This window comes from Yokenella regensburgei (assembly GCF_003634235.1).
Lineage (GTDB): Bacteria > Pseudomonadota > Gammaproteobacteria > Enterobacterales > Enterobacteriaceae > Yokenella > Yokenella regensburgei.
Map to the genome: position 1 here is coordinate 1 of NZ_RBIZ01000005.1, position 229082 is coordinate 229082.

Below are 229082 nucleotides of genomic sequence, written 5' to 3' on the forward strand. Positions count from 1 at the left end.
CTGAAAGCATCTAAGCACGAAACTTGCCCCGAGATGAGTTCTCCCTTGTCCCTTGAGAACACTGAAGGAACGTTGAAGACTACGACGTTGATAGGCTGGGTGTGTAAGCGTAGCGATACGTTGAGCTAACCAGTACTAATGAACCGTGAGGCTTAACCTTACAACGCCGAAGCTGTTTTGGCGAAGAGAAGACGAACAATATTCAGCCTGATACAGATAACAGAATTTGCCTGGCGGCTTTAGCGCGGTGGTCCCACCTGACCCCATGCCGAACTCAGAAGTGAAACGCCGTAGCGCCGATGGTAGTGTGGGGTCTCCCCATGTGAGAGTAGGACACTGCCAGGCATCAATTGCGTGAAGAGGCCATCCGGAAGGATGGCCTTTTTGCGTTTTTGTCCGTTATGAAATTAGCAATAAAAAGGGGAATTACTTCCCCTGGTACTGTAGATGCAGCAGCGGATAAGGCCTGCCATGGTCGTCTGTTGCTGAACGGCCCACCTGTACAAATCCCATCTTTTCATAAAACTTCACGGCCTGCTGGTTTTGCTCGTTGACGTCGGTTGTCAGCCCGGAAGTGAGGGATAGAGCGTGCTGAATGAGCATTTTGCCAACACCGGTACCGCGGTGGTCTGGATCCACAAACAGCGCATCCATATGGTTTTCTGACAGCAACATAAAGGCCACTGGCTTATCCTGCTCGTTTGCTGCAACCCAGAGCGGAGCTGCCGGCAGGAAAGTGCGAACCTGCTGCTCTATTTCTGCTCTGTCCTGAGATGAAAGGAAATGGTGTGTGGCATCAACCGCCCGACGCCAGATATCTACTAGTGCATCACCTTCGTCCGAACGTGAGTGACGAATGACAATCTTCATTTTATTCTCCTTAATACCAGCCACTATTCTACCTTTTTTTATTGGGTGAAACTTTCTCACCTTTGCAGTGAGAGCCTCGACATTTCGCTGATTTCTGGGTATTGTCAGCTATCTGGATGTCTAAACGTTTATACGTATGCTTTTGAGGTAACAAGGTTATGCCGATTCGGGTGCAGGACGAGCTACCAGCCGTCAATTTCTTGCGTGATGAAAACGTGTTTGTGATGACCGCTTCACGCGCTACGGTTCAGGAAATTCGTCCTCTGAAGGTACTGATCCTGAATCTGATGCCGAAGAAAATCGAAACGGAAAACCAGTTTCTGCGCATGCTTTCCAACTCGCCGCTGCAGGTGGATATCCAGCTGCTGCGTATCGATGCTCGTGAGTCACGGAACACACCGACCGAGCACTTGAACAATTTTTACTGTAATTTTGACGATATCCGCGACGAAAATTTCGATGGTCTTATCGTCACCGGTGCCCCCCTGGGGCTGGTTGAATTTAATGATGTGGCGTACTGGCCACAGATCCGCCAGGTTCTGGAGTGGGCCAAAGAGCATGTCACCTCAACGCTTTTTGTCTGTTGGGCGGTACAGGCTGCACTGAATATCCTCTACGGCATTCCCAAGCAAACTCGCAGCGAAAAGCTCTCAGGCATTTACGAACACCGTATTCTTCATCCTCATGCGCTGCTGACCCGTGGTTTTGACGATGAATTCCTGGCGCCGCACTCCCGCTATGCGGATTTCCCGGCTGATCTCATTCGTGACTACACCGATCTTGAGATCCTGGCCGAAACCGAAAACGGTGATGCCTATCTTTTTGCCAGCAAAGACAAGCGTATCGCGTTTGTGACCGGTCACCCGGAGTACGATCCCCTGACGCTTGCCGGTGAATACTTCCGTGACGTAGAAGCGGGCTTAAACCCGGAAGTACCATATAACTATTTCCCAAAAAATGACCCACAAAATCCGCCGAAGGCGAGCTGGCGAAGTCATGGAAACCTGCTGTTCACCAACTGGCTTAACTATTACGTCTACCAGATAACGCCATACGATCTCCGTCATATGAATCCTACGTTGGAGTAATCTCCTGCGAAGATCGATCCTAAAGCGTTTCAGCATTCCACTACAGGCACCCTCGGGTGCCTTTTTTGTTTTTGAAATTACACTCACCAGGCAGGATAAGTTTATTTCTTTTGTTATCAATATGTTGTGAATATTTTAAATTGAAAATGGAAATTGTTTTTGATTTTGAAAATTAATTGAGTAGTCTTAATTGTGCTGAACGAAAACTGCACAACGATCCTGCGTTCACGTTGGGGAGAACCGTTGAGGATCGCTAATGAGGAGCTACGCAATGACACAACAGGCAACAACCATCGAAGAACTGGCTTTTAGCCAGCCATATGGCGAACAGGAAGAGCAGATCCTGACGCCGGAAGCCGTCGAGTTCCTGAGCGAGCTGGTGACGCGTTTTACGCCGAAGCGTAACAAGCTACTGGCTGCACGTATCAAACAGCAGCAGGATATCGATGCCGGTCAGTTGCCAGATTTTATTTCGGAAACTGCTTCCATTCGTGAAAGTCAGTGGACAATCCGTGGTATCCCGGCAGATTTACAGGATCGACGTGTTGAAATCACCGGCCCGGTCGAGCGCAAAATGGTGATTAACGCGCTGAATGCCAACGTGAAAGTGTTCATGGCCGATTTTGAAGATTCTCTGGCACCGGACTGGAGTAAAGTGATCGACGGTCAGATTAACCTGCGCGATGCGGTTAATGGCACCATCAGCTACAGCAACGAGGCAGGGAAAACCTACCAGCTGAAACCAAATCCGGCGGTACTGGTTTGCCGCGTGCGTGGCCTCCATTTACCGGAAAAACACGTGACCTGGCGTGGTGAAGCCATTCCCGGCAGCCTGTTTGATTTTGCGCTCTATTTTTTCCATAACCACAAGAAATTGCTGGCAAAAGGCAGCGGCCCCTATTTTTATCTGCCAAAAACTCAGGCCTGGCAGGAAGCCGCCTGGTGGAGCGAAGTGTTCAGCTATGCGGAGGATCGTTTCTCTCTTCCACGCGGCACTATTAAAGCCACCCTGCTGATTGAAACGCTGCCGGCGGTATTCCAGATGGACGAGATCCTGCATGCGCTGCGCGATCACATCGTTGGCCTCAACTGTGGCCGCTGGGATTACATTTTCAGCTATATCAAAACACTGAAAAACCATCCTGACCGTGTTCTGCCGGACCGCCAGGTGGTGACGATGGACAAACCTTTCCTCAGCGCATACTCGCGCCTGCTGATTAAAACCTGCCACAAACGCGGCGCGTTTGCGATGGGCGGGATGGCGGCGTTTATCCCCAGCAAAGATCCTGAGCGCAACAATCAGGTGCTGAACAAAGTGAAGGCGGATAAAGAGCTGGAAGCGAAGAACGGCCACGACGGTACCTGGATTGCCCATCCGGGACTGGCTGATACCGCTATGGCGGTATTCAACAGCGTACTGGGTGATAAGCCAAATCAGCTGTCGGTCAGCCGCGAGGCCGATGCACCGATTACCGCTGAACAGCTGCTGGAACCTTGTGATGGCCCGCGCACCGAAGAGGGAATGCGCGCCAATATTCGCGTCGCGGTGCAGTACATCGAGGCATGGATCTCGGGTAACGGCTGCGTACCTATCTATGGCCTGATGGAAGATGCCGCCACGGCGGAAATCTCCCGTACCTCTATCTGGCAGTGGATCCATCACCAGAAAACGCTCAGCAACGAAAAGCCTGTGACCAAAGCTTTATTCCGCCAGATGCTGGCTGAAGAGATGCTGGTTATTCAGGACGAGCTCGGCGAGCACCGCTTCAGCAGCGGGCGTTTTGACGATGCCGCGCGCCTGATGGAGCAAATCACCACATCAGATGACTTAATCGACTTCCTCACCCTGCCAGGCTACCGCCTGCTTGCGTAAACCACCACATAACAATATGGAGCATCTGCACATGAAAACCCGTACCCAACAAATCGAAGAGTTACAGAAAGAGTGGACAAACCCGCGCTGGGAAGGCATTCGCCGCCCATACAGCGCAGAGGAAGTGGTGAAATTACGCGGCTCGGTGAATCCGGAATGTACGCTGGCGCAGCTGGGTGCAGCCAAAATGTGGCGCCTGCTGCATGGCGACGCCAAAAAAGGTTATGTGAACAGCCTCGGTGCGCTGACCGGTGGTCAGGCACTGCAGCAGGCTAAAGCGGGGATTGAAGCTGTTTACCTCTCCGGCTGGCAGGTGGCGGCTGACGCCAACCTGGCATCAAGCATGTATCCGGATCAATCGCTGTACCCGGCGAACTCGGTACCGGCGGTGGTGGATCGTATCAACAACACCTTCCGCCGTGCGGATCAGATCCAGTGGGCATCCGGCATTGAACCAAACGATCCGCGCTATACCGACTATTTCCTGCCCATCGTGGCGGATGCGGAAGCGGGCTTCGGCGGTGTGCTGAACGCATTTGAGCTGATGAAATCGATGATTGAAGCCGGTGCAGCGGCTGTTCACTTCGAAGATCAGCTGGCATCGGTGAAGAAGTGTGGGCACATGGGCGGCAAAGTGCTGGTACCGACTCAGGAAGCCATTCAGAAACTGGTTGCCGCGCGTCTGGCTGCAGACGTCATGGGCGTCCCGACGCTGTTGATTGCCCGTACCGATGCGGATGCAGCAGATCTGGTGACCTCTGACTGCGACGAGTACGACCGCGAGTTTATTACCGGCGAACGTACCAGCGAAGGCTTCTTCCGTTCCCGCGCCGGGATTGAGCAGGCTATCAGCCGTGGTCTTGCCTACGCGCCGTATGCCGATCTGGTCTGGTGTGAAACCTCTAAACCAGACCTCGACCAGGCTCGCCGCTTCGCCGAAGCGATTCACGCTCGCTTCCCGGGTAAACTGCTGGCCTACAACTGCTCACCGTCGTTTAACTGGCAGAAGAATCTCGACGACAAAACGATCGCCAGCTTCCAGCAGCAGCTCTCGGAGATGGGCTATAAGTATCAGTTCATCACCCTGGCGGGTATCCATAGCATGTGGTTCAACATGTTCGATCTGGCCCACGCCTACGCTCAGGGCGAAGGCATGAAGCACTACGTCGAGAAAGTACAGCAGCCGGAATTTGCGGCCGCTAAAGACGGCTACACCTTTGTTTCTCACCAGCAGGAAGTGGGAACAGGCTACTTCGACAAAGTCACCACCATCATTCAGGGTGGAGCTTCGTCCGTCACCGCGCTGACGGGGTCAACGGAAGAAGAGCAGTTCTGATGTTTTCCCCCTCTCCCCGTCGGGGAGAGGGCTGGGGTGAGGGGGAAAGAGATGACGCGTGGCCTGGAATTACTGATTGCCCAAACTATTCTGCAGGGCTTCGACGCCCAGTATGGTCGTTTTCTGGAAGTCACTTCCGGCGCCCAGCAGCGTTTTGAACAGGCCGACTGGCATGCGGTTCAGCAGGCCATGAAGCAGCGAATTCACCTCTATGACCATCACGTTGGTCTGGTGGTGGAACAGCTGCGCTGTATTACCGATGGCAGAAATCCGGACGCCGCTTTTTTGCTGCGGGTGAAGGAGCATTACACCGACCTGCTGCCCGACTACCCTCGCTTCGAGATTGCGGAGAGCTTTTTTAACTCCGTCTATTGCCGGTTATTTGACCACCGTTCGCTGACTCCCGAGCGGTTATTTATTTTCAGCTCGCAGCCCGAGCGGCGCTTTCGCACCATTCCTCGCCCACTGGCGAAGGACTTCTTCCCCGATCATGGCTGGGAACCGTTGCTAACGCGGATGCTCACCGATCTGCCTCTGCGCCTCCCCTGGCAGGATAAAGCGCGAGACGTTGGGTATATCACCGCTCATCTGCTGGAGGCCCTTGGTGCTGAGACACTTCAGCAGAGCCACCTGCAGATAGCCAACGAGCTGTTCTATCGCAACAAGGCGGCCTGGCTGGCTGGAAGGCTGGTCACTCCGATGGCAACTCTGCCGTTTTTACTGCCGGTACATCGCAGCGACGAAGGCGAGTTGTTTGTTGACGCCTGCCTGACGACTCACGCCGAGGCGAGCATTGTTTTTGGTTTCGCTCGTTCCTACTTCATGGTTTATGCCCCCCTGCCAGCCGCGCTGGTCGAGTGGCTGCGTGAGATCCTGCCTGGTAAAACCACCGCCGAGCTGTATATGGCTATCGGCTGTCAGAAGCATGCGAAGACCGAGAGCTACCGTGAATACCTGAATTACATTTCGACCGCCGACGAGCAGTTTACCGAGGCGCCCGGAATTCGCGGCATGGTGATGCTGGTGTTTACCCTGCCGGGCTTTGACCGGGTGTTTAAAGTCATCAAGGACCGATTTGCCCCACAAAAGGAGATGACGGCGGCACACGTGCGGGCCTGCTATCAGCTGGTTAAAGAGCACGACCGTGTAGGAAGAATGGCGGACACCCAGGAGTTTGAAAACTTTGTGCTGGAAAAACAGCAGATTGACCCGGCGTTGATGGCGTTATTACTGACAGAGGCACCGGGAAAAATCACCGATCTTGGCGATCGTATTGCTATCAGCCACCTCTACATCGAACGGCGGATGGTGCCGCTTAATCTTTGGCTGGAGCAGGTTAACGGCCAGGCGCTGCGCGACGCTATTGAGGAATACGGCAACGCCATTCGCCAGCTGGCGGCGGCCAATATTTTCCCCGGTGACATGCTGTTCAAAAACTTCGGCGTGACGCGCCACGGGCGGGTGGTGTTCTACGATTACGATGAAATTTGCTATATGACTGAGGTGAATTTCCGCGACATCCCGCCGCCGCGCTACCCGGAAGACGAGCTTGCCAGCGAGCCCTGGTACAGCGTCTCACCCGGGGATGTCTTTCCTGAAGAATTCCGTCACTGGCTGTGCGCTGACCCACGCATTGGGCCACTCTTTGAAGAGATGCATGCCGACCTTTTCCGGGCCGACTACTGGCGCGGGCTGCAAACGCGGATTAAGCACGGGCATGTAGAAGATGTCTATGCCTACCGGCGTAAGCAGAGGTTTTGCATCAGGTTTTCTCTCTCTTCCTGAGGGAGATGGCTGGTCTTAACGGATCCCACCGTAAGCCAGCGTGACCTCTTTCGCCGCCTTAATCACCAGCGCACCAAGCTCGGTCACCCGGTCGTCGGTCATACGGGAAATCGGCCCGGAGATAGAAATGGCTGCGAACGGCTCGCGGTGTTCGTCATAAATACAGGCCGCAATGCAGCGCAGTCCCAGCGCGTGCTCTTCATCATCAAATGAGTAGCCGCGTTTGCGTATCTGGGCCAGATCTTCTTTCAGATGGACCGGGGAAACCAGCGTCGCGTGGGTGTAGGCGTGTAGCCCCTTGCGGTGCAGAAGGCTGGTGACCTGTTCTTCGCTGAGCTGCGCCAGAAAGGCCTTGCCTGCGCCGGAGGCGTGCATCGGCAGTTTTCCGCCGATGGGGGCCGACATACGCATCAGCTGGGTACACTGCACCTGGTCGATAATAATCGCCTGATGATCGCTCTGGTCGAGCACCGCCAGATTCACCGTCTCGCCTGAGTCTTCCATCAGCGCGCGCAGGATAGGGTGGACAATTGCCAGCAGATTTCGGCTTTGCAAAAAGCTACTACCGACGATAAAGGCATGGGCACCCACCGTCCAGTGGCCTAAATCACCCACCTGGCGGACAAACCCTAACTGCTGCATGGTACTGAGCAGACGATGCGTGGTGGAGTTTGGCAGCCCGGCCTGCTGCGCGAGTTCGGTCAGCGCGACGCTGCCGTGGGATTCCGCTATCCACTCCAGGAGCTTAAGCCCACGGGTCAATGACTGAACTTGCCCGCCAGCGGGGGCGGCGGCAGGGGCGGGCTTTCTGCCACGCTTAGCGGGAACGGTAGCAACCATGGCGGACTCCTTTTCTGTATCGTGGAAATCATTTTCGTTTTATTTGATTATAATGCAACCGTTATCCACACTGATCGGAGGAGTCATTGTGAACATGTCTCATGTTCCCGCTGAGTACCTTTTCCACCCTGCGAGATTATGCCAGTATGGACTGCTGGTCTTTTGGCCTGGTTGAGCGTTGTCGGGAGCATGTGTGAGTAACAAAGTTGAGCAGTTGCATCAGCAGTTAAAAGAACGAATCCTGGTTCTGGATGGGGGCATGGGCACCATGATCCAGAGCTACCGTCTTGAAGAGCAAGATTTTCGCGGTGAGCGCTTCGCCGACTGGCCTTGCGACCTGAAAGGTAACAATGACCTGCTGGCGATTACCCAGCCGGAGACGATTGCCGCTATCCACTACGCCTACTTTGAGGCGGGGGCGGATATCATTGAAACCAACACGTTCAACTCCACGACCATTGCCATGGCGGATTACCAGATGGAATCCCTGTCGGCGGAAATCAACTATGAGGCGGCGAAGCTTGCCCGCGCCTGCGCCGACGAGTGGACGGCCCGTACGCCGGAAAAACCGCGCTATGTGGCCGGGGTGCTTGGCCCGACCAACCGTACCGCCTCGATTTCACCGGATGTGAACGATCCGGCGTTTCGTAACGTCACCTTTGACCAACTGGTGGAAGCATACCGTGAATCGACCCGGGCGCTGGTGGAGGGCGGCTCAGACCTGATCCTGATTGAAACCGTCTTCGACACCCTTAACGCCAAAGCGGCGATTTTTGCCGTAAAAGAAGAGTTCGAGGCGCTGGGCGTTGAGCTGCCGATCATGATTTCCGGCACCATCACCGATGCCTCCGGGCGTACGCTCTCCGGGCAAACGACCGAAGCTTTCTACAACTCTCTGCGCCATGCCGATGCGCTCACCTTCGGCCTGAACTGCGCGCTGGGGCCAGACGAACTGCGCCAGTATGTGCAGGAACTGTCGCGCATTGCCGAGTGTTACGTTACCGCGCACCCGAATGCCGGGCTGCCGAACGCTTTTGGTGAGTACGACCTTGATGCCGATACCATGGCGGCCCAGATCCGCGAATGGGCGGAAGCCGGTTTTCTCAACATCGTCGGTGGCTGCTGTGGTACCACGCCGGAGCACATCGCCGCAATGTCACGTGCCGTTGAAGGCTTAACGCCTCGCGCACTGCCGGATCTGCCGGTAGCCTGCCGTCTGGCGGGGCTTGAACCACTGAATATTGGCGATGACAGCCTGTTTGTGAACGTGGGTGAACGCACCAACGTGACCGGCTCGGCTAAGTTCAAGCGTCTGATTAAAGAAGAGAAATATAACGAAGCTTTGGATGTTGCACGCCAGCAGGTGGAAAGCGGCGCGCAAATCATCGATATCAACATGGATGAAGGGATGCTCGACGCCGAAGCGGCGATGGTGCGTTTCCTTAACCTGATTGCCGGTGAGCCGGACATCGCCCGCGTGCCTATCATGATTGACTCCTCAAAATGGGAAGTTATCGAGAAAGGGCTTAAATGTATTCAGGGCAAAGGCATCGTTAACTCCATCTCGATGAAAGAGGGAGTTGAAGCCTTTATCCATCATGCGAAAAAGGTGCGTCGCTACGGAGCAGCCGTGGTGGTGATGGCGTTTGACGAAGTCGGCCAGGCTGACACCCGCAAGCGTAAGATTGAAATCTGCCGCCGTGCTTACCAGATCCTCACCGAAGAGGTGGGATTCCCGCCGGAAGACATCATTTTCGACCCGAACATCTTTGCTGTGGCCACCGGTATCGAAGAGCACAACAACTACGCTCAGGACTTTATCGGCGCCTGTGAAGACATCAAACGTGAGCTGCCGCATGCGCTGATTTCCGGCGGCGTGTCGAACGTTTCGTTCTCGTTCCGCGGTAACGACCCGGTCCGTGAAGCCATCCACGCGGTGTTCCTCTACTACGCCATTCGCAACGGCATGGACATGGGGATCGTCAACGCCGGGCAGCTGGCTATTTATGACGATCTCCCCGCCGAGCTGCGCGATGCGGTAGAGGATGTGATCCTCAACCGTCGTGACGACAGCACCGAGCGGATGCTGGAGCTGGCAGAGAAATACCGCGGCAGTAAAGCGGACGATGGTGCGAGCGCCCAGCAGGCCGAATGGCGCTCCTGGGATGTCAAAAAGCGTCTCGAATACTCGCTGGTGAAGGGCATTACCGAGTTTATTGAGCTGGATACCGAAGAGGCCCGTCAGCAGGCCGCGCGTCCTATCGAAGTGATTGAAGGGCCGCTGATGGACGGGATGAACGTCGTCGGCGATCTGTTTGGCGAAGGAAAAATGTTCCTGCCGCAGGTGGTGAAGTCCGCGCGCGTCATGAAGCAGGCGGTGGCTTACCTGGAACCCTACATCGAAGCCAGCAAAGAGAAAGGCTCCAGCAACGGTAAAATGGTGATCGCCACGGTGAAAGGCGACGTCCATGACATCGGTAAAAATATTGTCGGCGTGGTGCTGCAGTGCAACAACTACGAGATTATTGATCTCGGCGTGATGGTACCTGCGGAGAAAATCCTGAAAACCGCGCGGGAAGTGAATGCCGACCTGATTGGCCTTTCCGGGCTGATTACGCCGTCGCTCGACGAAATGGTCAACGTCGCCAAAGAGATGGAGCGTCAGGGCTTTACGATCCCGCTGCTGATTGGCGGAGCCACAACGTCCAAAGCGCATACCGCGGTGAAGATTGAGCAAAACTACAGTGGCCCGACGGTGTATGTGCAGAACGCCTCGCGCACGGTTGGGGTGGTGGCTGCGCTGCTCTCTGATACCCAGCATGATGATTTTGTTGCCCGTACCCGCAAAGAGTATGACACGGTGCGCATCCAGCATGCGCGTAAGAAACCGCGCACACCGCCGGTGACGCTGGAAGCCGCGCGTGAAAACGATTTTGCCTTCGACTGGAGCAGCTACACGCCGCCGGTGGCGCATCGTCTGGGCGTACAGGAAGTGAGCGCCAGCATCGAAACGCTGCGCAACTACATCGACTGGACACCGTTCTTCATGACCTGGTCGTTGGCGGGGAAATACCCGCGCATTCTGGAAGATGAAGTGGTAGGTGAAGAGGCAAAGCGCCTGTTCCACGATGCGAACGAGATGCTCGATAAGCTCAGTGCAGAGCAGCTTCTTACCCCACGTGGGGTGGTTGGGCTGTTCCCGGCGAACCGCGTTGGCGATGACATCGAGATTTATCGCGATGAAACCCGGACCCATGTTCTGACGGTCAGCCATCATCTGCGTCAGCAGACCGAGAAAAACGGCTTTGCGAACTACTGCCTCTCTGATTTTGTCGCCCCGAAACTGTCCGGTAAAGCCGACTATATCGGCGCATTCGCGGTCACCGGCGGGCTCGAAGAGGATGCGCTGGCGGAGGCGTACGAAGCGCAGCATGATGATTACAACAAAATCATGGTGAAAGCGATCGCCGACCGCCTGGCCGAGGCGTTTGCGGAATATCTTCACGAGCGGGTGCGTAAAGTGTACTGGGGTTACGCCGCCAATGAGAATCTCAGCAATGAGGAGCTCATTCGTGAAAACTACCAGGGCATTCGCCCGGCGCCGGGCTATCCCGCCTGCCCGGAGCACACCGAGAAGGGGACTATCTGGCAACTGCTGGATGTAGAAACCCATACCGGAATGAAGCTCACCGAGTCGTTTGCCATGTGGCCAGGCGCATCGGTTTCAGGCTGGTACTTCAGCCATCCGGACAGCAAATACTACGCGGTGGCGCAAATCCAGCGCGATCAGGTAGAAGACTATGCCCGCCGTAAGGGGATGAGCGTGGCGGAAGTTGAGCGATGGTTAGCGCCGAATCTCGGCTATGACGCTGATTAAAACATCTTTTCTTACAACAAACAGGGCGCTCTTAGAGCGCCTTGTCTCTTTATTGAACATAAACCCTTATACTGGAGGAAGGCTTTCACGCCTCAGGAAATAGATAACGATAAGGAGAACCTGATTCCGTGTTAACTCTGTTACACCTGCTTTCTGCCGTATCCCTGCTGGTGTGGGGAACCCATATTGTCCGTACAGGCGTCATGCGCGTGTTTGGCGCACGGTTACGTACCGTGCTCAGCAGCAGCGTGGAGAAAAAACCGCTCGCCTTCTGTGCCGGTATCGGCGTCACGGCGCTGGTACAGAGCAGCAACGCCACAACCATGCTGGTGACCTCGTTCGTCGCTCAGGATCTGGTGGCGCTCACTCCGGCGCTGGTGATTGTGCTGGGTGCCGATGTGGGGACCGCGCTGATGGCGCGTGTGCTGACATTCGACCTCTCCTGGCTGTCGCCGCTACTGATATTCCTCGGTGTCATCTTCTTCCTGGGCCGTAAACAGACGCGGGCCGGGCAACTCGGGCGCGTCGGGATAGGCCTCGGGCTTATCCTGCTGGCGCTTGAGCTTATCGTTCAGGCGGTCCATCCGATAACCGAGGCCAGCGGCGTGCAGGTGATCTTCGCCTCGCTGACCGGCGATATCATGCTCGATGCACTGATTGGCGCCGTGTTTGCCCTGATCAGTTACTCAAGCCTTGCTGCCGTGCTGTTGACCGCAACGTTAACCACGGCGGGGGTGATTTCATTCCCGGTGGCGCTGTGTCTGGTGATTGGTGCCAACCTTGGCTCCGGGCTGCTGGCGATGCTCAACAACAGCGCTGCTAACGCCGCAGCTCGCCGGGTGGCGCTCGGCAGCCTGCTGTTTAAGCTGGTGGGTAGCCTTATCATCCTGCCGTTCGTGCATGTACTGGCTAACGTGCTGCATAAACTACCGCTGCCGGAAGCGGAGCTGGTGATTTACTTCCACGTCTTCTACAACCTGATCCGCTGCCTGGCGATGGTGCCCTTTGCAGAGCCGATGGCGCGTTTCTGTAAACGAATGATCCGCGATGAGCCTGAGCTGGATGCGCGCCTGAAGCCTAAACATCTGGACTCCACCGCACTGGATACTCCGGCGCTGGCGTTGGCCAATGCCGCCCGTGAGACGCTGCGCATGGGTGATGCCATGGAACAGATGCTGGATGGTCTGCACAAAGTGATGCACGGCGAGCCGCGCGAAGATAAAGCACTTCGCAAGCTGGCCGACGACATCAACGTGCTGTACACCGCTATCAAACTCTATCTGGCGCGTATGCCGAAGGATGAGCTGGCGGAAGAGGAGTCGCGTCGGTGGGCAGAAATCATTGAAATGTCGCTGAACCTCGAGCAGGCGTCGGACATCGTTGAACGAATGGGTAGCGAGATCGCGGATAAATCGCTGGCTGCGCGGCGAGCCTTCTCCATTGAAGGGCTGAAAGAGCTGGATGCATTGTTCGATCAGTTGCTGAGTAACCTGCAGCTGGCGATGTCGGTGTTCTTCTCCGGCGACGTGCCGAGCGCTCGCCGCCTGCGCCGCAACAAGCATCGCTTCCGCATCCTTAACCGTCGCTATGCGCACGCCCACGTTGACCGTCTGCATCAGCAAAACGTGCAGAGTATTGAAACCAGCTCGCTGCACCTGGGCCTGTTGGGCGACATGAAGCGTCTGAACTCGCTGTTCTGTTCGGTTGCCTACAGCGTGATGGAACAGCCCGACGAAGATGACGACCGGGATGATTATTGATCTACAACTGGGGATGCACTTTAGCTTTTAAGCGTTAATCCCATACCCAACGCATTCATCACGGCGAGAGTCGTTTTGAGCGTTGGGTTACCTTTCTCACTAAATGATCGATAAAGCTGCTCGCGGGACAGTCCCGTTTGTGCAGCGATTTTTGTCATTCCTTTGGCTCGAGCCACCACGCCGAGCGCTCTGGCAATATAGGCTGTATCACCTGTTTCAAAGGCGTCAGCCATGAATGCAGCGGCTTCCTCATCATTGACTAATGCCAGCGCAGGGTCATATTGGGTGAGCTTATTCATGTGCAAGTACCTTGTTCAAATCCAGAGAATTGGCTAGCGATTTAGCAAGCGTAATGTCTTTGCCCTGAGTCTGCTTATCGCCCCCACATAGCAGGATAATCAGAAGGTTGCCATGCTGTTTGAAATAGACTCGGTAGCCGGGGCCATGATGGATACGCAGTTCGCTGACGCCTTCCCCTATGGGCTTTACGTCTCCCGGCAAGCCATTAGCAAGACGGAAAAGACGTGCCGCGATTATGGTTTTAAGTCGCCGGTCTTTTAGCTGTGCTTCCCAACGGCGAAATACCTCTGTCTGGGCGATCTCCTTCATAATACTCCCTGTATTTTATAAACTACATCCGTTTAAGACAAGCCAGCAGACAGAATAGGTAGCGTTTTAGTGGGGGTAAATGAGGTGGAATGAGATCTGGAATGCTGCTCGAGAGACAACACCATTTGTCCGGAGGCAAACCTAAGGTATATTTCGCCTTTACAGGAGAAACTATGCTGCCAGCTCAATCAACCCGATTAAACAAATACATTAGCGAAAGCGGAATTTGCTCGCGTCGTGAAGCCGACCGTTACATCGAACAGGGGAACGTGTTTATCAACGGTAAACGCGCCACCATTGGCGATCAGGTGGTAGCAGGCGACGTGGTGAAGGTCAACGGTCAGCTTATCGAGCCCCGCAATGAAGAAGACCTCGTGTTTATCGCGTTGAACAAGCCGGTGGGGATTGTCAGCACCACCGAAGACGGTGAGAGAGATAACATCGTCGACTTCGTTAACCACAGCAGCCGTATCTTCCCGATTGGCCGTCTTGATAAAGACTCGCAGGGGCTGATTTTCCTTACCAACCATGGCGACCTGGTTAACAAAATTCTGCGTGCCGGTAACGACCACGAGAAAGAGTACATCGTCACTGTCAATAAGCCGGTCACCGACGAATTCATTCGCGGTATGGGCGCAGGTGTGCCGATTCTGGGGACCGTCACCAGGAAGTGTAAGGTCAAAAAAGAGGCGCCGTTTGCGTTTCGAATTACGCTGGTGCAGGGCTTAAACCGCCAGATCCGCCGTATGTGTGAGCACTTTGGCTACGAAGTGACGAAGCTTGAACGTACGCGCATCATGAACGTTAGCCTGAGTGGGATCCCGCTGGGTGAGTGGCGTGATTTAACCGGTGATGAACTGATCGAGCTTTTTAAGCTTATCGAAGATTCATCGTCGGAGGCCAAACCGAAAGCAAAACCGAAGGCAAAGCCTAAAACTCCGGCTGGGGCGGCGAAAAAACCTGCCAGCAGCAGCGGAAAAAGCATGGCCAAAACGCCCGCAGAAATGGCAAACCGTAAACGCTTTACCGCCCCAGGGCGTAAGAAGAAAGGGCGCTAATCAGCGCCTTCCGCGGGTCGGTGTATTCGCCGACCAGGAAAACGATGCTTCACTATCTGGTTTATAAGCCTGCATTTTCTTCAATTTGCGGGCCTTTTTCGCTTCAGCTTCACGCTGTGCCATCAGCTTGTCGATGTACTCTTTCTTAACGTGATTGGTTTCGGCGTTGCTGAGCGGCCGCCCATGGGCAATGCGTGCGCGGTCGAGCAGCGTTTTCAGCTCTCGCTGCTCGCTTTCGGTCATGTCTTTCTGGGTAAGTCGTGGTGTTGCCATCACTGAAGCCTCCTGACAGGGGGCTTCAGTGTATGTCTGCGGGACGATTATTCAAACAAATTATGATGCAGTTTTTGCACGACCTGTTCGGCATCGCTGCCCGGCACCAGGAAGCACAGATTGTAGCTGGAGGCACCGTAGCAAATCATACGGATATTGAACGGCTCCAGCACCCCGAAGACCTCTTTACCAACGCCACAGGCTTTGGAGAGGTTGTTGCCAATCAGTGCGACCAGCGCTAACCCTTCTTCCACCTCAACCCGACACAGCGACGACAGCTCGGTCAGCAGCGCCTGAGTCAGCAGCGTATCGCCGGTGGAGGTGGAACCTGTAGTGTCGAGCGTCAGCGCGATACTGACCTCCGAGGTGGTAATCAGGTCGACCGAAATGCTGTGTCGCGCCAGAATGCCAAATACCTCGGCAAGGAAGCCACGGGAATGCAGCATGTTCAGGCTGTGCAGCGTCAACAGCGTCTGGCTACGGCGCAGCGCGAGGGCGCGGAACAGCGGCGGGTTTTCGGTTTCGTTGCACACCAGCGTGCCGCCCGCTTTCGGATCTTTACTCGAGCCGACAAAGACCGGAATACCGCAACGCACCGCAGGCAGCAGCGTTGCCGGATGCAGGACTTTTGCGCCGAAGGTGGCCATCTCGGCCGCCTCGCCGAAGGCGATCTCCGGGATGCGCTGTGCAGCAGGTACGATGCGTGGGTCAGTGGTGTAGATCCCCGGGACATCGGTCCAGATATCAACGCGGGAAGCCTGCAGTGCTTCACCCAGCAGCGCAGCCGTGTAGTCACTACCACCGCGCCCAAGGGTAGTGGTGCGGCCTTTGGCTTCGCTACCGATGAACCCTTGGGTGATAACCAGCCCCTCTTCAAGACGCGGTGCCAGTTGCAGCGTGCAGAGCTCCGCCAGGGAAGCGATATCCGGCTCTGCACGACCAAAGCGATCGTTGGTACGCATGACTTTGCGAGCGTCAAACCACTGGGCGACGATACCCCGCTCGCGCAGGATTTCAACAAACAACAGCGTGGACATCAGTTCGCCGTGGCTCACCAGCTCATCCGTCAGCGCGGCGGAAGAGGCGAGCGATGCCGCTTCCGCAAGGGTGGTGAGGTTTTCCAGCAGGCGCTCAATCTCCTCGCGGATCACGTTCGGATGGCGCAGGCGTTCAAGAATATCGAACTGAACTTTACGAATGGCATCAAGCCTGGCGAAGCGATCGGTGGTTTCCAGACCTTCCGCCAGGGCGACCAGCAGATTTGTGACCCCGGCAGAGGCTGAGAGGACAACCAGGCGGGCATTGGGATCGGCCAGGACTACGTCCGCACTCCGGCTCATTGCGTCGTAGTCAGCAACGCTGGTACCGCCGAATTTGGCGACAACTAAATTCGTCATAACAACCTCGTGTCAGGAAAAATGAAAAGCGACCATGGCACAAGGGCAAACCGGTAACCGAGCCAAGCGCACGTGCTATCCCCGTCGTCTTTCAAGCTGCATTTTTGTTGGCTGCGTCCACTCACCCCAGTCACATAGTTATCTATGCTCCTGGGATTCCTGGACTTGCCGCCTCAATGCAACTCGAAATTCATTGGGTACGTATCCATAAATAAAAGCTGAGCGCTGCGCTGTCAACGCTGGGGTTATGCGGATTTTTCATGCCGCCATCACATTCAGTAATACGGCTTATAACAGTGGGTTTTCCTGACGATTTTTAGCCACTTTTGCCCTCAATCTGAAAAACCATCACAATTTTGCCCGGCAGGCGCTACAATCGACCGAAGTCACAATTCTCAATTCAGAAGAGTATTGCTATGAAAAATATCAACCCAACGCAGACTTCCGCCTGGCAGGCACTACAAAAACACTACGACGAAATGAAAGACGTTACGATCGCGGAACTCTTCGCGAAAGATAACGATCGTTTCGCGAAGTTTTCCGCGACGTTTGACGATCAGATGCTGGTAGATTTCTCCAAAAACCGCATCACTCAGGAGACCCTGAACCTCCTGCAGGATCTGGCGAAAGAGACGGACCTGGCGGGTGCCATTAAGTCCATGTTCTCCGGCGAAAAAATCAACCGCACCGAAGACCGTGCCGTGCTGCACGTCGCGCTGCGTAACCGTAGCAACACGCCGATTCTGGTTGACGGCAAAGACGTCATGCCGGAAGTGAACGCCGTACTGGAAAAGATGAAGCACTTCTCTGAAGCCATCATCTCCGGTAGCTGGAAAGGCTACACCGGCAAAGCCATCACTGATGTGGTGAACATCGGTATCGGTGGTTCTGACCTCGGCCCGTTCATGGTGACCGAAGCGCTGCGTCCGTACAAAAACCATCTCAACATGCACTTTGTTTCCAACGTCGATGGCACCCACATCGCCGAAGTGCTGAAGAAAGTGAACCCGGAAACCACCCTGTTCCTGGTTGCCTCCAAGACCTTCACCACCCAGGAAACCATGACCAACGCCCATAGCGCGCGCGACTGGTTCCTGAGCACCGCAGGTGACAACAAACACGTAGCGAAACACTTCGCAGCGCTTTCCACCAACGGTAAAGCCGTGGGCGAGTTCGGTATTGATACCGCCAACATGTTTGAGTTCTGGGATTGGGTAGGCGGCCGTTACTCTCTGTGGTCTGCTATCGGCCTGTCCATCATCCTGTCCGTTGGCTTCGACAACTTCGTGCAGCTGCTGTCCGGCGCACATGCGATGGACAAACACTTCTCCACCACCGCACCTGAGAAAAACCTGCCGGTACTGCTGGCGCTGGTGGGGATCTGGTACAACAACTTCTTTGGTACCGAAACCGAAGCCATTCTGCCGTACGACCAGTACATGCACCGTTTCGCGGCGTACTTCCAGCAGGGCAACATGGAGTCCAACGGTAAGTACGTTGACCGTAACGGCAACAAAGTTGATCACCAGACTGGCCCAATCATCTGGGGCGAGCCGGGTACCAACGGTCAGCACGCGTTCTATCAGCTGATCCACCAGGGCACCAAAATCGTTCCGTGCGATTTCATCGCCCCGGCCATTAGCCACAACCCGCTGTCCGACCACCATCCGAAGCTGTTGTCTAACTTCTTCGCACAGACCGAAGCGCTGGCGTTTGGTAAATCCCGTGAAGTGGTTGAGCAGGAATATCGTGACCAGGGTAAAGACCCGGCAACGCTGGACTACGTGGTACCGTTCAAAGTGTTCGAAGGCAACCGCCCGACCAACTCCATTCTGCTGCGTGAAATCACCCCGTTCAGCCTCGGTGCACTGATTGCACTGTATGAGCACAAGATCTTCACTCAGGGCGCAATCCTGAACATCTTCACCTTCGACCAGTGGGGCGTTGAGCTTGGTAAGCAACTTGCCAACCGCATTCTGCCGGAGCTGAGTGATGATAAAAACATCAACAGCCACGACAGCTCCACAAACGGTTTGATCAACCGTTATAAAGCCTGGCGCGGTTAAGTCATTAAGGCATCGCCATCCGGCGATGCCTTTTTTTTTTCTATCGGTCTCGAATTATTCGATTATTCACCTTTCATTAATAAAGCCACAACAATGCCAGGCTCTATTGTCTGAATGCGTTGGATGGCCTATTTCATCATCGCTATAGAGAGTAATCAGGATTATCCTAAAAAGCCTTAATGCTATTTTTATAATGGCTGAATAATTAGGATTATCTTTATGTTGTATTGCGCTATCTCATTGATAATCATCATGCAGGTATATTTAATTTAATCCATTCATATTTCTCGCCAGTATTCCTAAAACACTCTCGTTTATTCTCCGTGACGTAATTCGCTGGTATTAGTTGTGTATACTCGACCCCGCCTGTTTATTTCAGGTATATCTCCATTCATTCATTGAAGGGACATTGTTATGAAGAAAATCCTGTATGGCATTTTTGCCATATCTACGCTTGCGGCCGCTTCAGCTTACGCTGCACCTGTAGAAACGGGTGAAGCAGCGGGTACGGCTGCCACATCGGTCTCTGCGGGAAGCTCGACCGCAACCAGCGCCAGCACCGTCGGCTCTGCCGTGGGGGCTGCGCTGTCTGCAACCGGTGGCGGCAATGGCTCCAGCACTGGAACCACAACGACCACAACCACCAGCACTCGCTAGGGAGTGCCTTAATGCTAACCACACTTCGGTGTGGTTATTTTTCCCCTTTGGAGAAGCGTCGTGCAGCGAACGTCCATTATCCTGCTTTGCCTGCTGCTTCAGGCATGCTCAGCCCATAACCGAGGTCTGGGGAAATCGCTTTGGGAAAGCGTTTTCGGTGCCCCAGGCGTACAGCTCTCACAAGATGAAATTCACAACATGCCGTATGCCAGTCAGTACATGCGGCTCAACAACGGCCCGCAGCTATTTGTGGTGCTCGCTTTCTCAGAAAACGGGCAGCAGAAATGGGTGACGCAGGATCGTGCCACTCTGGTGACACAACACGGCCGCCTGGTTAAAACCCTGCTCAGGGGCGACAACCTGCTTGAAGTCTCTAATGCGCAGGCAGACCCGCTGATGAAACCGAATCAGATAGTTGATGGCGCGGCCTGGACCCGCACGATGGGCTGGACCGAATACGGGAAAGTCCGCTACGCCATCGCACGGTCCATCTTCCGCTGGACCGGCCACGATACGGTGACGCTTGCCGGGGAAACGACGAATGTTCGGGTTCTGGATGAAGCGGTTACCACCGATCAGACCCGCTGGCACAACCGATTCTGGGTGGATGCCGAAGGGCAGATTCGCCAGTCCGAGCAGTACCTCGGTGCAGATTACTTCCCGGTTAAAACTCAACTGATTAAGGCGGCGAAATGATGAAACGCTTATCCATTGCCGCCTGTCTGGTACTCATCGTCGCTCCGCTGCCTGTTCTGGCGGCCGGTAAGGTTGAGATTTACCAGAACGGTAGCCTGACTGCGAAAATGCTCCCCAACGTTGAGCGACTGGCCGATGTGGTGGGCCAGCCCTGGCTTGCCGAAAGCTGGTGGCCGGGAGCGGTTATCAGCGAGCGTCAGGCTACGCTCAAAGCCCGTGAGGCACAGCAGACGCTGCTCGGTCGTCTGAGCGCGCTGGCCGTTGAGGAGGATGACGAAGATGCGGCGGTTATCAACACGCTGCGCCAACAAGTGCAGGCGCTGAAAGTCACCGGAAGGCAGATGGTAAATCTTGATCCTGACCGCGTCCGCCTGGTGCCGCGAGCGAACCCGCCGCTTGCGGGGGATTACACCCTGTGGGTAGGCCGTGAACCCACAACGGTTCGTCTCTTCGGTCTGATAAGCCATCCCGGTCAACAACCGTTCACTCCCGGCCGCGACGTGGCGAGCTATCTCGATACTCAGGAACTGTTGAGCGGTGCCGATCGTAGCTATGCATGGGTCATTTATCCCGATGGCAGAAGTGAGAAAGCTCCCGTGGCGTACTGGAACAGGCGTCACATCGAACCTGCGCCCGGTAGCGTGATTTTCGTAGGGTTTGCCAGTTCGCTCTGGACGAATAAGTACGACGAACTCAACGCCGAAATACTTCACACCCTCGCACAGCGGATACCTGAATAATGAAAACCAGATTTCTCTACAGCCTGCTGGCGCTGGGCGTGAGTGCGGCATGCCATGCAGAAACCTTTCCCGCCCCGGTGGGACCATCGCAGCAGGATTTCGGCGGCGTGGGTCTGCTGCAAACCCCCACGGCGCGTATGGCGCGTGAAGGGGAGATGAGCCTTAACTATCACAACAACGATCAATATCGCTACTACTCCGCATCCATTCAGCTGTTCCCGTGGCTTGAAACCACGCTGCGCTATACCGACGTGCGCACCAAGTTGTACAGCAACGTGGAAGCCTTCTCTGGCTCTCAAACCTACAAAGATAAAGCCTTTGATCTCAAGGTGCGGTTGTGGGAAGAGAGCTATTGGCTACCACAGGTAGCGGCAGGGGCGCGCGACATCGGTGGTACTGGCCTCTTTGATGCGGAATACGTGGTGGCAAGCAAAGCCTGGGGTCCCTTTGATTTTACGCTTGGGCTAGGCTGGGGCTACCTTGGCACCAGCGGTAACGTGAAAAACCCGTTCTGCGTGTATGACGATGCTTATTGCTACCGTGATAACAGCTATCGCAAAGCGGGTTCTGTTGACAGCAGCCAGATGTTCCGCGGCCCGGCGGCACTGTTCGGTGGTGTGGAATACCAGACGCCCTGGCACCCACTGCGTCTGAAACTCGAATATGAAGGTAACGATTACTCCCGTGACTTCGCGGGGAAAATAGAGCAGAAGAGCAAGTTTAACGTCGGCGCTATTTATCGCATCACAGACTGGGCCGACGTTAACCTGAGCTACGAACGCGGCAATACGTTCATGTTTGGCTTTACGCTGCGTAGTAATTTCAACGATCTACGCCCGTCGTACAACGACAACCTGCGACCGAAGTACCAGCCGGAACCGCAGGACGCCATTCTTCAGCATAGCGTGGTAGCAAACCAGCTCACTCAGCTGAAATACAACGCCGGGCTTGCCGATCCGGCAATCCAGGTGCAGGGCGATACGCTGTATGTTTCCGGAGAGCAGGTGAAATACCGAGATTCACGCGAAGGTATTGAGCGCGCAAACCGGATTGTCATGAACGATCTGCCGGAAGGGATCCGCACTATTAACATCACCGAAAACCGCCTTCATCTGCCGCAGGTGACGGTTGAAACGGATGTTGCCAGCCTGCGTCATCATCTGGAAGGTGAGCCGCTGGGCTATGAAACGCCGCTGGCGCAAAAACGTATTGAGCCGGTGGTACCGCAAAAGCCGGAGCAGGGGTGGTATATGGAGAAACCTCGCGTTGATTTCCATATCGATCCGGTGCTTAACCAGTCTATTGGCGGGCCAGAAAACTTCTATATGTACCAGCTCGGGGTGATGGGGACCGCCGACTGGTGGGTCACCGACCACCTGCTGACCACCGGCAGTCTGTTTGCTAACCTGGCGAATAACTACGATAAGTTCAATTACACCAACCCACCACAGGATTCCACGCTGCCGCGTGTTCGTACTCACGTGCGTGACTATGTGGGTAATGATATCTATGTGAACAACCTGCAGGCTAACTACTTCCAGTACCTGGGCAACGGGTTCTATGGCCAGGTTTACGGTGGCTATCTGGAAACGATGTTCGGCGGCGTCGGGGCTGAGGTGCTTTATCGCCCGCTCGACAGCAACTGGGCATTTGGTATCGATGCCAACTACGTGAAGCAGCGTGACTGGCACAGCGCGCAGGACATGATGAAATTCACCGATTACAGCGTGAAGACCGGGCACCTGACAGCCTACTGGACCCCGTGGTTTGCGCAGGACGTGGTGCTCAAAGCCAGCGTCGGGCAATACCTGGCCGGTGATAAGGGCGGCACCATGGAAATTATCAAATGGTTCGACAGCGGCATTGCCGTCGGCGCCTATGCCACGATAACCAACGCCTCTCCGGAAGAGTATGGCGAAGGGGACTTCACCAAAGGCGTTTACGTATCTATTCCGCTGGATCTGTTCACATCAAGTCCAACCCGTAGCCGCGCCGGTATAGGCTGGACGCCGCTAACGCGTGATGGTGGTCAGAGTCTTGGGCGTAAATTCCAGCTATATGACATGACGAACGATCGGAATATTAACTTCCGTTGAGTAGTTGTTAATATTACGTATTAAAAAAACGCTACTGGAATATCATGAAATAAACATTGAGGAAATAAAAATAGAGGGGGTGGTCGGACGCCGCCCCCCGGCAACCAGAACGAAACTATTTCAGGACAACCTGGTTCAAAAACTGAAGACTAATCATCTAAACTGTGCGGGGTATTTCGGTAAAAGATACTACCTGGTCATACCGGTACGATCCAGACAATATCCTGTTGCATTATCAATAATCGGACAAACCTCACGTGAAATGTTAATTTTTATAGTGTGTCAGGAGCGAGGATGTTCTGTGTTGCTATTATTGATGATGGAAGGTTGAATGTTTTCGTTATTCTTTTCTGGAAGTACCGTGGTGATAAACCATATTGCGAGACCAACAATACCAATAAGGCTGAATGTAAATGGATAGTGACTAAATATGGGAATTGTTACATCCGGTTCATCTATGCTGGAAATGCAGGATTTGTACACGCCAAACACAATCAAAACCAGATAGATTAATGGGGTGATGTAAAGTTCAAGTATATGAAGCGTTATCTTCGAGTATCGCACTCGTGTCCACCTGGATGCTATTAACCAAAGTAGCAGTGTACAAAAATTTTATGCTTGAGCAAAGCCCAGGGTACGAGTTCGACCGGGAAATGGTGATATCGTTGCCCAAGCATTTAAGTGACTTATTCTGATTCTTCCTGTGGTCTTGAAATTACGTGCATACGTAAACAGGCATAGGCGCAAAGTAAAAAGAAAGCACCATTGCCAATCAGATATCCATCGTATTTTTGTTCACCATGGAGATTTAATGCTATATTCAACAGCATCCCCAGTCCGATCCCAAAGATAAGTATTGCGATAAACACCCAGCGCGTATTGGCTTTTAAGTAAACATCGATCACCCTAATCATTGATAACACGATCCTTGCAGTATATGCATTGGCTAAACATCGACCAGTACAGTCATTGACATTATTAATTATATAAACCCCTCCATCTCTTGTGGCTTTTGATAATAATAACTCAGTTTTATTTTGTGAAGTGATTAATACGGAAAATCAAAAGGCTGATATCATTAATTACACTAACCTTATGAAATGACTGAATTATAAATTATCCTTATGAGACAATCCTTATATTAAAATTGTAAATGAGAAGTCTCTTGAAAATATCTCATGTTGATTTTTAGGATCTTCCTTATATTGAGATTAAGATATTATCCTTTCATTGCGGTGAGTGTGAATAAAATCGGTTTACTTAATAACTGGAACATTATCCCACTATTTCTGGTGTAAATAATCGCGCTGGTGGTCATTATTTTGGGGGGCAAATGATGGTGGCAGAGCGCCGGAAAACGTTGCAATCGACACAAAAAAAGATAGATCGCCGTCACATTTTTGCGCTATACAGGAGGTAAGTTACAACATTACGACAACAACACAGGTGCTGTCATGACGCCGAATCCACGTCTACGTATCGAGCTGGTCTCGACCATTTTGCAGGGTGTACTTAATCTTGGTTTGCTGAGCCTTGGGCTCATTCTCGTTGTCTTTCTGGGTAAAGAGACATTGCATCTGGCGGACGTACTCTTCTCGCCGGAAAAAACGAGCAAATACGACCTGGTAGAGGGGTTGGTGGTGTACTTCCTCTACTTTGAGTTTATTGCGCTGATCGTGAAGTATTTCCAGTCCGGATACCATTTTCCGCTGCGCTACTTTGTGTATATCGGGATCACTGCTATCGTGCGACTGATCATCGTCGATCACACTTCGCCTCTCGATGTGCTGATCTATTCGGGGGCGATCTTAATTCTTGTGATCACCCTGTGGCTGTGTAATTCCACGCGACTCAAGCGGGAATAAAAAAAAGGCGCTCCGGGGAGCGCCTGACAACAGTCACAAGTCACAAGTTGAGGGTTACAGTGGCATTACATAATGAAACTTAACCTTTGACGCCGCCCGAGGTCAGGCCGCTGACCAGCCAGCGCTGTGCCAGCAGGAAGACAACAGTAATTGGAATGGCGGACAGCACCGCCGCAGCCGCAAAGTCTCCCCACAGATAGTTCTGCGGGTTAAGGTATTGCTGCATTCCCACCGCCAGGGTGTAGCTGTTCACATCACGCAGCAGCAGTGAAGCGACCGGCACTTCGGTAATTGCGGCGATGAATGACAGGATGAATACCACCGCCAGAATCGGTACCGACAGCGGCAGCAGCACCAGGCGGAACGCCTGCCACGGCGTAGCGCCATCCAGTGCTGCAGCTTCTTCCAGAGAGCCATCGATGGTTTCGAAATAACCTTTGATAGTCCAGACGTGCAGCGCAATGCCGCCCATGTAGGCAAAGATCACCCCACCATGCGTGTTCAGACCGATAAACGGCAGATACTGACCGAGACGGTCAAACAGGGCGTATAACGCCACCAGCGACAGTACCGCCGGGAACATCTGGAAAATCAGCATCCCTTTCAGCAGCGTCGCTTTCCCCGGGAAACGCATACGGGCGAAGGCATAGGCGCAGGTGGTGGAGAGGGCGACGATGCCAATCGCGGTGATCCCGGCAATTTTTATCGAGTTCCACAGCCACAGCAGCACCGGGAAGGGCGGTGGCGTGATGCGGCCGTCGGCGTGCTCTACGCTAAAGCCCAGCGCCAGTTTCCAGTGTTCCCACGAAATTTTCTCCGGGATAAGGCTACCGGTAGCGAAGTTACCTTCGCGCAGTGAGATAGTGATAACCATCAGCAGCGGGAACATGATCGCCGCAATAAAAATGAGCAACAGCAGGTGCGTGATAAAGAGGCGCAGCTTCTGGGATTTCGGTTGTACCATGGCCATTCTTCAGCCCTCCTTAGTCAAATTTCATGCGTGTGGCTTTCAGGTTCACAATCGCCAGAGCGCCAACCAGCAGGAAGATAATCGTGGCGATAGCCGCCGCGAGGCCGAAGTCTTGTCCGCCGCCGCCTTCGAAGGCGATACGGTAGGTGTAGCTCACCAGCAGGTCGGTATAGCCTGCCGGAGTGGTGGTGCCCAGACGGTCCGGCCCACCGTTGGTTAAGAGCTGGATCAGTACAAAGTTGTTAAAGTTAAACGCAAAACTGGCGATCATCAGCGGCGTTAACGGCTTAATCAGCAGCGGGAAGGTAATCTTAAAGAAATTCTGCATCGGGCCAGCGCCATCCATTGCCGACGCTTCGTATAAGTCGTCCGGAATCGCTTTTAAAAGCCCCATGCACAGGATCATCATGTACGGATAGCCGAGCCAGGTGTTGACGATGATGATCATCGTTCGGGCGGTGGTAGGGTCGCTGAACCAGGCTGGTTTAATGCCAAACAGCGCGCTCAGCATCATGTTTATCTCGCCAAAACTTTGGTTAAACAACCCCTTGAAGATAAGAATTGAGATAAACGACGGTACCGCGTAGGGCAGGATCAGCAGCACCCGGTAAATGGCTTTGCCCTTCAGGGATTCCCACTGCACCACGCAGGCCAGCACCATTCCAACCGCCACGGTCAGCACCACGGTTAATATGGAAAACACTACCGTCCAGACAAAAATGGCGAAAAACGGCTTCTGGATGCCCTCATCGGTAAACACGCGCATGAAGTTATCCCAGCCGATGGTGACGGTATATCCTGGGCTCAGTTTTTCCTCTCCGCCCACGGCCTGGTAATAGCCGATATCGTTATTCGGACGATACTTTACGCCGCTCTGATTATTGGTCAGCGTCCCGTCGCTTGCGAGGGTATACAGCGGTTGAGTACCGGAGAACTGACGCAGCGAGCTCATCACCACTTTGCTGTCATCCGGCAAAATCGCGGTCAGCTGGTTCAGGGCCTGACGGTTCTGGGTGATCACCCGCAGGTTGGCGCGTTCACTTTCCGGCAGGGAGGTTGTCTCTTTGAGCGTCAGCTTTTGAAAACCACCAAAGGCGAAAGGGCTGGAGAGATAGTGCTTCCCGCTTTCGCCGTCGGTCAGCGCCAGTTGCCATTCGCTACCTTCAGGGTAGAGCGCAAAGTTAAATGATTTTCCTGCCTGATAAGAGCGGTCTAACAGCACCTGCTGGGCGCGTTCGAAGGTAAGCTGGTTGGTACTGCTGTAGTTAGTGAACGCAATGGCGATGGTGCAGATAAGCGGGAACAGGACGAACAGCCCCATCCCGGCCATGCCTGGGTAGACGTAACGCCAGGCGTAGGCCTTACGGTTAGCAAAAATATAGAGGCCAGTTGAGCTTAAAATCAGCGTCATAATGGCGAACAGGTACTCCCCCTGGGCGTACATTAAAACGACAAGGTAACCCACCAGCAGGCACAACAGTCCGATAACGGACCATTTCAGCGTATCGCTTTGCCACCAGTGACTCTTTTTAACGACATCCATGGGGATCTTCCTCTACTGCGTTTGAGCTTTTCTCCCTCTCCCTGAGGGAGAGGGGATAAAAGTATTACTTGGTAATACGACCCTGCGCATCCTTCAGCGCGGCATCTACTGTCTGACGACCGCTGGCAGCGTTGATCACCGCAGTGCGAGTGGCATACCAGAAGGCCGCCATCTGCGGGATGTTCGGCATGATTTCACCTTTCTGGGCGTTATCCATGGTGGCCGCGATACGCGGATCCTTGGCTAACTTATCCTGGAAGGATTTCAGCGCGACGGCGCCGAGCGGTTTGTCCTTGTTCACATCTTCCAGACCCTGATCGGTCAGCAGGTAGTTTTCGAGGAACTCTTTCGCGAGCTCTTTGTTCGGGCTGGCGGCGTTAATACCCGCACTCAGCACGCCAACGAACGGTTTAGACGGCTTGCCCTTGAAGGTAGGCAGCAGCGTGACGCCGTAGTTGATTTTGCTCTTGTCGATGTTGGACCACGCCCACGGACCGTTGATGGTCATCGCGGTTTCGCCTTTGTTGAATGCGGCTTCCGCGATGGAATAGTCGGTATCGGCGTTCATGTGTTTGTTCTTGATGAGATCAACCAGGAAGGTCAGGCCAGCTTTCGCCCCGGCGTTGTCCACTCCTACGTCTTTCACATCGTATTTGCCGTTCTCAAACTTGAACGCATAACCACCGTCGGCGGCAATCAGCGGCCAGGTGAAGTACGGCTCCTGCAGGTTGAACATCAGGGCTGATTTGCCTTTCGCTTTCAGCGATTTATCCAGGGCTGGAATTTCTTCCCAGGTCTTCGGCGGGTTCGGAACCAGATCTTTGTTATAAATCAGCGACAGCGCTTCAACCGCGATCGGGTAAGCAATCAGTTTGCCGTTGTAACGTACCGCGTCCCAGGTGAACGGATAGAGTTTGTCCTGGAAAGCTTTATCCGGCGTTACTTCAGCGAGCAGGCCAGACTGCGCGTAGCCCCCGAAGCGGTCGTGTGCCCAGAAGATAATGTCCGGGCCGTCGCCGGTCGCCGCAACCTGCGGGAATTTCTCTTCCAGCTTGTCCGGGTGTTCAACCGTGACTTTAATACCGGTGTCTTTTTCGAATTTCTTACCCACTTCGGCGAGGCCGTTATAGCCTTTATCGCCGTTAATCCAGATAACCAGCTTTCCTTCTTCAATTTTGGCGAGGGCAGAGGCGGAAAACATCATCGTGGTTAATGCAGACAGCGCGAGGATGCGAGCGCCAGTTTTGATATTCATATATCCCGTCCTTTCTAGTATGTGCTCGTGGATACACTTCAGTGGCTTTTACGCTGCTTAGTTTCTTTATATGACATCCTCTTTCCATCCTCCCTGAAGCTACGCCCCTCCGCCGCGTTATGTGATCTGCATTGCATAAATAGCCGTTATGGGCGTTGGCGCACATAAAACCGCACCTGAATTTGCCGCTCCCATCACGAAAATCCCCCCTCCGCGCAACATCGGGTGGCAGAGCCCTCCGTCTCATCCTCCCGTCTCCTCCCCCATTAAAAACCCCGGGGGTGGAGGATTCACCCACGTTATCAATGCCGCATAGTCAGGCCATCTTGAGTATTTCCGTTAGTGACAGGTTGTAACGAAGGGAGAAGGGGATGGCGAGCGTACAGCTGCGAAATGTAACGAAAGCCTGGGGCGATGTGGTGGTGTCGAAAGACATTAACCTCGACATTCACGAAGGGGAGTTCGTGGTGTTTGTCGGGCCGTCAGGTTGTGGTAAGTCGACGCTGCTGCGCATGATTGCCGGGCTGGAGACGATTACCAGAGGGGATCTGCTGATTGGCGATATTCGCATGAACGACATTCCACCCGCCGAGCGCGGCGTTGGGATGGTGTTCCAGTCCTATGCGCTTTACCCGCATCTCTCCGTTGCCGAAAACATGTCCTTTGGCCTGAAGCTTGCCGGAGCCAAGAAAGAGGTTATCGCCCAACGCGTGAACCAGGTGGCGGAAGTGCTGCAACTGGCGCACCTGCTTGAGCGCAAGCCGAAGGCGTTATCCGGCGGCCAGCGCCAGCGCGTGGCAATTGGCCGTACGCTGGTGGCAGAGCCGCGCGTCTTCCTGCTCGATGAACCGCTTTCCAACCTCGATGCCGCGCTGCGCGTGCAGATGCGCATTGAGATCTCGCGCCTGCACAAACGCCTTGGCCGCACGATGATTTACGTCACCCACGATCAGGTAGAAGCCATGACGCTTGCCGACAAAATCGTGGTGCTGGACGCCGGCCGCGTCGCGCAAACCGGTAAACCGCTGGAGCTGTATCACTACCCGGCGGATCGCTTCGTCGCGGGCTTTATCGGCTCGCCAAAAATGAACTTCCTGCCGGTGAAAGTCACCGCCACCGCGATTGAACAGGTTCAGGTGGAACTGCCAAATCGCCAGCGCATCTGGCTGCCGGTGGAAAGCAACGGTGTACAAGTTGGCGCCAACATGTCGCTGGGTATTCGCCCGGAACATCTGCTGCCGAGCGATATCGCCGACGTCACTCTCGAAGGGGAAGTGCAGGTCGTCGAACAGCTGGGCCACGAAACGCAAATTCATATCCAGATCCCCGCCATTCGTCAGAACCTGGTCTACCGCCAGGCTGATGTGGTGTTGGTAGAAGAGGGAGCCACATTCGCCATTGGTTTGCCGCCAGAGCGCTGTCATCTGTTCCGTGAAGATGGCACAGCTTGTCGTCGGCTGCATCAAGAGCCTGGCGTTTAAATCCCATAAAAAACAAGAGAAAAGCAATGATCTCAGGAGATAGAATGATGATTACTCTGCGCAAACTTCCACTGGCAGTTGCCGTTGCGGCGGGCGTGTTGTCCGCCCAGGCGATGGCCGTTGATTTCCACGGGTATGCCCGTTCCGGTATCGGCTGGACAGGCAGCGGCGGCGAGCAGCAATGCTTCCAGGCGACCGGTGCCCAAAGTAAGTACCGTCTTGGTAACGAATGTGAAACCTACGCTGAGCTGAAACTGGGCCAGGAAGTGTGGAAAGAAGGTGATAAGAGCTTCTACTTCGATACCAACGTTGCATACTCCGTAGCACAGCAGAATGACTGGGAAGCGACTGACCCGGCATTCCGTGAAGCCAACGTGCAGGGTAAAAACCTGATCGACTGGCTGCCGGGCTCCACCATCTGGGCCGGTAAGCGTTTCTATCAGCGTCATGACGTCCACATGATCGACTTCTACTACTGGGATATCTCCGGCCCGGGCGCAGGTCTGGAAAACATCGACGTCGGCTTCGGTAAACTTTCTCTCGCAGCGACGCGTTCTTCTGAAGCAGGCGGTTCTTCTTCCTTCTCCAGCAACAGTATCTATGACTACACCAGCCGTACTGCCAACGACGTGTTCGACGTGCGTTTAGCGCAGATGGAAGTGAACCCGGGCGGTACTCTTGAGTTTGGTGTTGACTACGGTCGTGCCAACGAACGTGACAATTACTATCTGGTTGACGGTGCCTCTAAAGATGGCTGGATGCTTACTGCAGAACATACTCAGAGCATGCTGAAGGGCTACAACAAGTTTGTTATACAGTACGCGACCGATGCCATGACTTCGCAGGGTAAAGGTCAGGCACAGGGCTCTGGTGTTGGTATCGACAACGACAAATATGCCTACGCGATTAACAACAACGGCCACCTGCTGCGCGTTCTCGACCACGGTGCCATCTCCCTCGGCGACAGCTGGGATCTGATGTACGTCGGTATGTATCAGGACATCAGCTGGGACAACAACAACGGGACCCAATGGTGGACCGTCGGTGTGCGCCCGATGTACAAGTGGACGCCTATCATGAGCACCCTGCTGGAAGTGGGCTACGACAACGTGAAGTCGCAGAATACCGGCGACACCAACAACCAGTACAAAATTACCCTTGCACAGCAATGGCAGGCCGGTGACAGCATCTGGTCTCGTCCGGCGATTCGTCTGTTCGCTACCTACGCCAAGTGGGATGAGAAGTGGGGCTACGACTACAACGGTAACTCCGCGACCAACCCTAACTACGGCAAGGCGACCAGCAATGGCTTCAACGGTGGTTCCTTCGGCCGCGGTGACAGCGACGAGTGGACCTTCGGCGCCCAGATGGAAATCTGGTGGTAATGGCCCGTTAACCCCCTGTAATGACCTGATGAGGGGCGAAAGCCCCTCTGTCCTTCGGCCCAGCGCGCTATTGCCTGGCTACCGCTTGGCCATTGTCTGAGGTAATAACAATGAAAATGAAAAAAAGTCTCGTCGCACTGAGTCTCTGTGCGGGTCTGCTGGCAAGTGCCCCTGCGTTGACGTTTGCTGAGGTGAACATTGTTCCGCAGAACACCGCCGCTGCACCGGCGATCCCTGCAGATGCTCTGCAGAAACTGGTCTGGACCCCAGTTGATCAATCTAAAATTCAAAGCACCTCGCTTGCCGCCGGTGGTCAGCAGCTCAACGTACCGGGGATTTCTGGCCCGGTTGCGGCGTACAGCGTACCGGCAAATATCGGTGAGCTGTACCTGACGCTCACCAGCGAAGTAGATAAAAGAACCCAAGTGTTTGCACCGAACGTGCTGATTCTTGATCAGAACATGACGCCTTCGGCGTTCTTCCCGAGCAGTTATTTCACTTACCAGGAACCAGGCGTGATGAGCGCGGACCGTCTGGAAGGTGAAATGCGCCTGACGCCTGCGCTGGGTCAGCAGAAAATTTATGTTCTGGTGTTCACCACGCCGCAGGACCTGCAGAAGACCACCACGCTGCTGGATCCGGCGAAAGCCTATGCCAAAGGCACCGGTAATGCGATTCCGGATATTCCTGACCCGATTGCCCGCCACTTCACCGATGGCACCGTGAAACTGAAGGTGAAAACCTCGTCAGGCTCCAGCGTGCTGGTTGGCCCGTTGTTTGGCTCCTCAACGACTGGCCCGGTGACGGTAGGCAATACGGCAGCACCGGTTTATGCCGCGCCGGTTGCCGCCGCGCCAGCTCCGGCACCGGCGAAGAAAAGCGAGCCCGTGCTGACCGATACCGAAAGCTATTTCAATAACGCAATCAAACAAGCGGTTGCGAAGGGTGATGTTGATAAAGCGCTGAAGCTTCTGGACGAGGCAGAGCGCCTTGGATCCACCTCAGCGCGTTCCACCTTTATCAGCAGTGTAAAAGGCAAGGGGTGACCGTCTCCCCGCAGTGCTGATGTTTTAGGCTAAGCCTTTCGGAGCGCCCTTTCTGGGCGTTCCTTTTTTTGTGACCTGCCTCTGCTGTTGCATAGCTGTTGCGCCGATGATCGTATATTGACGTTTGAGCCCCCACGAAATTGGTTTTCTGCGATACAATGCCGATAAATCAGGTATTGGAGAAGTCAGGCATGACACATCCTGCGCTCACGCAGCTGCGTGCGCTGCGCTATTTTGACGCAATTCCCCCTCTGGAACCGGAGCAGCTCGACTGGCTGTTGCTGGAAGATTCCATGACTAAACGTTTTGAGCAGCAGGGCAAGCAGATAACGGTCACCATGATCCGTGAAGGCTTCGTCACGGGCGATGAGATAGCCGAAGAACGAAGTCTGTTACCCGAAGAACCGCGTTACTGGCTGCGCGAGATACTGCTGTGCGCTGACGGTGAGCCGTGGCTTGCCGGCCGTACCGTCGTGCCGGAGTCGACGCTGAGTGGCCCGGAGCTGGCATTGCAACAACTCGGGAAGACGCCGCTGGGGCGCTATCTGTTTACGTCCTCGCAGCTCACCCGTGACTTTATTGAAATTGGACGCCATGCAGACCTGTGGGGGCGTCGTTCCCGCCTTCGCCTGAGTGGAAAACCGCTGCTGCTGACAGAGCTGTTTTTGCCTGCATCGCCGTTGTATTAAGAGGTAGAAGAAATGGAGTGGAGTCTGACGCAGCATAAGTTGTTGGCGTATAACCGCCTGATGCGTACCGACAAACCGATAGGCACGCTGCTGCTGCTGTGGCCGACACTATGGGCGCTGTGGCTCGCCGAACCTGGAGTTCCTCCGCTGTGGATCCTGGCGGTGTTTGTGGCGGGCGTCTGGCTGATGCGCGCGGCGGGCTGCGTGGTGAATGACTACGCCGATCGAAAGTTCGACGGCCATGTGAAACGCACTGCCCATCGGCCATTGCCAAGCGGAGATGTCACCGAGAAAGAGGCGCGGGTGCTATTTGTGGCGCTGGTGCTGTGTTCATTCGTCCTGGTGTTGACGCTGAATACCATGACGATTTTGCTGTCGGTGGCAGGTCTGGCGCTCGCCTGGGTATACCCGTTCATGAAGCGCTATACCCATTTGCCACAGGTGGTGCTGGGGGCGGCATTTGGCTGGTCAATTCCCATGGCCTTTGCCGCAGTTAGTGAGCACTTACCATTAAGTTGCTGGTTAATGTTCCTCGCTAACATTCTGTGGGCGGTGGCGTACGACACCCAGTATGCAATGGTTGACCGCGACGACGACCTGAAAATCGGCATTAAATCGACCGCCATCCTGTTTGGGAAAAACGACAAACTGATTATCGGCATTTTGCAGGCCGGCGTGCTGGCGTTGATGGTGACAATTGGCTGGCTGAATCAGCTGAACTGGGAGTTTTACTGGGCGGTGGCGATTGCCGGGGCGCTGTTCGTTTATCAGCAGAAGCTGATTAAAGACCGCGAACGTGACGCCTGTTTTAAAGCGTTTATGAACAATAACTACGTTGGACTGGTGCTGTTTATCGGTCTGGCAATAAGCTTCCTTGGTTAATAAAAAGGCCCTCACAGAGGGCCTTTTTCATTTAAGCGTCCTGGCTTGCACTCTCAATCGTCAAGCGCACGTCGGAGGTAATTAACTCCGCCAGCATCTGATAGACCTTCATCGTTTCATTCGTGTCCGCATCACCGGTATCACTGATGAACCCTTCATCGCGTAGCGTCAGTACCAGAGTACTGAACACGGCTTTATCAAAGAACTCTGGTGCGTTGATCCCGTGCAGCACCGACAGACGCTGCGCCACGGTACGGCTCTCTTTCTCAAGCGTACTGCGGTTGATGGACGGGTTCGCGCTCAGCAGCCAGAAGGTGATGGCGTAACGCTGCAGCGTTTCACGTGCGCCCGCTGCCAGCAGTTGCAATGTACGGGAGTGTGAAGCGTTAATGCGCAGCTCACCCTCTTCCAGTGTGACCAGCTCCTGACGCTGCATTTCTGCGATCAGTGCATCGATAACACCCGCCAGCTCGTCTTTTTCCCAGCGCAGGAACAGCTCAGCCTTCAGCAGCGGGTAGAGCGTGTCGATGTGGCGCTGAACCTCGCTACGCGAGATGTGACGGTGCTGAGTGATAATTGCGGCCAGCAGCGACGGCATCATCAGCATGTGGGTGATGTTGTTGCGATAGTAGGTCATCAGCACCGCCTGCTCGCGCGGCAGAATGATGATATCGCCGATGGTATCCTTCTCGACTTCGAACTTGTTCATCTGCAACGCGTGATCGATAAGCGCGCTGGCAGACATTGACGGTACGGTCGAATCTGGTGAATACGGCACATTACGCATCAGCTCGAGATAGCACTCCAGCTGCTGGGTCAGTTGCTCACGGGTGAGCGAACGCTGGCGCGAGGCCAACAGCGCGGTACAGCACAGGTTCATGGCGTTTGCCGCACCGGCATTGTTGATGCGGACCATCAGGTCTGCTGCAATGTTGTTCACCGTCGGCGTCAGCCAGGCCGGACGTATCGCTTCGATAGGATCGATAGCTTCGCGCCAGGTCGGGACGTGCTGGTTCAGGTAGGTCGTGAGCGGCATCGGTTCGCCGAAGTTCACATAGCCCTGGCCCAGATTGCGTAACTTGCTAAGACCGCGCAGCATCTGCGGCAGGCTCTCTTTCTCTTTGGTCGCCCCGCGCAGCTCTTTGGCGTAAGTCCCCACTTCCATCACGTGCTCGTAGCCGATGTAAATCGGTACCAGGGTGATAGGACGGGTACCGCCGCGCAGCATCGCCTGAATGGTCATCGACAGGGTACCGGTTTTCGGATCCAGCAGACGACCAGTACGGGAACGACCGCCCTCCACAAAGTACTCAACAGAGTAGCCACGGCTGAACAGCTCACCCAGATACTCGCGAAATACGGTGGAATAGAGCTTGTTACCCTTGAAGGTACGACGAATAAAGAACGCGCCAAGGCGGCGGAACACCGGCCCTGCGGGCCAGAAGTTCAGGTTGATACCGGCAGCAATATGCGGCGGCACCAGACCCTGGTGATACAGCACGTAGGAAAGCAGCAGGTAGTCCATGTGGCTGCGGTGGCAGGGCACATACACAATCTCATGACCGTCGTGAGCCAACTGGCGAACGCGCTCGGCGTTGTGCACGTTAATGCCCTGGTACAGACGGTTCCAGGTAAAGCCGAGAATACGGTCAGTCAGGCGGATCATCTCGTAGGAGAAGTTGGCCGCAATCTCTTCCATCAGCGCAATAGCGTTCTGTTGCGCCTTCTCGTGGGAAATTTTCTTGCTGCGCGCTTCATCTTCAACGGCACGAGCGATAGCCTTTGAGGCCAGCAGCTTGTTGAACAGGTCCTGACGCGCCGGCAGACGCGGCCCAACCGCGGCCAGACGCTGACGAGCAAAGTGCATGCGTGCCACTCGCGCCAGTTTCTGAGCGATGGTTTTGTCGGTACCGTGCTCGGTTGCCATCCAGCGCAGCGACACCGACGGCGAGAAGCGCACAAAGCTGTCGCGGCCAAGCCAGGTGACGGCGAAGAACTTCTGAATGCCGTTCAGCATGCGCAGCGGCGGGTTCTCTTCCCCTTTCTCGCGCCCCGGGGAGCGACCGAACATCACCGATACCGGTACCATCTGCACGTCCAGATCGGGATTGCTGCGGTGCAGATCCAGATAGTCGTGGAACAGCTTGATGGACTCTTCTTTCGGGGTGTAATACGTGAAGACACGCGGGCCACCGTGAATGAAGACGTAGCGCGGCAGCAGCGTGCCGTCTATCTCCAGCGGTTCCAGCGGATCGGGTAAGTCGTGCGCCAGGCATTGGGCGCGCAAAGTCAGCAGGTCTGCCTTAGAGTTGTAGGGCAGCACGTACATAATCGGGCGTGACGTATCGAGCCCTAACTCCTGCGCAGGTTCTGCCGGAATAGACTTGCTTTTTACCAGGATGCTTAATGGTAAATTCAGTAATTTGTAGTAAATTCTTGGCCAGCCAGACATAAACGATGTAAAGCCTCTGGTTAATAATGCAATTGCGCGGCAAGAATACCAGAAAGCGTACAGAATTTCTGCGCGTGTGCCGTGCGTCTACACTGTGATTAACATATAAAATCGAAAAAGGTTCATTTAATGGCCAATGATACCACTGGGATAACCCGCATCATCAAAGCCGCTGGCTACTCCTGGAAAGGATTCCGCGCCGCCTGGCGTAACGAAGCCGCCTTCCGCCAGGAGGGGACCGTCGCGATTCTGGCCGTCATCATTGCCTGTTGGCTGGATGTCGATGCGATAACCCGCGTTCTGCTGATTGGCTCGGTCCTGTTGGTGATGATAGTGGAAATTCTCAACAGTGCGATCGAAGCGGTGGTCGACAGAATTGGCCCGGAGCACCACGAGCTCTCCGGTCGTGCGAAAGATATGGGCAGCGCCGCGGTGCTGCTGTCTATTTTTATCGCATTAATCACCTGGGGCACGCTGTTGTGGTCGCATTTTCGATAATGCTTCCAGAATTGATTAAGACACTTGTTTTTTGTGCTTTTTGTGGTTCCAAAATCGCCGTTAACTGTATATACTCACAGCATAACTGTATATACACCCAGGGGGCGGGATGAAAGCGTTAACGACCAGGCAGCAAGAGGTGTTTGATCTCATTCGGGAACATATCGGCCAGACCGGTATGCCGCCAACACGTGCGGAGATCGCCAAGCAGCTGGGGTTCCGTTCCCCGAATGCGGCAGAAGAACACCTGAAAGCGCTGGCGCGTAAAGGCGCCATCGAAATTGTGTCTGGCGCGTCGCGCGGTATCCGCCTGCTGGTGGAAGAAGAAGAGGGTTTACCGTTAGTAGGCCGTGTTGCCGCCGGTGAACCGCTGCTGGCACAGCAGCACATTGAAGGTCACTATCAGGTTGACCCGGCCATGTTCAAACCGAGCGCGGATTTCCTGCTGCGCGTCAGCGGTATGTCGATGAAGGATATCGGTATTCTGGACGGCGACCTGCTGGCGGTGCATAAAACTCAGGATGTGCGTAACGGCCAGGTGGTCGTCGCGCGTATTGACGACGAAGTAACCGTAAAACGCCTTAAAAAGCAGGGTAACACCGTCGAACTGTTGCCGGAAAACACCGAGTTCACCCCGATTGTGGTCGATCTGCGTCAGCAGAGCTTCTCTATCGAAGGGTTGGCAGTAGGCGTAATCCGCAACGGTGAGTGGCTGTAACCCTTCCTTAACGACTGCGGTACAACGCTTGCCGCAGTCTGCTCCTCTCTTGATCTCTCTTCAGGCATTTTTCTATGCAGCTTTTCAACGCAGCCGATAAGGCGCTGTGGCGTCTGGCGTTGCCGATGATTTTCTCCAACATCACCGTACCGCTTTTGGGTCTGGTGGATACCGCTGTGATTGGTCATCTCGACAGCCCCGTGTATCTCGGCGGTGTGGCGGTAGGTGCTACGGCAACCAGCTTCCTGTTTATGCTGCTGCTCTTTTTGCGCATGAGTACGACCGGATTTACCGCCCAGGCGTTTGGGGCGAGAGATCCCCAGGCCCTGGCAAGGGCACTGGTTCAGCCGCTGCTGCTGGCGTTAGGCGCCGGAGTGCTGATAGTCCTGCTGCGGGAGCCCATTATCAATCTGGCGCTGCAGGTGGTTGGTGGCAGTGAGGCTGTGCTGGAGCAGGCGCGGCGCTTCCTGGAGATTCGCTGGCTTAGCGCTCCGGCGTCGCTGGCAAACCTGGTGCTGCTGGGCTGGCTGCTTGGCGTGCAGTATGCCCGTGCGCCGGTCATCCTGCTGGTAGTCGGCAATATTCTTAATATCACCCTCGACCTCTGGCTGGTTATGGGACTGCATATGGATGTGCAGGGCGCGGCGCTGGCGACGGCTATCGCTGAATACGCGACCTTTTTCATCGGCCTGCTGATGGTGCGGCGGGTGCTGCGGCTGCGCGGCATCACCCGAGAGATGCTGAAAAACGCCTGGCGGGGTAACCTCCGGCGGCTGCTGGCGCTTAACCGGGACATCATGCTGCGTTCGCTGTTGCTACAGCTGTGTTTTGGTGCGATCACCGTTTTAGGTGCGCGACTTGGCGGCGACGTTGTGGCGGTGAACGCGGTGCTGATGACGATGCTCACCTTTACCGCCTATGCCCTGGATGGTTTTGCCTATGCCGTGGAGGCGCATTCCGGGCAGGCATACGGCGCGCAGGATGGCAGCAAATTGCGCCACGTCTGGCACGCGGCATGTCGGCAGTCGGGCCTCGTGGCGCTGGCTTTTGCGCTGGTTTATCTGCTGGCTGGAAAAGGGATCATCGCACTTCTGACTTCGCTCCCCGAGCTGCAGCAACTGGCAGATCGCTATGTTATCTGGCAGGTGGTGTTACCGCTTATCGGCGTCTGGTGCTATCTGCTCGACGGTATGTTCATCGGAGCGACGCGCGGCGCTGAAATGCGTAACAGCATGGCGGTTGCAGCGGCAGGTTTCGCCCTGACCTTACTGACGGTACCGCTGCTGGGGAATCACGGATTGTGGCTGTCGTTGGCGGTGTTTCTGGCGTTGCGCGGTTTGTCGCTTGCATGGATCTGGCGTCGACACTGGCAGCGTGGGACCTGGTTTGCGTGATGCAGAAAGGGCGGTCATTGACCGCCTTTTTTGTTAACGGGGCTTTTTCTTCACCTGAATAGAGTGGTCATGACCACAATCATCAGGATGGCGGCAGGCTTCCACTTCCACGCAGGCAGAGCACAGGCCATGGGCTTCAATCACGTTGTGGCGCAGGGCAAAACCCATTCTCGCCGCCAGCGTATGCATGATGTCCTCAACCCCTTCAGCGCTCTCTTCTTTCACCACGCCACAGCGATCGCAGATAAACATCGCGGAAGTATGCGTAGGCTTATCGAACATGTGGCACAGCACGTAGCTGTTAGTGGACTCCACTTTATGCACAAACCCCTGCTCAAGCAGAAACTCGAGGGCGCGATAGACAGTAGGGGGTTTGGCCTGCGGCTCGGCTTCCCGTAGCAGGTCTAGCAGGTCATAAGCGCTGATAGCACCCGGCTGCAGGCTCATCAGGCGTAATACCTCAAGGCGCTGCGGAGTCAGGCGCACACCGCGTTGCGCACACATTTTTTCGGCGTGTGCTAACAGCTTTTGCGAAGTTGTCTTATCCATGAGCATCCTCAGGGTGCGAAATGTATTTCGTTACTTTATCACATTAAGTCTAAAACACCGAGATCCCGGCGGGTGTGCTATACCTGATGCATCTCACGTTCAGGATAAAAGATAATGAAAAGACCAGATTGCATTCGCCACTGGCGTGAAGTGGAAGGTCCGGATGACTCGACTTATTCCGGTAGCAAGGAGCTGTTTTCGATTGGTGCGCCGCTGGCGCGTCGTTTAGGGCTCACTCGTATGGGTATTCACCACGAGCGTCTGCCGCCTGGCCGCAGGACCTCTTATCCACACGCAGAAAGCGATGAGGAGGAGTTTATCTATGTGCTGGAGGGGCATCCGCATGTATGGATCAACGGTTATCTCTGGCCGCTGTCGCCCGGTGATAGCGTAGGTTTCCCGGCAGGAACCGGGGTGTGTCATACCTTCATTAATGACTCGGAAGAGGACGTCTGTTTATTAGTGGTCGGGGAGGCAAATAAGAAACATAACCGGATTTACTACCCGTTAAACCCGGATTACGCCGCAACCCGGGAGGATCGATGGGTGGATCACCCGCCGCAATTTTTTGGCCCACATAACGGCAAACCTTCCGCAAAATAGCATCCTTGACTATAAATATTGAGGGCCATCACAAACTATAACCAAATCAGTGATGGCCACTGCAATTGAACTCTGGGTTTAGACGCTTTTTCCATCGTTATTCACAGCAATAGTTCACCCCTTTCCAGGAGATAACAGAAAGGGATAAACACTTAACTGCAAATAACGAGAGTATTGTGAAATATAACGTCAAATATTCAGCATTATCGCTGGCAGTTTCACTTTTTATGGCAAATCAGGCGGTAGCGGCAAATACGTGGTCGGAAGCGCGCGGTGACGCAATGGGGGGAACGGGGGTGGCTTCCGCGAGCTACGGTAGCGCCATTTTCATCAACCCCGCGCTACTGGCAAAAGCGAAATCCTCTGATGGTATTGCGGTTGTCGCTCCGGCGCTTGGTGCGCAGATAAGCGATAAAGACAATCTGCGCGATCAAATCGACGACATCAGCGATGATGTCGATAACTATCGTAACTCTCTCAAGAATATTAATATCTTCGATCTGTTCCGTCCTGGCTCTCCGGGATACAAGCAGGTCTCTTCTGCGGCGGGCGATCTCGCCGACCAGCTCGATTCCCTGAAAGGTAAAACTGCCAATGGCAAGGCGGCAGGCGGCATTGCGGTGAGCCTGCCGAGTGATGCACTTTCGGTGGCGTTTATGGCGAAAGCATACGCCAATGCCCGGGTGAGTTCGTACATCGATCAGGGTGATATCGACCTGCTGCGGAGTATCCAGTCTGTGCCTGCCCGTGCGTTGACGGTGGATCCCAACTCGCTACAGTCGAAAGGGTTTGGCCGGGCGGCTATCGTATCGGACTACGGGGTAGCCATTGCGCGCCAGTTTGATATTGGCGGCGTTCCAGTGTCGCTCGGCGTTACGCCGAAGCTGCAGCAAACATGGCTCTACAACTACACCGTCTCGATTTACAACTATCACAGCGGCGATCTCAACAACAGTCGTTACCGCAACAGTGATACCGGTTTTAACGTCGATGCCGGGATGGCGGCCGATTTTGGTGAAAGCTGGACGGTGGGTCTGAGCGGGCAGAACCTGATGTCCCGCGACATTGATACCAAAGAGGTTGATGGCGTGCGTGACACCTACCAGATCCGCCCGCTGGTGACGGCAGGCGTCGCCTGGCACAACGAGTTGCTGACCCTGACCGCAGATGGCGATCTGACGGAAACGAAGGGTTTCAAAAGCGAAGATAACTCCCAGTACGTGGGCGTGGGCGCTGAAGTGAAGCCGCTGCAGTGGCTGGCGCTGCGCGCCGGTTATCGCGCGGATGTGAAAAACAACGACAGCAACGTGTTCACCGCCGGTGTTGGCTTCGCGCCGCTGAATACGGTTCACGTCGACCTGATGGGTCTTTACGGTGAGGATGAAACCTGGGGGGCAGGGGCACAGCTCAGCCTGACCTTCTGAGGACGCGCGGAGGTTCACGCCTCCGCGCTGTCTTTGTGCTATAGTAGCGCCCCTTTTTACCCGGATGCTTAAATATTCGCCATGCTGCAAGAAACGCCGACACCTGTTTTCCCTGCTCACCGCTTCTCTATTGCGCCCATGCTCGACTGGACGGACAGACACTGCCGCTATTTTCTGCGCCTGCTGTCGCGCCAGACACTGCTGTATACAGAGATGGTGACCACCGGCGCCATTATTCACGGTAAGGGCGACTATCTGGCATATAGCGAAGAAGAGCATCCGCTGGCCCTGCAGCTGGGTGGCAGCGACCCGGCGGCGCTGGCCCACTGCGCAAAGCTTGCCGAAGCGCGCGGCTACGACGAGATTAACCTCAACGTTGGCTGTCCGTCCGATCGCGTGCAGAACGGCATGTTTGGTGCCTGTCTGATGGGCAACGCGCAGCTGGTGGCCGACTGCGTGAAAGCGATGCGTGATGTGGTGTCGATTCCGGTGACCGTGAAAACCCGTATCGGTATCGACGACCAGGACAGCTATGAATTCCTCTGCGATTTTATCAATACCGTTTCCGGACACGGCGAGTGCGAGATGTTCATCATCCACGCCCGCAAAGCGTGGCTCTCAGGCCTCAGCCCGAAAGAGAACCGTGAGATCCCACCGCTTGACTACCCGCGCGTGTATCAGCTGAAGCGTGATTTCCCACACCTGACCATGGCAATTAACGGTGGCATTAAGTCACTCGAAGAGGCAAAAATACATCTTCAGCATATGGACGGTGTAATGGTAGGGCGCGAAGCCTACCAGAACCCGGGGATCCTGACGGCGGTTGACCGTGAGATTTTTGCTGGCAGTGCCGCAGATCCTGACCCGGTTGCGGTGGTGCGGGCAATGTACCCATACATTGAGCGTGAGCTCAGCAACGGCACGTATCTGGGCCACATGACTCGCCATATGCTTGGCCTGTTCCAGGGCATTCCGGGCGCGCGTCAGTGGCGTCGTTACCTGAGTGAGAACGCCCACAAAGCTGGAGCGGATGTTGAAGTTCTGGAAAAAGCGCTGCAGCTGGTAGCGAATAAACGTTAATTTTTCACTACTATTTCGTCAAATTCACCACGCCCTGACATTGAGTTCAGGGCGTTTTTGTTATAATTCAATGTGTTAATTTTGGCATGCTTTTTGTAATAACTCAGGTAGTGATGTTTTTACGAATTGAGGGAAGAAACCATGCTGGAACTGTTATTTATCATTGGATTTTTCGTCATGTTGCTGGTGACGGGGATATCGCTGCTGGGGATCCTGGCGGCGGTGATCGTAGCGACTGCGCTGATGTTTGTTGGTGGGCTGTTCGCGCTGGTGGTGAAGCTGCTACCGTGGCTGCTGCTGGCGATTGCGGTGGTGTGGATTATTCGTGCACTGAAAGCGCCAAAGGTGGAACGTTATCGTCGCGACGACCGCTGGCGTTACTAAAAGTGTCAGGGATCACAACCTGAAAAATTTTGCCCGTGGGCACATAGGATTAGCGTCATAAATCTGTCACCATCGCGCGGTACTGAATTCATCGCGCTGTACCCTACATACAGCCGAACTAAAAAAAAGAATGGGCTTCTCTCTGAGAAGCCCTAATTCTTTCTGACGACCGTTACGGGATAAGCAGGCTTGAGCCCTGGGTTACCCGACTCTCCAGCACCTCATGCGCTTTTTGCGCGTCATGCAGGGCATACCTCTGACTGGCTGCCACATCAACGTTAATCACCCCGCTGGCAATCAACGAAAACAGCTCATTGCTGGCCTCTGCGAGTTCCTCACGGGTGGTGATGTACCCCTGAAGAGAAGGGCGGGTGACGTACAGCGAGCCTTTCTGATTAAGAATGCCCAGGTTTACGCCGGTTACCGGGCCGGAGGCGTTGCCAAAACTGACCATCAACCCACGGCGCTGCAGGCTGTCGAGGGAGGCTTCCCAGGTGTCTTTGCCAACGGAGTCGTATACCACTCGGACTTTTTTACCCTCGGTGATTTCTTTCACCCGTTCGGCGATGTTCTCTTCACGGTAGTTGATGACCTGCCATGCTCCGGCCTGCAGCGCGCGTTGGGCTTTCTCGGCGCTGCCAACGGTACCAATCAACTTAGCACCCAGCGCTTTTGCCCACTGGCAGGCGATAAGGCCAACGCCACCCGAGGCCGCGTGGAATAAAAACGGTTCGCCGGGAGCTAGCTCGTAAGTTTTTCGCAGCAGATAAAAGACGGTCAACCCCTTCAGGAAGGAGGCGGCGGCCTGTTCAAAGGAGATAGCGTCCGGAAGCAGGGCCGCCTTATTGGCCGGAACGTTGTGGATGGTGCTGTAAGCGCCGAGCGCCGACTGGGCGTAGACCACCCGATCGCCAACCTTGATATGCGTGACGGCAGAGCCGACCTGGCGCACAATCCCGGCCGCCTCGGTGCCAAGTCCGCTTGGGAGCGACGGCGGTGGGTACAGACCGCTGCGAATATAGGTATCGATGTAGTTGATACCGATAGCTTTGTTTTCTACCTGAATGTCGTGTTCTGCGGGAGCATGGGGAGTGAACTCAACGGCTTTCAGCACTTCAGGGCCGCCATGCTTGTGAAATTCAATACGCGTTGCCATTTGAACTCCTTTGTTGATTCATTTCCAGACACCGTGCGTTATACTGCGCTGTCTCTCTCTTTTTTGGTAACTCCGTTCACTATGGCAGGAAATAAACCCTTCAACAAACAACAGACTGAACCCCGTGACCGTGATTTCCAGGTTGCCGGGCTGAAAGTACCGCCGCACTCGATTGAAGCGGAACAGTCGGTGTTGGGCGGTTTAATGCTGGATAACGAGCGCTGGGACGATGTTGCCGAGCGCGTGGTGTCCGACGATTTCTACACCCGTCCGCACCGCCATATCTTCACGGAGATGGCGCGTTTACAGGAAACGGGCAGCCCAATCGACCTGATTACGCTCGCGGAATCGCTGGAGCGCCAGGGGCAGCTTGATAGCGTCGGCGGCTTCGCCTATCTTGCAGAACTGTCAAAAAACACACCAAGTGCAGCGAATATCAGCGCTTATGCTGACATCGTGCGTGAACGTGCTGTTGTTCGTGAGATGATCTCGGTAGCGAATGAAATCGCCGAAGCCGGTTTTGATCCACAGGGCCGCACCAGCGAAGACCTGCTCGATCTTGCTGAATCCCGCGTATTCAAAATCGCTGAAAGCCGTGCCAACAAAGACGAAGGTCCGAAAAATATCGCCGACGTGCTGGATGCCACCGTCGCGCGTATCGAAAAGCTCTTCCAGCAGCCGCATGATGGCGTCACCGGGGTGAACACCGGTTATGACGACCTGAATAAAAAAACCGCAGGTCTGCAGCCATCGGATCTCATCATCGTGGCGGCGCGTCCGTCGATGGGTAAAACGACATTTGCGATGAACCTCGTTGAAAACGCGGCGATGTTGCAGGATAAGCCTGTACTTATCTTCAGTCTCGAGATGCCATCCGAACAGATTATGATGCGTTCTCTGGCCTCGCTTTCCCGCGTTGACCAGACCCGTATTCGTACCGGCCAGCTTGATGATGAAGACTGGGCGCGCATCTCCGGCACCATGGGCATTCTGCTGGAAAAACGGAATATCTATATTGATGACTCCTCCGGCCTGACGCCGACGGAGGTCCGTTCACGTGCGCGGCGTATTGCCCGTGAGCACGGCGGATTAGGGCTCATCATGATCGACTACCTGCAGCTGATGCGGGTACCGTCGCTGTCGGACAACCGAACCCTCGAAATCGCGGAAATTTCGCGTTCACTAAAAGCTCTGGCAAAAGAGTTGCAGGTGCCGGTGGTGGCGCTCTCGCAGCTTAACCGCTCCCTGGAACAGCGCGCCGACAAGCGCCCGGTGAACTCGGATCTGCGTGAATCTGGCTCCATCGAACAGGATGCTGACCTCATCATGTTCATCTATCGTGATGAGGTTTATCACGAAAACAGCGACTTAAAAGGCATCGCCGAAATCATTATTGGTAAGCAGCGTAACGGCCCGATCGGTACGGTGCGCCTCACCTTCAACGGCCAGTGGTCCCGCTTTGATAACTACGCGGGCCCGCAGTACGATGATGAATAACGGATTGATTAGGTAATCAAAGAATACATTTCCCAAGGAATTCAAATGCAAGCGGCAACTGTTGTCATTAACCGCCGCGCTCTGCGACACAACCTGCAACGACTCCGTGAACTGGCGCCTGCCAGCAAGCTGGTTGCAGTCGTGAAAGCGAACGCTTACGGCCACGGTCTTCTTGAGACTGCGCGAACGCTCCCTGATGCCGACGCTTTCGGCGTCGCTCGCCTCGAAGAGGCGCTGAGACTGCGGGAAGGCGGTATTACCCAACCGATTTTACTGCTGGAAGGGTTCTTTAATCCCGACGATCTGCCGATGATTTCTCGTCAGCATCTGCATACCGCGGTGCATAACCTGGAGCAGCTGGAAGCACTCGAGCAGGCCGAGCTTCCTGAACCGGTGACGGTTTGGATGAAGCTCGACACCGGTATGCACCGCCTCGGGGTGCGTCCGGAAGAGGCCGATGCCTTCTATCAGCGTCTGTGCGCCTGCAAGAACGTGAATCAGCCGGTCAATATCGTCAGCCATTTCGCCCGAGCCGACGAGCCGGAGTGCGGTGCAACCGAGCAGCAGCTGGATACGTTCGAAACTTTCACCGCAGGTAAACCAGGACAACGCTCCATTGCCGCTTCCGGCGGGATCCTGCTTTGGCCGCAGTCGCATTTCGACTGGGTACGTCCGGGGATTATTCTCTATGGTGTATCGCCGCTGGAGCAGAAGCCCTGGGGGCCGGAGTTTGGCTTCCAGCCGGTGATGTCGTTGACCTCAAGCCTGATTGCCGTGCGTGAGCACAAGGCCGGTGAGCCTGTGGGCTACGGCGGTACCTGGCTTAGTGAGCGCGATACGCGCCTTGGGGTCGTGGCGATGGGCTACGGCGACGGCTACCCGCGCGCCGCTCCTTCCGGTACACCGGTGCTGGTAAACGGCCGCGAAGTGCCTATCGTTGGCCGTGTGGCGATGGACATGGTGTGCGTCGACCTGGGACCGCAGGCAAAAGATAAAGCGGGTGACCCGGTGGTGATGTGGGGCGATTCGTTGCCAGTTGAACGGATTGCTGAGATGACAAAAGTGAGTGCTTACGAACTTATCACGCGCCTGACTTCAAGGGTTGCGATGAAATACATCGACTGACCTTCCTGCCGTTTTCCCTCTCCCTTTGGGGGAGGGAAACATATCCTCGATCTTCTCCGGTATCCGGTTTATTGTGAATAGACCTGCACTCGTAAATCTGGAGAACCATCGCGTGTTTCAGAAAGTTGACGCCTATGCTGGCGACCCCATTCTCTCCTTAATGGAGCGTTTCAAAGAAGACCCCCGGAGCGACAAAGTCAATCTCAGCATTGGCCTGTATTACAACGAAGACGGGATAGTCCCGCAGCTTCAGGCCGTTGGTAAAGCGGAAGCTCAGCTGAATGCGCAGCCGCACGGCGCCTCGCTCTATCTGCCGATGGAAGGGCTGAATACTTACCGTAGCGCCGTTGCACCGCTGCTGTTTGGCGCACAACACCCGGTTATCACCCAAAAGCGTGTTGCTACCGTGCAGACGCTGGGGGGGTCAGGAGCGTTGAAAATTGGTGCTGATTTCCTGAAACGCTACTTCCCGGATTCTGGCGTATGGGTCAGTGACCCGACGTGGGAAAACCATGTGGCTATTTTTGAGGGTGCCGGATTCAAGGTTCGCACCTATCCGTGGTATGACGCTGAGAGCAACGGCGTGCGCTTTAACGCGCTGCTGGAGACCCTCAGCACGCTGCCGGAACAGAGCATTGTGCTGCTGCACCCGTGCTGCCATAACCCGACCGGTGCTGATCTGAACGACGCCCAGTGGGATGCGGTGATTGAAGTCGCCAAAGCACGCAACCTGATCCCATTCCTTGATATTGCTTATCAGGGCTTCGGTGCCGGGATGGAAGAGGACGCGTATGCGATTCGCGCCTTTGCCGACTCCGGGCTGCCGTTGCTGGTCAGCAACTCATTCTCGAAGATTTTCTCGCTGTATGGCGAACGTGTTGGCGGACTGTCGGTGGTTTGTGAAGACACCGATGCTGCTTCCCGCGTGCTGGGACAGCTGAAAGCGACCGTGCGTCGCAACTACTCCAGCCCGCCACACTTTGGCGCAGAGATGGTTGCTACCGTGCTGAACTCCCCGGAGCTGAAAGCCTCATGGCTGAGTGAGGTTGAGGAGATGCGTGTGCGTATTCTGGCGATGCGCCAGGAGCTGGTGAAGGTGCTGAAAGAGGCAATGCCGGGGCGTAATTTCGATTACCTGTTGAAACAGCGTGGGATGTTCAGCTACACCGGGCTGAGCGCGGCTCAGGTCGATCGTCTGCGTGAAGAGTTTGGCGTTTATCTGATAGCCAGCGGACGGATGTGCGTGGCCGGGCTGAACTCACGTAACGTACAGCGCGTGGCGCAGGCGTTTGCCGCTGTAATGTAAGTGCTCACTGATAAATTATCACTCTCGCTCCGGGAGTGATAATTTTCCCTCCGTTGTGATTAGTGTGATCATCACCTTTTTCTATGATAAATCCAGGCGATATTCCTTTCCTTCATCCATTGTCGGGAGTATGGTCAGGGTGATTTTTTGATCACCCACGCAATTAATTACAATAACGATCTGATAGTTTAGGGAAAAATATGCGCAAGATCACATTGGCGCTCAGCGCCGCCTGCTTATTGTTCACGCTAAATAGCTCCGTTGTTGCACGCGCCTCTACGCCATCACCTATCTACCCGGGTACCAACGTTGCTCGCCTCGCCGAGCAGGCACCGATTCACTGGGTTTCCGTGGCGCAAATTGAAAACAGTCTGCTGGGACGCCCGCCGATGGCGGTAGGGTTCGACATTGATGACACCGTGTTGTTCTCAAGCCCAGGGTTCTGGCGCGGACAGAAGACCTTTTCGCCAGATTCGCAGGCTTATCTGAAAGATCCCGCGTTCTGGGAAAAAATGAATAACGGTTGGGATGCTTTCAGCATTCCAAAAGAAGTGGCAAAAGCGCTTATCACCATGCACGTGAAGCGCGGCGACAGCATTTATTTCGTCACTGGCCGCAGCCAGACGAAAACCGAAACGGTATCGAAAACGCTGCAGGATGATTTTCTTATCCCGGCGGTCAATATGAACCCGGTGATTTTCGCCGGTGATAAAGAAGGTCAGAACACGAAAACCCAGTGGCTGCAGGAGAAGAACATGAAAATGTTCTACGGCGATTCGGATAACGATATTACCGCAGCACGTGAAGTGGGCATTCGTGGTATCCGCATTCTGCGGGCCTCAAACTCAACGTATCGTCCATTGCCAATGGCGGGGGCGTTCGGCGAAGAAGTTATCGTCAACTCTGAGTACTAAATCGCTAAACGGCAACCTTTCGGTTGCCGTTTTTTTATGCAATTCTGCTGTGTCGGGTTTTACCTTTTCTCGTCTTGTTGCACACTGAAAATATCCCTTTCCCTCGAGTTGCCGAAAGCGGCAGGGAGTACACAGATGACTATCTCGGAGTTACTACAGTACTGCATGAACAAGCCGGGCGCTGAGCAGAGCGTGCACAGCGACTGGAAGGCTACGCAGATAAAAGTAGCTGACGTTCTTTTTGCCATGGTGAAGGAAGTGGAAGGTCGTCCTGCCACCTCGCTGAAAACCAGCCCTGAGCTTGCTGAGCTGCTGCGCCAGCAGCACAGCGATGTGCGTCCAAGTAAACACCTCAACAAAGCGCACTGGAGCACGGTCTACCTCGATGGCTCGCTTCCGGATTCACAGATTTACTATCTGGTAGATGCCTCCTGGCAGCAGGCGCTGGCGCTGATCCCGGAAGAGACCCGCAAAACGATTCTTGGCGAATAACTACAGCGCTTTCAGTAGTACCGACAGCGACAAATCAAGCAACCGCTCGATGATATTTTGCAAACGGGTGCGGAGAGCTATTTGCGCGTTGGTTATCTCTATGTTCAGTTGCTCCTGTAGACCAATCAGCATCACTTCCATATCGGCCGCCTCCAGCTCGCCGCGCGCTTTGTCGCGAAAGGCTTCCGCGAGCTGAGCACAGGTTTCACGGATGAAGGCGTTGTTATCGGCAAAACCCTCCTTCAGCAGCGCCAGACACTCATTGCCAATGTCCGCTCCTGCCTGCTGGCGAAAAGCGGGCGCGGAGAAGGCGGCCTGTAGATCACTGAATATCGACATTCGTGTTCCCCTGATAGCACACCGAGCGTGGGCGCAGGCACTCACCGCGTATCGCCTGTTGATAAGCGCTTGCCGCCTGGCGACCGAAAAGTTTTTCCTGCGCGGCGTTGAAAGGACGCTGCTGCTGTTCCCGTCGTTGGTATTGCGCCTGATAGATAGTGTTCAACGAGCGTAAATTGCTGAGCCGCAACGGGTCTCCGAGATCCTCGGCAAATAGCGTCGCAGCCCGATATTGCAGGCGGTAGTCGCGGTTGTCCTGCCAGATGCTCTTTTCATCATCCGCTGTGGCGTCATCAATAAACTGCATATGCAGCGCCTGCAGCATCACGAGCTGGCGATGGGCATCGCTGTTGTAGTTTCCCGTCAACGAGCAGGCGGTGAGGAGAAGTATCGGTAAGAGGAACGCCATTCTTAAAAAACGGACTGCGGCTGACATAACCAGAACCTTTGCAGGATAGACGCTTTCAGTTCAGCATGCTGCCCGGGTTCAGGCAAATCAATAGAGTAGAGTGTGCAAAAAAGAGGAAAAGAGATGCGCCTTGATGAACATCAACAAGGCGCAGGGGGCGTTACTTAAGAAGCGGTTTCAGGAAGCGCGCCGTATGCGATGCTTCGCATTCGGCAACGGTTTCCGGCGTGCCGGAGACAAGAATTTCCCCACCGCCGCTGCCGCCTTCCGGACCGAGGTCGACAATCCAGTCTGCGGTTTTAATCACATCCAGGTTGTGCTCAATCACCACGATGGTGTTGCCCTGGTCTCTGAGCTGGTGCAGTACGTCCAGCAGTTGCTGGATATCGGCGAAGTGCAGACCGGTGGTCGGCTCGTCGAGAATATACAGCGTCTGGCCGGTACCGCGTTTCGACAACTCACGCGCCAGCTTCACGCGCTGGGCTTCACCGCCGGAAAGCGTGGTCGCTGACTGACCAAGGCGAATGTAGGTCAGACCAACATCCATCAGGGTTTGCAGCTTACGCGCCAGCGCCGGAACGGCATCGAAGAACTCGCGGGCTTCTTCAATCGTCATGTCCAGCACTTCGTGGATAGTTTTGCCTTTGTACTTAATCTCCAGCGTTTCGCGGTTATAGCGTTTGCCTTTGCACTGGTCGCAAGGAACGTAGATATCCGGCAGGAAGTGCATCTCAACTTTAATCACGCCGTCGCCCTGGCAGGCTTCACAGCGCCCGCCGCGAACGTTGAAGCTAAAACGCCCCGGGGTATAGCCGCGAGAGCGCGCTTCCGGCACCCCGGCGAACAGTTCACGGACCGGTGTAAATACGCCGGTGTAGGTTGCCGGGTTGGAACGCGGAGTACGACCGATCGGGCTCTGGTCGATATCGATAACCTTGTCGAAATGCTCCAGGCCCTGAATATCACGATAGGGTGCTGGTTCAGCCAGCGTCGCGCCGTTCAGCTGAGTCTGCGCAATCGGGAACAGGGTGTCGTTAATCAGCGTTGATTTGCCGGAGCCTGAAACCCCGGTGATGCAGGTAAAAAGCCCCACCGGCAACGTCAGCGTGACGTCTTTCAGGTTGTTGCCGCGCGCGCCGCTAAGTTTCAGCACTTTTTCCGGGTCAGCTGCAACGCGCTGCTTCGGCACCGCGATTTGACGTTTGCCGCTCATGTACTGGCCGGTCAGAGACTCTGGTACCGCCATGATGGCTTCCAGCGGACCTTCAGCCACCACTTGCCCGCCGTGAACCCCGGCGCCCGGGCCGATATCAATCACGTGATCGGCGGCGCGGATGGCGTCTTCGTCGTGCTCTACCACAATCACCGTGTTGCCGAGGTTACGCAGATGGATAAGCGTACCGAGCAGGCGCTCGTTATCGCGCTGATGCAGGCCGATAGACGGTTCGTCCAGCACGTACATTACGCCCACCAGGCCTGCGCCAATCTGGCTTGCCAGGCGAATACGCTGGGCTTCACCGCCGGAGAGGGTCTCCGCCGAGCGGGAAAGCGTCAGGTAGTTCAGGCCAACGTTGACCAGAAACTTCAGGCGGTCACCGATCTCTTTCAGTACTTTTTCGGCAATTTGCGCGCGCTGCCCGGACAGCTTCAGGTTGTTGAAGAAGTCCATCGCATGGCCGATGCTCATGTCTGAAATGGTCGGGAGCGGGGTGTTCTCGACGAACACGTGGCGCGCTTCACGACGCAGGCGCGTCCCGTCACAGGTGGCACACGGGCGGTTGCTGATAAATTTTGCCAGTTCTTCGCGTACCGCGCTGGATTCCGTCTCTTTATAGCGGCGCTCCATATTGTGCAGCACGCCTTCGAACGGATGGCGACGCACGGAAGTATCGCCGCGGTCATTCATGTATTTGAATTCGATAGATTCTTTGCCGGAGCCGTACAGCACAACTTTGTGTACGTTGGCACCGAGGCTTGCCCACGGGGCTTCGACGTCGAATTTGTAATGATCGGCGAGGGATTTCAGCATCTGGAAGTAATAGAAATTACGGCGATCCCAGCCGCGAATGGCCCCACCGGCCAGCGACAGCTCCGGGTTTTGAATGATGCGATCCGGATCGAAATACTGCTGCACGCCAAGGCCGTCGCAGGTCGGGCAAGCGCCTGCCGGGTTGTTGAACGAGAACAGGCGTGGTTCCAGCTCGCGCATGCTGTAGCCGCAAATCGGACAGGCAAAGTTGGCGGAGAACAGCAGTTCTTCGGCTTTGCTATCGTCCATGTCGGCGACGACTGCGGTACCGCCGGAGAGCTCCAGCGCGGTTTCAAAGGATTCAGCCAGACGCTGCGTAAGATCGTCGCGGACTTTAAAGCGGTCGACGACCACTTCAATGGTGTGTTTCTTCTGCAGTTCGAGCTTGGGTGGATCTGAAAGATCGCACACTTCGCCGTCGATACGCGCGCGGATGTAGCCCTGGCTTGCCAGGTTTTCCAGCGTTTTGGTGTGCTCGCCTTTACGTTCTTTAATGATCGGCGCCAGCAGCATCAGGCGTTTGCCTTCCGGCAGTGCCAGCACGTTATCGACCATCTGGCTTACCGTCTGCGCCGCCAGCGGAACGTCGTGATCCGGGCAGCGGGGTTCACCCACGCGGGCATATAACAGACGCAGGTAGTCGTGAATTTCAGTGATAGTACCGACGGTAGAACGCGGGTTGTGCGAGGTCGACTTCTGTTCAATCGAAATTGCCGGGGACAGCCCTTCGATATGATCGACATCAGGCTTTTCCATCAACGACAAAAACTGACGCGCATAGGCGGACAGAGATTCAACATAGCGACGCTGGCCTTCGGCATACAGGGTGTCGAAAGCGAGCGAGGATTTTCCGGATCCCGACAGCCCGGTCACGACAATCAGTTTGTCGCGGGGGATCACGAGGTTGATGTTCTTGAGATTATGGGTGCGGGCGCCCCGAACTTCGATCTTATCCATTCACCTTTCCCGGTAGATACACGGCGAGCCTTGTTTGCTTTACTGGACAACAGGCGGTCAGAAACGGCTAATTATGACACAAATTCACCTGAATGAATATACAGTATTGGAATGCAAATTCCGCGATTCTGTGCAAAAATGATTATGCGCGCGAGTTTTCTGGAATCATCCTCGCAGCTATCAAAATGCCTCTTTGTGATGGTACAATCGCGCGTTTACACTATTAAGAAACGTATCAGGAGACTCGATCATGGCCAGCAGAGGCGTAAACAAGGTGATTCTCGTCGGTAATCTGGGCCAGGACCCGGAAGTACGCTACATGCCGAATGGTGGCGCAGTTGCCAACATTACGCTGGCTACTTCCGAATCCTGGCGTGATAAAGCGACCGGTGAAATGAAAGAGCAGACCGAATGGCACCGTGTAGTGCTGTTCGGCAAGCTGGCGGAAGTGGCAGGTGAATACCTGCGTAAAGGCTCCCAGGTGTATATCGAAGGCCAGCTGCGTACCCGCAAATGGACCGATCAGTCCGGTCAGGAAAAATACACCACCGAAATCGTGGTTAACGTTGGCGGTACCATGCAGATGCTCGGTGGCCGTCAGCAGGGTGGTGCACCAGCAGGTGGCGGTCAGCAGCAGGGTGGTTGGGGTCAGCCTCAGCAGCCGCAGGGTGGCAATCAGTTCAGCGGCGGCGCGCAGTCTCGCCCGCAGCAGCAGTCTGCACCGGCGCCATCTAACGAACCGCCGATGGACTTCGACGACGACATCCCGTTCTGATCTTAACCCTGAGCGCATTCAGCTCAGCGTTAAACGAGAAAGCCCCGTATTACGGGGCTTTTTTTTCGCTGGTAGAAGCCTGGGTCTCGCTCGTGGAGGCAGCCTGCGTTGCCTTCAGCTTTTTCTCCCGTTCCTCCATGATGAGCTTGTAGGCGATATAGTATTTATAGATATTGCTGACGTAAGTTACCGTCTCGGCACCGATTTTTTCAGCGGCAAGGTATTCCACGTTGCCAAACCAGACGTTAGGGTTAAACCCGCGTTTTTTGGTCTCTACCCGTAGGCGAGCAATACGCGCTGGGCCGGCATTGTAGGAAGCGAACGAAAACAGCGCTTTGTCGATAGGCGTCATTGGCTCGTCGCCGTAGTAATGATCGATCATCCAGCGCATGTATTTCACCCCGGCATGAATGTTCGGATCCAGATTGCGAATATCTCCTACTTTCAGCTCTTTACCCGTTTTTGGCATGACCTGCATTACACCAATAGCACCAACGTGGCTGCGGACCGACTGGTTAAGACGCGATTCCTGGTACCCCTGGGCGGCCATCAACAGCCAGTCAACGCTGTAGCGATCGCCATACTTGCGGAAGATATCAATCATGGCCAGCATTTTGCGCCGTTCGCTTTCGGCTGCCGCGTTTTTCACGTATTTCGCGTTTTTTAAATAGCGCAGCAGTATGGTGTTACCCAGTTTGCTGCCCTGTCCGTTCGCTTTAACGAACTGATTGAGGAGAGCGAGCAGCTGCGGATCATCTTTTCGCACAGCCCAGGCAATCTCGGCATCATCACGCAGCACGATGTTGTCGTGTATTTGAATTTTTGGGAACACCTGTTTCCAGAAAACCGCTTTGTGCTGATCGACGATGATCAGCGGAATGAGCCCAGCACTCAGCATCTCGATCAGATCTTCATCCTCCAGAGCTTCGGGGGCCAGTTCGATCTTCACGGGGGGGAGAGAGGCTTTGGCAAAACGTGCATTCAGCGCGACCAGGCTTTCGTAATAGCTCGATGAACGGCGGACGAAGACGGTTTTACCGGAGAGCGCATCCAGATTTTCTACTTTGGGTGAAGCCGGGCCGGAGATCAGTAATTCTTTGACGTTCGGGTACAGCGGCGTGGTGAAGGTCACCTGAGTGAGACGCGATGGGGTGATGGTCAGGTTGGCGGCGGCAATATCACCTTTTCCTTCATTCAGAGCGGTAAATAGCTGATCGCGGGCAACGGGAACGAAAATAATGCGCACTTTCAAATGGCGCTGTTTAAGCTTTTTTTCCTTCGCAAGGCTGGCGTTCAGATTGCGCTCAAACTCCATGAAAATATCGTGAGTGGCACCGCGCTGGGTTCCTTTATCGATAAAAAAGAAGGTCTTGCTGTAGGTCGTCAGAACGCGGATCACGCGTCTGTCGAGCATGCCGGGCAGGTCCCCTTTCCAGGGTTGCAGCATGTCGTCTACGTTCATGGCAAGCGTTGGGCTCTCGTCCTGCGGGTCGGCCGTTTTTTCCTGTGCCGGCGCGGCATAAACGGTGCTGATGAACAGCAGACTGGCAAAACAGGCCAAAAGATAGCGGGGTAAGAAGATAGTGTTCATGGAGTGATGCTCCGAATGGTGCATCACTTCATTTTAGTCAAATTCAGGCGGTCTCGCGTAGTGAAACGGCAGGCTTCCTTAAACCGGCATCATTGGCCATTCTGGCGGTGTCTGGTTCATTACTTCGACCATCACGTCCTGAATGTTTTTCCAGACCAGCGTTAAATCGACAAGGGTGATCCCGAGCAGCCCCGTCGCGAACCAACAGGCTGAGGCGATGCCCAGCACGCTACAAATCACCGCGAGCCCGACGTAGTCAGATTTACGCAGTCGAATGTTCAGCGTACTGGCAAAAAACATCAGCAACGCGCTGACCAGCGGCCAACGAAGAAGCGTGACGCCGGTGGTGATGGAGATCATGAGCCCTTCCTCAATGAAATGAAACAGTGTTCTTGTTACACTCTAATGTGTGAACTGTATCACAATTGATGGTTTATTCGCCAGATGATGCGGCTTTTTTTTCGTCAGGAGGGCGTGAGGGGACTGAACAGATGGCGGATGAAATAGAGAATCAGACTTAACCTGATTGCATTTAGGAATTATGTACTGGCGTTTTTACAGCAAATTTGTTGTTGTTATATAACTAAATAAAAACGCAACCTGCCCTTCAGGTTTGGCTTATGGTGAAATAATATCATCATCATTAAATATTAGGATTATGCCGCGAAAAGTCGGTTGCTAATGTCTTATGATTCATGCAACTTAATCACCTGTTATCACAGCCACAGGTCAGATGCTCAGGCACACTGCAAACAGGGATATTTGGCTAAATGAATCGGAATGTGCAATACAAGATACTGAGCGTCATTGGCGTTATCATGGTAGTTCTGCTACCCGTGATGCTGGCGCTTTGGTTTGCACAAATGAGAGCCACTTCAGAAACCACCGGACAATTACATTCTATCGGTTTGCTGGCGCTCAATAAAACCGAAGTGGTTATTCAGGAGGCGGATCAGGCACGTGATGCGGCGGAGAAATATCGCGGCGAAGTGTGCACTCCCAGGCATCAGCAGGCCCTGTTAAACATCGTCCGTGGCCAGCTTTATGTTGAAGATATCATCTACGCCCAGGATAACCGATTTTTCTGTTCGACCTCTACGCACCTTCAGCATCCCTATATCATGCCGGAGGCTAATTATAAGCGTAAGCCCAACGTTTCTATTTATTATTATCGCGACACCCCTTTTTTTCCTGGCTACGCGATGACTTACATGCAGCGGGATAATTATGTCGTGGTGATTAATCCGCTCTCTTACAGTGAAGTAATTTCTGACGATGCATCGTTAACCTATGGTGTATTCGATACCAAAACTAACGCTTTTTTCTCCGTCAGCGCAAAGGCCGATCAGGCGAGACTGAGAGCCCATATCTCTGATAAAAATATCTCTTTCCAGAGCGATGGTCGTTTTTATACCGTGGTGCAGTCCGAGCGTCGCCCTATCGCCATTGTCGTTTCGACCCAGTCCGGTCGTTATTATCAAAACCTTTATCATCAGGCAACGCTAACGCTTCCGCTGGGGGCGATTTGCAGCATGCTTATTTTACTGGTGTGGTCACGCAGTCGGCAGCAATATCATTCACCGCGACGGAAGCTGCAGCGCGCATTAAATAAACGCCAGTTACGCCTGCATTATCAACCCATTATTGATATTAAAAACCACAGATGCGTTGGGGCGGAGTCTCTGCTGCGTTGGCCTGGATATAATGGGCCAGTGATGAGCCCAAGTGAGTTTATCCCGTTGGCGGAGAAAGAGGGGCTTATTGAGCAGGTAACGGATTATGTCGTCAATGAAATGTTTACGGATATGGGCCATTTCCTGGCACAGCATCCCGAGCTGTATGTTTCGATTAATCTCTCCGCTTCCGATTTTCACTCTTCACGGTTGATTGCGCAAATCTCTGAGAAAGCACGCCATTATTCCGTACAGGCACGGCAAATTAAAATTGAAGTGACCGAACGTGGGTTTATTGATGTTCCTAAAACCACGCCAGTGATTCAGGCCTTCCGCCAGGCGGGCTATGAAATTGCCATTGATGACTTTGGTACAGGCTATTCCAACCTGCATAACCTGTACTCGCTGAACGTCGATATCCTGAAAATCGACAAGTCTTTTATTGATACGCTCACGACCAACAGTACCAGCCACCTGATTGCTGAGCATATTATTGAGATGGCGCAGAGTTTGCGTCTCAAGACGATTGCCGAAGGGGTTGAAACGGCGGACCAGGTGAACTGGCTGCACAAGCGCGGCGTTCAGTACTGTCAGGGATGGCATTTTGCGAAAGCGATGCCGCCCCAGGAGTTTATGCAGTGGCTGGATAAGGCAGACTGCCAGGTCAGCCGCCGGGTACCTCAGGCAGAAATCTGATGGCGGTAATCGCTCGGCGTTCTGTCGAACTCACGGCGGAACACTCGGGAGAAGGTCTGCTGCGACACATACCCGAGATCCATGGCGATATCAAAAATTGGCCGCTGGGTAGTACGCAGCGCTTCGGCCGCCATCAATAGCCGCCGTTGGCGGATATAATCTCCCAGCGTCTGATGCGTTACCGTGCGGAACATGCGCTGCAGATACCATTTCGAATAGCCGGATTTTCTTGCGACAACATCAATGTTAAGTGGTTGATCGATATGTTCATCAATCCATTCGACTAGCGTTTGAATAATTTCCTGATGGGACATACAGGGCCTCTTTTCTCAATTCTCGATTCGTCGTTTTGTCTGGGAGCGAGTATAATTCCTCAAGTTAACTTGAGGTAAAGCGCTTTATGGAAAAGAAATCTCCCCGCATGAAAACGCTGCTGACACCAGGGGAAGTGGCGAAACGAAGCGGTGTTGCGGTATCTGCACTGCATTTTTATGAAAGCAAAGGACTTATCAAAAGCACACGTAATGCGGGTAACCAACGGCGTTACCGGCGCGACGTGCTGCGCTATGTGGCCATCATCAAGATTGCGCAGCGCATTGGTATTCCGCTGTCGACCATCAGTGAGGGCTTCGGCGTGCTGCCGGAAGGACATAAGCTCAGCCCCAAAGACTGGGCCTCGCTCTCCTCCCAGTGGCGTGAAGAGCTAAACAGCCGCATTCACACGCTGGTGGCGCTGCGCGATCAGCTTGATGGTTGTATCGGCTGTGGTTGTTTATCCCGCACCGACTGCCCGCTGCGTAACCCGGGGGACAAACTGGGTGAAAAAGGCCCTGGGGCGCATTTTCTGGAAGACGAATAAAAAACTAAAGCGCCACAAGGGCGCTTTAGTTGTTTTCCGGTCTTTGTCTTTCTCTCTATCCCGCTGGTACACAGGAGGGTTTCCCCCGACATCAGCACCCCTCAGTGGTTCATCAGGGGTTGGAGGTTCCGGGTTGTGCTGACTCTTTAAGTCTACCCTGGCCCCCTGATTTCACCAGTGTGACAGGTGATTTTTTCGCCGAATTTTTTACGCCGATGAGCGCTTCTTTCTATAGTTAATTTGAACAAACTATCGTCATGGGAGTAAAAGATGCTCATTGTGCATCACCTGAACCAATCGCGGTCGCAGCGCGTGCTCTGGGCGCTGGAAGAGCTACAGATGCCCTACCAGATAATCCGTTACCAGCGCGAGCCCAACATGCTGGCGCCTCCCGCGCTCAAAAAGGTGCACCCGCTGGGGAAATCTCCGGTACTTGAAGATAACGGGCATATCATTGCCGAATCCGGCGCCATTCTTGAGTATTTGCAGGAGCGCTACGATCGCGACAATCATTTCCGTCCTCAGGAGGAGGTTGAAAAGCTGCAGTATCGTTTCTGGCTGCACTATGCTGAAGGATCGCTGATGCCGCTGCTTCTGATGAAGCTGGTGTTCAGCAGCCTCGGGAAACCTCCGGTGCCTTTTGGCCTGCGCTCGCTTGGGAAAGTCCTCGGGCAGGGTGTCCAGAAGGCTTATCTTGATAAGCAGATAGCCACCCACGCCGGATACATCGAATCCCAGCTCGCCGGGCGGCCATGGTTCGCCGGTGAGAACCTGAGCATGGCCGATATCCAGATGAGCTTCCCGCTGTTTGCGCTGCTCTCGCGCGGTGGCATCAAAACGTTGCCCAACATCGCGGCGTGGAAAAAGCGTGTGGAAACTCGACCCGCCTGGCAACGTGCTATTGAGCAGGGGGGGCCGTTCGATATTCCTGGCGAGTAACCCGCTCAGGTAAAAAAAGAAAACAGAACGCACCAAAAATGTTGTTATTTTGCGCACTGACGATAACGTTTGCGCATCCTCTGGCGATTTATTCATCACTGAAGGCGAAATTTGGCAAAATGGTGCAAACTTCTGTTGAAAACGGCAAACTAAAAGCCAGATAATCGTTTGCTTTTTTTTGACTCGCGGTTTTGTCGGCGCGGAGTTAAACGTTTGCTTTCCTTCCGGCTCCCCTTTGCCGGATGGTCGCACAAGGAGATAACGTTTAGCAGGCAGTGGATGTTCCACCACGTCGATAAACCCATGCTAAAAATTCTCAGGGGATGTTTTCTATGTCTACGCCTTCAGCGCGTACCGGCGGCTCACTCGACGCCTGGTTTAATATTTCTGCCCGTGGCAGCTCCGTTCGTCAGGAGATTGTCGCTGGTTTAACGACCTTCCTGGCAATGGTCTATTCCGTTGTTGTTGTACCAGGCATGCTGGGTAAAGCAGGCTTTTCGCCTTCCGCTGTGTTTGTGGCAACCTGCCTGGTCGCGGGCGTTGGCTCCGTAGTGATGGGGCTGTGGGCTAACCTGCCGCTGGCGATTGGCTGCGCGATTTCTCTGACCGCGTTTACGGCATTTAGCCTGGTTCTGGGCCAACAGATCAGTATTCCTGTGGCGCTGGGTGCGGTATTCCTGATGGGGGTACTGTTCACCATCATCTCCGCCACCGGGATCCGTAGCTGGATCCTGCGCAATCTCCCCCAGGGCATTGCGCACGGCACCGGGATTGGTATCGGCCTGTTCCTGCTGCTGATTGCTGCCAACGGCGTGGGTCTGGTTATCAAGAACCCGCTGGACGGTCTGCCGGTCGCGCTTGGTCATTTCGCCAGCTTCCCGGTGGTGATGTCGCTGATTGGCCTCGCGGTGATTATCGGTCTGGAAAAACTCAAAGTACCAGGCGGTATTCTGCTGACCATCATCGGTATCTCGATTGTCGGCCTGATTTTTGACCCTAACGTGCACTTCACCGGCTTCTTTGCCATGCCTTCGCTGAGCGATGAGCACGGGAATTCCCTGATTGGGACTCTCGACATTATGGGCGCACTTAATCCGGTCGTGCTGCCGAGCGTGCTGGCTCTGGTGATGACTGCGGTATTTGATGCTACCGGTACCATCCGCGCGGTTGCCGGCCAGGCAAATCTGCTGGATAAAGACGGGCAGATCATTAACGGTGGCAAGGCTCTGACCACTGACTCCCTGAGCAGCGTCTTCTCGGCGGTGGTTGGTTCTGCACCTGCAGCGGTGTATATCGAATCAGCCGCCGGGACAGCGGCAGGCGGTAAAACCGGCCTGACGGCGATTACCGTCGGCGTGCTGTTCCTGCTGATCCTGTTCCTGTCGCCGCTCTCTAACCTGGTGCCTGCATACGCCACCGCACCGGCGCTGATGTACGTTGGTCTGCTGATGCTGAGCAACGTGGCGAAAATCGACTTCGGCGATTTTGTTGATGCCATGTCCGGGCTGATTACCGCCGTGTTTATCGTCCTCACCTGCAACATCGTTACCGGTATTATGATCGGCTTCGCGACGCTGGTGATTGGCCGCGTGGTTTCCGGTGAATGGCGTAAGCTGAACATCGGCACCGTGGTGATTGCGCTGGCGCTGGTGGTGTTCTACGCGGGCGGCTGGGCAATTTAATTGCGCTTGCTGTCAGACAAGGGGTGGCTTCGGCCGCCCTTTTTGTTTTTAGGGCACATCCTGTTTCCTTTACGTTGCCGAACGTGTTTTATTATCAAAGATGGACCTCCCGGTTCGGTATAAGAAAACATCGCAAACAGGGATAGCATGGAAATTTTCTTCACAATACTCATCATGACCCTCGTGGTCTCACTATCGGGGGTAGTAACACGCGTTCTGCCCTTCCAGCTGCCACTTCCTCTCATGCAGATTGCCATCGGGGCACTGCTGGCGTGGCCCACCTTCGGACTTCACGTTGAGTTCGATCCTGAACTCTTCCTGGTACTGTTTATTCCACCGCTGCTGTTCGCCGACGGCTGGAAAACGCCGACCCGCGAATTTCTTGAGCACGGGCGAGAGATCCTCGGCCTCGCGCTGGCGCTGGTGCTGGTGACGGTGGTCGGGATTGGCTTCCTTATCTACTGGGCGGTGCCGGGTATTCCTCTCATACCAGCGTTCGCCCTGGCGGCGGTGCTGTCACCAACCGATGCCGTGGCGCTTTCCGGTATCGTGGGAGAAGGGCGAATTCCGAAGAAAATCATGGGTATTTTGCAGGGCGAAGCGTTGATGAACGACGCTTCCGGCCTGGTATCGTTGAAATTTGCGGTTGCCGTAGTGATGGGCACCATGGTGTTCACCATCGGCGGTGCGACGGTCGAGTTTTTCAAAGTGGCGATAGGCGGTATTTTCGCAGGCTTTGTGGTCAGCTGGTTGTACGGGCGCTCGCTGCGCTTCCTCAGCCGTTGGGGGGGAGATGAACCCGCCACTCAAATTGTTCTGCTGTTCCTGCTGCCGTTCGCGTCTTACCTGATTGCCGAACATATCGGTTTCTCCGGCATTCTGGCCGCGGTTGCTGCGGGGATGACCATCACTCGTTCCGGGGTGATGCGCACGGCACCGCTGGCGATGCGTCTGCGTGCGAACAGCACCTGGGCGATGCTGGAGTTCGTGTTTAACGGCATGGTGTTCCTGCTGTTGGGCCTGCAGTTGCCGGGCATTATGGAGTCTTCGCTGGTGGCCGCTGAGGCCGATCCTAACGTCGAAACCTGGATGCTGTTTGCCGATATCATCATCATCTATGTCGCGCTGATGCTGGTGCGCTTTGGCTGGCTGTGGACCATGCAGCGCTTCAGCCAGCGCTTCCTGAAGAAGAAGCCGATGGAGTTTGGCTCCTGGTCAACCCGTGAACTGCTGATTGCAACGTTTGCCGGGGTGCGTGGGGCGATTACGCTCGCCGGTGTGCTTTCCATCCCGCTGCTGCTGCCGAGCGGCGAGGTCTTCCCGGCGCGTTACGAACTGATTTTCCTTGCCGCAGGCGTGATCCTGTTCTCGCTGTTTGTTGGGGTGGTGATGCTGCCTATTCTGCTACAGCACATTGAGTCGGCTGACCATAGCCAGCAGCACAAGGAAGAGCGGCTGGCGCGGGCGGCGACGGCGGAAGTGGCGATTGTCGCTATTCAGAAGATGGAAGAGCGCCTGGCAACGGATACCGAGGAAAACATTGATAATCAGCTGCTCACCGAGGTGAGCTCGCGGGTGATTGGTAACCTGCGCCGACGCGCTGACGGGCGTAATGACGTTGAGACGTCGATGCAGGAAGAGAGCCTTGAGCGTCGCTTCCGCCTGGCGGCCCTGCGTTCCGAGCGCGGTGAGCTGTATCACCTGCGTGCCACCCGGCAGATTAGCAATGAGACGCTGCAAAAACTGCTGCACGATCTCGACCTGCTGGAAGCGCTGCTGATAGAAGATCAGTAATGCATGTTCCCCTCTCCCCCAGGAGAGGGGAAGTCAGGCTGCCGGGGTCCAGAACCCCTTGCAGCAGGTGAGCCACGCCTGCGCGCTATGCGACAGGTAAACGCCTTCCCGCCAGGTTAACCCCAGTTCCCAACGCAAATCACTCTCAAGCGGGATCCAGCGCAACGTGTTTTTATCCAGTCGTTCACAGATAGGCTGCGGCAGAATTGCGACGCCAACCCCTGCCTGTACCATGGCGGCCAGAAAGTCCCACTGTCCGCTGCGCACCGCAATACGCGGCTTGAGGTGATGGCGGTTGAACATTTGCATCAGCTGGCGGCTAAGAGAAAACTCTTCGTTGTAGATAAGCAGCGGATGGGCGGCCAGCAGCTCCGGCGAAACAGAATCAATCTTCATCCAGTCGCCGGTGCGCGGTACCAGCACGCACAACGGATGGTTGAAGAGCGGGAGCGTTGAAAGCCCGCTCTCTTCGTCTACCGGCAGGGCGGTGACGGCGATATCGAGCTCACCGTTGACCACCGCCTGCTGGACCGTTAAACCGCCGAATTCAGAGACCTTCAGCTCAATGCCCGGATAACGTTGGCGAAACAGGCTGATGGGCCCGGCCATCATCATCCCGACCATCGGTGGGATCCCGAGGCGTAACAGACCCTTATGCAGGTGATTAATATCGCTGAGCTCTGATTCCAGCTGGCGGAATTCGCCGAGAATAGCTAATCCCCGTTCGAAAACTACCCGTCCGGTATCGGTTAACAATAGTTTGCGTCCATCGCGAATGAGCAATGTGCAGTTCAGTTCATCTTCGAGATTTTTCAGCATCTTGCTGATGGTGGGCTGCGTGACGAACAGCTTCTCCGCCGCGCGGGTGAAACTCTGTTGACGGACCACTTCGACAAAATAGCGTAGCGTTCTTATGTCCATGACTATTCCCTGGAACTATACCTGTAATGATTTTAATTCATTTCAGTCATCGACGCGTGCTCTCTATACTGAGCATCTTCATTTTTTGCAGGAACTCCTTTCATGGCTGTGGCCTCAGGACGCATTGCGCCGCGGGTTTTACAACAACTCCAGGTGCCGGTACAGGTTGTGCTGTATGCCGGTTTATTTGTTTTTGCTGAGTATGTGGTGAGCTGGCTGCATCTTCCTCTGCCGCCTAACATGGTGGGGATGGTCATGCTGCTGGTGCTGATTGCCTGCCGGGTTATCCCGCTCAACTGGGTCAGGGCCGGGGCGCGATGGCTATTGGCTGAAATGCTGCTGTTTTTTGTGCCGGCAGTGGTGGCGGTGGTCAATTATGCGCAATTGCTGATGGTGGATGGCTGGCGTATTTTCCTGGTGATTGCATTAAGCACCTGTCTGGTACTGGCGGCGACGGCCTGGGTGGTGGATAAAGTGTACCGCTATGAGATGCGCAGGATGAGCCATGACTAATTTTCAACTGAGCGTGCTGTGCCTGGTTATCACCCTTGGGCTCTACTTTGCCAATAAACGACTGTACCGCCGCTTTCGCAAACTGCTGCTGATGCCGCTGGTGTTAACGCCCATCCTGCTGGTGCTGTTACTGGTGTTCGGCCACATCTCATACCAGAACTACATGGGCGAAGCCCATTGGCTGCTGTGGCTGCTGGGTCCCGCGACGATTGCTTTCGCGGTGCCGGTGTACGATAACCTGGCGCTGATTAAGCGCCACTGGATGTCGCTTTCTGCAGGCGTAGTGACGGCCACGCTGGTTGCCGTCACCAGCTCTGTCTGGCTGGCGCGCCTGTTCACGTTGCCGGAAGAGATCCAGCGTAGCCTGGCGGTGCGTTCGGTCACCACACCGTTTGCGCTCGCAGCGGCAAAACCGCTGGGCGGCCAGCCGGATCTGGTGGCGCTGTTCGTGGTGGTCACGGGGGTATTCGGCATGGCGATTGGCGACATGCTGTTTCTGCGAATGTCGATTCGCGAGGGCATGGCGAAAGGGGCCGGATTTGGCGCTGCTTCACACGGGGCAGGGACGGCACGCTCTTATGAACTTGGGCAACAGGAAGGCGTTGTGGCAAGTCTGGTGATGATGCTTTCTGGTGTGGTGACGGTGCTGGCAGCCCCCCTGGTTGGCTTGCTGATGTTCTGAAACCCCGGCCGTCTGGCCGGGGAGTCATGCGGTTAGTGCGCGCGGCCCTGCGCGATACCAATACCGGTTTGTGAACGAATAAACTGTGCGCGGAACTGCTCGCGTTCGCGAACGCCTTCCGCCGAGTTGTCGGTGGTGGAGAAGAACCAGATCCCGATAAAGGCAATGGCGATGGAGAACAGCGCCGGATACTCATAAGGGAAAATCGCTTTCTCGTGGCCAAGGATCTGCACCCAGATGGTCGGGCCAAGGATCATCAGCACTACGGCGGTGAGTAACCCCAGCCAGCCGCCAATCATCGCCCCACGGGTGGTCAGCTTCGACCAGTACATCGACAGCAGGATAATCGGGAAGTTACAGCTGGCGGCGATAGAGAACGCCAGACCTACCATGAAGGCAATGTTCTGTTTCTCAAACAAAATTCCCAACAAAATTGCGACCACGCCCAGGATCAGCACGGTGATTTTTGACACCTTCAGCTCCTGACGTTCGGTGGCATTTTTACGGAAAACGTTGGCGTACAGATCATGAGAAACCGCTGAGGCACCCGCGAGGGTTAAACCGGCAACCACAGCCAGAATAGTGGCAAAAGCTACCGCAGAGATAAAGCCGAGGAACAGGTTGCCGCCGACCGCATCCGCAAGGTGAACCGCCGCCATGTTGTTGCCGCCGATAAGTGCGCCTGCCGCATCTTTAAACGCCGGGTTAGCGCCAACCAGCATGATCGCGCCAAAGCCGATGATGAAGGTCAGGATGTAGAAGTACCCCATAAAGCCGGTGGCGTAGAATACGCTCTTACGTGCTTCACGGGCGTCGCTGACGGTGAAGAAGCGCATCAGAATATGCGGCAGGCCAGCGGTACCAAACATCAGGCCAAGCCCGAGTGACAGCGCGGAGATAGGGTCTTTCACCAGTCCGCCAGGGCTCATGATTGCTGCCCCTTTCGGGTGCACCGCCATCGCTTCAGCAAACAGATTATTGAAGCTGAATCCGACATGTTTCATCACCATAAAGGCCATGAAGCTTGCGCCAAACAGCAGCAGGACGGCTTTGATGATTTGTACCCAGGTGGTGGCAAGCATACCGCCAAACAGCACATACATCACCATCAGCACGCCAACCAGGACCACGGCAACGTGGTAGTTGAGGCCAAACAGCAGCTCAATCAGCTTACCAGCACCCACCATCTGGGCAATCAGGTACAGCGCGACGACCACCAGTGACCCGCAGGCGGCGAGCACACGAATTGGCCCCTGTTTCAGGCGATAAGAGGCGACATCGGCAAAGGTAAAGCGCCCGAGGTTGCGCAGACGTTCGGCAATCAGGAACAGGATGATTGGCCAGCCGACGAGGAAACCGAGGGAGTAGATAAGTCCGTCGTAGCCGGAGGTGTAAACCAGCGCAGAGATCCCAAGGAACGAGGCCGCAGACATAAAGTCACCGGCAATCGCCAGCCCGTTCTGGAAACCGGTAATGTTGCCGCCAGCGGTGTAGTAATCGCTACGTGAACGCACCCGGCGGGAAGCCCAGTAAGTGATGTAAAGCGTCAGTAAGACGAAGATCAGGAACATGATAATCGCCTGCCAGTTGGTCGGCTGGCGCTGCACCTCGCCGGTAATGGCGTCGGCAGCGTTTGCCGCAAAAGGCAGCGTGGCGGCAAGCGCCGTCAGGACTTTCTTCATGATGCTTTCACCTCGCGCAGAACCGCTTTATTAAGCCTGTCGAACTCGCCGTTGGCCCGCCAGACGTAGACACCGGTCAGGAGGAACGAAATAATAATTACCCCGATACCGATAGGGATCCCGCGCGTGACGCTGGTTCCTGCGTGTAGCGGAGTGCCGAGCCATCCGGGGGCGAAAGCAATCAGCAGAATAAAGCCGACGTAAATCACTAACATGATGAGCGACAAAATAGCGGCAAACCGTTGCCTTTTTTCCACAAGCTCCCTGAATTGCGCACTGTTTTCTATCTGCTGACAAATTTCTTCATTCATCACAGAGTCTCCAGAGGTAAGGTCGGGTGGGTTTGTTTTTATTTCCCTCTCCCGTTAGGGAGAGGGTTAGGGTGAGGGGGTTACGATGGCATGGTGATGGACTGCTTCTCTTCGAGCAGTTTTTCCACAACACCTGGATCGGCGAGCGTTGAAGTATCGCCGAGGTTACTGGTATCACCGGCGGCGATCTTGCGCAGAATACGGCGCATGATTTTGCCGGAGCGGGTTTTCGGCAGCGAATCGGTCCAGTGCAGCACGTCCGGCGTTGCCAGCGGGCCAATCTCTTTACGCACCCAGTTTCGCACTTCGGTATACAGCTCCGGAGTCGGTTCTTCGCCGTGGTTTAGCGTCACGTAGGCGTAAATTGCCTGACCTTTGATGTTGTGTGGAATACCGACCACGGCGGCTTCGGCAATTTTCGGATGCGATACCAGCGCAGATTCAATTTCGGCGGTACCCAGACGGTGACCAGACACGTTCAGCACGTCGTCCACGCGCCCGGTTATCCAGTAGTAGCCATCTTCATCACGACGCGCGCCGTCGCCGCTGAAGTACATGTTCTTGAAGGTCGAGAAGTAGGTTTGCTCGAAGCGCTCATGATCGCCAAACAGCGTACGCGCCTGACCCGGCCATGAGTCGGTGATCACCAGGTTACCCTCGGTAGCGCCTTCCAGCGGATGGCCTTCGTTATCAACCAGCGCAGGCTGCACGCCGAAGAACGGGCGGGTGGCCGAACCGGCTTTCAGTTCGATAGCGCCCGGCAGCGGGGTAATCATGAATCCACCGGTCTCGGTCTGCCACCAGGTATCCATCACCGGGCATTTTTCGTTACCGATTTTCTTCCAGTACCACTCCCACGCTTCCGGGTTAATCGGTTCCCCTACGGAGCCCAGAATGCGCAGCGATGAGCGGTTGGTGCCGGTAATGGCCTTATCGCCTTCGGCCATTAGGGCACGAATGGCGGTAGGGGCCGTGTAGAGAATGTTGACCTGATGCTTATCCACCACCTGACACATACGCGCCGGGGTCGGCCAGTTTGGCACGCCTTCAAACATCAGAGTAATAGCGCCGCAGGCCAGCGGCCCGTACAGCAGATAGCTGTGTCCGGTGACCCAGCCGACGTCGGCGGTACACCAGTACACTTCACCTGGATGGTAATCAAACACATATTTGAATGTGCTGGCCGCATAGACCAGGTACCCGCCGGTGGTATGCAGCACGCCTTTCGGTTTGCCGGTTGAGCCGGAGGTGTAGAGGATAAACAGCGGATCTTCGGCGTTCATTGCCACCGGTTCATGTTTATCGCTGGCGTTCGCCGTGAGATCGCTCCACCACAGATCGCGACCGTCTTTCCAGTCAATCTTGCCGCCGGTACGCTTCAGAACCACTACGTGCTCAACGCTCTTCACGTTAGGGTTTTTCAGCGCATCGTCGACGTTCTTTTTCAGCGGGATGTTGCGCCCGGCACGCACGCCTTCATCTGCGGTGATAACCAGACGTGAACTGGAATCAATGATTCGGCCAGCAACGGCTTCTGGTGAGAATCCGCCAAAGATAACCGAGTGAATGGCGCCGATACGGGCACAGGCCAGCATAGCGACCGCGGCTTCTGGCACCATTGGCATGTAGATAGCGACAACATCACCTTTTTTCACCCCCAGATCCAGCAGGACGTTGGCAAAACGGCATACATCGCGGTGCAATTCGCGATAGGTGATGTTTTTGCTCTGGGAGGCGTCATCGCCTTCCCAGATGATAGCGGTTTGATCGCCGCGCTCGGCCAGATGTCTGTCGAGGCAGTTGGCAGACAGGTTCAGCGTACCGTCTTCATACCATTTGATAGAGACATTGCCGGGGGCAAACGAGGTGTTCTTGACCTTTGTGTACGGGGTCATCCAGTCGAGGATCTTGCCCTGTTCACCCCAGAAGGTGTCAGGGTCGGTCACTGACTGCTGGTACTTCGCCTTGTACTGTTCCGGGTTAATCAGGCAGCTTTCCGCAATGTTTGCGGGAATAGAGTGTTTGTGTATTTGGCTCATGGCTTTTTTTCTCCTTTTAACTTGTTAATGATATGTCAAATAAAAGTTAACTACAGGAGCGCTGACAGCTTTGTTTACTATTTGGGCGACAGATCACGCATTACTGGAACTGTATGAATATTCGTCAAATGAATCTTTGAAGTGAAATAATTACTTATTTGAATTTATAGAAATAGTGAGTTTAAAAAGTTTTTTATAACAAATGCTTATGCAATCTAAATAGTAAAAACCAGCGATATTATGCGTAAAAGTAGATAAAAGCCCCATTCTGAAAGGCTTGCGCAGCATGCCATGCAAGTGGTACTGATACTGCGCGTGAAAAAACCTCACTAACAAACGCAACACAATTCATACCCCTTTCAGCAGATGCCATTCCTTCCTGGAATGACGTCTCTCATTGAGGAAGTCTGTAGTCATGAAAAAAACGAAAGTCAGCCTGGCCTGGCAAATTTTGCTGGCCCTGATTCTGGGGATCCTGCTCGGAAGCTACCTGCATTATCAAAGCGACAGCCGCGAATGGCTGATTGCTAATCTACTCTCTCCGGCAGGGGATATCTTCATCCACCTGATCAAAATGATTGTCGTGCCGATCGTGATTTCGACCCTGGTGGTCGGTATTGCTGGCGTCGGTGATGCAAAATCGCTGGGGCGCATTGGTGCCAAGACCATCATCTATTTTGAAATCATCACCACCGTTGCCATCATTCTGGGGATTACGCTGGCGAACGTGTTCCAGCCAGGCTCAGGTATTGATATGTCGCAGTTGGCGGTGGCGGATATTTCGAAGTATCAGAACACCACGGCGGAAGTTCAGAGCCACGCGCATGGCCTGATGGGGACTATCCTGTCTCTGGTGCCGACCAACATCGTTTCGTCGATGGCGAAAGGCGAAATGCTGCCGATCATCTTCTTCTCGGTGCTGTTTGGCCTTGGGCTGTCATCCTTGCCTGCAACCCATCGTGAACCGCTGGTAACCGTATTCCGCTCTATCTCCGAAACCATGTTCAAAGTGACTCACATGGTGATGCGCTATGCGCCGGTAGGGGTGTTTGCGCTGATTTCGGTGACGGTGGCGAACTTCGGTTTCGCCTCGCTGTGGCCGCTCGCCAAGCTGGTTATCCTGGTATATGTCGCCATCCTGTTCTTTGCGCTGGTGGTGCTGGGACTGGTAGCGAAAATGTGCGGGCTCAGCATCTGGATCCTCATCCGTATCCTGAAAGATGAACTGATTCTGGCCTACTCAACGGCGAGTTCCGAAAGCGTGCTGCCGCGTATTATTGAGAAGATGGAAGCCTATGGTGCGCCGGCGTCGATCACCAGCTTCGTGGTGCCGACCGGTTACTCCTTCAACCTGGATGGTTCGACGCTGTATCAGAGTATTGCGGCAATCTTTATCGCTCAGCTGTACGGCATTGAGCTGTCGCTCGGCCAGGAAATTATCCTCGTGCTGACGCTGATGGTGACCTCTAAAGGGATTGCTGGCGTACCGGGTGTTTCCTTCGTGGTGCTGCTGGCGACGCTTGGGAGCGTGGGTATTCCGCTGGAAGGCCTGGCATTTATCGCCGGTGTCGACCGTATCCTCGACATGGCGCGTACCGCATTGAACGTGGTCGGTAATGCGCTGGCGGTGCTGGTTATCGCGAAGTGGGAACACAAATTTGACCGTAAAAAAGCGCTGGCGTATGAGCGTGAAGTATTAGGTCATTTTGATAAGAAGGCGAATCCGTAACGCCGAAGCCGGGTGTGCTTAACACACACCCGGCTTTATTTTTGCTGAGTGCTTACTCGTTGCTGAGTCTGTCAAACTCTTCGCACCCGGTATCAAACCCCTCCATACAGCTCAGGTTCAGCCACTGCAGTGCCTTCTGTTTGTTCTGACTGATAAAGCCTTTGTCACCCTGCAGGAACATCATTCCCGCCCAGTATTCGGCATAACCCGTTCTGGAAAGCACAGAGCTGCGTTTAAAATAGAAAGTCGCTTTCTCCTCGTCTTCCGGGATCGTATCGCCGTTGGCGTAGATAAGACCAAGCAGCATCTGGGCATCTACCGCGGCATCGCTTTCCACGTCTTCGGCAACACTTTCCAGCAACGCAATGGCTCGTGGGTAATCCGGCGTTCCGGCCTGATGGTTGACCAGCGTCCTTGCGAGCACGACGTCACCGACCTTACTGCCCGCACGGCTGGCCTGTTCCGCCAGCGACTTTGCTTCACGGTAATCGCTGCGCAGCGCCATCTGCGCGAGCAGGGCGACGGCGTCAGCGCTGCCGTTTTGTGCTGCTTTTTCAGCCCAGTAATGGGCTTTTTCTTCGTTGCCTGAGCTGAACCAGGTATCGGCCAGCAGATACTGGGCGCGGCTGTCTCCGGCTTCTGCCTGCTGTTCGAACTGGCTACCAATGCTGTCTGCGTAAGTCGGTAAAGTAAATAAAAGAAGTAATAATGAGAAATATTTCATTTTTGGTTTTCGTCAATGTACCTGTGGCGCAGTATAAAGGGGCGGCAGAAAAAATAAAATGGGCGCGTTAAGACCTCTGACTCCCTGCAAGCCAGGCGGGTTTCCCCGCCTGATGGGCTAGCCGTTCTGACAAGCTAATTTAGCCGCCACCTCCTGATGTCCACTCCTTATTCTTAATTCGCAAAGCTTCCCACGATTAATTAAGGTGAATATCAGAACCGTCAGGCATACAATTAAAAGAATACCTAACAAATATTTAAATGGCGTCATGCCTTTTACTCCTTGCGTTACGTGAAGTAAGAGGCTACCCTCATCCTGCTAGGGATTTTGTTGAGGGTAGCCTCGGGTTAATGGAAACATTGCCCGAGGCTTATTACTTTCTGTCCCTCACCAATGCTCAAGACAGAAAGCCTTAAGCACCCGGCAGAAATAGTATCTTTATTTTTATCAAAGAGAAGATGTAATTTATTTTATGATAAATTACATAAAATATGGAATGGTGCTCGCAGAAATTAAAATATAAAAGAGGTGAATAATCCCACCTCTTTTATTTACTTCAATGATAAATATATTATCCCATCGCGCTGGCGCGCAGGCGGGATTTCAATTTAGTATATTCATCAATCACATATTGCTCGGCGGCGCGCTGATCGGCGATCGGCTCGACGCGGACGGCGCAATACTTATACTCCGGCGTTTTGGTAATTGGGCTCAGGTTCTCCGTTACCAGTTCGTTACATGCGCCAATCCACCACTGATAGGTCATGTAAACCGCGCCTTTGTTCGGACGATCGCTAACCTGAGCGCGGGTAATCACCCTACCTTTACGCGAGTTCACCCACACCAGTGACTCATCCGCAATACCCAGTCTGGCGGCATCAGCGGTGTTAATCTGAGCGTAGCCAGGCTCATCGGCAAGTGCTGCGAGTGCCGCGCAGTTCCCGGTCATTGAACGACAAGAGTAGTGGCCAACTTCACGCACCGTAGAGAGCACCATCGGATACTCATCCGTGAGCTTGTCGATAGGTGCCACCCAGTCGCAGGTGAAGAATTTCGCGAGCCCGTTATCGGTATCAAACTTCTCTTCAAACAGGTAGCTGGTACCCTGATCGGCGTCAGACTCATCGGTGCATGGCCACTGGATGTAGCCAAGCTCTCCCATTTTCTCGTACGTCGCTCCGTAGAAACTCGGGCACAGATGCCGCAACTCATCCCAGATTTCCTGAGTGTTGTTGTAGTGCATCGGGTAACCCATGCGGGTGGCTATCTCACTGATGATTTGCCAGTCCGTTTTCAGATCCCACTGCGGCTCTACGGCTTTGAAGAAGCGCTGGAAACCGCGATCGGCTGCGGTATAAACGCCCTCATGCTCGCCCCAGGAGGTGGATGGCAGAATAACGTCGGCCGCCGCTGCGGTTTTCGTCATAAAGATATCCTGGACAATAACCAGCTCGAGATCTTCAAACCCTTTACGCACGGCAGAAAGCTCTGCATCCGTCTGCAGCGGATCTTCGCCCATGATATAGGCTGCACGCACTTCGCCATGCGCCGCACGGTGCGGCAGCTCGCTGATGCGATAACCGGTGTGGGCCGGTAAGCTTTCCACACCCCAGGCTTTGGCGAATTTCTCGCGGTTTTTTTCTTCTTTGACGTACTGATAACCCGGATAGGTATCCGGCAACGCGCCCATATCACAGGCACCCTGAACGTTGTTCTGCCCACGCACCGGGTTTACCCCGACGCTTGGTTTGCCGAGATTACCGGTCAGGATAGCGAGGCTCGTCAGTGAACGAACGGTTTCAACACCCTGGTAGAACTGGGTAACGCCCATGCCCCACAGAATGGCAGCCGATTTCGCCGAAGCGTACATGCGCGCGCACTGGCGAATTTCCTGTGCGCTAACGCCGGTGATGGCTTCAACGGATTCTGGCGTATAGCCTTCGACAATCTTGCGATACTCTTCAAAACCCTCCGCCCGTGAGGCGATAAAGGCTTTATCGTGCAGGTTCTCCTCGATGATGACATGCCCAAGAGCGTTTAACAGCGCGATGTTCGAACCGTTTTTGAGCGCAATGTGCATATCGGCGATGCGCGCAGTTTCAATTTTGCGTGGATCGCAGACGATAATCTTCGCCCCATTGCGTTTGGCGTTAATCACGTGATTCGCCACAATAGGGTGTGAATCTGCCGGGTTGTACCCGAAGATAAACACGAGATCGGTATTATCAATCTCTGTGATGGCATTACTCATGGCGCCATTACCGACCGACTGGTGCAGACCTGCAACCGAAGGGCCGTGTCAGACGCGAGCGCAGCAGTCGACGTTATTCGTACCAATAACGGCGCGCGCAAATTTTTGCATCACATAGTTGGTTTCGTTACCCGTTCCGCGTGAAGAGCCTGTCGTCTGAATCGAATCCGGGCCATATTTTTCTTTGATGGCGCTCAGGCGGCTGGCGACATAATCCAGCGCTTCGTTCCAGGAGACGGACTCCAGTTTGCCGCCACGCTCGCGGCGAATCATCGGGGTTTTCAGACGGGGGGTGAGGATCTGCGTATCGTTGATGAAATCCCAACCGTAGTAGCCTTTCAGGCACAACGTCCCCTGGTTGGTTTTCCCTTGCGCAGCCTCAGCCTTGACGATTTTGCCGTTGTCGACCACCAGGTTGATTTTGCATCCTGAGGCGCAATACGGGCAAACCGTGACGACTTTTTTCATCGGTCTCGCTCCAGTTAATCAATTCTTGCTCACCACTGAGTTATGCATCTTCTATGCCATAGTTAAATTATGGGCATTTCATGATCTTGCGCAGACCTGGCGGATAATTGACTGACGAAAAGGAGACCATCGTCAGATTTGACGTGTCGAACGGCAGAGAAAGGAGGTTCTCACAATGATAATATCAATTGATAAAGTGATAATGGCGCCCCCGGCATATTTGAGATTCGTCCACTACCCGCCGAATTCCGCCTTGATTACCGTAACGCCAGCTCCCTGATGAGATGGGTTTTATGAAACGTTACGCTTGCGCTTTACTCTTCTGCACCATGTCACTGACAAGCTCGCTTGCTCAGGCGGACCTCATTGATGATGCCATCAGCAATATTCAGCAGGCGGTGAACGATGCCTATAACCCGGGGAGCGACCGTTCATACAATGACGACGACGGGCGCTATGACAACAGCCGTCAGCAGCGTGACGATCGCAGTCGACAGTACGACGATCGCAGTCGGCAACTCGAAGATCGTCGCCGCCAGCTCGATGAACGCCAGCGTCAGTTAGATCAGGATCGGCGGCAGCTTGAGGACGATCGCCGCAGGCTCGACGACGAGTACGATCGCTAGTCCAGCACGATCTCCATGCCGTCATAACCCGCTTCGATCCCCGGAGGCAGAGGATTGTGCATCATCCAGACGTCAAGCTGGTGACTGATGTGCGTCAGCACCACTCGCGGGCAGCCCAGACTCTCGTTTATTGCCAGTACCGCGTTGAGATCGTTATGGTTACGCGGCGTTTCGGCCTTCGGCGGGTGATTACAGTCGATGATGATAATATCTGGCGCGTTGTTGCGTAAAAACGTCAGCGTTTTATCGGGAAGTCCGGCGGTATCAGCAAGCCATGCCGCGCGGCTGCGTGCGGTCTCCAGCAAATAGCCAAAACAGAGCTTTGAGTGATTAAGCGGTAGCGGCGTTACGCGCAGTCCCTGGAGTTCGAACATCACGAAAGGCGCAAGGGTATGGCTGAAATCGAGAAGCCCCGGGTGTTTGAAAAGGTCATCACAGCCCTGTTCGTCCGGCGGGCCATACACCGGAATTTTTGCGCCAACGCCCCAGCGCAGGGGAAACAGCCCCTGCACGTGATCCATATGATAATGCGTGAGCAAAAACTGCCGAAAACTGCCCGCGGGCCAGCTATCCATGATGTCCGGTAGACCGGCGTCGAGCAGGGTCACCGCGCCGTTGTAACGTACCATTGCGCTGCAGGGGCGGCGGCGAAAACGGGGATGCCTGCGGGCGCGGTGGCAGGCTGCGCAGTCGCAGCCGAACGCCGGAACCAGCTGCGCACCGCCGGAGCCGCTTAACTGGATGGTGAGGCTCATTACCCCTCCTGTAGGGTCTTTTTAAAGCGATAATGGCTCTGCAGGTAACCTTCACGCAGATAAAATCGATGCGCCTCGGTACGTCCTTTGCCGCTGGAAAGCTCCATACCTTCCGCGCCGTGAGCTTGCGCCTCGGCTTCTGCCCAGTGCAGCAGCCGTTGGCCGATATTCAGACCACGTTGCTTCGGCAAAACCACCAGTTCCTGGATCTCGCCAATCCAGTGGCTGTGATGGAGCTGAAACTGTAGCTGCATGCCGATAAGACCCACCACCTCACTATCGACCTCAGCCACCTGATAGTGCAGGGTCGGGTTGAGCAGATTCGCCGCAAATCCTGCCGCAAAGGCGTCGCGTGGGTACTGCACCTGTTTGAGCTCGCTTATCAGGTGATACACGGCAGGGGTATCTTCCGGGGTGGCTGGACGCAGTTTACAAACAGGCATGAGGGCTCTCTTTTGACAACACAGGCTGACGGATCAGCGCCAGAAAAGTATCTACTGACTGTATCAGACTTCCGTCGTTATTCAGCGTATGACAACCTTCGGGCTGGTAACGTGCTGCGCGTGCCAGTCGCTGGGTGATTTCCGTCTGTGTCTCACGGCCGCGCGTTTCAAGGCGCTGGCGGAGGATCTCTGGCGTCACCTGCAGACACACCGGCAGTAGCGAGGCACCATAACGCGCTTTCGCCTGCGGCAAATGTGCTCGTGACCCGTTGACCACCACGTCGAAACCCGCGTGTAGCCAGACGTCCACCTCTACGCCGACGCCGTAGTAAAAGCCGTTGGCGTGCCAGCTCAGGGCGAATAGCTGCTGCGCGGCACGGGTGAAGAACTCCTGCTCGCTAAGGGCGACATGGTTCTCGCTCCCGGCGTTCCACGGGCGGGTAATGTAGCGATGAGCCACCAGAATGCGCGGATGTTCAAAGACGCGCAGCGCCTCCAGCAGGCTGTCTTTTCCGGAACCGGAGGCCCCGACTAACCACACCAGCTTTCCCGTCATCAGAATACCCTCCGGCCCTGACGCCAGACATGGTCGATATGAATATGTTCGCCTTTGCGATGAGCCAGCACCAGATCCGCGCGCTTACCTTCGGCAATTACGCCGCGGTCGTGCAGATTCAGCGCCCGCGCCGGGTTTTTTGTCACAAGATGAATCGCCTGCGGCAGGGTGAAGGTGTTGCGTTCGTCGTCCGCGACCCGGAATGCCGCATCGAGCAGGCTCGCCGGGTAGTAATCGGAGGAGAGAATATCCAGCAGACCAACTGCCGCCAGTGAGCTTGCTGCCACATTTCCGGAGTGGGAGCCGCCGCGAACGATGTTTGGTGCGCCCATCAGTACGTTCATACCGTGCAGGCGTGATGACTCAGCGGCAGCAAACGTGGTAGGAAACTCGGCGATCACGCTGCCAAGCTGATGTGATTCGACGACATGTTCGTGAGTGGCATCATCATGGCTCGCCAGCGCAATGTTACGCGCCCGGCAGTGGGCAGCAATGGCCATACGGTTGGGCTGCGACCACTGTGCGGCGAGCTGGAGCTGCTCTTCTTCGTAGCGCGCCATCTCATCGTCGCTGAGGGAGTATTTGCCCTGGTAATATTCACGATACTTCTCGATATTGGCGAACTGACGCTGACCCGGGGAGTGATCCATCAGGGATACCAGCGAAACCGGCTCGCGGCCTACCAATTTTTCAAACAGCGGAAGCGTGGTGTGATGCGGTAATTCGCAGCGCAAATGCAAGCGATGTTCGGCGCGGTTTAAGCCGCGTTTTTGCGTCTCTTCGACGGCGTTAATCATCTTTTCCAGATTTTCCAGCCGATCGCCGCCGTCACGGACGTCGCCAATAGCAACGGCGTCCAGTACGGTGGTGATGCCGCTCGCCACCATCAGCGCATCGTGGCTGCTCATGGCGGAATGCGCCGGCCAGTCCACCTTTGGCCGTGGGGTAAAGAATTTATCCAGGTTATCGGTATGCAGTTCGATAAGCCCCGGCAGCAGCCAGCCGCCTTCGCCATCCATCGCTTCCGGCTGGCGGCTCTGGCTTTCGGCAAAGGCGCGGATCACGCCATCGGCGATCTCGAGCGAACCGGCCACCACTTCATCGTCGAGTACCAGTTTTACATTATTGATAATCATGGTGTTGTTCCCATCGGGTGGAGACGATCGGCCACGCGGTTTCGTACGGTTTCATCGTGGAAAATACCCACGATTGCCGCCCCGCGTGATTTTGCTTCGTCGATAAGCCCAACGACGGCGGCACTGTTTTTTTCATCCAGCGAGGCGGTCGGTTCATCGAGCAGCAGAATGGGGTACTCCACGATGAACCCGCGGGCGATATTCACTCGCTGTTGTTCACCGCCGGAGAAGGTTGACGGTGCCAGGTGCCACAGGCGTTCCGGCACGTTGAGGCGCGTCAGCAGGCTGGCAGCCCGAGCGGCGCAGGTATCACGCGGCACGCCGAGACTGAGCAGCGGTTGCATCACCACGTCGAGGGCCGAAATACGGGGGATCACCCGTAAGAACTGACTCACCCAGCCGATGGTGGATTTACGCACTTCTACGACTTTTCGTGCCGGGGCGCTGACCAGGTCTACCCACTCGTCGCCGTGTTTGATGTGAATATGCCCTTCGTCGGGCGAATAGTTGGCGTACAGCGAGCGCAGCAGGGTTGATTTCCCGCTGCCGGAGTGGCCGTGCAGTACCACGCATTCGCCCGCGTTAACGGCGAGCGACGTGTTATCAAGTACCGGCAAGCGAATGCCGTTTTGCTGGTGGAGTACAAAGGTCTTACTCACGTTTTCTACGCGGATCATGTTGGCCTCTTAATTCTGCAATACCGATGACACCAGCAGCTGGGTATAGGGATGATGCGGATCGTCGAGCACGCGGTCGGTTAATCCACTTTCCACCACCTGGCCCTCTTTCATCACCATCAGGCGGTCAGCCAGCAGACGGGCGACGCCAAGATCGTGGGTGACAATCACCACCGCCAGGTTCAGTTCGCTAACCAGCCCGCGCAGCAGGTCCAGCAGGCGAGCCTGTACCGAGACATCAAGACCGCCGGTTGGCTCGTCCATAAAAACCAGTTTCGGCTGGGTGACGAGGTTACGGGCTATCTGCAAACGCTGTTGCATCCCGCCAGAGAAGGTGGTGGGCAGGTCATCGATGCGTGAAGCAGGGATCTCGACATCTTCCAGCCACTGCTGTGCGGTGGCGCGAATGTTGCCGTAGTGGCGCGCCCCGGTGGCCATCAGTCTTTCGCCGATATTTCCTCCGGCTGAGACCTGACGGCGCAGCCCGTCCAGCGGGTGCTGATGCACTACACCCCATTCGGTACGCAGCAGACGGCGGCGCTCTGCTTCGCTCATGGCGTATAAAGACTGCGCCTGGTACACCACCTCACCCTGCTGCGGTGCAAGACGGGCGGAAATCGATTTCAGCAACGTGGTTTTCCCTGAGCCGGATTCACCGACGATCCCCAGCACTTCGCCCGGCCACAGTTCGAACGAGACGTCGCTGAAGCCTTTACCCGGGGCGTAAAGATGGGTCAGATGATTCACGGAAAGCAGCGGTTGAGTCATTGGTCTAACGCCTCGCGTTGTTGGCGGCAGTAGTCGGTGTCGGAGCAGACAAACATCCGTTTGCCGCTGTCATCCAGCACCACTTCATCGAGATAGCTGTGGCGTGAGCCGCAGATGGCGCAGGGCTCGTCCCAGGTCTGAACGCTGAAGGGGTGGTCATCGAAATCGAGGCTCTCCACGCGGGTAAACGGCGGCACCGCGTAAATACGCTTCTCGCGCCCGGCGCCAAACAGCTGCAGGGCGGGCATCATATCCATCTTCGGGTTATCAAATTTCGGGATGGGCGAAGGATCCATAACGTAGCGATCGTTCACCTTTACCGGATAGGCGTAGGTGGTAGCGATATGGCCGAAGCGGGCGATGTCTTCGTACAGCTTCACCTGCATTACGCCGTACTCTTCCAGCGCATGCATCGTGCGGGTTTCGGTTTCGCGCGGTTCGATAAAGCGCAGCGGCTCCGGAATGGGCACCTGGTAGATAAGGATCTGATCTTCCGTCAGCGGCGTTTCCGGGATCCGGTGACGGGTCTGAACGATCGTCGCGTCTTCCGTGCGTTCAGTGGTATTCACCCCGGTCACGCGGGTGAAGAACTGGCGGATCGAGACGGCGTTTGTCGTGTCGTCTGCGCCCTGATCGATAACCTTCAGCACATCATGTTCGCCGATCACGCTGGCGGTAAGCTGGATCCCACCGGTGCCCCAGCCGTAGGGCATCGGCATTTCGCGTCCGCCGAACGGAACCTGATAACCGGGGATCGCCACCGCTTTGAGAATGGCGCGGCGAATCATACGTTTGGTTTGCTCATCAAGATAAGCAAAGTTGTAGCCCGTCAGCGGATTAGCCACGACGATCCTCCCGTTGCAGACGTTTCAGCAGTTCCAGTTCAGCCTGGAAATCCACGTAGTGCGGAAGCTTGAGGTGCGAGACAAACCCGGCGGCTTCCACGTTATCGGCATGTGCGAGCACAAACTCTTCGTCCTGCGCCGGGCCGGTGAGGTACTCATCGTAGTCCGGCGCCTGCAGCGAGCGGTCAACCAGCGCCATCGCCATGGCTTTTCGCTCGCTCATGCCGAAGGTGAGGCCGTAGCCGCGGGTGAAGTGCGGTGGCTCCGCTTCAGGGGCAACAAAACCGTTGACCATTTCACACTCGGTCATGAGCAATTCGCCGACGTTCACCGCAAAACCCAGCTCTTCCGGCACAATCTCCACCTCGATATAACCACTGCGGATCTCAGCGGCAAACGGATGATTGCGGCCATAGCCGCGCTGGGTGGAGTAGGCAAGTGCCAGCAGGTAGCCTTCGTCACCGCGCATCAGCTGCTGCAGCCTGGAGGCGCGTGAACAGGGATACACCGGCGGTGTACGGGTGATGTCATCCGGTACAGCGCCGCTGTCGGTTTCCTTTTTCGCGAGCCCCTGCTGCGCCAGCAGGCTGAATACGTGCGGGGCAGACTCTTGTTCCGGGGAGACCGGGGCCGGGGCGGGCGTTTCACCGTTAGCCAGCAGGGTAAAATCGAGCAGGCGATGGGTGTAGTCGTAGGTTGGTCCGAGCAGCTGGCCGCCGGGAATATCTTTATAGACGGCGGAGATGCGGCGTTCGAGGCGCATCTCCGCGCTGTTTAACGGCTCGCTGACCGCCAGTTTCGCAAGCGTCGTGCGGTAGGCACGCAGTAAAAAGATCGCCTCTACGTTATCGCCACTGGCCTGTTTCAGCGCCAGCGCCGCCAGCTCGCGATCGGCGATACCGCCTTCGGTCATCACCCGGTCGACGGCGAGATTCAGCTGCTGCTCTATCTGCGCGACCGTAAGCTCCGCAATGGCGTCATCTCCACGGCGTCGTTGTTCCTGTAAGAGATGGGCGGCGGCAATTGCCTTCTCGCCCCCTTTGACGGCGACATACATCAGCACACCTCAACATGGGTAGTCCGCGGGATAGCCAGCAGGCGCTCGCCGCAGGTGAGGATCAGATCCACACCGAGCGGGAAGGGGTGCGGGCGTTCGGTCAGTTCGTGAAGCAGGCATTCGGGCAGCTGCGGGGCAATCATGCGTTCTTCGGCAATACCGGCACCGGTGAGGCGCAGCATGCGTCCACCGCTGAGCGCCGGGATCTGCACTATCAGCGTGGCGCTGGTTTCCGGGGCGACGGCGCTGCCGCTGCAAAGTGCGTCCAGCTGCTCGGCGCTGAGGCTACCGTCGGCGACGGCGAACACCGCCTGCTGCGGTTGGCTCACCAGCGGTGCGTTGGTGTGAAAACGGAGGTTCTGACCCGCGATATCGTTGCTCATAGCGGCAGAGAGCCACACCGGCGTGTCGTTATCGGCAAGGGTTAACAGGACGCTGGTGGTGGCCAGATTGAGCGGCTGCCAGCCATGTTTGAGCTGATGCAGCGAGACAATCACGCCGGGTTCGCTCATCGCTTTCAGCAGGCGACGAAAACTGTGTTGGGCATCCTGCACCGGAAGGACAAAAGCGGTTTGTAGGGTCATGCGTTATCTCCGCGAACCAGAGTAAAGAAGTCGACCCGGCTGGCGTTAACCTCGGCACGGCGAGCGGCAATCAGCGCGTCGCGTTGCGCTTCCAGCGGGCAAATAAGGGTTTCCATCAGGGTCTGAAAATGGTGCGGTGCCTGGAGCAGTGCATCGATGACCGCACAGCGTTCGGCGTGGGGTTTATCGCGCCCAAGCACCCAGCTATAGCCGAGCGTGCCGTCGTTAAGGCGTACCACCGCGCGGGTCAGGGTTGCGTCACCGGCAAAAAAACGATCGCCGGTGCCGCCCATGCGCGCCTGTAGCTGGACTAACCCCGTTTCTGCCGGACGAATGAGGGAATATTCCGGTGCCAGTTTCAGGGACTGCATTCGGCTCTCAAGCACTGCAGGCTCGCTGTGGGCGAGGGCGGAGAGCCAGCGCTGACGGGTTTCGGTGTTGATTTTCATTCAGTGCTCCATGGTGAATTCAATCATGTCCGCGCGGGTCAGGCTGACGGAGTACTCCGCCGCGCTCTCCTCGCCATCACGATGGTTCAGGGTGCGCACGCACAGCAGCGGCGCCATGTTAGGAATTTCCAGCACCCGGCTCTCTTTGGCCTGCGCACGGCGGGCGCTGATGCGTGTCTGGGTACGAGTGAGCGAGACGCCGAGGCGTTCACGCAGAAAATCATGCAGCGAACCGTGGCTAAAATTCTGTAACTCCGGCCAGAAGCGCATATCGGCAAAGTAGTGATCGATAAGGCACAGTGCGATACCGTTCACCCGGCGTAGCGTACGTAGATGAATGATGTTGGCGCCTTCCTCCACGCCCAGCGCCTCCGCCACATGGCTCGACGCCGGGCGCAGTACCGAGAGCAGCTTTTCGCTGGTAGGGTGACTGCCCTGATCGAGCAGGTTCTGGCTGAAGCGAGCCTGAGCATTAAGCGGATAATCAAACGGGCGCATCAGCACCAGCACGCCAACGCCCTGGCGGCGCTGTACCCAGCCTTTTTCCACCAGCTGATCGATAGCGCGCCGCAGGGTATGGCGGTTGACGGCAAAGCGCGCCGCGAGCTGATGTTCAGCGGGCAACCAGTCGCCGCAGCGGTAGTGGCTCTGCAGCTCCTGCTCGAGCCTGGCGGCAATTTCCTGGTAGCGGGTCGGATAACTGGTCGGATGTCTGGACAAGTGCATAGCCATCAAAGCCTCGTTAATCAGATGAAGTGCTTACGCAGACGTTGGGAAAGAAAGTCCAGCAGGCTGACGGTGATGATGATGACCACCATCAGGGCGCAGGTTTGCGGGAACTGGAAGCCACGGATCGCCTCCCACAGCGTCACCCCGATACCCCCCGCGCCGACCATGCCGACGACGGTGGCGGAGCGCACGTTGGATTCAAAGCGGTACAGCGAGTAGGAGATAAGCAACGGCATCACCTGCGGCAACACGCCGTAGAGGATCTCTTCAATTTTGTTGGCGCCGGTGGCGCGGATGCCTTCAACCGGCCCGGGCTCGATAGCTTCCACCGCCTCGGAGAGCAGTTTCGACAGCACGCCGGTGGTGTGAATGAACAGGGCCAGAACTCCGGCAAATGGGCCAAGCCCTACCGCCACGACGAACAGCATGGCGAAAACCATTTCGTTGATGGCGCGACAGGCGTCCATCAGGCGACGCATCGGCTGGTAGATCCACCATGGCACCAGGTTGTCGGCACACATCAGGCCAAACGGAATTGACAGAACGACGGCAAGCGCCGTCCCCCAGACGGCAATCTGCAGCGTGACTGCCATTTCGCTGAGATAGTACTGCCACTGGCTGAAATCAGGAGGAAAGAAATCGGCGGCGAAGGTGACCATGTTGCCGGAGTCTTTGAACAAGGTCAGCGGCGCCATTTCTGCGCCCTGCCAGGAGACAATCAGTACTGCCAGCAGAACGGCCCAGCACACCTGCGAGAACCAACTGCGTTTAGGGGGAGGAACGGTGATGGTTTGCATGTTGCTTCCTTAATCTTTTCTTCCTCTCCCCGTGGGAGAGGGCATCAGCGTGTGCATATCCCCCTCTCCCTCAGGGGAGAGGGGGATAAAATCATTGCACCGCTTTATTCACCGAGCTCATGGCACCCAGCGCGGCGGTCAGGCGATCGAGGTCGTCCAGCTGCGCCTGAAGCGTTGACACCTGGCTGGTTTTCTCCTGCTCGTTCAGACCTTTGTTGTCCTTCACGCCCTGCATCTGTTTAAACAGCGCCAGCTGGCGAATCGGCACCAGCTGCAGGTCGCTTGATGGACGGAATGGGGCCCATCCCAGGCGAGCGAGAACTTCTTTCTGCTCCGGCGTTTTGCCGTAGTTCATGAAGAAGTCGTACACCTTGTCCTTGGTGGTTTCGGAGAGGTTTTTACGCCACACGATCGGGTCGCCCGGGATCAGCGGTGACTTCCAGATAACCTTCAGTTCTTTCAGCTTGTCTGGTGCAGAAGTCTTCAGTTTGTCGAGGTTTTCGGTGTTGTTGGTCGCCACATCCACCTGTTTGTTAGCCACCGCAAGGGCGTTGGTTTCGTGGTTGGCGTTAACGGTGCGTTTGAATTCAGTCGGGGAGGCGTTGTTTTTCGCGAAGACGTAATAACCGGGAACGAGGAAACCAGAGGTGGAGTTCGGATCGCCGTTACCGAAGGTCAGCTCTTTGCGCTTCGCCAGCAGATCGTTCAGGTTATTGATGGGGCTGTCTTTATTGACGATAAGCACGCTCCAGTAGCCCGGAGAACCGTCAGCCGCCACCGTCTGTGCGAAGACCTGGCCGTTGGCGCGATCGACGGCTTCCATTGCCGACAGGTTGCCGTACCAGGCGATGTCGACTTTGTTAAAACGCATCCCCTGGATGATGCCGGCGTAGTCTGGTGCGAAGAAGGCGTTAACCTTCATGCCGAGGGACTTCTCCATATCCTTCAGGAACGGGTCCCACTGTGGTTTGAGGTTCTGCTGTGATTCTGTCGAAATAATGCCAAAATTCAGCGACTTTTCCTGCTCGTCCGCGTGGGCCGGGCTTAACAGAGTGCTGATGCTGAACATGCTGGTGAACGCCAGCGCGGCAACCGTCTTATAACTCATTTCCAGTCCTCGGTATGGGTAACGTCATTAAGCGGCCTGTGCGTTCTCATCGACGCGGTTCAGGCTGCGATAGAGATGGTCGAATCTTTCGTTATCAAACAACTGGCTACTGCCGTCATAGAACACGTGACCCTGACGCAGGGCGACGATGCGCTCGCAGTAGCGCAGGGCGTAATCCACCTGGTGCAGAGTGACGACGACCGTGATGCCGTCTTTCTGATTAATATCGCGCAGGGTGTCCATCACGATGCGCGCCGATTCCGGGTCAAGCGAGGCGATAGGCTCGTCGGCAAGAATGACTTTGGCCTGCTGCATCAGGGCGCGGGCAATCGCCACTCGCTGCTGTTGCCCACCGGACAGGGTGGACACACGCTGATGAGCCATATGCGCCATGCCAACGCGGGTTAAAGCTTGCAGGGCTTGCTGTTTTTGCGCGGTACTGAACCAGTTGAAGCAGGTGCGCCAGAACGGCGTGCTACCGAGCGCGCCAATCAGCACGTTTTCAAGCACGCTTAGTCGGTTCACCAGATTGAACTGCTGGAAGATGCAGCCGGTGTGAGCACGGCTTTTGCGGATATCGCGTGCCAGGCGGCCCGCTTTCTGTACCGTACGGCCGAGCAGCTCAACGTGGCTGTCCGGGGTCTTATCACCGACGATAAGGCCACTTAAGTGGCGTAAGAGGGTGGATTTGCCAGAGCCAGATGGCCCAAGCAGAGCGACCATCTCACCGGAATTTATTGTGAGATCAACGCGGTGAAGCGCCTGATGCTGCTGGAAAGTCTTACTCAGTTTCTCAACACGAATCATCGTTTGCATGATGCGGCCTCCATAAAAAGTGGCCCCATCCTGGCGGATTAGTGTGACATTTTGGTTAAGTGATGGTTACTGAGAGATGAAGAGTTCACGAGGCTAAGTGACGGGCCACGTTCGGGCCCGTCCGGACAGGGTTACTGCGCTTTTACGGCATTGACCAGCCACGGCACGCCGAATTTATCGGTGACGGTCCCAAAACCCTCCGCCCAGAAGGTTTCCTGCCAGGCCATCCCGATTTTTCCGCCTTCCGCCAGCGCATCGAACCAGGCTTTGCCAACGTTCACGTTCGGCGGATCCAGCGCGAGGGTAAAGCCGGAATATTGCAGATTTTCACGCTGCATTCCGTCACTCATCATGATACTGCTCTCGGCAATACGCAGGTTAGCGTGAGCGATATCAGTGTCTGAGAACTGCATGTTAGAGGCACAGCCTTCATCGCTGTTCTGATCGTTTTTCGGCATTTCGCCGAAGGTAATTTTGTAGAGGAGTTCTGCACCCAGCGCTTTTTGATAAAAGGCGATGGCATCGGCGCAGTTGCCAGGGAATGAGACGTAGGGACTTAACGGCATAATCGTTACCTCAGAAAAGGGAAACCCGTTAAGTGTAGTTCGATTTTTGTACAGATCACAGGAGGGATAAACGAAGTGCATCGGGGAACATACCCGGCAGCGCTGGGCTTACCGGGCATACCTAACAGAAAAATCAGTTCTTTTTCACGAACTCAGATTTCAGTTTCATCGGGCCAAAGCCATCAATTTTGCAGTCGATGTTGTGATCGCCTTCAACCAGACGGATGTTCTTCACTTTGGTGCCGATTTTCAGCATGGAAGAGCTGCCTTTAACCTTCAGGTCTTTCACGACCGTCACGCTGTCGCCGTCAGCCAGCAGGTTACCGTTAGCATCTTTTACGATCAGGGCATCAGCGTCCTGTGCAGGCTCAGCATCGTTCCATTCGTGCGCGCATTCCGGGCAGATGTACATGCCATTGTCTTCATAGGTATATTCGGAATTACATTTTGGGCAGTGTGGAAGTGACATCGAAAAAATCCTCTCAAAAAATGGCAGTTCGCCGAAAATAGGCCCAATTATACCTCAAATCCCCACATTTGTCGGTACTATTTCTGAACGTAGCGATAACCATACTGCAGAAGTCCCTGCAATCACGTAGGGAAAATAACTAAAGATATATCCGGATTATTTTTTAAAATGCGCTACGCTGTTTATCGCTCGCTTTCTATCGGGCTCAAGTCGGAATAAAATATTAATGAATACAAGCATAAAGATATTCGATGTAATTAAAAATATATTCCAAAAACAATATCCGGCTAATAAGAAAAGCAACAATTAAAAGTAATAAAATTTGCGTTAAGGGAATACTTTAACCATGTACACACAGACAATATACGAATTAAGCCAGGAAGCTGAACGCTTGCTGCAGCTTGCGTTACAGCAACTGCAACAACTGAGTGCGTTACCGGGCAACAGTGCGCAAGATTTACCCGCGTCAAACTCTGCGGTTTTCAGCGCCCAGGAAATTAGCGCTCAGCAGGCCACGCTACATAATGAGCTGCGCAAGGTGACGCGGCTGGAAATGGTACTGGCGATTGTTGGGACGATGAAGGCAGGTAAATCAACCACCATCAATGCCATCGTGGGTACTGAGGTGTTACCCAATCGCAATCGCCCGATGACGGCATTACCGACGCTGATCCGCCATACGGCGGGTCAGAAAGAGCCGAGTCTGCATTTTATGCATCCGGAGCCTATCGATAATCTTATGCAGGCGCTGCAGGGAAAGCTCCGCCATATCGATCGCGCAACGCTTGCAGAAACGCTGGAGCTGGATAAGGACATGGCGGCGCTGCTGGAGCGTATTGCTCACGGGGTGGCATTCGAAAAGCACTATCTGGGCGCGCAGCCGATTTTCCACTGCCTGAAAAGCCTCAACGATCTGGTGCGTCTGTCGCAGGTGCTGGAGGTAGATTTCCCTTTTGCCGACTATGCCGCCATTGAGCACATTCCGGTGATTGAGGTGGAGTTTGTCCATCTTGCCGGGATGGGCAATTTTCCCGGCCAGCTCACCCTGCTGGATACGCCGGGGCCGAATGAGGCGGGTCAGCCGCATCTGCAAAAGATGCTGGATGAACAGCTGGCACGTGCATCGGCGGTGCTGGTGGTGATGGACTACACCCAGCTTAAGTCCGTTTCCGATCAGGAAGTACGTCAGGCGGTGACGGCAGTAGGGCCGTCGGTACCGTTGTACGCGCTGGTGAATAAGTTCGATCAACAAGATCGTAACAGCGATGACGAAGATCAGGTGCGGGCGCTCATCTGCGGGACGCTGATGAAAGGCAGCATTCGCCCCGGGCAGATCTTTCCGGTCTCTTCGATGTGGGGTTATCTGGCAAACCGGGCACGCCATGAGCTTGTTCTGCGTGGGAAGCTTCCGCCGCCGGACGAGCAGCGCTGGGTACAGGACTTTGCCGAAGCGGCGCTGGGCCGTCGCTGGCGCAGTGCCGATCTTAACGATATTGAACACATTCGCCATGCGGCGGATCTGCTGTGGGAAGATTCGCTCTTTGAACAGCCTATCAGCAAGCTACTGCACGCGGCGCATCTCAATGCGTCACTGTTCGCCCTGCGTTCTGCCTCGCACAAGCTGCTGAATTATGCTCAGGCGGCGCAGGAGTATCTGGATTTCCGCCAGCAGGTGATGAGTGTGAAATTCGATACACTTATCCATCATATCGATGAACTTGAAGTCAGTATGACGCAGTTTGCTGCCCGCAGGCAGCGTGTTAATGATGAGATTGCCCATGAGGTCGGGCAGTCGATGTCGGCGGTGAATGCTGCGATTAGTGAGCTTCAGGAGAGTGCCTGCCGCCGGGCTGACGCCTGGTTTAGCGCAGACAGTCTGCGCACACTGTGCGGTGAGGTGGACGCTGAGCTGCGGATGCTGTCGCCTGCTGAAGTGAACGAAGTGGTGTTGAGCGACGAAAGTCAGGCGCATTGTCTGCTGAGTAAAATTCGTCAGGGATGCGAAAGCGTACTGCTCGGTACCCAGGAAACTATCAGTCGGGAGGTTTCCGCTCGCTTTAGCCAGCTTGAATCAAGCCTGGCGCGCATTCTGCAGGAATCTGTCAAACCCATTGAGCAGCATATTAAAGAGGAACTCAGCCAGTCTGGCTTTCGCGCCAGGGTGAGCCTGCCCACGTTCCGCGCCGGACTTCTGGATTTTAACCTGCCGGAGATCTTCAGTGATGCCATCGTGCGGGAGGATGCCCCCGCCGGTCAGGCGCTGAAGGGCGGGATGCGCGAGTCGGTATCGCGTTGGTTGAATAATCCGGGCTGGAGCTGGGATGACTACGTGATGACGCAGTCCCGCTTTGTTATCGACCTCGCGCAGCTGAAGCAGAAACTGAGTGCACATATTGCGCATTTTTGTGAGCAAATCCTTAAAGCATTAGCGGCGCAGGTCGATGTTTCTGTTACTGCGGGGATGACCGCTTTCTTTGCCGGTTTTTCACGAAGCCTTGCCGGTTTGCAAAAAAGTTTGCAGGAGAGCCTTCTCATCCGTCAGCTACACCATTCGGCAGTGATGACGTTAAACCAGCAATTGCAGCAGCATCAGGCAGCAGTGCGCTGGGTTGAGGAAGATACGCGTCTGCTCCGGGATGATATTCAGGCTCTATTTGCGGCAGAAATGAAATGAATACGCGATTGCTGGAAGGCCCAGGGCGTTTGCTCGAATCTGTTCACCCGAAATTTATCGAGGCGCTGATCCTCGGCATCGATAATCCTCGTCGGGAAGCCGTTACGCCGCAGCAGCAGTTGTTCCGCGATCGGCTGATGAAAGAGATTGTGGCGCAGACCCAGCTCATGCCATGGGCCGTTGCCGGGCTGTTTGCTGATACGCCGGTGATGCGCCTGGGGCTTGCAGAAAAGCTGGCTGGTATGTTTGACCCGGGCCATCTGGCGCTGACGCGTATGAGCCGGTACTTACAAACCCTGCAAACGCAAAGCCGGGGCTCACCGGAGCTCCGTGAACAATATGGCGCGGTGGCAGAGCAATTTCTTCAGCGGGCCACCCACAAACAGCGTGCGCTGAGCCAGCGCGGGCTGATGGTACAGGCGGGCGAGCACAGCGACCAGGTTTTCACCCGCTGGCATGCGGGTAGTTATGACGGCTGGTCACTCGCCGGGCGCTGTTTTATCGCGCTGGAAGAGCTGCGCTGGGGGGCGTTTGGCGATGCCTGTCGTCTGGCGAATGACGAAGTGCGTACGCTGTTGAAAGAGAACCTTCGGAGTATGGCGAGTCAGTATCTGGCTGAGAGTATGAATGCATCGTCGCAGGAACGGCATTTCTATCATCAATGGTTGACCGCACCGGTCAGCGCGTTGTTGATGGATTATCGCGAAATGCTGGGCTGGCTCGGCAATGAATGCACCGCGCAGCACCATCCTGTGAGCTGGTCCATCACTCAGACCTGGCAGACCGTTGCGTTGGGGATGCCGCGTATTTGTTCCGCGGCGAGGCTGGTGGATGCGATGATGGAAGAGCTTTTTTCTCAGGAAGAAATACCGGGTTCTCATCCACGAAAATAATGGTGCATTAATGGAGAATATATCGTTATTACATGGTGTAAATCATGCCTGAAAATAGTGTTTTTTTACCTCGCTGAATCCCCATAAATATCGGCTGAAATTGTCAGATTTATCGACCCTCTCTATTTTCGTGAGGTTGATCACAAATATAAACGCTGTTAGGGTAAAAGGCAGAGTCTGAATTTTTCCCGTCCGGAAAAGGGTGCGGTCAATATTCAGAGCTTGCCTGAGCAGGCGTCAACAGGTTCGGTTGTACAAAGGGTGAGCAGCCCGTGCAGGCAAACCTGCTACGCTTGAAATGAGGAGCACAGCATTTCGTTACTCCAGCCACGCACGATGACCACCACAGGGTGCTGTCGTCACAAAAAAGTGCGGGCGTGACGAAAGATTACGAGGAAAACATATGCTTAAAAGGAAAAGAATAAAGCCAATTACACTCCGGGATGTCACCATCATCGATGATGGTAAATTGCGTAAAGCGATAACAGCCGCCTCTCTTGGCAACGCAATGGAATGGTTTGATTTTGGTGTTTATGGTTTCGTGGCCTTCGCCTTAGGTAAGGTCTTCTTCCCTGATGCAAACCCCAGCGTGCAGATGATTGCTGCCCTGGCGACCTTCTCCGTACCCTTCCTGATCCGCCCGCTGGGTGGTCTGTTCTTCGGGATGCTCGGCGACAAGTATGGCCGACAAAAAATTCTGGCAATCACCATCGTCATCATGTCGCTCAGTACCTTCTGTATCGGTCTGATCCCGTCCTATGCGTCGATTGGTATCTGGGCTCCGGTTCTGCTGCTGCTGTGTAAGATGGCGCAGGGTTTCTCCGTGGGTGGGGAATACACCGGTGCCTCTATCTTTGTGGCCGAGTATTCGCCGGACCGCAAGCGTGGATTTATGGGCAGCTGGCTCGACTTTGGCTCTATTGCCGGGTTTGTGCTGGGTGCTGGCGTGGTGGTGCTGATCTCCACCGTGGTGGGTGAAGAAAACTTCCTGTCATGGGGCTGGCGTATTCCGTTCTTCCTCGCGCTGCCGCTAGGGTTGATTGGTCTTTACCTGCGCCACGCGCTGGAAGAGACCCCGGCGTTCCAGCAGCATGTCGATAAGCTTGAGCAGGGTGACCGCCAGGGTCTGCAGGACGGCCCGAAGGTCTCCTTCAAAGAGATTGCTACGAAGCACTGGCGCAGCCTGCTGGCGTGTATTGGTCTGGTGATTTCCACCAACGTGACCTACTACATGTTGCTGACCTATATGCCGAGCTACCTGTCGCATAACCTGCACTACTCGGAAGATCACGGGGTGCTTATCATCATCGCCATCATGATTGGTATGCTGTTTGTGCAGCCGGTGATGGGGCTTCTGAGCGACCGCTTTGGCCGCCGTCCGTTTGTGATGATTGGTAGTGTGGCGCTGTTTATCCTGGCTATTCCGTCCTTTATGTTGATTAACAGCGACGTGATTGGGCTCATTTTTGCCGGCTTGCTGATGCTGGCTGTGATCCTGAACTGTTTTACCGGGGTGATGGCCTCCTCGCTGCCGGCAATGTTCCCGACGCATATTCGTTATAGCGCGCTGGCAGCGGCCTTTAACATCTCGGTACTGATTGCTGGTTTAACGCCAACGCTTGCAGCATGGCTGGTGGAAGCCTCACAGAATCTGATGATGCCAGCGTATTACCTGATGGTGATTGCGGTGATTGGCCTGATTACGGGGCTGATGATGAAAGAGACCGCGAATCTGCCGCTGAAAGGGGCAACGCCTGCGGCGTCTGACCTTCAGGAAGCGAAAGAAATCCTGCGGGAGCATCACGATAACATCGAGCAGAAGATTGACGATCTCGACAAAGAGATTGCCGAGCTTCAGGAGAAACGCTCGCGGTTGGTGCAGCAGCATCCCAAAATAAACGAATAATTGTGACAGTGAAAAACCCGGATTTCCGGGTTTTTTATTTGATAAACAAATAAAAAACACAATATTGTCGATATATTCCCGTCTGGAAACTTCTGAAAAAGGAGGTCAAGGAGTGGTCAGCGCACTCTTCCTCATCTAATCTGATAACGGAGCGGTATTGGTTCTGGCCGTTAGTTATCTATTTTAAAGTCCTTCATAAAATGAAAAATTCTTTAATTACCGGGCTGCTGGCTTTGACACTGCTCGGTTTCAGTGTTGCCATAATTGACTGGCAACTTTTTCGTTCTGCACAGACCAGGACGACGAATCATGCTGCACAAGCGTTAAAGCAAACTGAAAATATGCTCGATGATGCCAGGCAGGCCACCGAAGACGCCCGGGTATTATTAACCAGCCGCTGCACGCCAGATACACAGCAAACGCTCAATGAATTAGCCGCATTTTTACCTCACGTTCGCTCGGTGAGTTTATTGCGTGGGGAGTGGATCTGGTGCTCTTCGCTGCTGGGCGCAAAAACGGAGCTGGTACCCTATAGTGCGCTGCCGCGAACCTCGCTGATGTTTTATACCGACAACCGTTCACCGCGACAGGTTTCACGGCTGGTTTATCTGGCGTCGTTTCCGACCGGACACGTGGTGGTGACCCTGCGCGACGTCTATCTGCGCGACAGCCTGGAGGTGCCTCCCGGGGAATCTCCGCTGTATCTGCAGGTAGGGGAGCAGAAATACTCCTGGAATGGCTCCCTCAGCGCGGTCGGGCCGGGGTTAACGCAATTAGCTTCCGCACGTTATGACTTTGGCGTGAGCTTTGAGCCACCCGCGCGCTTTAGCCCGCAGCGCCTTTGGGAGCAGGGCTGGCTGTTGCTGCTGTTTTCTCTGCTGTGGTCGTTTGGTGCCGCACTTCTGCTATGGCGCTACCTGAACAAATTCACCAGTCCGGAAGAAACGCTGAAAAACGCCATCAGCCAGGGAGAAATTGTGCCGTACTATCAGCCGGTGGTGAACGGTATCACCGGCGAGATCCATGGCTACGAAGTGCTGGCGCGCTGGAAGCACCCGGTCTCTGGATTTATTCCTCCGGATGTGTTTATTCCGGTGGCGGAAAAAAGCGGCCTGATCCTGCCGCTGACCCACCATCTGATGATGAGCACGATGCGTGATATGCAAACGATTATGGCTGACGTACCGGAGGGGCTGCATATCAGCTTCAACATCAGCGCCGCGCATATTCATTCGCCGGGGCTGCTGGATGATTGCCGTACGTTTATTGCCGCCTTTGGTGCAAAGCGCGTGACGTTGATTCTGGAAATTACCGAGCGGGAACCGCTGGAGCTGACGACGGAAAGCCGCAAAGCGCTGGCGGATTTGCGGGAAAATGGCGTGGCGCTGGCGCTGGATGATTTCGGTACCGGCTATTCCGGGCTGGCCTATCTGAATGAATTTTCGGTGGATTACATCAAAATTGACCGCAGCTTCGTTGGGCGGATCACCGAAGATCCGGAGTCGACCCGGCTGGTGGACTGCGTTATCGATATGGCGAAGGCGCTGTCGCTACGGATTGTGGCGGAAGGGGTCGAGACTGCCCAGCAGCTCGACCATATGAACCAGCAGCACATCACCCTGTTACAGGGCTATTACTTCTGGGCACCGCTGCCGTTTGAGAAACTGACCGAGGTGCTGCTGCGCCCGGAGATCCGAACCACCGGGCGCGCATAAGTTTACTGTAACGCTTTCAGGATGGTGTATCCGGCCTGGATGCGTGCCGGATTCGGGTAGCTTTTGTTTGCCAGCATCACGATACCAAGCTGCTGCTCCGGGATAAATGCGACGTAAGCCCCAAAGCCGCCGGTGGAGCCGGTTTTATGCACCCAGGAGGCGGCAACGGCAGGAACCGGTGGTTCTACTGCGGCTGCCGGGTGCGGTGCCAGCGCCACAGCGCCATCACCGTCTTTCGCCATAGCTGCGCCATTAACCGGCCAGTTGAGCATCTCCCAACCCAGCCCCTGATACATGCTGCCAATGCGCCAGTAGCGCGCCTGTGCCATCTCCAGCCCTTTCTTCAACGTCGGGCTGCTGGCATGCTGCGGAGCCATGTTCGCCTGCAGCCAGGCAGCCATATCCGTGACCGAGGATTTCACGCCGTAGGATTCGGCATCCAGCATGCCGGGTGAAACGTGGACCGGCTGGCCGTCGCGATAGCCCCAGGCGTAGTTTTTCTCTTCTGATGCCGGAACGGTTATCCACGTGTGTTTCAGATTCAGCGGCTGCAGTACACGCTGGTTCATGGCCTCTTCAAAGCCAAGCCCGGAAGGTTTTACCGCCAGCGCGCCGAAAAGGCCAATGCTGCTGTTGGCATACAACCGGGTGGTGCCCGGCGCCCATTTCGGCTGCCACTGCTGATAGAACTCAAGCAGCGAAGCGTTGTCCGTGACGTTATCCGGCACCTGCAGCGGCAGGCCACCCGCGGTATAGGTCGCCAGGTCCAGCATGGTAATCCCTTGCCACTGCCTGGCGTTAAGCTCTGGCCAGTACTGATTTGCTTTATCGCTGAGCTTGATTTCACCACGGGCAACGGCATCACCACCCAGTACGCCGGTGAAAGTTTTGCTAACGGAGCCGAGTTCGAACAGCGTCTGCGTGGTGACCGGACGGTTGTTCTGCACATCCGCTTTACCCCAGGTAAAGTAATACGGCTGGCCCTGATAAATCACCGCTACCGCCATTCCCGGGATCGCCTGCTCTTTAAGCAGAGGCACAATAGTACGATTCACCGCCTGAGCTATCTGCTCCGCGGTAAGCGTTTTCGGCGCAGCAATGCCCGCCGTAGAGAGCGAAAGTGCGGCCAGCGCCAGTACGCCATTCAACATTTTTTGCATGGGTGAAAACCTTCCATAGAGTGAGAGAGATGTCAGGGCCCTTAAGACGCGCTCAGTCTGTGGGATTTGACAGCGGCTGACAAACGATTAAATTTAGCATCTGCCTACAGTTTTTCTAACAGATATCATCATGACCCGAAGCTATATTCCGCTCAACGCCCTGCGCGCCTTCGAGGCTGCCGCGCGACACTTAAGTTTTACTCACGCGGCTATTGAGCTGAACGTGACCCATTCTGCTATCAGCCAGCAGGTGAAAACTCTTGAAGAACACCTTAATTGTCAGCTATTTGTGCGGGTATCGCGCGGGCTGATGCTGACGACGGAAGGGGAAAATTTACTGCCGGTACTGAATGACTCCTTTGACCGCATTGCCGATACCCTCGATCGCTTTAGCGCCCAACAACTGCGAGAAAAACTTAAAATAGGCGTAGTCGGGACCTTTGCCGTAGGGTTCTTACTGCCACGGCTGGAGGCTTTTCGTCGCCGGTGCCCGCACATCGATCTGCATCTGTCGACGCATAACAACCGGGTCGATCCGGCGGCAGAAGGACTGGATTATACTATTCGCTTTGGCAGCGGCGCCTGGCATGGTACCGAAGCGATATTCCTTTGCGATGCGCCGCTTTCCGCGCTATGTGCGCCGGGGATTGCCGAAATGCTGCACAAGCCTGCCGATGTGCTTAACTACACCCTGCTGCGCTCCTACCGCCGTGATGAATGGGCGGCATGGCTGACGGCTGCCGGGGAAGCGCCGCCTGCGCCGACGCATCCGGTGATGGTGTTTGACACTTCGCTGGCGATGCTTGAGGCTGCGCAGTGTGGTGCAGGGATTGCGATTGCGCCGACCAGCATGTTCAGCCATTTGCTTAACAGCGAGCGTATCGTACAGCCGTTCCCGACCCAGATTAGCCTTGGCGGATACTGGCTGACGCGCCTGCAATCTCGCCCGGAAACCGCCGCGATGCGTGATTTTGCCGCCTGGATTGCGACGCAGTGGTAACCACTACAGGGAGTCAGAAAATATGGCATGGTTGAATGCAGAAGCCACTTTCAATCCCGATAGCCTGCAGCAGCCGGTGATTGGCGTGCAGTCAGAACTGGGCGATCACGACTCCGGGCTGCACCGCCATCGTATGGGGCAGCTGATGTTTACTCGCGCCGGATGCATCCGCCTGACGATGCACGACGGGGAAACGCTGTGCCTGCTGCCGCCGATGAAGGTGGCGTGGATCCCTGGAGGCGTTTCTCACCGCGCCGAGATGCGCAGCACGGTGGATTACCGTTCCATCTGGTTTGAACCTGCTGCGTTTATGGCGCTACCGAAAGAGGCTAGGGTGCTGAACGTTACGCCGCTGCTGCGGGAGCTGCTGGAGCGGATTGCCGCGACGCCGTTCGACGCCGACTGGCAGGTAAGCCCGGAGCGGCACCTGGCGGCGCTGTGCGTGGCGGAGCTTGAGGACGCACAGGCGATGCCGATGACGCTGCGTTTCCCGCAGGATAAGCGTCTCAGTGCGCTCACCGGCGATGAGTTGCCGCCACCGTTGCACGTGCTGGCCGGGAGCACAGGGGCGAGCGAGAGAACCATTACCCGGTTATTTTTGCGGGATACGGGGTTGTCTTATCAGCAGTGGCGCCAGCAGTGGCGGCTGATGAAGGCCGTTGAACTGTTGGCAACAGGAGCGCGTGTTACCGACGTGGCAAGTCATCTGGCGTTCGCCAGCGACAGCGCGTTTATCCAGTTTTTCCGTACCATGACCGGAACCACGCCCCGGGAATACGTGCTTCAGCAACCTGCAGCGATATAGTCGCCGTTAGCGCTGATCGGGATAACCGTCAGGAACAGGACGGTGGCGAACAAAATAATCACCACGCCACCGGCAATTTTCACCAGCGGGACCAGCCAGCGATACTGCGGGTTGTCGGCACCGAAAAACGCCACGGTACGGTTACGGGCGTAGCGAACCGCCAGCGATAGCCCCATGATGGAGAGCGCTGTACCGAGCGCCATCACCATCACGGCGGCAATGCCCCAGCTCACCATCCCCAGCGCATTTGAGAACATCAAAATCATAATTGCCCCGCTGCACGGGCGTGCGCCGATAGTGAGGATAACCCCCACGCGCGTTTTCCAGTCGGCTTTGGCGATATCTATCCCTACGCCATGGCCGCCGCAACCGCAGCTCTCACTGTGCTGATGAAGGGGGGTTAACCGGTTAAAGGTGAGCTTGCGTGGACGCAACGTTTTCAGCGCCTGCCAGATAACGAACGCACCAAATGCACCTATCATCAGGGCGCTGACTTTTTCAACGTACCAGCGGCTTTCGCTGAGATCTCCTGCGGCGAGGTTAAACCCGATAGCGAGGATGAAGACGAACAGAATGGCGGTAACGCCCTGCATCAGACTGCCTAAAAAAGGCACGACGCGCGCCGCCAGCTGGCTTTCCTGGTTGGTGCTGAGATAGGTGGTAACAATAAACTTGCCGTGACCCGGCCCCACGGCGTGCAGAACGCCATAGGTAAACGCCCCGCCGAGCAGCCATAGCCCGCCGCTGTATTGATGATTATTGAGCTGCAGAAGGTACATCACCAGATAGCGGTGCAGGGTGATTTGTGTGCTGAGGCACCACTGAATGAAAGCCCCCCAGTGAGCATGCACTACCGCTACCGCCAGCAGTGATACCAGCATGAAGAGGCCAAGGCCGGAGAGACGCCAGTAGCGTGAAAGTGATTGCGTGGTCATGGCGATACTCCGCAGAGGTGATACCTGAAGTGTATCTCAGCCTGCAGGGAAAATCCGCCGCAGCGGCGGATTTACGCACTTTCAGGAATGGGCCAGAAAACGCGCCAGCCGCTGATGCAGCAACCGATTCTCTTTCACCAACTGCGCGTTCTCTTCAAGCAGCGTCATGGCGACGGCGATGCCGGGCCAGTCCAGCTCCAGCTCCCGGCGCAGACGCAGGGCGCGATGGACGATGCTCACCGCGCGATCGTCAAACAACCAGCGCTCGGCCTGGTTCTGTGACGGCTCAATCACGCCTAATCCCACAATTTCATTCAGTTCTTCTTCCGACACACCGGTATGCACACAAAACTCGGTGACGGTGAAGGTGACTGTAACCTTGGTCATTTAGTTTTCCCCCACTCTTTACGTGGCTCAAACGAGGACTGCGCCTTAGCGAGCTGTTGCCAGAGATCGGCGGCCTGCTCGTCAGGTTTTGGCGGCATCACAATTTTGATAATCGCATACAGATCGCCGGTGACTTTCTTACTGACCAGTCCTTTTCCTTTAATGCGTAACCGCTGGCCCGCCTGGCTACCTGGCGGGATGGTCAGCAGGATGCTCTCTTTAAGCGTAGGTACGGTGACCTTCGCGCCGAGCGCTGCTTCCCACGGTGCCAGCGGCACTACGATTTCGAGGTTGTGTCCGACGATATCGAACAGTGGATGTGGTGCGATATGGATAACCAGCCACAGGTCTCCGTTCGCGCCACCGTGCTCGCCCGGCGTGCCCTGACCTTTCAGGCGGATACGTTGACCGTCGCCAACGCCAGCAGGGATTTTCACGTTGAGGGTTTTCGGGATCTCCTGCTCTACCTGACCGAACACGTTGTAGACCGGCAGCTTATAGCTAAGGGTACGAGTGTGTTCTTCCAGCGTCTCCTCGAGGAACACCGCCACTTCAATTTCAATATCATGGCCGCGTTCGGCGTGCGACTGCCGCGACTGACGGGCATGCTGGCCGAAGATAGACGAGAAGATGTCGTCAAACTCCTCCTGACTGTACTGGTGCTGCTGTTGGCCCTGGGCATGCCCCTGACCCTGATGACGGGCAAACTGCGGATCGTTGCGGTGCTGCCAGATTTGGTCGTACTCCGCACGACGTTCGTCGTCTTTCAGCACTTCCCAGGCTTCAGCAAGATCTTTAAAACGGGCTTCGGCGTCAGGTTCTTTACTGACATCGGGGTGATATTTTCGCGCGAGGCGACGGTAAGCGGTCTTGATAGTCTTGAGATCGTCCGTCGGCTTAACCCCTAGAATAGAGTAATAATCCTTTAATTCCATGATGTTATCTCAGTGATTCATAACCGAATGAGGATGGTTGCCAGACTGGTACCACCTTTAAGGGTAGGGCAATTAGTCAGGGATCGCCTGGTGAAATGTGCCTTTCAACTGTTATAACAGGGGTGATAATGACAGACAATGACGGTGATAGCCCGATGGATGAAAGGATTTCCTTCCATGCGTTACGCATGGAAGATGATGAAAATGTTCGTTATTTTAATGAGGTTTATGACGACGCATTTCCGGATTACGAACAGCGGACGCGAGAAGGGCGAGGGACGATTTTGCGCGCAGCGCCAACGTTTCGGGCCTGGGTGCTCTCGTATCAGGGGAGAAACGCCGGGATTTTAGGTGGCTGGCAGGTGGGGGAATGGTTCTACATCGAACATTTCGCCGTGGATAATGCGCTGCGCGGTCAGGGGATCGGCAAGCTGGCGATGGACGAGATTAACACCCGGTTTGCTCAGGTTATCCTTGAAATCGATCCGCCGCAGGATACGGTTTCCCGCAATCGGCTGGCGTTTTACCAGGGCAGGGGATACGTCACCAACGGCGTGAACCATGCGCACCCGAGCTATAAACCGGCATATCAGCCGCACGTGCTCGAGGTGCTGAGCTTCCCTCGCCGCCTGACCGCAGCCGAGTACGACGCCTTCAACCAGCAGCTGCAGCAGGTAGTGATGGCTGAGCAGGGACTGTAGGGCGCCTCGCTGCGGCCTGGGCACTTTGGCCCAGGAGAAGCATTTTATTGCCCATAGTAGGCGTTGGTACCGTGCTTGCGCAGATAGTGTTTATCGAGTAATTCCGTCTGCATGTCAGGCAACTGCGGTGCCAGCTGGCGTGAGAACAGCCCCATGTAAGCGCACTCCTCAAGCACCACGGCGTTATGTACCGCGTCGGCGGCATCTTTGCCCCAGGCAAATGGGCCGTGTGAATGCACGAGCACCGCCGGGATCTGCATAGGATCCAGGCCACGTTCGGTAAAGGTGTTAATGATCACTTCACCAGTCTGGTATTCATACTCACCGTTGATCTCCTCAGTGCTCATCAGGCGGGTGCATGGGATCGCGCCATAGAAATAGTCGGCATGGGTCGTACCCCAGGCTGGCAGATCGAGACCAGCCTGCGACCAGATCGTTGCATGGCGGGAATGGGTGTGGACGATCCCGCCGATCTGCGGATAACGACGATAGAGCGCCAGGTGCGTCGGCGTATCGGACGAGGGTTTTTTACTGCCTTCAACGACTTTGCCACTGCCGATATCCACCACCACCATATCGTCAGCGGTCATCACGCTATACTCGACGCCGGAGGGTTTAATCACCATTAACCTGCTCGTGTCGTCAATCGCGCTGACGTTACCCCAGGTAAACGTGACGAGCCCGTGGGCAGGAAGGGCCAGGTTTGCCGCCAGTACCTCGGCTTTCAGTTGTTCTAACATGTGAATCCTCCTTCCTGCATCCGTGCTTCAATCCAGCGACGAGCCTGAATAATCTCGAGCACTGGTTCTTTGGCTTTTTCTGTCCACATCTCAATCAGAAATGCACCGCGGTAGTTCAGTTCATGCAGCGTTTTAAAAATGCCGACAAAATCTACACATCCCTCACCAAAGGGAACATCGCGGAACTGGCCGGGGCTGTGCTCGGTCACCGGCTGGGTATCTTTCAGATGGATGGCAGCAATTTTATCGATACCGAGCTTCAGTTCCGCGGTCACATCGTTTCCCCAGGCGCTGAGGTTGCCCACGTCCGGATAAACGCTGAACCAGGGAGAGGCGAGCATCTCATCCCACTTTTTCCACTTACTGATTGAGTTCATAAAGGCGGTATCCATGATTTCCACCGCCAGCATCACCTGCGCCGCTGCTGCTTGCTCTACCGCCCATGCAAGTCCTTCGGCAAAGCGCTGCTGGGTCCCTTCGTCGTGTTCTTCGTAGTAGACGTCGTAACCTGCCAACTGGATAGTACGGATACCCAGATCGCGCGCCAGGCGGATGGCTTTGGTCATGATCTCTCGTGCTCGCGCGCGCACCAACGCATCGCGGCTGCCAAAAGGAAAGCGGCGATGGGCTGACAGGCACATCGATGGGATGGCGACGCCGGTTTCCAGCATGGCGGTCACCAGCGATGCTCGTTGGGTTGCGCTCCATTCAAGGCGCGACAGGCGTTCGTCGGTCTCGTCCACGGACATTTCAACAAAATCAAAACCGCAGCTTTTTGTCAGCACCAACCGTTCGGGCCAGCTGAGATCCTTCGGCAGTGCTTTTTCATAGATACCCAGTGGATGATTACGCATGCTGTGCCCCCCAGATGCTATCGATTTGCGCATGAAATTCAGCGGCAACCTGCGTGGGGTGGGCAGCACCAGTCAGCGCACGACCCGCGATAAACGCCTTTACATTGATGTCTTTAAACAGCGGCAGGGAGGTCGGGGTGATTCCACCGGTAATCGACAGCGCCAGTCCGATATCAGAAAGGGCCCGCATGCGCGCCAGATCGCTTTCCCCCCACTGCTGGCCGCTGGCCTGCGCATCTCGCCCACGATGGTATATTGCCTGACGCACACCGCTGCGGTACCAGGCGCGAGCGTTATCCAGCGTCCAGTTTCCGAACAGTTCCATCTGAATTTCGCCACCACAGGCCTGAGCAACGGTGTGGCCCATCTCAACGGTCGCCAGCGGTGCGGCGCAGATAATGGTCATCCAGTTGGCCCCGGCGGCAAAAGCTTGCTGCGCGAGGGTTTCTCCGGCATCGGCGACCTTCCAGTCGGCGACGATGATTTTATTCGGGCATTGGGTGCGCAGCGCTTTTACCGCGCTGAGTCCTTCGGTTAAGCAGAGGATCGTACCGGCTTCAACGATATCGACATGGTCCTGCAACAGGGCGACATCATGTTGTGCGGCCTGAAGATTGGTGTGGTCGAGCGCCAGTTGCAGTAATGGACGGCTCATAGTGCATGCTCCTTAATGCGGGCGTGATAGCCCTGAAGGGCTGAAATCAAATTCTGGTAATGGTGGTATTTGTGCTGGTAGCGTTCGTGTGCGGTCATGTCCGGCAGCAGCGTGCGCACCGGGTGCTGTACGCTGCGTTGGGCATCGCTGAAATTGCGGTAAACGCCGGTGCCGACGCGGGCGGCGAGCGCCGCACCAAAGCAGCCAGTTTCTTCTACCTGGGGTAATTCGATGCACAGGCCGCTCACGTCTGCCAGCATCTGCATCCAGACGTCAGAATGTGCCGGACCACCGGTAACGCGAAGGGTACGAGCCTGGGTAAACCGCTCACGCATTCGGTTGATATGGGTCATGTGGCTGAAGATGACACCTTCGTAGACCGCCTGAAGCAGATGCGCGCGGGTGTGCAGCGCCTGTATCCCGTAAAAACCGCTGTTCATCTCCAGACCGGCATTGCTGCCGTACAGAAACGGTAAGAAAAAAAGTTCGCTCCCGGCTTTGGGCAAACTGGCAACAGCCTGGTTGATCTCGGCAAACGAGAGCGTTCCCCACTGGGCGGTAAACCATTCGAGATTGCCGGAAGACGTTGGGCTGGCTTCGTGAACGATGTACTGTCCGTCATTCACATAGCGGCCATAGACGTAGGGATGCGCCTCGTGGTCGCGCAGGCCTTGTGTGATACCGCTGGTCACGGCCCAGGTTCCCATCACCGCGTTGAGGGTGAATTCATCTTCAATACCGGCGCAAAGTGCGGTAGAGACCACGTCAAACAGGCCACCGACGACGGGAGTACCTGCCGCCAGACCGGTCAGGGCGGCGGCCTCAGCGGTGATTGCTCCCCCTATTTCGGCTGAACCAACTATCGGCGGCAGTGCGTTGTCGATGTCACTGATATCAAGCCAGCGGGTCAACTGTGGGTCATATTGCCCGCGAGTCATGTTGTAGAGATTAGACTCGGAGATATTGCTTTCTTCACAACCTTTCACCCCGGTCAAACACCAGCGCAGATAGTCATGGCCCATTAAGACGCAGCCAATCTGCGCGTAACGCTGAGGCTCATTTTCCTTTATCCAACGCAGCAGCGAGGCTGGATGCCCGGTCCACAGCGTCTGACGGGTAACCGGATAGAGCTTTTCCGGAATGCCGTCCTGCTGCCAGCGCTGGACAATATCCATCGCGCGTCTGTCGGAGGAGAGAATGGCATTGCCCAGTGGCTGCTCCTGCTTATCGAGAAGAAAAAGTCCTTTTCCCTGAGCGGAGATGCCGACGCCCTGGATTTGCTCGCCGCTAACGCCAGCATGCTGCAACAGCCCGGCTATTGTGGCTGCGCACTGTTGCCACAGCTGATGCATATCGCGTTCGGCGTATCCCGGTAACGGTGATGTTGTTTGCAACGATTGCCGGTTAATGCCGTGCTCACGGCCATTGGCGTCATACAGCCCGGCTTTCAGGTAAGTACCACCACAATCGATACCCAGCCAGAAAGTCTCTTTATCACTCATCGTTAATATCTCAGCTCTGCCGGATGGTTTTACGTGGATCCAGCGTTTTCAGCGGCGTGGATCCGGAATCGCATTTCGCTGGCAGCAGCAGCGCCATCAGTGCCGCGAGTGCAAGGGAGATAGCCAGGCAGTAAACTCCCGCATCTTTGCTGTATAGCGTTATCAGTACGCCAACCGCGTAAGGGCCACAGAAACCGCCAAGGTTACCCAGCGCGTTAATTACCCCACGCGCCCCGCCGGCCATCTCAGCGCTGAACAGACGTGCCGGGATGGTCCAGAACACGCCAGCTGCCGATTGCAGGAAGAAGCCGCAACCAACCAGCGCGGCATAGGACAGCCAGATTTGGTTTTTCAAAACCACCGACAAGAACATGCACAGCGCAAAACCAATCAGCGGTAGACAGACGAAGAGTTTGCGTTTGCCTGTGCGATCGGAGAGGGAAGAGAACAGGAACATACCGGCTATCGCGCCGACGTAAGGCAGAATGGCGAGCACCCCGACCTGACCCATCGTGCTATGGGTCAGTTCTTTCAGAATGGTGGGTAGCCACAGGGTGTAACCGTAAATCCCGGTCTGATAAAAAAAGTTCAGGGCGATAAGCTGCCACATGGTTTTGTCGGAGAGCACCGCACTGAGAGAGGCGTTTTTGATTTCTGTTCCAGCAATGGCCTTTTGCTCGGCGGCAAGGGTGATCACCAGATAGTTTTTCTCGGCCTGCGATATCCAGCGCGCTTCCTGCGGGCGGTCATAGACGGTATAGGCCCACAGTAACAGCACTACGACCGAGAGCAGGCCTTCAATAATGAACAGCCAGCGCCAGTCGAGAATGGTGATTATCCAGCCCGAGAGGGGGGCTGTGATTATCCCGGCGATGGGGACGAACATGATCACAATCGCATTGGCTCGACCGCGTTCAGCATCAGGGAACCAGTTGCTGATCATCGTGAGTACAACCGGCAGCATGCCGCCTTCGGCAACGCCGAGTAAAAAGCGCAGAACCAGCAACTGATATTGATTGGTGATAAGACCGGTAAGGACGGAAATCACCGCCCAGGCAACAAGCGACCAGCCGATAAACTTCTTGCCACTGCCATGAACGGCAATCTTGCCACCGGGAACCTGTAAAAATAGATAGCCGATAAAGAAAATGCCGCCAGCGAGTCCTGCCATGGTAGCGGAAATACCTAATTCAGCATCCATCCCGCCAGGCATGGCAAATGCAATATTTACCCGGTCCATATAAGATATGATACAGGTAATTAATATTGGCGGAATAATTCTTAACCAACGCTGCTGAGGGATGTTTTTTAGTGTAGGGCTAGAGGTTATATTCATCTTAATTTTCTCGTAGAGTTTTTGTTATAGCGATGAAAGTTATTTTTATAGTGCGGCTTTATTTAACGCCGAGATCCCATCGCGCAATATTGCGACACGATGGCTGACATCTGCATTAGGGTTTATTTCCAGCAATTTAATACCAGCAAAGTGCAGGAGGTTAGTTCCAGCGCAGTTAAAGAGTTCGCAGACCTGCTCGGTTGTCATCAGGCTTTGCGTGCAGAACGGCGCAAACGGGGCGTGTAAATCCTGCCATTCGCCATATTCCCCATGCTCCGTGGTACCGGAGAACATGAGCGCGCCGAGTTTTCCTGCCTGTTTAACCCGCTGCGCATGGGCAAGCGGCAGGGTGGTGCTCTGTCCTTCAATCGCTGAACGTGCCCAGTTAATACAAACGTTGATGTTAGTATCGGCAATGACCTCCAGCACGTTTTCTAAAGGCAAAAAACCTTTGCGAGGGGCGGGGCCATTCATCGCGTCACAATGTTCCAGCATCAGATCGCAGGACCAGTCCCAATGGCTTATCTCTTTTATTGAACGAGCAAACGCCTCAGTGGCCTGAGAGGTGTTCGGGTTGCCTGCCAGCGGAGCGGCATGTAACTCAAGCGCCATCACTTTCCCCGGCGTTGTCGCATTGAGTTTATTTATCTTTTGGTAAAGGTGGCGATGGTATTCGACACAGGCCTGACGCTGTTCTTCATCGCTGGACGCCAACCCAAAACCGCGATTTTCGCCACGTCGGCGCATGGTCTCCATAATGGCCGTGACGACGATTTTCCAGTCTTCTGGCGTGTGCCGCAGTAGCCACTCGTCGCCGAAGGGATGAAGATGCTCAAGGCAAGGTTGCTCCAGCCCTCGAATATTTGGAGTGTCGGAGAGTTGTCGCCAGAATTCCTTCTCTTCCTCTTCACTCTTTTGGTGAAATGAGGGTGCACAGGGATACGCACCGATAATATAATCGGTAGAGTTTAAGTTCATGTTGTGCTCCTGAAAGATAACTTTTTATAAAGCGTCTATTGCCACTTTAACGACTATTTTCCTGATTGGCGTGGAGACGGTTTTATTACATCCTGGGCGATGGACATCCTGTGGGAAAAATATGGCGTAGCTTCCCGGTATCATTTCAAAGAAAGATTCATGTTCGCAGTCGTGATAAAAAATAATGTCGCGTTGCGCCAGTAATGATTCGCTAATTTGGTTATTACCGGTATCAATAGCGACACCTATTTTTTCTTCGCCCGAAGCCAGAAACTGAATATCCAGATAGCGACGATGGACCTCCGGGCGATTGCCGGCGGCTTCACGGGTGGTTAAATCAATAACCTGGGCAAAGATGCTTTTACCGTCGATTTCGATAACGCCCGGCTCCAGTTTCCGGAAATCCGTTGTGCGCAGGAAATTAAGCGCCTGCTCAATGGCTGCCGGAAAACGGCACGGATTCGGTTGCGCGATATGTCCAAAGATCATGGTCTCGCTCCTTACAGTGCCTGAATTTTGGCCCAGACGCTGTCATCAACGGTGATACCGTTGCGGCGGTTCTCTTCCAGCAGCCGGGTAAATTCATGGCCTGGCAGGCGCATCGCAACATTTTCATCGGCACGTTCGGCGGTGGTCACGAAATCCATAATTCGCTGTAGTTTGGCGTCGCGGGTGGCGCCATCGATAAGTTTATCTACCTCAATAGCGATGAAAATTTGCGACACGCCGTATTCATCGCTGTTTTCCTGAGTGACTTCGGCAACGGAGGAGCCGTCAGAAAGCAGGGTGGCGATCATATCCAGCACGATAGATAGACCAGAACCCTTCCAGTAGCCCATCGGTAAAATGCGACGGTTTTTCTCTATAACGCCGGGTTCTTTGGTCAGGTTGCCGTCATCATCGAAGCCACCGTCTACCGGGAGTTCACGGCCTGCCAGACGGTTAACTTCCAGCATGCCGTAGGAGAACATCGACATCGACATATCGACCATGGTGATAGGTTTCGACGGGATAGCGACAATCAACGGGTTGGTACCGATGCGGCACTCTTTCGATCCCCACGGCGGCATCACGGCAATCGAGTTGGTCCAGCAGATACCGATGTACCCTTTCTCCGCCGCCTGCCAGCCGTAGCTGCCGCCGCGCATCCAGTGATTGGCATTGCGCAGTGCCACCAGACCAATGCCGTGATCGGAAGCCAGTTCAATGGCCCGGTCCATCATCTTTTTTGCCGTCAGGTTGCCGATTGAGCGCTGGGCGTCCCACTGCTCAATGGCACCGAGGCTGGTAATACGTTGTGGCTTAGCCTCAGGAATGATATCGCCATTATCCAGTTGTTGAATGAAACGTGGGAAGCGGTTTACACCATGTGAATAGACACCAGACTCGGTGGTGCGGGCGAACATTTCTGCACAGGCATCGGCGGTTTCTACTGCCACGCCGCGTGCCAGAAGTACCCGATTGAACGACTCTTTTAACTGCGAAAAAGTGACTTTCATTGCGGTTTTCCTTGTTAAACCTGATCGCTTTTTTATCTTTAAATTTCACTATGCGAAATCTGATTTCAAATATAACGATCAAATTTTGACAGATCAACGGCAAACGCTATTTTTTAAAATCATCAAAATCAAAAGGTTGTGTTTTTTCGGTTCAGATCGTGAACTGAAACACACTTTGCGCTACCATCAGAGCGCGACGAAAAGGGGAACGAAAACGATGGGCACAAAAGAGAGTGATGTGACGCAAGATAAAGAGAGGCCAGCAGGAAGTCAGAGCCTGTTCCGTGGTTTGATGCTGATTGAGATCCTCAGTAACTATCCCAACGGCTGCCCGCTGGCGCATTTATCAGAACTGGCAGGGTTGAACAAAAGTACGGTTCACCGGTTACTACAAGGGCTGCAGTCATGTGGATATGTCACTCCCGCACCGGCGGCCGGAAGCTATCGCCTGACCACCAAGTTTATCGCCGTGGGTCAAAAAGCGTTATCGTCGCTGAATATCATTCATGTTGCTGCCCCGCATCTGGAGTCGTTGAATATTGCCACCGGCGAGACTATCAACTTCTCCAGCCGCGAAGATGACCACGCGATCCTGATTTATAAGCTGGAACCCACTACCGGGATGCTACGTACTCGCGCTTATATTGGTCAGCACATGCCGCTGTACTGCTCGGCCATGGGCAAAATCTATATGGCGTTTGGCCACCCGGACTATGTGGCATCTTATTGGGAAAGCCATCAGGACAAGATCCTGCCGCTGACCCGTAACACCATCACCGGGCTACCGGCGATGTACGATGAGCTGGCGCAGATCCGCGAAAGCAGCATGGCGATGGATCGTGAAGAGAACGAGTTGGGTGTCTCCTGTATTGCAGTACCGGTTTTCGATATTCATCACCGGGTGCCATACGCCATTTCTATTTCGCTATCGACTTCGCGGCTTAAGCAGATTGGCGAGAAAAACCTGCTTAAGCCATTGCGGGAGACCGCGCAGGCCATCTCAAATGAGCTGGGCTTTACCGTCCGGGAGTAGTCAGTCAGGCGGGTTATGCCGACAGCCAGCGTTTGCTGTCCGCTTTCATCTGTTGTTCGAGCAGGCTGCCTCGTGTGGCAAATACGCGCTGTACCGGAAAGCCGCTTTTTTCCAGCAGGTAGGCCAGTGCAGCGTATTCACGCGGATATTTCGCGGCTGCATCCTGGTCAATGCTGACCATCCCACACGGGAAGGTGAAGCTACCCATATCGTAAATGCTCTGGCGGTGGAACAGTTTCCATACGCCATCACGTTTTTCCACCAGGTCATAAAAGCGGTTGTGACACTGACAGCCCAGATCCAGCGCTATATTCTCGGCGATAATCATCGCGTTCGTTTCAACAATGGCCTTCGTGGCGCTGGCATTAAAGGTCACCATCGGGGTGGCGATCAGATGTTTGGTGCGCAGGTCCGATTTTCCCATCCGCATTGAACCATCAACAAAATCGCTGGCAAGCCCTTCAAACCAGGTGATTTCGATAGTGCCATCCGGATGAAACAGGTTGCGAAGCTGTTCCCATTCCCCGAGATCGCGGTGCATCCAGCCCGTGATAAGCGCGTTAATTTGCTGATAATCCTCAAGGCGACTGTGCATAACATGGACTCCAGAACGTTGACGGGTTTTGGTTTCACAGCGAACAGAATGAAAACCAACATGGTCGATTGACCGCTCAATCAATATTAGTGGTAGCAGAGCCGTTATTAATGACAAAAAGTGGGATTTGCGGGAAGGTTTCCAGATTGGAATAACGCCCTGTTATTTCAGCAATAAGCCACTTGCGGCCTGCCACGGCTGGCGGTACCTTTCGCTCACAGGGGCTTCCCGCACGTTTGTGTGCTGTCACCGCGGTGCTGAAGTTGTCGTCTACTACTCGTTAGCCTTCAGTGCCGTTACCATAAGCAATGCATCGGGGGATTTTCGTCGCAATATGCCAGATCTTATCCCGGTGATTGAGTTGGGGCGTCTCGCAGTACATCAGTCGCTACGAGCTCAGGGAATAGGGCGAGTACTGGTTCGCGATGCCGAATTACGGGTTATCCAGGTGGCGGAGACCATTGGCATTCGGGGGATGCTGGTGCATGCTTTATCTGATGATGTTGATGGTCACGTTAAAAGACCTGGTTGAGAGTCTCTGGATTTTCTCGGTGAGGGAAAGGTTTTATGATGCGGGAAGCAGAAAGCAAAAAACCAGCCCGTAGGCTGGTTTTTCTGGAATAAGTGGTGCCCGGACTCGGAATCGAACCAAGGACACGGGGATTTTCAATCCCTGATTTAAACACTCATAGAACGTTTGTTACCTGTAAAGCGTCCACAGGTGACTTATATGCATGTAATTTCAGTGATTTCTACCAAAGGCGGTGAAGGTAAGTCCACTCACTCTGCCAACCTGGCTGGCTTCTGTGCCGACGCCGGTCTCAAAACTCTCCTGATTGATGGCGACTACGCCCAGCCAACTGCCTCCAGTTACTATTCCTTACGCTATGAAGCGCCATGCGGTCTTTACGAGATGCTGATGCAGACCGTAGATCTCAACCGTCCCGGGCAACTGATTTCCCAGACCTGTATCGATAATCTTGATCTGATTATCTCGAATGATCCCCATGAACAGCTCAAGACGGCCATGATGCACGCGCCGGATGGCCGTATTCGCTTGCGTAACCTGCTCCAACATCCACTATTTGCTGCTTACGATGTCATCATTATCGATTCACAGGGCGCACGTTCCATCATGCTGGAACTGGTGCTGCTGGCAACATCGCATACGGCGGTGGCGATAGTGAAGCCAGTGGTGCCGGATGTCCGGGAGTTCCTGCGGGGAACGGTAACCCTGATGGAGGAACTTCTTCCCTATCGCGGGTTTGGCCTCACGCTGCCGCCGATGAAAGTCCTGGTCAACTGCATGGATTACACCCTGCTGGCCGAAGAAGCGCTGAGTGCGTTAACCACGATTATTGCTGATGGAACGTATAGCAAAGCGAATATTCCCCCCGTCACTCTGCTCGAAACCCAAATCTATGACCTTGAAGTCTACAAGCTGGGTCATACGCGGGGGCAACCTGCTCACCGTCTTGAATACCAGACCGACCGTAAAAGTCTTCCTGCTGCGCAGACTATGCATGATCTGGCCTGTGAATTATTCCCTGAATGGCGCGACCGTTTTGATGCGGTACTGCAAAACCAGCCGAAAGGGGATAAATAATGAAACTCTATCGTGCAACGTACAGCCTCTCAACCCGCGATGGCAGGGTAACGGTTGATGAGCAGTGGGTCTTTTTTGAAGCCGAAACCTACTCTGACGCGCTGGAGAAAATACCCGGGCTGCTGATGACGATGTGGGATTGTTGTGAATCCCAGCTCGAGGTCTGGAACCTGATGCAGGATAACCAGCTTGTTGATCTCAGCATGGATATGGAGGTTGATTCCCCCCGGGACTGGCGTTTCTTTGAGGTTGGTTATTCCGCTGGTTCTGCCGTTTATCTTGATGTCGAGCGTGATGGCTGGCCGCTGTTTCTTGTCTCACCTACTAATCTGTCCCGTCTGAATAAAGCGTTGGTCGAATGCCGGAGGCCAGCATGATTAACGCCGAACAGATATCGCCGCCACATTCAATTAGTGCCGAGCAGGCCGTTCTCGGTGGTCTGATGCTTGATAATGATCGCTGGGATGATATTGCAACGATTATTGCCGCTGACCGTTTTTATTCGCGACCGCATGGCGTGATTTTCACCGCAATGCAGACGTTGCTGTTTCAGAATAAGCCCATCGATCTGATTACCCTGGCTGAATCAATGGAGCAGCAGGGAACATTAGAACAGTGTGGCGGTTTTGCCTATCTCGCCGAACTCTCCAAAAATACGCCCAGCGCGGCGAATATTGTGGCTTATGCCGAGTATGTTGCCAGCTACGGCCAGAAGCGTCAGTTGCTGGCGCTGGGACATGATCTGGTCGGGCAGGCCAGCGATGTCAGAACCGAACTGACTACATTACTGGACGATGCTGAACGTCGTATTTTTGCTATAGCGGAACAGCACTCACCTGATGGGGATGTTGATTTACCGGCATCATTAGAAACTTTTTTGGAAAGGCTGGAACAACGTTGTGGTAGTGAAGATCTGATCACCGGTACACCGACCGGCTTTGCTCAATTGAATGATATGACCAGTGGATTTCAGTCCAGTGATTTGATTTTGCTGGCTGGTCGTCCGTCGATGGGGAAAACGGCGCTGGGGCTGGCGTTCTGCGAAGGTGCATTGAACGAGCGCCCGGATATGGCGGTACAGGTCTACAGTCTGGAAATGCCAACTGAGCAACTGTTGATGCGCTTTACCGCAATGTTGGGGCGCGTCCCTCTGCAACACCTGCGTAATGGCGACATGCAGGATGAAGACTGGGCGCGGGTCAGTGCAGCAATGAAAGTCCTGCTTGAGGACTGGAAAGGCAGACTGGTGATTGATGATTCAAGTTATATGACACCGACTATCCTGCGTTCTCGGGTGAGAAAAAACATCCGTAAATACGGTCATCCATCCCTGATCCTCCTAGATTACTTGCAACTGATGCGCTGCCCAGGGCAGGAGAACCGGACGCAGGAGATCGCGGAGATATCCCGCTCACTAAAAGCGCTGGCGAAAGAAATTGGCTGCCCGGTGGTGGCACTATCACAGCTTAACCGTGCACTGGAAAGCCGGGCGGATAAGCGCCCGAATAACGGCGATCTGCGTGATTCCGGGGCACTGGAACAGGATGCCGATCTGATTATGTTTGTTTATCGGGACGAAGTGTATGACGCCGATACGCATGAGCCGAGTGTGGCAGAGATTATTCTTGGTAAGCAGCGTAACGGCCCGATTGGCACTCTGAAAGTGCAGTATCAGGCGGAAATTACCCGTTTCGAGGATTTCACAGGAGGTCGCTATGACTTCTAAGAAATCCAGTCAATTGGGCGAAAAGCTACTCCAGCGGGGTCGTACCCCGAACCCTGAAAGCACTGCCGTGGTGCTGCCAGTGAATGAAATGCCGATGGTTCTGGCGCTGGAGCAGCTGCGTCCCAATCCGGATAACCCCCGTACTTCCCGCAACCCGAAGTATGAGGATATCAAAGCGTCGATCCGCGCTCGGGGGCTGGATTCGGTGCCAAAAGTCACCAGAGATCCGGAAAGCCTGGAGGATGTTTATATCTTCAGCGACGGCGGCAACACTCGCTATTCCATCCTGACGGAACTGTATGCAGAAACAGGCGATGAGCGTTTTCGCCGTGTTCAGTGCATCGTTAAACCGTGGCCGGGGCGTTTCGGCCATCTGGCCGAGAATGATGTGCGTGGCGAGCTGTCATTTATTGAGAAGGCCTTCGGCATCGATAAGGCGCGGGCTATTTACGAGGAACAACTGGGGCGCGAAGTGAGTCAGCGCGAGCTGGCCGATTTGCTGAAAGAGGCCGGTTATCCGGTTCACCATTCGAATATCAGCCGTATGGTGGCGACAATCGAACACCTCTGGCCGTGGATACCCAACTTGCTTAATTCGGGTATGGGACGGCCTCAAATCGCCCAGCTAATTACGTTACGAACGGCGGCAGAAAAAGCCTGGCAAGCCTTCAGCCAGAATGTCGCGTTACCTCCGGAACAGGATTTTAATGATGTCTTTGGCGGTGTCTGCTGCGCTTTTGACGACCCGGAACACTATTCAGCCGACGTTTTTAAAGAAGAGCTGATTGCGGCCCTTTTGAAGGCAATGCCCGATCCGCAACTGACCTACGATAGCTGGCTGATTGAACTCGATCCGCAGGAACAGAACCGGCGCAAACTCTTTGGTGCGCCGGAGCCGCTGCCTCAACATGTTCTGGATGCGGATAAAACCCACGATGAGCCTTCACAACCACCGGTTACCGAACCGCCTTCTGTCACTACTGACTCCAGAGCTACAGGTAAAAAACCAGTCGCGACAGGAGCCGATTCCTTTGAACATATTGATCAACCGCCTGATGAAGAACAGTTGGATCTCTATGACGGGAATATCCCCCCAAATTCGACACCTGAATTACCCGACGTCCCTCCGGAAGCTGATCAAGAGCCTGCTGAATGTGTTGACGGTCACCTTCAGGAAGCGTCTGCAAACGCAATTGCTTTTGCCGCGAACGGGCTGGAGCCGGTAACCGATATCTGGCATATCCCGGCGTTACAGGATGATGTTGAACATTTACAGGACATCGCGTTTCGCCTGGCTTTTGAACTGGCTGAGGTCATGGGGATTGAAGATATTATTCAGGAAGATAAATCTCTCCTGGGTGCCGGTTATTCTCTCCCGTCAAATGCGGACAGTGAGCTGCTGGCCGCATTGTGCGGAGGCGGATCTTATACCCCATTATCGACGTTAACCGGATTACTGCTCGGGGCGGCTAGCCCGTTTGGTGAACCCTTACTTAATGATGCGCATGCGGTGAAATTCCTGCGCTTAATCAGAGTCGTGCGGCGTTTGCGCGAGCTGCAACGTCAGACATTCGGGGAGGGTGCAGCATGAAAGCTGACTGGGTTGATGAAGCGCAGGAAGTGACCCCACTGATGGTCGATAGTCAGATTGAGCGCATTCGCTCCTCGTTGATATCACCGACGATATCGCCTGCTGAATGCGAACGATGTGGACATGAGATTCCGGAGGCTCGTCGCAGAGTAGTCCCGGGTGTCAGGCTGTGCGTCGAATGCCAGACCATTGCCGAGTTTCGGCGGCGTGTTGGCGATGGAGGATACGATGAAAGCTGAACCTACATCATGGATCGTTATTCTACTTTGTTTTCTGGCATGGGCTGTTGATATAGCGATTATTTATGGAGGGCGTGCGCAATGAATGCACTGTTAACGCAGATAGTTATGGAACTGAAGTCGGGAAATATCCGCCGTTGTGAGGCGATAGGGTTAACCCTGGAAGAGATTCAGGAACTAAACAGCTTAACGGTTGAGGATCTGCATTATCTGGTGAATACGCCAGTCTCGCTTCTGACCTTCCACATCAACCATACCAACCTTATCACCATGCTGGCGCAGGCCCGTCGTGAGCAGACCCGGACACAGCGTATCGACAGGGCATTAACGTTGGGTGGTTCTATCGAGCTGATGCAGCATTTTTTTGGCCTGACGGCGGCGGAGGTTAGCTCCCGGCGACGGCTGGTCGGTGTTGTAACCCGACAGGGGCGCAGCCAGATCCCCACAGAAGAGCAGGAGGTGGCGGTGTGGCAGCAGTGGAAGGCTTCGAACGTTGACAACATGGAATCACTGGATGCGCTGGAAGCCATGATGTTAATCGCTGAGCAGCAGGACATTTCGTTAACTTCAGTCTGGACGCTAACCAAAGGATGGAGTGCCGCCTGATGGCCGTTGTTCCCGTTGATGATGTTATCCAGTGTACGCTGGCGAAGATGCAAAACCGGATTGAGCAAAAGGCGCAATCCGGCGAGCAGAGTAATGAGCAGAGCGGATTGCTCTTTCTGGGGAACGTGCATGACGCCGTTCCCCGGCGCTTATTCCTGGACAGCCGATTATCACCGCTGGATAAGATGGCGTGGGTGATGATCCGGCTGTATGCACAGCAAAACGATGGGGCTGTCTTTCCTACCTATGACGAATTGCAGTGCCAGCTGGCGTTACCGCATTCGGATAAAGCCTCCCGGGAGACGGTCAGCCGGACGTTGCTGATGCTGCGTCTTACCGGGTGGCTGAGTCTCTGCAAGCGTGTCAGAGATAAATCCGGGCGCATTCGCGGCAATATCTATGCCCAGCATGATGAGCCGTTGGGGCTGTTTGATGCAGAATATTTTGATCCCGGCTGGCTTGATGCCGTTGCTGATGCCTGCCGACATACCAATAAAACGATACGCCTGACAGCGCTGGCCGTTTTGCAGGATATCAAATCTGACACCCGTATGCGCCACCGGCACTCACGCGTTGCGCTGATCGAAGCACGGTTATCCTCCCCACAAAATCCGCAGGAAATGTTGTCATCACGGCAGAAGAGTAACCCCGGTTCTGAAACCGAACCAAGTCAAAAATTGCAGGGTTCGGAATCCGAACTTAGTGCTCTGAAGGGGGATATTTTACCGGGTTCGGATTCCGAACTAAGCCGGAAATCAAGGGATGGCGACTTAGTTCGAAAATCGAACCGTTACGTACGTAGTTTTACACAGAGTGTAAAAGATACGTACGTAGGGAGCGAAGGCCGATTGTCGTGGCCGACGGCGGTGATCGAGCGGCTGAACACGCCTGACCGGGATATGCTGGAGCAGCAACTTAATGCTCTGCCAGGTGAACTGGGGCAACGGATCCTGGACGATCTGGCTGGTCGCATGAAAGCGACGGAAGTCAGGAACGTCACGGCCTACCTGCTGGCGAACCTTAAACGGGCGAGGGAAGGGCTGTTTAACTTCGGAGAAGTAGCATCCGGGTCTTCTCCTGCAAACCAAAATTCAGTGGCTATTCCACCATGTGGCGGGAAAAAAGAGGTCAAACGCGCTCGGCGGGAGTTTGTATCTGGTGTGATGGCTGATATCCGAGGGAATTATTTCAGGTCATAAAGTGAGCACTGTTGACACTGTCAACAGTGGCTGAATCAAAATTAATCAAGCCAGACTTGCGAGTAGCTACTCAACATTGCGGAATGTGCTCGGTCTGAGTTGAGGGTTAAAAGGGATATAAGGTATTTAAGCTATGAGCAGCAGTAGTTTCTGAACTCATCTTGTAAAGATGACAGGTTTTGAATAAAAAATTCCTATTCTTGATATACCTTTAAAGGATTAATGCTGTTAATGTAATATTGATGGCATCGATACTTGATTAGGTATTTAATATGAGACATATTTGGGGTTATAAGAGAGAGCAACGAGAGAAAAGGCTGAAAGAGGGACGTCTTTCTTACGATAAGTTAACCACAGATGACAAGTTAATAATTAGTATGAGGAAAGACTTTGAGAGCGGGAAAGCTCCTGAGCTTTATTTGCTGTGGCACTCAGTCTTAACTGCTATATCATTTGCATTTTTCATCGGTCTTTTTAGTGCTGAGGGGTTTTATCATAAATCCTATGTCCTAATTAGCTCGTCTATTTTTTTTACGATCTCACTGGTTATGAATGGGATTTTTTCTATTTTCTATCAAGCAGCAAACAAAATGTTTGATGGGAATCATATGTTTAAAATTCATTTGAACAATAAAATAGAGTACGCAAGATTAATTGCATTATTGTCCCCGTTTATTGCAACTCTGTTGTTAATATTCTTTTATTCTATTTTGGCAACAATCCTTGGTATCATGGCAATAGCAATAACAGGTTTTATATTTTATAGGGCTATTAATCATGATTTAATTAAATTAGAGAGCGAGATTCGTAAGCAATGGAGGAACGCTCTTAAAAATGATGATATTGAAACATTAGATAGAATAGAAAGAAGGTACGGTTGAAGTGAAATGCTCCTGTGTCTGATTTGACGAGTTTCTTTCAGCTGGGAGCAAGTTCTTTAGTCTAGACTATGGGATAAGATTGCGACGAATAATCATTTATCTTTGGAGTCGATTACATTTTTCGTATAAAATTTCTGTTCTCTGTTTAATATTTTCAGCATAATGCAAAGCCTTATGGCAGTTAGGGCATAGGGCAACACAATTTTCAGGTGTATCCGGCCCACCTTTTGATAAAGGAATTACGTGGTGTACTTCAAGATAGGGGATACCTAGACTATTTATAAAGGGACCAAGCTTAGAACAGTTCTCACATATTCCGTTACTTATTTTTAATATGTAAGAAACTACATCAGGACATCTTAGATAGACGTCTACCTTTGTTGTTGATTTGCATGGTTTAGCTACTCCGACAGGTTTTATTAATTTTTTATTTAAAAGCTTGAACGCTCGGTTGGATAATATTTCTAAATTATCTGTGAGGCCAAAATTACAACTGTCCTCCCCAAATACAATCTCTTTCCAATCATTTTGCGATTGAAGTTCCTCCGCATGTAGAAAAATCCTTTTTGTTCCATTTCCAATTGGTTTTTCTTTTTTTGCATATGCACTAAAAAATTTTTGTTTTCTACATAACTCCAGTCTCAACTTTTCAGCATTAACTTGGTTAATATGAAAATAACCATCGTCAGAATTTGAAAGCCTGCGTTCATCTTTTGATGGCATGTTTTTCAAGAGAGGTTCTGATGCAATAAAAGCATCAAGTTTCTTGATTTTTTTTACTTGCATACGATAAATTATCGTTTTTAGTGCTTCATTGTATTGTGGGTTGTTTTTTTGTCCCCAAGATTCTAAAAATAAACCATATAGCCCGTCCTGATTTTCCAGTCTACATTTAGAATCTAACTGAGAACCATTCAAGCCCATAACAAACATAATATCCATACCAGCTAATCCATTTAACAAGTGAAATGATTTATCAGTAAATTTAAGGTTAGATACATTTCCCAAATCTATGAAAGTTATACCATGAAGAGTGCGGAAAGTGGATCTGATGAGGTGATTTTGAACTCATAATTTACATTGAATTTGAAAAATAGTTTCCCATTGTGTTCCCTACTAACGACCAATGATTATCTCCATCTCGTTAACTCTCAACGGATGGATTTTCATGTCAGACAATACAGATAAGAAAGCCGGTGCGCTGCATTCTGAATTGCGCATCGAGCTACATACCCAATACGCCATTAACACCTGGAGCGGGCGACCAGCCTCGGATGGCAAGCCTTCGCTCATCGGAATGCCGCTGTTTTTCCGACTCATTTCCCGGATTAACCGCGATTCACTGGCGGATAATCCGTGGGCGGATGTGGCTCTGGTGGAAGTGGAGACGTTACTAGAGACTGCCAGCCAACAGCTCCAGAAGTGGCTGAACGAAATCGATGCCCTGATGGCGATGCTGCCAGCTAACGCTTCTGTTTCCGGAGTCACTTCCACCGCACCGCTGAATATTGGCGTTCACAGTCATACTCCCCTGGGATACCGCTGCGTTTACCTCCTGGTTGGATTTGATCAGCTTATTCTGCGCGTCTTCCAGGCGCATCACTACGGTCTGATGTCGCTGAAAGAGCGCAAAGCCTGGTTACATCGTGGTAGCCATCAAATTCGCCGTATCTTCTCGGTTGCCCTGCGTTACCGTTCTCATCCCGTTACCCGGCAGGATATTGCCTCAGATAACGACATTGCCCGGCAGGGTATCGAACTATTTGGGGAACTGGACGGGGCGATTCTGCTGGGAACCCGCCGTTCCCGCTTTTCTCCGCCAGTAAGCGCCGAAAGTATTAAGGCGCTGAAAGCCGCCTTCAAACGTCGGTCACGCAAAGAGAAAGCGGCAAAGCAGGAGGTGCAGGATGATCAGCAATAAAACCGCTTTTACCGGGTTGCTCATCCTGAGTTCTTGTCTGAGTGGATGTGCGAGTGTTGACAGTGTCAACAGTGCGATAAACCAGATTAGCGGTGGGATCTTCTCAGTTGGTTCCGCACCGGCAGACAGTGGTCCGGTGGTGTTGTCGAAAGGCGCACCGCAGGCCAGCCACAAAATCGCGCAGGAATACCGTGTTCCTGTTGACGTAGATACGGCAGCTGCGCGGGTAAAACGCTACTACGGCTTTATCTCGGCTGAAGAAGTGGCGCAACTACGGAATAACGGTACGCAAAGTGGAGGATGGACTGCCGCTTCAGTAGCCGATGGCGCATGGGTATGGGATGGGCAACCCGGGAGTTATTACAAAATGGGGCGCGACTGGGGAAGCGAGAATACCAACGACAGCGTTCAGGTCGAACTGGAGAAAAACGGTTCTGGTAGCCGCATGTATATCACCTTTCATTCCAGTCTGGCCTCTCATACCACTGTGGCTTATACCAGCAAGCTGTTTGAGAATATGAAGAGCGTGGCGGAAGGGACGATCCGATGAAGCTCTTTCTCTGTGAAAAACCCAGTCAGGGACGCGATATTGCCGCTGTGCTGGGTGCTACAAAGAAAATGCCGGGTTATCAGACCGGAAACGGGGTGTGCATCACCTGGGGTTTTGGTCACCTGCTGGAACAGGCCAGTCCGGATGCCTACGGTGAACAGTTCGGTGTTCCCTGGCGTACTGACGTATTACCGGTATTACCGACAACATGGCAAATGCGGGTTAAACCGGATGCGTCGACTCAGTTCTCCGTTATTCAGAAACTGCTGAAACAGGCCAATACGGTAGTAATTGCCACCGATGCGGATCGGGAAGGAGAGGTGATTGCCCGTGAAATCCTCGACTACTGCCACTATCAGGGAAAGGTTGAGCGGTTATGGCTCTCGGCGCTGGATGAGGCCAGCGTTCGTGCCGCGCTGGCGGCGATAAAGCCTGGAAGTGCGACTTTACCCTACTATTTAGCCGGTCTTGGCCGCGCCCGGGCTGACTGGCAGATCGGTATGAATATGACGCGGCTATATTCGGTCAAGGCCAGGGAGAACGGCTATGGCAGCGTTTTATCTGTGGGGCGAGTGCAGACGCCGACTCTAAACCTGATCGTGGAACGCGATCGTGATATTGCGCAGTTTGTCCCGAAGCCCTACTGGAATGTCGTGGTGCAGCTGACAGCGAGAGGGATCGCATTTCAGGCACAGTGGGTGCCAGCAGCGGCGTATTGTGATGAGGAAAAACGCTGTATTAACCCAACGGCTGCGCAGCAGGTGGTTCAGCTTTGCCAGAAAACCGGACAGGCGACGGTCGCAGAGGTTGAGACCAAAAGGGAAACGGAGTCTGCTCCGCTGGCATTTGATCTCGGTACGCTACAACAAGCCTGTTCCCGCCGTTTTGGCTATGGTGCCCAGCAGGTGCTGGATATTGCGCAAGATTTGTATGAAACCCACAAAGCGACGACGTACCCTCGCACCGACTGCGGCTATCTGCCGACATCAATGCGCAGTGAGATTGGGCAGGTGATGACCTCGATACAGCAAAGCGACCCCTCTTTATCTGCGATCATGTCGCAGCTTGATATGAAGCATGTTTCGCGCATCTGGAATGACAAAAAGATCACCGCACACCACGGTATTATCCCCACAAAGCAGCCCTGTGGTCTGGCAAAAATGAGTGAACAGGAGCGCAACGTTTACCAGCTTATCCGGCTGCATTATCTGGCCCAGTTCCTACCGAACCATGAAGTGGATGCCACACGGGTTTCGCTGCATTGCAGTGGGCAGTTATTTAAGACAAGCGGTAAAGTTGTGGTTGTTGCTGGCTGGAAGAGTCTGTTTGGTAAAGATGCTGAAGAGGATGCAGGTGATGCCGGTGATAAGGCCCGGTTACCTGCAATGGCTAAAGGGAGCGTATGCCAGGTCACTGGAGCGGAAGCAAAACCCCAGCAGACGAAACCACCTGAGCACTATACGGAAGGGACATTGATTGCGGCGATGAAGAATGCGGCGCAGTTTGTTACCGATCCACGCCTTAAAAAGATCCTCAAAGAGAACGCGGGGCTGGGAACGGAGGCGACCCGGGCTGGCGTAATTGAAACGCTTCTGAAGCGTGGTTTTGTGGTGAAGAAAGGCAAGCATCTGCTGGCGACACCTATTGCGGCTGATTTAATGGCTGTGTTACCGGCACAGCTTAAAGATCCGGGGATGACGGCGCTCTGGGAGCAGTCGTTGGATGACATTGCTGAAGGCCGGACGTCATTTGATGACTTTATGGCGAAACAGTCCGCCTGGACAATGCAACTGGTGGCAAAGGGGCAGCAGCAGACGGTGAAGATCACGTTACCGCCTTCTCCGTCATGCCCAATTTGCGGTGGGACAACCCGGCAGCGCACGGGGAAATCAGGCGCATTCTGGGGATGCATTAATTATCCTGACTGCAATGGAATTGTGAATGTTGGGGCCAAGAACCCCCCTCGTCGGCGGAAAAGCCCGGCAAAGAAAAGTGGCTGACTGGCTTTATGTTTTTGATTGGAAGCGTGGCGTGAATTTGTTATTTTGCAGATGGCTTTGAAGTACCCCGCGACTGCGGTAATCCGATTTTTCGGTCTTACAGGCGGATGATTGGACAGTATGGCAACCCATTTTGTTACCTGGATGAGGTTGTAAGGCGTGACCCTCCGTGAGATTACACGTCGGCCAAAAAAGGCTCTGGCCCGGAGAAGTGACATTGATGATGAACCAGTGGTACAGGTTCAGAGGCACGATTCTAGGATGGAGTCGTGCCTTTTTTATATTGAAGTGTTAATATTAAGTAGGTGTAATAGAATTTTCTTCGTTTTGAGAATTCCGTTAGAAGGTTACGGAAATAGTAATAGCTTAGATAGGGGATAATGATATATGAATCAATTTTATAACAATAATAATCCCTTGTGGCTCCAGGATGGCAGCATTAGAAGTAAGATGATTAATTATACTCCGATGGATATTGTCAAGAGTATTCAGGAAAAAAGAATAAATATCAAACCATCATTTAAGAGTCATCATGATTGGCCTATAAGTTGGGCAAGCCGAATTATTGAGAGTTTAATATTGGGTTTTCCAATACAAAATATTATATGTGAAGAAAATGAATTTGGTGAGCTAACTGTACTTGATGGGACGAAAATTTTAAATAGCCTCTTTAGATTTTTTAATGGAGAGTTTAGACTGAAGGATCTGACATTAAGAAAGGACCTCAATGGCTGTATGTTGAATGAATTAAGCTATAGAGAGTATTCTTTTCTAATGGAGCGATACATATTTACATTTGTGATCATAAACTATGATTCTCCTAATATGTTAAAATATGAATTTTATAAAAGAATAAATGCAACTACGACAAGATTTACAGTGCAGTCGGCTAGAAATTATGCTTTTCCTAAAATGTTTGAAATGATAAAAAATATAGAGTCAATGACTGGTAATTCTATAAAGTATAACATATTTAAAAGCAATGCCAGTAGGGATGTATTTAAGAGTAGGACTGATATAGACCAATTTATTTTATTTTTATGTATGTTTGTTCTTGATGCTAATAATCATATTCCTAATGGTGAATATGCTATAACTGAAAAGTTAGATATGGCTGCTGAAGCTATGAATGACCCTTATCGGACGTCTGGTCTTGATAATTACGTTGCAAATTTATTGCGTGAATTTATTTGGAATGATATGAGGGGTAATTATATAAGCATTGAGGCGGTTCGTGAGTCTGATATAGAACAGTCGTCTGATATGATTTACTTATCTTCAGACGAATATATGAGTATGGAGAGATTTCTTTATAAATTTAACTCTTTTGTTCTCAGAGGGAATGGGCATTCTATAAATGATAGATTCCCTATGTATGAATCCGATGTTCCTAATTATTGGGATACAAAGCGAATTTATAAACAACAATATTAGGTGTTAAGATGATAAGAAATTTAGATATCAAAAATGTAAAGTGTTTTTCTTCGGCTAAATTTGATTTATCTCCTCTTACTGTATTTTGTGGTGCTAATTCAGTAGGGAAATCTACCGCAATACAGTGTATGCTTTTGTTAAGACAATCCTACAATTTAAACAAGTTTAAAACACAAGATATCAAACTAACTGGTGAGTTGTTCTCTGTTGGTCATGCAAAAGATTTATTATCTCAAAATAGCAAAGGGGATAATATTAGTATTTTTATTGATAAACAGGGTTTTGTGTCGAAGAACCTTAAGGATATCGATCTTGATGGTTATGTTCTGCCTTTAAATGATTGTGGGGTTATTGAACATGAATTTTTTGAGAACACATTTCATTATTTAAGTGCATATAGATTAGCGCCACAGAATAGCTATGATGTAAATTTTGACTCTAGCAATTTAGATCTAGGAATTTATGGGCAATTTGCAATATCAGAGTTAGAAAGAAATAGAAACAAACTTGCACTCAATCAGAAATTAGCTCGTATTATGGTCAATTTAAACAGAGGGGCAGAAGCATCTAAACCTGTTTTTGAAACCAATATACAAATGGCTAGTGAAGAAGATGATAATGAGCCTGATTTAGAAAAATTTGAAACTATTGATGAGATACTGAATAAAGTTGAGCAAGACAATCACAAAGAAAAAAATAATGCTAAGAATGATACTCAAGATAAGAATGAAGAGTACACACTTGAAGTTGCTTTGAAAGAATCAATGAAAAGAATCTGTAAAGGATTCAATATAGATCTTCAGTCGTATAAAGAATTGGACAAAGTGGCAACTAGTTTTAGCTCAAGCGAAACTGTTTATTCCGTCCGTCCTGTCAACACTGGTTTTGGCATAAGCTATGTCCTACCTATTATGCTGGCAGCACTATGTACTTCGCCAGGTGGTACCTTAATTGTTGAAAACCCTGAAGTGCATCTACATCCTTCTGCGCAGTCAGAATTAGCATTTTTCTTAGGGGTGGCATCACTCTGTGATATCCAAGTCATAATCGAAACACACAGTGACCATATCATAAATGGAATTAGATTGTTCGCTAAAAAAAATACTCTAGAACTAAATCATATTACCATTAATTCAATCCGTTCGGGATTAGAAGGAAGGATTATAACTAAAATTGAGATTGATGAGGATGGTAGTTTAACGGATATAGATGATGGTTTTTTTGACCAAGCAGAAAAAGATCTTATGAGGTTGTTTGCATGAAAGTCTATATAAATGATAGCTCTTTCATAGGGCAGGCTAAAAATGTAGATGATGCTATATCTCTATTGGATGAGTTAGTTGGAACTATTTATGAGATAAAAACATTTTCTTGTAAGAATAAAGGGGCAATTAGTAAGGGGCTTAAAGATTGCTGTATTATAAAAGATCTTTCATTGATTGAGTTTATTCATGGATTAGATCGAAAAATAAAAAAACAAAGAGAGGCGAAGGAGCGTTATCTTCAGGTTTTATGTACTAAGCCACATTATAAAAGCAAACATGGTCAAGGTGATACGATATTAGATGAGCAGGGAGAGTCATTGAGGAATACGTGTTTTGACTCTGCGGCCGTCTCAAAGTGTGGTGCAGTTGTTGTATCATTAAATAATTGTCCTAAATATTCCGCTAAAACGATTAAAGTTATTAGTTCGGTTGCTAATGAAAGAAATATTATGAATGTATCATATTTAATTGATGCAAAAAATTTAAGATGGAATTATGAGCCTAATCCCAAGCATAGAAATAAACCTAAAAACATAGGGAAGCATACTATTAGTGAAATGGATCTGAGTAATGATGTCGCTCAAAAAGTATTGACTAATGGTTTCTTTATTAATGAGAAAGTACTCTCATTTTATGAAAATAATTGGTATTGCTTTCCATCCCATTTAGCAAATAATTTTCATGGGTATAAAATAACATTTCATGAAAATAATAAACTATATGCTCATGTAAATAAAATAATGAATAGGATCTGTTTCACCCCTAGGGGGCAGATTTGGCATGGATATTGTTAATTGATGTTTTTGTGGCTACCCCCCTTTGTTGGTATTGCTTTTTAACTTCCCGATGCCAGATTTTTCTGGCGTTTTTTTTGCGCTGTAAAAACAGTTGTTCGTTGAGGGCATAGCGCTGGTTTCGCAAAGTTGGGCCTCTTTTGTCTGACTAAGGAACCTGCATGAATATTCATATCCCAATGGCTGTCTGCCTGACGGCCTGCATCCTGACCGGTTGTACGCAAAAGCTCCAGCAACCGGATACCCAACCTCATCCGACGGCGCTGAATGGCAATGTCCAACCTGCACGACTGGATGTTTATGCCGCCTCTCCCGAAGTTGTTCGCTATGACCGCTATCTGCTGGTTGATACTTCCCCCAGCGCCTCGCAGCGTGCTCCGCTGGAACAAACGATAGACATCCGCATTCCTGCGTCATTATCGCCGACCGTGGCGGATGCTATGCGTTATGCCCTGCGCCAGTCCGGGTACACGTTGTGTGGCACGACACTGGCGAACCGGGTGCTTTACAACCAGATGTTGCCTGCTGTGCATTATCAACTGGGGCCAATGCGCCTGAGTCAAGCATTACAGATCCTGGCCGGAGCGGCCTGGCAGCTTGAGGTTGATTCAGTGCAACGGATCGTCTGCCATTCGTTACGTGATGGCTATCGTTTGCCGCCGGAAGCGGTGAAAACGTCGCTCACTTCAGTCTCTGTGCCGCTACCTGCTCAACCCGTCAATATCACCGCTCCGGCTCCGCAGAGGATGCTGAAATGAACGAATCCGCTAGTTTCATGGAAATACCTGAAATGAAAGAGTCTGTAAGACCTGTACGCAGCAAACTCTGGGCGATAGTCCGTTACGGTTTAGGCGGGCTGGTTTTGTTTGCATTAGGCGGAACCACGTTTATCAGCCTGAAGCAGGTCCAGCTGCTTTCCGTCGAGGTCAGCCAGCTTAAAACTGCATTGCAGGGTAGCCCGGATATCGCGCCGCTCCAGGCACAGCTGACAACGCTGCAACAGCAGTTTGAAGCGTCACAAATGCAACTGGGTGGTATGGCTGACAAACCAGCGCTTGCAGCTTTGCAGCAGAAGATTGAGGCGCTGGAAATAACAGCGGATATCAACTGTAAGCGTGCAACTGAACGTGACCGGCGAAATTTTCTTTCTGCCAGGAAGCGTTTGCAGGAACGCGTTAACTGCGTGCTGGCTTCCGGGGAGGTATGTCATGGATAACATAACGACGATCGATATGCAGCCCGTTCCCTTTGGCCTAGTTCTTCTGAAATATCTGCATACTCCACGTCGCGTGGCTCCGTTCTTTGCGTGGGCTAAGCGTCTGGGCGATGAATATGATGAAACCAGCCGGTGGGAAGGTCGGGCGTTGTCAAACAACGGATTCTATCTTGTCCCCAACTCCCGTCTGACTTATGGCGTCAGTGTGGCCGGAAATGGCTATGAAGGCACCATGACGGCAGAGGCTTTTGGCATCATGCTGTCTTTGTTTGCCCTCGGGCAGATTGCCAATACGACGGAAGAGGACAGCGATATCCTGCTTTACCACGCTTTGCGTGATTACGCGTTGGATCACTCTGAATCGGCCGAAATTATGGCCGCGATAGACTGACTTTCTACTTTAGCCCGGGCAGGGATTTTTCTGCCTGTTACATAAATCCATATCACCCCTACCGGGAACTCGTTTCCCGCTGGGGAGGACGGTTCCTTTTTAATTATTGAGGAACTGACCATGATGACAGACCAGACAAATAGCATATTTTCTGCTGAAGATTTATGCGAGCTGGCAAAACTTGAAGGTGAATTGTTGGCTGTGGCCGCATTCGAACGTCTGGATATCGGAACACAACCGGATGAGGATAACTTCACGGATAATCAGTGGACGATTGCCAGTCTGGCCCGAACTTTTGCACGGGGATGTGTTGGCGATTTGCCGCGTTATGCGCACCCTTCATGCAAGGCTCTTTTCGATGAGGTTATGGAGCTTGCCAGAACTGTGTGCCCGGGAACCTGGGATCACTTTTTCAAGGCAGGACTGGATGAATCGATAGCTATGGCTGCGATGGACTGACTTTTTACTTTAACCCAGACGGGGATTGTTCTCCGTCTGGGAGCCATCCCCGTTTTTTTTTGATGGGAATGGCATATGACGAAGAAAACGACCAACCGCAAATCAGCCCCACGGCAGGATTTGTTCCAGACCGTTACCGATAAGATTATTACGGCGCTGGAGAACGGGACGAGACCCTGGCGTAAAGCATGGCAAACCGGAAAAGAGGGGTTGCCTGCTAATGCTATCACTGGCCGGAACTACAGCGGTATTAACGTGATGCTGTTATGGATAGATGCTGCCGATAAGGGATTTTATTCCAATCGCTGGCTGACGTTCAAACAGGCGCTGGATGCCGGTGGTAATGTCCGGAAAGGTGAAAAATCGACGCTGGTGACGCTGTTTAAACCATTCCAGAAAGAGGCTACGGATAGTAGCGGCCAGCCGGTGTTTGATGAGAACGGTGAGGTGGTCATGCGGGATCGCTGTTTTATGACCAGCTTCCACCTCTTCAACGTTGAGCAGTGTGAAAACCTGCCCGATAAGCTTTACCCGGAAATACCGGTTTTGCCCGACGTGGAACGTATTGCCCGGGCAGAACAGATAGCAGCCTGTAGCGGCGTGTCTGTGATACATCGCCATCAGGATCGTGCGTATTACCGCCCGGGTGTTGATCACATTATGATGCCGGAAGCCGCTCAGTTTGATTCGGCGGAAGACTACTACAGTACGCTGCTGCATGAACTGGTGCATTCCACTGGCCACGTTTCGCGACTGGCGCGTGAAGGCATTGTTTCCACTTCGAAGAAGTTCGGCGATCCAATTTATGGGTTTGAAGAACTCATAGCGGAGATGGGAGCAGCCTTTCTGTGTGCTGAACTTGGCATTAACGGCGACTTGCAACATGAGAGCTATATTGCCTCGTGGCTGCAAACGCTGAAGGAAGATAACCGCGCTGTATTTCGTGCCGCTCGCTTTGCCCGGGAAGCGTTTGAATACCTGGTGTTGCGTGAGCACGCGCTGGCAGCGTAGCCCACTTTACCAACATTGATTTAATCAACCCGTCACCTCTCAGGGGAAACATTCCCCTGAGAGGTTCTCATCCAAATCAAACAATACTTGCAAAAGAAGTGCTTTTAGCTGGTGCTATTACATAAGAAAAAGTTACTTCGTTACGATCGTCTGCATTTCGGCTTCGATATAGAGCTTCTTCAAGTTTAACAGCAAGATAGTAGCCTTGAATATTTTGCATTATCACAACATCTCCTGTTCCCACAGCCTCTACCTCATCAGATTTGAAGAATGAAGTAGATGCTGCATCAGTTATCTGACTGATTTCTTTAATGTCTGTGGCAAAACACAGAGAATGGATACTGGGCTGTCGTTTATAAATATAGGCATGGCCATGTCCTCCAATGCTCCAGGACACTTCAAATAGCATTTCTCCAGAACCAAGCCAATATTTACCCGTGACTCCAGGAAGTGGTAATTTCACTCGGCCTTTTAGTGCGGGAGAATGGTTTGTACCATCTGGCATGGGGGCAAGCTCAGGAGTTGTTGGTTGTCGAGAAAATGGACTATCTCCGGCAGGCGGGCGAGCTTTTAATTTTTTACCATGTAAGTCGTGAATGAGTGTGGCATAACTTTGTTCATAGTTTTTGTCATCAAAATATAGACGCAGTCTGGAGCCAACGAATGTTGGGACTGGATTACTCAATGAATTGTTAACAATTATTGGTATGACCCGATTATCGCCTAATTGATTCATAATTTGGGCCGAAATAATCATTTTCTCGTACCCAACCCCTCCAGACCTCTGAGCGTTAGCTTTTTGTATGTATGGTTCGGTACATATCACCATTACGCGGTCAGCTTCTGTTAGACCTTGCTCCATAAACAGAGTTAGATCGTCGCCCAATCCTACATCCCATTGATCAAGGAAAACATCAACACCATTACGTACCAGTCTGGTTGCTAGCTTTTCTACCCATTCTTTATGCTGTTCGCTGTCATGTGAGTAAGAAACGAAAAGCTTTGGTCTGACAATACTCATTGTTAAATATCTCCAAAGATACCGAGGTTGTTGCTGGCGCTTAACTGGTTTTCACCTTGCTCATAGCATTATGGAAAACATACTTATCTCATATGAAAGTGGCTACCGCAAAATTTGTAATTTCGGATAAATAGTTATTGATTGCTGTGGCAAGGCGGCTAGGTATGTTTAGAGTTTTACTATGTGAGAAGGCTCCATTCATGAAAGAGAACAAATCCTCAGTATCGTGTACCCGTATTGATGTTGACTGCTGTGATAGCAGTGCAGTTTTTGTGCTTGATAATGGTCATGATCATTTCGCCGTTTCCCTTGAAACGATACTCTCATGTCTGAAGGTGGCAGAGGAGCACGGCCATGTACCTGAAATTGACGCGGACTGGTGGTGTCTTATCGCTAACCATACTGCGTTGGGATACCCGTCATGAGGCATAACAATGGATGTATTCAAAATTTCCGTTGATACACAGCAGGTCCACAAGATTACCCAAGAGAACTTTGATCAGGTTACGAAAAAGCAGGCTCCCTGGTATCAGCCAATTAATGGTCACCAAGGATGGTTTGCGGTTTGCCCAGCATGTGACAACCCGATCCAGATTATAGGAATGCTTGAGCGTGATGCGCCATATGGGAAGCACTTCTTCCCGACTGCCGGTGCCATGGCTGTCCCGTTGAAAGGTCGTGTTGATAAGGAAGAATATGAGTGGTGCCCATATGCCAGCAAGAATAAGCATCTAACGAAAGATGATCGGCGAGCGGCGGGTAGTGAACTTGCTGTATTAATAAAACAAACCTTAATTGAGCAATTTGACCGGGTTATTTACCTGTTAGAAAAGGGAACTGGAATGAGGATTTCATTTGCCCTGGCGAAACAGATGCTTGAAGAATACCGCGCAGCTGAAGGCTGGCGCTACAGGGGAGCAACACGGCAGAATATACCTTGGGTATTTGCATACATGATGCAGGCTAAGCGGTTGAGAGGACGGATATTTTTCGATGCAAAATTTACCGAAGAACTCTTAACCAGACGACCAGATTTAACCTGGAATGCCAATGGGCAAATTGACATTAAGGACGATAAAAAATTCTGCGATTTGAGTTTTAGTTTCATCAGACATCGTCGCCATGTTGATCAACATACGTTGTCTGAAAGTATTGAGTTTAATATTGCGAACTCAAAACAGGAAACGGTATGCAAAAGGGAAATTATTTTTGAACACGACTATCTCCTGAAACTGATAAACAGTAAAAATGAAGCTAACAGGAAAATGAACCTTGTTGATCTTGCCAGAAGCGTGCTGGCCTGACAGGTTAAAAGTTCGAAATCGAATTGTGAGTTGTTGATTGCCCAATAAGAATCAGCGTTTAACGTAGCGGAATTTCCACTTAACAGGCTTCCGCTATGTTGAATCTGACATCTTTTCTCCGTCTGGGGCGTTCACGCCCGGATGCTCCGCCGACCGTTAAGGCGATAGAACCCTCTTTGCCTCCTGGCTACTTTCTGCCCATGACTGCCAGCGAACTGCTGGCGACAACCCGCCGTCAGCAGTGGCTGCAATCGCTCTGGGATTATTCGTCCCTGCCGAAAGACATGTATCGACAGTATTACCTTGCTCCACTGGAGCATTGTGTGACGCTGATGCAGCAATTTCCTCTTAAGGAAAGTGGGCCATATGCCCGTCCCGGAGGTATGGCTGACTATATGCTGGAAACTGTGTCGTATGCGGCGCGGTTGTCGAAAAGCTACATGTTGCCGGTTGGCGCTCCGCCTGAAGAACAGGCGGCGCAAAACGCGGCCTGGAATGCGGTGGTGGTTTATGCGGCAATGCTGCCTTCGCTTGAATATCTTTGTCATCTCCACGTCGAGCTGGATAACGGTAAACGCTGGTTTCCGTTACTGGATGCGCCTCCAGAATCTTATCGCTTTCGCTTTGCGCCGGAACAGTCTCCGGAACGGTTGCAAAGTTTTGGCGCAATGCTGGCGTGGAAGATTATCCCTCCAGAAGCGATTAACTGGTTGAGTAGCTGGCCGGAAGCTATTAAGACCCTGTCAACGTACCTGACCGGCTTTCGGGCGCAGTCGGGCGTGGTCAATGCCATTGTGTCTGAAGCTATTCGCCTCACTGCTGGCGCACTGGAAGGCGAGCAACCGGCTCCAGTTCAGGATGAATCATTGCAGGGTGACACGTTGCTGTCTGGATTAGCTGATGATGTGCCGGAGCTGGTTGTGTCGTATTCCGAAGAGGAAATCCTTCCGGCAGCGGAACCTGCTCCTGCGTCGGATGCAGAGCTGATATTCCCGGATGAGCAGAAAGGGCCGGATGATACTGATGCGTTGCTGGCAATGATGGGCTTCGCCAGCGCTGATGAAGCAGAAACCGGAGAAATCACGCCATCCGCCGAGTTGAACGATCCCGGAGAGGCATTCTGGCAATGGCTGGTCACGGGATGTCGTTCTGGCAGTCTGGTCCCGAACAAACCTGAAGGGCGGATTCATCTGGTCGCCGGTTACGTGTTTCTGCGTGCGCCGGGGATTTTTCACCAGTATCTGACGGAGACGAACACGGCGGGAGAGGATAAGGCCCGGCTTCAGAAAGCATTTGAGAGACAGGGGCATCATCGGCAGGACAATGGCACGATGTATACCTGCCAGCTGTACCAAAACGAGCAACGGGAAGGGCGCTTTCAGAAACTGAGTGGCTACCTGGTACTTGCCAGTAAGGTCTATGACAGCGATAACAATCCAGGGGATAACCCGTTATTGATTGTTATATAAGGATATTCTAATGAATTCGTGTACCTTTGGGCTTCTTACTGAACAGTATTTTTACAGCAAATCATTACGACCGGCGACGGAGTGGAGCTACCAGAAAGTGGTTCGCTCATTCGAAGGATTCACATCGTTTAACCCGACTAAGATCGATCACCTGACGGTGCTAAAATGGCGTCATACGGTGCTGAATGACCAGAACTGCGCGACCCGAACGTGGAATAACAAAGTTGCCCACATGAGGGCGTTGTTTAATTTTGGTATCAAGCAGGGATTGTTGCCGCAGGCCGAAAATCCTTTTAACGGCGCGGTCGTTCGCCCGGGCACGAAAAAGAAGAAAACGCTGACACAGACGCAAATGGACGCGATGTACCGGCTGATGGAACAACATCTGGACGCTGAGACAGGGAAGGGGAACAGCAGTATGTTCAACGGTCGCAGAAATGCGCTACTCCCGGCGTGGTTCTGGCTGACGGTGGTGAATGTGTTTCGTTATACCGCCATCCGACAAAACCAGCTTCTGCATATCCGCCTGGGTGATATCAATCTTGAGGAACGGTGGATTGGCCTGAATATCGAGGGAGCGAAAAACCATCGCGAGCATCGGGTTCCGATTGTTTCGTCGTTGTATCCGTCGCTGGAGGAACTGGTGAAAAAAGCTGGTGAGGCTGGGATGGAGTCGGGTGATCAGGTATTTAATGTGGGCTGGTTTGACCTGATGAGAAAGAGTAAGTACCCGGAGGTGATGAACGAGTATCCGCTGAGAGCGTTCTTCCGGCGCTTGTCCCGTGAGTGTAAGTTTACGATCACGCCTCACAGGTTCCGCCATACGGTGGCAACACACATGATGAAATCACCAGAACGCAATTTGTACGCGGTGAAGAAACTGCTGGGTCATGTCCGCATTACATCGACGCTGGAATACATTGATGAAAGTGTTGATAGCCTTCGGGATATACTCGAAACCGAATTGATGTAGTGAGGAAGGCTTCAGGAATGGCGTCAAATACTTACATTATTTGACATTGAAAAGATTTCTTGCAAATATCAGACGCGAAAAAACAGACTTGCACCAACAAGTCTGTTTCTCAAGAGCCTTTCTTCAACAACAAGTAACAGCGTTACATCGTGTTTTTACTGGCTCGCCTTCGTGTCCGTCAGGATTGCATCTTGCAAATCTGACCAACCGGCTTTGAATAGTGGTGCCCGGACTCGGAATCGAACCAAGGACACGGGGATTTTCAATCCCCTGCTCTACCGACTGAGCTATCCGGGCAACGGGGCGAATTAAACCGTAATCAGCCCCAGTCGTCAACCAAATTTCCTTAAAAATGGTGCGTTTGCTTAACTTTGCGGCAGTTTGACCGACAATGCACCATTTTCATATCGATCAGGTCAGTGCGCCGCCCTGGCGGCACTGGGCAAAACGCAGAATATCTTCCGCCAGACGACGCGCGGTATCTACGTCGGCCTGGCTGCGTTTCACCAGCATGCGGCTTAAACACCCTTCAAGAATCAGCTCCATCTGCTTTGCGACCATCGCCGGATCGTCGATTTCGAGCTGCGTCAGCAGCTCATGGGTGCAGTCGTGGGCGGCACGTTTTTGCTGGTCCGCCAGTTGATGCACCGGATGCTCTGGATCCGGATAAAACGTACAGGCAGCAATGAACAGACAGCCCGGGTAGCGCTTGTTGCTGACGCATTCGGTCAGGGCGTTGTAACGCGCCATCAGCTTCTGCTCCACGCTCAGCTCTTCGTTCAGCAGCAGCTGGCGGCGCCAGACGTCTACCTGCTGGCTGAGAAAGCGTAGTGCGTCGTACAGCAGCGCCTCTTTATCCGGCCAGAAACGGGTTATCTCTTCGAGAGGATAATTGACGTGTTCGGCCACCATCTCAAGCGTGGTGCTGGCAATTCCTTTGGTCTCAAGTAATTGCAGGACTTCTCCCAGTACGTCTTCACGTTGCACGATGTATTCCTCCACATTTCCCACTCAAAATTGTTGTTTACTGCGGCAGTTTCTGCAAATGCGCGGCAAATGCCCCGGCGTCCATGAAACCCGTCACCCGATGCGCCGGTAGTTCTTCGCCGGCCTGATTAAAGAACAGGATGGTGGGCAGCCCCAGCACCTGCAGGTGCTTCAGCAGGGCGACATCCTGCGGCCCGTTTTTGGTGACATCGGCCTGCAGTAAAAGCGTATTTTTTAACTGCTGTTGCACGTTTGCATCGCTGAAGGTGTATTTCTCGAACTCTTTACAGGCCACGCACCAGTCGGCGTAGAGATCGAGCATTACCGGTTTCCCCTGAGCGCTGGCAAGTGCTTTATCCAGCTCTTCTGGCGTGCGGATGGTGGTGAAGTTCAGGTGCTGCTGAGCCGCGGCCTGAGGCGCGCCAAACGCCCAGTCCTGCAGCGGACGGGCGCTAATAAACGCAGCCGCCAGCAGAATGATTTGCATAAGCCGCATCCAGGGTCGGCTGACGTTGAGTGAAGTGATAAACGCCCAGGCGAAGAAGGCGACGCCAAGCATCGACCACAGTCGCAGCCCCCACGTATCCCCGAGAATGCGCTCCAGCAGGAACACCGGCAGCGCGAGAATGACAAAGCCAAAGGCGGTTTTGACGTGCGCCATCCACGGCCCGGACTTCGGCAGCAGGCGATTACCAAACACGGTGACCAGGATAAGCGGCAGGCCCATACCCAGCGCGTACAGGTATAGCGTACCGCCGCCGAGCCACAGATTACCACTCTGGGCAATATAGAGCAGAATGGCGCTCAGCGGCGCGGTGGTGCAGGGAGAGCAGATAAGCCCGGCAATGGCCCCCATCGCAAACACGCCGCCCGCAGAGCCGCCCTGCTGGCGGTTGCTCATCAGGGTCAGGCGGGTCTGCAGGGATGAAGGCAGCTGCAGCGAGAACAGGCCAAACATCGACAGCGCCAGCAGGATAAACACCACCGACAGGCCAATCAGCACATAAGGGTGCTGAAGTGCAGCCTGGAACTGTAGCCCCGCGGCGGCAACCACCAGACCAAGTGCGGTATAGGTGAGCGCCATCCCCTGCACGTAGATAAACGCCAGCAGCAGGGCGCGGCCAGTAGAGAGACGCTGCTTGCCGCCGAGCACGATGCCGGAGATCAGCGGATACATCGGCAGGACGCAGGGAGTGAAGGCGATCCCAATGCCAATCAGCAGCGCCCACAGGGCGGTGAAGGGGAGGCTGGAGTGCTCATCGCCCTTTACCCCGGTCGGAGGCGTTGCACCAGCGGGCTCCCCTGAGGAGAGAGAGGGATTTACCGTAGCTATTGCCGCCACTTCACTCAGCGGAACGGTTTTGCTCTCCGGTGGGTAGCAGAAACCGGCGTCGGCACAGCCCTGATACACCACGGTCAACGTGCCGCCTTTTGCTGCCTGAGTTACGGTCAGTGGCAGGTTCAGGCGCTGGCGGTAGATTTCGCTTTTGCCGTAAAACTCGTCTTCATGCCACTCTCCTTTTGGCAGCTGCAGAGGAGCAATACTGGCGTCTGCCGGAGTCACTTTGATCTGCTGGCGGTAGAGGTAGTAACCCTCTTTGATGTGCCAGCTCAGCGTCAAATCGTTCTGGTTTTGCTGGAAATCGAAGGCAAAGGCCTGGTCTGCCGGAACAAACGTCGAGCGCCCGGGAGCGTCAAATAGTCCGGCAAAGGCGGAAGTACTGCACAGCAGCAGAATCAGCGTAATGATGCGTTGAGCCATGAGAGGTAATCGTTATCTCCGTGGGTGACAGGCAAAGCCAGTAATTCTGGGGTCTGATAAGGGTGATGTGACTTCAGGCAGTCCAGCAGCGCCTGCTGGCACGCGATATTGGTTTTGAGGATCATCTGCACTTCATATTCCTGTTCGAGCTTCCCCTCCCAGTAGTAGAGCGACGTCGCGCCCGGCAGGATGGTGACGCAGGCGGCAAGCTTTTCAGCGAGCACTTTCGCGGCCAGATCCTGCGCGCTGGCTTCATCGGGAGCGGTACAAAGTACAACAACAACCTGAGTATTTTCGTCAGACATGGACACCTCATCAGTAAAAATGGCCAGAAAGAGAAAGGAGATACTATAACAGCGGGTGGTGAAACGGGTTAGCGGTGAGATGTAAAACTGAGCAAACGGGGCGTTTGCACGCCCCGCTGTGAGTGGTTACAGCATGACGCTGCCTAACAGGAAACCGAAGCACACGGAGAAAACAACGCCCATGGTGCCCGGGATAAAGAACGGGTGGTTAAAGACGAAACGGCCGATTCGAGTGGTACCGGTGTCATCCATCTGTACCGCCGCTACCAGCGTTGGGTAGGTTGGCAGAATGAACAGGCCAGATACCGCGGCGAAAGAAGCCACTGCGGTCAGCGGAGAGACGTTCAGCGCCAGCGCCATCGGCATCAGCGCCTTCGCGGTAGCCGCCTGAGAGTACAGCAGCGCAGACGCGAAGAAGAAGATCACCGCCAGCAGCCACGGATGACCCTGGATCACGGCACCTGCGGTTTCTTTAATCCAGTCGATGTTGGCAGATACGAAGGTATCGCCAAGCCACGCCACGCCGAGAATACAAATACAGGCGCTCATACCGGCTTTAAAGGTACTGGAGTTGAGGATGACGTCAGGTTCAACGCCGCAGAAGATGGTGGTCAGCGTCGCTACGCTCAGCATGATGATGAGGATAGCGTTAGTGGTGTTCATCAGCGGGGTGGCAACCAGGCCCAGGCTCGGGCTGTTGACGATGGCATAAATGACCACGCACACCACGCCCAGCAGGAACAGCAGTACCGACAGTTTGGCACGCGGTTTAATTTCGATCTGCTTCTCACCGCGCAGCTCAATCAGGCCTTCTTCCAGGCGCTTGAGGTACACCGGATCGTCAGACAGTTTTGAGTTAAACAGCATGGTGACCAGGAAGGACATCAGCAGCACAGCCAGCAGTGTGGACGGAATAACGACCGACAGCAGATGAATGTAGCTGACACCGTGGCCTTCCATTACGGATGACATGTAGACCACCGCTGCAGAGATAGGCGAGGCGGTAATGGCAATCTGCGCCGAGACCACCGCCGTTGAGAGCGGACGGCACGGCTTAATGCCTTGTTCTTTCGCAACTTCAGCGATAACCGGCAGCGTAGCCAGGGAGATGTTCCCGGTACCTGCGAAAATCGTCAGGAAGTAAGTCACAATCGGCGCAAGAATGGTGATGTATTTCGGGTTCCTGCGCAGCAGTTTTTCTGTTTGATTAACGAGATAGTCGAGACCGCCTGCTACTTGCATCGCAGAGATAGCGGCGATAACGGCCATGATGATGGAAATCACGTCAAAGGGAATATTCCCCGGTTTGACGCCAATGAGTGCCAGAACTAAAACCCCCAGCCCACCGGCGTAGCCGATGCCAATACCCCCTAGCCTGGCGCCCACAAATATCGCCGCTAATACGATGATAAGCTCGATGATTATCATAAACTGCTTCCTTGATTGTTGAACGTTGGATAATTAAATGTTGTGTTTTGGTATCCAATAAAAGTGAAAAAGGCATGCCATTGCTGGCATGCCTTTTTTCAGTTTAACCTGAACGACTGCTACTGTTCATTTTCATCTGTATAACGTTTTGCTTTATAGGCCGGATGCATCAGGTTTTGTGGAGAGAAGATGTCATCCAGTTCTGCTTCGGTTAACAGCCCGCGCTCCAGCACCACTTCACGCACGCTCTTACCGGTTTCGGCACAGATCTTGCCGACGATATCGCCGTTGTGGTGACCGATGAACGGGTTCAGGTAGGTGACGATACCAATCGAGTTGTAGACATAACCTTCGCAAACTTCTTTGTTCGCGGTAATGCCGTTAATGCATTTTTCGAGCAGGTTGTAGCAGGCGTTGGTCAGGATGTGGATAGACTCAAACATCGCTTCCCCAATCACCGGCTCCATTACGTTCAACTGCAGCTGACCGGCTTCAGAAGCCATGGTCACGGTAGTGTCGTTGCCGATGACTTTGAAGCAAACCTGGTTCACCACTTCTGGTACTACCGGGTTGACTTTGGCTGGCATGATGGAAGAACCGGCCTGCAGCTCTGGCAGGTTGATTTCGTTCAGACCTGCACGCGGACCGGAAGAGAGCAGACGCAGATCGTTACAGATCTTAGACAGTTTCACCGCCAGGCGTTTCAGGGCGCTGTGTACCATCACGTAGGCGCCGCAGTCAGAGGTCGCTTCGATCAGGTCTTCTGCCGGAACGACCGCCAGGTTGCTCACTTCCGCCAGTTTCTGCACCGCCAGCTGCTGATAGCCGTCCGGGGTGTTCAGACGTGTACCGATAGCGGTCGCGCCGAGGTTCACTTCGAGCAGCAGTTCGGAAGTGCGCAGCAGGTTTTTGGTTTCTTCGTTCAGCAGAACGTTAAACGCGTGGAATTCCTGACCGAGGGTCATCGGGACCGCGTCCTGCAGCTGGGTACGACCCATTTTCAGGATGTCCTGGAATTCGACCGCTTTACGCTGGAAGCCATCGCCCAGTTGGTTGATAGCATCAACCAGTTTAACGACGGAGGCGTAAACGGCGATACGGAAGCCGGTCGGGTAGGCATCGTTCGTGGACTGGCATTTGTTCACGTGGTCGTTCGGGTTCAGATATTGGTATTCACCTTTCTGATGACCCATCAGCTCCAGGCCGATGTTTGCCAGTACTTCGTTGGTGTTCATATTCACGGAAGTGCCCGCGCCGCCCTGATAGACGTCAACCGGGAACTGATCCATGCATTTTCCATTGTTCAGGACTTCGTCACATGCGGCAATAATGGCGTTCGCGATGCTCTTAGGAATGGTTTGCAGTTCCTTGTTAGCCAGCGCAGCGGCTTTCTTAACCATCACCATGCCACGTACAAACTCAGGGATATCGCTGATTTTGCTGTTGCTGATGTAGAAGTTTTCAATCGCTCTAAGAGTGTGGACACCGTAGTACGCGTCCGCTGGAACTTCCCTGGTACCCAACAAGTCTTCTTCGATACGAATGTTGTTTAACATGTGAACCTTCTTTTTCAAGCTGCCAATGATTTCACCCAATACACAGAACATCTGGGGTTATGCATATTTTCTGACCGAAGATTATTTCCTTAACCGGCCCGGTGCCCACGATCATATGCTGATGATAGCGAATTGCAGTAATCTGGATCACTTATTCAGCCCAGATTCGCATAAGAATTATTAATCTGTGAAATACGTCACCGCTTTCTGATTATTGCTAAAAATAACTCTGTCCTCTGATTGAAAACTGGCGTTTTACCCCCACTTTCCAGGTATGCGAATCGCAAACCTATACCTGCAGTGGCGCAAGCGCCGCTGCCCCTAAAGGAGAAGCCAGTGCGCTGGATACCACTTATTGCTGTTTTTTTATACGTTTACGTCGAGATCTCGATTTTTATCCAGGTCGCGCACGTGCTGGGCGTTCTGCTGACCCTGCTGCTGGTTATTTTCACGTCGATTATCGGTATGTCGCTGGTGCGTAACCAGGGCTTCAAGAATTTTGTGCTGATGCAGCAGAAAATGGCGGCGGGTGAGAACCCGGCCTCTGAGATGATCAAAAGCGTGTCTATCATCATCGCTGGCATCCTGCTGCTGTTACCGGGCTTCTTCACTGACTTCCTCGGCCTGCTTTTGTTGTTACCGCCGGTGCAAAATCACCTGACGGTGAAGCTGATGCCGCACCTGCGCTTCACCAGCATGTCGGGTGGTGGATTCAACGGCGCAGACCAGGGTGGGAACACGTTTGACGGTGAGTATCAGCGCAAAGACGACGAGCGCGATCGTCTGGATCATAAAGACGATCGTTAATGCCTTATACCCGGGGAGAAATTTTTTTTAATTCTCCCCCTTGAAGGCGGAAAAACCCATCCCCATCTCTCAGAGCACTAGCCGGAATACCGTATGCGGACCGGCGTCACCCATAACTGATAATGACTTTCTCAAAGGAGAGCTATCAATGAGTATTCGTCCGTTACATGATCGTGTGATCGTCAAACGTAAAGAAGTTGAAACCAAATCTGCTGGCGGCATCGTTCTGACCGGTTCTGCTGCAGCAAAATCAACTCGTGGCGAAATCATCGCTGTCGGTAAGGGCCGCATCCTGGAAAACGGAACCGTGCAGCCGCTGGACGTTAAAGTTGGTGACATCGTGATTTTCAACGACGGTTACGGCGTGAAATCCGAGAAGATCGACAATGAAGAAGTGTTGATCATGTCCGAAAGCGACATCCTGGCAATTGTTGAAGCGTAATTTACGCACGAAACTGTACGAATTTTGAGGAAACAAGAACATGGCAGCTAAAGACGTAAAATTCGGTAACGACGCTCGTGTGAAAATGCTGCGCGGCGTTAACGTACTGGCAGACGCAGTGAAAGTGACCCTGGGCCCGAAAGGCCGTAACGTGGTTCTGGATAAATCTTTCGGTGCGCCGACCATCACCAAAGATGGTGTTTCCGTAGCACGTGAAATCGAGCTGGAAGATAAGTTCGAAAACATGGGCGCGCAGATGGTGAAAGAAGTTGCCTCTAAAGCGAACGACGCTGCAGGCGACGGTACCACCACCGCAACCGTACTGGCACAGTCCATCATCGCTGAAGGCCTGAAAGCCGTTGCTGCGGGCATGAACCCGATGGACCTGAAACGTGGTATCGACAAAGCTGTCGTTGCTGCTGTTGAAGAACTGAAAGCGCTGTCCGTACCGTGCTCTGACTCCAAAGCCATTGCTCAGGTTGGTACCATTTCCGCTAACTCCGACGAAACCGTAGGTAAACTGATCGCTGAAGCGATGGATAAAGTCGGTAAAGAAGGCGTTATCACCGTTGAAGACGGTACCGGTCTGGAAGACGAACTGGACGTGGTTGAAGGTATGCAGTTCGACCGTGGCTACCTGTCCCCTTACTTCATCAACAAGCCAGAAACTGGTGCTGTTGAGCTGGAAAGCCCGTTCATCCTGCTGGCTGACAAAAAAATCTCCAACATCCGTGAAATGCTGCCAGTTCTGGAAGCCGTTGCGAAAGCAGGCAAGCCGCTGGTTATCATCGCGGAAGACGTTGAAGGCGAAGCGCTGGCGACGCTGGTGGTTAACACCATGCGCGGTATCGTGAAGGTTGCAGCTGTTAAAGCTCCGGGCTTTGGCGACCGTCGTAAAGCGATGCTGCAGGATATCGCGACCCTGACCGGCGGTACCGTTATCTCTGAAGAGATCGGTATGGAGCTGGAAAAAGCGACTCTGGAAGACCTGGGTCAGGCGAAACGTGTTCTGATTAACAAAGACACCACCACCATCATCGATGGCGTGGGTGAAGAAGCGGCGATTCAGGGCCGTGTTGCTCAGATCCGTAAGCAGATTGAAGAAGCAACTTCTGACTACGACCGTGAAAAACTGCAGGAGCGCGTAGCTAAACTGGCTGGCGGCGTTGCAGTTATCAAAGTTGGTGCAGCAACTGAAGTTGAAATGAAAGAGAAAAAAGCCCGCGTTGACGATGCGCTGCACGCGACCCGTGCCGCAGTAGAAGAAGGCGTGGTTGCGGGTGGTGGCGTGGCGCTGGTTCGCGTTGCCGCGAAAATCGCTGGCCTGACCGCTCAGAACGAAGACCAGAACGTGGGTATCAAAGTTGCGCTGCGCGCAATGGAAGCTCCGCTGCGTCAGATCGTTGCTAACGCCGGTGAAGAGCCGTCTGTAGTGGCGAACAACGTGAAAGCGGGCGAAGGTAACTACGGTTACAACGCCGCGACTGAAGAATACGGTAACATGATCGACATGGGTATCCTGGACCCAACTAAAGTGACTCGTTCTGCTCTGCAGTACGCCGCTTCTGTTGCTGGCCTGATGATCACCACCGAGTGCATGGTAACCGACCTGCCTAAAGGCGATGCTCCTGACTTAGGTGCTGCCGGTGGTATGGGCGGCATGGGCGGCATGGGCGGCATGATGTAATCGTGCGCTATACCGCATAGAAATAAAGAAACCCCCGGGCAGAGATGTCCGGGGGTTTTTCTTTTCGTCATCTTTTTAGTATAACGTTCACACGGACAAGTGTGTCCAGCACAGTGATAACGAGGAATAACATGCGCGTAAAAGTCTCTGCAGGGATCGTCGGTGCAGCATTGCTGCTGGCAGGTTGCAGCTCTACAACCGAGCTGTCCGCAGGCGGACAGAATGTTCGCTTCGTAGAAGAAAAACCCGCAGCGCAGTGCCAGCTGTTAGGTACTGCGAGCGGTACACAAGGTAACTGGCTCTCTGGCCAGCATGGCGAAGAGGGTGGTTCCATGCGTGGCGCGGCGAATGCGCTGCGTAACCAGGCGGCAGCCATGGGCGGCAACGTGATTTATGGCGTCAGCAGCCCAACGCAGGGCATGCTCTCAAGCTTTGTCCCGACCGACAGCGAAATGGTGGGTCAGGTCTATAAGTGCCCGAACTGATGCACTACTGCTGATATCATGCGCCCTCGTTCAGGGGGCGCAGGAAGAACAAAGCTATCGCGGATTGCGCGAAACCTGCCGCTGCAGCTGATGTACGGCTTCCAGACATTGCTCTCGTGAGAGCATCTCCTGATGTGTAACTTTCATTTCCCGGATATATACCTGGCAGGGGCGTCCTTTGAGCTTCCCGAGCCGTGGGCTGAAATTCATTAACCGGCGTGAAATCGCTTTGGTTTCTTCAGATTCCGACGGGCTACGGGTTTTAATAACGGCTCCGCTGGTTTGTATATCACCGGCGTCGTCGCTGTAACGGTAAACCAGCGTGAGATAGCGGGTAAATAAGCGGTGTTTCCACGTGGGTTGATCGTAGCTGTCGTATTCCAGCGAACCGGCTGACCGACATTCGATATCATACAGTGGCAGAAAATCCAGTAAGGAAGAAAGGCGAAGCGCCAGTTCGTGCATTCCGGCATTATTTATCGCCTGAATCATTGCGATGATTAATACCTCAATCTGATTCTCCTCAACCCGTATTTCAACGACGCGCCCATTGTTCAGCGTAAAGGTGAACAGCAGATGAGTGGATTCGCTGGCAACGAGTGTAACAGCAGCAACACGTCGCTGAATATCGGCGTGGCTCAGCTCTTCTGCGGTAATGGCAGGAACGTGAGCGCGCAGTTTTTTGGCTTCACGCCGCTTGTCGTGCAGGCGTTGTTCTTGCGCGGTGGGTGACTCCGCTGCATGCTGCCAGAGGCGGTACTCCAGGGCAATGAGGAGATCTCTTAGAACCAGTGCCGGAAGGAAAAAAGACGCCTCTTTATTCTGTTGGTGTTTAATTTTGAGCGCAAGAGCCAGAAAATGATTACCGTGACAAATAACACCGGTGTTGATCCCTTTTATCAATAATGACATGTAATACTCCCTGAACATTACTTTATTAAATAATGTAGGTGTTATATATGGATTGAGATTATAAATTGGTAATGAATAACGGATTGGTAAAATAACACATCATGTATTAATGCCAAATAAAATTATGGCTAAGATATTTATCTTAGCCATGAATATATTAATGCCTTTTAATTTGTTTACTTGTTATTGCTGGCGAAGCATAAGATCCAGCGGTGTCTTGCTCGGCTCGCCGCCAATTTCTCGCGCCAGTCTCGGAACCAGATAGCCGGAAATCAGCGTCAGCAATTCCCGGACAATGGTGCGGGCCTCATCGTCGGACACAAGGAAATGCGCCGCACCCTGGACTTTATCCAGCACGTGCAGGTAATAGGGCATTACGCCGGCATCAAATAAGGCATTACTGAGGTCGGCGAGGGTCTGCGCGTTATCGTTCACCCCGCGCAGCAGCACGCTCTGGTTCAGCAGCGTCACGTTAGCCTGCCGCAAGCGCTGCATCGCGTTGCGGAAGTCCTCGTCAATCTCATTGGCGTGGTTGATATGATTAACCAGCAGGATCTGCAGCCTTGAACGGGCAAAACGCGACGCCAGCGTATCCGTGATGCGCGCCGGAATGACAATGGGCAGACGCGAGTGGATACGTAAACGTTTAACGTGTTCGATGGATTCCAGCTCGCTTATCAGCCAGTCCAGCTCATGGTCTTTCGCCATCAGCGGGTCGCCACCGGAAAAAATGATCTCATCAAGCTCCGGATGAGCACGAACGTACTCCATCGCGCTTTGCCAGTTGCGTTTATTGCCCTGGTTTTCGCTGTACGGAAAGTGACGGCGGAAGCAATAACGACAATTTACCGCACATCCGCCTTTGACCAGCAGCAGAGCGCGGTTGCGGTATTTGTGCAGCAATCCTGGCACCACGCTGTGCTGTTCTTCCAGCGGGTCTGTCGAGAATCCGGGGGCGGCGATGAACTCTTCTTGCGAGGTAAGCACCTGACGTAAAAGAGGATCGTTGGGATTGCCTTTTTCCATTCGTGCGACAAACGCACGCGGAACGCGCAGCGGGAAAAGGCGTTTTGCCTCCCGGCCAGCGAGCAAATTTTCATCAGCGTCTATATTCAGAAGACGCAATAGTTCATCCGGTTCGGTGAGAACATCGGCAAGTTGCACTAACCAATCTTCTCTGGATGGGGTATTTAGGGTTACAATATGCGCCATTTTGTGGCTTAGCTACCATTTTACAATTTCAGAGGGCCTTATGGCGACTTACTATAGCAACGATTTTCGTGCTGGTCTTAAAATCATGATGGACGGCGAACCGTACGCGGTTGAAGCCAGTGAATTCGTTAAACCTGGTAAAGGCCAGGCATTCGCACGCGTTAAGCTGCGTCGCCTGCTGACCGGTACTCGCGTCGAGAAAACCTTCAAGTCTACCGACTCCGCTGAAGGCGCAGACGTTGTAGATATGAACCTGACCTTCCTGTACAACGACGGCGAATTCTACCACTTCATGAACAACGAAACTTTCGAGCAGCTGGCTGCTGATGAGAAAGCCGTTGGTGATAACGCGAAATGGCTGCTGGATCAGGCTGAGTGCATCGTGACCCTGTGGAACGGTCAGCCTATCTCCGTGACTCCGCCGAACTTCGTTGAGCTGGAAATCGTTGAAACCGACCCAGGCCTGAAAGGTGATACCGCAGGTACCGGTGGTAAACCAGCGACCCTGAGCACCGGTGCTGTGGTTAAAGTTCCGCTGTTCGTACAGATCGGTGAAGTCATCAAAGTTGACACCCGCTCTGGTGAATACGTTTCTCGCGTGAAGTAATCCCCGCTTTATGTGATGCTTACCAGGCGCGGCAGTCCTGCTGCGCCTGTTCTTAAAAATCCCGCCTTTCCTACTTCCTTCCCGGATTTTGTCTATGCTTAAAAAGCTATACACAAATATCACTGGCAAAATAAGGAAGATAGTATGATTAAGAAAACAATTGCGGCGATCTTTTCTGTACTGGTGCTTTCTTCAGTGCTGACAGCGTGTAATACCACTCGTGGTGTCGGTCAGGATATTTCTGAAGGTGGTAGCGTAATTTCTGGTGCAGCGACAAAAGCGCAGCAGTAATTGCGACATCGACGGTGCGGCAATAAGGCCGTGCCGTTATCCGGCTTTATCGGTCACGGCTAAAAATGGGGAGAAACGATTTTCCATTTTCAGTTTCAGGCGGATATTTCTTTTGTAGGTGTATACCGTTTTACCGTTGATATTCATCAGGCGGGCGATGGTGTTATGGTTTGTCCCCTCCATCCACAGTGACAGCACTTTCTCTTCCTGGCGGGTTAGCAGCGGTGTGACAATGCGGTGATGATTCGCCCCCGGGCTTGAGCGGAATGCAGCGTCGATAACGTTAGCAAGGTCCGCCAGCGCGATATTTTTGTTGAGTTGCGCCCAGGCGTTATCGTGCATTTCTTCGCCCGCAGGCAGATGCTCCTGAAAGAGGATCAGGCGTGCCCGAGGCCAGGCGTGGCTCAGAATGGAGACGAGCCAGGGGAGCTGTTGCAATTCGGTGGTGAATCCACAGAGGTCGGCAATAATCACATGCGGTTGCCACATTTCGATGTGTTCTTTTGCCGACAACAGACTGCTGAGGCTGGTGACGGATACTGCAGATGCGAACAAATCGACCTGTCTGAGCCAGGACTCCAGCCCACATCGGCTGAAATGGCAACGGTCAATAATGAGAGTTTTATACATGATGCTTTCGTCATGAAATGAGCGTGACTAGCGCGCTAAACTTTCATCATAAAGAAGCCATAAAGCGAATGAAGGCGCGATGTGAGCCGCTAAACGGGCTTATTTCGCGGAATAAAAATAGCTAACGGGTGACTTAAGTCAAACGTCTTGAATCTGCTGACCCTTTGAGTAGAATAACTTTTCCAAAGACCTTACGGGACGACCTGTAAGCGTATCACTCACCGGGGACGGCCCCACACTGGAGTCCGTATGTCCTGGTTAATCTTAGTTGTTGCTGGTCTTCTTGAAGTCGTCTGGGCCGTTGGCCTGAAATACACCCATGGTTTTAGCCGTCTGGTCCCAAGCGTAATTACTGCGGTCGCGATGATTGCGAGCGTTGCGTTGCTCTCCTGGGCGATGAAAAGCCTGCCCGTTGGCACCGCGTATGCGGTGTGGACAGGTATCGGTGCCGTTGGGGCTGCCATCACCGGGATCCTGCTGTTGGGTGAGTCCGCGAGCGTCGCGCGTATCGCAAGCCTGGCGCTGATCGTCGCCGGCATCATTGGCCTGAAGCTCAGCACGCACTAACGCGTCTGTTTCACCCAAATTAGCTTACTGACGTCAAACCCCTGCCGGGTCGCGCTTGCCAGTAGCACCTGCTTCATTTCTGCGGAAATGGTCGGTGTGCGGGCAAGGATCCACAGATAGTCGCGATCCGGCCCACAGACCAGCGCATGCTGGTAGTTTTTATCCAGCCCAATCACGTTATACCCGCCGTAGAAGGGGCCGATAAACGACACCTTAAGGGCGGCAACGTTTGTTGAACCGGTGAAGTACGCAACTCCATCCGTTTTTTGCCACATGCCACGATCGGGGTTATAGCCCTTATTCAGCACGTTCAGACCGCCATCATCACGCAGGCTGTAGGTGGCGGTGACGTTTTCAAGGCCGCTTTCAAAACTGTGGTCGAGACGGGCTATTTCATACCAGGTGCCGAGGTAGCGTTGTGTGTTGAACGGCGTAACGACGGTGACGCCAGCGGGGGGAATTGGGGAACTGCAGGCCGCCAGCAATAACGCAGCAACCACCATAGCAATACCAGGCATCAGACGCATGATATCTTCCTTGCAGGGTTTTAAGCTAAGTGTAGAGCGTGGCAGGAAAAAAACAGGGGACTTGCGAAAAAAAGCCCTCTTAGCCGTGCGGCTAAGAGGGCTTCTGCATTACAGGAAGATAACGCCGACCAGCGTGACGACCGTCAGGATAGCCGCCAGGCCGTAGAATACCCACTTACCGTTAGGAACGTGGATTTTCAGGTCATGCATCGCGTGGTGGATACGGTGTAAGCCGCACCACAACGGCAGCACGATCATCAGGAAGATGAACACACGGCCAATAAAGCTCTGGGCAAATGCCAGCACGCGGTCATAGCCCAGCGCATCGCCCGGGAAAAGTCCCAGCGGTAGCAAAATACCTACCAGCAGCACAATCACCGGTGCAATGATGGCTCCCCACATGCCGCCCGCGCCAAACATCCCCCAGAATACGGGTTCATCCGAACGCTTTGGATTTGGATTGATCACTTTGGCCTCCTTACCAGAACAGCGCGACAAACAGGATGACAACGGTCACAACGATCGTGACAGCCCACAGCCCTTTAATGACAGGGCCGGCACCCATTTTCTCGCCTTTAACAATAATGTTTGCGGCTTTCGGCGCCAGTTCGAACCAGGTTTTGGTATGCAGCAGCGCACCTGCAAGGGTGATGAGGTTCAGGATAACCACCACCGGGTTTTGCAGAAAACCGACGAAGCCAGTCCAGGACTCCGGACCATGCTTCAGGGCAAACAGACCGTAAATCAGCAGCAGACTGAACCAGACTGTTGGCACCGCCGTGCCTTCACGCAGCATATAGAAGCGATAGAAAGGCAGACTCTTCCACCAGGTAGCCGGCATTGGCCGTACATACGCTTTGCGTTTAGTCGTCATAGTGCACTCCTTAGCGTGGTTTCAGGGTAGCGATAAGAAAGTCTTTCGAACTTTCGACTTTACCCTGCTGAATGGCGGCAGCCGGATCGACGTGTTTCGGGCATACCTCAGAGCAGAAGCCCACAAAGGTACAGCTCCACACGCCGTTCTGACCGTTAAGCTGCGCCATACGCTCCTTCTTACCGTGGTCGCGGTTGTCTTCGTTGTAACGATGCGCCAGGGTAATGGCCGCCGGGCCGATAAACTCAGGATTAAGACCAAACTGCGGGCAGGCGGCGTAGCACAGACCGCAGTTAATGCAGCCGGAGAACTGGTGATACTTCGCCATCTGCGCCGGGGTCTGGATGTTCGGACCCTGATCCGGTGTACGCGGGTTGCCGATGATGTACGGCTTAATCGCTTCCAGACTTTCGATAAAGTGGGTCATGTCGACCACCAGATCGCGTTCGATCGGGAAATTACCCAGCGCCTCAACCTTGAGGCCGTTGGTGTAATCGCGCAGGAAGGTCTTACAGGCGAGCTTAGGCACTTTGTTGACCATCATGCCGCAGGAGCCGCAGATAGCCATACGGCACGACCAGCGATAGCTCAGGTCCGGAGCCAGGTTATCTTTGATGTAGCCCAGGGCATCCAGCAGTGAGGTTTGCTCATCGTAAGGGACTTCATAGAAAGCGCTGTGCGGTGCGGAGTCCACTTCCGGGTTGTAGCGCACAATCTCAACTTTCAGGTTTTTCATCTCAGCCATTGGCCTTCTCCTTCTTCTCGGCCGCTTCCGCTTCAGCACCGTACACGCGTTTTGCTGGCGGCAGGGTGGTGATCTTCACGTCGCTGTAGTCGAGGCGAAGCGAACCATCTGCGTTGTGGAAGGCGAGGGTGTGCTTCAGGAAATTGACGTCGTCACGCTCGGTGCAGCCTTCGTCCAGGCGCTGGTGCGCCCCACGGGACTCTTTACGCGCCATGGCGGAGTGCGCCATACATTCGGCAACGTTCAGGCCGTGACCCAGTTCAATGGTGTACAGCAGGTCGGTGTTGAAGACGCTGGAAGTGTCGGTGATGCGTACGCGCTTGAAGCGTTCCTGCAGCTCTGCCAGCTTGTCGATGGTTTTCTGCATCAGCTCCGGCGTACGATAGATACCGCAGCCTTCTTCCATAGAAAGACCCATTTCGTCGCGGATCTTCGACCAGTTTTCGTTACCTTCCTGATTCACCAGCGCTTTCAGGCGGTTTTCAACGTCAACGACCTGCGCGTCGAGGGCCGCGCTGTTGGCTTCCCCGGCAACGGAGGCGCGCTCCATGGCTTGTTCACCCGCCATGCGGCCGAAGACCACCAGTTCTGCCAGTGAGTTAGAGCCGAGGCGGTTAGCACCGTGCAGACCAACGGATGAACACTCACCCACGGCGAACAGCCCTTTAATGCGGGTTTCGCAATGCTGATCGGTTTCGATACCGCCCATGGTGTAGTGCGCGGTCGGACGTACCGGAATCGGCTCTTTCACCGGATCCACGCCGACGTAGGCTTTTGCCAGTTCGCAGATGAACGGCAGACGCTCAAGCAGCTTCTTCTCGCCCAGGTGACGCAGGTCGAGGTAGACCACGTCGCCGCGCGGGGTCGGGATGGTGTTGCCTTTGCGCCACTCGTGCCAGAAGGCCTGGGATACTTTGTCGCGCGGACCAAGTTCCATGTATTTGTTCTTCGGCTCGCCAAGCGGCGTTTCCGGGCCCATACCGTAATCCTGCAGATAGCGGTAGCCGTTTTTGTTGACCAGAATACCGCCTTCACCACGGCAGCCTTCGGTCATCAGAATGCCGGAACCCGGCAGGCCGGTTGGGTGGTACTGAACGAATTCCATATCGCGCAGCGGCACGCCGTGGCTGAGCGCCATGCCCATGCCGTCGCCGGTCACGATACCGCCGTTGGTGTTATAGCGATATACGCGGCCAGCGCCGCCGGTGGCCATTACCACCGCGTTGGCGCGGATTTGTACCAGCGTCCCTTCCATCATGTTCATGGCGACAAGGCCGCGGGCCTGGCCGTCATCGACCAGAATGTCGAGGACAAAATGTTCGTCAAAACGTTGGATCTGTGGAAACTGGAGTGATGTCTGGAACAGCGTGTGCAGCATGTGGAAGCCGGTTTTATCGGCGGCAAACCACGTACGTTCGATTTTCATCCCCCCGAAGCGACGCACGTTGACGCTACCGTCAGGACGACGGCTCCACGGGCAACCCCATTGCTCAAGCTGGGTCATTTCCGTCGGGCAATGATGCACGAAATAATCTACAACATCCTGTTCACAGAGCCAGTCGCCACCGGCAACGGTATCGTGAAAATGATACTCAAAGCTATCGTGATCCTGCGCGACGGCGGCAGATCCACCTTCGGCTGCGACGGTATGGCTGCGCATGGGATAGACTTTAGAGATCAGGGCGATTTTGGCGTTGGGATTAGCCTGCGCTGCCGCGATGGCTGCACGTAATCCAGCTCCGCCGGCGCCTATAATGGCAAGATCGGCTTGAAAGGTTTGCACGACATTCCTCCAGTTTATTGTTTTTTCGCAATGCGCCTCATCAAGCGTAGTTGACGACTAAGGCGTTACCATGGCGAAAGCGTTTCCACTGCTCCTTTATGGGTAAAACAGTATAACCTTTGGGAAAGAGGGGAAAATTGATGTGTTCGATTATTTTGCGGTTACGTCACGTTATTTATCACCCTAATTGATGAATCGTGTCACGGATTGATATCAGGGAATGTGCTGAGAAAATTTTCTGTGCAAAATTTGTCTGTCCGGACGGTTGCGAGTAGACTTCGTGCCCTTGTTTCAATTCGGAGAAATTACCATGAGCGAAACGGCAACCTGGCAGCCGAGCGCATCCATTCCTAACCTGCTAAAACGCGCCGCCGTGATGGCGGAAATCCGCCGCTTCTTTGCGGATCGCGGGGTACTGGAGGTGGAGACGCCATGCATGAGTCAGGCAACGGTCACCGATATCAACCTGGTTCCGTTTGAGACCCGTTTCGTTGGCCCCGGCCATTCTCAGGGGATGAATCTGTACCTGATGACCAGCCCGGAATATCACATGAAGCGCCTGCTGGCTGCGGGCTGTGGCCCGGTATACCAGCTGTGCCGTAGTTTCCGTAATGAAGAGATGGGTCGCCATCACAATCCGGAATTCACCATGCTGGAGTGGTACCGTCCGCACTTCGACATGTATCGCCTGATTAACGAAGTGGATGATTTCCTGCAGCAGGTGCTGGAGTGCCAGCCGGCAGAGAGCCTCTCCTATCAGCAGGCGTTCCAGCGCCATCTGGAAATTGACCCTCTGTCCGCGGATAAAGAACAGCTGCGTGAAGTGGCGGCTAAGCTCGACCTGAGCAACATTGCCGATACCGAAGAAGACCGCGACACGCTGCTGCAGATGCTGTTTGCGTTCGGCGTTGAGCCACACATTGGCAAAGACCGTCCGGTCTGCGTGTATCACTTCCCGGCAAGCCAGGCGTCTCTGGCGCAGATCAGCACTGAAGATCACCGGGTTGCGGAGCGTTTTGAGGTTTACTACAAAGGTATTGAGCTGGCGAACGGTTTCCACGAGCTGACCGATGCCCGTGAACAGCAGCAGCGTTTTGACCAGGATAACCGCAAGCGCGCCGCTCGTGGCCTGCCGCAGCAGCCGATTGATACCAACCTTCTGGAAGCATTAAAAGCAGGGCTGCCGGATTGCTCTGGCGTGGCGTTAGGTGTGGATCGTGTGATCATGCTGGCGCTGGGGGCGGAAAGCCTGGCTGAAGTGATCGCCTTTACGGTCGATCGCGCTTAACCCCTCGCGTTAACCCTCTCCCGTCCGGGAGAGGGCTTGTCTCTTATAAACTCCCCGGCGCTCTTGAGCGTCTGCCCGCAGAAGAGATGGTTTTCCCCGGCGTTTTACCGCCCAGCGTTTCCAGACGCATCTGGAACGGCGGGAACGGCATATCGATACCATGCTCGCGGAAGCCCGCCAGAATCAGTTGGTGGATCTCGTGACGCAGCGGCATGCGGTGGCCCATTTCAGCGGCGTAGATACGCAGCTCGAAAATCTGGATCCCCTGCTGCAAATCAACGAGGAACACTTCCGGTGCCGGGTTATCGATCACCAGCGAGCAGCGCTCGGCGGCGGTGTAGAGGATCTGTGTGACCTCTTCGCTGTTCGCGTCCGACGGCGCTGGCACCGTCAGCACCACACGGGTCACTGAATCCGACAGCGACCAGTTGATGAACTGCTCGGTGATAAACGCTTTGTTCGGCACGATTATCTCCTTACGGTCCCAGTCGCTGATGGTGGTGGCGCGGGTATTGATTTTGGTCACGCTGCCGGTCAGGTCACGGATGGTCACCGTATCACCAATCCTAATCGGTTTTTCGAAGAGGATAATCAGGCCAGAGATGAAGTTGGCGAAGATTTCCTGTAAACCAAAGCCCAGCCCGACACCGAGTGCCGCGACCAGCCACTGCAGCTTCGACCATTCAATGCCAATCATCGAGAAGCCCACCAGTCCACCAATCAGCATCAGCAGATATTTGGTGATGGTGGTAATGGCGTAGCCGGTGCCCGGCGTGAGATCGAGGTGCTGAAGCAGCGCCAGCTCCAGCAGGGCAGGCATATTGCGCACCAGTTGAGTGGTGATGATTAACACCAGAATAGCAATCAGCACAGCGCCAAGGGTGATGGGCTCAATGCTTTCAACACCTTTCACCGTTGAGGTAACGTCCCACAGCGAAATGTTCTCAAGGAAGCCGAAAGCGGAATGAATTTCCGACCACAGCACAATCACTGAGACCAGCGCGATGAGCATCAGGATGGAACGAACCAGCCGCAGGGACTGGGCGCTGATGGCATCGAGATCGACCTCGCTGACTTCCACCTCCGCCGAGCCTTCAAGGCTGGTGGCGTGATGGTCTTCTTCACCGCGGGCGCGCTGAGCGAGCATTTCGGCGCGGCGGTGCTTCGCACGATCGAACGCCAGACGGCGCCGCTGGATGAGCATCCAGCGGCGAATGACGTGGTAGATAACCAGCAGCAGGAACCAGATAGCCACCGACGTTTCCAGACGAGCGAGCAGGGCCTGTGCAGTTGCCAGATAACCAACCGCCGCAGCCAGCATCGCAGCCAGCGGGGCGCTCATCAGCAGGTTCCACAGCATCCGGTTGGGCAGGTTATCACCGCTGCCTTCTTTATCGACATACAGTGGGATCCCGGCGCGTTTCAGGCTTAGCGTCACCACCGCCAATGCACCACAGATGAGAATGAAGCATAACCGGCCGAGTGAGGAGGTAAACTCACGGTCATCGAGGTTATCGAACATCATCAACGCCATGATAAGCGGCACAATCAGGCCAATGCTCATCAGGTAGTAACGCATCGCCCGCGCTACGCGATCGCGCGGCCAGCCGAAGTGGGTCACGAAGAGGCCATTCGGACGGGCGAAGGTGGCGCAGATCATGACTACCCACAGCAGCGGCACCGTGGCGGTCACGCCGTCGCCGATGGCCACCGCCAGCGGGTAGGGCCAGGCCTCCTGCAAACCATATCCCAGCGTCATCCACAGCACCGGTAGCGGAGAAGCCACCAGAATCGACCAGAATACGGTGCGCAGCGTCAGCCAGAAGTGGTCCTGGGTGACTTTACCGACCCGGGCGCTGGAACGCTCCAGGAAGCGGGTGAAGTGCTTACGCGAGCTGATACTGAAGCCAACCAGAATGAGGGCGCCAAACAGCGGGAACAGCGTCTCTTTGCTGGTCAGCATCATCACGGAGGCTTTGCCCAGCTGGCTAAAGGTGTCGAGCGAAATCAGACGACGCAGATCCTGAACAATTTCCAGCGGCCAGCTAAAGCCGATGGGGCTGACGTCAGAGGTCCAGAACAGGTAGCGGTGAGTGGCTTCGTTCACCTCTTTCAGCGCGTCTTCCAGTTGACCGTTTGAGACTTTGAGCTTTGTCAGCTCGAGGATCAACGTATCACCGCCCTGGAGAAGAGAATTGAGTAGTTCACGCTGGGTCCGTAGCTGGGCATCGAGAATACGGTTCTGCTCGGCCGTCAGCGGTGTGCCTTCTGCTTGCAGCGTCTGGCGCAGCTGCGGCTGCTTACTCAGTTGATCTTCATAACGCAGACGCTGGATGCGCAGTTGGGCCATCTCGGTGTCGAGCTGCTGCGGTTTCGGCATTTCAGGCAGACGCGCGACCTGGGCGCGAAGCGTTTCACCAACGAGGTTTGAAGCCCCCAGCCACTGCGACTGTTCGCGCAGCGTGTTCAGGGCCTGGCGTACCTGCACGGTTTGATTCGTGGCCTGGCGCTGCTGCGAAGCGACCAGATCCATCCGCTGAGCCTGCTGGTTCAATGCGGCAGAAAGCTCGCGGTTGATTTTGAACTGGTTAACGATACCGGCAGGTAAGTTAGCACTGCTTTCCGCCAGCAGTTCGGTGCTTTCCAGCGCGCGCTCAGCTTCCTGTTGACGCTGACTGTTGAGCTGATTACGCAGCGCCTGCAGGTAAGCATCAAGCTGTTCGCTCTGTTTTTTCGCAAGCTCTGAGCGCATCCGCGAGAGTTCCTGGCGGTTGTTAGCGGATAGCTGGGCGAGTTCTAATTCGTCGACCTGTGCTTTCAGTCGTGCGGCTTCGGCCTGTTGATTCAGATTTTGTGCCTGAGCTAACGACGAGCTCCCGGCGACCGAACCGCCACGGCGTTCAACTTCGTTCAGTAAACGACGAGCGTCGGTTTGCTGCTGCGGCAGTTGGTTCAGTGAATCGGCAATATCCCGGGCGCGATCCTGTTCCTGCTGCGCCAGACGGCTTTTCTCCAGCAACTGGCTGCTGACCTGCAGGATCTCCTGGTTCAGCGTGTCGCTGGAAAGCCCGGTCGGGACCTGGCGAGGTTCATCGCGCAGGTTGTTCAGCTGCGAGCGCAGCGCCTGGGAGAGTTTGGGGTAGTTATCGATAACCTGCTGATACTGCTGAGTGCGCTCGAGAGAGTTTTTTCGCTCCTCAAGCGCATTCAGCGCGGCCTGGAGGGCCTCTACGGTTTCAGGCTGGGCGGGTTTTGCCGCTTTTGCCTGCTCCAGTTCCTGGGTTATCTGTCTGGCGTCGGGGATCGTCGCTGCGTACGCCCCCAGGCTGAGGCTCCAGGCCATCAGGAAAGTGATAATCAGGCGCACGGCGAAACCCTTTTGTCAGGAGTTAACCTTCGTCTTTCTTGTCATTAGCCAGCGGGCTGGCGCTCTCTTCAACCATCGTGTCAGCCTGCGGCTGCACAATCGGTTCGGCAATGTCTTCAACGACTGGCTCGGCTTCGACCGGAGTGGTGAACTCAGTAGAGACCGCCAGAGGCTGGCCGAGTTTAGTGGCTGACATGCTCTGCAGGTGCTCAACAAGGGTCACTTTGCCCGGAGCAAACAGGTTGATAACGGTGGAGCCGAGCTTAAAGCGACCCATTTCCTGGCCCTTCAGCAGTGCTACGGCGCCTTCGCTCTCGCCTTCAGGCCATGTCCAGCGTTTGATGATGCCTTCACGCGGCGGAGTCACTGTTCCTGCCCACACGGTTTCGATGCTGCCGACGATGGTCGCACCAACGAGGATCTGCACCATCGGACCAAATTCAGTATCGAACAGGCAAATGACGCGCTCGTTACGCGCGAACAGGTTAGGTACGTTCTGCGCCGTCAGGTGGTTTACCGAGAACAGATCGCCCGGCACATAAATCATTTCCCGCAGAATACCGTTGCACGGCATGTGCACACGATGGTAGTCGCGTGGCGACAGATAGGTGGTCGCGAAGGTCCCGTTGCGGAACAGGTCCGCCATCTGGTAGTTACCGGCGAGCAGGGCTTCCAGCGTGTAGTTGTGGCCCTTCGCCTGCAGAATTTTGTCGTCTTCGATGCGGCCAAGCTGGCTGATTGCGCCGTCTGCCGGCATCACCAGCACGTTCGGGTCGGTATTCACCGGGCGGATATCGTCACGCAGCGGGCGAACAAAGAAGTCGTTAAAGGTGCGATAGCTGGCGGTATCTGGCTTTTGCGCCTCTGTCATATCGACCTTGTAGTACTTAACGAACAGGTCGATGACCAGTTTGGTCAGCCAGCCTGCGCGTTTGCTTGCACCCCAGCCTGCGAGGCGGGTGAGCCACAGTTTAGGCAGAATGTATTGCAAGGAAAGTTTAAGATCGTTTAGCAAAATAGCCTCCAGGCCATGATTTGTCGTTCCTGATCCGGCGTAACGTCACCAGATCTTATCGAAAAGCGGCCGATTTTAGCGACGTCCGGCGTAAATGTCAGTCGTCGCCAGCATAATTCTCAGTTATCGGTTTCCGAAAAGTTTTTACGCGTTTTTACGTCAGCCATGCCTTCCAGAATGCGGTGATAATTCTCAAAGCGCGTTTCGGCGATTTCACCTTTTTCTACCGCTTCACGAATGGCGCAGCCAGGATCGGTATCGTGTTTGCAGTCGCGATACTTACACAGGCCTAAATAATCATGGAATTCGACAAATCCGCGGGTGATTTGTTCCGGCTCCAGGTGCCAGAGGCCAAACTCACGAACGCCAGGGGAATCAATCACATCACCGCCATGCGGGAAGTGATACAGGCGAGCGGCCGTGGTGGTGTGCTGGCCAAGTCCCGAGTTATCGGAAACGTCGTTGGTCAGGATCTGGTCGTCTTTTAGCCCCAGCAGGGCGTTCAGCAGGCTGGATTTCCCCACCCCAGACTGCCCGGCAAAGATGCTGATGCGATCGGTCAGCGCATCTTTCAGCGGGTCAAGTCCATGTTCGGTTCGGCTGGACACCATCAGTACCCGATAACCAATACGGCGATAGATATCCATCTGCTCATTGACGAAAGCCATGCCTTCGTCGTCGAGCAGATCGATTTTGTTCAGGACGATAAGCGGCTCGATATCGAGGGTCTCACAGCCGACGAGATACCGGTCGATGATGTTCAGCGACAGTTCTGGCAGGATAGCTGAGACGATGATTATCTGGTCGATATTCGCGGCGATGGGTTTCACACCGTCGTAGAAATCCGGACGCGTCAGCACCGAGGTACGCTCGTGTACCGCTTCCACGATACCCTTCACGTTTACCCCTTCGGCCGCGGCTTTTCCTGGCCGCCAGACCACGCGATCGCCGGTCACCAGGGATCGGATAGTCCTGCGGATATTGCAGCGGTGAACGTCACCTGCTGTGGATTCCACATCGGCATGCATACCAAAACGACTGATGACGATGCCTTCGGAGGGTTCGCCGAACAGGTTGTCATCGAAATCGACCTTCTCCGCAGTCGTTTTGAGTCGGCGCTGGTGGTTAGCTTTTACCCGGCGCTGTTGTCCTTTGGAGAGTTTATTTTTACTCAATCTTGCTGGCTCCTGGTCGCCCAAGTCAGGCAAAACCTCTATGATACACGCTATTTTAGATGAATATAGTCACTGCGTTGTGACGCGAGAAGGGTGGAAAATAGCATGAGTGCAGATGAAAACAACCTGATTTGGATCGATCTTGAAATGACGGGCCTCGATCCGGAGCGCGATCGTATTATCGAAATCGCTACGCTTGTGACCGATGCGAATCTGAATATTCTGGCGGAAGGCCCGACAATTGCAGTGCATCAGAGCGACGCGCAGCTGGCGCTGATGGATGAGTGGAACGTTCGTACCCACACCGGAAGCGGGCTGGTAGAGCGTGTAAAAGCGAGCACCCAGGACGACCGTGCGGCGGAACTCGCGACCATTGAGTTTCTTAAACAGTGGGTCCCTGAAGGAAAATCGCCTATCTGTGGCAATAGCATCGGCCAGGACCGCCGCTTCCTGTTTAAATATATGCCGGAGCTGGAAAGCTATTTCCACTACCGCTACCTCGATGTCAGCACCCTGAAAGAGCTGGCTCGCCGTTGGAAACCAGAAATTCTGGCAGGCTTCAAGAAGCAGGGCACTCACCAGGCGATGGACGATATTCGTGAGTCGGTGGCTGAGCTTGCTTACTACCGCGAGCATTTTATTCAGCTGTAATTTGTGGCCGGACCGACGTTTGTGTGGTCCGGCAGACTTGCTTTGCCGGGGATTTGCCGTTAAATTGCACACTTTGCTGATAAAATCAGCATTCAGACGAAAAGCACAAAAAATTGCGGTTGAAGGGGTTGCAGCTAAACGGATTTCTCGTATAATGCGCCTCCCGTAACGACAGAGAATTGCACGTTACGACAGCCACAAATTTGCGGGAATAGCTCAGTTGGTAGAGCACGACCTTGCCAAGGTCGGGGTCGCGAGTTCGAGTCTCGTTTCCCGCTCCAAAATTTGAAAATGCTGAAAGGCATGCACCACCCAATCGCAGGATTTCGAGTTGCAACAAGGCGGCAACTGAACGAATCCTTAGGAGCTTACTTAAGTAAGTGACTAAGGTGAGTGAAGGCAGCCAACGCAGTAGCGGCTTGAAAGACGAAGATTAAGCGGGAATAGCTCAGTTGGTAGAGCACGACCTTGCCAAGGTCGGGGTCGCGAGTTCGAGTCTCGTTTCCCGCTCCAAAATTTGAAAATGCTGCAAAGCATGCACCACCCAAGCGGGAATAGCTCAGTTGGTAGAGCACGACCTTGCCAAGGTCGGGGTCGCGAGTTCGAGTCTCGTTTCCCGCTCCAAATTCTTCACCTCCTCCAGATTATCCACAGCGGAATTTACTGCTGGGGACGTTTTATTTCGTGCCTGAAATACTCTTGCTCACAGAGTTATCCACAGAACCCGTCTTTCGCTAAGAATGGCTAAATGATTAGTCAGGTGAATAATATTTTGATAATGCATTGAAAATTAACGATAAAAATTGATTTCAAAATGTTATCGCGATCGCTTGACGAATTTCTGCGCGTTGATACGCAATGCCTTTTTTATTTTATTCACAAGCTGTGAATGAATCAGGCATCGCGCGGTAATCCCTTCTCGACAACTCTCACCAGCCGCTGTTTTTGTGGCAACTGTACTTCAACCACGAAGGCATTACGCTTATCGATTTGCTGCGCAATCGCCCATTCTATGTGTTCATCAAGAAGTGGGTGCTCACCTCGGCGACTTTCCAGCGCCCGAATGTTGGCTTCATCCCAGGGGGCATTGCCGAGCGCGACGGCAATATTTCTCAGCCAGCGCAGGTGGCCGATACGGCGAATGGCAGAACCTTCGGTGACTTTAAGGAACCAGGCTTCGTCCCAGGCGAACAGGGTAATCAGTTCGGGGGCGTGCAGCGCTTTGCGCGGGCTGAAATCGTCTTCGTCGGTAAGCTGAGAGTAACGGTTCCACGGACAGATGAGCTGGCAGTCGTCGCATCCATAAATACGATTCCCCATGAGCGGACGAAACTCCTCCGGGATAGGGCCTTCCAGCTCAATGGTCAGATAGGAAATACAGCGTCTGGCATCTACCGTATAGGGCTCAACAATCGCCCCGGTGGGGCAAATGGTCATGCAGGCCACGCAGCGCCCGCAGCCTTCTTCTACCGGGTTGTCGACCGGAAGCGGAATGTTGACTAATAATTCGCCAAGGAAAAAGAAAGAGCCGGCGTCGCGGCTGAGGATTAGTGAGTGCTTACCTGTCCAGCCAAGCCCGGCTTTTTCTGCTAATGGACGTTCAAGAACAGGCGCAGAATCGACAAAAGGTCTAAAATTCAGCGAAGCACACTGTTCCTGAATCATTTCGCCCAGTTTCTTCAGACGATTACGCAACAGCTTATGATAATCACGCCCCAGGGCATAACGGCTGACGTAACCAAGAGCAGGGTTTTTCAGTGTGCTGGCGAATGCAGCATTGGCGGGCAGATAATTCATCCGCACGCTAATCACGCGTAGCGTACCGGGCAATAATTCGTGAGGGCGGGCGCGCATCATGCCATGACGCGCCATCCACTCCATCTCGCCGTGGTATTGTTTGTCCAGCCATGCCTGAAATTCAGGCTCGCTGGCGCTGAGATCGGTATCGGTGATGCCGACCTGCTGAAAGCCGAGTTCAGTGCCCCATTGTTTGATTTGTTGCGCTAACTGATTGAGATCGAGGGGCTGTGACATGACGGACCATACATTGACGAGTAACCTCGTAAGTATACCACATTCCATCTGGGCTGCGGACGAGCTCCGTCGCGCTGAAAAAGCGGCGGCGGACAGCCTGGGACTGACGCTTTTTGAGCTCATGCAACGCGCGGGCGCGGCGGCGTTTTCCGTAGCGCGACGTACCTACCCCACAACCCAGCACTGGTTGATACTGTGCGGCCATGGCAACAACGGCGGCGATGGCTATGTCGTGGCGCGGCTGGCTGTTGCTCAAGGGATCCGCGTGACGCTGCTGGCACTGGAAAGCGAAAAACCATTGCCCGACGAAGCGAGTGAAGCGCGAGACGCGTGGCTGAATGCCGGGGGGATCATCCATTCTGCCGATATCGCCTGGCCTGCCGATATTGACCTGATTATCGATGCGCTGCTTGGCACCGGCCTTGCCAGCGCACCACAAAACCCGGTAGCGAGCCTGATTACCCAAGCAAATGAGCATACGGCACCGGCAGTGGCACTGGATATTCCCTCGGGCCTTCATGCTCAAACCGGCGCGGCACCGGGGGCGGTTATCCAGGCCGCGCACACCATCACGTTTATCGCCCTGAAACCCGGGCTCCTTACCGGCAGGGCCCGCGATGTGGTGGGGATCCTGCACCATGATGCACTTGGGCTGGAGACCTGGCTTGCCACGCAGTCGACCCCCATAACCCGCTTTGATGCCTCCCAGCTTTCGCACTGGCTACCGCCGCGCAAACCGACATCGCATAAAGGCGACCACGGTAAAGTGGTGGTCATCGGGGGCGACCACGGTACCGCTGGCGCCATCCGCATGGCGGGTGAGGCGGCGCTGCGCGCGGGGGCGGGACTTGTGCGAGTGCTTACTCACATCGAGAATATCAACCCAATTATCACCGCGCGTCCTGAACTGATGGTTCATGAGCTTACCGCCACCTCGCTGGAAGAGAGCCTGCAGTGGGCTGATGTGGTGGTGATTGGCCCAGGGCTTGGTCAGAGCGAATGGGGCCGCCAGGCGCTGCGAAAAACCGAGAATTTTCGTAAACCGATGCTCTGGGACGCCGACGCGCTGAACCTTCTGGCAATCAATCCCGATAAACGTCACAATCGCATATTAACGCCGCACCCCGGTGAGGCTGCCCGCCTGCTTGGCTGTCAGATCGCTGAGATTGAAAACGATCGCCTGCTTGCTGCCCGTCGTCTGATACAACGTTACGGCGGGGTGGTGGTGCTCAAAGGGGCGGGCACGGTGGTCGCGGATGCGCGTGGTGCGCTCGGCATTATTGATGCCGGAAACCCCGGTATGGCGAGCGGTGGTATGGGTGATGTGCTGTCGGGCATCATCGGTGCATTGCTGGGGCAAGGGCTATCGCCGTATGATGCCGCCTGTGCAGGCTGTGTTGCGCATGGCGCCGCCGCTGACAGGCTGGCTGCTGTTACTGGTACCCGCGGAATGCTGGCAACCGATCTTTTTTCCACGCTTGTGCGTGTTGTTAACCCGGATGTGATTGACTTAAACCATGATTAATCGAGTGATTCTTTTACCCGACGAGCAGGCGACGTTAGACCTTGGCCACCGTATCGCGCAGGCGTGCGCAGGCGCAACCGTGATTTATTTGTACGGTGATTTGGGAGCGGGCAAAACGACCTTCAGTCGTGGTTTCTTGCAGGCACTGGGGCACAAGGGCAACGTGAAAAGCCCAACGTATACGCTGGTCGAGCCCTATGCGCTCGATGCATTAAATGTTTATCACTTTGATTTGTACCGTCTTGCGGACCCAGAGGAGCTCGAATTTATGGGGATCCGCGATTACTTTGCTAATGATGCCATCTGCCTGGTGGAGTGGCCGCAACAGGGCGCGGGTGTATTGCCTGAACCGGATGTCGAAATTCACATAGACTACCAGGCGCAAGGGCGGGAGGCGCGGGTGACCGCCGTTTCTCCGCTGGGTGAGTCATTGCTGGCGCGCTTAGCCAGTTAATTTAAAGGGATGGCGGGATGATGTATCGCGTGAAAAGTGCATTCATGGCGGCGCTGATGTTGCTGACCCTGCAGGTCAGCGCAGCCAGTTTATCCGACATTCAGGTCTCAAACGGAGACCAACAGGCCCGAATTACCTTCAGCTTTATGGGTGACCCTGAGTATTCCTATACGCAGGACGGTAAACGTAGTGTGGCACTGGATATCAAACAGAGTGGGGTGATCCAGGGGCTACCGCTGAATTTTAGCGGCAACAATCTGGTGAAAAGCATTCGTTCGGGTACGCCGAAGGACGATCGGTCGCTGCGACTGGTGGTCTCTCTCACCGAAAACGGCAAAACGCGCGTCTCTAAGCAGCAAAATGGCGCGAACTATACCGTCGTCTTTACCATCAATGCGGATGCCCCACCGCCACCTCCGCCGCCGCCCGCGCCGGTCATAGCTAAGCGTCAGGAAGCACCGGTCGTGGCCCCTCGCCCGGCAGAGCCGGTGCGTAATCCGTTTAAATCCAGCGACGATCGTATTACATCTGTCACCAGCAGTAACACCTCTACGCGCCCGGTCGCTCGTGCCCGCGCTGAGTCTGGTGATAAGGTAATTATCGCCATCGACGCCGGTCACGGTGGTCAGGATCCGGGGGCAATCGGCCCTGGCGGCACGCGTGAAAAGAACGTGACGATAGCGGTGGCGCGGAAACTGCGCACCCTGCTCAATGACGATCCGATGTTTAAAGGCGTTCTCACCCGCGATGGTGACTACTTTATCTCGGTAATGGGGCGTTCCGATGTGGCACGTAAGCAGAACGCCAGCTTCCTGGTCTCTATTCATGCTGACGCGGCACCGAATCGCGACGCGACCGGCGCCTCTGTGTGGGTGCTGTCTAACCGCCGCGCCAACAGCGAAATGGCGGGCTGGCTTGAGCAGCATGAGAAGCAATCTGAACTGCTCGGCGGTGCGGGTGATGTGCTTGCCAACAATCAGTCCGATCCTTACCTGAGCCAGGCGGTGCTGGATTTACAGTTCGGCCATTCCCAGCGTGTCGGGTATGATGTGGCGAAGGATGTGCTGGGGCAGCTTGAGCGAATTGGTAATCTACACAAGAGTCGTCCGGAGCACGCGAGCCTTGGCGTACTGCGTTCGCCTGATATCCCGTCCATTCTCGTCGAAACCGGTTTTATCAGTAACAGCAGCGAAGAACGCCTGCTTGGCAGCGACGACTACCAGCAGCAGCTCGCAGAGGCCATCTATAAAGGCCTCAGAAACTATTTTAGCAACCACCCTATCCAGTCTGCGCCGCAAGGAAACCCTGCCCAGACTGCCAGCGCCGCGGCGCCAGGTGGTCCTTCTTTCAATTAAGGAGAGGTTATGCCGATTCAGGTTCTGCCGCCGCAGCTTGCGAACCAGATCGCCGCGGGCGAAGTGGTGGAGCGCCCTGCATCGGTGGTCAAGGAGCTGGTAGAAAACAGTCTTGATGCGGGCGCCACGCGAATCGATATTGATATCGAGCGCGGCGGCGCTAAGCTCATCCGCATTCGTGATAACGGCGGCGGTATTAAGAAAGACGAGCTGGCGCTGGCGTTAGCGCGCCACGCTACCAGTAAAATCGCTACCCTCGACGATCTTGAAGCCATCATCAGTCTTGGTTTTCGCGGTGAAGCGCTGGCCAGTATCAGCTCCGTTTCACGCCTGACGCTCACCTCCCGCACAGCAGAACAGCAGGAAGCCTGGCAGGCCTATGCCGAAGGTCGCGATATGGCGGTGACGGTGAAACCGGCCGCGCACCCGGTGGGAACCACCCTCGAAGTGCTCGATCTCTTTTACAACACCCCGGCGCGGCGCAAATTCATGCGCACTGAAAAAACCGAGTTTGGGCATATTGATGAGGTCGTACGCCGCATCGCGCTGGCGCGCTTCGACGTGACAATTCAGCTCAGTCATAACGGCAAACTGGTGCGCCAGTACCGTGCGGTACCGGAAGGCGGGCAGCAGGAGCGTCGCCTGGGCGCCATTTGTGGTACCCCGTTTCTCGAGCAGGCGCTGGCTATTGAGTGGCAGCACGGCGATCTCACTCTGCGTGGCTGGGTCGCAGATCCGAACCACGTCACTCCGGCGCTGACGGAGATTCAGTACTGCTACGTCAACGGTCGCATGATGCGCGATCGCCTGATCAACCACGCCATTCGTCAGGCCTGCGAAGACAAGCTGGGGGCCGATCAACAACCCGCTTTTGTCCTGTATCTGACTATCGATCCGCATCAGGTGGATGTGAACGTGCATCCGGCCAAACACGAGGTGCGTTTCCACCAGTCGCGTCTGGTGCATGACTTTATCTATCAGGGTGTGCTGAGCGTGCTGCAACAGCAGCTGGAAACCCCACTGCCGCTCGCAGGCGAAGAAGAGCAGGCTCCGGCGCGCCATATTCCGGAGAACCGGGCGGCGGCGGGGCGCAATCAGTTTGCTGAGCCCGCGGCAACGCGTGAACCGCAGGCCCCTTCTTATACTGCTAAAGGGGCAAGCTCCTCGCCACGCGGCGGCAATGCCTCGTGGCCGAACGCTCAACCGGGATACCAAAAGCAGCAGGGGACGCTATATCGCCATCTGCTGGAGACGCCGGAACCCGCGCAAAAGCCGCAGGCAAAACCACAGCCGAGCAGCCTTGACGGCCACAGCCAGAGTTTTGGTCGTGTGCTGACCATTGTCGACGGCGACTGTGCGCTGTTGGAACGCGGCGGGCGTTTATCCCTGCTGGCGTTGCCGGTTGCCGAGCGCTGGTTACGCCAGGCGCAGCTTACGCCGGGACAGGAGTCCGTGTGTGCGCAACCGCTACTGATCCCGCTGCGTCTTAAGATATCGGATCCCGAAACGGCGGCGCTGAAAAAGGCGCAGTCTGCGTTGGTCGAACTGGGTATTGATATTCAGCTGGAGGCGCAGCACGTCACGGTGCGGGCGGTGCCTTTACCCTTAAGACAACAAAATTTACAAATCTTGATTCCTGAACTGATAGGCTACCTTGCGCCGCAAAGCACCTTCGTTGCCAGCGACCTTGCGCAGTGGATTTCTCGTCATCTGGCGAGCGAACACACGCAATGGAATATGGCTCAGGCGATTGCGGTACTGGCCGATGTTGAGCGCTTATGCCCTCAGCTGGTAAAAGCGCCGCCGGGTGGTCTGTTACAATCCGTTGACCTGCATTCGGCGATGAACGCCCTGAAAGATGAGTGACGTTATAAAAGCAAATTTGCCAAAGGCAATTTTTTTAATGGGGCCAACGGCCTCAGGTAAAACCGCGCTGGCCATTGAGTTGCGTAAAGTTTTGCCAGTAGAGTTGATAAGCGTAGACTCCGCCCTTATTTACCAAGGGATGGATATCGGTACGGCTAAGCCAGACGTGGAAGAGCTTCGCGCGGCACCGCACCGGTTGCTCGACATCCTCGATCCGGCGCAGGCTTATTCGGCGGCAGATTTTCGCCGCGATGCGCTGGCAGAGATGGCTGAAATCACCGCTGCGGGCCGTATTCCGCTGCTGGTGGGTGGAACAATGTTGTATTTCAAGGCTTTGCTGGAAGGGTTGTCGCCATTACCGTCGGCGGATCCGGAGGTCAGAGCCAGAATTGAGCAGGATGCTGCAGAGCGCGGATGGGGGGCGTTGCATGAGCAACTTCGGGACATTGACCCGGTGGCTGCTGCCCGCATTCATCCGAATGATCCGCAAAGACTTTCCCGGGCACTGGAAGTTTTTTTCATTTCGGGTAAAACTTTAACGGAACTGACGCAAACGTCAGGAGACGCTTTGCCGTATCAGGTGCATCAGTTCGCCATCGCCCCGGCGAGCCGTGAACTGCTCCATCAACGTATCGAGCAGCGTTTTAACCAGATGTTGGCTTCAGGTTTTGAAGCTGAAGTGCGGGCGCTGTATGCCCGTGGAGATTTGCATACGGATATGCCTTCCATTCGTTGTGTGGGATACCGCCAGATGTGGTCTTACCTTGAAGGCGAGATCTCCTACGATGAAATGGTTTATAGAGGTATTTGCGCCACGAGACAGTTAGCAAAGCGCCAGGTGACCTGGTTGCGCGGTTGGGACGGCGTTCATTGGTTAGACAGTGAACAACCTGAACAGGCGTTCAACGAAGTACTACAGGTAGTTGGTGCGACTGCGGGCTGAATGTGTACAATTGAACCGTATCGTGCGCAATTTTTCAGAACCGAAAGGTTCAAAGTACAAAACAAGCATATAAGGAAAAGAGAGAATGGCTAAGGGGCAATCTTTACAAGATCCGTTCCTGAACGCATTGCGTCGGGAGCGTGTTCCAGTTTCTATTTATTTGGTGAATGGTATTAAGCTGCAAGGGCAAATTGAGTCTTTCGATCAGTTCGTGATCCTGTTGAAAAACACGGTCAGCCAGATGGTCTACAAGCACGCAATTTCTACTGTTGTCCCGTCTCGCCCTGTTTCTCATCACAGCAACAATGCGGGCGGTAGCACCAGTAACTACCACCACGGCAGCAACGCGCAGGGTTCTTCTGCGCCTGCGCAGGACAGCGACGATACCGAATAAGGTTGATGGCTGTTTATCCATGTCGGGGAAGCAGATTTTTGCGTTCCCCGCTGGTATTTCAGGAGATATAACGCTTGTTTGACCGTTATGACGCCGGTGAGCAGGCGGTACTGGTACACATCTATTTTTCGCAAGACAAAGATATGGAAGATCTCCAGGAGTTTGAATCTCTGGTCTCTTCCGCCGGTGTCGAAGCAATGCAGGTGATTACCGGTAGCCGTAAAGCGCCGCACCCAAAGTATTTTGTAGGTGAAGGTAAGGCTGTCGAAATTGCAGAGGCCGTAAAAGCGACCGGGGCATCCGTTGTCTTGTTTGATCATGCATTATCGCCCGCCCAGGAACGTAACCTGGAGCGTTTGTGTGAGTGCAGGGTTATCGATCGTACTGGTCTGATATTAGATATTTTTGCCCAGCGTGCGCGTACCCATGAGGGTAAGCTGCAGGTTGAGCTGGCGCAGCTGCGCCATCTGGCAACGCGCCTGGTGCGCGGCTGGACCCACCTTGAAAGGCAAAAAGGCGGGATTGGTTTGCGCGGTCCGGGTGAGACCCAGCTGGAAACCGACCGCCGTTTGCTGCGCAATCGCATCATGCAAATCCTCTCGCGCCTTGAAAGAGTAGAAAAACAGCGTGAGCAGGGGCGCCGTTCGCGAACCAAAGCCGATATACCGACCGTGTCGCTGGTGGGATACACCAACGCCGGGAAGTCGACGCTGTTTAACCAGATAACTGAAGCGCAGGTTTATGCGGCGGATCAGCTGTTCGCTACGCTTGATCCCACGCTGCGTCGTATCGACGTGGTTGACGTCGGTGAGACCGTATTAGCGGATACCGTAGGTTTTATCCGCCATTTGCCGCACGACCTTGTGGCGGCGTTTAAAGCGACGCTGCAGGAAACCCGGCAGGCGACGCTGTTGCTGCATGTGATAGACGCCGCTGACGTCCGTCTGCAGGAAAACATCGATGCGGTGAATATCGTCCTCGAAGAGATCGAAGCGGACGAGATCCCAACGCTTCTGGTGATGAACAAAATCGATATGCTGGATGATTTTGAGCCGCGTATCGACCGGGATGAAGAGAATAAACCGATCCGGGTGTGGCTTTCAGCACAGACCGGGGTCGGCGTACCACTGCTTTTCCAGGCTTTAACGGAACGTCTTTCCGGGGAAATAGCGCAGCACACGTTGCGTCTGCCACCGCAGGAAGGTCGTCTGCGAAGCCGGTTTTATCAGCTTCAGGCGATAGAAAAAGAGTGGATGGAGGATGACGGCAGCGTCGGGATGCAGGTGCGCATGCCAATCGTTGACTGGCGTCGTCTCTGTAAACAAGAACCTGCACTGGTGGACTACGTGGTCTGACCGGAGGGGACTAGCCTGAAGGTTTCGCCTCTATACCTGAACGTGATGGGTATAAACACCGCATAACAAATATGGAGCATATACATGGCGTGGAATCAGCCCGGTAACAACGGACAGGACCGCGACCCGTGGGGAAGCAGCAATAATCAAGGCGGCAACTCTGGGGGTAACGGTAACAAAGGCGGTCGCGAGCAGGGGCCACCGGATCTGGATGATATCTTCCGCAAACTGAGCAAAAAGCTCGGCGGTCTGGGCGGCGGTAAAGGCGGTCAGGGCGGTGGAAGCAATAATACTCAAGGGCCTCGCGGTCAGATGAGCGGACGCATTGTCGGCATCGTCGCGGCGGCTATTGTGATCATCTGGGCAGCCAGTGGATTCTATACCATCAAGGAAGCCGAGCGTGGTGTGGTGACGCGTTTTGGTAAGTTCAGCCATCTGGTTGAGCCAGGCCTGAACTGGAAGCCGACCTTCGTTGATGAAGTGACCCCGGTTAACGTCGAAGCGGTGCGTGAACTGGCGGCGTCCGGCGTGATGCTGACTTCTGATGAAAACGTGGTGCGCGTTGAGATGAACGTGCAGTACCGCATTACCGATCCGCAGAACTACCTGTTCAGCGTGACCAGCCCGGACGACAGCCTGCGTCAGGCAACGGACAGTGCGCTGCGTGGCGTTATCGGTAAATACACCATGGACCGTATTCTGACCGAAGGTCGTACGGTTATCCGTAGCGATACTCAGCGTGAGCTGGAAGAGACAATTCGTCCGTACAACATGGGTATCACCCTGCTGGACGTCAACTTCCAGGCCGCTCGTCCGCCGGAAGAGGTGAAAGCCGCATTTGACGATGCGATTGCCGCTCGTGAAAACGAACAGCAGTACATCCGTGAAGCCGAAGCTTACGCCAACGAAGTACAGCCACGCGCTAACGGTCAGGCGCAGCGTATCCTCGAAGAGGCCCGTGCGTATAAGACTCAGACCATCCTTGAAGCACAGGGTGAAGTGGATCGCTTCTCGAAAGTTCTGCCGGAATATAAAGCAGCGCCGGAAATTACGCGTGAACGTCTGTATATCGAAACCATGGAAAAAGTGCTGAGCCATACTCGCAAAGTGCTGGTTAACGATAAGAGCGGCAACCTGATGGTGCTGCCACTGGATCAGATGCTGAAGGGTGGTAATGCACCGGCAGCAAAGAGCGATAAGAGCGCGGCAAACAGCCTGTTACGTCTGCCGCCAGCTTCCTCTTCCAGTACCGCAGCAAGCAACACATCGTCCACCAGTCAGGGCGATATCATGGACCAACGCCGCGCTAACGCGCAGCGTAACGATTACCAGCGTCAGGGGGAATAACGATGCGTAAGTCTGTTATTGCGATAATTGTCATCGTGCTGGTAGCGCTGTATGCCTCTGTTTTTGTTGTCAAAGAAGGTGAGCGCGGTATTACACTGCGTTTCGGTAAAGTCGTTCGCGACAACGAAAACAAACCGCTGGTGTTTGCGCCGGGCCTGCACTTTAAAGTGCCGTTTATTGAATCAGTAAAAACGCTGGATGCGCGCATTCAGACCATGGACAACCAGGCCGATCGCTTTGTGACCAAAGAGAAAAAGGACCTGATCGTTGATTCCTACATCAAATGGCGCATCAGCGACTTCAGCCGTTACTACCTGGCGACCGGCGGCGGCGACGTCTCCCAGGCCGAGGTTCTGCTGAAGCGTAAATTCTCTGACCGTCTGCGTTCTGAAATCGGTCGCCTCGACGTGAAAGACATCGTGACCGATTCTCGTGGTCGTCTGACGCTGGAAGTTCGTGATGCGCTGAACTCCGGTTCTGCGGGCACTGAAGATGAAGTGACGACGCCTGCGGCCGACGACGCGATTGCCAAAGCTGCTGAACGTGTTCAGGAAGAGACCAACGGCAAAGTGCCGGTCATCAACCCGAACAGTATGGCGGCACTGGGTATCGAAGTGGTTGACGTCCGTATCAAGCAGATCAACCTGCCGGCGGAAGTCTCTGAGGCTATCTACAACCGTATGCGCGCTGAGCGTGAAGCCGTCGCTCGTCGCCATCGTTCTCAGGGCCAGGAAGAAGCAGAAAAACTGCGCGCTACTGCGGATTACGAAGTGACGAAAACGCTGGCAGAAGCCGAGCGCCAGGGGCTTATCCTGCGTGGTGAAGGTGATGCGGAAACCGCGAAACTGTTTGCCGACGCGTTCAGCCAGGATCCAGGCTTCTATGCCTTTATCCGTAGCCTGCGCGCTTATGAAAACAGCTTTGAAGGCAACCAGGACGTCATGGTTCTGAGCCCGGACAGCGATTTCTTCCGTTATATGAAGACGCCGAGCTCAACGACGCGTTAATATTTAGCTCGCTTTGCTGTCAAACCACCGCTTCCTCTGGAAAGCGGTGGTTTTCTTTTATAAGGAATCAAAATGAACTCAACAATCTGGCTGGCACTCGCGTTGGTTCTGGTGCTGGAAGGTCTCGGCCCGATGCTCTATCCCAAGGCCTGGCGACGGATGGTCGCGACGATGAGCCAGTTGCCCGACCACCTGCTGCGACGTTTTGGCGGAGGTCTTGTGGTTGCGGGGATCGTTATCTACTACATGTTGAGGAAAACGGTTGGCTGATCAAATTACAGTCAGATTTGCCTAATTTAGGGGTCAAAAAGTGCTGTAACTCTGAAAAAGCGATGGTAGAATCCTTTTTTAAGCAAACGGTGATTTTGAAAAATGGGTAACAACGTCGTCGTACTGGGCACCCAATGGGGTGACGAAGGTAAAGGAAAGATCGTAGATCTTCTGACTGAACGGGCCAAATATGTAGTTCGCTACCAGGGCGGACACAACGCAGGCCACACTCTCGTAATCAACGGTGAAAAAACCGTCCTCCATCTCATTCCATCAGGTATTCTCCGTGACAATGTGACCAGCATCATTGGTAACGGTGTTGTGCTGTCTCCAGCTGCGCTGATGAAAGAGATGAAAGAACTGGAAGACCGTGGTATCCCGGTTCGTGAACGTCTGCTGCTGTCTGAAGCTTGTCCGCTGATCCTCGATTATCACGTCGCGCTGGATAACGCACGTGAGAAAGCACGCGGTGCGAAAGCTATCGGTACTACCGGTCGTGGTATCGGTCCTGCTTATGAAGACAAAGTAGCTCGTCGCGGTCTGCGCGTGGGTGACCTGTTCGACAAAGCGACCTTCGCTGAAAAACTGAAAGAAGTGATGGAATATCACAACTTCCAGCTGGTTAACTTCTACAAAGTAGAAGCAGTTGACTACCAGAAAGTGCTGGATGATGTTATGGCGGTTGCCGATATCCTGACTGCAATGGTTGTTGACGTTTCTGACCTGCTGGACCAGGCGCGCAAGCGTGGCGACTTCGTGATGTTCGAAGGCGCACAGGGTACCCTGCTGGATATCGACCATGGTACTTATCCGTACGTAACCTCTTCTAACACCACCGCTGGTGGCGTAGCAACAGGTTCTGGCCTCGGCCCGCGCTATGTAAACTACGTCCTGGGCATCATCAAAGCATACTCCACTCGCGTGGGTGCCGGTCCGTTCCCGACCGAGCTGTTTGATGAAACCGGTGAGTTCCTGTGTAAGCAGGGTAACGAATACGGTGCAACTACCGGCCGCCGCCGCCGTACTGGCTGGCTGGACTCCGTTGCAGTACGTCGCGCGGTACAGATCAACTCCCTGTCGGGTTTCTGTCTGACCAAGCTGGACGTCCTGGACGGCCTGAAAGAAGTGAAAATTTGTGTAGCTTACCGCATGCCGGATGGCCGCGAAGTGACCACCACTCCGCTGGCAGCCGACGACTGGGAAGGTATCGAGCCTATCTACGAAACCATGCCAGGCTGGTCTGAGACCACCTTCGGTGTGAAAGAACGTAGTGGCCTGCCGCAGGCAGCGCTGAACTACATCGCTCGTATTGAAGAGCTGACTGGTGTTCCGGTTGATATTATCTCTACCGGCCCGGACCGCACTGAGACCATGATCCTGCGTGACCCGTTCGACGCATAATCATGTCAGGGGCACCTTCAGGGTGCCCCAATATCCTCGCATTTTCCTTCCTCGTTCAAATAAATTAGCGGCTGAAGTCCTGGCTGGTTTATCATCAATAGTAATAATACCCGCTTTCCCCCTGTTTTGAGGTTGATGTGCAGTTAACAAGTTTCACCGATTACGGATTACGTGCGCTGATTTATATGGCGTCGCTGCCGAATGGGAAGATGACCAGTATCTCCGAAGTGACGGATGTGTACGGCGTATCCCGTAATCACATGGTCAAAATAATCAACCAGCTGAGCCGCGCCGGGTACGTTACCGCCGTGCGTGGTAAAAATGGGGGGATCCGCTTAGGCAAACCGGCGGATGCAATCCGCGTGGGCGACGTGGTTCGGGAACTGGAACCGCTCTCACTTGTGAACTGCAGCAGCGAGTTTTGCCATATAACACCTGCCTGTCGGTTAAAACAGGCACTTTCTCAGGCCGTGCAAAGTTTTCTCAAGGAACTGGATAACTACACGCTGGCTGATTTGGTTGAAAAGAATCAACCGCTATATAAATTATTGCTGGTGGAGTGACGAGTCACTTCACCAGAGATGACGACGGAGGAACCGATATGTCACAAGATCCTTTCCTGGAACGCGAAGCAGAAAAATATACCAATCCTATCCCAAGCCGGGAATTTATCCTCGACCACATATCCAAACGTGAAAAACCGGTCAGCCGCGATGAGCTGGCGGTCGAGCTAAAAATTGAAGGCGAAGAGCAGCTGGAAGCGCTGCGTCGCCGTCTGCGCGCCATGGAGCGCGACGGACAACTGGTCTTTACCCGCCGCCAGTGCTACGCGCTGCCGGAGCGTCTTGACCTGCTGAAAGGCATTGTCATTGGCCATCGCGATGGCTATGGCTTCCTGCGCGTGGAAGGTCGTAAAGATGACCTTTACCTTTCCAGCGAGCAGATGAAAACCTGTATTCACGGCGACCAGGTGTTGGCGCAGCCGTTAGGGGCAGACCGCAAGGGCCGCCGCGAAGCGCGCATCGTGCGCGTACTGGTGCCTAAAACCAGCCAGATTGTTGGCCGTTACTTTACCGATGCCGGCGTGGGCTTTGTCGTTCCTGATGACAGCCGCCTGAGCTTCGATATCCTCATTCCGCCGGAAGAGGTGATGGGCGCGCGCATGGGCTTCGTGGTGGTGGTTGAACTCACCCAGCGCCCAACGCGCCGCACCAAAGCGGTGGGTAAAATCGTCGAAGTGCTTGGCGATAACATGGGCACCGGTATGGCCGTGGATATGGCGCTGCGCACCCATGAAATTCCTTATGTCTGGCCGCCAGCGGTCGAGAAGCAGATTGAGGGCCTGAAAGAGCAGGTACCTGAGTCGGCGAAAGCCGGACGCGTTGATTTACGCGACCTGCCGCTGGTCACCATCGACGGCGAAGACGCCCGCGACTTCGATGACGCGGTCTACTGCGAGAAAAAACGCGGCGGCGGCTGGCGCCTGTGGGTTGCCATTGCTGACGTAAGCTATTACGTTCGCTCGGGTACGGCGCTTGATAACGAAGCGCGCAGTCGCGGTACGTCCGTGTACTTCCCGTCGCAGGTTGTCCCGATGCTGCCAGAAGTACTCTCTAACGGCCTGTGTTCTCTGAACCCGCAGGTTGACCGTCTGTGCATGGTCTGCGAGATGACTATCTCGTCGAAGGGTCGTCTGACCGGCTTTAAATTCTACGAAGCGGTGATGAGCTCCCATGCCCGTCTGACCTATACCAAGGTCTGGCATATGCTGCAGGGCGATCAGGATCTGCGTGAGCAGTATGCGCCGCTGGTGAAGCATATCGAAGAGCTGCACAACCTGTATAAAGTGCTGGATCAAGCGCGCGAAGAGCGCGGCGGCATTTCGTTTGAGAGCGAAGAGGCGAAGTTTATCTTCAACGCTGAACGTCGAATCGAACGTATTGAGCAAACCCAGCGTAACGACGCGCACAAACTGATTGAAGAGTGCATGATCCTGGCTAACATCTCGGCGGCACGTTTTGTCGAGAAGGCCAACGAACCTGCGCTGTTCCGTATTCACGATAAGCCGAGCAGCGATGCGATTACCGCGTTCCGCTCCGTACTGGCAGAGCTGGGCCTTGAGCTGCCGGGTGGCAACAAGCCGGAGCCGCGCGACTACGCCGAGCTGCTGACCTCCATCGCCGATCGTCCGGATCATGAAATGCTGCAGACTATGCTGCTGCGCTCGATGAAGCAGGCGGTCTACGATCCGGAAAACCGTGGTCACTTTGGCCTGGCGCTGCAGTCCTATGCGCACTTTACTTCGCCTATCCGCCGTTACCCGGACCTGTCGCTGCATCGCGGCATTAAGTATCTGCTGGCGAAAGAGCAGGGGCACAAGGGCAACAGCACCGAAACCGGCGGCTGGCACTACAGCATGGAAGAGATGCTGCAGCTTGGCGCGCATTGCTCGATGACTGAGCGCCGCGCCGATGAAGCGACCCGTGAAGTTTCTGACTGGCTGAAGTGTGACTTCATGCAGGATCAGGTGGGCAACGTCTTCCCTGGCGTGATTGCAAGCGTTACCGGCTTTGGTTTCTTTGTTCGTCTGAACGATCTGTTTATCGATGGCCTGGTGCACGTCTCTACGCTTGATAACGACTACTACCGCTTCGACCAGATTGGCCAGCGTCTGATTGGTGAATCCGGCGGTCAGACCTACCGTCTGGGCGACCGCGTGGAAGTCCGTGTAGAAGCGGTCAACATGGATGAGCGTAAAATTGACTTCTCGCTGATCTCAAGCGAGCGTACGCCGCGCAACGTTGGTAAAACCGTGCGCGAGAAGGCGAAGAAAGCCGGTTCCGGCAAGCCGGGCGGTAACCGTCGTCAGGCGGGAAAAAAGGTCAACTTCGAGCCAGACAGCGCGTTCCGTGGCGAAAAGGGCAACGCCAAACCACCGAAGGCGAAAAAAGCGAAGAACGTGAAAAAACCATCGGCGAAAACGCAGAAAATCGCGGCTGCCACCAAGGCTAAACGTGCGGCGAAGAAGAAAACCGCCGAGTAATTTCCCCCTCACCCTCTCCCTGACCGGGAGAGGGTAAATGCAATTTATGAGAACCATCAATGAGTGAAATGATTTACGGCATCCACGCGGTCCAGGCGCTGCTGGAACGTGCCCCGGAGCGTTTTCAGGAAGTCTTTATCCTGAAAGGCCGCGAAGACAAACGTCTGCTGCCGGTTATCCATGCGCTGGAAGCCCAGGGCGTGGTGATTCAGGTTGCCAGCCGCCAGTATCTGGATGAAAAAAGCGAAGGTGCCGTGCATCAGGGGATCATCGCCCGTGTGAAACCTGGTCGTCAGTATCAGGAAAACGATCTGCCCGATCTGCTTGCGACCCTCGACCAGCCGTTCCTGCTGATCCTCGACGGCGTAACCGATCCGCATAACCTCGGTGCCTGCCTGCGTAGCGCCGATGCGGCTGGTGTACATGCGGTGATTGTCCCGCGTGACCGTTCCGCACAGCTTAACGCGACCGCGAAGAAAGTAGCCTGCGGCGCGGCGGAGAGCGTACCGCTCATCCGCGTGACCAACCTGGCGCGTACTATGCGTCTGCTGCAGGAAGAGAACGTCTGGATCGTAGGTACCGCAGGCGAAGCCGACCACACCGTTTACCAGAGCAAAATGACCGGCCCGCTGGCGCTGGTGATGGGTGCAGAAGGTGAAGGTATGCGTCGCCTGACCCGCGAACACTGCGATGAGCTTATCAGTATTCCGATGGCGGGCAGCGTGTCTTCGCTGAACGTGTCGGTGGCGACCGGCATCTGCCTGTTCGAGGCCGTGCGCCAGCGCGCGAAGTAAAGCGTCAAAGCCTTCTTTCGGGAAGGCTTTTTAGTATTGCACCCTCTCCTTTTGGCAGAGGGTGAGGGGGTAAGGCCGCAGCGATCTCACTCCGCCAATGAGCGTAGATGGTCGTCTTTGTTGAGCGTCATCAACGCCAGCACGCTAACCACCGCCGTTGCCATCACGTAGTACGCCGGAATATCCAGATTGCCGGTCTGCTTAATCAATCCAGTAATAATCAAACCCGCGCAGCCGGAAAACAGCGCATTCGATAACGAGTACGCCAGCCCCAGCCCGGTGTAACGCACTTTGGTCGGGAACATCTCCGCAAGCATCGCCGGGCCTGGCCCCGCCAGCATTCCAACCAGACCACCTGCCACCAGGACCACCACCGCCTTAATGAGCAAGGTACTCGACTCTGCCTGCAGAACTTTCAGCAGCGGCAGGGCGAGCACCAGCAGCAGAACCGCAGCCAGTACCATGACTTTACGACGGCCAATCCGGTCGCTGAGCATTCCGGAAGGTAAAATGGTTAGCGCAAAACCGATGTTAGAGATAACCGCAATCAGCAGCGCCTGGTTAAACCCGGTGTGCAGCGAGGATTGCAGGTAAGCGGGCATGATAACCAGATAGGTATATCCGGCAGCGGACCACACCATCAAACGACCAATCCCGACCACAATCGCCTTCAGCGTACTACTGAAGCTTGCCGCCACGCGTTCAGGCTGCGGTTGCTGCTGTTGGCGGACAAAGCTCGGCGTCTCTTCAAGGCTCAGACGCAGCCACAGCGCGACGGCACCCATCGGCAGTGCAAGGAAGAACGGAATGCGCCATCCCCAGTCGTGAAGCGCTTCTACGCTCAGTAGCGCCGATAGCAGTGCGACGATCCCAGCTCCCGCCAGCAGGCCCAGCGCGACGGTGAAGGACTGCCAGGCGCCGTACAGCCCACGTTTACCGCGTGGGGCAAACTCAGTCATCAGCGATACCGCACCGCCATATTCACCACCGGCGAACAGCCCCTGCAGGATGCGAAGCCCTGTCAGCAGCAGCGGTGCTGCCACGCCTATGCTGGCGTAGACCGGCACCAGGCCGATCGCTGCGGTTGCCAGCGTCATCAGTACCAGCACCAGAATCAACGTCGGCTTACGGCCAATTTTGTCGCCAATACGGCCAAACACCACCGCACCCAGCGGGCGGAAGAAGAAGGCTACGGCAAACGAGGCATAGGTGAGGATAAGTCCGGTCAACGGCGTTTCGCCGGCGAGCTGGAAGAAGTTGTGGGCAATGACCGTCGCCAGAAAACCGTAGACGGCAAATTCATACCATTCGATAAAGTTGCCGATGGAGCCAGCAATTAGCGCGCGCTTGTGGGCGTTGTGCGTCAGAGCCGTGTTGTGCATAGGGCATCCCGTCAATAAACATCGTGTTTACGTTCGAATAAATTATTCCATACATAAACGATTATGAAATTTAATATTCTTATGATGTGTGATGCCCTTCACGCCAAAAGGCGCTACCGACAGCAGTAAAGGCAAAGCCTGGCCATACTTAGCTCGACTGCCATTGAAGGAGGGAGACACGATGCACTGGCAAACCCATACCGTATTCAATCAGCCGATGCCGCTGAACAACAGTAACCTGTTCCTCTCAGATACCGCGCTGCGCGAGGCGGTACAACGGGAAGGGGCTGGCTGGGACAGCGAGCTTTTGGCGAGTATTGGCCAGCAGCTGGGCACGGCGGAATCGCTTGAGCTGGGGCGGCTTGCGAACGTCAATTCACCCGAACTATTACGCTATGACGCGAGCGGCGAGCGGCTGGACGATGTACGTTTTCATCCGGCATGGCATTTGCTGATGCAGGGGCTGTGCGCCAACCGGGTACATAATCTCGCCTGGGAAGAGGAGGCTCGCGGCGGGTCGTTTGTCGCCCGGGCCGCGCGCTTTGTACTGCATGCCCAGGTGGAGGCGGGCACGCTGTGTCCGATTACCATGACCTTTGCCGCTATCCCACTGCTGAAAGCGCATTTGCCCGCGCCGTTTGCCGACTGGCTGACACCGCTGCTGAGCGACCGCTACGATCCGCATTTGCTGCCAGGCTCGCAAAAACGTGGCCTGCTTATTGGTATGGGGATGACGGAAAAGCAGGGGGGGTCGGACGTCCTTAGCAACACCACGCGGGCTGAACGAACCTCAGACGGCAGCTGGCGGCTGGTGGGGCATAAGTGGTTTTTCTCGGTGCCGCAAAGCGATGCACATCTGGTGCTGGCTCAGACCAGGGGCGGCTTGTCCTGCTTCTTTGTGCCACGCTTTTTACCCGACGGCCAGCGCAATGCCGTACGGCTGGAGCGTCTTAAGGATAAGCTCGGCAATCGCGCCAATGCCAGCAGTGAAGCGGAATTCCTCGATGCCGCTGGCTGGCTGCTTGGCGAAGAGGGGGATGGTGTTCGGCAAATCCTCAGAATGGGCGGGCTGACGCGCTTTGACTGCGCAATGGGTAGCCATGGGCTGATGCGCCGGGCGCTGTCGGTGGCGCTGTACCATGCCCATCAGCGGCAGGCGTTTGGTAAGAACCTTATCGATCAGCCGATGATGCGTGAGGTGCTGGCCCGTATGGCGTTGCAGCTGGAAGGGCAGAATACGTTCCTGTTTCGCCTGGCGCGCGCCTGGGATAAACCCCATGATGCCGAGGAAAAGCTGTGGGCGAGGTTGTTCACGCCGGCGGCGAAGTTCGCGGTCTGTAAAGATGGTATTCCCTTTGTTGCAGAAGCGATGGAGGTGCTGGGGGGGATCGGTTATTGCGAGGAGAATGAGCTACCGCGCCTGTACCGTGAAATGCCGGTCAACAGTATCTGGGAGGGGTCGGGCAACATCATGTGTCTGGACGTGCTGCGCGTGCTGGGCAAACAGCCCGGTGCGGTGGAGATCCTCAGCAATGAGTGCGCAGAGGTAAAAGGGCAGGACCGCCACTTCGACAGGGCCTGGCGCCAGCTACAGCAGCGTCTGCGTAAACCTTCAGAGGCTCACGGCAGGGAAATTACCCGTCAGCTGTATCTGCTCGGCACCGGGGCGCAGATGCTGCGCTATGCATCGCCGCCGATGGCGCAGGCCTGGTGTCGGATGATGCTGGATACGCGGGGAGGTTCGCTTATGGATGCACAATTAACGGATGATTTACTGCTGCGGGCAACGGGAGGCGGGCGGTAACGAAACGGGCAGGCAGCGATTGTCTGCCCGTTTTACTTAAGCATAAAGAATCGCCTGAACGCGCCAGTTATCCGGCTGCTGCTCTTCGTACATTTGCACGATACGATACCAGGATGCGCCCTGTTCATCCGCCTTAGTGGCGATGACGCGTTCGACATCCTGTTGGCTGCCGGAAATATTATTAACCGAAAGCAAGCCAATTTCGTTGAGCCCCGTGACACAATCAGCGCTGGCAAATTCAGCAGATTGTGCGACGGCGTTCTCCATCCCTGAATAGAGCAGGATGGGCGATAATGCAGGTGAATTTTTGATCATCGTCAGCTCCATTTCCTGGTAACCCTGAGGTCAGGGCAATCCATCGCGGGCGCTTCTCCATATCAGACAGAGCGCATTATGTCCCAGGAAACGTGAACGGAGGCAAAGTCACTGTAAAGATGACGAAAAGTATCGTGAAGTCATTTGCGATACAGGATGGCCTGCGAATACCACTGTCCGGGCACCACGGTGTCATCAATCATCATTATCACGTAATAATCAGCCTTTGCAGCGACGACTTTGGCTTTGATGGCAGCTTCGACGTCCATCGGGGAACCATAGACCATTGCGCTCACCGTGCCGATTTTGTGCAGCCCTTCCGTCTGATTACGACGAATTTCCTGCGGGTGATCGGCCAGAGGTGGGGGTGGTTCTGGCGTTCCTTGCAGCATGGCACATCCACTCAGTAACACTGCCAGCATCAAAGGTACAAACCGTCGCATAGCCATATCTCGTTTCCTGATAAGTGATAGTGTAGTGGGAGTTGCCATCGCTTTTGGGGGAATGTTCCCGAATTGTTATCTCTGACGCTATTTTCGAATGAAAACGTTGCGAAAGCGTAACCCACTTCTCAACATTATGAATCATTCTCCCCTGCTGTGGCTTGCAGAATCTGCTGTCGCATGGCATACCAGCATAAAAGAAGGAGGCCATAAATGATTGAACTTGAAGTGCGAAATCTTGCCGGGAGCGAGATCCTTCACGCTTTTCCCCAGGGAAAAATGCGGCAACCGTTGCCGACGATAGTCTTTTATCACGGCTTCACGTCATCAAATCTGGTCTACAGCTACTTTGCCGTCGCGCTGGCGCAGGTCGGTTTTCGGGTGGTGATGCCGAACGCCGTTGAGCATGGTTCACGCTTTCAGGGTGATGAGCAGGGAAGGATGCAGCGCTTCTGGCCAATCCTGTTGCAGAATTTTGCTGAGTTTCCCGCGCTTCGTGATGCGCTGCTGGCAGAGAGCTGGGTCGCCGAAGGCAGGCTGGCGGTGGCGGGGGCCTCGATGGGCGGAATGACCGCGCTGGGTATCATGACCCAACATCCGGAAGTGAAATGTGTGGCAAGCCTGATGGGGTCTGGCTATCTGAGCCAGCTTGCAGAAACGCTGTTCCCCTCAACCGACCGCTGGTCAACGCAAGAGGTAGCGACGCTTGCAAAATATGATGCCCGCCGCCAGTTGATGAACCTTGCCAACCGCCCGCTGCTGCTCTGGCACGGCACCGATGACGACGTCGTACCTGCGGCTGAGAGCCTGCGTCTTGGCGAGGCGCTTCGCCAGTCAGGGCTGGATAATCAGCTCACCTGCGTCTGGCAGGAGGGCGTTCGCCACCGCATTACGCCAGAGGCGCTGGCGTCTACGGTGAAGTTCTTCAGTAAACACCTCTAAACTAGCAGGATTTTGACACCCTGCGCTTCGAGCTGTTTGAGGATCGCGGGGTCAGCCTGTTTGCCCGTAATAACCATATCGATTTCGTCGACGCGGCTGAACAGCATCCCGGCGCGTTCGCCGACTTTGCTGCTGTCGACGAGCACTACCAGTTTGCCGACGACGTTCAGCATTTTCTGTTCGGCCATCGCGGTCAGCATGTCGGTTTTATACAATCCTTCGCTGGTTAACCCTTTGCCGCTGGTAAACATCCAGTGCCCGGCGTAGAGGCTGTTCTCACTGCCCTGGGGGCTCAGCGTAATCGCGTGGCTCTTATTGTACTGGCCACCCATGATGATCACACTGTCGTGCTCCTGATCTATCAGATAGTTTGCCAGCGGCAGGTAGTTGGTGATGATTTGCACCGGTTTGCCGCACATCTCTCTGCCGAGCAGAAACGCCGTTGAGCCGCAGTTAATGACCACGCTTTCGCCGGAGCTGACCAGCTGCGACGCCGCCCGCGCTATCCTCACCTTTTCATCGTGATTCTGCGCCTGATGAATATTCAGCGGCGACCAGCGCGGGCGCTGCGGGTTGATGGCCTCAGCGCCGTTACGCACTTTCTTCAGCTTGCCGCTTTCATCCAGCTTATTGATATCTCGCCGCGCCGTGGCCGGGGAGATCCCGAGCCGGGCTATCACCTGTTCCACCGTGACGAAGCCGGTCTGCGCCAGTAACTCCAGCAGGATTTGATGTCGTTGTGCTTCCGTCATGAGCTGATCCGATAAAATATGATGGCTAAAGATGATATTTGAAATGACCTGAAAATACTAAAACTTAGTGCGCATTCCAGGTGTGGGCAGGAAGTATTAACTTCCTGCCCGGGTACGCTAGAGGAAGGATTTAAACGGCAGATCGGGCTCGATAGTAAAGCAGTCGTCAAAGCCACGCGGGTAGTGGTATTCGAAATTGTCTTTATCCAGCGGCCAGGTAAATTTACCCCCCACCTGCCAGATAAACGGTTTGAAGCCATACTTCAGCCGGTCTTTTTTCATCTCCCAAAGCACGCGGATCTCCTGCGGATCGGCCTGGAAGTTTGACCAGATATCGTGATGGAAGGGGATCACCACCTGAGTATTCAGCGATTCAGCCATCCGCAGAATGTCGGCGCTGGTCATTTTGTCGGTGATCCCGCGCGGGTTTTCCCCATACGAGCCCAGCGCGACGTCTATCTGGTGCTCGTTACCGTGCTTCGCGTAATAGTTGGAGTAATGGGAGTCACCGCTGTGGTACAGCGTGCCACCCGGGGTTTTAAACAGATAGTTCACCGCTCGTTTGTCCATTCCATCGGGCAGCACGCCCGCGGCTTTCTGCTCTACCGGCAGGGTGATAAGCGCGGTGCGGTCGAAGGCGTCCAGGGCGTGGATTTCGATATCTTTTATTTTCACCACGTCACCGGGTTTTACCACGATGCAGCGCGATGCCGGCACGCCCCAGCCGATCCACAGATCCACACAGGTTTGTGGCCCAATGAACGGAACATTATCATCACAGTTCTGCATTACGGCAGCGGCAACGTTGACGTCGATATGATCGTTATGATCATGAGTGGCGAGGACGGCGTCTATCTGGCGAATGGCAAAAGGATCGAGGACAAACGGCGTGGTGCGCAGGTTCGGTTGCAGTTTTTTGACCCCGGCCATGCGCTGCATCTGATGGCCCTGTTTCATTAGCGGGTTACCGTGGCTTTGTTTGCCGGTGCCACACCAGAAATCGACACAGACGTTGGCACCACCTTCCGACTTAAGCCAGATCCCGGTACACCCCAGCCACCACATGGCAAACGTACCTGGAGCGACCTTTTCCTGCTCAATTTCTTCATTCAGCCAGCTACCCCATTCCGGAAAGGTGCTCAGAACCCAGGATTCGCGGGTGATGGTGTTCACTTTACTCATCGGATCTTTCCTCATGTGTTGTCAAAATAAATCACTTAATGATTGCTTTTGATTAATCCTGACATCCTTTTATGAGGAATGCAACGGGGTGGCTTTGCGTTTATATCTCCTTTTCTGCTATTGGCTAAAACGACATGAGAGCATGTTTATTATATAAAAATTCATATTTATCAATAAAATGAAATGAATCGCAGGAAGGGTGACTCTGCAAATGAAATCCATAGGTAGAGTGTGGAGATAAATTGCGGTGTAAATCACAAATAATCAAATTCAATCTTGTTGTGATTATTTTTGATTATTAGAGTGAAGGCACATAACAACCCCGGGGGTAACAACTGCCCGGCGTCTTCCCTTCAGGAGAGCGTAATGGAGATCCTCTACAACATCTTTACCGTGTTCTTTAACCAGGTGATGACTAACGCGCCGCTGCTGCTGGGTATCGTGACCTGTCTGGGCTACATCCTGCTGCGCAAAAGCGTCAGCGTTATCGTCAAAGGCACTATCAAAACCATTATCGGTTTTATGCTCCTGCAGGCGGGGTCTGGGATCCTGACCAGCACGTTTAAACCCGTAGTGGCAAAGATGTCCGAAGTTTACGGCATCAACGGTGCTATCTCTGACACCTACGCTTCCATGATGGCGACCATTGAACGTATGGGGGATGCCTATAGCTGGGTGGGGTATGCGGTATTGCTGGCTCTGGCGCTGAATATTATCTACGTGCTATTACGCCGCATTACCGGTATTCGCACCATCATGTTAACCGGGCACATCATGTTCCAGCAGGCGGGGCTGATTGCGGTGTTCTTCTACATTTTCGGTTATCCGATGTGGACCACCATCATCTGCACGGCGGTGCTGGTGTCGCTGTACTGGGGGATAACCTCCAACATGATGTACAAACCCACTCAGGATGTGACCGAGAACAGCGGTTTCTCCATTGGTCACCAGCAGCAGTTTGCCTCATGGATTGCCTATAAAATCGCGCCGTATCTCGGCAAGAAAGAGGAGAGTGTGGAAGATCTGAAGCTGCCTGGCTGGCTCAACATCTTCCACGACAACATCGTTTCTACCGCTGTTGTGATGACCATCTTCTTTGGCGCTATCCTGCTCTCCTTTGGCATTGATACCGTGCAGGCGATGGCCGGGAAAACGCACTGGACCATCTACATTCTGCAAACCGGCTTCCAGTTCGCGGTGGCGATTTTCATCATCGTGCAGGGTGTGCGTATGTTTGTTGCTGAACTTTCCGAGGCGTTTAACGGTATTTCGCAGCGGCTGATCCCGGGGGCGGTGCTGGCTATCGACTGTGCCGCCATTTACAGCTTTGCACCGAACGCCGTGGTATGGGGCTTTATGTGGGGCACCATTGGCCAGCTTATTGCCGTTGGCATCCTGATTGCCTGCGGTTCCTCGATTCTCATCATCCCTGGTTTTATCCCGATGTTCTTCTCCAACGCCACCATTGGCGTATTTGCTAACCACTTCGGCGGCTGGCGGGCTGCGCTCAAGATTTGCCTGGTGATGGGCATGATTGAAATCTTTGGCTGCGTGTGGGCCGTGAAATTAACCGGCATGAGCGCATGGATGGGGATGGCGGACTGGTCGATTTTGGCTCCGCCGATGATGCAGGGCTTTGCCTCCGTTGGGCTGATTTTTATGACCGTCATTATCCTCATCGCCCTGGCTTACATGTTCTTCGCTGGCCGCACGCTGCGGGCAGAAGAAGATGCAGAAAAACAACTGGCAGAAACCTCTGCTCAATAAGGAGTTCCGATTATGACCGTACGTATTCTTGCAGTCTGTGGTTGTGGGCAAGGTAGTTCCATGATCATGAAGATGAAAGTGGACCAGTTCCTGAAAGAGCAGGGCGTTGACCATACCGTCAATAGCTGCGCCGTCGGCGAGTACAAAAGCGAACTCAGCGGCGCGGATATCATCATCGCCTCAACCCATGTCGCGAGCGAAATCACCGTATCTGGCAACAAATATGTCGTCGGCGTACGCAACATGCTCTCCGCCGCTGATTTTGGCCCGAAGCTGATGGAAGTGATCAACGCCCACTTCCCGCAGGCCGTGAAGTAAGGGGGTTGCATGAAATTACGCGATTCGCTGATAGAGAACCGTTCTATCCAGCTTCAGGCAGACGCTGACAGCTGGCAGGAAGCGGTAAAACTTGGTGTCGATTTGCTGGTGGCTGCGGACGTTGTTGAGCCGCGTTACTACAAGGCGATTCTCGACGGTGTGGCGCGTTTCGGGCCGTATTTCGTGATTGCGCCGGGCCTCGCGATGCCGCATGGCCGCCCGGAAGAGGGCGTAAAGAAAAATGGCTTTGCGCTGGTCACTCTGAAAACGCCGCTGGTGTTCAACCATGAAGAGAACGACCCGGTCGACATCCTGATAACGCTTGCTGCGGTTGACGCCAGAAGTCACCAGGAAGAAGGCATCATGCAGATAGTCAATCTGTTTGAAGATGAAGCCAATTTTGATCGCCTTCGCGCCTGCCGTAGCGCGCAGGAGGTGGTGGATTTAATCGATAAGGCGACGGCCGCTGCCGTTGAATAAGGGAGAAAATCATGTCTCATTCATTACCGATGCTGCAGGTAGCGCTGGATAACCAGACCATGGCTGACGCTTACGCCACCACCCGCCTGATTACAGAAGAAGTCGATATCATTGAAGTGGGTACCATCCTCTGCGTCGGGGAAGGGGTCCGTGCGGTACGCGATCTGAAGGCGCTGTACCCGCACAAAATCGTCCTTGCCGATGCCAAAATTGCCGACGCCGGGAAAATCCTCTCACGGATGTGTTTTGAGGCCGATGCTGATTGGGTGACGGTTATCTGCTGTGCGGATATCAACACCACCAAAGGCGCGCTGGAAGTGGCGAAGGAGTTTAACGGCGACGTGCAGATTGAGCTGACCGGCTACTGGACCTGGGAGCAGGCGCAGGCCTGGCGCGAAGCGGGAATTCAGCAGGTGGTGTATCACCGCAGCCGCGACGCGCAGGCAGCGGGCGTTGCGTGGGGTGACGCGGATATCAGCGCTATCCGACGCTTATCCGACATGGGCTTTAAGGTCACCGTGACCGGTGGCCTGGCGCTGGAGGATCTGCCGTTGTTTAAAGGTATTCCGATCCACGTCTTTATCGCAGGTCGCAGCATTCGTGATGCCGCAAGCCCGGTGGAAGCGGCGCGGCAGTTCAAACGCTCAATCGCCCAGCTTTGGGGTTAAGGAGCGGCTATGTTGTCGATACCGAACCCGCTCGGCATCTATGAGAAAGCGCTCCCCGTCGGGGAGTGCTGGCTGGAGCGCCTGCAGCTCGCGAAATCGCTGGGTTTTGATTTTGTAGAAATGTCGGTGGATGAAAGCGACGCGCGGCTGGCGCGGCTGGACTGGAGCACAGAGCAGAAGCTGACGCTGGTGCAGGCTATTGCGAAGACCGGCGTCCGGGTGCCCTCGATGTGTTTAAGCGCCCATCGTCGCTTCCCGCTGGGTTGTGAGGATGATGCGATTCGCGCCGAAGGGCTTTCTATCATGCGTAAAGCCATCCAGCTCGCCCAGGATGTCGGTATCCGCGTGATCCAGCTTGCAGGCTACGATGTTTACTATCAGCAGGCGAACGACGAAACGCGGCGCCGCTTTCGCGAAGGATTGAAGGAGAGCGTTGAAATGGCGAGCCGCGCGCAGGTGACCCTGGCCATGGAGATCATGGACTACCCGCTGATGAACTCTATCAGCAAAGCGCTGGGGTATGCGCACTACCTCAATAATCCGTGGTTCCAGCTGTACCCGGATATCGGCAACCTGTCGGCATGGGACAACGATGTGCAGATGGAGCTGCAGGCCGGGATGGGGCATATCGTGGCGGTGCACGTGAAAGACACCCGACCGGGCGAATTTAAAAATGTGCCGTTCGGCAGCGGCGTTGTCGATTTTGAACAGTGCTTCCGCACGCTTAAACAGAGCGGCTACTGTGGGCCTTATCTGATTGAGATGTGGAGCGAATGCGCAGACGACCCGGCGGCAGAAGTGGCGAAAGCGCGCGAATGGGTGCTCACAAGAATGGCGCGCGCCGGGCTTGGGGAGGGAAACCATGCAGCAGCTTAAACAGCAGGTGTTTGATGCAAATCTGGACTTACCCCGCTACGGGCTGGTGACCTTCACCTGGGGAAACGTTAGCGCCATCGATCGCGAACACGGGAGGGTGGTTATCAAACCGAGCGGCGTGCCCTACGAAACGATGACGGTCGAAGATATGGTGGTGGTGGATCTCAACGGCGAGGTGGTTGAGGGTAAATGGCGACCCTCGTCGGATACCGCTACGCATCTGGCGCTCTATCGCCGCTACCCGTCCATCGGCGGTATCGTACATACCCACTCAACTCATGCCACCGCGTGGGCGCAGGCAGGGCTGGCTATTCCGGCGCTCGGTACCACCCACGCGGATTATTTCTTTGGTGACATTCCCTGTACCCGGGCGTTAAACGAGCAGGAGGTGGCTGAAGCCTATGAGCTCAACACCGGTAAAGTGATCATTGAGACCCTGGCCGAGCGTAACCCGCTGCATACGCCCGGAGTTGTGGTGTATCAGCACGGGCCGTTTGCGTGGGGAAAAGACGCCAGTGATGCCGTACACAATGCGGTGGTGATGGAAGAAGTGGCGAGGATGGCGTGGATGGCTCGCGGTATTAATCCGCACCTGAGCGCCATCGACAGCTGGCTGATGAACAAACACTTCATGCGCAAACATGGGCCGAACGCCTATTACGGGCAGAAGTGAGGCGAAAAAAAAAGCCCTCGGCGACGAGGGCAAGTTAAGGTGTATCAATATTCTCGTTAGGATGTTCCTGGTGCTAGCGATAAACTTCTGCACTGGCGTGAACGGGGCCGTTACTGCCCGGCTCATGGATGAGTATCGGGTAGAAGAACTTCGCGCCGCGTGCGTCGCTTTCTTCGTTAAGTGCCTGAACGGCTTCGCTTTCAGTGGCGATGTTATGATTAATGTAAATCACGCCTAAGCTCTGCACGTTGTCCATATTTTTAGCCTGCGAGCCGGTAATTTTTACGGCTGCCATCGCGTTTGCGCTGAACAACACGGCAGCCATGATAGTCAATGCGATGTATTTCATGATTTCTTCTCCCTACCGCCGATAACGCGTTGTTGGTGACCTCTCCATCAGCACTGGGGGGGTTATGCTATAAGTGTAATGCCAACCACATGGTTAAATAGTGACCATTTCTGATGCTGTTGTTCAAAAAAATCCCGCATTCTTTGCTGATTAATTTTAAATCACAGACTTAGGTGCGTTTCGCGCTTCGTGCGAATTATTTGTACAACTGCCTTGTCTTTGTCGGGCAGCGCAAGTAGAATGACGCGTCAATTTTTCAGCCGACCTTTAACACGTTCCTTGCCTCCCCGGGCCTCGGCTGACCCAGACAGGAGGCTGAATAATCCGTAAGGAGCAATTCGATGCGTCATTACGAAATCGTTTTTATGGTCCATCCTGACCAGAGCGAACAGGTTCCGGGCATGATCGAGCGCTACACTGGTGCAATCACTGCAGCAGAAGGCAAGATCCATCGTCTGGAAGACTGGGGCCGCCGTCAGCTGGCTTACCCGATCAACAAACTGCACAAAGCTCACTACGTTCTGCTGAACGTTGAAGCTCCGCAGGAAGCGATCGATGAGCTGGAAACTAACTTCCGCTTCAACGATGCCGTTATCCGTAGCATGGTAATGCGTACTAAGCACGCTGTTACCGAAGCATCTCCGATGGTTAAAGCGAAAGACGAGCGTCGTGAGCGTCGCGATGATTTCGCAAACGAAACCGCAGATGATGCAGATGCTGGGGATTCTGAAGAGTAATTACTGATGACCAACCGTCTGGTGTTGTCCGGTACCGTGTGCAGGACGCCACTTCGCAAGGTCAGCCCATCAGGAATTCCTCACTGCCAGTTCGTGCTTGAGCATCGTTCAGTGCAGGAGGAAGCCGGTTTTCACCGGCAGGCATGGTGCCAAATGCCCGTTATTATTAGCGGACACGAGAACCAGGCCATTACTCACAGTATAACGGTCGGTACTGCAGTCACCGTTCAGGGGTTCATTAGTTGCCACAAGGCAAAGAACGGTCTGAGCAAAATGGTGTTGCATGCCGAGCAGATTGAATTGATAGATTCTGGAGACTAGCCAAATGGCACGTTATTTCCGTCGTCGCAAGTTCTGCCGTTTCACCGCGGAAGGCGTTCAAGAGATCGACTATAAAGATATCGCTACGCTGAAAAACTACATCACCGAAAGCGGTAAGATTGTCCCGAGCCGTATCACCGGTACCCGTGCAAAATATCAGCGTCAGCTGGCACGCGCTATCAAACGCGCTCGCTACCTGTCCCTGCTGCCGTACACTGATCGTCATCAGTAATCGGTCACGGTCCATTAATACGACTTTGAGAGGATAAGGTAATGCAAGTTATTCTGCTTGATAAAGTAGCAAACCTGGGCAGCCTGGGTGATCAGGTTAACGTTAAAGCGGGCTACGCTCGTAACTTCCTGGTACCGCAGGGTAAAGCTGTTCCGGCAACCAAGAAAAACGTTGAATTCTTCGAAGCACGTCGTGCTGAACTGGAAGCCAAACTGGCTGACGTTCTGGCCGCTGCTAATGCTCGCGCTGAAGCTATCAACGCACTGGGCAACGTAACCATCGCTTCCAAATCTGGCGACGAAGGTAAACTGTTCGGTTCCATCGGTACTCGCGACATCGCTGATGCAGTTTCTGCTGCTGGCGTTGCTGTTGCTAAGAGCGAAGTTCGTCTGCCGAACGGCGTTCTGCGTACCACTGGTGAGCACGAAGTGGACTTCCAGGTTCACTCCGAAGTGTTTGCTAAACTGGTTGTAAACGTAGTTGCTGAGTAATTTTTTACTCTAAGATTACGACGAAGCGCCGCCCCCTGGGGCGGCGTTTTGCTTTTCTGGCTTTCCCTTCGCGATAATCTTACTTTTGTTCTTGTATGGTAGCTATTCGCCAACCGTTCCCGGATAATGAATTAAAACGTCATTTTAATTCAGGTAGGGGAAATGGAAACCGTCAGTTCTGCGCCGCTGTTTGCGCGTAAAAATGTGGTCTACGCCAGCGCAACGCTCTGCTGTCTACTCTGGGGAAGTTCATACCCCGCTATCAAAAGTGGTTACGAGCTCTTCCATATCGCAACAGACGATATCCCATCAAAAATCATTTTTGCCGGTTACCGTTTTCTGTTTGCTGGTCTGCTGCTTTTGCTCTTTGCCCTGGCCCAGCGCAAACCGATTGCCCGCCTGAGTGCACAGCAGTTTCAACAACTGACGGTGTTGGGCATTGCCCAGACCACGGTTCAGTACGCCATCTTCTATATCGGCCTTGCTTATACCACCGGGGTCAAAGGCTCTATCATGAACGCCACCGGGACCTTCTTTAGCGTGCTGCTGGCGCATTTCATCTATCAGAACGACAAGCTCAGCTATAACAAGACGCTGGGCTGCCTGCTGGGCTTTGCCGGGGTGATGCTGGTGAATTTCAACCACTCGCTGATGGATTTCAGCTTAGTGTGGCTGGGTGACGGCTTTGTGGTGCTGGCGGCATTTATTCTTTCGGCGGCTTCGCTGTACGGTAAGCGTATTTCGCAGACCGTCGATCCGACGGTGATGACCGGCTGGCAGCTGGGTATTGGTGGCCTGGTGCTGGTAATTGGGGGCTACGCAGGCGGCGGCACGCTGCAGGTCTATAACGCTGCTTCGGTAGCCGTACTCGGTTATCTCACGCTGCTGTCGTCGATTGCCTTTGCCCTATGGAGTACGCTGCTCAAACACAACCGGGTCAGCATGATTGCCCCGTTTAACTTCGTTATTCCGGTAGCGGGAACCGTGCTGTCGAGCATTTTCCTCGGTGAAAACATTCTGGAAGTGAAGTACGCCGTGGCGCTGGTACTGGTCTGTTCCGGGATCTGGTGGGTCAATAAGCGAGCCCGGTAAGCGTGGTGCTACCGGGCGGAGAGATTAGCGAGCGCGGATGAAGCTGCCGTCGGCCTGGCGGGTAAACAGGACCTGCTGGTTATTGCCGGTATCGATAGTGAGCCCGGTTACCACGCCGCTGGCGTTCTGGCGGATTTGGACCATCTGGCCAGACTGCAGATTACTCAGCGGCTTGCCGCTGCCCTCAACCTTCGCCATGGCGTAAACATCGGTCGGCGGCAGATTATGGTCACGGAACACCTGCGCCAGGGTTTTACCCGGATCGATGCGGTAGGTTCGCCATTGCTGCTCAATCCCCGGCGGCGACTGCTGCGGCGAGGTTTGAGTTTGCGCCTGGGTATTTTCTACCGGCTGATCGTCCTGCACTGGCTCAGGCGCGACGGGTGCCACCTGGTCCGGGTCGTTGACCGGCGGTGAGACCAGCTGCGTCTGCAACGGTGCCTGCGGCTGGGACTGCGTTTGCAGGTCCAGTTGCGCATCACGGCTGGCGACCGGCGCGGTGCGGCTGTCGTCAGAAGAAGGAAGCAGAACGCCAATCACTACCAGCAGGATCCCCGCGATAACACCACGGCGATGCATCGGCGGCAGAGGATCTAAAATTCTAAAGTTATCCGGAGCATGCCAGATTTTCAGCAAAGTCGGTTTTAGTGCGAATCGCTCGGGCATGGGTCACCTCCTGCTCCGCGTTCCCTGATTGCGATCCAGTATATACATAATTCTGCCCAGACAAAGTTTTACCCACTGGATGATGGTGTTATGCTGCCCGCTACTTTATACCCGAAGAAAGGAAAGACGATGGCAACCCCGACGTTTGACACAATTGAAGCGCAGGCCAGTTACGGTATTGGTTTACAGGTAGGACAACAGCTGAGCGAATCTGGTTTGCAGGGGCTGCTGCCGGAAGCGCTGGTAGCGGGCATCGCGGATGCTCTCGAAGGTAAACAGCCGCAGGTTCCGGTTGATGTGGTTCATCGCGCGCTGCGTGAAATCCACGAACGTGCTGACGCAGTACGTCGTGAGCGTTTCCAGGCAATGGCTGCCGACGGCGTGAAATTCCTGGAAGAAAACCGTGAGAAAGAAGGTGTGAACAGCACCGAAAGCGGTCTGCAATTCCGCGTTCTGACTCAGGGCGAAGGTAAGATCCCGGCGCGTACCGATCACGTTCGCGTACACTACACCGGTAAACTGATTGACGGTACCGTCTTCGACAGCTCTGTTGCGCGCGGCGAGCCGGCTGAATTCCCGGTGAACGGCGTTATCGCTGGCTGGATTGAAGCGCTGACCCTGATGCCGGTTGGCTCGAAGTGGGAACTGACTATCCCTCACGAACTGGCCTACGGCGAGCGCGGCGCGGGTGCCTCTATCCCACCGTTCAGCACCCTGGTCTTTGACGTAGAATTGCTGGAAATCCTGTAAGACTGCGTAGATCCTCTCCCCAGTGGGGAGGGGATAACATAAAACAGCTTAAAATCCTTAAGTTAGAATTCAAGCGATACTTTATTTTGCAAATCACTCTGCAATGTGTATTTTTGTGAATCGTTTTGCATTTTTAGGGTGATATAACACTCATTTCCAACATAAAATTAACATTATATTCATTTCATAGTATTCATCCCGCCGATTCTTACCTACTATCGATGAATCCCTGAGCAAGGGTACTAAAAAAAAGGGCCGTAGAGCCTGCACAACGCAACAGGAACACAGGAAATAATCACATGGTAGATCAGGCTAAAGTCGCTACCGACGAACAGACGACGTCTGAACAGTCGCTACAGCGCAATCTCACAAACCGGCATATTCAGCTCATCGCTATCGGCGGTGCCATCGGTACCGGGCTGTTTATGGGATCCGGAAAAACCATCAGTCTCGCCGGGCCATCCATCATTTTTGTTTATATGATAATTGGCTTCATGCTGTTTTTCGTCATGCGCGCAATGGGTGAATTGCTGCTGTCGAATCTCGAATACAAATCCTTTAGCGACTTCGCCGCCGACCTGCTCGGCCCCTGGGCCGGGTACTTCACGGGCTGGACCTACTGGTTCTGCTGGGTGGTTACCGGTATGGCCGACGTCGTTGCTATCACCTCGTACGCGCAGTTCTGGTTCCCCGGGCTCTCGGACTGGGTCGCTTCGCTCGCGGTCATCGTGCTGCTGCTGAGCCTCAACCTCGCCACGGTGAAGATGTTCGGTGAGATGGAGTTCTGGTTCGCGATGATCAAAATCGTCGCCATCGTGGCGCTGATTGTGGTGGGTCTGGTGATGGTGCTGATGCACTTTAAATCGCCTACCGGCGTTGAGGCCTCTTTCACCCACCTGTGGAATGACGGTGGCTGGTTCCCGAAAGGGCTGAGCGGCTTCTTTGCAGGCTTCCAGATAGCGGTGTTTGCTTTCGTTGGTATTGAACTGGTTGGTACCACGGCGGCAGAAACCAAAGATCCAGAGAAATCGCTGCCGCGTGCGATTAACTCGATCCCGATTCGTATCATCATGTTTTACGTCTTTGCGCTCATCGTGATTATGTCGGTGACCCCGTGGAGTTCCGTGGTGCCGAACAAGAGCCCGTTTGTTGAGCTGTTTGTTCTGGTGGGGATCCCGGCGGCGGCCAGTATCATCAACTTCGTGGTGCTGACCTCAGCGGCGTCTTCCGCCAACAGCGGCGTGTTCTCCACCAGCCGTATGCTGTTTGGTCTGGCGCAGGACGGCGTAGCGCCGAGAGCGTTCGCTAAGCTCTCTAAGCGTGCGGTACCGGCAAAAGGGTTGACCTTCTCCTGTATCTGCCTGCTGGGCGGTGTGGTGATGCTCTACGTTAACCCGAGCGTGATTGGCGCGTTCACCATGATTACCACGGTGTCGGCTATTCTGTTCATGTTCGTGTGGACCATCATTCTGTGCTCGTACCTGGTGTACCGCAAAGAGCGTCCGCAGCAGCACGAGAAATCTATCTACAAGATGCCGCTGGGCAAACTGATGTGCTGGGTATGTATGGCGTTCTTCGTCTTCGTTATCGTCCTGCTGACGCTCGAAGATGATACCCGTCAGGCGCTGATGGTCACCCCGCTGTGGTTTATCGCGCTGGGGCTTGGCTGGGTGTTTGTGGGTAAGAAACGTATGGCAAACATGCGTTAAGTTTTACCGGATGGCGCTGCGCTTATCTGTAGATCAGGTAAGCGTAGCGCACCGGGAAAAGCGTTACTCGCCGCGCAACGCGCGTGGGAACAGCACGTTATTCTCAAGACTGATGTGTTCCATCAGATCGTCGATCATCTCGTTAATCCCGTTGTACATTGCTCTCCACGTCGTGCAGGCTTCCGGCGGTGGAGTCACATTCTGAGTGGTGTGCTTAATCACTTCCAGCAGTTCACCCGCTTCATCATGTTCGCTCTCCATCACGCTGATAGGCCCCATCGCCTGGCTTCCCATGCCCTGTTTAATCATCGGGAACAGGATCTGCTCCTCTTTCATCATGTGGCTGGAAAGCTCCTGGTGCAGCATGGTCAGGTACTTGGTCAGGCCGCGCGGCACGTTAGGCTTATCGGCGTGAACGCGCTCGACTTTGGTTGCCTGCAGAATCAGCTCCGGGAGCTGCTCGCGGTGGCGGTCGTGATAGCGCACAATGATGTGGTCGATGATTTCGCTAAGCGGCGCGGCGCGCCAGTCTTTCTCTACCGGTTGCCCGGCAAGCGCCGCCAGTTCGGCTTCGATGACATCAAGATCCAGCGCTTTACGCGTCGCGGCTCGCTCCAGCGTCTGCTTGCCTCCGCAGCAGTAATCCATATCGTATTTACGGAACAACGCAGAAGCGCGAGGAATAGAGAGCGCCAGTTCACCTAAAGGTTGGTCACGGAAGGCCATAGCAGTTACCTCATCATTAACAATATAAGATGCATTTTAAATGCATCTTTAAGTCAACGCTATACCCCTTTTGAGGCAGTGTGTTTTGCGAGCTACGTCACAAAAAAACTTTAAGTGCTAACGTCCTGAACTGCATTGAAAAAATGCCTTTCTGCCGCAGACGGCCTGGAAACAGCATTAAACAACCAGGAACGACTGCCGATAGATAGTCTCCAGACACTATCCTGCAACCTGAAAGGCGACAGATGTTCAAACGTATAAAAGTCATTACCCTACTGATATCGGTCCTGCTCGCGCTTGGCGTGATGCAGCTCTTTTCTGCGGGCGTATTTATCAACGCCCTGAACAACGACAAACAGAGCTTCTCTGTGTCGCAGCTCTCCAGCCAGAACGTGGCGGAATTTACCGACGCATGGATCAGCCTCAACCAGGCGCGCGTCACGCTTAACCGTGGGATGCTGCGTCTGCAGAGCAGTATGGCGAACGAGATCAACGGTGCTCAGCTGACCGAGCTGGTTAACGGTGCCAACGCGCTGCTGGCGGAGGCGAAAGATCACTATGACAAGTACTACGCGCTGCCAGAAACCCCGGGTATGGATGAGAAAATTACCGATCGTCTGGAAGAGCAGTACGGGATCTACTCCAAAACGCTGGCCCGTATGAACGTGCTGCTGGCGCAGGGCAAACTCGAAGATATGTTCAAAGAGAATGCCGAAAAGAAACAGCAGGCAATGCAGGAAGTGTATCGCGAGTGGCGTGAAGCCCAGGCTGCGCTGACCCATCAGGGTATCGAAGATAATAACAATGCCTATACCCGCATTATGTGGGTGCTGGCTTCGGTGATAGTCCTCGTAGTTGCCGTGATTATTACCAGCTGGCTGGCCATGCAGCGCGTACTGCTGAAGCCGTTACACCTGGTGATGGATCATATTCGTCAAATTGCCGCCGGCGATCTGACTCATCCGATTAACGTCGATGGCAGCAACGAAATGGCGCTGCTGGCGCGTAACGTGCGCGAGATGCAGCAGTCGCTGGCGAATACCGTGACCGTCGTGCGCGAAGGGGCAGATACTATCTATACCGGTGCCGGCGAAATCTCTGCCGGCAGCAATGACCTCTCTTCCCGTACCGAGCAGCAGGCCGCCTCGCTGGAAGAAACCGCTGCCAGCATGGAGCAACTGACCGCAACGGTGAAACAGAACGCCGATAATGCCCGTCAGGCTTCAAGCCTGGCGCTGACGGCGTCAAAAACGGCGGCAAAAGGTGGTGAAGTGGTGGATGGCGTGGTGCGTACCATGGACGACATCGCCCGCAGCTCTGGCCAAATCTCACAGATAACCAGCGTTATCGACGGCATCGCTTTCCAGACCAACATTCTGGCCCTGAACGCGGCGGTAGAAGCGGCGCGTGCGGGCGAGCAGGGACGCGGTTTTGCGGTGGTCGCCGGGGAAGTTCGTACGCTGGCACAGCGTAGTGCCCAGGCGGCGAAAGAGATTAAATCGCTGATCGACGCCTCAGTAGAACGCGTGAATACCGGTTCGACGCTGGTTCACGAAGCCGGGGAAACCATGGAAGAAATCGTTAACTCGGTGACCCGTGTAAACGACATCATGGCGGAAATTGCGTCTGCGTCTGACGAACAGAGCCGGGGTATCGATCAGGTGGGTCAGGCGATTGCCGAGATGGACCGCGTGACCCAGCAGAACGCCTCGCTGGTGGAAGAGTCCGCTGCGGCAGCCGCAGCGCTGGAAGATCAGTCATCACGTCTGAATCAGACGGTGGCGGTGTTCAAAATCAACCGTACTGCGGGCCAGAGAAGCGCGCCGGTGAGAACGGTTGCGGCGGCCAAAAGCAAACCGCCGCTGAGCGCATCCGAAGCGAACTGGGAAACGTTCTAAGTCTCAGAGTTCCTGAGCGAGTGGGGCGACGGCAGGTTTAGCCGGCTTCGCCCTCACCGCTACCACCACGCCGATAACCAGCAGCAGGATACCGCTTAAGGTTAACATTGGCGGCAGGCTCTGGCGCAGCAGGAAGGTATAAAGCAGTCCTGCCAGCGTCTCAAAGACAATCAGCGGCCCGACGATCACCGTCGGCAGCCGCTGGCTGGCAATGTTCCAGCACAGCGCACCCACCCACGAGCAGAGCACCGCAATCACCAGCATCAGGGTCACAAAGACCAGCGGGCGCGGGCCAAACGGCAGCGGGAACTCAACCGCATGAGCGCCAAGCCAGAGGCAGGCTACGACGTATCCCACCAGCGACACCGGCAGAGTGACCAGCGCCTGGGCCGTCGCCCACATCATTGGCGGTTTATCCGGGTTCTCCCGCAGCCAGCGCGCATTGCGCAGCGCATACCACGCCCAGCAGACGACGGAAACCAGCGCCAGTGCCACACCGGAGCCATAGCGCCACCAGCTGAAATCCGGCAGCCCGTGCCGCAGTTCCGCGACGTTCACGCATATCAATCCCAGCGCCATAAACACCAGGGACGGCATTAAACGCCGCCACGGCAGTTTACCGTCGCGCTGGCTGTAGAGCAGGTTGGCAAACACCGGGATCACCACCGGCAGCGTACCGATTATCATGGTGGAGACCGGCGCTCCGGCGCGCTGAATGGCGCTGGCAAGGCAGAAGTAGTACACCAGGTTGCCGAGCATGGTTAAACCGATGGCGGTGCCCCAGTCGTGGCGAGTGAGCTGACGCAGGCGGTGGCGGCCAAACCAGGCCAGCGGCACGGCGATGACGCCCAACGCCACATAGCGTCCCATCGACTGCAGGACGGCCGGGTATTCCGGCACAATTAGCGGCCCGACGAAAATTAACCCCCACATCAGCCCCGCGAGCAGGGCGTACAGCACACCACTTATCATCTTTAACCACCTTCACATTGAATGCAGCAAGTGTAGGTGGCAGAACCATAAGCGTATTGTATGAGATTGCGCATTAGCGCCGGATGACCTGCTTCTGGTAGCGCACCGGGGTAATGCCGTAGCGATGGGTAAAGGCGCGGGTAAGGTGTGACTGATCGACAAGCCCGGTGGCAGCGGCCACCTCGGCGGCAGGCATACCATGGGTGAGGAAAATCTTCGCCCGCCACAGGCGCACCGCCATTAGCATCTGATGCGGAGTGACGTGGAAATGAGCTTTGAACTGACGCTGGAAATGGTACGGGCTGAGTGACACCACCTGCGCCAGCTCATCGAGCGTTACGGCATGCATGTAGTTATCGTGCAAATACTCTCTCACCCTGTCGAAACGATGGGCGGCCTCCGGGCGCTGCGGGGCGTGCTCGGCGAGCGGGCGGAAGGTGTCGATAAGGTCGAGCAGCATCCCTTTTTGCGCCAGCGCATCATTGCTGTTCCACAGGCCGTAGATCAGGCCGCAGAGCTGCTGAGAGCGCAGCGGATCCATACGCACAACGTCGCTGAACCACCAGTGGCGTATTCCGGTGACCTCTTCAAGCAGGTCGGGTTCAAGGTAGACCATCCGATAGCGCCAGCCCTCACTGGTTTCCGCTTCGCCGGTGTGCAGTTCATCGGGGTTCATGGTGACGACTGAATTTACCGGGGCGACATGCTGTGTCCCGCGGTAGCGAAAACGCTCGGCGCCCATTTCGATGGCGCCAATACCAAAGGCTTCGTGGGTATGGGGTTCAAAGGCATAACGGGAAATATGCGCATGATACAGCTCAACGCCGGGCACCTCCGCCAGATGGCGAAAGCGCGCGCTGTCTCTCTCATCGATAAACTGGTCCGGAACACCTTGCACAGCTACCTCCACGCGGGTCACGTCTTTATTATCGGAGATGACCCGGTGGGATGCTACAAAAATAACCGCTTATCAGTGCGCCAGCAGGCTTTTAACGCTTGCGGCAAGCGGGGTCGTTGGGCGACCGGTCAGCGCGCTCAGGGTACGGCTGTCATCAAACAACCCGCCTTTGGATGCACCAGTGTCGGAATCTGCCAGCATATCGGCAAGCCCGGCGGGCAGGCCCACGCTCTTCAGCGCGGCGGCGAAGTCGGCTTCGCTCATGTTCTGGTACACCACGTTTTTACCGCTCTGCTTGCTGAGTTCAGCGGCAAGGTCGCTCAGAGTCCAGGCATTGTCGCCCGCCAGCTCATACACTTTTCCTGCGTGATCGCCCTGGCTCATCACTCGGGCGGCGGCGGCGGCATAGTCTGCGCGCGTTGCGGAGGCGATTTTGCCTTCCCCCGCAGCCCCAATAAACACACCGTGCTCAAGTGCAGGCGGTGCACTGGCGAGATAGTTTTCGGTGTACCAGCCGTTACGCAGCAGAGCATAAGGGATCCCGGATTTCGCCAGTTCGTTTTCGGTTTCAACATGCTCGGTGTGCAGACCCAGCGGGGAGCGGTCGGCATGCAGCAGGCTGGTGTAGGCGATGAATTTCACACCGGCCGCTTTCGCGGCTTCAATCACGTTGTGGTGCTGGGCGGCACGTTTGCCGACTTCGCTTGAGGAGATAAGCAGCAGCTTATCAACGCCCTGCAGCGCGGCGGTCAGCGCAGGCAGGTCGTTGTAATCACCAGGCCGTACGACAATACCCTGCTGGCTTAGCGCCTGTGCTTTTGCCGGGTTACGGACAATCGCCACAATCTGGCTGGCGGCGACGGTTTTAAGCAGTTCACTAATGACGTGCTGGCCAAGCTGGCCGGTTGCACCGGTAATCGCGATCATGGGAGGACTCCTTCGTGTTCATTGAATGTTGTGCTACGCTAGCACCATAACTAACTTTTAGTAAGTACGTACAAAAAGGTAAGTATGAAAACAACGCTCCCGACCCTCAGCGAACAGATGCGAAACGGTAATCTGTTTGCAGAACAGTGCCCATCGCGGGATGTGCTGAAACACGTCACCAGCCGCTGGGGCGTGCTGATTCTGGTGGCTCTGCGGGAAGGCACGCACCGCTTCAGCGACCTGCGCCGCAAGATGGGCGGCGTTAGCGAAAAAATGCTCGCGCAGTCATTACAGGCGCTGGAACAGGATGGCTTTATCAACCGGATCTCTTACCCGGTTGTACCGCCCCATGTTGAATATAGTCTGACGGCGCTGGGTGAACAGGTGAGTGAGAAGGTTGCCGCTCTGGCGGACTGGATCGAAGTGAATTTGCCGGACGTGCTGGAGAAGCGTCGTCCGGCATAAGGTTTACTTGCTCAAATCAAGCTGATACACCGCAAAACCAATATCGTCGGTTGCAACCTGCTTCATTGGATACTGCGCGTTGGCCTTGATGAACGCGGCCGCTTTCTCTGAAGGAGAGGTTTCGAAGCGAATATCCAGCGGCGTGTTGCTGTGGATAGGTGCCAGGCGCCAGTTATTGTTTGCCGCCGGATGAATTTCTCCGGCACGCTTCGTCTCTGCCGCAATCCATGAAGCCAGCACCGAGCGGTTTTCGTCCGGAGAAGCGAAGGCGATGTGGCTGTCGCCGGTACCGGCAAACTTGCCGCCGTAGGCGCGGTAGTTGTTGGTGGCGACGAGGAACATGGCGTTCGGGTCAATCGGCTTGCCGTTGAAGGTCAGATTTTTAATACGCTCGGCTTTCGGGTTAAGGCTCTGGCATTCCCCGTCGTAACGAGCCGGCTGTGACACGTCAATCTGGTACTTCACGCCGTCAATCACGTCGAAGTTATAGGTGCGGAAGCCGTCCCAGTTAATCAGCGACTGCGGCTTGCTGCTGTTGACGTCAATCTGGTTGAACTGCCCGGCAGAGCACTCCAGCCACTCCTTCACTTCTTTACCGCTCGCTTTCACCACAATAAGCGTGTTCGGGTAGAGGTAGAGATCGGCGGCGTTACGGAAGGTGAGTTGACCTTTTTCCACTTCAACAAAACTTGCCGGATCGTTCTTACGTCCGCCCACTTTAAAAGGCGCGGCGGCAGAGAGCACCGGCAGTTTCGCCAGATCCGGGTCGCCCTGGATGAAGTGTTCGACATAGGCTTTCTGCGCCATGTTGACCACCTTCACGGTTGGGTCGTCCTGCACCAGCGCCAGATAGCTGTACATGTTATCGGCGGCTTTACCGATAGGTTTGCTGACGAATTTCCGCGTACCGTCGTGATCCTCTTTGAGGATGTTCACCAGTTTTGCGTCTTCTGCCGCCAGCGATTTTTTGGCAACCGCGTCGTAAATTGGGCGAGCTTCGGCTTTCGCTTTCGCCACCTGCCATTTGCCGCTGTCGTTGTTCAGCACCAAGTCGACCACGCCGAGATGGTCGCCCCACATCCCCGGCATTACCGCTGGTACGCCGTTCAGCAGACCTTTCTCGATGTCAGCGCCTTTGATGCTGGCAAAATCTTTACCGGGGAAGACCGCGTGGGCGTGGCCAAACAGGATGGTATCAACGCCTGGAACCTGGCTCAGGTAGTAGACGGAGTTTTCCGCCATTGCCTGATAAGGGTCGGCGGAGAGCCCTGAGTGGGCAACCACGACCACCAGATCTGCGCCTTTCGCCCGCATTTCCGGAACATAGTGGCGGGCGGTTTCGGTGATGTCGTTGACGGTCACTTTGCCGCTCAGGTTGGCCTTATCCCAGGTCATTATCTGCGGCGGAACAAAGCCGATATAGCCAATGCGCAGCGTCTGGGGTTTTCCGTCACTGTCCTGAACCTTCGTCTCTTTGATGATATACGGCGTGAACAGCGGCTTGCCGGTTTTCACGTCGATGATGTTGGCGTTGACGTAAGGGAATTTCGCCCCGGCCAGCGCCTTATGCAGAAACTCAAGGCCGTAGTTGAATTCGTGGTTGCCGAGGTTGCCCACCGCATAATCGAGGGTATTCATCGCCTTGTAAACCGGGTGCACATCTCCGGTTTTCAGCCCTTTTGCCGCCATGTAATCGCCAAGCGGACTGCCCTGGATTAAATCCCCGTTATCTACCAGAACGCTGTTTTTGACTTCGCCACGAGCCTCGTTGATGAGGCTTGCGGTACGCACCAGGCCAAACTTCTCGGTTGCGCTGTCTTTGTAATAATCGAAGTCCATCATGTTGCTATGTAAATCCGTGGTTTCCATGATACGGAGGTCCACGGTGGCGGCCTGCACGCTGGCAGCAATCAGCGTGGCCAGGAGCGTTGCGCTAAACTTAATCATCAGAGGCATCCTATTGTCGATCCAGGGCACAAAAGCAAATGTAAATACATCTTGTTGCTTACAGAATTGTGAATCTTGCCAGAAAAGAGATCCGGGAAAATGGCAACGCTTCACAGATAGCGGAATTTTCTGCGATACGATATAACTAAAACAATAGGTTAACGCTAAAGCGACCACGAGAGGTGGGTATGTTAGAGAAGATTTGTCGGCTTGCGCGAGAGGCGGGTGACGCCATCATGCAGGTGTACGACGGAGCACAGCCGATGGCTATAAGCCACAAGCAGGATGACTCGCCGGTGACGGCGGCAGACATTGCCGCACATCGGGTGATCCTCGCGGGCCTGAACGCGCTGACTCCGGATATTCCCGTGCTGTCTGAAGAGGCTCCACAAGGTTTTGAAGAACGCCAGCACTGGCAGCGCTACTGGCTGGTGGACCCGCTGGACGGCACCAAAGAGTTCATCAAACGCAACGGCGAGTTTACCGTCAATATTGCCCTGATTGAGAAGGGCAAAGCGGTGCTGGGCGTGGTGTATGCCCCGGTAATGAAAGTGATGTACAGCGCGGCAGAAGGTAAAGCCTGGAAGGATGAATGCGGGGTCCATAAACAGATTCAGGTTCGTGATGCCCGGCCACCGCTGGTGGTAATTAGCCGCTCACATTCGGATAATGAGCTGAAGGAGTATCTTGAGCAGTTGGGCGATCACCAGACGACCTCTATCGGCTCGTCGCTGAAGTTTTGTCTGGTGGCTGAAGGGCAGGCGCAGCTCTATCCGCGCTTCGGGCCGACCAATATCTGGGATACGGCAGCCGGTCACGCGGTCGCTGCTGCGGCCGGGGCACATGTTCACGACTGGCAGGGCAAGCCGCTCGACTATACCCCGCGTGAATCGTTCCTTAACCCCGGTTTTCGCGTTTCTATTTTTTAATTATTCAAAAGCTTATGCAGCAGGGCGATCACCTGCTGCACGTCATCCTGGGTCAGAGCGCCGTCTTTGACCCACTGGACGCGGCCGTCTTTATCCAGTACCACGATGGCTGAGCTCCCTTCATCCAGCTGCCAGGCTTTACGCGCCAGACCGTTGCTGTCGACGATGAACTGTGACCACGGATAGAGCTTCTTATTGCTCTCAAGACTGCTACGCACGAACATGCCGGAGCCTGGAATGGCATCATCGGTGTTCACAATGGTGGTGGTTTGATAGCGGTCATGCGGGAATTTCGCCGCCTTGATGGCCTCAATCATTGTCGCATTCTTCTCTTTGGCAGAGGTGCGCCCGGCGATGTGCTGGATCACGCGAACTTTTCCTGCCAGCTGCGCGCTGTTCCAGTTTTTATAGCTAAACTTATCGTTATCAAGCATCAGCTCGCCGCGATCGGCAATGCCGACAGGCGGGACACGCTGTCCCTCTTTAAAGTCATGTGCAGAGGCCATCAGCGGCAGTAAGAGGCAAGACATCGCCATCAGCTTACGTAGGGTCATGGTGTTTCCTTATTGTATGCAGGTGATCCGACCACTTGGTCCGAGCTTTAAGCATAAGTGCGATCTTTGGGCTTTACCCGCAAGTCGAATGCCAGTTTGCGGCGTAACGCACATATCAGTAAAAAAATGTGGTCTTATACTGCCCTTATCGTATGGCTGAAACGAAAATTCTGAATTAGTGTAATAAAAAGGTAAATAAACTTATACATACTGGGTAACTTCCCGGTTATGAACTATAGTCACAAGGCTTTAAATTTTGCGCCCTGACACGTTGGACCGATTGTGGCACCACAAGGGCGTAATACATGCAGGAGTTAAAAGAATGAAAATTTTCCAACGCTACAACGCGCTTCAGGTGGCGAAGTACGTGAAGATCCTGTTCCGTGGACGGTTGTATATCAAGGACGTTGGCGCCTTTGAATTTGATAAGGGTAAGATTCTTATCCCGAAGGTGAAGGACAAATTGCACTTTTCCGTCATGTCCGAAGTCAACCGTCAGGTTATGCGTCTGCAAACTGAGATGGCTTAACCGTGCTATGCAGTAGTGATAAAAAAACGGCTCCCACTGGGAGCCGTTGATGTTTCTGCAGGACCGTCAGGTTTTACGCCGCACCTTCGTTCTTGGTTTCTGCATCCGGCAGCTTCGGTGACAGTACCGTCGGTTTGCTGTCGATGCGCGTCACCAGCAGCTGATCGATACGGTAGTTATCGATATCCACCACTTCAAACTTAAAGCCGGAGAACTTCACCGCGTCGGTGCGTTTCGGGATTTTACGCAGCATATACATCATGAAGCCGCCGATGGTCTCGTAATTTCCGGACTGCGGGAAATCATCAAGATCCAGCACTCGCATCACGTCATCAATCGGCGTACCGCCATCGATAAGCCACGAGTTCTCATCACGCGCCACAATCTGCTCTTCCAGGCCCTGGCCAACCAGGTCGCCCATCAGGGTGGTCATGACGTCGTTCAGGGTGATGATACCGACGACCAGCGCGTATTCGTTCATGATAACCGCGAAGTCTTCACCGGCGGTTTTGAAGCTTTCCAGCGCTTCTGAAAGCGTCAGCGTATCCGGCACAATCAGCGTGTTGCGGATCTGCACGCCACCGGTCAGCGCCATGCTCTGGTTTGCCAGCACGCGGTTCAGCAGGTCTTTAGAGTCGACATAGCCAATGATGTGGTCGATGTCGTCTTTACACACCAGGAACTTGGAGTGCGGATGCTCGGCTACCTTGTTTTTCAGACTCTGCTCGTCTTCGTGCAGATCGAACCAGACCACATTTTCGCGCGGCGTCATGGAAGACGGCACGGTACGGGATTCCAGCTCAAACACGTTTTCAATCAGCTCGTGCTCCTGCTTACGCAGCACACCCGCCAGCGCACCGGCTTCTACCACCGCATAGATATCGTCAGAAGTGATGTCATCCTTACGCACCATCGGCAGCTTAAACATGCGAAAGATGTTGTTCGCCATGCCGTTGAAGAACCAGACCAGCGGGCGGAAAACGAACAGACAGAAGCGCATCGGGTTGATGATACGCAAGGCCACGGCCTCTGGCGCAATCATACCGATGCGTTTCGGTGTCAGGTCGGCAATCAGGATGAACAGACCCGTCACCAGGGTGAAGGAGAGAATAAAGCTCAGCTGTTCTGCCCACTCCGGGGACATGTAATTAATGAGTACGCTGTGGAATGCCGGGGAGAAGGCCGCATCGCCGACGATACCGCCAAGAATGGCGACGGCGTTAAGGCCAATTTGCACCACGGTGAAGAAGGTGCCCGGGTTTTCCTGCATTTTCAGAACGCGTTGAGCGTTAACATCGCCTTCATCGGCAAGCAGTTTGAGTTTGATTTTTCGTGAGGCAGCAAGCGAAATCTCTGACATAGAGAAAAAAGCACTGACTGCAATGAGACAGAGTATTACTAAAATACTGTTTAACATATTTTATCCGACCGTTATGGTCAGATCCTCGGAAGGGAATTGATCACTTTTAGATTGTGTGAAAAGACAATAAAAACCGGTCCGCAAGCATGGACCGGTATTTTCGAGGGTTAGTATAGCGTAAAGGTGTGTAAAGTCGCCAGTGTGTGATTTAACCGTTATTTAACGGTCAGACCAGACTACCCCTGAGGTGGCAAACACACACCGATACCGCCAATTCCACAATAACCCTGTGGATTTTTGTAAAGATACTGCTGGTGATCGTCCTCGGCATAGTAGAACGGTTTTGCCGTCGCGATTTCCGTTGTGACATCACGTGTGTCGCCTGCCGCGCGCATGGCGGCCTGGAAGCGCGCGAGGCTGGCTTTCGCCGCGGCGTCCTGCTCCGGGGTCAGCGGGTAGATGGCTGATCGGTACTGGGTGCCGTGATCGTTGCCCTGGCGCATGCCCTGAGCCGGGTCATGATTTTCCCAGAACACCTGCAGCAGTTGGTCATAAGAGGTGACTTGCGGATCGTACACCACACGCACCGCTTCCGCATGACCGGTGTCGCCAGAGCAGACTTCGCGGTAGGTCGGGTTCGGGGTAAAGCCCCCGGTATAACCTGCGGCGGTGCTGTACACGCCCGGCAGCTGCCAGAACAGGCGTTCAACGCCCCAGAAGCAGCCCATTGCGAAGAGCGCGATCTCCATCCCATCCGGAACATTCGTCATCGAATGTTCGTTAACGGCATGTAATGATGCAACCGGCATCGGCGTGTTGCGTCCTGGGAGCGCATCCGATTGAGAAACCAGATTTTTTTTATCGAACAGACTCACGGTGAGGCCTCCGGGAAAAGGAAATTGTGGATAAGGTTGTCATCGCGTTCGTCTTTTAACACAATAAACACTGCGAATATGACTAGATTTAAACATAAGAAAATATAACAAGTTGTCTTTTTTTTAGTCCAATGATAATGGATTGTTACGTCGAGGAACGGCGATTGCGTTTCCTTTAGGGGAGGAGACAAGGATATTCAGGAGAAAACGTGCCAAAAATCCGTCACTTATGCGTGGTCAGCCTTATGCTGGCCAGCGGGATCGCCAGTGCTGCGAACGTACGTTTGCAGGTTGAAGGGCTTTCGGGAGAGCTAGAAAAAAACGTCCGCGCCCAGCTTTCAACCATTCAGGGGGATGAGGTGACGCCAGACCGTCGCTTCCGCGCGCGCGTTGACGATGCTATCCGTGAAGGCCTGAAGGCGCTGGGGTATTTCGAACCGACAATCAATTTCGAACTGATGCCACCACCCAAGAAGGGGCGTCAGGTTCTGCTCGCCAAAGTATCGCCAGGACAGCCGGTGCTGATTGGTGGTACCGACGTCATTTTGCGTGGCGGTGCCCGCGATGACAGCGATTACCTTAAGCTGCTCAAGAAACGCCCGGCGATTGGCACCGTGCTTAATCAGGGTGATTACGATGATTTCAAGAAGGACCTGACCAGTGTTTCACTGCGTAAGGGATATTTCGACAGCGAGTTCAAAAAGAGCCAGCTGGGCGTCTCTCTTGCCAGACACCAGGCCTTCTGGGATATCGACTATGACAGCGGAGAGCGTTACCGCTTCGGCGCGGTCAGCTTCGAAGGATCGCAGATCCAGGATCGCTATCTGCAAAATCTGGTGCCTTTTAAGCAGGGCGACTACTACACCTCGGCCGATCTGGCTGAGCTGAACCGCCGCCTTTCCGCTACCGGCTGGTTTAACTCGGTGGTCGTGGCGCCAGAGTTCGATAAATCCCGTAAAACCAAGGTGCTGCCGCTGCACGGCGTGCTGTCGCCGCGCAAAGAAAACACCATTGAAACCGGTGTGGGCTACTCCACCGACGTGGGTCCGCGCGTGAAAGCAACGTGGAAGAAGCCGTGGGTCAACTCCTACGGCCACAGCCTGACCACCAGTCTGAGTATTTCTGCCCCGGAGCAGCAGCTGGATTTCAGCTACAAAATGCCGCTGCTGAAGAATCCGCTGGAGCAGTATTATCTGGTACAGGGCGGCTTCAAGAGTACCAACCTGAACGATACCAAAGCGGATTCCAGCACCCTGGCCCTCTCCCGATACTGGGATCTCTCCAGCGGCTGGCAGCGCGCCATTAACCTGCGCTGGAGTCTCGACCACTTTACCCAGGCAGACGTCACTAACACTACAATGCTTATCTACCCTGGCGTTTCTGTCAGCCGCACCCGCTCGCGCGGCGGCCTGATGCCGACCTGGGGCGATTCGCAACGCTACTCCGTTGACTATTCCAACACGGCCTGGGGCTCTGATGTCGACTTTTCGGTGATTCAGGCACAGAACGTCTGGATCCGCACGCTCTACGATCGTCATCGCTTTGTGGTGCGCGGTAACCTCGGCTGGATTGAAACCGGCGATTTCGACAAAGTGCCGCCGGACCTGCGTTTCTTCGCCGGTGGCGATCGCAGCATTCGTGGCTATAAGTACAAATCCATCTCACCAAAAGATGACAATGGCAAACTCACCGGGGCCTCAAAACTCGCGACCGGCTCGCTTGAGTATCAGTACAACGTAACCGGCAAGTGGTGGGGGGCGGTATTTGTCGACAGCGGGGAAGCGGTCAACGATATCACTCAGAGCGACTTCAAAACCGGTGCCGGTGTTGGGGTGCGCTGGGAGTCACCCGTCGGGCCAATCAAGCTCGATTTCGCCGTTCCTGTCGGCGATAAAGACGAGCATGGATTACAGTTCTACATCGGTCTGGGGCCTGAATTATGAGTTTATGGAAGAAGATTAGCCTCGGCGTATTGCTAGTGATTGTGCTGCTGCTTGGCGCAGTGGCATTTCTGGTCGGCACAACCACCGGCCTGCATCTGGTGTTCAAAGCCGCTAACCGCTGGGTACCCGGTCTGGAAATTAGCCAGGTGACCGGCGGCTGGCGCGACCTGACGTTGAAAAACGTCCGCTATACGCAGCCAGGCGTGGCGGTTGATGCCGGGCAAGTGCATCTGGCGGTGAAGGTAGAGTGCCTGTGGAACAGCGCGCTATGCGTTAACGATCTGTCGCTCAGCGACATTAACGTCGCCATCGACAGCAAAAAAATGCCGCCCGCGGCGCCAGCGGTGGAAGAGGAGAGCGGGCCGCTGAACCTCTCCACGCCGTATCCCATCACGCTGAGCCGCGTCGCACTCAACAATGTGAATGTCAAAATAGACGACACCACGGTCTCGGTGATGGATTTCTCCACCGGCCTCAACTGGCAGGAAAAGAACCTGACGCTCACCCCGACATCGCTCAAAGGGCTGCTGATTGCACTGCCTAAAGTGGCAAAGGTGGCGAAGGAAGAAGTGGTTGAGCCGAAGATCCAAAACCCGCAGCCGGATGAGAAACCTCTCGGCGAAACGCTGACGGCGCTGTTCTCTAAGCCGGTATTGCCGGAGATGACTGACGTTCATCTGCCGCTGAATCTCAATATCCAGGAGTTTCGTGGCGAACAGCTGCGCCTCACGGGCGACACTGACCTCACGGTTTACAAGCTACTGCTTAAGGTCAGCAGCATCGACGGTAATACTCACCTGGATGCGCTGGATATCGACTCCAGCCAGGGGACGGTGAACGCAACCGGTACTGCGCAGCTGCAGGATAACTGGCCGGTTGATCTTACCCTCAACAGCACCCTGAACATCGACCCGCTCAAGGGCGAGAAGGTGAAACTGAAAGTGGGTGGCGAACTGCGTAAGCAACTCGACGTGGGTGTTAATTTATCTGGCCCGGTGGATATGTCCCTGCGGGCGCAGGCGCAGCTGGCACAAGCCGGTCTGCCGCTGAATGTAGAAGTGCTGAGCAAGCAGCTGTATTGGCCTTTCACCGGTGAAAAAGCGTTCCAGGCCGATGATCTCAAGCTCAAACTCAGCGGCAAAATGACCGACTATACGCTCTCGTTCCGCACCGCGGTGAAGGGGAAAGGGGTTCCCCCCGCCAACATCACGCTTGATGCGAAGGGTAACGAGAAGCAGCTTAACCTCGATAAACTCAGCGTCGCGGCGCTGGAGGGAAAAACCGAGCTGAAAGCGCTGCTCGACTGGCAGCAGGCGATTAGCTGGCGCGGTGAACTGACCCTCAATGGTATCAACACCGCCAAAGCCGCACCGGAGTGGCCGTCAAAGCTTAACGGCATCATTAAAACCCGCGGCAGCCTGTACGGCGGCAGTTGGCAAATGGAAGTGCCGGAGCTGAAAATTACCGGCAACGTGAAGCAGAACAAGGTCAATGTTGACGGCAAACTTGCCGGTAACAGCTACATGCAGTGGACTATCCCTGGTCTGCATCTGGAACTCGGTAAAAACAGCGCCGACCTGAAGGGTGAGCTGGGGGTGAAAGACCTTAACCTCGACGCCACCATTGATGCGCCAAATCTTGATAATGCGCTGCCCGGCCTTGGCGGCACGGCGAAAGGGTTGTTGAAGGTCCGTGGCACGGTGGAAGCCCCGCAGCTGCTGGCCGACATCACCGCCCGCGCACTGCGCTTCCAGGAGCTATCCATCGCGCAGGTGCGGGTTGAGGGCGATATTAAATCGGCCGAGCAAATCGGCGGTAAACTGAACGTTCGCGTCGATCGGATAGCGCAGCCGGGCGTGAACATCAGCCTGGTCCAGCTGGATGCCAAAGGCGATGAGAAGCACCATGAGCTGCAGCTGCGTATTCAGGGCGAGCCGGTATCCGGCCAGTTGGCGCTGACGGGGAGCTTCGATCGCAAAGAGGAGCGCTGGAAAGGGGAGCTCAGCAACACTCGCTTCCAGACGCCGGTTGGGCCGTGGTCGGTGAACCGCGCCATTGCGCTGGATTACCGTAATAAAGAGCAGAAAATCAGTATCGGGCCACACTGCTGGAACAACCCGAACGCTGAGCTTTGCGTACCGCAGACCATCGATGCCGGGGCAGAAGGCCGGGCGCTGGTGAATCTCAATCGTTTTGACCTGGCGATGTTGAAACCGTTTATGCCAGAGGCGACTCAGGCAAGCGGCGTATTCAGCGGTAAGGCAGACGTCAGCTGGGATACCACTAAGAAAGGGCTGCCGCAGGGTAGCGTGACGCTCTCCGGGCGTAATGTGAAGGTGACGCAGACGGTGAATGACGCGCCGCTGCCGGTGGCGTTTGACACGCTGAACCTGAGCGCTGATCTGAAGAACAACCGCGCTGAGCTGGGCTGGCTGATTCGACTCACCAATAACGGCCAACTGGATGGTCAGCTGCAGGTCACCGACCCGGAAGGACGGCGTAATCTTGGCGGTAACGTCAATATTCGCAACTTCTCACTGGCGATGATTAACCCTATCTTCTCGCGCGGCGAGAAGGCGGAAGGCAGGCTCAACGCCAACCTGCGCCTCGGCGGCGATGTACAGTCACCGCAGTTGTTCGGGCAGATGCAGCTGAGCGGCGTGGACGTAGACGGTAACTTTATGCCGTTCGACATGCAGCCAAGCCAGATTGTGATGAACTTCCTCGGCACACGTTCAACGCTGCAGGGGACGGTGAACACGAAAAAAGGGCAGATTGCTCTCAGCGGTAACGCCGACTGGACGCAGATCGATAACTGGCGAGCGCAGGTGGCGGCTAAAGGCTCCCGGGTACGTATCACCGTACCGCCGATGGTGCGACTGGATGTCTCCCCTGACGTCGTCTTTAATGCCACACCAAGCCTGTTTACGCTCGATGGTAACGTGGATATCCCGTGGGCGCGCATTGTGGTGCATGACGTACCGGAAAGCGCGGTTGGCGTCTCCAGCGACGAAGTCATGCTGAACGACAAGCTGCAGCCGGAGAAACCACAGAGCGCCGGGATCCCGATTAACAGCAACCTGACTATCCATGTCGGCAACAACGTGCGTCTGGAAGCGTTCGGCCTGAAAGCACGCCTGACGGGGGATCTGAAGGTGGCGCAGGATAAACAGGGGCTGGGCCTCAACGGGCAGATCAACATTCCGGAAGGGCGTTTCCACGCCTATGGTCAGGATCTGATCGTGCGTAAAGGGGAACTGCTGTTCTCCGGCCCACCGGATCAGCCCCTGCTCAACATCGAAGCGATTCGTAATCCTGAAGCGACGGAGAACGACGTTATCGCGGGGGTTCGCGTGACGGGCTCGGCGGATCAGCCGAAGGCAGAGGTGTTCTCGGACCCGGCGATGTCGCAGCAGGAGGCGCTTTCTTACCTGCTTCGCGGGCAGGGCCTCGACAGCGGACAGAGCGATAGCGCCGCCATGACCTCAATGCTTGTTGGTTTGGGGGTTGCACAAAGTGGTCAGGTTGTGGGTAAAATCGGTGAGACGTTTGGCGTAAGCAATCTGGCGCTGGACACCCAGGGGGTCGGCGACTCCTCTCAGGTGGTGGTCAGCGGTTATGTACTGCCGGGTCTGCAGGTGAAGTATGGCGTGGGAATCTTTGACTCTTTGGCAACACTCACGTTACGCTATCGTCTGATGCCTAAGCTATATCTGGAAGCAGTGTCTGGCGTAGATCAGGCACTCGATGTGCTCTATCAGTTTGAGTTTTAGCAATGCGAATATTTGTTTACGGCAGTTTACGACGCAGACAAGGCAACAGCCACTGGATGACCAACGCCCAGTGGCTTGGCGCGCACAGTGTCGACGATTATCAGCTGTACAGCCTGGGCCACTATCCAGGCGCGGTGCCGGGAAAAGGCATAGTACATGGTGAGGTTTATCGTATCGACGCTTCCACGCTTGCCGAGCTTGATGCGCTGCGCACCAAAGGCGGGGAATACGCTCGCCACTTGATCCAGACGCCTTACGGAAGTGCATGGATGTACGTGTACCAACGTTCGGTAGAGGGATTAAAGCTGATTGAAAACGGGAACTGGTTAGACAGAGACCAGTACTGAGAAAACAACGCCACCTTCGGGTGGCGTTGTTTTTTATGGGATAATTACTGTGCCGATGAGATTTCGTGGTTCACGTGATTCTCTTCGTTATTCAGTCGCTTTTGTTCATGTTTGGTGATGTGCCCATTGTCGTGACGGGCATCAGCCTGCTCCTGATGACGGATGGATTTATCCTGCTCATGCAGCTTCTTCGCTTCATCACGACTCATTGAACCGTCTTTCACATCGTGCTTAATACGATGATCCTGATTATCTAAACGCTGGTTAACTTCTTCGCGGCGCGGATGATTTTTCTGCCACTGGGTATCCTGCGCATAGCCGGTGACGCTTGCGACTAAGAGCCCAACCATCCCGACCGCTAACACACCTTTCATTAACTGCATGATGCTTCTCCACAAGATGAATGCCACGTTGTTCAGAACCTGTAGTCAGTATGCACAAGCCGGATGCAGAGGGGTGTAACGGTTTGTAGAGCGTTTGTTACGGCGGTTAATACGCAGCGGGAAGGGAGGCAATAAAAAGCCCCGAAAACCGGTAACCGATTTTCGGGGCCTGGGCATTATCAGGCGGCGAAAGAATTACTTCTTAGCGCGCTCGAAGGAGGCGATGATTTCTGCTTTTGCAGCTTCAGCGTTGTCCCAGCCTTCTACTTTCACCCACTTGCCTTTTTCCAGATCTTTGTAGTGCTCGAAGAAGTGAGCGATCTGTGCTTTCAGCAGTTCCGGCAGGTCGTTCACATCTTTGATGTGATCGTATTCTTTGCTCAGTTTGGTGTGCGGTACGGCAACCAGTTTGGCATCTTCACCGGCTTCGTCGGTCATTTTCAGTACGCCAACCGGACGGCAGCGAATGACTGAGCCCGGCTGCAGCGGATACGGAGTTGGGACCAGAACGTCAACCGGGTCACCGTCCAGGGACAGGGTGTGGTTGATGTAACCGTAGTTGCACGGATAGAACATCGCGGTAGACATGAAACGGTCAACGAACAGTGCGCCAGTTTCTTTGTCGATTTCGTATTTGATAGGATCTGCGTTAGCCGGGATCTCGATGACAACGTAGATATCTTCCGGCAGATCTTTACCCGCAGGGACGTTGAGTAAGCTCATGTCTGTTTCCTTTAAAATGTATGGCAAACAAGTGCCCGGTATTATAGCCAACTCACAAAGAAAGTCTCCGCCTGTTTTCCTTTTCATCCTTCTCTCAGACTCCCGTTAAACGTCCTTTCATCAGGTGAAAAATCCATAAAGTCAGCTGCTTTTTTCATAGCCCGGTGGAAGCGATTACAGAGTTGTGAATCGCGTGTTATTCACTTTTCCGAAGTGTGATGCAGCGCATCCTGTTGCCCCTTCTCTTGTCTATAGTTATCCCGCAGGTGACGATTTAACCAACAATAACCCTACGAGGATACTCTTATGTGGAAGCGCTTACTTCTTGTCACAGCAGTTTCCGCAGCCATGTCGTCTATGGCGATGGCTGCCTCAATGACCGTAGGATTTTCGCAGGTCGGTTCTGAATCCGGCTGGCGAGCGGCTGAAACTAACGTCGCAAAAAGCGAGGCCGAGAAGCGCGGCATTACGCTGAAAATCGCCGATGGTCAGCAAAAACAGGAAAACCAAATCAAAGCCGTACGTTCTTTCATTGCCCAGGGTGTGGATGCCATTTTCATCGCGCCAGTGGTTGCGACGGGGTGGGAACCGGTGCTGAAAGAAGCCAAGGAAGCGAAGATCCCGGTATTCCTGCTCGACCGCTCTATCGATGTGAAAGACAAATCGCTGTACATGACTACCGTGACCGCCAACAACGTGCTGGAAGGGCAGCTGATTGGCGACTGGCTGGTGAAAACCGTGGCGGGCAAACCGTGTAACGTCGTTGAACTGCAGGGCACCGTGGGCGCGAGCGTAGCCATCGATCGTAAGAAAGGCTTCGCTGAAGCCATCGCAAAAGCGCCAAACATCAAAATAATTCGTTCGCAGTCCGGTGACTTCACCCGCAGTAAAGGGAAAGAGGTTATGGAGAGCTTTATTAAGGCGGAAAACAACGGCAAGAACATTTGCATGGTTTACGCCCATAACGACGACATGGTGATCGGCGCCATTCAGGCCATCAAAGAAGCGGGGCTGAAGCCGGGCAGCGAGATCCTTACCGGGTCGATTGACGGCGTACCGGATATCTACAAAGCGATGATGGCCGGTGAAGCTAACGCCAGCGTTGAGCTAACGCCGAATATGGCGGGGCCGGCGTTTGATGCGCTGGAGAAATACAAAAAAGACGGCACCATGCCGCCGAAACTGACCCTGACAAAATCGACCCTTTATCTGCCGGATACGGCAAAAGAGGAGCTCGAGAAGAAGAAAAACATGGGCTACTGATAGCGAAAATCCCCTCTCCCCTGTAGGGAGAGGGCCAGGGTGAGGGGAGCGCACAATGACCACTGAAACACATCACGAAATCCTCCGCACGGAAGGGCTAAGTAAATTCTTTCCCGGTGTTAAAGCGCTCGATAACGTCGATTTTAACCTGCGGCGGGGTGAAATTATGGCGCTGCTCGGTGAAAACGGCGCCGGAAAATCCACCCTCATTAAAGCGCTGACCGGCGTTTACCACGCCGATCGCGGGACCATCTGGCTGGAAGGTCAAAGTATCTCGCCGAAAAATACCGCCCATGCGCAACAGCTGGGTATCGGTACCGTCTATCAGGAAGTGAACCTGCTGCCGAATATGTCGGTGGCGGATAACCTGTTTATTGGCCGCGAGCCCCGGCGCTTTGGTTTTCTTCGCCGTAAAGAGATGGAAAAACGCGCCAGCGAGCTGATGGCCTCTTATGGATTTTCTCTCGACGTCCGTGAACCCCTGAACCGCTTTTCCGTAGCGATGCAGCAGATAGTCGCCATCTGCCGTGCCATTTCTCTTTCCGCCAAAGTGCTTATCCTCGATGAACCCACCGCGAGCCTCGACACCAAAGAAGTGGAAATGCTCTTTACCCTGATGCGCCAGCTGCGGGATCAGGGCGTAAGCCTGATTTTTGTCACTCACTTTCTCGATCAGGTGTACCAGATTAGCGATCGCATCACCGTACTGCGTAACGGCGGTTTTGTCGGCTGTAAAGAGACTAACGCGCTGCCGCAGATTGAGTTAGTGAAGATGATGCTGGGGCGCGAACTGGAACACCAGGCTCTGCAGCGTGCCGGACGTACCCTGCTTAGCGACAAACCGGTCGCCGCGTTTGCGGGCTACGGTAAAAAAGGCGTGATCGAGCCGTTCGATCTGCAGGTGCGCCCGGGTGAGATTGTCGGCCTGGCGGGGCTGCTGGGATCCGGTCGTACCGAAACGGCGGAGGTTATTTTTGGCATCAAACCCGCCGACCGTGGCACCGCGTGGATCAAAGGTAACCCGCAGGTGCTGCGATCCCCGCACCAGGCCTCGAGCCTGGGCATTGGCTTTTGCCCGGAGGATCGTAAAACCGACGGGATTATCGCGGCGGCGTCGGTGCGGGAAAACATTATCCTCGCGCTGCAGGCGCAGCGGGGCTGGTTACGGCCGATCCCCCGCCGTGAACAGAACGATATTGCCGAACGTTTCATCCGCCAGCTGGGGATCCGCACCCCCAGTGCGGAACAGCCGATCGAGTTTTTATCCGGCGGTAATCAGCAGAAGGTACTGCTGTCGCGCTGGTTGCTGACTCGACCGCAGTTCTTGATCCTCGATGAGCCCACCCGTGGGATCGACGTGGGTGCGCACGCAGAGATTATCCGGCTTATCGAAACCCTGTGTGCCGACGGCCTGGCGCTGCTGGTGATTTCATCCGAGCTTGAAGAGCTGGTGGGCTATGCCGATCGGATCATTATCATGCGCGATCGCCGACAGGTGGCGGAGATCCCGCTGGCTGAGCTGTCGGTGCCCGCCATTATGAATGCTATTGCGGCATAAGGAGTAAAGCGTGATGCCACGATCCCTACCGCAAACCGGGCAAGCGAAGCGCCGCATACGCTGGCCGAAGGGCATGCCCCAGTTGGTGGCGCTACTGCTGGTACTGCTGGTCGATAGCCTGGTTGCGCCGCACTTTTTCCAGATAGTGCTGCAGGACGGGCGTCTGTTTGGCAGCCCGATTGATATTCTGAACCGCGCCGCGCCGGTAGCGCTGCTGGCGATTGGCATGACGCTGGTGATTGCCACGGGCGGTATTGACCTCTCGGTGGGGGCCGTGATGGCTATTGCCGGGGCGACGGCGGCATCGATGACCGTCAACGGCTACAGCCTGCCGATGGTGCTGCTGGCAGCGCTTGGTAGCGGCGTACTGGCGGGCCTGTGGAACGGCGTGCTGGTGGCGATTTTAAAGATTCAGCCGTTCGTGGCGACGCTTATCCTGATGGTGGCCGGGCGCGGGGTGGCGCAGCTCATCACCGCCGGGCAAATCGTCACCTTTGACTCTCCGTCGCTGGCGTGGCTTGGCAGCGGCAAGCTGCTGCTGTTGCCAACGCCGGTGATTATTGCAGTGCTGACGCTGGTTGCATTCTGGCTTTTTACCCGTAAAACCGCGCTCGGGATGTTTATCGAAGCCGCAGGGATCAACATTCGTGCCGCCAAAAATGCCGGGGTGAATACCCGTATTGTGGTGATGCTGACCTACGTGCTGAGCGGCGTATGCGCGGCCATCGCCGGAATTATTGTCGCGGCGGATATCCGCGGTGCGGATGCCAACAACGCCGGGCTATGGCTCGAACTGGACGCCATTCTGGCGGTGGTGATTGGCGGCGGTTCGCTGATGGGCGGGCGCTTCAACCTGCTGCTGTCGGTGGTGGGGGCGCTGATTATCCAGGGGATGAATACCGGGATTTTGCTCTCCGGCTTCCAGCCCGAGCTTAACCAGGTGGTGAAAGCGGTGGTGGTGATGTGTGTGCTGATCGTGCAGTCACCGCGTTTTATCTCCCTTCTGAAGAGGATGCGTCGCCATGATCAAACGTAATCTGCCGTTGATGATCACCCTCGGCGTGTTCGTCCTTGGTTACCTGTACTGCCTGACCCAGTTTCCTGGCTTCGCTTCCACGCGGGTCATCTGCAACATTCTGACCGATAATGCTTTTCTTGGGATCATCGCCGTCGGTATGACGTTTGTGATCCTCTCGGGGGGGATCGATCTCTCCGTGGGGTCGGTGATCGCCTTCACCGGCGTGTTTCTGGCAAAAGCGATCGGCTTCTGGGGGATCCCTCCGCTGCTGGCGTTTCCGTTGGTGCTGGTCATGGGCTGCGCGTTTGGTGCCTTCATGGGGCTGCTGATTGATGCACTGAAGATCCCGGCGTTTATCATCACTCTGGCGGGAATGTTCTTCCTGCGCGGCGTCAGCTATCTGGTGTCTGAAGAGTCCATTCCTATCAACCACCCGTTGTACGATACGCTGTCGGGGCTGGCGTGGACCATTCCCGGCGGCGGGCGGCTTAGCGCAATGGGGCTGCTGATGCTGCTGGTGGTGGTGCTGGGGATTTTTCTCGCCCACCGTACCCGCTTTGGCAATCAGGTGTACGCCATTGGCGGCAACGCCACCTCGGCAAATCTGATGGGGATCTCCACCCGCAGCACGACTGTTCGCATCTACATGCTTTCAACAGGGCTGGCGACGCTTGCCGGGATTGTCTTTTCTATCTATACCCAGGCCGGTTACGCGCTGGCCGGAGTGGGCGTGGAGCTGGACGCCATCGCCTCGGTGGTGATCGGCGGTACGCTGCTCAGCGGTGGTGTAGGGACCGTCCTCGGCACGTTATTTGGCGTTGGGATCCAGGGGTTGATTCAGACCTATATTAATTTTGACGGTACTCTGAGCTCCTGGTGGACGAAGATAGCTATCGGCATTTTATTGTTTATTTTCATTGCATTACAACGTGGTCTTACCGTGCTGTGGGAGAACCGGCAAAGTTCACCGGTGACCCGGGTCAACACGGCAGCAACACCGAAGTAACATATTGAATTTCCTGAAACAGCTAAATATTTTCCGGTTGTAGTCGATAGTTTCTGTACAAGCCAGAATAATCCCTACAACCGGAAATAAAGTGATGCCAAAATCTCTCTCTATTCGAAAAAGTCTGTTGGTTTTATTGTCTTTGCTTACCCTGTTTCTGCTGCTATCCGGCGGAATGGGGCTCTACGCCTCGACCCGCATCATTACCTCCTGGGCCTATTACGGCGTGATGACGGCAGTTACAGCGGCGGCGATCGGCGTGCTGCTGCTCATCTGGTTCATGCTGCGTAATAAACTCTTAAACCCGCTGGATGATGCGGTGAAACAGCTGGAGTGCCTGGCGACCGGCGATCTGTCTCCGACCGATACCCGCTTTGCCAGCGCCGAATTCAACCGTCTTAATGCCGCCATGGAAGAGATGCGCAGCGCATTACGTGAATCAGTCATGCGGGTACGCGACGCCAGTTCGCAGATTGATGTTGGCAGCCGTGAACTGACGGCAGGCAATATCAACCTTGCTCAGCGAACCGAATCGACCGCCACCTCGCTTGAAGAGACGGCGGCGAGCATGGAGCAGATAACTGCGACGGTGAAACAGAACGCCGATAACGCCGAACAGGCGCACCAGATGGCAAAAACGGTGTCTGATACCGCCGACCGCGGCAGCGAGATGGTGTGCTATGTGATTGAGAAAATGCGCGATATTGCCGGAAGCTCCGATCGTATTGCTGACATTCTTAGCGTGATCGACGGCATTGCTTTCCAGACCAATATCCTCGCGCTCAACGCCTCGGTGGAAGCCGCGCGCGCCGGTGAACAGGGCCGTGGCTTTGCGGTGGTGGCCGGTGAAGTGCGGAATCTGGCGAGCCGCAGCGCCGACGCGGCAAAAGAGATCCGTCTGTTAATTGGCGACTCGCGCACCCAGGTGGGCGAGGGTAGCGAACTGGCGCAGCAGGCCGGGGAGACCATGGATGAAATTGCTACCGAAGTGATGCGAATGACGAAGCTGATGCGCGAAATCGCCAGCGCGTCGCTGGAGCAGAGCCGGGGTATTGAGCAGGTGAATATCGCGGTGAGCCAGATGGACGAAACAGCCCAGCAGAATGCGGCGCTGGTGCAGGAGTCTTCAGCGGCAACCCGCTCTCTTGAAGAGCAGTCGCAGGCGCTGACCGATGCGATGGCAGCGTTTCGTTTTCAACGCAGCAGCGCGGCCTGAGGTGGTAATCCCTCTCTCCTCCAGGGAGAGAGGGATTAAGGATTACGCGTCCGGGTATTCGCGGATGAAGCGCTCGACGTCTTCCACCATGTGGTTGGTGCCGACGAAGAACGGGCGGCGCTGGTGCAGGCTGCTCGGGATAATATCCAGAATGCGCTCTTTACCATCGCTTGCCATACCGCCCGCCTGCTCGGCGAGGAGTGCCATCGGGTTGCATTCGTACAGCAGACGCAGCTTACCTTCCGGATGGCTGGCGGTGCTTGGGTACAGGTAGATGCCGCCTTTCAGCAGGTTACGGTGGAAGTCTGCCACCAGCGAGCCGATATAGCGTGAGGTGTAAGGGCGTTGGGTGCTCTTATCCTCTTCCTGGCAGAACTTGATGTACTTCTTCACGCCCATCGGGAAGCGGATGTAGTTGCCTTCGTTAATGGAGTAGGTGTTGCCCTTCTCCGGGAAGCGCATACGCTCCTGGCTCAGGCAGAACACGCCGAGTGACGGATCGTAGGTGAAGGCGTGAACGCCGCAGCCGGTGGTGTAAACCAGCATGGTGGAGGAGCCATACACCACGTAGCCCGCCGCAACCTGCTTGTTGCCCGGCTGCAGGAAGTCTTCTTCGGTCACCGGCGTTCCCACCGGCGTTACGCGGCGATAGATAGAGAAAATCGTCCCGACGGAGACGTTAACGTCGATGTTGGATGAGCCATCCAGCGGATCCATCAGCACCACGTATTTGGCGTGCTCGCAGCCTTCGAAGACCACAATCTCGTCTTCTTCTTCCGATGCGATACCAGCAACGATGTCGCGTGCCTTCAGTGCAGCTTTCAGTTTTTCGTTCGCAAACAGATCGAGCTTCTGTTGAGTCTCTCCCTGAATGTTCTCGGCACCGCTGGCACCCAGGATATCGACCAGACCGGCCTTGTTGATATCGCGGTGGATGATCTTGGCGCCCAGCTTTATTGCCGACAGCAAAGCAGTCAGTTCGCCAGTTGCATGAGAGAACTCGTGCTGCTTTTCGACAATAAATTCACCTAACGTTTTCATAACACTTTCCCTGCTTCTTATGTTGAGTAGAGCGGAACACTACAAACAATCTTAACAAATATTCAAATCATCGCGCTCAGGTGAATCGCGCCAGCAAAATGCGGATTTTCCTGAAATGCATTTCTCTGCTGCCAACATGTGGGTAAAATGTGCCTCAGCGAAAAGAAAGGAAATGACGAATGCGCATTCATATATTGGGAATTTGTGGCACTTTTATGGGTGGTCTGGCGATGCTCGCACGCTCTCTCGGCCACGAAGTAACGGGTTCGGACGCCAATGTGTATCCGCCAATGAGCACGCTGCTGGAGAAGCAGGGCATTGAGCTGATTCAGGGTTATGACGCAAGCCAGCTCTCCCCGCAGCCGGACCTGGTCATCATCGGCAACGCCATGACCCGCGGCAACCCGTGCGTGGAAGCGGTGCTGGAACAGAACATTCCGTACATGTCTGGTCCGCAGTGGCTGCATGATTTTGTCCTGCGCGATCGCTGGGTGCTGGCCGTGGCCGGTACCCACGGCAAAACCACCACCGCCGGTATGGCGACCTGGATCCTCGAAGCCTGCGGCTATAAGCCTGGTTTTGTGATTGGTGGCGTGCCGGGCAACTTCGACGTCTCTGCGCGTCTTGGCGACAGCTCGTTCTTCGTCATTGAAGCCGACGAATACGACTGTGCCTTCTTCGACAAGCGTTCCAAGTTCGTGCATTACTGCCCGCGTACGCTAATCCTCAACAACCTTGAGTTCGACCACGCTGATATCTTCGACGACCTGAAAGCGATTCAGAAACAGTTCCACCATCTGGTGCGCATCGTGCCGGGCCAGGGTCGCATCATCCTGCCGGAGAACGACATCAACCTGAAGCAGGTGATGGCGATGGGCTGCTGGAGCGAGCAGGAGCTGGTAGGTGAACAGGGTCACTGGCTGGCGAAAAAGCTGAACACCGACGCTTCCGAGTGGGAAGTGCTGCTCGACGGCGAAAAAGTAGGCCAGGTGAAGTGGGATCTGGTGGGCGAACACAACATGCACAACGGCCTGATGGCGATTGCTGCGGCGCGTCACGTTGGCGTTACTCCTGCCGATGCGGCAAACGCGCTGGGCTCGTTCATCAACGCCCGTCGCCGCCTTGAGCTACGCGGTGAAGCGAACGGCGTAACGGTGTATGACGATTTCGCCCATCACCCGACCGCGATCCTCGCGACGCTGCAGGCGCTGCGGGGCAAAGTGGGGGGGACGGCACGCATTATTGCGGTGCTGGAGCCGCGCTCTAATACCATGAAGATGGGGATCAGCAAAAACGAGCTGGCACCGTCGTTGGGTCGTGCCGATGAAGTGTTCCTGCTACAGCCGCAGCATATTCCATGGCAGGTGGCAGAAGTTGCCGAAGCCTGCGTGCAGCCTGCGCACTGGAGTGCGGACGTTGACACGCTGGTGGAGATGATTGTCAAAACCGCAGAGCCGGGCGATCACATTCTGGTGATGAGCAACGGTGGTTTTGGTGGGATTCATCAGAAGCTGCTGGACGGCCTGACGAAGAAAGCCGAAGCGGTAGAAGAGTAACCCTCACTCTGACCCTCTCCCATCAAGGGAGAGGGATCTCACCACCCTGACTTCTGTAGCGAGATGAGGAGCGAAAGCGGTATTAGCCTTCGCTTTCTGCCAGTTCGCGCAGAAACTGGAAAATCAGGCGCGCCGATTTCGGCGGTTTATTCCCTTCTTTCTCTTTCTTCGCGTTGCGGATGAGCGTCCGCAGCTGCTGGCGGTCGGCGTCTGGCCACAGGTTCAGCACTTCAGTAATCGCGTCGTCTCCCTCATCAATCAGACGATCGCGCAGATGCTCCAGCTTGTGGAACAGCGCAACCTGCTGGTTGTGACGGTTTTTCAGCTTATCAAGTGCCTGGCGGATAGGATCAACGTCGCGGTTACGCAGCATTTTACCAATCAGCTGCAGCTGGCGGCGGCGGCCTTCTTTCTTGATCTTCTGCGCCAGTTCAATGGCGTCACGCAGGTCTTGATCCAGCGGGATCTTGTCCAGTGCGTTTTTCCCAAGATCAACCATCTCGGCACCGAGCCTTTTCAGCTCCTCGGCGTCGCGCTTAATTTCGCTTTTGCTGACCCAGATAATCTCGTCATCTTCGTCTTCGATGTCGTCACCGGGTACGTCGTCGAGCCAGTCTTCGGGCTGCTTAGTCATTTCAGGCTCCTTAAAAAAAGAGGCACATGTTACCAGTTAAGGGGCACACTGGAAAACGGTTCTCTGTTAGACTTCAAAGAATCTCTTCACTCATTATGGCATTGGCGATGAAAGTAATCACACAAGTTGCAGAGCAGCGTAACGCACTGGAGAAAGCCGTATCCACCGCACTGGAGCTGGCATCAGGTAAATCAGATGGTGCCGAGGTTGCGGTGTCGAAAACGACCGGCATTAGCGTCAGCACGCGTTATGGCGAAGTTGAAAACGTTGAATTTAACAGCGACGGTGCGCTTGGGATTACGGTTTATCACCAGAACCGCAAAGGCAGCGCCTCTTCCACCGATCTTAGCCCGGAGGCCATCGCCCGTACGGTGCAGGCTGCGCTGGATATCGCGCGCTACACCTCACCGGATCCATGCGCCGGCGTCGCTGAAAAATCCCTGCTGGCGTTCAACGCCCCGGATTTAGATCTCTTCCATCCGGCAGAAATCTCTCCGGACGAGGCCATTGAGCTTGCTGCCCGCGCAGAGCAGGCTTCGCTCAAGGCTGATAAGCGCATCACCAATACCGAAGGCGGCAGTTTTAACAGCCATTACGGCATCAAAGTGTTTGGCAACAGCCACGGCATGCTGCAGAGCTACTGCTCTACCCGCCACTCTCTCTCAAGCTGCGTCATTGCCGAGCATGATGGTGATATGGAGCGTGATTACGCCTATACCATTGGCCGCGCGATGGGCGACCTGCAGACCCCGGAATGGGTAGGGGAAGAGTGTGCACGACGCACCCTCGCTCGCCTGTCGCCGCGTAAGCTCTCAACCATGAAAGCGCCGGTGATTTTTGCCCCTGAAGTGGCAACCGGTCTCTTCGGGCACCTGGTCGGCGCGATTGCTGGCGGTGCGGTTTACCGTAAATCAACGTTCCTGCTCGACTCGCTCGGCAAGCAAATCCTGCCGGAGTGGCTGACGATTGAAGAGCATCCACACCTGCTGAAAGGGCTGGCTTCTACGCCGTTCGACAGCGAAGGGGTTGCCACCACGCGCCGCGATATCGTGAAGGATGGCATTCTGACCCAATGGCTGCTGACCAACTATTCCGCACGTAAACTGGGCCTGCAAAGCACCGGGCATGCGGGCGGTATCCACAACTGGCGTATTGCCGGTCGTGGCCTCGGATTTGAAAAGTTACTCAAAGAAATGGGCACCGGACTTGTGGTGACCGAGCTCATGGGGCAGGGTGTCAGTGGTGTCACCGGTGATTATTCACGCGGTGCCTCCGGCTTCTGGGTTGAGAATGGCGAGATCCAGTATCCGGTGAGTGAAATCACGATCGCCGGTAATCTTAAAGATATGTGGCGTAATATTGTCACTATCGCCGACGATATTGAAACCCGAAGCAATATTCAGTGTGGTTCTGTGCTGTTACCGGAGATGAAAATCGCCGGGCAATGATTCACTTATTGGCGCGACCTGCCGCGCCCTATAACCAAAAGGAAGTGAGCAATGCGTAAAAAACTCCTCGCGATGTTGGCGGTATCCACTCTGGCATTCAGTTCGGTTCAGGCGTTTGCCGCCGATCTGGAAACCGATATGGATACGCTCAGCGCGAATCTGAAAATTGTCCAGAAAAGCACTAATGCTGCTGAAATGAAGGACGCGTTGACCAAGATGCGTACCGCGGCGCTTGATGCCCAGCAGCAGACGCCACCGAAGCTTGAAAGCAAAGCGGCCGACAGCGCAGAGATGAAAGATTACCGCCACGGTCTGCAAACGCTGGTGGGCCAGATTGATGGCGCGCTGAAGCTGGTGGATGAAGGCAAAGTACAGGAGGCGCAGACCGCTTCTCAGGATTTTGTCGCGACCCGCAATACCTACCACCAGAAGTATCGCTAACAGGCGCCTGAGGCTTACGTCCTCATGCGCAGAGTGGGGGAGTTCGGAATTCCCCCTTCTTTTCTCGCCGGGGCGCAACGCCTCAGACACCTGCCAGCAGCATAGCCTTTCCCCATAAGTAAACCTTATCGGCATCACATTTTTACGAGAAGCTTTCCAGACTTTTTCTCTGCCGGGCCACCGCTTTTCACCTCCTGGGCTGTGATATTCATCACGTAAATCCAGTCATTTGAACGTAATCACGCGAATAATGTGGCACAGATCACTGCCGCCGATTTCCTTTCCACTTCGAAGTGGAAAACAACTCGCTACAAACTCTTTCCCCCCGACGTTAAGTTTTATCCCAGAGACATTAACGGGGTAAGACGAGTGATAAACGGAGTGGTAATGAACGACGTTGGGGACCAGGCAGTTCAGACTGAGAAACTTGCCGACACCATGCTGGCGCGCACCTATGCGCTGCTCAGCCGCCACAACATCATCCCCAATGAAGTACAGGAGCAGATGCTGACTTCTCATGTTCGCGCAATGGCGCACCGGTCAGTGACCGGCGAGCCGCTGCCGGAAGTGGAAGCCAGCCTGTTCGAAGAAATTTCAGAAGATTCAATGCGGCTTGCCCGAGAAGTGGTCGCAGAGTTCGGTAACCTTCCTGAGGAAGAAGCCTGGCTGCTGTCCGTTCACTTTGAAGTCGCGAAAGATAACCTTTAAGGAGCAAAACATGGAACAGATTACCGTAGTGATTGGCGATCGTCTTGGCAAAGGACAGAAAGTCGCCGCAGGCGTTGAGAAGGCCGGTGGACGTGCCGTTGTGGTTCCAGGTGTTGCCGCAGATATGAAACTGGGTGACGTCATGAAGGCGGAAAACGCGACCTTCGGTATCTCCTTCTGCGGCAGCGGCGGCGCAGGTGCAATCACCGCGCAGACCAAGTACGGCTACAAAGCTAAGTACGGCATGCGCTCTGTTGACGAAGGCGTTACTGCCATCAACGAAGGCTGCAACGTGCTGGGCTTCGGCTTTATGGACAAAGAAGAGCTGGGCGAGCGTCTGGTTCAGGCGTGGCAGAAGAAACACGGCGCATAACGATGAAAGAACAATTCACCACAACGGTCAGGGTGAAGGGCAAAGGCGAGGCAAAAGCGCGCGCTTTTGCCGATGCTCTCAACCAGGTACAAGCCGCGGTGATGAAAGCGTCACCGCATATTTTACTGCGTATTGAGCCACAGGATGTGCAGGTTGTTCAGGCGCGTGAAACGGTACGAAAAGAAGCCTTCCTATTCATCTTTTTGCGCCGGGAAAGACAGTCTTACAGCGTGGAGCTGGATGTCACTGTCAACGTGACCGCCATCAATCTGGATAAGGTTGATTTTGTCACGCAGAAATAAACTACACAGAAGGGCAGACTGATGTTCCTAATTATATTAATAAAATCGCTCATCATCGGCGGCCTGGTCGGCGTTGGTGTGGGCGCAGGTGCTGCACGCATGTTTCACGCGCCCACCACACAGGGGATGGGTGCTTTTCGTACGTTGGGGGAACTGAATTCCTGCGAAGGGGATCCGGCTTCTCACTTCTCCTTTGGGCTGGGCTTCTTCTTTAACGCCTGGGCTTCTTCCGTTGCAGCAGGTGCGTTCACTCAGGACGTTGACCACCGCATTATCCCGAACTGGGGTGCGGCAGCGCTGATGATCAAAAACCGTAACGTCGGCGAGACACTGCATGACCCGCGTAAAATGGCGATTGCCTGCGGCATCATCGGCATGATTGTTGTCGCCTTCCTGAACCTCACCGCGTCCTCCGTTCCGGCCGCGCTGCAGGTTACTGCGATTAAGGTGCTGGTACCCGCAGCAAACCTGCTGGTCAACACCGTGATGCCGGTTATTTTCTGGCTGGCGGCGATTGATGCCGGTAAGAAATCAGGTTTCTGGGCAACCGTCTTCGGCGGCGCCGCACAGCTGATTATGGGTAACGCCGTACCGGGCCTGGTGCTGGGTATCCTGATCGGTAAAGGCGTGGAAGAGAGTGGCTGGCACCGCGTCACTAAAGTGATGATGACGGCCATCGTTGCGCTGTTTGTCCTGAGCGCCTTCTTCCGTGGTTTCGACATGAAGATGATCGAATCCTTCCATATGACCGTGCCGAACTGGCTGGATCTGATCCATAACTCTCTCAGCGGTAAATAACAGGAGCCTGTAATGGAAGAGAAAAAAGGTTTTTGGTTTGCCGACTGGTCGTTCCCGATCTTCGTTGGCCTGCTCTCCTCCGGCGTGTTCGCCGGGACACACATGTACTATCTCTACGGTATTGGCGCGTTCAACGAAGTGGCCTTCGTGGCAATGCTGAAAGCGGGCATCGATACCGGGGCTTACGGTGCGGTGGCGGCGTTTGGTGCGAGCTTCCTGTTCGCCCGTATTATTGAAGGCTCTCTGGTGGGGATCCTTGATATCGGTGGTGCGATTCAGACCGGTGTTGGTCTGGGGGTTCCGGCACTGCTGCTGGGCGCGGGGATCATGTTCCCGGTGACCAACTTCATTGCTTCCCTGATTACCGGTCTGGTGATTGGTCTGGCGATTGGCTACATCATCATCCTGGCGCGTAAGTTCACCATCAACCAGAGCGACTCCACCTACGGGGCGGACGTTATGATGGGGGCAGGTAACGCCTCTGGCCGCTTCCTGGGGCCGTTGATTATTCTGAGCGCGATGACCGCCTCCATTCCTATCGGGATTGGCTCTCTGGTGGGTGCGCTGCTGTTTTACCTCTGGCAGAAACCGATCACCGGTGGTGCGATCCTCGGCGCCATGATTTTAGGCTCCATTTTCCCTATCGCAATCGGCTAACTTCCTCGGGCGCTCCGGCGCCCTGTCTCACAGGAGAAAGATATGTTTGATTTACTCCTGCGCCGCGCGCGCCTCGTCGACGATACCCTGACCGATATCGCCATTCAGGACGGCAAAATCGCAGCGCTGGGCGACATTTCCGCGCCCGCGAAAAGCATCGTTGAGCTGAACGGTAAGACCTACGTCAGCGCAGGCTGGATTGATTCCCACGTTCATTGCTATCCGAAATCACCGATCTACCATGATGAACCTGACAGCGTCGGCATCGCGACCGGCGTCACGACGGTGATTGATGCTGGCAGCACCGGTGCCGACGACGTTGATGATTTCTGGCAGCTGACCCGTAAAGCCAGCACCGACGTTTACGCACTGCTGAATATTTCTCGCGTTGGGCTGATTGCCCAGAACGAGCTGGCCAATATGGACAATATTGATGCCGACGCCGTGCGTGATGCGGTGAAACGCCGCCCGGACTTTATCGTCGGGCTTAAAGCACGCATGAGCAGCAGCGTGGTGGGAGAGAACGGCATTACCCCGCTCGACCGCGCTAAAGCGATGCAAAAAGAGAACGGCGATCTGCCGCTGATGGTTCACATTGGCAACAACCCGCCGAACCTCGATGAAATCGCCGAGCGCCTTAGCGCCGGAGACATCATCACCCACTGTTATAACGGTAAACCTAACCGCATTCTGACCCCGGCAGGTGAACTGCGCGCTTCGGTGACCCGCGCGCTGCAGCGCGGTGTACGTCTCGACGTTGGCCACGGTACTGCAAGCTTCAGTTTCGCGGTGGCGCAGCGCGCTATCGCCATGGGCATTCTGCCGCACACCATTAGCTCCGACATCTATTGCCGTAACCGTATCGACGGCCCGGTGAGATCGCTTGCGAGCGTGATGTCGAAATTCCTCTCTATCGGTATGACGTTAACGCAGGTGATCGACTGTGTGACCGCCAACGCCGCCGACGGCCTGCGTCTGGCACATAAAGGACGTCTGACGACGGGTCTTGATGCTGACCTGACCCTCTTCACCCTGAAGCATGAGCCGGTGGTGATGGTGGATGCCGAGAAAGAGAGCCTGCAGGTAGATAACATTCTGGTGCCGCTTGCCGCCGTACGTGCGGGCAAGGGCTATATGACCGAACAAGGGAGCGCGGAAAATGCCTTCAATTTTTGAGAAATACCATTTAAAGCAAGTCATTAACACCTCTGGCCGTATGACGGCACTGGGGGTTTCCACCCCGCGTCCGGAAGTGGTCGAGGCGGTGATGAGTGGCATGAACCACTATTTCGAGATGAAAGATCTGGTCAATAAAACCGGGGAATACATCGCCGGGCTGCTGGAAGTGGAAGGTGCAACCGTGGTGTCCTGCGCTTCGGCCGGGATTGCCCAGTCTATCGCCGCGGTGCTGGTAAAAGACAGCGACTGGTTGCTGGAAAACCTGCACGTTACCCCGGTTGAGAACAACGAAATCGTGATGCCGAAGGGCCATAACGTCAACTTCGGTGCCCCGGTTGGCACCATGGTGGCGCTGGGCGGCGGCAAGCTGGTGGAAGCCGGTTACGCCAACGAATGCTCTGCCGATCAGCTGGCCGCGGCCATTACCCCGCGCACGGCCGCTATCCTTTACATCAAATCTCACCACTGCGTGCAGAAGAGCATGCTGAGCGTGGAGCAGGCGGTGGTGGTAGCGCGTAAGCACAACCTGCCGCTTATCGTCGATGCTGCCGCAGAAGAAGATCTGCAGTGCTACTACCGTGCCGGTGCTGATCTGGTGATTTACAGCGGCGCGAAAGCGATTGAAGGGCCAACCAGCGGCCTGGTGGTTGGTAAAACGCAATA

223 protein-coding genes, 4 tRNA genes, 2 rRNA genes and 1 pseudogene (1 of these 230 running past the window's edge) are annotated in these 229082 nt (G+C 54.4%); 136 read left to right on the forward strand and 94 right to left on the reverse strand.

Annotated features, from left to right (window positions below):
- Positions 1-160: ribosomal RNA gene (locus C7387_RS15045) — 23S ribosomal RNA — on the forward strand; the annotation flags it as partial.
- A 69-nt stretch (positions 161-229) separates the two neighbouring features.
- Positions 230-345 (forward strand): 5S ribosomal RNA (gene rrf, locus C7387_RS15050).
- A gap of 81 nt (positions 346-426) precedes the next feature.
- Here the strand turns inward: rrf and C7387_RS15055 are convergent.
- Positions 427-870 carry an acetyltransferase gene (locus C7387_RS15055; RefSeq protein ID WP_120816987.1) on the reverse strand — a complete coding sequence of 148 codons (444 nt, stop codon included), beginning with the start codon at positions 868-870 and terminating at the stop codon, positions 427-429.
- Positions 871-1028: 158 nt separating this feature from the next.
- Between C7387_RS15055 and metA the strand changes: the two genes are divergently transcribed.
- From metA to aceK, 4 genes are all read left to right on the forward strand, one after another.
- Entirely contained in the window at positions 1029-1958 is a 930-nt protein-coding gene (gene metA, locus C7387_RS15060; protein WP_006816649.1) for a homoserine O-acetyltransferase MetA, read from the forward strand.
- A 271-nt stretch (positions 1959-2229) separates the two neighbouring features.
- A complete protein-coding gene (gene aceB / locus C7387_RS15065) occupies positions 2230-3831 on the forward strand; it encodes a malate synthase A (protein WP_038252864.1) in 1602 nt (533 codons plus the stop codon).
- A gap of 31 nt (positions 3832-3862) precedes the next feature.
- Positions 3863-5167, forward strand: a complete 1305-nt coding sequence (gene aceA / locus C7387_RS15070) for an isocitrate lyase (RefSeq protein WP_038252861.1) — start codon at positions 3863-3865, stop codon at positions 5165-5167.
- 51 nt (positions 5168-5218) lie between these two features.
- The gene (gene aceK, locus C7387_RS15075) at positions 5219-6952 is read left to right on the forward strand and encodes a bifunctional isocitrate dehydrogenase kinase/phosphatase (RefSeq protein WP_120816988.1); all 1734 of its coding nucleotides are present in this window, start codon (positions 5219-5221) and stop codon (positions 6950-6952) included.
- Positions 6953-6967: 15 nt separating this feature from the next.
- Here aceK and iclR read toward each other — a convergent pair whose 3' ends face one another.
- Complete coding sequence (iclR, locus tag C7387_RS15080; protein WP_006816653.1) at positions 6968-7792, reverse strand: glyoxylate bypass operon transcriptional repressor IclR; 825 nt, start codon at positions 7790-7792, stop codon at positions 6968-6970.
- Between the two features lie 193 nt (positions 7793-7985).
- Between iclR and metH the strand changes: the two genes are divergently transcribed.
- Together metH and C7387_RS15090 are read left to right on the forward strand one after the other, a co-directional pair.
- On the forward strand, positions 7986-11669 hold the full coding sequence (gene metH, locus C7387_RS15085) for a methionine synthase (RefSeq protein WP_038252857.1): 3684 nt from the start codon (positions 7986-7988) through the stop codon (positions 11667-11669).
- Between the two features lie 128 nt (positions 11670-11797).
- Positions 11798-13429, forward strand: a complete 1632-nt coding sequence (locus C7387_RS15090; protein ID WP_038252855.1) for a Na/Pi cotransporter family protein — start codon at positions 11798-11800, stop codon at positions 13427-13429.
- 20 nt (positions 13430-13449) lie between these two features.
- Here the strand turns inward: C7387_RS15090 and C7387_RS15095 are convergent, their stop codons facing one another.
- Both C7387_RS15095 and C7387_RS15100 read right to left on the reverse strand, forming a co-directional pair.
- Positions 13450-13728, reverse strand: a complete 279-nt coding sequence (locus C7387_RS15095) for an addiction module antidote protein (RefSeq protein ID WP_120816989.1) — start codon at positions 13726-13728, stop codon at positions 13450-13452.
- Positions 13721-14038 carry a type II toxin-antitoxin system RelE/ParE family toxin gene (locus C7387_RS15100; RefSeq protein WP_038252851.1) on the reverse strand — a complete coding sequence of 106 codons (318 nt, stop codon included), beginning with the start codon at positions 14036-14038 and terminating at the stop codon, positions 13721-13723. The genes C7387_RS15095 and C7387_RS15100 overlap by 8 nt, the downstream gene beginning before the upstream one ends.
- A gap of 173 nt (positions 14039-14211) precedes the next feature.
- On the opposite strand from C7387_RS15100, the gene rluF reads away from it, so the two are divergent.
- Positions 14212-15096: a 23S rRNA pseudouridine(2604) synthase RluF gene (gene rluF, locus C7387_RS15105; RefSeq protein ID WP_120816990.1), complete on the forward strand. Its 885-nt coding sequence runs from the start codon at positions 14212-14214 to the stop codon at positions 15094-15096.
- Here rluF and C7387_RS15110 read toward each other — a convergent pair whose 3' ends face one another.
- Positions 15097-15369 carry a YjbD family protein gene (locus tag C7387_RS15110; RefSeq protein WP_006816658.1) on the reverse strand — a complete coding sequence of 91 codons (273 nt, stop codon included), beginning with the start codon at positions 15367-15369 and terminating at the stop codon, positions 15097-15099.
- 47 nt (positions 15370-15416) lie between these two features.
- On the reverse strand, positions 15417-16766 hold the full coding sequence (gene lysC, locus C7387_RS15115) for a lysine-sensitive aspartokinase 3 (RefSeq protein WP_120816991.1): 1350 nt from the start codon (positions 16764-16766) through the stop codon (positions 15417-15419).
- A 416-nt stretch (positions 16767-17182) separates the two neighbouring features.
- Between lysC and pgi the strand changes: the two genes are divergently transcribed.
- The 5 genes from pgi (at position 17183) to C7387_RS15140 (ending at position 23021) form a co-directional block, all read left to right on the forward strand.
- Positions 17183-18832: a glucose-6-phosphate isomerase gene (gene pgi, locus C7387_RS15120; RefSeq protein WP_120816992.1), complete on the forward strand. Its 1650-nt coding sequence runs from the start codon at positions 17183-17185 to the stop codon at positions 18830-18832.
- A 414-nt stretch (positions 18833-19246) separates the two neighbouring features.
- On the forward strand, positions 19247-19489 hold the full coding sequence (yjbE, locus tag C7387_RS15125) for an exopolysaccharide production protein YjbE (protein ID WP_006816661.1): 243 nt from the start codon (positions 19247-19249) through the stop codon (positions 19487-19489).
- Between the two features lie 60 nt (positions 19490-19549).
- Complete coding sequence (locus C7387_RS15130) at positions 19550-20185, forward strand: YjbF family lipoprotein (protein ID WP_120816993.1); 636 nt, start codon at positions 19550-19552, stop codon at positions 20183-20185.
- Complete coding sequence (locus C7387_RS15135) at positions 20182-20925, forward strand: capsule biosynthesis GfcC family protein (RefSeq protein WP_120816994.1); 744 nt, start codon at positions 20182-20184, stop codon at positions 20923-20925. The genes C7387_RS15130 and C7387_RS15135 overlap by 4 nt, the downstream gene beginning before the upstream one ends.
- Positions 20925-23021, forward strand: a complete 2097-nt coding sequence (locus C7387_RS15140) for a YjbH domain-containing protein (RefSeq protein ID WP_120816995.1) — start codon at positions 20925-20927, stop codon at positions 23019-23021. The genes C7387_RS15135 and C7387_RS15140 overlap by 1 nt, the downstream gene beginning before the upstream one ends.
- Before the next feature lie 686 nt (positions 23022-23707).
- Here the strand turns inward: C7387_RS15140 and C7387_RS15150 are convergent.
- Complete coding sequence (locus C7387_RS15150; RefSeq protein WP_006816667.1) at positions 23708-23935, reverse strand: hypothetical protein; 228 nt, start codon at positions 23933-23935, stop codon at positions 23708-23710.
- A 540-nt stretch (positions 23936-24475) separates the two neighbouring features.
- Here C7387_RS15150 and psiE point away from each other — a divergent pair.
- Entirely contained in the window at positions 24476-24886 is a 411-nt protein-coding gene (gene psiE / locus C7387_RS15155; RefSeq protein ID WP_006816669.1) for a phosphate-starvation-inducible protein PsiE, read from the forward strand.
- A 79-nt stretch (positions 24887-24965) separates the two neighbouring features.
- Here psiE and malG read toward each other — a convergent pair whose 3' ends face one another.
- The 3 genes from malG to malE all read right to left on the reverse strand — a co-directional run bounded on the left by malG (position 24966) and on the right by malE (position 28654).
- A complete protein-coding gene (malG, locus tag C7387_RS15160; protein ID WP_006816670.1) occupies positions 24966-25856 on the reverse strand; it encodes a maltose ABC transporter permease MalG in 891 nt (296 codons plus the stop codon).
- 13 nt (positions 25857-25869) lie between these two features.
- Complete coding sequence (malF, locus tag C7387_RS15165) at positions 25870-27399, reverse strand: maltose ABC transporter permease MalF (RefSeq protein WP_120816997.1); 1530 nt, start codon at positions 27397-27399, stop codon at positions 25870-25872.
- Between the two features lie 64 nt (positions 27400-27463).
- Positions 27464-28654, reverse strand: a complete 1191-nt coding sequence (gene malE, locus C7387_RS15170) for a maltose/maltodextrin ABC transporter substrate-binding protein MalE (protein WP_006816672.1) — start codon at positions 28652-28654, stop codon at positions 27464-27466.
- Between the two features lie 371 nt (positions 28655-29025).
- Between malE and malK the strand changes: the two genes are divergently transcribed.
- The 5 genes from malK to ubiA all read left to right on the forward strand — a co-directional run bounded on the left by malK (position 29026) and on the right by ubiA (position 34137).
- Positions 29026-30135 carry a maltose/maltodextrin ABC transporter ATP-binding protein MalK gene (malK, locus tag C7387_RS15175; RefSeq protein WP_120816998.1) on the forward strand — a complete coding sequence of 370 codons (1110 nt, stop codon included), beginning with the start codon at positions 29026-29028 and terminating at the stop codon, positions 30133-30135.
- 44 nt (positions 30136-30179) lie between these two features.
- Positions 30180-31520: a maltoporin gene (locus C7387_RS15180; protein ID WP_120816999.1), complete on the forward strand. Its 1341-nt coding sequence runs from the start codon at positions 30180-30182 to the stop codon at positions 31518-31520.
- Positions 31521-31630: 110 nt separating this feature from the next.
- The gene (gene malM / locus C7387_RS15185) at positions 31631-32566 is read left to right on the forward strand and encodes a maltose operon protein MalM (protein WP_120817000.1); all 936 of its coding nucleotides are present in this window, start codon (positions 31631-31633) and stop codon (positions 32564-32566) included.
- A 191-nt stretch (positions 32567-32757) separates the two neighbouring features.
- Positions 32758-33255, forward strand: coding sequence for a chorismate lyase (ubiC, locus tag C7387_RS15190; protein WP_120817001.1), 498 nt, complete (start codon positions 32758-32760; stop codon positions 33253-33255).
- Positions 33256-33267: 12 nt separating this feature from the next.
- Positions 33268-34137, forward strand: a complete 870-nt coding sequence (gene ubiA, locus C7387_RS15195) for a 4-hydroxybenzoate octaprenyltransferase (RefSeq protein ID WP_038252821.1) — start codon at positions 33268-33270, stop codon at positions 34135-34137.
- A 31-nt stretch (positions 34138-34168) separates the two neighbouring features.
- Here ubiA and plsB read toward each other — a convergent pair whose 3' ends face one another.
- The gene (plsB, locus tag C7387_RS15200; protein ID WP_006816679.1) at positions 34169-36589 is read right to left on the reverse strand and encodes a glycerol-3-phosphate 1-O-acyltransferase PlsB; all 2421 of its coding nucleotides are present in this window, start codon (positions 36587-36589) and stop codon (positions 34169-34171) included.
- A gap of 129 nt (positions 36590-36718) precedes the next feature.
- On the opposite strand from plsB, the gene C7387_RS15205 reads away from it, so the two are divergent.
- From C7387_RS15205 to dinF, 3 genes are all read left to right on the forward strand, one after another.
- Positions 36719-37087: a diacylglycerol kinase gene (locus C7387_RS15205; protein ID WP_006816680.1), complete on the forward strand. Its 369-nt coding sequence runs from the start codon at positions 36719-36721 to the stop codon at positions 37085-37087.
- Between the two features lie 109 nt (positions 37088-37196).
- A complete protein-coding gene (gene lexA / locus C7387_RS15210; RefSeq protein ID WP_006816681.1) occupies positions 37197-37805 on the forward strand; it encodes a transcriptional repressor LexA in 609 nt (202 codons plus the stop codon).
- A 74-nt stretch (positions 37806-37879) separates the two neighbouring features.
- A complete protein-coding gene (gene dinF / locus C7387_RS15215) occupies positions 37880-39199 on the forward strand; it encodes an MATE family efflux transporter DinF (RefSeq protein ID WP_120817002.1) in 1320 nt (439 codons plus the stop codon).
- 33 nt (positions 39200-39232) lie between these two features.
- Here dinF and zur read toward each other — a convergent pair whose 3' ends face one another.
- Positions 39233-39748, reverse strand: coding sequence for a zinc uptake transcriptional repressor Zur (gene zur / locus C7387_RS15220; RefSeq protein ID WP_038252817.1), 516 nt, complete (start codon positions 39746-39748; stop codon positions 39233-39235).
- Between the two features lie 114 nt (positions 39749-39862).
- Between zur and C7387_RS15225 the strand changes: the two genes are divergently transcribed.
- From C7387_RS15225 to pspG, 4 genes are all read left to right on the forward strand, one after another.
- A complete protein-coding gene (locus tag C7387_RS15225) occupies positions 39863-40351 on the forward strand; it encodes a cupin domain-containing protein (protein WP_038252815.1) in 489 nt (162 codons plus the stop codon).
- Between the two features lie 227 nt (positions 40352-40578).
- Positions 40579-41775, forward strand: a complete 1197-nt coding sequence (locus C7387_RS15230; RefSeq protein ID WP_374256158.1) for a conjugal transfer protein TraF — start codon at positions 40579-40581, stop codon at positions 41773-41775.
- A gap of 81 nt (positions 41776-41856) precedes the next feature.
- Entirely contained in the window at positions 41857-42855 is a 999-nt protein-coding gene (dusA, locus tag C7387_RS15235) for a tRNA dihydrouridine(20/20a) synthase DusA (protein ID WP_120817004.1), read from the forward strand.
- 141 nt (positions 42856-42996) lie between these two features.
- On the forward strand, positions 42997-43239 hold the full coding sequence (pspG, locus tag C7387_RS15240; protein WP_006816687.1) for an envelope stress response protein PspG: 243 nt from the start codon (positions 42997-42999) through the stop codon (positions 43237-43239).
- A gap of 172 nt (positions 43240-43411) precedes the next feature.
- Here the strand turns inward: pspG and C7387_RS15245 are convergent, their stop codons facing one another.
- The gene (locus C7387_RS15245; RefSeq protein WP_038252806.1) at positions 43412-44395 is read right to left on the reverse strand and encodes a quinone oxidoreductase; all 984 of its coding nucleotides are present in this window, start codon (positions 44393-44395) and stop codon (positions 43412-43414) included.
- 81 nt (positions 44396-44476) lie between these two features.
- On the opposite strand from C7387_RS15245, the gene dnaB reads away from it, so the two are divergent.
- The 5 genes from dnaB to C7387_RS15270 all read left to right on the forward strand — a co-directional run bounded on the left by dnaB (position 44477) and on the right by C7387_RS15270 (position 49729).
- The gene (gene dnaB, locus C7387_RS15250; protein WP_006816689.1) at positions 44477-45892 is read left to right on the forward strand and encodes a replicative DNA helicase; all 1416 of its coding nucleotides are present in this window, start codon (positions 44477-44479) and stop codon (positions 45890-45892) included.
- Positions 45893-45937: 45 nt separating this feature from the next.
- Positions 45938-47017 carry an alanine racemase gene (alr, locus tag C7387_RS15255; RefSeq protein ID WP_120817005.1) on the forward strand — a complete coding sequence of 360 codons (1080 nt, stop codon included), beginning with the start codon at positions 45938-45940 and terminating at the stop codon, positions 47015-47017.
- Positions 47018-47129: 112 nt separating this feature from the next.
- The gene (gene tyrB / locus C7387_RS15260) at positions 47130-48323 is read left to right on the forward strand and encodes an aromatic amino acid transaminase (protein ID WP_120817006.1); all 1194 of its coding nucleotides are present in this window, start codon (positions 47130-47132) and stop codon (positions 48321-48323) included.
- A 200-nt stretch (positions 48324-48523) separates the two neighbouring features.
- Positions 48524-49237, forward strand: coding sequence for an acid phosphatase AphA (aphA, locus tag C7387_RS15265; protein WP_038252798.1), 714 nt, complete (start codon positions 48524-48526; stop codon positions 49235-49237).
- Between the two features lie 135 nt (positions 49238-49372).
- Positions 49373-49729: an MmcQ/YjbR family DNA-binding protein gene (locus C7387_RS15270; RefSeq protein WP_006816701.1), complete on the forward strand. Its 357-nt coding sequence runs from the start codon at positions 49373-49375 to the stop codon at positions 49727-49729.
- On the opposite strand, the gene C7387_RS15275 is transcribed toward C7387_RS15270, so the two are convergent.
- From C7387_RS15275 to uvrA, 3 genes are all read right to left on the reverse strand, one after another.
- Positions 49730-50068, reverse strand: a complete 339-nt coding sequence (locus C7387_RS15275; RefSeq protein ID WP_006816702.1) for a hypothetical protein — start codon at positions 50066-50068, stop codon at positions 49730-49732.
- Complete coding sequence (locus C7387_RS15280; protein WP_134436897.1) at positions 50052-50504, reverse strand: hypothetical protein; 453 nt, start codon at positions 50502-50504, stop codon at positions 50052-50054. The genes C7387_RS15275 and C7387_RS15280 overlap by 17 nt, the downstream gene beginning before the upstream one ends.
- Positions 50505-50637: 133 nt before the next feature.
- Positions 50638-53463 carry an excinuclease ABC subunit UvrA gene (gene uvrA, locus C7387_RS15285; RefSeq protein WP_006816704.1) on the reverse strand — a complete coding sequence of 942 codons (2826 nt, stop codon included), beginning with the start codon at positions 53461-53463 and terminating at the stop codon, positions 50638-50640.
- A 250-nt stretch (positions 53464-53713) separates the two neighbouring features.
- Here uvrA and ssb1 point away from each other — a divergent pair, with 250 nt between their 5' ends.
- On the forward strand, positions 53714-54238 hold the full coding sequence (ssb1, locus tag C7387_RS15290) for a single-stranded DNA-binding protein SSB1 (protein WP_006816705.1): 525 nt from the start codon (positions 53714-53716) through the stop codon (positions 54236-54238).
- Between the two features lie 49 nt (positions 54239-54287).
- Here the strand turns inward: ssb1 and C7387_RS15295 are convergent, their stop codons facing one another.
- Positions 54288-55829 carry an MltF family protein gene (locus C7387_RS15295; protein ID WP_006816706.1) on the reverse strand — a complete coding sequence of 514 codons (1542 nt, stop codon included), beginning with the start codon at positions 55827-55829 and terminating at the stop codon, positions 54288-54290.
- Positions 55830-55907: 78 nt separating this feature from the next.
- Complete coding sequence (locus C7387_RS15300) at positions 55908-56189, reverse strand: YjcB family protein (RefSeq protein ID WP_038252791.1); 282 nt, start codon at positions 56187-56189, stop codon at positions 55908-55910.
- 410 nt (positions 56190-56599) lie between these two features.
- On the opposite strand from C7387_RS15300, the gene C7387_RS15305 reads away from it, so the two are divergent.
- Positions 56600-58198 carry an EAL domain-containing protein gene (locus C7387_RS15305; protein ID WP_120817008.1) on the forward strand — a complete coding sequence of 533 codons (1599 nt, stop codon included), beginning with the start codon at positions 56600-56602 and terminating at the stop codon, positions 58196-58198.
- On the opposite strand, the gene soxS is transcribed toward C7387_RS15305, so the two are convergent.
- The gene (soxS, locus tag C7387_RS15310; RefSeq protein WP_006816709.1) at positions 58183-58512 is read right to left on the reverse strand and encodes a superoxide response transcriptional regulator SoxS; all 330 of its coding nucleotides are present in this window, start codon (positions 58510-58512) and stop codon (positions 58183-58185) included. The two genes, C7387_RS15305 and soxS, sit on opposite strands and share 16 nt — an antisense overlap.
- 86 nt (positions 58513-58598) lie before the next feature.
- On the opposite strand from soxS, the gene soxR reads away from it, so the two are divergent.
- From soxR to C7387_RS15335, 4 genes are all read left to right on the forward strand, one after another.
- Positions 58599-59057 carry a redox-sensitive transcriptional activator SoxR gene (gene soxR / locus C7387_RS15315; RefSeq protein WP_006816710.1) on the forward strand — a complete coding sequence of 153 codons (459 nt, stop codon included), beginning with the start codon at positions 58599-58601 and terminating at the stop codon, positions 59055-59057.
- Positions 59058-59327: 270 nt separating this feature from the next.
- Positions 59328-59996, forward strand: coding sequence for a glutathione S-transferase family protein (locus tag C7387_RS15320; RefSeq protein WP_006816712.1), 669 nt, complete (start codon positions 59328-59330; stop codon positions 59994-59996).
- Positions 59997-60328: 332 nt separating this feature from the next.
- Complete coding sequence (locus C7387_RS15325; protein WP_038252789.1) at positions 60329-61678, forward strand: NCS2 family permease; 1350 nt, start codon at positions 60329-60331, stop codon at positions 61676-61678.
- Between the two features lie 147 nt (positions 61679-61825).
- Positions 61826-63472: a Na+/H+ antiporter gene (locus tag C7387_RS15335; RefSeq protein ID WP_006816715.1), complete on the forward strand. Its 1647-nt coding sequence runs from the start codon at positions 61826-61828 to the stop codon at positions 63470-63472.
- 33 nt (positions 63473-63505) lie between these two features.
- Here the strand turns inward: C7387_RS15335 and C7387_RS15340 are convergent, their stop codons facing one another.
- A complete protein-coding gene (locus C7387_RS15340; protein WP_006816716.1) occupies positions 63506-64393 on the reverse strand; it encodes a LysR family transcriptional regulator in 888 nt (295 codons plus the stop codon).
- A gap of 102 nt (positions 64394-64495) precedes the next feature.
- Between C7387_RS15340 and C7387_RS15345 the strand changes: the two genes are divergently transcribed.
- A complete protein-coding gene (locus C7387_RS15345; protein ID WP_120817009.1) occupies positions 64496-64906 on the forward strand; it encodes a CidA/LrgA family protein in 411 nt (136 codons plus the stop codon).
- Positions 64899-65588, forward strand: a complete 690-nt coding sequence (locus C7387_RS15350) for an LrgB family protein (protein ID WP_120817010.1) — start codon at positions 64899-64901, stop codon at positions 65586-65588. Before C7387_RS15345 ends, C7387_RS15350 begins: the two co-directional genes overlap by 8 nt.
- A 32-nt stretch (positions 65589-65620) precedes the next feature.
- Here the strand turns inward: C7387_RS15350 and actP are convergent, their stop codons facing one another.
- The 3 genes from actP to acs all read right to left on the reverse strand — a co-directional run bounded on the left by actP (position 65621) and on the right by acs (position 69620).
- Positions 65621-67270: a cation/acetate symporter ActP gene (actP, locus tag C7387_RS15355; protein WP_006816719.1), complete on the reverse strand. Its 1650-nt coding sequence runs from the start codon at positions 67268-67270 to the stop codon at positions 65621-65623.
- Entirely contained in the window at positions 67267-67581 is a 315-nt protein-coding gene (locus C7387_RS15360) for a DUF485 domain-containing protein (RefSeq protein ID WP_006816720.1), read from the reverse strand. Before C7387_RS15360 ends, actP begins: the two co-directional genes overlap by 4 nt.
- A gap of 80 nt (positions 67582-67661) precedes the next feature.
- Positions 67662-69620 (reverse strand): acetate--CoA ligase, encoded by a 1959-nt coding sequence (acs, locus tag C7387_RS15365; protein ID WP_038252782.1) that lies wholly within the window; start codon positions 69618-69620, stop codon positions 67662-67664.
- Between the two features lie 415 nt (positions 69621-70035).
- Between acs and gltP the strand changes: the two genes are divergently transcribed.
- Positions 70036-71349, forward strand: a complete 1314-nt coding sequence (gene gltP / locus C7387_RS15375; RefSeq protein WP_006816723.1) for a glutamate/aspartate:proton symporter GltP — start codon at positions 70036-70038, stop codon at positions 71347-71349.
- Between the two features lie 52 nt (positions 71350-71401).
- On the opposite strand, the gene C7387_RS15380 is transcribed toward gltP, so the two are convergent.
- From C7387_RS15380 to fdhF, 3 genes are all read right to left on the reverse strand, one after another.
- Positions 71402-72073 (reverse strand): tetratricopeptide repeat protein, encoded by a 672-nt coding sequence (locus C7387_RS15380; RefSeq protein WP_120817012.1) that lies wholly within the window; start codon positions 72071-72073, stop codon positions 71402-71404.
- 117 nt (positions 72074-72190) lie between these two features.
- Entirely contained in the window at positions 72191-72343 is a 153-nt protein-coding gene (locus C7387_RS15385) for a Hok/Gef family protein (protein ID WP_072009028.1), read from the reverse strand.
- Between the two features lie 301 nt (positions 72344-72644).
- Positions 72645-74792, reverse strand: coding sequence for a formate dehydrogenase subunit alpha (gene fdhF, locus C7387_RS15390; protein WP_087943224.1), 2148 nt, complete (start codon positions 74790-74792; stop codon positions 72645-72647).
- A gap of 293 nt (positions 74793-75085) precedes the next feature.
- Here fdhF and yjdP point away from each other — a divergent pair, with 293 nt between their 5' ends.
- Entirely contained in the window at positions 75086-75418 is a 333-nt protein-coding gene (yjdP, locus tag C7387_RS15395; protein WP_038252775.1) for a DDRRRQL repeat protein YjdP, read from the forward strand.
- Here yjdP and phnP read toward each other — a convergent pair.
- The 16 genes from phnP to C7387_RS15475 form a co-directional block, all read right to left on the reverse strand.
- Positions 75415-76173, reverse strand: a complete 759-nt coding sequence (gene phnP, locus C7387_RS15400) for a phosphonate metabolism protein PhnP (RefSeq protein WP_120817013.1) — start codon at positions 76171-76173, stop codon at positions 75415-75417. The two genes, yjdP and phnP, sit on opposite strands and share 4 nt — an antisense overlap.
- Positions 76173-76616 carry an aminoalkylphosphonate N-acetyltransferase gene (phnO, locus tag C7387_RS15405; RefSeq protein WP_120817014.1) on the reverse strand — a complete coding sequence of 148 codons (444 nt, stop codon included), beginning with the start codon at positions 76614-76616 and terminating at the stop codon, positions 76173-76175. Before phnO ends, phnP begins: the two co-directional genes overlap by 1 nt.
- Positions 76603-77172 carry a ribose 1,5-bisphosphokinase gene (gene phnN / locus C7387_RS15410; RefSeq protein ID WP_006816730.1) on the reverse strand — a complete coding sequence of 190 codons (570 nt, stop codon included), beginning with the start codon at positions 77170-77172 and terminating at the stop codon, positions 76603-76605. Before phnN ends, phnO begins: the two co-directional genes overlap by 14 nt.
- The gene (gene phnM, locus C7387_RS15415; RefSeq protein WP_120817015.1) at positions 77172-78308 is read right to left on the reverse strand and encodes an alpha-D-ribose 1-methylphosphonate 5-triphosphate diphosphatase; all 1137 of its coding nucleotides are present in this window, start codon (positions 78306-78308) and stop codon (positions 77172-77174) included. The genes phnN and phnM overlap by 1 nt, the downstream gene beginning before the upstream one ends.
- A complete protein-coding gene (phnL, locus tag C7387_RS15420; protein ID WP_006816732.1) occupies positions 78305-78985 on the reverse strand; it encodes a phosphonate C-P lyase system protein PhnL in 681 nt (226 codons plus the stop codon). The genes phnM and phnL overlap by 4 nt, the downstream gene beginning before the upstream one ends.
- Positions 78986-78994: 9 nt before the next feature.
- Entirely contained in the window at positions 78995-79753 is a 759-nt protein-coding gene (phnK, locus tag C7387_RS15425; protein WP_006816733.1) for a phosphonate C-P lyase system protein PhnK, read from the reverse strand.
- On the reverse strand, positions 79750-80598 hold the full coding sequence (locus tag C7387_RS15430) for an alpha-D-ribose 1-methylphosphonate 5-phosphate C-P-lyase PhnJ (protein WP_006816734.1): 849 nt from the start codon (positions 80596-80598) through the stop codon (positions 79750-79752). Before C7387_RS15430 ends, phnK begins: the two co-directional genes overlap by 4 nt.
- Positions 80591-81655 carry a carbon-phosphorus lyase complex subunit gene (locus C7387_RS15435; RefSeq protein WP_038252759.1) on the reverse strand — a complete coding sequence of 355 codons (1065 nt, stop codon included), beginning with the start codon at positions 81653-81655 and terminating at the stop codon, positions 80591-80593. Before C7387_RS15435 ends, C7387_RS15430 begins: the two co-directional genes overlap by 8 nt.
- Positions 81655-82239, reverse strand: coding sequence for a phosphonate C-P lyase system protein PhnH (phnH, locus tag C7387_RS15440; RefSeq protein ID WP_006816736.1), 585 nt, complete (start codon positions 82237-82239; stop codon positions 81655-81657). Before phnH ends, C7387_RS15435 begins: the two co-directional genes overlap by 1 nt.
- Positions 82236-82688: a phosphonate C-P lyase system protein PhnG gene (gene phnG / locus C7387_RS15445; RefSeq protein WP_120817016.1), complete on the reverse strand. Its 453-nt coding sequence runs from the start codon at positions 82686-82688 to the stop codon at positions 82236-82238. Before phnG ends, phnH begins: the two co-directional genes overlap by 4 nt.
- Positions 82689-83414, reverse strand: coding sequence for a phosphonate metabolism transcriptional regulator PhnF (gene phnF, locus C7387_RS15450; RefSeq protein WP_040902786.1), 726 nt, complete (start codon positions 83412-83414; stop codon positions 82689-82691).
- A 20-nt stretch (positions 83415-83434) separates the two neighbouring features.
- Entirely contained in the window at positions 83435-84214 is a 780-nt protein-coding gene (phnE, locus tag C7387_RS15455) for a phosphonate ABC transporter, permease protein PhnE (protein WP_120817017.1), read from the reverse strand.
- 91 nt (positions 84215-84305) lie between these two features.
- The gene (gene phnD, locus C7387_RS15460; RefSeq protein ID WP_006816740.1) at positions 84306-85322 is read right to left on the reverse strand and encodes a phosphonate ABC transporter substrate-binding protein; all 1017 of its coding nucleotides are present in this window, start codon (positions 85320-85322) and stop codon (positions 84306-84308) included.
- Between the two features lie 27 nt (positions 85323-85349).
- Positions 85350-86138, reverse strand: a complete 789-nt coding sequence (gene phnC / locus C7387_RS15465; RefSeq protein ID WP_038252757.1) for a phosphonate ABC transporter ATP-binding protein — start codon at positions 86136-86138, stop codon at positions 85350-85352.
- A 131-nt stretch (positions 86139-86269) separates the two neighbouring features.
- On the reverse strand, positions 86270-86704 hold the full coding sequence (yjdN, locus tag C7387_RS15470; protein ID WP_006816742.1) for a VOC family metalloprotein YjdN: 435 nt from the start codon (positions 86702-86704) through the stop codon (positions 86270-86272).
- A gap of 133 nt (positions 86705-86837) precedes the next feature.
- The gene (locus tag C7387_RS15475) at positions 86838-87173 is read right to left on the reverse strand and encodes a zinc ribbon domain-containing protein YjdM (RefSeq protein ID WP_038252755.1); all 336 of its coding nucleotides are present in this window, start codon (positions 87171-87173) and stop codon (positions 86838-86840) included.
- A 346-nt stretch (positions 87174-87519) separates the two neighbouring features.
- On the opposite strand from C7387_RS15475, the gene crfC reads away from it, so the two are divergent.
- The 4 genes from crfC (at position 87520) to C7387_RS15495 (ending at position 94361) form a co-directional block, all read left to right on the forward strand.
- Positions 87520-89847, forward strand: coding sequence for a clamp-binding protein CrfC (gene crfC, locus C7387_RS15480; RefSeq protein ID WP_006816744.1), 2328 nt, complete (start codon positions 87520-87522; stop codon positions 89845-89847).
- Complete coding sequence (locus C7387_RS15485) at positions 89844-90740, forward strand: diguanylate cyclase regulator RdcB family protein (protein ID WP_120817018.1); 897 nt, start codon at positions 89844-89846, stop codon at positions 90738-90740. The genes crfC and C7387_RS15485 overlap by 4 nt, the downstream gene beginning before the upstream one ends.
- A 403-nt stretch (positions 90741-91143) precedes the next feature.
- Complete coding sequence (gene proP / locus C7387_RS15490; protein WP_120817019.1) at positions 91144-92646, forward strand: glycine betaine/L-proline transporter ProP; 1503 nt, start codon at positions 91144-91146, stop codon at positions 92644-92646.
- A gap of 200 nt (positions 92647-92846) precedes the next feature.
- Positions 92847-94361: an EAL domain-containing protein gene (locus tag C7387_RS15495; RefSeq protein WP_120817020.1), complete on the forward strand. Its 1515-nt coding sequence runs from the start codon at positions 92847-92849 to the stop codon at positions 94359-94361.
- A gap of 2 nt (positions 94362-94363) precedes the next feature.
- On the opposite strand, the gene ampC is transcribed toward C7387_RS15495, so the two are convergent.
- The gene (ampC, locus tag C7387_RS15500) at positions 94364-95512 is read right to left on the reverse strand and encodes a CMY2/MIR/ACT/EC family class C beta-lactamase (protein WP_112471478.1); all 1149 of its coding nucleotides are present in this window, start codon (positions 95510-95512) and stop codon (positions 94364-94366) included.
- A 139-nt stretch (positions 95513-95651) separates the two neighbouring features.
- On the opposite strand from ampC, the gene ampR reads away from it, so the two are divergent.
- Entirely contained in the window at positions 95652-96521 is an 870-nt protein-coding gene (ampR, locus tag C7387_RS15505) for a LysR family transcriptional regulator AmpR (RefSeq protein ID WP_038252747.1), read from the forward strand.
- A 22-nt stretch (positions 96522-96543) separates the two neighbouring features.
- The gene (locus C7387_RS15510) at positions 96544-97326 is read left to right on the forward strand and encodes an AraC family transcriptional regulator (RefSeq protein ID WP_120817021.1); all 783 of its coding nucleotides are present in this window, start codon (positions 96544-96546) and stop codon (positions 97324-97326) included.
- Here C7387_RS15510 and C7387_RS15515 read toward each other — a convergent pair.
- The 3 genes from C7387_RS15515 to cbpA all read right to left on the reverse strand — a co-directional run bounded on the left by C7387_RS15515 (position 97305) and on the right by cbpA (position 99583).
- Positions 97305-98261, reverse strand: coding sequence for a nickel/cobalt transporter (locus C7387_RS15515; RefSeq protein ID WP_040902679.1), 957 nt, complete (start codon positions 98259-98261; stop codon positions 97305-97307). The two genes, C7387_RS15510 and C7387_RS15515, sit on opposite strands and share 22 nt — an antisense overlap.
- Positions 98262-98342: 81 nt before the next feature.
- Positions 98343-98648 carry a chaperone modulator CbpM gene (gene cbpM, locus C7387_RS15520; protein WP_120817022.1) on the reverse strand — a complete coding sequence of 102 codons (306 nt, stop codon included), beginning with the start codon at positions 98646-98648 and terminating at the stop codon, positions 98343-98345.
- Positions 98645-99583 carry a curved DNA-binding protein gene (gene cbpA, locus C7387_RS15525; protein ID WP_120817023.1) on the reverse strand — a complete coding sequence of 313 codons (939 nt, stop codon included), beginning with the start codon at positions 99581-99583 and terminating at the stop codon, positions 98645-98647. The genes cbpM and cbpA overlap by 4 nt, the downstream gene beginning before the upstream one ends.
- A gap of 128 nt (positions 99584-99711) precedes the next feature.
- On the opposite strand from cbpA, the gene C7387_RS15530 reads away from it, so the two are divergent.
- Positions 99712-100284, forward strand: a complete 573-nt coding sequence (locus C7387_RS15530) for a GNAT family N-acetyltransferase (protein WP_051860905.1) — start codon at positions 99712-99714, stop codon at positions 100282-100284.
- Positions 100285-100328: 44 nt separating this feature from the next.
- On the opposite strand, the gene araD is transcribed toward C7387_RS15530, so the two are convergent.
- Genes araD through yiaK form a run of 8 tightly spaced genes read right to left on the reverse strand, consistent with a single transcriptional unit; the run spans position 100329 to position 107848 of the window.
- Positions 100329-101024: an L-ribulose-5-phosphate 4-epimerase gene (gene araD / locus C7387_RS15535; protein WP_120817024.1), complete on the reverse strand. Its 696-nt coding sequence runs from the start codon at positions 101022-101024 to the stop codon at positions 100329-100331.
- Positions 101018-101878 (reverse strand): L-ribulose-5-phosphate 3-epimerase, encoded by an 861-nt coding sequence (locus C7387_RS15540; protein WP_120817025.1) that lies wholly within the window; start codon positions 101876-101878, stop codon positions 101018-101020. The genes araD and C7387_RS15540 overlap by 7 nt, the downstream gene beginning before the upstream one ends.
- Entirely contained in the window at positions 101871-102533 is a 663-nt protein-coding gene (ulaD, locus tag C7387_RS15545; protein ID WP_120817026.1) for a 3-keto-L-gulonate-6-phosphate decarboxylase UlaD, read from the reverse strand. Before ulaD ends, C7387_RS15540 begins: the two co-directional genes overlap by 8 nt.
- Positions 102530-104035: an FGGY-family carbohydrate kinase gene (locus tag C7387_RS15550; protein WP_120817027.1), complete on the reverse strand. Its 1506-nt coding sequence runs from the start codon at positions 104033-104035 to the stop codon at positions 102530-102532. The genes ulaD and C7387_RS15550 overlap by 4 nt, the downstream gene beginning before the upstream one ends.
- A gap of 10 nt (positions 104036-104045) precedes the next feature.
- A complete protein-coding gene (locus tag C7387_RS15555; protein WP_120817028.1) occupies positions 104046-105371 on the reverse strand; it encodes an MFS transporter in 1326 nt (441 codons plus the stop codon).
- 45 nt (positions 105372-105416) lie between these two features.
- Positions 105417-106349, reverse strand: a complete 933-nt coding sequence (locus C7387_RS15560; RefSeq protein ID WP_120817029.1) for a DUF4862 family protein — start codon at positions 106347-106349, stop codon at positions 105417-105419.
- 24 nt (positions 106350-106373) lie between these two features.
- Complete coding sequence (locus C7387_RS15565) at positions 106374-106838, reverse strand: YhcH/YjgK/YiaL family protein (RefSeq protein WP_038252724.1); 465 nt, start codon at positions 106836-106838, stop codon at positions 106374-106376.
- An 11-nt stretch (positions 106839-106849) separates the two neighbouring features.
- Complete coding sequence (yiaK, locus tag C7387_RS15570; RefSeq protein WP_038252722.1) at positions 106850-107848, reverse strand: 3-dehydro-L-gulonate 2-dehydrogenase; 999 nt, start codon at positions 107846-107848, stop codon at positions 106850-106852.
- Positions 107849-108065: 217 nt separating this feature from the next.
- Here yiaK and yiaJ point away from each other — a divergent pair, with 217 nt between their 5' ends.
- Entirely contained in the window at positions 108066-108881 is an 816-nt protein-coding gene (gene yiaJ, locus C7387_RS15575; RefSeq protein WP_038252719.1) for an IclR family transcriptional regulator YiaJ, read from the forward strand.
- 13 nt (positions 108882-108894) lie between these two features.
- Here yiaJ and C7387_RS15580 read toward each other — a convergent pair whose 3' ends face one another.
- The gene (locus C7387_RS15580; RefSeq protein WP_120817030.1) at positions 108895-109476 is read right to left on the reverse strand and encodes a nuclear transport factor 2 family protein; all 582 of its coding nucleotides are present in this window, start codon (positions 109474-109476) and stop codon (positions 108895-108897) included.
- A 214-nt stretch (positions 109477-109690) separates the two neighbouring features.
- Between C7387_RS15580 and C7387_RS15585 the strand changes: the two are divergent.
- From C7387_RS15585 to C7387_RS15625, 9 genes and pseudogenes are all read left to right on the forward strand, one after another.
- A pseudogene (locus C7387_RS15585) lies at positions 109691-110005 on the forward strand (GNAT family N-acetyltransferase); the annotation flags it as partial.
- A 201-nt stretch (positions 110006-110206) separates the two neighbouring features.
- Positions 110207-111082: a ParA family protein gene (locus tag C7387_RS15590; protein ID WP_120817031.1), complete on the forward strand. Its 876-nt coding sequence runs from the start codon at positions 110207-110209 to the stop codon at positions 111080-111082.
- Complete coding sequence (locus C7387_RS15595) at positions 111082-111459, forward strand: hypothetical protein (protein WP_120817032.1); 378 nt, start codon at positions 111082-111084, stop codon at positions 111457-111459. The genes C7387_RS15590 and C7387_RS15595 overlap by 1 nt, the downstream gene beginning before the upstream one ends.
- Entirely contained in the window at positions 111456-112808 is a 1353-nt protein-coding gene (dnaB-PI, locus tag C7387_RS15600; protein ID WP_120817033.1) for an SPI-7-type island replicative DNA helicase, read from the forward strand. Before C7387_RS15595 ends, dnaB-PI begins: the two co-directional genes overlap by 4 nt.
- Entirely contained in the window at positions 112798-114399 is a 1602-nt protein-coding gene (locus C7387_RS15605) for a ParB family protein (protein ID WP_120817034.1), read from the forward strand. Before dnaB-PI ends, C7387_RS15605 begins: the two co-directional genes overlap by 11 nt.
- Positions 114396-114638, forward strand: a complete 243-nt coding sequence (locus C7387_RS15610; RefSeq protein ID WP_120817035.1) for a TraR/DksA C4-type zinc finger protein — start codon at positions 114396-114398, stop codon at positions 114636-114638. Before C7387_RS15605 ends, C7387_RS15610 begins: the two co-directional genes overlap by 4 nt.
- Before the next feature lie 81 nt (positions 114639-114719).
- Positions 114720-115244 (forward strand): DUF2857 domain-containing protein, encoded by a 525-nt coding sequence (locus C7387_RS15615; RefSeq protein WP_120817036.1) that lies wholly within the window; start codon positions 114720-114722, stop codon positions 115242-115244.
- On the forward strand, positions 115244-116443 hold the full coding sequence (locus tag C7387_RS15620) for an STY4528 family pathogenicity island replication protein (protein WP_120817037.1): 1200 nt from the start codon (positions 115244-115246) through the stop codon (positions 116441-116443). Before C7387_RS15615 ends, C7387_RS15620 begins: the two co-directional genes overlap by 1 nt.
- A gap of 272 nt (positions 116444-116715) precedes the next feature.
- Positions 116716-117324, forward strand: a complete 609-nt coding sequence (locus tag C7387_RS15625; protein ID WP_120817038.1) for a hypothetical protein — start codon at positions 116716-116718, stop codon at positions 117322-117324.
- 96 nt (positions 117325-117420) lie between these two features.
- Here C7387_RS15625 and C7387_RS23275 read toward each other — a convergent pair whose 3' ends face one another.
- Positions 117421-118266, reverse strand: a complete 846-nt coding sequence (locus tag C7387_RS23275) for an HNH endonuclease (RefSeq protein WP_120817039.1) — start codon at positions 118264-118266, stop codon at positions 117421-117423.
- 226 nt (positions 118267-118492) lie between these two features.
- Between C7387_RS23275 and C7387_RS15635 the strand changes: the two genes are divergently transcribed.
- The 11 genes from C7387_RS15635 to C7387_RS15685 all read left to right on the forward strand — a co-directional run bounded on the left by C7387_RS15635 (position 118493) and on the right by C7387_RS15685 (position 128365).
- Positions 118493-119245, forward strand: a complete 753-nt coding sequence (locus tag C7387_RS15635; protein ID WP_120817040.1) for a PFL_4669 family integrating conjugative element protein — start codon at positions 118493-118495, stop codon at positions 119243-119245.
- Positions 119232-119795 carry a hypothetical protein gene (locus C7387_RS15640; protein ID WP_120817041.1) on the forward strand — a complete coding sequence of 188 codons (564 nt, stop codon included), beginning with the start codon at positions 119232-119234 and terminating at the stop codon, positions 119793-119795. The genes C7387_RS15635 and C7387_RS15640 overlap by 14 nt, the downstream gene beginning before the upstream one ends.
- A complete protein-coding gene (locus C7387_RS15645; RefSeq protein WP_120817042.1) occupies positions 119792-121795 on the forward strand; it encodes a DNA topoisomerase III in 2004 nt (667 codons plus the stop codon). Before C7387_RS15640 ends, C7387_RS15645 begins: the two co-directional genes overlap by 4 nt.
- A 387-nt stretch (positions 121796-122182) precedes the next feature.
- Positions 122183-123229 (forward strand): DUF262 domain-containing protein, encoded by a 1047-nt coding sequence (locus C7387_RS15650; protein WP_120817043.1) that lies wholly within the window; start codon positions 122183-122185, stop codon positions 123227-123229.
- Positions 123230-123237: 8 nt separating this feature from the next.
- Positions 123238-124491, forward strand: a complete 1254-nt coding sequence (locus tag C7387_RS15655; RefSeq protein ID WP_120817044.1) for an AAA family ATPase — start codon at positions 123238-123240, stop codon at positions 124489-124491.
- On the forward strand, positions 124488-125288 hold the full coding sequence (locus C7387_RS15660; protein ID WP_120817045.1) for a hypothetical protein: 801 nt from the start codon (positions 124488-124490) through the stop codon (positions 125286-125288). Before C7387_RS15655 ends, C7387_RS15660 begins: the two co-directional genes overlap by 4 nt.
- Before the next feature lie 161 nt (positions 125289-125449).
- Positions 125450-126046, forward strand: a complete 597-nt coding sequence (pilL2, locus tag C7387_RS15665; protein ID WP_120817046.1) for a PFGI-1 class ICE element type IV pilus protein PilL2 — start codon at positions 125450-125452, stop codon at positions 126044-126046.
- Positions 126043-126504 (forward strand): hypothetical protein, encoded by a 462-nt coding sequence (locus tag C7387_RS15670; protein ID WP_244922383.1) that lies wholly within the window; start codon positions 126043-126045, stop codon positions 126502-126504. The genes pilL2 and C7387_RS15670 overlap by 4 nt, the downstream gene beginning before the upstream one ends.
- The gene (locus C7387_RS15675; RefSeq protein ID WP_120817047.1) at positions 126497-126895 is read left to right on the forward strand and encodes an antirestriction protein; all 399 of its coding nucleotides are present in this window, start codon (positions 126497-126499) and stop codon (positions 126893-126895) included. The genes C7387_RS15670 and C7387_RS15675 overlap by 8 nt, the downstream gene beginning before the upstream one ends.
- Positions 126896-127015: 120 nt before the next feature.
- Positions 127016-127354, forward strand: a complete 339-nt coding sequence (locus C7387_RS15680) for a hypothetical protein (RefSeq protein ID WP_120817048.1) — start codon at positions 127016-127018, stop codon at positions 127352-127354.
- Positions 127355-127429: 75 nt separating this feature from the next.
- A complete protein-coding gene (locus C7387_RS15685; RefSeq protein ID WP_120817049.1) occupies positions 127430-128365 on the forward strand; it encodes an ArdC family protein in 936 nt (311 codons plus the stop codon).
- Between the two features lie 76 nt (positions 128366-128441).
- Here C7387_RS15685 and C7387_RS15690 read toward each other — a convergent pair whose 3' ends face one another.
- The gene (locus C7387_RS15690; RefSeq protein ID WP_120817050.1) at positions 128442-129386 is read right to left on the reverse strand and encodes a toll/interleukin-1 receptor domain-containing protein; all 945 of its coding nucleotides are present in this window, start codon (positions 129384-129386) and stop codon (positions 128442-128444) included.
- Positions 129387-129820: 434 nt separating this feature from the next.
- Between C7387_RS15690 and C7387_RS15700 the strand changes: the two genes are divergently transcribed.
- The 3 genes from C7387_RS15700 to C7387_RS15710 all read left to right on the forward strand — a co-directional run bounded on the left by C7387_RS15700 (position 129821) and on the right by C7387_RS15710 (position 133132).
- A complete protein-coding gene (locus C7387_RS15700) occupies positions 129821-130690 on the forward strand; it encodes a hypothetical protein (protein ID WP_120817051.1) in 870 nt (289 codons plus the stop codon).
- Positions 130691-130785: 95 nt separating this feature from the next.
- Positions 130786-132159 carry a TraI domain-containing protein gene (locus C7387_RS15705; RefSeq protein WP_120817052.1) on the forward strand — a complete coding sequence of 458 codons (1374 nt, stop codon included), beginning with the start codon at positions 130786-130788 and terminating at the stop codon, positions 132157-132159.
- Between the two features lie 10 nt (positions 132160-132169).
- Positions 132170-133132: a tyrosine-type recombinase/integrase gene (locus tag C7387_RS15710; RefSeq protein ID WP_120817053.1), complete on the forward strand. Its 963-nt coding sequence runs from the start codon at positions 132170-132172 to the stop codon at positions 133130-133132.
- 221 nt (positions 133133-133353) lie between these two features.
- Here the strand turns inward: C7387_RS15710 and C7387_RS15715 are convergent.
- The 6 genes from C7387_RS15715 to aspA all read right to left on the reverse strand — a co-directional run bounded on the left by C7387_RS15715 (position 133354) and on the right by aspA (position 139170).
- Positions 133354-133429, reverse strand: a tRNA-Phe gene (locus tag C7387_RS15715).
- A gap of 114 nt (positions 133430-133543) precedes the next feature.
- Positions 133544-134119: a transcriptional regulator gene (locus tag C7387_RS15720; RefSeq protein WP_038252715.1), complete on the reverse strand. Its 576-nt coding sequence runs from the start codon at positions 134117-134119 to the stop codon at positions 133544-133546.
- 37 nt (positions 134120-134156) lie between these two features.
- Positions 134157-135881: a protein-disulfide reductase DsbD gene (locus C7387_RS15725; protein ID WP_120817054.1), complete on the reverse strand. Its 1725-nt coding sequence runs from the start codon at positions 135879-135881 to the stop codon at positions 134157-134159.
- Entirely contained in the window at positions 135857-136186 is a 330-nt protein-coding gene (gene cutA, locus C7387_RS15730) for a divalent cation tolerance protein CutA (RefSeq protein WP_006816761.1), read from the reverse strand. Before cutA ends, C7387_RS15725 begins: the two co-directional genes overlap by 25 nt.
- Positions 136187-136312: 126 nt before the next feature.
- The gene (locus C7387_RS15735; protein ID WP_006816762.1) at positions 136313-137614 is read right to left on the reverse strand and encodes an anaerobic C4-dicarboxylate transporter; all 1302 of its coding nucleotides are present in this window, start codon (positions 137612-137614) and stop codon (positions 136313-136315) included.
- A 119-nt stretch (positions 137615-137733) separates the two neighbouring features.
- Positions 137734-139170 carry an aspartate ammonia-lyase gene (aspA, locus tag C7387_RS15740; protein WP_038252869.1) on the reverse strand — a complete coding sequence of 479 codons (1437 nt, stop codon included), beginning with the start codon at positions 139168-139170 and terminating at the stop codon, positions 137734-137736.
- A 336-nt stretch (positions 139171-139506) separates the two neighbouring features.
- Between aspA and C7387_RS15750 the strand changes: the two genes are divergently transcribed.
- From C7387_RS15750 to C7387_RS15765, 4 genes are all read left to right on the forward strand, one after another.
- Entirely contained in the window at positions 139507-139977 is a 471-nt protein-coding gene (locus C7387_RS15750) for an FxsA family protein (RefSeq protein WP_038252708.1), read from the forward strand.
- 148 nt (positions 139978-140125) lie between these two features.
- Positions 140126-140419, forward strand: a complete 294-nt coding sequence (locus tag C7387_RS15755) for a co-chaperone GroES (RefSeq protein WP_003855929.1) — start codon at positions 140126-140128, stop codon at positions 140417-140419.
- A gap of 40 nt (positions 140420-140459) precedes the next feature.
- Positions 140460-142106, forward strand: a complete 1647-nt coding sequence (gene groL, locus C7387_RS15760) for a chaperonin GroEL (protein ID WP_006816766.1) — start codon at positions 140460-140462, stop codon at positions 142104-142106.
- Between the two features lie 131 nt (positions 142107-142237).
- The gene (locus C7387_RS15765) at positions 142238-142591 is read left to right on the forward strand and encodes a DUF4156 domain-containing protein (RefSeq protein ID WP_006816767.1); all 354 of its coding nucleotides are present in this window, start codon (positions 142238-142240) and stop codon (positions 142589-142591) included.
- Positions 142592-142645: 54 nt separating this feature from the next.
- Here C7387_RS15765 and yjeJ read toward each other — a convergent pair whose 3' ends face one another.
- Complete coding sequence (gene yjeJ, locus C7387_RS15770; RefSeq protein ID WP_166791118.1) at positions 142646-143503, reverse strand: YjeJ family protein; 858 nt, start codon at positions 143501-143503, stop codon at positions 142646-142648.
- 183 nt (positions 143504-143686) lie between these two features.
- A complete protein-coding gene (gene epmB, locus C7387_RS15775) occupies positions 143687-144715 on the reverse strand; it encodes an EF-P beta-lysylation protein EpmB (protein ID WP_120817056.1) in 1029 nt (342 codons plus the stop codon).
- Between the two features lie 40 nt (positions 144716-144755).
- On the opposite strand from epmB, the gene efp reads away from it, so the two are divergent.
- Together efp and ecnB are read left to right on the forward strand one after the other, a co-directional pair.
- On the forward strand, positions 144756-145322 hold the full coding sequence (gene efp / locus C7387_RS15780) for an elongation factor P (protein WP_006816771.1): 567 nt from the start codon (positions 144756-144758) through the stop codon (positions 145320-145322).
- A gap of 144 nt (positions 145323-145466) precedes the next feature.
- Complete coding sequence (gene ecnB, locus C7387_RS15785; protein WP_006816772.1) at positions 145467-145613, forward strand: lipoprotein toxin entericidin B; 147 nt, start codon at positions 145467-145469, stop codon at positions 145611-145613.
- Positions 145614-145649: 36 nt separating this feature from the next.
- Here ecnB and C7387_RS15790 read toward each other — a convergent pair whose 3' ends face one another.
- On the reverse strand, positions 145650-146243 hold the full coding sequence (locus C7387_RS15790; RefSeq protein ID WP_006816773.1) for a LuxR C-terminal-related transcriptional regulator: 594 nt from the start codon (positions 146241-146243) through the stop codon (positions 145650-145652).
- A gap of 249 nt (positions 146244-146492) precedes the next feature.
- On the opposite strand from C7387_RS15790, the gene sugE reads away from it, so the two are divergent.
- A complete protein-coding gene (gene sugE, locus C7387_RS15795; RefSeq protein ID WP_006816774.1) occupies positions 146493-146810 on the forward strand; it encodes a quaternary ammonium compound efflux SMR transporter SugE in 318 nt (105 codons plus the stop codon).
- Here sugE and C7387_RS15800 read toward each other — a convergent pair.
- From C7387_RS15800 to frdA, 5 genes are all read right to left on the reverse strand, one after another.
- On the reverse strand, positions 146807-147337 hold the full coding sequence (locus C7387_RS15800; protein ID WP_038252697.1) for a lipocalin family protein: 531 nt from the start codon (positions 147335-147337) through the stop codon (positions 146807-146809). The genes sugE and C7387_RS15800 overlap by 4 nt on opposite strands.
- A gap of 108 nt (positions 147338-147445) precedes the next feature.
- Positions 147446-147805: a fumarate reductase subunit FrdD gene (gene frdD, locus C7387_RS15805; RefSeq protein ID WP_038252695.1), complete on the reverse strand. Its 360-nt coding sequence runs from the start codon at positions 147803-147805 to the stop codon at positions 147446-147448.
- Positions 147806-147815: 10 nt separating this feature from the next.
- On the reverse strand, positions 147816-148211 hold the full coding sequence (frdC, locus tag C7387_RS15810; RefSeq protein ID WP_038252691.1) for a fumarate reductase subunit FrdC: 396 nt from the start codon (positions 148209-148211) through the stop codon (positions 147816-147818).
- 10 nt (positions 148212-148221) lie between these two features.
- Positions 148222-148956, reverse strand: a complete 735-nt coding sequence (locus C7387_RS15815) for a succinate dehydrogenase/fumarate reductase iron-sulfur subunit (protein ID WP_006816778.1) — start codon at positions 148954-148956, stop codon at positions 148222-148224.
- Positions 148949-150739 (reverse strand): fumarate reductase (quinol) flavoprotein subunit, encoded by a 1791-nt coding sequence (gene frdA, locus C7387_RS15820; RefSeq protein ID WP_006816779.1) that lies wholly within the window; start codon positions 150737-150739, stop codon positions 148949-148951. The genes C7387_RS15815 and frdA overlap by 8 nt, the downstream gene beginning before the upstream one ends.
- Positions 150740-151049: 310 nt before the next feature.
- Between frdA and epmA the strand changes: the two genes are divergently transcribed.
- Positions 151050-152027, forward strand: a complete 978-nt coding sequence (epmA, locus tag C7387_RS15825) for an elongation factor P--(R)-beta-lysine ligase (protein WP_006816780.1) — start codon at positions 151050-151052, stop codon at positions 152025-152027.
- Between the two features lie 43 nt (positions 152028-152070).
- Here the strand turns inward: epmA and mscM are convergent, their stop codons facing one another.
- The 3 genes from mscM to rsgA all read right to left on the reverse strand — a co-directional run bounded on the left by mscM (position 152071) and on the right by rsgA (position 157584).
- Positions 152071-155394 (reverse strand): miniconductance mechanosensitive channel MscM, encoded by a 3324-nt coding sequence (gene mscM, locus C7387_RS15830; protein ID WP_006816781.1) that lies wholly within the window; start codon positions 155392-155394, stop codon positions 152071-152073.
- A gap of 22 nt (positions 155395-155416) precedes the next feature.
- Positions 155417-156409, reverse strand: coding sequence for an archaetidylserine decarboxylase (gene asd, locus C7387_RS15835; RefSeq protein ID WP_038252689.1), 993 nt, complete (start codon positions 156407-156409; stop codon positions 155417-155419).
- 119 nt (positions 156410-156528) lie between these two features.
- Positions 156529-157584 (reverse strand): small ribosomal subunit biogenesis GTPase RsgA, encoded by a 1056-nt coding sequence (gene rsgA, locus C7387_RS15840; RefSeq protein WP_038252687.1) that lies wholly within the window; start codon positions 157582-157584, stop codon positions 156529-156531.
- 105 nt (positions 157585-157689) lie between these two features.
- On the opposite strand from rsgA, the gene orn reads away from it, so the two are divergent.
- The 4 genes from orn (at position 157690) to C7387_RS15860 (ending at position 158859) form a co-directional block, all read left to right on the forward strand.
- On the forward strand, positions 157690-158235 hold the full coding sequence (gene orn / locus C7387_RS15845) for an oligoribonuclease (protein ID WP_006816784.1): 546 nt from the start codon (positions 157690-157692) through the stop codon (positions 158233-158235).
- 205 nt (positions 158236-158440) lie between these two features.
- Positions 158441-158516: transfer RNA gene (locus C7387_RS15850), tRNA-Gly, on the forward strand.
- 156 nt (positions 158517-158672) lie between these two features.
- Positions 158673-158748, forward strand: a tRNA-Gly gene (locus C7387_RS15855).
- Positions 158749-158783: 35 nt separating this feature from the next.
- A tRNA-Gly gene (locus C7387_RS15860) sits at positions 158784-158859 on the forward strand.
- 270 nt (positions 158860-159129) lie between these two features.
- Here C7387_RS15860 and queG read toward each other — a convergent pair.
- The gene (queG, locus tag C7387_RS15865; RefSeq protein ID WP_120817057.1) at positions 159130-160269 is read right to left on the reverse strand and encodes a tRNA epoxyqueuosine(34) reductase QueG; all 1140 of its coding nucleotides are present in this window, start codon (positions 160267-160269) and stop codon (positions 159130-159132) included.
- Between queG and nnr the strand changes: the two genes are divergently transcribed.
- The 14 genes from nnr to rlmB all read left to right on the forward strand — a co-directional run bounded on the left by nnr (position 160268) and on the right by rlmB (position 176023).
- Positions 160268-161794, forward strand: coding sequence for a bifunctional ADP-dependent NAD(P)H-hydrate dehydratase/NAD(P)H-hydrate epimerase (gene nnr / locus C7387_RS15870; protein WP_120817058.1), 1527 nt, complete (start codon positions 160268-160270; stop codon positions 161792-161794). The two genes, queG and nnr, sit on opposite strands and share 2 nt — an antisense overlap.
- Entirely contained in the window at positions 161787-162248 is a 462-nt protein-coding gene (tsaE, locus tag C7387_RS15875; protein ID WP_006816787.1) for a tRNA (adenosine(37)-N6)-threonylcarbamoyltransferase complex ATPase subunit type 1 TsaE, read from the forward strand. Before nnr ends, tsaE begins: the two co-directional genes overlap by 8 nt.
- A gap of 17 nt (positions 162249-162265) precedes the next feature.
- Positions 162266-163603, forward strand: coding sequence for an N-acetylmuramoyl-L-alanine amidase AmiB (amiB, locus tag C7387_RS15880; RefSeq protein WP_120817059.1), 1338 nt, complete (start codon positions 162266-162268; stop codon positions 163601-163603).
- Between the two features lie 9 nt (positions 163604-163612).
- A complete protein-coding gene (gene mutL / locus C7387_RS15885; protein WP_006816789.1) occupies positions 163613-165469 on the forward strand; it encodes a DNA mismatch repair endonuclease MutL in 1857 nt (618 codons plus the stop codon).
- Complete coding sequence (gene miaA, locus C7387_RS15890) at positions 165462-166412, forward strand: tRNA (adenosine(37)-N6)-dimethylallyltransferase MiaA (RefSeq protein ID WP_120817060.1); 951 nt, start codon at positions 165462-165464, stop codon at positions 166410-166412. Before mutL ends, miaA begins: the two co-directional genes overlap by 8 nt.
- An 85-nt stretch (positions 166413-166497) precedes the next feature.
- Positions 166498-166806, forward strand: a complete 309-nt coding sequence (gene hfq / locus C7387_RS15895; protein ID WP_006816791.1) for an RNA chaperone Hfq — start codon at positions 166498-166500, stop codon at positions 166804-166806.
- Between the two features lie 74 nt (positions 166807-166880).
- On the forward strand, positions 166881-168161 hold the full coding sequence (gene hflX / locus C7387_RS15900) for a ribosome rescue GTPase HflX (RefSeq protein WP_120817061.1): 1281 nt from the start codon (positions 166881-166883) through the stop codon (positions 168159-168161).
- Between the two features lie 84 nt (positions 168162-168245).
- The gene (hflK, locus tag C7387_RS15905; RefSeq protein ID WP_006816793.1) at positions 168246-169508 is read left to right on the forward strand and encodes an FtsH protease activity modulator HflK; all 1263 of its coding nucleotides are present in this window, start codon (positions 168246-168248) and stop codon (positions 169506-169508) included.
- A 2-nt stretch (positions 169509-169510) separates the two neighbouring features.
- The gene (gene hflC, locus C7387_RS15910; protein WP_006816794.1) at positions 169511-170515 is read left to right on the forward strand and encodes a protease modulator HflC; all 1005 of its coding nucleotides are present in this window, start codon (positions 169511-169513) and stop codon (positions 170513-170515) included.
- A 72-nt stretch (positions 170516-170587) separates the two neighbouring features.
- Positions 170588-170785, forward strand: a complete 198-nt coding sequence (locus C7387_RS15915) for a DUF2065 domain-containing protein (RefSeq protein ID WP_006816795.1) — start codon at positions 170588-170590, stop codon at positions 170783-170785.
- Between the two features lie 102 nt (positions 170786-170887).
- Entirely contained in the window at positions 170888-172186 is a 1299-nt protein-coding gene (gene purA, locus C7387_RS15920) for an adenylosuccinate synthase (protein WP_006816796.1), read from the forward strand.
- 137 nt (positions 172187-172323) lie between these two features.
- Positions 172324-172749 (forward strand): nitric oxide-sensing transcriptional repressor NsrR, encoded by a 426-nt coding sequence (nsrR, locus tag C7387_RS15925; RefSeq protein ID WP_038252675.1) that lies wholly within the window; start codon positions 172324-172326, stop codon positions 172747-172749.
- Between the two features lie 38 nt (positions 172750-172787).
- A complete protein-coding gene (gene rnr / locus C7387_RS15930) occupies positions 172788-175229 on the forward strand; it encodes a ribonuclease R (RefSeq protein ID WP_120817062.1) in 2442 nt (813 codons plus the stop codon).
- 59 nt (positions 175230-175288) lie between these two features.
- On the forward strand, positions 175289-176023 hold the full coding sequence (gene rlmB, locus C7387_RS15935; RefSeq protein WP_038252673.1) for a 23S rRNA (guanosine(2251)-2'-O)-methyltransferase RlmB: 735 nt from the start codon (positions 175289-175291) through the stop codon (positions 176021-176023).
- 86 nt (positions 176024-176109) lie between these two features.
- Here rlmB and C7387_RS15940 read toward each other — a convergent pair whose 3' ends face one another.
- The gene (locus tag C7387_RS15940; protein WP_038252671.1) at positions 176110-177405 is read right to left on the reverse strand and encodes an MFS transporter; all 1296 of its coding nucleotides are present in this window, start codon (positions 177403-177405) and stop codon (positions 176110-176112) included.
- 181 nt (positions 177406-177586) lie between these two features.
- On the opposite strand from C7387_RS15940, the gene C7387_RS15945 reads away from it, so the two are divergent.
- Complete coding sequence (locus C7387_RS15945; protein WP_120817063.1) at positions 177587-179209, forward strand: isovaleryl-CoA dehydrogenase; 1623 nt, start codon at positions 177587-177589, stop codon at positions 179207-179209.
- Positions 179210-179245: 36 nt separating this feature from the next.
- On the opposite strand, the gene yjfN is transcribed toward C7387_RS15945, so the two are convergent.
- Both yjfN and bsmA read right to left on the reverse strand, forming a co-directional pair.
- On the reverse strand, positions 179246-179521 hold the full coding sequence (yjfN, locus tag C7387_RS15950; RefSeq protein WP_161616063.1) for a DUF1471 family protease activator YjfN: 276 nt from the start codon (positions 179519-179521) through the stop codon (positions 179246-179248).
- A gap of 143 nt (positions 179522-179664) precedes the next feature.
- Entirely contained in the window at positions 179665-179973 is a 309-nt protein-coding gene (bsmA, locus tag C7387_RS15955) for a biofilm peroxide resistance protein BsmA (RefSeq protein WP_006816803.1), read from the reverse strand.
- A gap of 207 nt (positions 179974-180180) precedes the next feature.
- On the opposite strand from bsmA, the gene yjfP reads away from it, so the two are divergent.
- Positions 180181-180909 carry an esterase gene (yjfP, locus tag C7387_RS15960; RefSeq protein WP_120817064.1) on the forward strand — a complete coding sequence of 243 codons (729 nt, stop codon included), beginning with the start codon at positions 180181-180183 and terminating at the stop codon, positions 180907-180909.
- Here the strand turns inward: yjfP and ulaR are convergent.
- Positions 180906-181661, reverse strand: coding sequence for an HTH-type transcriptional regulator UlaR (gene ulaR / locus C7387_RS15965; protein WP_038252664.1), 756 nt, complete (start codon positions 181659-181661; stop codon positions 180906-180908). The genes yjfP and ulaR overlap by 4 nt on opposite strands.
- Positions 181662-181778: 117 nt before the next feature.
- Positions 181779-182843, reverse strand: coding sequence for an L-ascorbate 6-phosphate lactonase (gene ulaG, locus C7387_RS15970; protein WP_038252662.1), 1065 nt, complete (start codon positions 182841-182843; stop codon positions 181779-181781).
- A 366-nt stretch (positions 182844-183209) separates the two neighbouring features.
- Between ulaG and ulaA the strand changes: the two genes are divergently transcribed.
- The 6 genes from ulaA to C7387_RS16000 are packed head-to-tail and all read left to right on the forward strand — an operon-like array spanning position 183210 to position 187625.
- The gene (ulaA, locus tag C7387_RS15975; protein ID WP_006816809.1) at positions 183210-184610 is read left to right on the forward strand and encodes a PTS ascorbate transporter subunit IIC; all 1401 of its coding nucleotides are present in this window, start codon (positions 183210-183212) and stop codon (positions 184608-184610) included.
- A gap of 12 nt (positions 184611-184622) precedes the next feature.
- Positions 184623-184928 carry a PTS ascorbate transporter subunit IIB gene (gene ulaB, locus C7387_RS15980; RefSeq protein WP_038252658.1) on the forward strand — a complete coding sequence of 102 codons (306 nt, stop codon included), beginning with the start codon at positions 184623-184625 and terminating at the stop codon, positions 184926-184928.
- A 9-nt stretch (positions 184929-184937) separates the two neighbouring features.
- On the forward strand, positions 184938-185408 hold the full coding sequence (gene ulaC / locus C7387_RS15985) for a PTS ascorbate transporter subunit IIA (RefSeq protein ID WP_120817065.1): 471 nt from the start codon (positions 184938-184940) through the stop codon (positions 185406-185408).
- Between the two features lie 11 nt (positions 185409-185419).
- The gene (locus C7387_RS15990) at positions 185420-186076 is read left to right on the forward strand and encodes a 3-keto-L-gulonate-6-phosphate decarboxylase UlaD (protein ID WP_120817066.1); all 657 of its coding nucleotides are present in this window, start codon (positions 185420-185422) and stop codon (positions 186074-186076) included.
- 9 nt (positions 186077-186085) lie between these two features.
- Positions 186086-186952: an L-ribulose-5-phosphate 3-epimerase gene (locus tag C7387_RS15995; protein WP_006816813.1), complete on the forward strand. Its 867-nt coding sequence runs from the start codon at positions 186086-186088 to the stop codon at positions 186950-186952.
- Positions 186939-187625, forward strand: a complete 687-nt coding sequence (locus C7387_RS16000; protein WP_120817067.1) for an L-ribulose-5-phosphate 4-epimerase — start codon at positions 186939-186941, stop codon at positions 187623-187625. The genes C7387_RS15995 and C7387_RS16000 overlap by 14 nt, the downstream gene beginning before the upstream one ends.
- 73 nt (positions 187626-187698) lie before the next feature.
- On the opposite strand, the gene C7387_RS16005 is transcribed toward C7387_RS16000, so the two are convergent.
- Positions 187699-187974 carry a YdgH/BhsA/McbA family protein gene (locus C7387_RS16005; RefSeq protein ID WP_006816815.1) on the reverse strand — a complete coding sequence of 92 codons (276 nt, stop codon included), beginning with the start codon at positions 187972-187974 and terminating at the stop codon, positions 187699-187701.
- A 341-nt stretch (positions 187975-188315) separates the two neighbouring features.
- Between C7387_RS16005 and rpsF the strand changes: the two genes are divergently transcribed.
- From rpsF to C7387_RS16030, 5 genes are all read left to right on the forward strand, one after another.
- On the forward strand, positions 188316-188711 hold the full coding sequence (rpsF, locus tag C7387_RS16010) for a 30S ribosomal protein S6 (RefSeq protein ID WP_006816816.1): 396 nt from the start codon (positions 188316-188318) through the stop codon (positions 188709-188711).
- Positions 188712-188717: 6 nt separating this feature from the next.
- Positions 188718-189032: a primosomal replication protein N gene (gene priB, locus C7387_RS16015; RefSeq protein WP_038252653.1), complete on the forward strand. Its 315-nt coding sequence runs from the start codon at positions 188718-188720 to the stop codon at positions 189030-189032.
- Positions 189033-189036: 4 nt separating this feature from the next.
- Positions 189037-189264, forward strand: a complete 228-nt coding sequence (gene rpsR, locus C7387_RS16020; RefSeq protein ID WP_000135199.1) for a 30S ribosomal protein S18 — start codon at positions 189037-189039, stop codon at positions 189262-189264.
- A 41-nt stretch (positions 189265-189305) separates the two neighbouring features.
- Entirely contained in the window at positions 189306-189755 is a 450-nt protein-coding gene (gene rplI / locus C7387_RS16025; protein WP_006816818.1) for a 50S ribosomal protein L9, read from the forward strand.
- Between the two features lie 162 nt (positions 189756-189917).
- On the forward strand, positions 189918-190847 hold the full coding sequence (locus C7387_RS16030) for a DMT family transporter (protein ID WP_120817068.1): 930 nt from the start codon (positions 189918-189920) through the stop codon (positions 190845-190847).
- 24 nt (positions 190848-190871) lie between these two features.
- On the opposite strand, the gene C7387_RS16035 is transcribed toward C7387_RS16030, so the two are convergent.
- On the reverse strand, positions 190872-191513 hold the full coding sequence (locus C7387_RS16035) for a LysM-like peptidoglycan-binding domain-containing protein (protein WP_038252651.1): 642 nt from the start codon (positions 191511-191513) through the stop codon (positions 190872-190874).
- 129 nt (positions 191514-191642) lie between these two features.
- Between C7387_RS16035 and bamJ the strand changes: the two genes are divergently transcribed.
- Complete coding sequence (bamJ, locus tag C7387_RS16040) at positions 191643-192263, forward strand: BamJ family beta-barrel-assembly machinery protein (RefSeq protein ID WP_038252649.1); 621 nt, start codon at positions 191643-191645, stop codon at positions 192261-192263.
- 299 nt (positions 192264-192562) lie between these two features.
- A complete protein-coding gene (cycA, locus tag C7387_RS16045; protein WP_120817069.1) occupies positions 192563-193972 on the forward strand; it encodes a D-serine/D-alanine/glycine transporter in 1410 nt (469 codons plus the stop codon).
- Positions 193973-194035: 63 nt separating this feature from the next.
- Here the strand turns inward: cycA and ytfE are convergent, their stop codons facing one another.
- Positions 194036-194698: an iron-sulfur cluster repair protein YtfE gene (ytfE, locus tag C7387_RS16050; RefSeq protein ID WP_038252647.1), complete on the reverse strand. Its 663-nt coding sequence runs from the start codon at positions 194696-194698 to the stop codon at positions 194036-194038.
- 245 nt (positions 194699-194943) lie between these two features.
- On the opposite strand from ytfE, the gene C7387_RS16055 reads away from it, so the two are divergent.
- Entirely contained in the window at positions 194944-196596 is a 1653-nt protein-coding gene (locus C7387_RS16055) for a methyl-accepting chemotaxis protein (protein ID WP_038252646.1), read from the forward strand.
- A 3-nt stretch (positions 196597-196599) separates the two neighbouring features.
- Here C7387_RS16055 and C7387_RS16060 read toward each other — a convergent pair whose 3' ends face one another.
- From C7387_RS16060 to C7387_RS16070, 3 genes are all read right to left on the reverse strand, one after another.
- Entirely contained in the window at positions 196600-197568 is a 969-nt protein-coding gene (locus C7387_RS16060) for a DMT family transporter (protein ID WP_006816826.1), read from the reverse strand.
- Positions 197569-197641: 73 nt separating this feature from the next.
- A complete protein-coding gene (locus tag C7387_RS16065; RefSeq protein ID WP_120817070.1) occupies positions 197642-198466 on the reverse strand; it encodes an AraC family transcriptional regulator in 825 nt (274 codons plus the stop codon).
- 72 nt (positions 198467-198538) lie between these two features.
- Positions 198539-199393 carry an SDR family oxidoreductase gene (locus C7387_RS16070; protein ID WP_038252640.1) on the reverse strand — a complete coding sequence of 285 codons (855 nt, stop codon included), beginning with the start codon at positions 199391-199393 and terminating at the stop codon, positions 198539-198541.
- 84 nt (positions 199394-199477) lie between these two features.
- Between C7387_RS16070 and C7387_RS16075 the strand changes: the two genes are divergently transcribed.
- Positions 199478-199858 carry a winged helix-turn-helix transcriptional regulator gene (locus tag C7387_RS16075; RefSeq protein WP_120817071.1) on the forward strand — a complete coding sequence of 127 codons (381 nt, stop codon included), beginning with the start codon at positions 199478-199480 and terminating at the stop codon, positions 199856-199858.
- A gap of 3 nt (positions 199859-199861) precedes the next feature.
- Here the strand turns inward: C7387_RS16075 and C7387_RS16080 are convergent, their stop codons facing one another.
- Complete coding sequence (locus tag C7387_RS16080) at positions 199862-201805, reverse strand: bifunctional 2',3'-cyclic-nucleotide 2'-phosphodiesterase/3'-nucleotidase (protein ID WP_120817216.1); 1944 nt, start codon at positions 201803-201805, stop codon at positions 199862-199864.
- 188 nt (positions 201806-201993) lie between these two features.
- On the opposite strand from C7387_RS16080, the gene cysQ reads away from it, so the two are divergent.
- Positions 201994-202734, forward strand: coding sequence for a 3'(2'),5'-bisphosphate nucleotidase CysQ (gene cysQ, locus C7387_RS16085; RefSeq protein ID WP_006816831.1), 741 nt, complete (start codon positions 201994-201996; stop codon positions 202732-202734).
- Here the strand turns inward: cysQ and C7387_RS16090 are convergent.
- Positions 202731-203288, reverse strand: a complete 558-nt coding sequence (locus C7387_RS16090) for a YtfJ family protein (RefSeq protein WP_006816832.1) — start codon at positions 203286-203288, stop codon at positions 202731-202733. The genes cysQ and C7387_RS16090 overlap by 4 nt on opposite strands.
- Positions 203289-203610: 322 nt before the next feature.
- Here C7387_RS16090 and C7387_RS16095 point away from each other — a divergent pair, with 322 nt between their 5' ends.
- Positions 203611-203817, forward strand: coding sequence for a DUF1107 domain-containing protein (locus tag C7387_RS16095; RefSeq protein ID WP_006816833.1), 207 nt, complete (start codon positions 203611-203613; stop codon positions 203815-203817).
- Positions 203818-203890: 73 nt separating this feature from the next.
- Here C7387_RS16095 and paeA read toward each other — a convergent pair whose 3' ends face one another.
- Positions 203891-205234: a polyamine export protein PaeA gene (gene paeA / locus C7387_RS16100; protein ID WP_006816834.1), complete on the reverse strand. Its 1344-nt coding sequence runs from the start codon at positions 205232-205234 to the stop codon at positions 203891-203893.
- A 179-nt stretch (positions 205235-205413) separates the two neighbouring features.
- Complete coding sequence (gene msrA / locus C7387_RS16105; RefSeq protein WP_120817072.1) at positions 205414-206052, reverse strand: peptide-methionine (S)-S-oxide reductase MsrA; 639 nt, start codon at positions 206050-206052, stop codon at positions 205414-205416.
- Between the two features lie 209 nt (positions 206053-206261).
- Here msrA and tamA point away from each other — a divergent pair, with 209 nt between their 5' ends.
- The 3 genes from tamA to C7387_RS16120 are packed head-to-tail and all read left to right on the forward strand — an operon-like array spanning position 206262 to position 212115.
- A complete protein-coding gene (gene tamA / locus C7387_RS16110; RefSeq protein WP_038252631.1) occupies positions 206262-207995 on the forward strand; it encodes an autotransporter assembly complex protein TamA in 1734 nt (577 codons plus the stop codon).
- Complete coding sequence (gene tamB, locus C7387_RS16115; RefSeq protein ID WP_006816837.1) at positions 207992-211768, forward strand: autotransporter assembly complex protein TamB; 3777 nt, start codon at positions 207992-207994, stop codon at positions 211766-211768. The genes tamA and tamB overlap by 4 nt, the downstream gene beginning before the upstream one ends.
- 2 nt (positions 211769-211770) lie before the next feature.
- Positions 211771-212115 (forward strand): gamma-glutamylcyclotransferase family protein, encoded by a 345-nt coding sequence (locus C7387_RS16120; RefSeq protein WP_038252626.1) that lies wholly within the window; start codon positions 211771-211773, stop codon positions 212113-212115.
- Between the two features lie 44 nt (positions 212116-212159).
- Here C7387_RS16120 and C7387_RS16125 read toward each other — a convergent pair whose 3' ends face one another.
- Entirely contained in the window at positions 212160-212498 is a 339-nt protein-coding gene (locus C7387_RS16125; protein WP_038252624.1) for a hypothetical protein, read from the reverse strand.
- A gap of 195 nt (positions 212499-212693) precedes the next feature.
- Positions 212694-213221, reverse strand: coding sequence for an inorganic diphosphatase (ppa, locus tag C7387_RS16130; protein WP_038252619.1), 528 nt, complete (start codon positions 213219-213221; stop codon positions 212694-212696).
- A 306-nt stretch (positions 213222-213527) separates the two neighbouring features.
- Between ppa and ytfQ the strand changes: the two genes are divergently transcribed.
- The 5 genes from ytfQ to C7387_RS16155 all read left to right on the forward strand — a co-directional run bounded on the left by ytfQ (position 213528) and on the right by C7387_RS16155 (position 219282).
- Positions 213528-214484: a galactofuranose ABC transporter substrate-binding protein YtfQ gene (gene ytfQ / locus C7387_RS16135; RefSeq protein WP_006816841.1), complete on the forward strand. Its 957-nt coding sequence runs from the start codon at positions 213528-213530 to the stop codon at positions 214482-214484.
- A gap of 55 nt (positions 214485-214539) precedes the next feature.
- Complete coding sequence (gene ytfR / locus C7387_RS16140) at positions 214540-216042, forward strand: galactofuranose ABC transporter, ATP-binding protein YtfR (protein ID WP_120817073.1); 1503 nt, start codon at positions 214540-214542, stop codon at positions 216040-216042.
- A 10-nt stretch (positions 216043-216052) separates the two neighbouring features.
- The gene (ytfT, locus tag C7387_RS16145) at positions 216053-217078 is read left to right on the forward strand and encodes a galactofuranose ABC transporter, ATP-binding protein YtfT (RefSeq protein WP_087943227.1); all 1026 of its coding nucleotides are present in this window, start codon (positions 216053-216055) and stop codon (positions 217076-217078) included.
- The gene (yjfF, locus tag C7387_RS16150) at positions 217065-218066 is read left to right on the forward strand and encodes a galactofuranose ABC transporter, permease protein YjfF (RefSeq protein WP_120817074.1); all 1002 of its coding nucleotides are present in this window, start codon (positions 217065-217067) and stop codon (positions 218064-218066) included. The genes ytfT and yjfF overlap by 14 nt, the downstream gene beginning before the upstream one ends.
- Positions 218067-218160: 94 nt before the next feature.
- Positions 218161-219282 carry a methyl-accepting chemotaxis protein gene (locus tag C7387_RS16155; protein ID WP_006816845.1) on the forward strand — a complete coding sequence of 374 codons (1122 nt, stop codon included), beginning with the start codon at positions 218161-218163 and terminating at the stop codon, positions 219280-219282.
- A 42-nt stretch (positions 219283-219324) separates the two neighbouring features.
- Here the strand turns inward: C7387_RS16155 and fbp are convergent, their stop codons facing one another.
- The gene (gene fbp / locus C7387_RS16160; protein ID WP_006816846.1) at positions 219325-220323 is read right to left on the reverse strand and encodes a class 1 fructose-bisphosphatase; all 999 of its coding nucleotides are present in this window, start codon (positions 220321-220323) and stop codon (positions 219325-219327) included.
- A gap of 179 nt (positions 220324-220502) precedes the next feature.
- On the opposite strand from fbp, the gene mpl reads away from it, so the two are divergent.
- Positions 220503-221879 carry a UDP-N-acetylmuramate:L-alanyl-gamma-D-glutamyl-meso-diaminopimelate ligase gene (gene mpl / locus C7387_RS16165; RefSeq protein WP_120817075.1) on the forward strand — a complete coding sequence of 459 codons (1377 nt, stop codon included), beginning with the start codon at positions 220503-220505 and terminating at the stop codon, positions 221877-221879.
- An 82-nt stretch (positions 221880-221961) separates the two neighbouring features.
- On the opposite strand, the gene yjgA is transcribed toward mpl, so the two are convergent.
- Positions 221962-222513, reverse strand: a complete 552-nt coding sequence (yjgA, locus tag C7387_RS16170) for a ribosome biogenesis factor YjgA (RefSeq protein ID WP_006816849.1) — start codon at positions 222511-222513, stop codon at positions 221962-221964.
- Positions 222514-222608: 95 nt separating this feature from the next.
- On the opposite strand from yjgA, the gene pmbA reads away from it, so the two are divergent.
- The 9 genes from pmbA to C7387_RS16215 form a co-directional block, all read left to right on the forward strand.
- The gene (gene pmbA / locus C7387_RS16175) at positions 222609-223961 is read left to right on the forward strand and encodes a metalloprotease PmbA (RefSeq protein WP_006816850.1); all 1353 of its coding nucleotides are present in this window, start codon (positions 222609-222611) and stop codon (positions 223959-223961) included.
- Between the two features lie 51 nt (positions 223962-224012).
- Positions 224013-224402 (forward strand): cytochrome b562, encoded by a 390-nt coding sequence (cybC, locus tag C7387_RS16180; RefSeq protein WP_006816851.1) that lies wholly within the window; start codon positions 224013-224015, stop codon positions 224400-224402.
- Between the two features lie 369 nt (positions 224403-224771).
- Entirely contained in the window at positions 224772-225110 is a 339-nt protein-coding gene (locus C7387_RS16185; RefSeq protein WP_120817076.1) for a glycine dehydrogenase, read from the forward strand.
- 10 nt (positions 225111-225120) lie between these two features.
- Positions 225121-225483, forward strand: coding sequence for an SFCGS family glycine-rich protein (locus tag C7387_RS16190; protein ID WP_003830384.1), 363 nt, complete (start codon positions 225121-225123; stop codon positions 225481-225483).
- Positions 225484-225485: 2 nt separating this feature from the next.
- Positions 225486-225785, forward strand: a complete 300-nt coding sequence (locus C7387_RS16195) for a DUF4312 family protein (RefSeq protein WP_006816853.1) — start codon at positions 225486-225488, stop codon at positions 225783-225785.
- 21 nt (positions 225786-225806) lie between these two features.
- The gene (locus C7387_RS16200; RefSeq protein ID WP_006816854.1) at positions 225807-226583 is read left to right on the forward strand and encodes a DUF4311 domain-containing protein; all 777 of its coding nucleotides are present in this window, start codon (positions 225807-225809) and stop codon (positions 226581-226583) included.
- A gap of 12 nt (positions 226584-226595) precedes the next feature.
- Positions 226596-227240, forward strand: coding sequence for a DUF4310 family protein (locus C7387_RS16205; protein ID WP_006816855.1), 645 nt, complete (start codon positions 226596-226598; stop codon positions 227238-227240).
- Between the two features lie 42 nt (positions 227241-227282).
- Positions 227283-228416 (forward strand): amidohydrolase/deacetylase family metallohydrolase, encoded by a 1134-nt coding sequence (locus C7387_RS16210; protein ID WP_038252559.1) that lies wholly within the window; start codon positions 227283-227285, stop codon positions 228414-228416.
- Positions 228400-229082 carry the 5' portion of a DgaE family pyridoxal phosphate-dependent ammonia lyase gene (locus C7387_RS16215; RefSeq protein ID WP_006816857.1) on the forward strand. The gene runs 436 nt beyond the window's last position, so the window shows 683 of its 1119 coding nt (coding positions 1-683); it begins with the start codon at positions 228400-228402; the stop codon falls past the right edge of the window. Before C7387_RS16210 ends, C7387_RS16215 begins: the two co-directional genes overlap by 17 nt.

Coding starts and splice junctions, on each gene's coding strand:
- C7387_RS15230 (WP_374256158.1), top strand. CDS start 40,579: ATGGCAAATCAGGCGGTAGCGGCAAATACGTGGTCGGAAGCGCGCGGT.
- orn (WP_006816784.1), top strand. CDS start 157,690: ATGAGTGCAGATGAAAACAACCTGATTTGGATCGATCTTGAAATGACG.
- C7387_RS15335 (WP_006816715.1), top strand. CDS start 61,826: ATGGAAATTTTCTTCACAATACTCATCATGACCCTCGTGGTCTCACTA.
- C7387_RS15245 (WP_038252806.1), bottom strand. CDS start 44,395: ATGGCAACGCGTATTGAATTTCACAAGCATGGCGGCCCTGAAGTGCTG.
- C7387_RS15590 (WP_120817031.1), top strand. CDS start 110,207: ATGCATGTAATTTCAGTGATTTCTACCAAAGGCGGTGAAGGTAAGTCC.
- C7387_RS15435 (WP_038252759.1), bottom strand. CDS start 81,655: ATGTATGTCGCCGTCAAAGGGGGCGAGAAGGCAATTGCCGCCGCCCAT.
- alr (WP_120817005.1), top strand. CDS start 45,938: ATGCAAGCGGCAACTGTTGTCATTAACCGCCGCGCTCTGCGACACAAC.
- ampC (WP_112471478.1), bottom strand. CDS start 95,512: ATGTTGAATGGCGTACTGGCGCTGGCCGCACTTTCGCTCTCTACGGCG.
- C7387_RS15635 (WP_120817040.1), top strand. CDS start 118,493: ATGTCAGACAATACAGATAAGAAAGCCGGTGCGCTGCATTCTGAATTG.
- bamJ (WP_038252649.1), top strand. CDS start 191,643: ATGGCAACCCCGACGTTTGACACAATTGAAGCGCAGGCCAGTTACGGT.
- tsaE (WP_006816787.1), top strand. CDS start 161,787: ATGATTAATCGAGTGATTCTTTTACCCGACGAGCAGGCGACGTTAGAC.
- yiaK (WP_038252722.1), bottom strand. CDS start 107,848: ATGAAAGTCACTTTTTCGCAGTTAAAAGAGTCGTTCAATCGGGTACTT.
- C7387_RS16070 (WP_038252640.1), bottom strand. CDS start 199,393: ATGATCGCGATTACCGGTGCAACCGGCCAGCTTGGCCAGCACGTCATT.
- yjbE (WP_006816661.1), top strand. CDS start 19,247: ATGAAGAAAATCCTGTATGGCATTTTTGCCATATCTACGCTTGCGGCC.
- C7387_RS15995 (WP_006816813.1), top strand. CDS start 186,086: ATGTTGTCGATACCGAACCCGCTCGGCATCTATGAGAAAGCGCTCCCC.
- C7387_RS15205 (WP_006816680.1), top strand. CDS start 36,719: ATGGCCAATGATACCACTGGGATAACCCGCATCATCAAAGCCGCTGGC.
- araD (WP_120817024.1), bottom strand. CDS start 101,024: ATGTTAGAACAACTGAAAGCCGAGGTACTGGCGGCAAACCTGGCCCTT.
- ubiC (WP_120817001.1), top strand. CDS start 32,758: ATGACACATCCTGCGCTCACGCAGCTGCGTGCGCTGCGCTATTTTGAC.
- C7387_RS15110 (WP_006816658.1), bottom strand. CDS start 15,369: ATGGCAACACCACGACTTACCCAGAAAGACATGACCGAAAGCGAGCAG.
- C7387_RS15305 (WP_120817008.1), top strand. CDS start 56,600: ATGAATCGGAATGTGCAATACAAGATACTGAGCGTCATTGGCGTTATC.
- bsmA (WP_006816803.1), bottom strand. CDS start 179,973: ATGGCTATGCGACGGTTTGTACCTTTGATGCTGGCAGTGTTACTGAGT.
- C7387_RS16095 (WP_006816833.1), top strand. CDS start 203,611: ATGAAAATTTTCCAACGCTACAACGCGCTTCAGGTGGCGAAGTACGTG.
- C7387_RS15100 (WP_038252851.1), bottom strand. CDS start 14,038: ATGAAGGAGATCGCCCAGACAGAGGTATTTCGCCGTTGGGAAGCACAG.
- yjfF (WP_120817074.1), top strand. CDS start 217,065: ATGATCAAACGTAATCTGCCGTTGATGATCACCCTCGGCGTGTTCGTC.
- pilL2 (WP_120817046.1), top strand. CDS start 125,450: ATGAATATTCATATCCCAATGGCTGTCTGCCTGACGGCCTGCATCCTG.
- soxR (WP_006816710.1), top strand. CDS start 58,599: ATGGAAAAGAAATCTCCCCGCATGAAAACGCTGCTGACACCAGGGGAA.
- fbp (WP_006816846.1), bottom strand. CDS start 220,323: ATGAAAACGTTAGGTGAATTTATTGTCGAAAAGCAGCACGAGTTCTCT.
- uvrA (WP_006816704.1), bottom strand. CDS start 53,463: ATGGATAAGATCGAAGTTCGGGGCGCCCGCACCCATAATCTCAAGAAC.
- frdC (WP_038252691.1), bottom strand. CDS start 148,211: ATGACGACTAAACGCAAAGCGTATGTACGGCCAATGCCGGCTACCTGG.
- C7387_RS15565 (WP_038252724.1), bottom strand. CDS start 106,838: ATGATCTTTGGACATATCGCGCAACCGAATCCGTGCCGTTTTCCGGCA.
- C7387_RS15345 (WP_120817009.1), top strand. CDS start 64,496: ATGGCTGTGGCCTCAGGACGCATTGCGCCGCGGGTTTTACAACAACTC.
- epmA (WP_006816780.1), top strand. CDS start 151,050: ATGAGCGAAACGGCAACCTGGCAGCCGAGCGCATCCATTCCTAACCTG.
- phnG (WP_120817016.1), bottom strand. CDS start 82,688: ATGAAAATCAACACCGAAACCCGTCAGCGCTGGCTCTCCGCCCTCGCC.
- phnK (WP_006816733.1), bottom strand. CDS start 79,753: ATGACTCAACCGCTGCTTTCCGTGAATCATCTGACCCATCTTTACGCC.
- C7387_RS15670 (WP_244922383.1), top strand. CDS start 126,043: ATGAACGAATCCGCTAGTTTCATGGAAATACCTGAAATGAAAGAGTCT.
- pgi (WP_120816992.1), top strand. CDS start 17,183: ATGAAAAATATCAACCCAACGCAGACTTCCGCCTGGCAGGCACTACAA.
- C7387_RS15515 (WP_040902679.1), bottom strand. CDS start 98,261: ATGACCACGCAATCACTTTCACGCTACTGGCGTCTCTCCGGCCTTGGC.
- dinF (WP_120817002.1), top strand. CDS start 37,880: ATGCAGCTTTTCAACGCAGCCGATAAGGCGCTGTGGCGTCTGGCGTTG.
- ytfR (WP_120817073.1), top strand. CDS start 214,540: ATGACCACTGAAACACATCACGAAATCCTCCGCACGGAAGGGCTAAGT.
- rpsR (WP_000135199.1), top strand. CDS start 189,037: ATGGCACGTTATTTCCGTCGTCGCAAGTTCTGCCGTTTCACCGCGGAA.
- ampR (WP_038252747.1), top strand. CDS start 95,652: ATGACCCGAAGCTATATTCCGCTCAACGCCCTGCGCGCCTTCGAGGCT.
- phnD (WP_006816740.1), bottom strand. CDS start 85,322: ATGAGTTATAAGACGGTTGCCGCGCTGGCGTTCACCAGCATGTTCAGC.
- C7387_RS15945 (WP_120817063.1), top strand. CDS start 177,587: ATGCACTGGCAAACCCATACCGTATTCAATCAGCCGATGCCGCTGAAC.
- C7387_RS15680 (WP_120817048.1), top strand. CDS start 127,016: ATGATGACAGACCAGACAAATAGCATATTTTCTGCTGAAGATTTATGC.
- ubiA (WP_038252821.1), top strand. CDS start 33,268: ATGGAGTGGAGTCTGACGCAGCATAAGTTGTTGGCGTATAACCGCCTG.
- C7387_RS15225 (WP_038252815.1), top strand. CDS start 39,863: ATGAAAAGACCAGATTGCATTCGCCACTGGCGTGAAGTGGAAGGTCCG.
- C7387_RS15800 (WP_038252697.1), bottom strand. CDS start 147,337: ATGCGTCTGATGCCTGGTATTGCTATGGTGGTTGCTGCGTTATTGCTG.
- purA (WP_006816796.1), top strand. CDS start 170,888: ATGGGTAACAACGTCGTCGTACTGGGCACCCAATGGGGTGACGAAGGT.
- nnr (WP_120817058.1), top strand. CDS start 160,268: ATGACGGACCATACATTGACGAGTAACCTCGTAAGTATACCACATTCC.
- C7387_RS16190 (WP_003830384.1), top strand. CDS start 225,121: ATGGAACAGATTACCGTAGTGATTGGCGATCGTCTTGGCAAAGGACAG.
- C7387_RS15705 (WP_120817052.1), top strand. CDS start 130,786: ATGTTGAATCTGACATCTTTTCTCCGTCTGGGGCGTTCACGCCCGGAT.
- aphA (WP_038252798.1), top strand. CDS start 48,524: ATGCGCAAGATCACATTGGCGCTCAGCGCCGCCTGCTTATTGTTCACG.
- ulaB (WP_038252658.1), top strand. CDS start 184,623: ATGACCGTACGTATTCTTGCAGTCTGTGGTTGTGGGCAAGGTAGTTCC.
- C7387_RS15610 (WP_120817035.1), top strand. CDS start 114,396: ATGAAAGCTGACTGGGTTGATGAAGCGCAGGAAGTGACCCCACTGATG.
- C7387_RS15095 (WP_120816989.1), bottom strand. CDS start 13,728: ATGAATAAGCTCACCCAATATGACCCTGCGCTGGCATTAGTCAATGAT.
- pmbA (WP_006816850.1), top strand. CDS start 222,609: ATGGCATTGGCGATGAAAGTAATCACACAAGTTGCAGAGCAGCGTAAC.
- C7387_RS15580 (WP_120817030.1), bottom strand. CDS start 109,476: ATGCACAGTCGCCTTGAGGATTATCAGCAAATTAACGCGCTTATCACG.
- phnP (WP_120817013.1), bottom strand. CDS start 76,173: ATGAGCCTCACCATCCAGTTAAGCGGCTCCGGCGGTGCGCAGCTGGTT.
- tamB (WP_006816837.1), top strand. CDS start 207,992: ATGAGTTTATGGAAGAAGATTAGCCTCGGCGTATTGCTAGTGATTGTG.
- C7387_RS16055 (WP_038252646.1), top strand. CDS start 194,944: ATGTTCAAACGTATAAAAGTCATTACCCTACTGATATCGGTCCTGCTC.
- C7387_RS15540 (WP_120817025.1), bottom strand. CDS start 101,878: ATGCGTAATCATCCACTGGGTATCTATGAAAAAGCACTGCCGAAGGAT.
- malM (WP_120817000.1), top strand. CDS start 31,631: ATGAAAATGAAAAAAAGTCTCGTCGCACTGAGTCTCTGTGCGGGTCTG.
- ulaG (WP_038252662.1), bottom strand. CDS start 182,843: ATGAGTAAAGTGAACACCATCACCCGCGAATCCTGGGTTCTGAGCACC.
- C7387_RS16090 (WP_006816832.1), bottom strand. CDS start 203,288: ATGACCCTACGTAAGCTGATGGCGATGTCTTGCCTCTTACTGCCGCTG.
- C7387_RS16000 (WP_120817067.1), top strand. CDS start 186,939: ATGCAGCAGCTTAAACAGCAGGTGTTTGATGCAAATCTGGACTTACCC.
- dusA (WP_120817004.1), top strand. CDS start 41,857: ATGCTGCAAGAAACGCCGACACCTGTTTTCCCTGCTCACCGCTTCTCT.
- C7387_RS15645 (WP_120817042.1), top strand. CDS start 119,792: ATGAAGCTCTTTCTCTGTGAAAAACCCAGTCAGGGACGCGATATTGCC.
- miaA (WP_120817060.1), top strand. CDS start 165,462: ATGAGTGACGTTATAAAAGCAAATTTGCCAAAGGCAATTTTTTTAATG.
- soxS (WP_006816709.1), bottom strand. CDS start 58,512: ATGTCCCATCAGGAAATTATTCAAACGCTAGTCGAATGGATTGATGAA.
- C7387_RS16080 (WP_120817216.1), bottom strand. CDS start 201,805: ATGATTAAGTTTAGCGCAACGCTCCTGGCCACGCTGATTGCTGCCAGC.
- C7387_RS15660 (WP_120817045.1), top strand. CDS start 124,488: ATGAAAGTCTATATAAATGATAGCTCTTTCATAGGGCAGGCTAAAAAT.
- ytfQ (WP_006816841.1), top strand. CDS start 213,528: ATGTGGAAGCGCTTACTTCTTGTCACAGCAGTTTCCGCAGCCATGTCG.
- epmB (WP_120817056.1), bottom strand. CDS start 144,715: ATGGCGCATATTGTAACCCTAAATACCCCATCCAGAGAAGATTGGTTA.
- C7387_RS16125 (WP_038252624.1), bottom strand. CDS start 212,498: ATGCAGTTAATGAAAGGTGTGTTAGCGGTCGGGATGGTTGGGCTCTTA.
- C7387_RS15700 (WP_120817051.1), top strand. CDS start 129,821: ATGGATGTATTCAAAATTTCCGTTGATACACAGCAGGTCCACAAGATT.
- ulaC (WP_120817065.1), top strand. CDS start 184,938: ATGAAATTACGCGATTCGCTGATAGAGAACCGTTCTATCCAGCTTCAG.
- yjfP (WP_120817064.1), top strand. CDS start 180,181: ATGATTGAACTTGAAGTGCGAAATCTTGCCGGGAGCGAGATCCTTCAC.
- aceB (WP_038252864.1), top strand. CDS start 2,230: ATGACACAACAGGCAACAACCATCGAAGAACTGGCTTTTAGCCAGCCA.
- C7387_RS15360 (WP_006816720.1), bottom strand. CDS start 67,581: ATGAATGAAGAAATTTGTCAGCAGATAGAAAACAGTGCGCAATTCAGG.
- metA (WP_006816649.1), top strand. CDS start 1,029: ATGCCGATTCGGGTGCAGGACGAGCTACCAGCCGTCAATTTCTTGCGT.
- rpsF (WP_006816816.1), top strand. CDS start 188,316: ATGCGTCATTACGAAATCGTTTTTATGGTCCATCCTGACCAGAGCGAA.
- yjgA (WP_006816849.1), bottom strand. CDS start 222,513: ATGACTAAGCAGCCCGAAGACTGGCTCGACGACGTACCCGGTGACGAC.
- C7387_RS15990 (WP_120817066.1), top strand. CDS start 185,420: ATGTCTCATTCATTACCGATGCTGCAGGTAGCGCTGGATAACCAGACC.
- C7387_RS15560 (WP_120817029.1), bottom strand. CDS start 106,349: ATGAACTTAAACTCTACCGATTATATTATCGGTGCGTATCCCTGTGCA.
- ecnB (WP_006816772.1), top strand. CDS start 145,467: ATGATTAAGAAAACAATTGCGGCGATCTTTTCTGTACTGGTGCTTTCT.
- C7387_RS15320 (WP_006816712.1), top strand. CDS start 59,328: ATGCTCATTGTGCATCACCTGAACCAATCGCGGTCGCAGCGCGTGCTC.
- acs (WP_038252782.1), bottom strand. CDS start 69,620: ATGAGCCAAATACACAAACACTCTATTCCCGCAAACATTGCGGAAAGC.
- phnN (WP_006816730.1), bottom strand. CDS start 77,172: ATGACGGGAAAGCTGGTGTGGTTAGTCGGGGCCTCCGGTTCCGGAAAA.
- C7387_RS15350 (WP_120817010.1), top strand. CDS start 64,899: ATGACTAATTTTCAACTGAGCGTGCTGTGCCTGGTTATCACCCTTGGG.
- aspA (WP_038252869.1), bottom strand. CDS start 139,170: ATGTTAAACAACATTCGTATCGAAGAAGACTTGTTGGGTACCAGGGAA.
- rlmB (WP_038252673.1), top strand. CDS start 175,289: ATGAGTGAAATGATTTACGGCATCCACGCGGTCCAGGCGCTGCTGGAA.
- yjdP (WP_038252775.1), top strand. CDS start 75,086: ATGAAACGTTACGCTTGCGCTTTACTCTTCTGCACCATGTCACTGACA.
- aceA (WP_038252861.1), top strand. CDS start 3,863: ATGAAAACCCGTACCCAACAAATCGAAGAGTTACAGAAAGAGTGGACA.
- sugE (WP_006816774.1), top strand. CDS start 146,493: ATGTCCTGGTTAATCTTAGTTGTTGCTGGTCTTCTTGAAGTCGTCTGG.
- ulaD (WP_120817026.1), bottom strand. CDS start 102,533: ATGAGCCGTCCATTACTGCAACTGGCGCTCGACCACACCAATCTTCAG.
- phnC (WP_038252757.1), bottom strand. CDS start 86,138: ATGCAAACGATGATTCGTGTTGAGAAACTGAGTAAGACTTTCCAGCAG.
- priB (WP_038252653.1), top strand. CDS start 188,718: ATGACCAACCGTCTGGTGTTGTCCGGTACCGTGTGCAGGACGCCACTT.
- C7387_RS15180 (WP_120816999.1), top strand. CDS start 30,180: ATGATGATTACTCTGCGCAAACTTCCACTGGCAGTTGCCGTTGCGGCG.
- C7387_RS15510 (WP_120817021.1), top strand. CDS start 96,544: ATGGCATGGTTGAATGCAGAAGCCACTTTCAATCCCGATAGCCTGCAG.
- C7387_RS15325 (WP_038252789.1), top strand. CDS start 60,329: ATGTCTACGCCTTCAGCGCGTACCGGCGGCTCACTCGACGCCTGGTTT.
- C7387_RS15295 (WP_006816706.1), bottom strand. CDS start 55,829: ATGAACACTATCTTCTTACCCCGCTATCTTTTGGCCTGTTTTGCCAGT.
- C7387_RS15605 (WP_120817034.1), top strand. CDS start 112,798: ATGACTTCTAAGAAATCCAGTCAATTGGGCGAAAAGCTACTCCAGCGG.
- rplI (WP_006816818.1), top strand. CDS start 189,306: ATGCAAGTTATTCTGCTTGATAAAGTAGCAAACCTGGGCAGCCTGGGT.
- ssb1 (WP_006816705.1), top strand. CDS start 53,714: ATGGCCAGCAGAGGCGTAAACAAGGTGATTCTCGTCGGTAATCTGGGC.
- C7387_RS16210 (WP_038252559.1), top strand. CDS start 227,283: ATGTTTGATTTACTCCTGCGCCGCGCGCGCCTCGTCGACGATACCCTG.
- C7387_RS15625 (WP_120817038.1), top strand. CDS start 116,716: ATGAGACATATTTGGGGTTATAAGAGAGAGCAACGAGAGAAAAGGCTG.
- phnE (WP_120817017.1), bottom strand. CDS start 84,214: ATGCAAACCATCACCGTTCCTCCCCCTAAACGCAGTTGGTTCTCGCAG.
- cysQ (WP_006816831.1), top strand. CDS start 201,994: ATGTTAGAGAAGATTTGTCGGCTTGCGCGAGAGGCGGGTGACGCCATC.
- phnO (WP_120817014.1), bottom strand. CDS start 76,616: ATGCCTGTTTGTAAACTGCGTCCAGCCACCCCGGAAGATACCCCTGCC.
- yiaJ (WP_038252719.1), top strand. CDS start 108,066: ATGGGCACAAAAGAGAGTGATGTGACGCAAGATAAAGAGAGGCCAGCA.
- C7387_RS15690 (WP_120817050.1), bottom strand. CDS start 129,386: ATGAGTATTGTCAGACCAAAGCTTTTCGTTTCTTACTCACATGACAGC.
- C7387_RS15615 (WP_120817036.1), top strand. CDS start 114,720: ATGAATGCACTGTTAACGCAGATAGTTATGGAACTGAAGTCGGGAAAT.
- C7387_RS15620 (WP_120817037.1), top strand. CDS start 115,244: ATGGCCGTTGTTCCCGTTGATGATGTTATCCAGTGTACGCTGGCGAAG.
- C7387_RS16200 (WP_006816854.1), top strand. CDS start 225,807: ATGTTCCTAATTATATTAATAAAATCGCTCATCATCGGCGGCCTGGTC.
- zur (WP_038252817.1), bottom strand. CDS start 39,748: ATGGATAAGACAACTTCGCAAAAGCTGTTAGCACACGCCGAAAAAATG.
- C7387_RS16035 (WP_038252651.1), bottom strand. CDS start 191,513: ATGCCCGAGCGATTCGCACTAAAACCGACTTTGCTGAAAATCTGGCAT.
- C7387_RS16005 (WP_006816815.1), bottom strand. CDS start 187,974: ATGAAATACATCGCATTGACTATCATGGCTGCCGTGTTGTTCAGCGCA.
- C7387_RS15270 (WP_006816701.1), top strand. CDS start 49,373: ATGACTATCTCGGAGTTACTACAGTACTGCATGAACAAGCCGGGCGCT.
- C7387_RS15725 (WP_120817054.1), bottom strand. CDS start 135,881: ATGGCTCAACGCATCATTACGCTGATTCTGCTGCTGTGCAGTACTTCC.
- aceK (WP_120816988.1), top strand. CDS start 5,219: ATGACGCGTGGCCTGGAATTACTGATTGCCCAAACTATTCTGCAGGGC.
- pspG (WP_006816687.1), top strand. CDS start 42,997: ATGCTGGAACTGTTATTTATCATTGGATTTTTCGTCATGTTGCTGGTG.
- C7387_RS15385 (WP_072009028.1), bottom strand. CDS start 72,343: ATGACGCCATTTAAATATTTGTTAGGTATTCTTTTAATTGTATGCCTG.
- C7387_RS15650 (WP_120817043.1), top strand. CDS start 122,183: ATGAATCAATTTTATAACAATAATAATCCCTTGTGGCTCCAGGATGGC.
- crfC (WP_006816744.1), top strand. CDS start 87,520: ATGTACACACAGACAATATACGAATTAAGCCAGGAAGCTGAACGCTTG.
- C7387_RS15915 (WP_006816795.1), top strand. CDS start 170,588: ATGAACTCAACAATCTGGCTGGCACTCGCGTTGGTTCTGGTGCTGGAA.
- malG (WP_006816670.1), bottom strand. CDS start 25,856: ATGGCCATGGTACAACCGAAATCCCAGAAGCTGCGCCTCTTTATCACG.
- lexA (WP_006816681.1), top strand. CDS start 37,197: ATGAAAGCGTTAACGACCAGGCAGCAAGAGGTGTTTGATCTCATTCGG.
- paeA (WP_006816834.1), bottom strand. CDS start 205,234: ATGTTAAACAGTATTTTAGTAATACTCTGTCTCATTGCAGTCAGTGCT.
- phnF (WP_040902786.1), bottom strand. CDS start 83,414: ATGCACTTGTCCAGACATCCGACCAGTTATCCGACCCGCTACCAGGAA.
- C7387_RS15765 (WP_006816767.1), top strand. CDS start 142,238: ATGCGCGTAAAAGTCTCTGCAGGGATCGTCGGTGCAGCATTGCTGCTG.
- rluF (WP_120816990.1), top strand. CDS start 14,212: ATGCTGCCAGCTCAATCAACCCGATTAAACAAATACATTAGCGAAAGC.
- C7387_RS15685 (WP_120817049.1), top strand. CDS start 127,430: ATGACGAAGAAAACGACCAACCGCAAATCAGCCCCACGGCAGGATTTG.
- C7387_RS15790 (WP_006816773.1), bottom strand. CDS start 146,243: ATGTATAAAACTCTCATTATTGACCGTTGCCATTTCAGCCGATGTGGG.
- C7387_RS16120 (WP_038252626.1), top strand. CDS start 211,771: ATGCGAATATTTGTTTACGGCAGTTTACGACGCAGACAAGGCAACAGC.
- phnM (WP_120817015.1), bottom strand. CDS start 78,308: ATGATTATCAATAATGTAAAACTGGTACTCGACGATGAAGTGGTGGCC.
- C7387_RS15140 (WP_120816995.1), top strand. CDS start 20,925: ATGAAAACCAGATTTCTCTACAGCCTGCTGGCGCTGGGCGTGAGTGCG.
- malK (WP_120816998.1), top strand. CDS start 29,026: ATGGCGAGCGTACAGCTGCGAAATGTAACGAAAGCCTGGGGCGATGTG.
- C7387_RS16195 (WP_006816853.1), top strand. CDS start 225,486: ATGAAAGAACAATTCACCACAACGGTCAGGGTGAAGGGCAAAGGCGAG.
- ppa (WP_038252619.1), bottom strand. CDS start 213,221: ATGAGCTTACTCAACGTCCCTGCGGGTAAAGATCTGCCGGAAGATATC.
- queG (WP_120817057.1), bottom strand. CDS start 160,269: ATGTCACAGCCCCTCGATCTCAATCAGTTAGCGCAACAAATCAAACAA.
- C7387_RS15755 (WP_003855929.1), top strand. CDS start 140,126: ATGAGTATTCGTCCGTTACATGATCGTGTGATCGTCAAACGTAAAGAA.
- hflC (WP_006816794.1), top strand. CDS start 169,511: ATGCGTAAGTCTGTTATTGCGATAATTGTCATCGTGCTGGTAGCGCTG.
- mutL (WP_006816789.1), top strand. CDS start 163,613: ATGCCGATTCAGGTTCTGCCGCCGCAGCTTGCGAACCAGATCGCCGCG.
- C7387_RS15815 (WP_006816778.1), bottom strand. CDS start 148,956: ATGGCTGAGATGAAAAACCTGAAAGTTGAGATTGTGCGCTACAACCCG.
- C7387_RS16075 (WP_120817071.1), top strand. CDS start 199,478: ATGAAAACAACGCTCCCGACCCTCAGCGAACAGATGCGAAACGGTAAT.
- C7387_RS15710 (WP_120817053.1), top strand. CDS start 132,170: ATGAATTCGTGTACCTTTGGGCTTCTTACTGAACAGTATTTTTACAGC.
- C7387_RS15940 (WP_038252671.1), bottom strand. CDS start 177,405: ATGCACAACACGGCTCTGACGCACAACGCCCACAAGCGCGCGCTAATT.
- C7387_RS15340 (WP_006816716.1), bottom strand. CDS start 64,393: ATGGACATAAGAACGCTACGCTATTTTGTCGAAGTGGTCCGTCAACAG.
- C7387_RS15640 (WP_120817041.1), top strand. CDS start 119,232: ATGATCAGCAATAAAACCGCTTTTACCGGGTTGCTCATCCTGAGTTCT.
- C7387_RS15675 (WP_120817047.1), top strand. CDS start 126,497: ATGGATAACATAACGACGATCGATATGCAGCCCGTTCCCTTTGGCCTA.
- cybC (WP_006816851.1), top strand. CDS start 224,013: ATGCGTAAAAAACTCCTCGCGATGTTGGCGGTATCCACTCTGGCATTC.
- C7387_RS16155 (WP_006816845.1), top strand. CDS start 218,161: ATGCCAAAATCTCTCTCTATTCGAAAAAGTCTGTTGGTTTTATTGTCT.
- C7387_RS15275 (WP_006816702.1), bottom strand. CDS start 50,068: ATGTCGATATTCAGTGATCTACAGGCCGCCTTCTCCGCGCCCGCTTTT.
- C7387_RS15655 (WP_120817044.1), top strand. CDS start 123,238: ATGATAAGAAATTTAGATATCAAAAATGTAAAGTGTTTTTCTTCGGCT.
- C7387_RS15485 (WP_120817018.1), top strand. CDS start 89,844: ATGAATACGCGATTGCTGGAAGGCCCAGGGCGTTTGCTCGAATCTGTT.
- dnaB-PI (WP_120817033.1), top strand. CDS start 111,456: ATGATTAACGCCGAACAGATATCGCCGCCACATTCAATTAGTGCCGAG.
- ulaR (WP_038252664.1), bottom strand. CDS start 181,661: ATGACGGAAGCACAACGACATCAAATCCTGCTGGAGTTACTGGCGCAG.
- dnaB (WP_006816689.1), top strand. CDS start 44,477: ATGGCAGGAAATAAACCCTTCAACAAACAACAGACTGAACCCCGTGAC.
- C7387_RS15550 (WP_120817027.1), bottom strand. CDS start 104,035: ATGAGTGATAAAGAGACTTTCTGGCTGGGTATCGATTGTGGTGGTACT.
- yjdN (WP_006816742.1), bottom strand. CDS start 86,704: ATGCCGTTAAGTCCCTACGTCTCATTCCCTGGCAACTGCGCCGATGCC.
- C7387_RS15380 (WP_120817012.1), bottom strand. CDS start 72,073: ATGAAATATTTCTCATTATTACTTCTTTTATTTACTTTACCGACTTAC.
- C7387_RS15495 (WP_120817020.1), top strand. CDS start 92,847: ATGAAAAATTCTTTAATTACCGGGCTGCTGGCTTTGACACTGCTCGGT.
- cutA (WP_006816761.1), bottom strand. CDS start 136,186: ATGTCTGACGAAAATACTCAGGTTGTTGTTGTACTTTGTACCGCTCCC.
- C7387_RS15475 (WP_038252755.1), bottom strand. CDS start 87,173: ATGTCACTTCCACACTGCCCAAAATGTAATTCCGAATATACCTATGAA.
- malF (WP_120816997.1), bottom strand. CDS start 27,399: ATGGATGTCGTTAAAAAGAGTCACTGGTGGCAAAGCGATACGCTGAAA.
- psiE (WP_006816669.1), top strand. CDS start 24,476: ATGACGCCGAATCCACGTCTACGTATCGAGCTGGTCTCGACCATTTTG.
- iclR (WP_006816653.1), bottom strand. CDS start 7,792: ATGGTTGCTACCGTTCCCGCTAAGCGTGGCAGAAAGCCCGCCCCTGCC.
- hfq (WP_006816791.1), top strand. CDS start 166,498: ATGGCTAAGGGGCAATCTTTACAAGATCCGTTCCTGAACGCATTGCGT.
- efp (WP_006816771.1), top strand. CDS start 144,756: ATGGCGACTTACTATAGCAACGATTTTCGTGCTGGTCTTAAAATCATG.
- cbpM (WP_120817022.1), bottom strand. CDS start 98,648: ATGACCAAGGTTACAGTCACCTTCACCGTCACCGAGTTTTGTGTGCAT.
- hflK (WP_006816793.1), top strand. CDS start 168,246: ATGGCGTGGAATCAGCCCGGTAACAACGGACAGGACCGCGACCCGTGG.
- C7387_RS15150 (WP_006816667.1), bottom strand. CDS start 23,935: ATGATTAGGGTGATCGATGTTTACTTAAAAGCCAATACGCGCTGGGTG.
- ulaA (WP_006816809.1), top strand. CDS start 183,210: ATGGAGATCCTCTACAACATCTTTACCGTGTTCTTTAACCAGGTGATG.
- phnH (WP_006816736.1), bottom strand. CDS start 82,239: ATGACCCTACAAACCGCTTTTGTCCTTCCGGTGCAGGATGCCCAACAC.
- groL (WP_006816766.1), top strand. CDS start 140,460: ATGGCAGCTAAAGACGTAAAATTCGGTAACGACGCTCGTGTGAAAATG.
- rnr (WP_120817062.1), top strand. CDS start 172,788: ATGTCACAAGATCCTTTCCTGGAACGCGAAGCAGAAAAATATACCAAT.
- C7387_RS15735 (WP_006816762.1), bottom strand. CDS start 137,614: ATGATAATCATCGAGCTTATCATCGTATTAGCGGCGATATTTGTGGGC.
- actP (WP_006816719.1), bottom strand. CDS start 67,270: ATGAAGAAAGTCCTGACGGCGCTTGCCGCCACGCTGCCTTTTGCGGCA.
- lysC (WP_120816991.1), bottom strand. CDS start 16,766: ATGACGAATTTAGTTGTCGCCAAATTCGGCGGTACCAGCGTTGCTGAC.
- cbpA (WP_120817023.1), bottom strand. CDS start 99,583: ATGGAATTAAAGGATTATTACTCTATTCTAGGGGTTAAGCCGACGGAC.
- mpl (WP_120817075.1), top strand. CDS start 220,503: ATGCGCATTCATATATTGGGAATTTGTGGCACTTTTATGGGTGGTCTG.
- C7387_RS15300 (WP_038252791.1), bottom strand. CDS start 56,189: ATGATCTCCATCACCACCGGCGTCACGCTTCTTCGTTGGCCGCTGGTC.
- ytfE (WP_038252647.1), bottom strand. CDS start 194,698: ATGGCCTTCCGTGACCAACCTTTAGGTGAACTGGCGCTCTCTATTCCT.
- C7387_RS16205 (WP_006816855.1), top strand. CDS start 226,596: ATGGAAGAGAAAAAAGGTTTTTGGTTTGCCGACTGGTCGTTCCCGATC.
- yjeJ (WP_166791118.1), bottom strand. CDS start 143,503: ATGTCATTATTGATAAAAGGGATCAACACCGGTGTTATTTGTCACGGT.
- gltP (WP_006816723.1), top strand. CDS start 70,036: ATGAAAAAAACGAAAGTCAGCCTGGCCTGGCAAATTTTGCTGGCCCTG.
- phnL (WP_006816732.1), bottom strand. CDS start 78,985: ATGATCCGCGTAGAAAACGTGAGTAAGACCTTTGTACTCCACCAGCAA.
- plsB (WP_006816679.1), bottom strand. CDS start 36,589: ATGTCTGGCTGGCCAAGAATTTACTACAAATTACTGAATTTACCATTA.
- C7387_RS15555 (WP_120817028.1), bottom strand. CDS start 105,371: ATGAATATAACCTCTAGCCCTACACTAAAAAACATCCCTCAGCAGCGT.
- C7387_RS15280 (WP_134436897.1), bottom strand. CDS start 50,504: ATGTCAGCCGCAGTCCGTTTTTTAAGAATGGCGTTCCTCTTACCGATA.
- C7387_RS16030 (WP_120817068.1), top strand. CDS start 189,918: ATGGAAACCGTCAGTTCTGCGCCGCTGTTTGCGCGTAAAAATGTGGTC.
- C7387_RS15530 (WP_051860905.1), top strand. CDS start 99,712: ATGACAGACAATGACGGTGATAGCCCGATGGATGAAAGGATTTCCTTC.
- malE (WP_006816672.1), bottom strand. CDS start 28,654: ATGAATATCAAAACTGGCGCTCGCATCCTCGCGCTGTCTGCATTAACC.
- C7387_RS15595 (WP_120817032.1), top strand. CDS start 111,082: ATGAAACTCTATCGTGCAACGTACAGCCTCTCAACCCGCGATGGCAGG.
- C7387_RS23275 (WP_120817039.1), bottom strand. CDS start 118,266: ATGGATATTATGTTTGTTATGGGCTTGAATGGTTCTCAGTTAGATTCT.
- amiB (WP_120817059.1), top strand. CDS start 162,266: ATGATGTATCGCGTGAAAAGTGCATTCATGGCGGCGCTGATGTTGCTG.
- proP (WP_120817019.1), top strand. CDS start 91,144: ATGCTTAAAAGGAAAAGAATAAAGCCAATTACACTCCGGGATGTCACC.
- C7387_RS15135 (WP_120816994.1), top strand. CDS start 20,182: ATGATGAAACGCTTATCCATTGCCGCCTGTCTGGTACTCATCGTCGCT.
- C7387_RS16060 (WP_006816826.1), bottom strand. CDS start 197,568: ATGATAAGTGGTGTGCTGTACGCCCTGCTCGCGGGGCTGATGTGGGGG.
- cycA (WP_120817069.1), top strand. CDS start 192,563: ATGGTAGATCAGGCTAAAGTCGCTACCGACGAACAGACGACGTCTGAA.
- C7387_RS15055 (WP_120816987.1), bottom strand. CDS start 870: ATGAAGATTGTCATTCGTCACTCACGTTCGGACGAAGGTGATGCACTA.